The organism is Methylobacterium sp. CM6247 (genome assembly GCF_054817925.1).
This window is the reverse complement of record NZ_JBTXKX010000003.1, coordinates 5129411-5358598: the sequence shown is the minus strand read 5'-3', so window position 1 is coordinate 5358598 and position 229188 is coordinate 5129411. Positions and strand designations below refer to the sequence as shown.

The 229188-nt window shown below is 64.6% G+C and carries 206 protein-coding genes, 1 tRNA gene, 1 other RNA gene, 1 pseudogene and 1 riboswitch (2 of these 210 only partly in view); of the genes and pseudogenes, 111 read left to right on the top strand and 98 right to left on the bottom strand.

Annotated elements, in window-relative coordinates; translation table 11 throughout:
* The 3 genes from ACYQOP_RS26395 to carB all read right to left on the bottom strand — a co-directional run.
* Positions 1-299, bottom strand: the 5' portion of a protein-coding gene (locus tag ACYQOP_RS26395) for a hypothetical protein (protein WP_461225104.1). 238 nt of this gene lie to the left of the window's left edge; only the first 299 of its 537 coding nucleotides appear in the window; it begins with the start codon at positions 297-299; its stop codon lies beyond the left edge, outside the window.
* An 18-nt stretch (positions 300-317) separates the two neighbouring features.
* A complete protein-coding gene (gene greA / locus ACYQOP_RS26390; RefSeq protein ID WP_187273304.1) occupies positions 318-794 on the bottom strand; it encodes a transcription elongation factor GreA in 477 nt (158 codons plus the stop codon).
* Positions 795-921: 127 nt separating this feature from the next.
* On the bottom strand, positions 922-4407 hold the full coding sequence (gene carB / locus ACYQOP_RS26385; RefSeq protein ID WP_461225102.1) for a carbamoyl-phosphate synthase large subunit: 3486 nt from the start codon (positions 4405-4407) through the stop codon (positions 922-924).
* A gap of 317 nt (positions 4408-4724) precedes the next feature.
* On the opposite strand from carB, the gene ACYQOP_RS26380 reads away from it, so the two are divergent.
* Entirely contained in the window at positions 4725-5165 is a 441-nt protein-coding gene (locus tag ACYQOP_RS26380) for a pseudoazurin (RefSeq protein ID WP_207411616.1), read from the top strand.
* Positions 5166-5217: 52 nt separating this feature from the next.
* Here ACYQOP_RS26380 and ACYQOP_RS26375 read toward each other — a convergent pair whose 3' ends face one another.
* Together ACYQOP_RS26375 and carA are read right to left on the bottom strand one after the other, a co-directional pair.
* On the bottom strand, positions 5218-5595 hold the full coding sequence (locus ACYQOP_RS26375) for a hypothetical protein (RefSeq protein ID WP_056431120.1): 378 nt from the start codon (positions 5593-5595) through the stop codon (positions 5218-5220).
* Between the two features lie 200 nt (positions 5596-5795).
* Positions 5796-7034 (bottom strand): glutamine-hydrolyzing carbamoyl-phosphate synthase small subunit, encoded by a 1239-nt coding sequence (carA, locus tag ACYQOP_RS26370; protein ID WP_207411618.1) that lies wholly within the window; start codon positions 7032-7034, stop codon positions 5796-5798.
* Between the two features lie 205 nt (positions 7035-7239).
* Between carA and ACYQOP_RS26365 the strand changes: the two genes are divergently transcribed.
* From ACYQOP_RS26365 to rpoD, 3 genes are all read left to right on the top strand, one after another.
* Positions 7240-7701 carry a GatB/YqeY domain-containing protein gene (locus ACYQOP_RS26365; RefSeq protein ID WP_056431113.1) on the top strand — a complete coding sequence of 154 codons (462 nt, stop codon included), beginning with the start codon at positions 7240-7242 and terminating at the stop codon, positions 7699-7701.
* A 96-nt stretch (positions 7702-7797) separates the two neighbouring features.
* Positions 7798-9720 carry a DNA primase gene (gene dnaG, locus ACYQOP_RS26360; RefSeq protein ID WP_082469951.1) on the top strand — a complete coding sequence of 641 codons (1923 nt, stop codon included), beginning with the start codon at positions 7798-7800 and terminating at the stop codon, positions 9718-9720.
* Between the two features lie 197 nt (positions 9721-9917).
* Positions 9918-11918: an RNA polymerase sigma factor RpoD gene (gene rpoD / locus ACYQOP_RS26355; RefSeq protein ID WP_056431109.1), complete on the top strand. Its 2001-nt coding sequence runs from the start codon at positions 9918-9920 to the stop codon at positions 11916-11918.
* A gap of 140 nt (positions 11919-12058) precedes the next feature.
* On the opposite strand, the gene ACYQOP_RS26350 is transcribed toward rpoD, so the two are convergent.
* Complete coding sequence (locus ACYQOP_RS26350) at positions 12059-12409, bottom strand: hypothetical protein (RefSeq protein ID WP_461225507.1); 351 nt, start codon at positions 12407-12409, stop codon at positions 12059-12061.
* Between the two features lie 201 nt (positions 12410-12610).
* On the opposite strand from ACYQOP_RS26350, the gene ACYQOP_RS26345 reads away from it, so the two are divergent.
* The 5 genes from ACYQOP_RS26345 (at position 12611) to ACYQOP_RS26325 (ending at position 17001) form a co-directional block, all read left to right on the top strand.
* Entirely contained in the window at positions 12611-13861 is a 1251-nt protein-coding gene (locus tag ACYQOP_RS26345; protein ID WP_056431106.1) for an adenylate/guanylate cyclase domain-containing protein, read from the top strand.
* Positions 13862-13926: 65 nt separating this feature from the next.
* A riboswitch (TPP riboswitch) is annotated at positions 13927-14057 on the top strand.
* Positions 14058-14125: 68 nt separating this feature from the next.
* Positions 14126-15352, top strand: coding sequence for a glycine oxidase ThiO (gene thiO / locus ACYQOP_RS26340; RefSeq protein ID WP_461225098.1), 1227 nt, complete (start codon positions 14126-14128; stop codon positions 15350-15352).
* A complete protein-coding gene (gene thiS / locus ACYQOP_RS26335; RefSeq protein WP_461225096.1) occupies positions 15349-15561 on the top strand; it encodes a sulfur carrier protein ThiS in 213 nt (70 codons plus the stop codon). The genes thiO and thiS overlap by 4 nt, the downstream gene beginning before the upstream one ends.
* A gap of 16 nt (positions 15562-15577) precedes the next feature.
* The gene (thiG, locus tag ACYQOP_RS26330) at positions 15578-16372 is read left to right on the top strand and encodes a thiazole synthase (protein WP_461225094.1); all 795 of its coding nucleotides are present in this window, start codon (positions 15578-15580) and stop codon (positions 16370-16372) included.
* Complete coding sequence (locus ACYQOP_RS26325) at positions 16369-17001, top strand: thiamine phosphate synthase (RefSeq protein WP_461225092.1); 633 nt, start codon at positions 16369-16371, stop codon at positions 16999-17001. Before thiG ends, ACYQOP_RS26325 begins: the two co-directional genes overlap by 4 nt.
* On the opposite strand, the gene ACYQOP_RS26320 is transcribed toward ACYQOP_RS26325, so the two are convergent.
* The 6 genes from ACYQOP_RS26320 to map all read right to left on the bottom strand — a co-directional run bounded on the left by ACYQOP_RS26320 (position 16998) and on the right by map (position 22835).
* Positions 16998-17747 (bottom strand): hypothetical protein, encoded by a 750-nt coding sequence (locus ACYQOP_RS26320; RefSeq protein WP_056431094.1) that lies wholly within the window; start codon positions 17745-17747, stop codon positions 16998-17000. The genes ACYQOP_RS26325 and ACYQOP_RS26320 overlap by 4 nt on opposite strands.
* A 57-nt stretch (positions 17748-17804) precedes the next feature.
* Positions 17805-18632: a transglutaminase family protein gene (locus ACYQOP_RS26315; RefSeq protein WP_056431091.1), complete on the bottom strand. Its 828-nt coding sequence runs from the start codon at positions 18630-18632 to the stop codon at positions 17805-17807.
* A 36-nt stretch (positions 18633-18668) separates the two neighbouring features.
* On the bottom strand, positions 18669-19613 hold the full coding sequence (locus ACYQOP_RS26310) for an alpha-E domain-containing protein (protein WP_056431088.1): 945 nt from the start codon (positions 19611-19613) through the stop codon (positions 18669-18671).
* A 68-nt stretch (positions 19614-19681) separates the two neighbouring features.
* Positions 19682-21121 (bottom strand): circularly permuted type 2 ATP-grasp protein, encoded by a 1440-nt coding sequence (locus tag ACYQOP_RS26305; RefSeq protein WP_056431086.1) that lies wholly within the window; start codon positions 21119-21121, stop codon positions 19682-19684.
* 138 nt (positions 21122-21259) lie between these two features.
* On the bottom strand, positions 21260-21979 hold the full coding sequence (gene radC / locus ACYQOP_RS26300; RefSeq protein ID WP_056431084.1) for a RadC family protein: 720 nt from the start codon (positions 21977-21979) through the stop codon (positions 21260-21262).
* 25 nt (positions 21980-22004) lie between these two features.
* Positions 22005-22835: a type I methionyl aminopeptidase gene (map, locus tag ACYQOP_RS26295; RefSeq protein ID WP_056431081.1), complete on the bottom strand. Its 831-nt coding sequence runs from the start codon at positions 22833-22835 to the stop codon at positions 22005-22007.
* A gap of 270 nt (positions 22836-23105) precedes the next feature.
* Between map and ACYQOP_RS26290 the strand changes: the two genes are divergently transcribed.
* The 11 genes from ACYQOP_RS26290 (at position 23106) to ACYQOP_RS26240 (ending at position 35116) form a co-directional block, all read left to right on the top strand.
* Positions 23106-23360: a zinc-finger domain-containing protein gene (locus ACYQOP_RS26290; RefSeq protein ID WP_056431078.1), complete on the top strand. Its 255-nt coding sequence runs from the start codon at positions 23106-23108 to the stop codon at positions 23358-23360.
* Between the two features lie 60 nt (positions 23361-23420).
* On the top strand, positions 23421-24611 hold the full coding sequence (locus tag ACYQOP_RS26285; RefSeq protein WP_207412821.1) for an FAD-dependent oxidoreductase: 1191 nt from the start codon (positions 23421-23423) through the stop codon (positions 24609-24611).
* Positions 24612-24648: 37 nt separating this feature from the next.
* A tRNA-Leu gene (locus tag ACYQOP_RS26280) sits at positions 24649-24735 on the top strand.
* Between the two features lie 149 nt (positions 24736-24884).
* Positions 24885-26708 (top strand): phosphogluconate dehydratase, encoded by a 1824-nt coding sequence (edd, locus tag ACYQOP_RS26275; RefSeq protein ID WP_461225087.1) that lies wholly within the window; start codon positions 24885-24887, stop codon positions 26706-26708.
* 95 nt (positions 26709-26803) lie between these two features.
* Positions 26804-27421: a bifunctional 4-hydroxy-2-oxoglutarate aldolase/2-dehydro-3-deoxy-phosphogluconate aldolase gene (gene eda / locus ACYQOP_RS26270; RefSeq protein ID WP_461225085.1), complete on the top strand. Its 618-nt coding sequence runs from the start codon at positions 26804-26806 to the stop codon at positions 27419-27421.
* 564 nt (positions 27422-27985) lie between these two features.
* Complete coding sequence (locus tag ACYQOP_RS26265; RefSeq protein WP_461225083.1) at positions 27986-29491, top strand: aspartate ammonia-lyase; 1506 nt, start codon at positions 27986-27988, stop codon at positions 29489-29491.
* 458 nt (positions 29492-29949) lie between these two features.
* Positions 29950-31551 (top strand): porin, encoded by a 1602-nt coding sequence (locus ACYQOP_RS26260; RefSeq protein ID WP_461225081.1) that lies wholly within the window; start codon positions 29950-29952, stop codon positions 31549-31551.
* Positions 31552-31954: 403 nt separating this feature from the next.
* Complete coding sequence (locus tag ACYQOP_RS26255; protein WP_461225505.1) at positions 31955-32833, top strand: amino acid ABC transporter substrate-binding protein; 879 nt, start codon at positions 31955-31957, stop codon at positions 32831-32833.
* A 28-nt stretch (positions 32834-32861) separates the two neighbouring features.
* Positions 32862-33584, top strand: coding sequence for an amino acid ABC transporter permease (locus tag ACYQOP_RS26250; RefSeq protein ID WP_056431064.1), 723 nt, complete (start codon positions 32862-32864; stop codon positions 33582-33584).
* 57 nt (positions 33585-33641) lie between these two features.
* Positions 33642-34334 (top strand): amino acid ABC transporter permease, encoded by a 693-nt coding sequence (locus ACYQOP_RS26245; RefSeq protein WP_056431063.1) that lies wholly within the window; start codon positions 33642-33644, stop codon positions 34332-34334.
* 53 nt (positions 34335-34387) lie between these two features.
* Positions 34388-35116 carry an amino acid ABC transporter ATP-binding protein gene (locus ACYQOP_RS26240; RefSeq protein ID WP_196805484.1) on the top strand — a complete coding sequence of 243 codons (729 nt, stop codon included), beginning with the start codon at positions 34388-34390 and terminating at the stop codon, positions 35114-35116.
* Positions 35117-35181: 65 nt separating this feature from the next.
* Here the strand turns inward: ACYQOP_RS26240 and ACYQOP_RS26235 are convergent, their stop codons facing one another.
* The gene (locus ACYQOP_RS26235; RefSeq protein ID WP_461225079.1) at positions 35182-36162 is read right to left on the bottom strand and encodes a substrate-binding domain-containing protein; all 981 of its coding nucleotides are present in this window, start codon (positions 36160-36162) and stop codon (positions 35182-35184) included.
* A gap of 75 nt (positions 36163-36237) precedes the next feature.
* Between ACYQOP_RS26235 and ACYQOP_RS26230 the strand changes: the two genes are divergently transcribed.
* The 4 genes from ACYQOP_RS26230 to ACYQOP_RS26215 all read left to right on the top strand — a co-directional run bounded on the left by ACYQOP_RS26230 (position 36238) and on the right by ACYQOP_RS26215 (position 39158).
* On the top strand, positions 36238-36933 hold the full coding sequence (locus tag ACYQOP_RS26230; RefSeq protein WP_461225503.1) for an ABC transporter permease: 696 nt from the start codon (positions 36238-36240) through the stop codon (positions 36931-36933).
* Positions 36930-37661 (top strand): ATP-binding cassette domain-containing protein, encoded by a 732-nt coding sequence (locus ACYQOP_RS26225; RefSeq protein WP_461225077.1) that lies wholly within the window; start codon positions 36930-36932, stop codon positions 37659-37661. Before ACYQOP_RS26230 ends, ACYQOP_RS26225 begins: the two co-directional genes overlap by 4 nt.
* On the top strand, positions 37634-38470 hold the full coding sequence (locus ACYQOP_RS26220; protein WP_461225075.1) for an ABC transporter substrate-binding protein: 837 nt from the start codon (positions 37634-37636) through the stop codon (positions 38468-38470). The genes ACYQOP_RS26225 and ACYQOP_RS26220 overlap by 28 nt, the downstream gene beginning before the upstream one ends.
* Before the next feature lie 139 nt (positions 38471-38609).
* Positions 38610-39158 carry a hypothetical protein gene (locus ACYQOP_RS26215; RefSeq protein WP_461225073.1) on the top strand — a complete coding sequence of 183 codons (549 nt, stop codon included), beginning with the start codon at positions 38610-38612 and terminating at the stop codon, positions 39156-39158.
* 79 nt (positions 39159-39237) lie between these two features.
* Here the strand turns inward: ACYQOP_RS26215 and ACYQOP_RS26210 are convergent, their stop codons facing one another.
* From ACYQOP_RS26210 to ACYQOP_RS26190, 5 genes are all read right to left on the bottom strand, one after another.
* Positions 39238-39939 carry a TerC family protein gene (locus ACYQOP_RS26210; RefSeq protein ID WP_461225071.1) on the bottom strand — a complete coding sequence of 234 codons (702 nt, stop codon included), beginning with the start codon at positions 39937-39939 and terminating at the stop codon, positions 39238-39240.
* 163 nt (positions 39940-40102) lie between these two features.
* Positions 40103-41356, bottom strand: a complete 1254-nt coding sequence (locus tag ACYQOP_RS26205) for a molybdopterin molybdotransferase MoeA (RefSeq protein WP_461225069.1) — start codon at positions 41354-41356, stop codon at positions 40103-40105.
* Positions 41340-41879: a molybdopterin-guanine dinucleotide biosynthesis protein B gene (gene mobB, locus ACYQOP_RS26200; RefSeq protein WP_461225501.1), complete on the bottom strand. Its 540-nt coding sequence runs from the start codon at positions 41877-41879 to the stop codon at positions 41340-41342. The genes ACYQOP_RS26205 and mobB overlap by 17 nt, the downstream gene beginning before the upstream one ends.
* A gap of 11 nt (positions 41880-41890) precedes the next feature.
* A complete protein-coding gene (locus ACYQOP_RS26195) occupies positions 41891-43885 on the bottom strand; it encodes a molybdopterin biosynthesis protein (protein ID WP_461225067.1) in 1995 nt (664 codons plus the stop codon).
* Positions 43882-44967 carry a molybdopterin-binding protein gene (locus tag ACYQOP_RS26190; protein WP_461225065.1) on the bottom strand — a complete coding sequence of 362 codons (1086 nt, stop codon included), beginning with the start codon at positions 44965-44967 and terminating at the stop codon, positions 43882-43884. The genes ACYQOP_RS26195 and ACYQOP_RS26190 overlap by 4 nt, the downstream gene beginning before the upstream one ends.
* A gap of 218 nt (positions 44968-45185) precedes the next feature.
* Between ACYQOP_RS26190 and ACYQOP_RS26185 the strand changes: the two genes are divergently transcribed.
* Complete coding sequence (locus tag ACYQOP_RS26185; RefSeq protein ID WP_461225499.1) at positions 45186-46448, top strand: c-type cytochrome; 1263 nt, start codon at positions 45186-45188, stop codon at positions 46446-46448.
* A 288-nt stretch (positions 46449-46736) separates the two neighbouring features.
* On the opposite strand, the gene ACYQOP_RS26180 is transcribed toward ACYQOP_RS26185, so the two are convergent.
* Positions 46737-48779, bottom strand: coding sequence for a 4Fe-4S binding protein (locus tag ACYQOP_RS26180; protein ID WP_461225063.1), 2043 nt, complete (start codon positions 48777-48779; stop codon positions 46737-46739).
* Between the two features lie 128 nt (positions 48780-48907).
* On the opposite strand from ACYQOP_RS26180, the gene ACYQOP_RS26175 reads away from it, so the two are divergent.
* The 12 genes from ACYQOP_RS26175 (at position 48908) to ACYQOP_RS26120 (ending at position 59861) form a co-directional block, all read left to right on the top strand.
* Positions 48908-49636, top strand: coding sequence for a biotin/lipoate--protein ligase family protein (locus ACYQOP_RS26175; protein WP_461225061.1), 729 nt, complete (start codon positions 48908-48910; stop codon positions 49634-49636).
* Between the two features lie 77 nt (positions 49637-49713).
* Positions 49714-50997 (top strand): OprO/OprP family phosphate-selective porin, encoded by a 1284-nt coding sequence (locus ACYQOP_RS26170; RefSeq protein WP_461225059.1) that lies wholly within the window; start codon positions 49714-49716, stop codon positions 50995-50997.
* A gap of 151 nt (positions 50998-51148) precedes the next feature.
* Positions 51149-51727 carry a DUF6505 family protein gene (locus ACYQOP_RS26165; protein WP_461225057.1) on the top strand — a complete coding sequence of 193 codons (579 nt, stop codon included), beginning with the start codon at positions 51149-51151 and terminating at the stop codon, positions 51725-51727.
* Positions 51724-52734: a DUF6352 family protein gene (locus ACYQOP_RS26160; protein WP_461225055.1), complete on the top strand. Its 1011-nt coding sequence runs from the start codon at positions 51724-51726 to the stop codon at positions 52732-52734. Before ACYQOP_RS26165 ends, ACYQOP_RS26160 begins: the two co-directional genes overlap by 4 nt.
* Positions 52731-53273, top strand: a complete 543-nt coding sequence (locus tag ACYQOP_RS26155) for a DUF3305 domain-containing protein (protein WP_461225053.1) — start codon at positions 52731-52733, stop codon at positions 53271-53273. Before ACYQOP_RS26160 ends, ACYQOP_RS26155 begins: the two co-directional genes overlap by 4 nt.
* A complete protein-coding gene (locus ACYQOP_RS26150; protein ID WP_461225051.1) occupies positions 53270-53944 on the top strand; it encodes a DUF3306 domain-containing protein in 675 nt (224 codons plus the stop codon). Before ACYQOP_RS26155 ends, ACYQOP_RS26150 begins: the two co-directional genes overlap by 4 nt.
* Before the next feature lie 95 nt (positions 53945-54039).
* Positions 54040-54687: a TorD/DmsD family molecular chaperone gene (locus ACYQOP_RS26145; protein ID WP_461225049.1), complete on the top strand. Its 648-nt coding sequence runs from the start codon at positions 54040-54042 to the stop codon at positions 54685-54687.
* Between the two features lie 44 nt (positions 54688-54731).
* A complete protein-coding gene (locus tag ACYQOP_RS26140; protein WP_461225047.1) occupies positions 54732-54956 on the top strand; it encodes a formate dehydrogenase in 225 nt (74 codons plus the stop codon).
* A 7-nt stretch (positions 54957-54963) separates the two neighbouring features.
* The gene (locus ACYQOP_RS26135; protein ID WP_056431012.1) at positions 54964-57906 is read left to right on the top strand and encodes a formate dehydrogenase subunit alpha; all 2943 of its coding nucleotides are present in this window, start codon (positions 54964-54966) and stop codon (positions 57904-57906) included.
* A gap of 12 nt (positions 57907-57918) precedes the next feature.
* Positions 57919-58515 carry a formate dehydrogenase FDH3 subunit beta gene (fdh3B, locus tag ACYQOP_RS26130; RefSeq protein WP_056431009.1) on the top strand — a complete coding sequence of 199 codons (597 nt, stop codon included), beginning with the start codon at positions 57919-57921 and terminating at the stop codon, positions 58513-58515.
* A 47-nt stretch (positions 58516-58562) separates the two neighbouring features.
* On the top strand, positions 58563-59594 hold the full coding sequence (locus tag ACYQOP_RS26125; RefSeq protein ID WP_461225044.1) for a formate dehydrogenase subunit gamma: 1032 nt from the start codon (positions 58563-58565) through the stop codon (positions 59592-59594).
* A gap of 63 nt (positions 59595-59657) precedes the next feature.
* The gene (locus ACYQOP_RS26120; RefSeq protein WP_207412793.1) at positions 59658-59861 is read left to right on the top strand and encodes a hypothetical protein; all 204 of its coding nucleotides are present in this window, start codon (positions 59658-59660) and stop codon (positions 59859-59861) included.
* 120 nt (positions 59862-59981) lie between these two features.
* Here ACYQOP_RS26120 and ACYQOP_RS26115 read toward each other — a convergent pair whose 3' ends face one another.
* The gene (locus tag ACYQOP_RS26115) at positions 59982-60758 is read right to left on the bottom strand and encodes a HesA/MoeB/ThiF family protein (protein ID WP_461225042.1); all 777 of its coding nucleotides are present in this window, start codon (positions 60756-60758) and stop codon (positions 59982-59984) included.
* A 112-nt stretch (positions 60759-60870) separates the two neighbouring features.
* On the opposite strand from ACYQOP_RS26115, the gene dapE reads away from it, so the two are divergent.
* Complete coding sequence (gene dapE, locus ACYQOP_RS26110; protein ID WP_461225497.1) at positions 60871-62076, top strand: succinyl-diaminopimelate desuccinylase; 1206 nt, start codon at positions 60871-60873, stop codon at positions 62074-62076.
* A gap of 6 nt (positions 62077-62082) precedes the next feature.
* Here the strand turns inward: dapE and ACYQOP_RS26105 are convergent, their stop codons facing one another.
* The 5 genes from ACYQOP_RS26105 to recR form a co-directional block, all read right to left on the bottom strand.
* Positions 62083-63468, bottom strand: coding sequence for a hypothetical protein (locus ACYQOP_RS26105; protein ID WP_461225040.1), 1386 nt, complete (start codon positions 63466-63468; stop codon positions 62083-62085).
* Positions 63469-63556: 88 nt separating this feature from the next.
* A complete protein-coding gene (truA, locus tag ACYQOP_RS26100; protein ID WP_461225038.1) occupies positions 63557-64330 on the bottom strand; it encodes a tRNA pseudouridine(38-40) synthase TruA in 774 nt (257 codons plus the stop codon).
* 25 nt (positions 64331-64355) lie between these two features.
* Entirely contained in the window at positions 64356-65285 is a 930-nt protein-coding gene (gene fmt / locus ACYQOP_RS26095; RefSeq protein WP_461225036.1) for a methionyl-tRNA formyltransferase, read from the bottom strand.
* A gap of 28 nt (positions 65286-65313) precedes the next feature.
* Positions 65314-65832 carry a peptide deformylase gene (locus ACYQOP_RS26090; protein WP_207412799.1) on the bottom strand — a complete coding sequence of 173 codons (519 nt, stop codon included), beginning with the start codon at positions 65830-65832 and terminating at the stop codon, positions 65314-65316.
* A gap of 121 nt (positions 65833-65953) precedes the next feature.
* Positions 65954-66559 carry a recombination mediator RecR gene (gene recR / locus ACYQOP_RS26085; protein WP_311275112.1) on the bottom strand — a complete coding sequence of 202 codons (606 nt, stop codon included), beginning with the start codon at positions 66557-66559 and terminating at the stop codon, positions 65954-65956.
* 336 nt (positions 66560-66895) lie between these two features.
* Here recR and ACYQOP_RS26080 point away from each other — a divergent pair, with 336 nt between their 5' ends.
* Positions 66896-68512, top strand: a complete 1617-nt coding sequence (locus ACYQOP_RS26080; RefSeq protein ID WP_311275113.1) for a phosphoenolpyruvate carboxykinase — start codon at positions 66896-66898, stop codon at positions 68510-68512.
* Positions 68513-68579: 67 nt separating this feature from the next.
* Here the strand turns inward: ACYQOP_RS26080 and ACYQOP_RS26075 are convergent, their stop codons facing one another.
* From ACYQOP_RS26075 to ACYQOP_RS26060, 4 genes are all read right to left on the bottom strand, one after another.
* Complete coding sequence (locus tag ACYQOP_RS26075; RefSeq protein WP_056430980.1) at positions 68580-68900, bottom strand: YbaB/EbfC family nucleoid-associated protein; 321 nt, start codon at positions 68898-68900, stop codon at positions 68580-68582.
* Positions 68901-68966: 66 nt separating this feature from the next.
* Positions 68967-70934, bottom strand: coding sequence for a DNA polymerase III subunit gamma/tau (locus ACYQOP_RS26070; protein WP_461225032.1), 1968 nt, complete (start codon positions 70932-70934; stop codon positions 68967-68969).
* A 68-nt stretch (positions 70935-71002) separates the two neighbouring features.
* Positions 71003-71099, bottom strand: an RNA gene (gene ffs / locus ACYQOP_RS26065) — signal recognition particle sRNA small type.
* 56 nt (positions 71100-71155) lie between these two features.
* Positions 71156-71419 (bottom strand): PepSY domain-containing protein, encoded by a 264-nt coding sequence (locus tag ACYQOP_RS26060; RefSeq protein WP_056430974.1) that lies wholly within the window; start codon positions 71417-71419, stop codon positions 71156-71158.
* Between the two features lie 146 nt (positions 71420-71565).
* On the opposite strand from ACYQOP_RS26060, the gene ACYQOP_RS26055 reads away from it, so the two are divergent.
* Positions 71566-73101, top strand: a complete 1536-nt coding sequence (locus ACYQOP_RS26055) for a YifB family Mg chelatase-like AAA ATPase (RefSeq protein ID WP_461225030.1) — start codon at positions 71566-71568, stop codon at positions 73099-73101.
* A gap of 18 nt (positions 73102-73119) precedes the next feature.
* On the opposite strand, the gene ACYQOP_RS26050 is transcribed toward ACYQOP_RS26055, so the two are convergent.
* The 3 genes from ACYQOP_RS26050 to ACYQOP_RS26040 form a co-directional block, all read right to left on the bottom strand.
* On the bottom strand, positions 73120-74553 hold the full coding sequence (locus ACYQOP_RS26050; RefSeq protein WP_461225028.1) for a mannose-1-phosphate guanylyltransferase/mannose-6-phosphate isomerase: 1434 nt from the start codon (positions 74551-74553) through the stop codon (positions 73120-73122).
* A gap of 175 nt (positions 74554-74728) precedes the next feature.
* A complete protein-coding gene (gene scpA / locus ACYQOP_RS26045; protein WP_461225026.1) occupies positions 74729-76894 on the bottom strand; it encodes a methylmalonyl-CoA mutase in 2166 nt (721 codons plus the stop codon).
* Positions 76895-77042: 148 nt separating this feature from the next.
* Entirely contained in the window at positions 77043-77462 is a 420-nt protein-coding gene (locus ACYQOP_RS26040) for a hypothetical protein (RefSeq protein ID WP_461225024.1), read from the bottom strand.
* A gap of 92 nt (positions 77463-77554) precedes the next feature.
* Between ACYQOP_RS26040 and ACYQOP_RS26035 the strand changes: the two genes are divergently transcribed.
* Together ACYQOP_RS26035 and ACYQOP_RS26030 are read left to right on the top strand one after the other, a co-directional pair.
* Positions 77555-78460, top strand: coding sequence for a DUF817 domain-containing protein (locus ACYQOP_RS26035; protein ID WP_461225022.1), 906 nt, complete (start codon positions 77555-77557; stop codon positions 78458-78460).
* Between the two features lie 74 nt (positions 78461-78534).
* Positions 78535-78735, top strand: a complete 201-nt coding sequence (locus tag ACYQOP_RS26030; RefSeq protein WP_056430960.1) for a hypothetical protein — start codon at positions 78535-78537, stop codon at positions 78733-78735.
* A gap of 219 nt (positions 78736-78954) precedes the next feature.
* Here ACYQOP_RS26030 and ACYQOP_RS26025 read toward each other — a convergent pair whose 3' ends face one another.
* Positions 78955-79170 carry a hypothetical protein gene (locus tag ACYQOP_RS26025; protein ID WP_018044781.1) on the bottom strand — a complete coding sequence of 72 codons (216 nt, stop codon included), beginning with the start codon at positions 79168-79170 and terminating at the stop codon, positions 78955-78957.
* A gap of 423 nt (positions 79171-79593) precedes the next feature.
* On the opposite strand from ACYQOP_RS26025, the gene ACYQOP_RS26020 reads away from it, so the two are divergent.
* The 3 genes from ACYQOP_RS26020 (at position 79594) to ACYQOP_RS26010 (ending at position 81781) form a co-directional block, all read left to right on the top strand.
* Positions 79594-80727, top strand: a complete 1134-nt coding sequence (locus tag ACYQOP_RS26020) for a S1C family serine protease (RefSeq protein WP_461225020.1) — start codon at positions 79594-79596, stop codon at positions 80725-80727.
* Positions 80728-80813: 86 nt separating this feature from the next.
* Positions 80814-81071 (top strand): hypothetical protein, encoded by a 258-nt coding sequence (locus tag ACYQOP_RS26015; RefSeq protein ID WP_461225018.1) that lies wholly within the window; start codon positions 80814-80816, stop codon positions 81069-81071.
* Positions 81068-81781, top strand: coding sequence for a J domain-containing protein (locus ACYQOP_RS26010; RefSeq protein WP_461225016.1), 714 nt, complete (start codon positions 81068-81070; stop codon positions 81779-81781). The genes ACYQOP_RS26015 and ACYQOP_RS26010 overlap by 4 nt, the downstream gene beginning before the upstream one ends.
* Positions 81782-81927: 146 nt before the next feature.
* Here ACYQOP_RS26010 and ACYQOP_RS26005 read toward each other — a convergent pair whose 3' ends face one another.
* Positions 81928-83418: a D-alanyl-D-alanine carboxypeptidase gene (locus ACYQOP_RS26005; protein WP_207412809.1), complete on the bottom strand. Its 1491-nt coding sequence runs from the start codon at positions 83416-83418 to the stop codon at positions 81928-81930.
* Between the two features lie 299 nt (positions 83419-83717).
* Here ACYQOP_RS26005 and ACYQOP_RS26000 point away from each other — a divergent pair, with 299 nt between their 5' ends.
* The 4 genes from ACYQOP_RS26000 to ACYQOP_RS25985 all read left to right on the top strand — a co-directional run bounded on the left by ACYQOP_RS26000 (position 83718) and on the right by ACYQOP_RS25985 (position 87946).
* On the top strand, positions 83718-84062 hold the full coding sequence (locus ACYQOP_RS26000) for a phasin family protein (RefSeq protein WP_056430945.1): 345 nt from the start codon (positions 83718-83720) through the stop codon (positions 84060-84062).
* A gap of 351 nt (positions 84063-84413) precedes the next feature.
* Positions 84414-84821, top strand: coding sequence for an ATP-dependent Clp protease adapter ClpS (gene clpS, locus ACYQOP_RS25995; RefSeq protein WP_461225495.1), 408 nt, complete (start codon positions 84414-84416; stop codon positions 84819-84821).
* 23 nt (positions 84822-84844) lie between these two features.
* Positions 84845-87334, top strand: coding sequence for an ATP-dependent Clp protease ATP-binding subunit ClpA (gene clpA, locus ACYQOP_RS25990; protein WP_056430942.1), 2490 nt, complete (start codon positions 84845-84847; stop codon positions 87332-87334).
* A gap of 336 nt (positions 87335-87670) precedes the next feature.
* On the top strand, positions 87671-87946 hold the full coding sequence (locus ACYQOP_RS25985; protein WP_056430939.1) for a hypothetical protein: 276 nt from the start codon (positions 87671-87673) through the stop codon (positions 87944-87946).
* A gap of 3 nt (positions 87947-87949) precedes the next feature.
* On the opposite strand, the gene egtD is transcribed toward ACYQOP_RS25985, so the two are convergent.
* Together egtD and egtB are read right to left on the bottom strand one after the other, a co-directional pair.
* The gene (gene egtD / locus ACYQOP_RS25980) at positions 87950-88924 is read right to left on the bottom strand and encodes an L-histidine N(alpha)-methyltransferase (RefSeq protein ID WP_461225012.1); all 975 of its coding nucleotides are present in this window, start codon (positions 88922-88924) and stop codon (positions 87950-87952) included.
* Positions 88925-88983: 59 nt separating this feature from the next.
* Positions 88984-90258, bottom strand: a complete 1275-nt coding sequence (gene egtB, locus ACYQOP_RS25975) for an ergothioneine biosynthesis protein EgtB (RefSeq protein ID WP_461225011.1) — start codon at positions 90256-90258, stop codon at positions 88984-88986.
* Positions 90259-90452: 194 nt separating this feature from the next.
* Here egtB and murI point away from each other — a divergent pair, with 194 nt between their 5' ends.
* Positions 90453-91331, top strand: coding sequence for a glutamate racemase (murI, locus tag ACYQOP_RS25970; RefSeq protein WP_461225009.1), 879 nt, complete (start codon positions 90453-90455; stop codon positions 91329-91331).
* Positions 91332-91535: 204 nt separating this feature from the next.
* Entirely contained in the window at positions 91536-92153 is a 618-nt protein-coding gene (gene rpsD, locus ACYQOP_RS25965; RefSeq protein WP_056430930.1) for a 30S ribosomal protein S4, read from the top strand.
* A 250-nt stretch (positions 92154-92403) separates the two neighbouring features.
* On the opposite strand, the gene gltA is transcribed toward rpsD, so the two are convergent.
* Together gltA and gltX are read right to left on the bottom strand one after the other, a co-directional pair.
* Complete coding sequence (gene gltA / locus ACYQOP_RS25960; protein WP_056430927.1) at positions 92404-93693, bottom strand: citrate synthase; 1290 nt, start codon at positions 93691-93693, stop codon at positions 92404-92406.
* A gap of 229 nt (positions 93694-93922) precedes the next feature.
* The gene (gene gltX, locus ACYQOP_RS25955) at positions 93923-95350 is read right to left on the bottom strand and encodes a glutamate--tRNA ligase (RefSeq protein WP_461225007.1); all 1428 of its coding nucleotides are present in this window, start codon (positions 95348-95350) and stop codon (positions 93923-93925) included.
* 178 nt (positions 95351-95528) lie between these two features.
* Between gltX and ACYQOP_RS25950 the strand changes: the two genes are divergently transcribed.
* Complete coding sequence (locus tag ACYQOP_RS25950) at positions 95529-97799, top strand: ComEC/Rec2 family competence protein (RefSeq protein WP_461225005.1); 2271 nt, start codon at positions 95529-95531, stop codon at positions 97797-97799.
* On the opposite strand, the gene lexA is transcribed toward ACYQOP_RS25950, so the two are convergent.
* Both lexA and ACYQOP_RS25940 read right to left on the bottom strand, forming a co-directional pair.
* Positions 97793-98530: a transcriptional repressor LexA gene (gene lexA, locus ACYQOP_RS25945; protein ID WP_311275128.1), complete on the bottom strand. Its 738-nt coding sequence runs from the start codon at positions 98528-98530 to the stop codon at positions 97793-97795. The two genes, ACYQOP_RS25950 and lexA, sit on opposite strands and share 7 nt — an antisense overlap.
* A 366-nt stretch (positions 98531-98896) precedes the next feature.
* Positions 98897-99589, bottom strand: coding sequence for a GntR family transcriptional regulator (locus tag ACYQOP_RS25940; RefSeq protein WP_461225003.1), 693 nt, complete (start codon positions 99587-99589; stop codon positions 98897-98899).
* A 787-nt stretch (positions 99590-100376) separates the two neighbouring features.
* Here ACYQOP_RS25940 and oxc point away from each other — a divergent pair.
* A complete protein-coding gene (gene oxc, locus ACYQOP_RS25935) occupies positions 100377-102116 on the top strand; it encodes an oxalyl-CoA decarboxylase (protein ID WP_207412818.1) in 1740 nt (579 codons plus the stop codon).
* A 91-nt stretch (positions 102117-102207) separates the two neighbouring features.
* Positions 102208-103482, top strand: coding sequence for a formyl-CoA transferase (frc, locus tag ACYQOP_RS25930; RefSeq protein WP_461225001.1), 1275 nt, complete (start codon positions 102208-102210; stop codon positions 103480-103482).
* Positions 103483-103616: 134 nt separating this feature from the next.
* Here frc (ACYQOP_RS25930) and ACYQOP_RS25925 read toward each other — a convergent pair whose 3' ends face one another.
* The 4 genes from ACYQOP_RS25925 to ACYQOP_RS25910 all read right to left on the bottom strand — a co-directional run bounded on the left by ACYQOP_RS25925 (position 103617) and on the right by ACYQOP_RS25910 (position 106942).
* Positions 103617-103778 carry a hypothetical protein gene (locus tag ACYQOP_RS25925; RefSeq protein ID WP_461224999.1) on the bottom strand — a complete coding sequence of 54 codons (162 nt, stop codon included), beginning with the start codon at positions 103776-103778 and terminating at the stop codon, positions 103617-103619.
* Between the two features lie 248 nt (positions 103779-104026).
* On the bottom strand, positions 104027-105847 hold the full coding sequence (locus ACYQOP_RS25920) for a DEAD/DEAH box helicase family protein (protein ID WP_461224997.1): 1821 nt from the start codon (positions 105845-105847) through the stop codon (positions 104027-104029).
* Between the two features lie 67 nt (positions 105848-105914).
* A complete protein-coding gene (locus ACYQOP_RS25915) occupies positions 105915-106196 on the bottom strand; it encodes a hypothetical protein (RefSeq protein ID WP_056430905.1) in 282 nt (93 codons plus the stop codon).
* A gap of 329 nt (positions 106197-106525) precedes the next feature.
* Complete coding sequence (locus ACYQOP_RS25910; RefSeq protein ID WP_461224995.1) at positions 106526-106942, bottom strand: CBS domain-containing protein; 417 nt, start codon at positions 106940-106942, stop codon at positions 106526-106528.
* Between the two features lie 579 nt (positions 106943-107521).
* Here ACYQOP_RS25910 and oxlT point away from each other — a divergent pair.
* The 3 genes from oxlT (at position 107522) to ACYQOP_RS25895 (ending at position 109719) form a co-directional block, all read left to right on the top strand.
* Positions 107522-108838 (top strand): oxalate/formate MFS antiporter, encoded by a 1317-nt coding sequence (oxlT, locus tag ACYQOP_RS25905; RefSeq protein WP_419951759.1) that lies wholly within the window; start codon positions 107522-107524, stop codon positions 108836-108838.
* 107 nt (positions 108839-108945) lie between these two features.
* Positions 108946-109263: a hypothetical protein gene (locus ACYQOP_RS25900; protein WP_207412359.1), complete on the top strand. Its 318-nt coding sequence runs from the start codon at positions 108946-108948 to the stop codon at positions 109261-109263.
* Positions 109264-109377: 114 nt separating this feature from the next.
* Positions 109378-109719: a DUF2867 domain-containing protein gene (locus tag ACYQOP_RS25895; RefSeq protein WP_461224992.1), complete on the top strand. Its 342-nt coding sequence runs from the start codon at positions 109378-109380 to the stop codon at positions 109717-109719.
* A gap of 268 nt (positions 109720-109987) precedes the next feature.
* On the opposite strand, the gene frc (ACYQOP_RS25890) is transcribed toward ACYQOP_RS25895, so the two are convergent.
* Together frc (ACYQOP_RS25890) and ACYQOP_RS25885 are read right to left on the bottom strand one after the other, a co-directional pair.
* Positions 109988-111238, bottom strand: coding sequence for a formyl-CoA transferase (gene frc, locus ACYQOP_RS25890; RefSeq protein WP_207412361.1), 1251 nt, complete (start codon positions 111236-111238; stop codon positions 109988-109990).
* A 125-nt stretch (positions 111239-111363) separates the two neighbouring features.
* Positions 111364-111807, bottom strand: a complete 444-nt coding sequence (locus ACYQOP_RS25885; protein WP_056426967.1) for a PAS domain-containing protein — start codon at positions 111805-111807, stop codon at positions 111364-111366.
* 420 nt (positions 111808-112227) lie between these two features.
* On the opposite strand from ACYQOP_RS25885, the gene ACYQOP_RS25880 reads away from it, so the two are divergent.
* The 4 genes from ACYQOP_RS25880 to ACYQOP_RS25865 all read left to right on the top strand — a co-directional run bounded on the left by ACYQOP_RS25880 (position 112228) and on the right by ACYQOP_RS25865 (position 114536).
* Positions 112228-112671 (top strand): OsmC family protein, encoded by a 444-nt coding sequence (locus ACYQOP_RS25880; protein ID WP_207412362.1) that lies wholly within the window; start codon positions 112228-112230, stop codon positions 112669-112671.
* A 23-nt stretch (positions 112672-112694) separates the two neighbouring features.
* Positions 112695-113063, top strand: a complete 369-nt coding sequence (locus ACYQOP_RS25875) for a YybH family protein (protein ID WP_056426973.1) — start codon at positions 112695-112697, stop codon at positions 113061-113063.
* Positions 113064-113146: 83 nt separating this feature from the next.
* On the top strand, positions 113147-113824 hold the full coding sequence (locus ACYQOP_RS25870; protein WP_461224989.1) for an alpha/beta hydrolase: 678 nt from the start codon (positions 113147-113149) through the stop codon (positions 113822-113824).
* Between the two features lie 253 nt (positions 113825-114077).
* A complete protein-coding gene (locus tag ACYQOP_RS25865; RefSeq protein ID WP_461224987.1) occupies positions 114078-114536 on the top strand; it encodes an FUSC family protein in 459 nt (152 codons plus the stop codon).
* 15 nt (positions 114537-114551) lie between these two features.
* Here the strand turns inward: ACYQOP_RS25865 and ACYQOP_RS25860 are convergent, their stop codons facing one another.
* The 8 genes from ACYQOP_RS25860 to ACYQOP_RS25825 form a co-directional block, all read right to left on the bottom strand.
* The gene (locus tag ACYQOP_RS25860) at positions 114552-115781 is read right to left on the bottom strand and encodes a molybdopterin molybdotransferase MoeA (RefSeq protein WP_461224985.1); all 1230 of its coding nucleotides are present in this window, start codon (positions 115779-115781) and stop codon (positions 114552-114554) included.
* The gene (moaC, locus tag ACYQOP_RS25855; protein WP_461224983.1) at positions 115778-116263 is read right to left on the bottom strand and encodes a cyclic pyranopterin monophosphate synthase MoaC; all 486 of its coding nucleotides are present in this window, start codon (positions 116261-116263) and stop codon (positions 115778-115780) included. Before moaC ends, ACYQOP_RS25860 begins: the two co-directional genes overlap by 4 nt.
* Complete coding sequence (gene trpC, locus ACYQOP_RS25850; RefSeq protein WP_461224981.1) at positions 116260-117117, bottom strand: indole-3-glycerol phosphate synthase TrpC; 858 nt, start codon at positions 117115-117117, stop codon at positions 116260-116262. The genes moaC and trpC overlap by 4 nt, the downstream gene beginning before the upstream one ends.
* 11 nt (positions 117118-117128) lie before the next feature.
* Entirely contained in the window at positions 117129-118142 is a 1014-nt protein-coding gene (gene trpD / locus ACYQOP_RS25845) for an anthranilate phosphoribosyltransferase (RefSeq protein ID WP_461224979.1), read from the bottom strand.
* Between the two features lie 34 nt (positions 118143-118176).
* Positions 118177-118791 carry an anthranilate synthase component II gene (locus tag ACYQOP_RS25840; RefSeq protein ID WP_461224977.1) on the bottom strand — a complete coding sequence of 205 codons (615 nt, stop codon included), beginning with the start codon at positions 118789-118791 and terminating at the stop codon, positions 118177-118179.
* A gap of 76 nt (positions 118792-118867) precedes the next feature.
* Complete coding sequence (locus tag ACYQOP_RS25835; protein WP_461224975.1) at positions 118868-119788, bottom strand: alpha/beta hydrolase; 921 nt, start codon at positions 119786-119788, stop codon at positions 118868-118870.
* A gap of 99 nt (positions 119789-119887) precedes the next feature.
* The gene (trpE, locus tag ACYQOP_RS25830) at positions 119888-121408 is read right to left on the bottom strand and encodes an anthranilate synthase component I (protein ID WP_461224973.1); all 1521 of its coding nucleotides are present in this window, start codon (positions 121406-121408) and stop codon (positions 119888-119890) included.
* A gap of 7 nt (positions 121409-121415) precedes the next feature.
* A complete protein-coding gene (locus ACYQOP_RS25825; RefSeq protein WP_461224971.1) occupies positions 121416-123317 on the bottom strand; it encodes a peptidylprolyl isomerase in 1902 nt (633 codons plus the stop codon).
* A gap of 194 nt (positions 123318-123511) precedes the next feature.
* On the opposite strand from ACYQOP_RS25825, the gene tpiA reads away from it, so the two are divergent.
* The 9 genes from tpiA (at position 123512) to ACYQOP_RS25780 (ending at position 131509) form a co-directional block, all read left to right on the top strand.
* Complete coding sequence (gene tpiA / locus ACYQOP_RS25820) at positions 123512-124273, top strand: triose-phosphate isomerase (RefSeq protein WP_056427105.1); 762 nt, start codon at positions 123512-123514, stop codon at positions 124271-124273.
* A gap of 151 nt (positions 124274-124424) precedes the next feature.
* A complete protein-coding gene (gene secG / locus ACYQOP_RS25815) occupies positions 124425-124808 on the top strand; it encodes a preprotein translocase subunit SecG (RefSeq protein WP_056427002.1) in 384 nt (127 codons plus the stop codon).
* A 159-nt stretch (positions 124809-124967) separates the two neighbouring features.
* Positions 124968-126596 carry a CTP synthase gene (locus tag ACYQOP_RS25810; protein ID WP_461224970.1) on the top strand — a complete coding sequence of 543 codons (1629 nt, stop codon included), beginning with the start codon at positions 124968-124970 and terminating at the stop codon, positions 126594-126596.
* A gap of 16 nt (positions 126597-126612) precedes the next feature.
* On the top strand, positions 126613-127011 hold the full coding sequence (locus ACYQOP_RS25805) for a DUF350 domain-containing protein (protein ID WP_461224968.1): 399 nt from the start codon (positions 126613-126615) through the stop codon (positions 127009-127011).
* A 120-nt stretch (positions 127012-127131) separates the two neighbouring features.
* Positions 127132-127776: a DUF1190 domain-containing protein gene (locus tag ACYQOP_RS25800; RefSeq protein ID WP_461224966.1), complete on the top strand. Its 645-nt coding sequence runs from the start codon at positions 127132-127134 to the stop codon at positions 127774-127776.
* The gene (locus ACYQOP_RS25795) at positions 127776-128945 is read left to right on the top strand and encodes a glutathionylspermidine synthase family protein (protein WP_461224964.1); all 1170 of its coding nucleotides are present in this window, start codon (positions 127776-127778) and stop codon (positions 128943-128945) included. Before ACYQOP_RS25800 ends, ACYQOP_RS25795 begins: the two co-directional genes overlap by 1 nt.
* A gap of 52 nt (positions 128946-128997) precedes the next feature.
* Entirely contained in the window at positions 128998-129450 is a 453-nt protein-coding gene (locus tag ACYQOP_RS25790; protein ID WP_461224962.1) for a DNA polymerase III subunit chi, read from the top strand.
* 161 nt (positions 129451-129611) lie between these two features.
* Entirely contained in the window at positions 129612-131129 is a 1518-nt protein-coding gene (locus tag ACYQOP_RS25785) for a S10 family peptidase (RefSeq protein WP_461225493.1), read from the top strand.
* 5 nt (positions 131130-131134) lie between these two features.
* On the top strand, positions 131135-131509 hold the full coding sequence (locus ACYQOP_RS25780) for a hypothetical protein (RefSeq protein WP_461224960.1): 375 nt from the start codon (positions 131135-131137) through the stop codon (positions 131507-131509).
* 9 nt (positions 131510-131518) lie between these two features.
* Here the strand turns inward: ACYQOP_RS25780 and ACYQOP_RS25775 are convergent, their stop codons facing one another.
* Together ACYQOP_RS25775 and ACYQOP_RS25770 are read right to left on the bottom strand one after the other, a co-directional pair.
* Entirely contained in the window at positions 131519-132559 is a 1041-nt protein-coding gene (locus tag ACYQOP_RS25775; RefSeq protein WP_461224958.1) for a sensor histidine kinase, read from the bottom strand.
* Positions 132546-134096 (bottom strand): ATPase domain-containing protein, encoded by a 1551-nt coding sequence (locus tag ACYQOP_RS25770; protein WP_461224956.1) that lies wholly within the window; start codon positions 134094-134096, stop codon positions 132546-132548. The genes ACYQOP_RS25775 and ACYQOP_RS25770 overlap by 14 nt, the downstream gene beginning before the upstream one ends.
* Positions 134097-134319: 223 nt before the next feature.
* Between ACYQOP_RS25770 and ACYQOP_RS25765 the strand changes: the two genes are divergently transcribed.
* From ACYQOP_RS25765 to ACYQOP_RS25745, 5 genes are all read left to right on the top strand, one after another.
* The gene (locus ACYQOP_RS25765) at positions 134320-135408 is read left to right on the top strand and encodes an OpgC family protein (RefSeq protein ID WP_461224954.1); all 1089 of its coding nucleotides are present in this window, start codon (positions 134320-134322) and stop codon (positions 135406-135408) included.
* Positions 135378-136328 (top strand): SGNH/GDSL hydrolase family protein, encoded by a 951-nt coding sequence (locus ACYQOP_RS25760; protein WP_461224952.1) that lies wholly within the window; start codon positions 135378-135380, stop codon positions 136326-136328. The genes ACYQOP_RS25765 and ACYQOP_RS25760 overlap by 31 nt, the downstream gene beginning before the upstream one ends.
* Before the next feature lie 268 nt (positions 136329-136596).
* Positions 136597-137961, top strand: a complete 1365-nt coding sequence (locus ACYQOP_RS25755; protein ID WP_461224950.1) for a lipopolysaccharide biosynthesis protein — start codon at positions 136597-136599, stop codon at positions 137959-137961.
* Positions 137958-139109: a GNAT family N-acetyltransferase gene (locus ACYQOP_RS25750; RefSeq protein ID WP_461224948.1), complete on the top strand. Its 1152-nt coding sequence runs from the start codon at positions 137958-137960 to the stop codon at positions 139107-139109. The genes ACYQOP_RS25755 and ACYQOP_RS25750 overlap by 4 nt, the downstream gene beginning before the upstream one ends.
* A 58-nt stretch (positions 139110-139167) precedes the next feature.
* Entirely contained in the window at positions 139168-139587 is a 420-nt protein-coding gene (locus ACYQOP_RS25745) for an FKBP-type peptidyl-prolyl cis-trans isomerase (protein ID WP_056427046.1), read from the top strand.
* A 73-nt stretch (positions 139588-139660) separates the two neighbouring features.
* Here ACYQOP_RS25745 and ACYQOP_RS25740 read toward each other — a convergent pair whose 3' ends face one another.
* The 5 genes from ACYQOP_RS25740 to ACYQOP_RS25720 form a co-directional block, all read right to left on the bottom strand.
* Entirely contained in the window at positions 139661-140488 is an 828-nt protein-coding gene (locus ACYQOP_RS25740; protein ID WP_461224946.1) for a beta-keto acid cleavage family enzyme, read from the bottom strand.
* 95 nt (positions 140489-140583) lie between these two features.
* Positions 140584-141633, bottom strand: a complete 1050-nt coding sequence (locus ACYQOP_RS25735) for a response regulator (RefSeq protein WP_461224944.1) — start codon at positions 141631-141633, stop codon at positions 140584-140586.
* A gap of 13 nt (positions 141634-141646) precedes the next feature.
* Entirely contained in the window at positions 141647-142060 is a 414-nt protein-coding gene (locus tag ACYQOP_RS25730; RefSeq protein WP_405030676.1) for a response regulator, read from the bottom strand.
* Positions 142061-142095: 35 nt separating this feature from the next.
* Positions 142096-143976: an MHYT domain-containing protein gene (locus ACYQOP_RS25725; RefSeq protein ID WP_461225490.1), complete on the bottom strand. Its 1881-nt coding sequence runs from the start codon at positions 143974-143976 to the stop codon at positions 142096-142098.
* Between the two features lie 125 nt (positions 143977-144101).
* Positions 144102-145181: a YeiH family protein gene (locus ACYQOP_RS25720; RefSeq protein WP_461224942.1), complete on the bottom strand. Its 1080-nt coding sequence runs from the start codon at positions 145179-145181 to the stop codon at positions 144102-144104.
* Positions 145182-145327: 146 nt separating this feature from the next.
* Between ACYQOP_RS25720 and ACYQOP_RS25715 the strand changes: the two genes are divergently transcribed.
* Positions 145328-145570 (top strand): hypothetical protein, encoded by a 243-nt coding sequence (locus ACYQOP_RS25715; RefSeq protein ID WP_461224940.1) that lies wholly within the window; start codon positions 145328-145330, stop codon positions 145568-145570.
* A gap of 21 nt (positions 145571-145591) precedes the next feature.
* Here ACYQOP_RS25715 and sorB read toward each other — a convergent pair whose 3' ends face one another.
* The 3 genes from sorB to ACYQOP_RS25700 form a co-directional block, all read right to left on the bottom strand.
* A complete protein-coding gene (sorB, locus tag ACYQOP_RS25710) occupies positions 145592-145912 on the bottom strand; it encodes a SorB family sulfite dehydrogenase c-type cytochrome subunit (RefSeq protein WP_461224938.1) in 321 nt (106 codons plus the stop codon).
* Positions 145913-145923: 11 nt separating this feature from the next.
* Positions 145924-147126, bottom strand: coding sequence for a SorA family sulfite dehydrogenase catalytic subunit (gene sorA, locus ACYQOP_RS25705; RefSeq protein ID WP_461224936.1), 1203 nt, complete (start codon positions 147124-147126; stop codon positions 145924-145926).
* A 403-nt stretch (positions 147127-147529) separates the two neighbouring features.
* Positions 147530-151261: a vitamin B12-dependent ribonucleotide reductase gene (locus ACYQOP_RS25700; protein ID WP_461224934.1), complete on the bottom strand. Its 3732-nt coding sequence runs from the start codon at positions 151259-151261 to the stop codon at positions 147530-147532.
* Positions 151262-151777: 516 nt separating this feature from the next.
* Between ACYQOP_RS25700 and ACYQOP_RS25695 the strand changes: the two genes are divergently transcribed.
* The gene (locus ACYQOP_RS25695) at positions 151778-152191 is read left to right on the top strand and encodes an NADH:ubiquinone oxidoreductase subunit NDUFA12 (protein ID WP_461224932.1); all 414 of its coding nucleotides are present in this window, start codon (positions 151778-151780) and stop codon (positions 152189-152191) included.
* Positions 152192-152268: 77 nt separating this feature from the next.
* Here ACYQOP_RS25695 and arsH read toward each other — a convergent pair whose 3' ends face one another.
* A complete protein-coding gene (arsH, locus tag ACYQOP_RS25690; RefSeq protein ID WP_461224930.1) occupies positions 152269-153027 on the bottom strand; it encodes an arsenical resistance protein ArsH in 759 nt (252 codons plus the stop codon).
* A gap of 47 nt (positions 153028-153074) precedes the next feature.
* On the opposite strand from arsH, the gene ACYQOP_RS25685 reads away from it, so the two are divergent.
* The 5 genes from ACYQOP_RS25685 (at position 153075) to ACYQOP_RS25665 (ending at position 156688) form a co-directional block, all read left to right on the top strand.
* Positions 153075-153452 carry an ArsR/SmtB family transcription factor gene (locus tag ACYQOP_RS25685; protein WP_207412395.1) on the top strand — a complete coding sequence of 126 codons (378 nt, stop codon included), beginning with the start codon at positions 153075-153077 and terminating at the stop codon, positions 153450-153452.
* Positions 153445-153882: an arsenate reductase (glutaredoxin) gene (arsC, locus tag ACYQOP_RS25680; protein WP_461224928.1), complete on the top strand. Its 438-nt coding sequence runs from the start codon at positions 153445-153447 to the stop codon at positions 153880-153882. Before ACYQOP_RS25685 ends, arsC begins: the two co-directional genes overlap by 8 nt.
* A gap of 33 nt (positions 153883-153915) precedes the next feature.
* Positions 153916-155214 carry an arsenic transporter gene (locus ACYQOP_RS25675; RefSeq protein WP_461224926.1) on the top strand — a complete coding sequence of 433 codons (1299 nt, stop codon included), beginning with the start codon at positions 153916-153918 and terminating at the stop codon, positions 155212-155214.
* A gap of 141 nt (positions 155215-155355) precedes the next feature.
* A complete protein-coding gene (locus ACYQOP_RS25670; RefSeq protein WP_461224924.1) occupies positions 155356-156027 on the top strand; it encodes a DUF2155 domain-containing protein in 672 nt (223 codons plus the stop codon).
* A 28-nt stretch (positions 156028-156055) separates the two neighbouring features.
* A complete protein-coding gene (locus ACYQOP_RS25665; RefSeq protein ID WP_461224922.1) occupies positions 156056-156688 on the top strand; it encodes a LysE family translocator in 633 nt (210 codons plus the stop codon).
* 13 nt (positions 156689-156701) lie between these two features.
* Here ACYQOP_RS25665 and aat read toward each other — a convergent pair whose 3' ends face one another.
* The 7 genes from aat to ACYQOP_RS25630 all read right to left on the bottom strand — a co-directional run bounded on the left by aat (position 156702) and on the right by ACYQOP_RS25630 (position 162001).
* Entirely contained in the window at positions 156702-157388 is a 687-nt protein-coding gene (aat, locus tag ACYQOP_RS25660) for a leucyl/phenylalanyl-tRNA--protein transferase (RefSeq protein WP_461224920.1), read from the bottom strand.
* A 122-nt stretch (positions 157389-157510) separates the two neighbouring features.
* Complete coding sequence (locus tag ACYQOP_RS25655; protein ID WP_461224918.1) at positions 157511-157843, bottom strand: hypothetical protein; 333 nt, start codon at positions 157841-157843, stop codon at positions 157511-157513.
* A gap of 411 nt (positions 157844-158254) precedes the next feature.
* A complete protein-coding gene (locus tag ACYQOP_RS25650) occupies positions 158255-158569 on the bottom strand; it encodes a hypothetical protein (protein WP_056430650.1) in 315 nt (104 codons plus the stop codon).
* Positions 158570-158702: 133 nt separating this feature from the next.
* Positions 158703-160064, bottom strand: a complete 1362-nt coding sequence (gene accC / locus ACYQOP_RS25645) for an acetyl-CoA carboxylase biotin carboxylase subunit (RefSeq protein WP_056430648.1) — start codon at positions 160062-160064, stop codon at positions 158703-158705.
* Between the two features lie 11 nt (positions 160065-160075).
* Positions 160076-160561: an acetyl-CoA carboxylase biotin carboxyl carrier protein gene (accB, locus tag ACYQOP_RS25640; RefSeq protein ID WP_461224916.1), complete on the bottom strand. Its 486-nt coding sequence runs from the start codon at positions 160559-160561 to the stop codon at positions 160076-160078.
* A gap of 20 nt (positions 160562-160581) precedes the next feature.
* Positions 160582-161079 (bottom strand): type II 3-dehydroquinate dehydratase, encoded by a 498-nt coding sequence (aroQ, locus tag ACYQOP_RS25635; RefSeq protein WP_461224914.1) that lies wholly within the window; start codon positions 161077-161079, stop codon positions 160582-160584.
* Between the two features lie 112 nt (positions 161080-161191).
* Positions 161192-162001, bottom strand: coding sequence for a DsbA family protein (locus ACYQOP_RS25630; protein ID WP_056430642.1), 810 nt, complete (start codon positions 161999-162001; stop codon positions 161192-161194).
* Positions 162002-162184: 183 nt separating this feature from the next.
* Between ACYQOP_RS25630 and ACYQOP_RS25625 the strand changes: the two genes are divergently transcribed.
* Complete coding sequence (locus ACYQOP_RS25625; protein ID WP_461224912.1) at positions 162185-163375, top strand: pyridoxal phosphate-dependent aminotransferase; 1191 nt, start codon at positions 162185-162187, stop codon at positions 163373-163375.
* A 72-nt stretch (positions 163376-163447) separates the two neighbouring features.
* Here ACYQOP_RS25625 and ACYQOP_RS25620 read toward each other — a convergent pair whose 3' ends face one another.
* Complete coding sequence (locus ACYQOP_RS25620; RefSeq protein ID WP_461224911.1) at positions 163448-164422, bottom strand: TorF family putative porin; 975 nt, start codon at positions 164420-164422, stop codon at positions 163448-163450.
* Between the two features lie 470 nt (positions 164423-164892).
* Positions 164893-167922, bottom strand: coding sequence for an Rne/Rng family ribonuclease (locus ACYQOP_RS25615; RefSeq protein ID WP_461224909.1), 3030 nt, complete (start codon positions 167920-167922; stop codon positions 164893-164895).
* A 738-nt stretch (positions 167923-168660) separates the two neighbouring features.
* On the opposite strand from ACYQOP_RS25615, the gene ACYQOP_RS25610 reads away from it, so the two are divergent.
* Together ACYQOP_RS25610 and ACYQOP_RS25605 are read left to right on the top strand one after the other, a co-directional pair.
* A complete protein-coding gene (locus ACYQOP_RS25610; protein WP_461224907.1) occupies positions 168661-169935 on the top strand; it encodes an N-acetylmuramoyl-L-alanine amidase in 1275 nt (424 codons plus the stop codon).
* A 174-nt stretch (positions 169936-170109) separates the two neighbouring features.
* A complete protein-coding gene (locus tag ACYQOP_RS25605; protein WP_207412408.1) occupies positions 170110-172530 on the top strand; it encodes a penicillin-binding protein 1A in 2421 nt (806 codons plus the stop codon).
* 148 nt (positions 172531-172678) lie between these two features.
* On the opposite strand, the gene ACYQOP_RS25600 is transcribed toward ACYQOP_RS25605, so the two are convergent.
* Both ACYQOP_RS25600 and ACYQOP_RS25595 read right to left on the bottom strand, forming a co-directional pair.
* Positions 172679-174766, bottom strand: coding sequence for a TonB-dependent receptor family protein (locus ACYQOP_RS25600; protein ID WP_461224905.1), 2088 nt, complete (start codon positions 174764-174766; stop codon positions 172679-172681).
* Between the two features lie 194 nt (positions 174767-174960).
* Entirely contained in the window at positions 174961-175959 is a 999-nt protein-coding gene (locus tag ACYQOP_RS25595) for a DUF1775 domain-containing protein (RefSeq protein ID WP_461224903.1), read from the bottom strand.
* Positions 175960-176635: 676 nt separating this feature from the next.
* Here ACYQOP_RS25595 and ACYQOP_RS25590 point away from each other — a divergent pair.
* The 12 genes from ACYQOP_RS25590 (at position 176636) to ACYQOP_RS25535 (ending at position 191847) form a co-directional block, all read left to right on the top strand.
* Positions 176636-177934 (top strand): L,D-transpeptidase family protein, encoded by a 1299-nt coding sequence (locus ACYQOP_RS25590; RefSeq protein WP_461224901.1) that lies wholly within the window; start codon positions 176636-176638, stop codon positions 177932-177934.
* Positions 177935-178364: 430 nt separating this feature from the next.
* Positions 178365-179669: a serine hydroxymethyltransferase gene (gene glyA, locus ACYQOP_RS25585; protein ID WP_056429738.1), complete on the top strand. Its 1305-nt coding sequence runs from the start codon at positions 178365-178367 to the stop codon at positions 179667-179669.
* A 110-nt stretch (positions 179670-179779) separates the two neighbouring features.
* Entirely contained in the window at positions 179780-180352 is a 573-nt protein-coding gene (gene nrdR / locus ACYQOP_RS25580; RefSeq protein ID WP_056430453.1) for a transcriptional regulator NrdR, read from the top strand.
* Positions 180349-181479: a bifunctional diaminohydroxyphosphoribosylaminopyrimidine deaminase/5-amino-6-(5-phosphoribosylamino)uracil reductase RibD gene (gene ribD / locus ACYQOP_RS25575; protein ID WP_461224899.1), complete on the top strand. Its 1131-nt coding sequence runs from the start codon at positions 180349-180351 to the stop codon at positions 181477-181479. Before nrdR ends, ribD begins: the two co-directional genes overlap by 4 nt.
* On the top strand, positions 181480-182115 hold the full coding sequence (locus ACYQOP_RS25570) for a riboflavin synthase (protein ID WP_461224897.1): 636 nt from the start codon (positions 181480-181482) through the stop codon (positions 182113-182115).
* 211 nt (positions 182116-182326) lie between these two features.
* Positions 182327-182836, top strand: a complete 510-nt coding sequence (gene ribH / locus ACYQOP_RS25565) for a 6,7-dimethyl-8-ribityllumazine synthase (protein ID WP_207412413.1) — start codon at positions 182327-182329, stop codon at positions 182834-182836.
* Between the two features lie 7 nt (positions 182837-182843).
* Complete coding sequence (gene nusB, locus ACYQOP_RS25560) at positions 182844-183323, top strand: transcription antitermination factor NusB (RefSeq protein ID WP_056429745.1); 480 nt, start codon at positions 182844-182846, stop codon at positions 183321-183323.
* 2 nt (positions 183324-183325) lie between these two features.
* Positions 183326-184327 (top strand): thiamine-phosphate kinase, encoded by a 1002-nt coding sequence (gene thiL / locus ACYQOP_RS25555; RefSeq protein WP_461225488.1) that lies wholly within the window; start codon positions 183326-183328, stop codon positions 184325-184327.
* Positions 184328-184611: 284 nt separating this feature from the next.
* Positions 184612-185622 carry an AAA family ATPase gene (locus ACYQOP_RS25550; protein WP_056429747.1) on the top strand — a complete coding sequence of 337 codons (1011 nt, stop codon included), beginning with the start codon at positions 184612-184614 and terminating at the stop codon, positions 185620-185622.
* A 4-nt stretch (positions 185623-185626) separates the two neighbouring features.
* Positions 185627-186541 carry a DUF58 domain-containing protein gene (locus tag ACYQOP_RS25545; protein ID WP_461224895.1) on the top strand — a complete coding sequence of 305 codons (915 nt, stop codon included), beginning with the start codon at positions 185627-185629 and terminating at the stop codon, positions 186539-186541.
* A 10-nt stretch (positions 186542-186551) separates the two neighbouring features.
* On the top strand, positions 186552-189377 hold the full coding sequence (locus ACYQOP_RS25540; RefSeq protein ID WP_461224893.1) for a DUF4159 domain-containing protein: 2826 nt from the start codon (positions 186552-186554) through the stop codon (positions 189375-189377).
* A gap of 385 nt (positions 189378-189762) precedes the next feature.
* On the top strand, positions 189763-191847 hold the full coding sequence (locus tag ACYQOP_RS25535) for a hypothetical protein (protein WP_461224891.1): 2085 nt from the start codon (positions 189763-189765) through the stop codon (positions 191845-191847).
* Positions 191848-192011: 164 nt separating this feature from the next.
* Here the strand turns inward: ACYQOP_RS25535 and ACYQOP_RS25530 are convergent, their stop codons facing one another.
* The 6 genes and pseudogenes from ACYQOP_RS25530 to ACYQOP_RS25505 form a co-directional block, all read right to left on the bottom strand.
* Positions 192012-192542 carry a GNAT family N-acetyltransferase gene (locus tag ACYQOP_RS25530; protein WP_461224889.1) on the bottom strand — a complete coding sequence of 177 codons (531 nt, stop codon included), beginning with the start codon at positions 192540-192542 and terminating at the stop codon, positions 192012-192014.
* Entirely contained in the window at positions 192539-193645 is a 1107-nt protein-coding gene (locus ACYQOP_RS25525; RefSeq protein WP_207412419.1) for a microcin C ABC transporter permease YejB, read from the bottom strand. The genes ACYQOP_RS25530 and ACYQOP_RS25525 overlap by 4 nt, the downstream gene beginning before the upstream one ends.
* Before the next feature lie 9 nt (positions 193646-193654).
* Entirely contained in the window at positions 193655-195517 is a 1863-nt protein-coding gene (locus ACYQOP_RS25520; protein WP_461224887.1) for an extracellular solute-binding protein, read from the bottom strand.
* Positions 195514-197337, bottom strand: a complete 1824-nt coding sequence (locus tag ACYQOP_RS25515) for an extracellular solute-binding protein (protein ID WP_461225486.1) — start codon at positions 197335-197337, stop codon at positions 195514-195516. Before ACYQOP_RS25515 ends, ACYQOP_RS25520 begins: the two co-directional genes overlap by 4 nt.
* 208 nt (positions 197338-197545) lie before the next feature.
* A complete protein-coding gene (locus tag ACYQOP_RS25510; RefSeq protein ID WP_056429766.1) occupies positions 197546-198811 on the bottom strand; it encodes an alpha-hydroxy acid oxidase in 1266 nt (421 codons plus the stop codon).
* A 431-nt stretch (positions 198812-199242) separates the two neighbouring features.
* A pseudogene (locus ACYQOP_RS25505) lies at positions 199243-199854 on the bottom strand (c-type cytochrome); the annotation flags it as partial.
* A gap of 240 nt (positions 199855-200094) precedes the next feature.
* Between ACYQOP_RS25505 and ACYQOP_RS25500 the strand changes: the two are divergent.
* Together ACYQOP_RS25500 and ACYQOP_RS25495 are read left to right on the top strand one after the other, a co-directional pair.
* On the top strand, positions 200095-200838 hold the full coding sequence (locus ACYQOP_RS25500) for a 3-deoxy-manno-octulosonate cytidylyltransferase (protein ID WP_461224885.1): 744 nt from the start codon (positions 200095-200097) through the stop codon (positions 200836-200838).
* 20 nt (positions 200839-200858) lie between these two features.
* Positions 200859-201761, top strand: coding sequence for a prephenate dehydratase (locus ACYQOP_RS25495; RefSeq protein WP_207412424.1), 903 nt, complete (start codon positions 200859-200861; stop codon positions 201759-201761).
* A 15-nt stretch (positions 201762-201776) separates the two neighbouring features.
* On the opposite strand, the gene ACYQOP_RS25490 is transcribed toward ACYQOP_RS25495, so the two are convergent.
* On the bottom strand, positions 201777-202502 hold the full coding sequence (locus ACYQOP_RS25490) for a fused DSP-PTPase phosphatase/NAD kinase-like protein (protein ID WP_461224883.1): 726 nt from the start codon (positions 202500-202502) through the stop codon (positions 201777-201779).
* Between the two features lie 205 nt (positions 202503-202707).
* Here ACYQOP_RS25490 and ACYQOP_RS25485 point away from each other — a divergent pair, with 205 nt between their 5' ends.
* From ACYQOP_RS25485 to ppa, 3 genes are all read left to right on the top strand, one after another.
* The gene (locus ACYQOP_RS25485; protein WP_461224881.1) at positions 202708-203214 is read left to right on the top strand and encodes a GNAT family N-acetyltransferase; all 507 of its coding nucleotides are present in this window, start codon (positions 202708-202710) and stop codon (positions 203212-203214) included.
* A gap of 141 nt (positions 203215-203355) precedes the next feature.
* Positions 203356-203697, top strand: a complete 342-nt coding sequence (locus tag ACYQOP_RS25480) for a hypothetical protein (RefSeq protein ID WP_461224879.1) — start codon at positions 203356-203358, stop codon at positions 203695-203697.
* Between the two features lie 202 nt (positions 203698-203899).
* The gene (ppa, locus tag ACYQOP_RS25475) at positions 203900-204436 is read left to right on the top strand and encodes an inorganic diphosphatase (protein ID WP_018044679.1); all 537 of its coding nucleotides are present in this window, start codon (positions 203900-203902) and stop codon (positions 204434-204436) included.
* Positions 204437-204654: 218 nt separating this feature from the next.
* Here ppa and ACYQOP_RS25470 read toward each other — a convergent pair whose 3' ends face one another.
* Entirely contained in the window at positions 204655-205926 is a 1272-nt protein-coding gene (locus tag ACYQOP_RS25470; RefSeq protein ID WP_461225484.1) for an FAD-dependent monooxygenase, read from the bottom strand.
* Positions 205927-206209: 283 nt separating this feature from the next.
* Here ACYQOP_RS25470 and tesB point away from each other — a divergent pair, with 283 nt between their 5' ends.
* The 5 genes from tesB to ACYQOP_RS25445 all read left to right on the top strand — a co-directional run bounded on the left by tesB (position 206210) and on the right by ACYQOP_RS25445 (position 213488).
* Positions 206210-207079 (top strand): acyl-CoA thioesterase II, encoded by an 870-nt coding sequence (gene tesB, locus ACYQOP_RS25465; protein WP_461224877.1) that lies wholly within the window; start codon positions 206210-206212, stop codon positions 207077-207079.
* 283 nt (positions 207080-207362) lie between these two features.
* Entirely contained in the window at positions 207363-207701 is a 339-nt protein-coding gene (locus tag ACYQOP_RS25460) for a P-II family nitrogen regulator (RefSeq protein WP_018044676.1), read from the top strand.
* 88 nt (positions 207702-207789) lie between these two features.
* Positions 207790-209295 carry an ammonium transporter gene (locus ACYQOP_RS25455; RefSeq protein WP_056429781.1) on the top strand — a complete coding sequence of 502 codons (1506 nt, stop codon included), beginning with the start codon at positions 207790-207792 and terminating at the stop codon, positions 209293-209295.
* Between the two features lie 296 nt (positions 209296-209591).
* Positions 209592-210548 carry a TorF family putative porin gene (locus ACYQOP_RS25450; protein ID WP_244478085.1) on the top strand — a complete coding sequence of 319 codons (957 nt, stop codon included), beginning with the start codon at positions 209592-209594 and terminating at the stop codon, positions 210546-210548.
* Between the two features lie 213 nt (positions 210549-210761).
* A complete protein-coding gene (locus ACYQOP_RS25445) occupies positions 210762-213488 on the top strand; it encodes a DNA translocase FtsK (RefSeq protein ID WP_461224875.1) in 2727 nt (908 codons plus the stop codon).
* A 9-nt stretch (positions 213489-213497) separates the two neighbouring features.
* On the opposite strand, the gene ACYQOP_RS25440 is transcribed toward ACYQOP_RS25445, so the two are convergent.
* The 6 genes from ACYQOP_RS25440 to ACYQOP_RS25415 all read right to left on the bottom strand — a co-directional run bounded on the left by ACYQOP_RS25440 (position 213498) and on the right by ACYQOP_RS25415 (position 219623).
* Positions 213498-213821 (bottom strand): YnfA family protein, encoded by a 324-nt coding sequence (locus tag ACYQOP_RS25440; RefSeq protein WP_207412440.1) that lies wholly within the window; start codon positions 213819-213821, stop codon positions 213498-213500.
* Positions 213822-213870: 49 nt separating this feature from the next.
* Positions 213871-215373 (bottom strand): TIGR01777 family oxidoreductase, encoded by a 1503-nt coding sequence (locus ACYQOP_RS25435; protein WP_461224873.1) that lies wholly within the window; start codon positions 215371-215373, stop codon positions 213871-213873.
* Positions 215374-215398: 25 nt separating this feature from the next.
* Positions 215399-216097: a DUF4166 domain-containing protein gene (locus tag ACYQOP_RS25430; protein WP_461225482.1), complete on the bottom strand. Its 699-nt coding sequence runs from the start codon at positions 216095-216097 to the stop codon at positions 215399-215401.
* A 23-nt stretch (positions 216098-216120) separates the two neighbouring features.
* Positions 216121-216681 carry a GbsR/MarR family transcriptional regulator gene (locus tag ACYQOP_RS25425; protein WP_056429788.1) on the bottom strand — a complete coding sequence of 187 codons (561 nt, stop codon included), beginning with the start codon at positions 216679-216681 and terminating at the stop codon, positions 216121-216123.
* 69 nt (positions 216682-216750) lie between these two features.
* Entirely contained in the window at positions 216751-217788 is a 1038-nt protein-coding gene (locus ACYQOP_RS25420) for an aldose epimerase family protein (RefSeq protein ID WP_461224871.1), read from the bottom strand.
* 56 nt (positions 217789-217844) lie between these two features.
* Positions 217845-219623 (bottom strand): ABC transporter ATP-binding protein, encoded by a 1779-nt coding sequence (locus ACYQOP_RS25415; RefSeq protein WP_461225480.1) that lies wholly within the window; start codon positions 219621-219623, stop codon positions 217845-217847.
* A 197-nt stretch (positions 219624-219820) separates the two neighbouring features.
* Here ACYQOP_RS25415 and ACYQOP_RS25410 point away from each other — a divergent pair, with 197 nt between their 5' ends.
* Positions 219821-220738 carry a metal ABC transporter solute-binding protein, Zn/Mn family gene (locus ACYQOP_RS25410; RefSeq protein ID WP_461224869.1) on the top strand — a complete coding sequence of 306 codons (918 nt, stop codon included), beginning with the start codon at positions 219821-219823 and terminating at the stop codon, positions 220736-220738.
* A 30-nt stretch (positions 220739-220768) separates the two neighbouring features.
* Here ACYQOP_RS25410 and ACYQOP_RS25405 read toward each other — a convergent pair whose 3' ends face one another.
* From ACYQOP_RS25405 to pgsA, 3 genes are read right to left on the bottom strand one after another with little or no spacing between them, the layout of a single operon-like run.
* Positions 220769-221197: a GNAT family acetyltransferase gene (locus ACYQOP_RS25405; RefSeq protein WP_056429793.1), complete on the bottom strand. Its 429-nt coding sequence runs from the start codon at positions 221195-221197 to the stop codon at positions 220769-220771.
* Between the two features lie 36 nt (positions 221198-221233).
* Complete coding sequence (gene moaD / locus ACYQOP_RS25400) at positions 221234-221485, bottom strand: molybdopterin converting factor subunit 1 (RefSeq protein ID WP_056430470.1); 252 nt, start codon at positions 221483-221485, stop codon at positions 221234-221236.
* A gap of 31 nt (positions 221486-221516) precedes the next feature.
* Complete coding sequence (pgsA, locus tag ACYQOP_RS25395; protein WP_461224867.1) at positions 221517-222116, bottom strand: CDP-diacylglycerol--glycerol-3-phosphate 3-phosphatidyltransferase; 600 nt, start codon at positions 222114-222116, stop codon at positions 221517-221519.
* Between the two features lie 163 nt (positions 222117-222279).
* On the opposite strand from pgsA, the gene ACYQOP_RS25390 reads away from it, so the two are divergent.
* Entirely contained in the window at positions 222280-222564 is a 285-nt protein-coding gene (locus tag ACYQOP_RS25390; protein WP_461224865.1) for a ribbon-helix-helix domain-containing protein, read from the top strand.
* 45 nt (positions 222565-222609) lie between these two features.
* On the top strand, positions 222610-222894 hold the full coding sequence (locus ACYQOP_RS25385; protein ID WP_461225478.1) for a type II toxin-antitoxin system RelE/ParE family toxin: 285 nt from the start codon (positions 222610-222612) through the stop codon (positions 222892-222894).
* 18 nt (positions 222895-222912) lie between these two features.
* Here ACYQOP_RS25385 and uvrC read toward each other — a convergent pair whose 3' ends face one another.
* Entirely contained in the window at positions 222913-224967 is a 2055-nt protein-coding gene (gene uvrC, locus ACYQOP_RS25380) for an excinuclease ABC subunit UvrC (RefSeq protein WP_461224863.1), read from the bottom strand.
* 81 nt (positions 224968-225048) lie between these two features.
* Entirely contained in the window at positions 225049-225780 is a 732-nt protein-coding gene (locus ACYQOP_RS25375; protein WP_461224861.1) for a chemotaxis protein, read from the bottom strand.
* A gap of 333 nt (positions 225781-226113) precedes the next feature.
* Here ACYQOP_RS25375 and ACYQOP_RS25370 point away from each other — a divergent pair, with 333 nt between their 5' ends.
* Positions 226114-226893 (top strand): L,D-transpeptidase, encoded by a 780-nt coding sequence (locus ACYQOP_RS25370; RefSeq protein ID WP_461225476.1) that lies wholly within the window; start codon positions 226114-226116, stop codon positions 226891-226893.
* Positions 226894-226993: 100 nt separating this feature from the next.
* Here the strand turns inward: ACYQOP_RS25370 and ACYQOP_RS25365 are convergent, their stop codons facing one another.
* From ACYQOP_RS25365 to pgeF, 3 genes are all read right to left on the bottom strand, one after another.
* On the bottom strand, positions 226994-227719 hold the full coding sequence (locus ACYQOP_RS25365) for a DUF2076 domain-containing protein (RefSeq protein ID WP_056429810.1): 726 nt from the start codon (positions 227717-227719) through the stop codon (positions 226994-226996).
* A gap of 268 nt (positions 227720-227987) precedes the next feature.
* Positions 227988-228809: an outer membrane protein gene (locus tag ACYQOP_RS25360; RefSeq protein WP_056429813.1), complete on the bottom strand. Its 822-nt coding sequence runs from the start codon at positions 228807-228809 to the stop codon at positions 227988-227990.
* A 268-nt stretch (positions 228810-229077) separates the two neighbouring features.
* Positions 229078-229188, bottom strand: the 3' end of a protein-coding gene (gene pgeF, locus ACYQOP_RS25355; protein ID WP_419951549.1) for a peptidoglycan editing factor PgeF. 660 nt of this gene lie beyond the right edge of the window; only the last 111 of its 771 coding nucleotides appear in the window; its start codon lies off the right edge, out of view; it ends in the stop codon at positions 229078-229080.

The following is a 229188-nucleotide window of genomic DNA, read 5'->3' as shown; positions in this document are numbered from 1 at the left end:
TAGGGACGTAGCGACAGGCTCTTGATCCTCACCACCAGAACCGGTCCGGTCCCGCCGAGCCTGTCGGCGAACTCCTGATTCAACGCGGTCAGGAGATCCCCGCGAAGCGCCTCCGCGGGGGCACCGCCGCCCTGAGCCAGCAAAGGCCCCACATCCACACGGATGGTCGACAGTCTCGAGGTACCGAAGGATGAAAGCCCTTGGGCGAGGGTCGGCGCGGCCATAGCGAGAAGAGCGGCGATACCGATCGCCGCTCTCTGCAGGATCCTGACTGAAAGGCGGCATGCCGCCGGCTTCATGATGAGATCTCTCCGACGTCAGACGCCGTACTGGACCGCGACCACTTCGTAGGACTTGCCGCCACCCGGCGTCGTCACCTCTACGGTGTCGCCAACGCCCTTACCGATGAGAGCGCGAGCGATCGGGGAGGTGATCGAGACGAGACCCGAACGGACATCTGCCTCGGGCTCACCAACGAGCTGGTAGGTCTTTTCTTCCTCGGTATCTTCGTCCACCAGTTTCACGGTGGCGCCGAACTTGATCTTGGTGCCGGACAGCTTGGTCACGTCAATCACCTCGGCCCGGGCGATCATGCTCTCGAGCTCCATGACGCGGCCCTCGTTGTGGGACTGCGCTTCCTTGGCGGCATGATACTCAGCATTTTCCGAGAGGTCGCCGAGCGCGCGCGCTTCAGAGATGGCCTGGATGATGCGCTGACGCTCCACCTGCTGGCGATGCTTCAGCTCGGCTTCCAGCGCAGCGAACCCGCGCACCGTCATCGGAACCTTGTCTATCGTCATCGTCTCGCGCCACAATGAATAGGCCCGGTCGGGAGCGGAATGCTCCCTCCGGGCCAGAGTAAGATGGTCTTGAAGCCTTGGCACCTGCTACGTCCAATCAAGTCGGACGCAGCATCAAATGTTAGGCCGCGAAGTATTCCTGCAAAGCGCGGACTTGGAGATCACCTTCGAGATAGGCCTTGATCCCCTCGGCCGCTGCCATCGCTCCGGCTAGAGTGGTGTAGTACGGGACTTTATGCAAGAGGGCCGCCCTGCGCAGGGAGCGCGAGTCCGAGAGTGCGCCTGCGCCTTCCGTCGTGTTGAACACCAGCTGGATGTCGCCGTTCTTGATCGAATCGACCACGTGCGGCCGGCCCTCCAGCACCTTGTTCACCCGCTCCGTGGGGACGCCGTTCTCCAGGAGGTAGCGCTGCGTCCCGCTGGTGGCGACGATGACGAAACCGGCCTCCGACAACTCCCGGATGGCCGGCAGGATGCGGGCCTTGTCGGCGTCACGGACTGAGACGAATACCGCGCCGCTCTTCGGCACGAGGGTGCCCGAGCCGAGCTGGCTCTTAGCGAAGGCGACGCCGAAACTCGAATCGAGGCCGATGACCTCACCGGTGGAGCGCATCTCCGGTCCGAGCAGGACATCGACGCCGGGGAAACGGGCGAAGGGGAACACGGCTTCCTTGACGGCGATATGGTCGAGGACCTTGGGCTCGAGCCCGAAACTCGCGAGCGGCTCGCCGGCCATGACACGCGCCGCGATCTTGGCGATGGGCTCGCCGATGACCTTGGCGACGAAGGGCACGGTGCGCGAGGCGCGCGGATTCACCTCCAGCACGTAGATCGCGCCGTCCTTGATGGCGTATTGCACGTTCATCAGGCCGCCGACCTGTAGGGCCAGCGCCATCGCTCTGGTCTGGCGCTCCAGTTCGGCGATGGTCTCGGGCGAGAGCGAGCGCGAGGGCAGCGAGCAGGCGGAATCGCCCGAATGGATGCCGGCCTCCTCGATGTGCTCCATGATGCCGGCGATATAGACGTCCTTGCCGTCGCAGATGGCATCCACATCGATCTCGGTGGCATCCGACAGGTAGCGGTCGAACAGGAGCGGGTTCTTGCCCAGCACCGTGTTGATCTGGCCGGTCTTGTCGTTGGGGTAGCGCGATTTCACGTCCGACGGGATCAGACTCGGCAGAGTGTCGAGGAGATAGTCGGCGAACTGGACCTCGTCGCGAATGATCGCCATGGCGCGGCCGCCCAGCACGTAGCTCGGGCGCACCACGAAGGGCAGGCCGAGATCCGAGGCCACGAGGCGGCTCTGCTCGACTGAATAGGCGATGCCGTTCTTCGGCTGCTTCATCCCGAGCTTGTCGAGGAGGCGCTTGAACTGGTCGCGGTCCTCGGCGAGGTCGATGGCGTCGGGGGAGGTGCCGAGGATCGGCACGCCGGCCGCTTCAAGAGCGCGGGCGAGCTTCAGCGGGGTCTGGCCGCCGAACTGGACGATGACGCCGTGCAGCGTGCCGGCCTGCCGCTCGGTCTCGATGATCTCGAGCACGTCCTCCTGCGTCAGCGGCTCGAAATAGAGCCGGTCGGAGGTGTCGTAGTCGGTGGAGACCGTCTCCGGGTTGCAGTTGACCATGATGGTCTCGTAGCCGGCCTCGGTGAGCGCGAAGCAGGCGTGACAACAGCAATAGTCGAACTCGATGCCCTGGCCGATACGGTTGGGCCCGCCGCCGAGGATGATGACCTTCTTGGCGTCGGTGGGCTGCGCCTCGTCGACCACGGTGCCGGCGAAGGGCGCCACGTAGGTAGAGTACATGTAGGCGGTGGGCGCCTTGAACTCGGCCGCGCAGGTGTCGATGCGCTTGAAGACCGGGCGGACGCCCAGCGCCCGGCGGGCGGCACGGACGCTGTCCTCGTCGGTCTTAGCGAGCACGGCGAGACGGGCGTCCGAGAAGCCCGCCGCCTTGAGCTGGCGCAGCGCGCCGGGTGTGGTGGGGATGCCGTGGGCCTTGACCCGGTTCTCCAGATCGATAATCGCCTGGAGTTGCTCCAGGAACCACGGATCGATCTTGCAGGAGGCATGGACCTCCTCGTGGCTGACGCCGAGACGCAGGGCCTGACCGACCTTCAGCAGGCGATCAGGGGTCGGCGTGCCCAACGCCGCTTTGATGGCATTGTGGTCATCGCCCTTGCCGAGCCCCTCGATCTCGATCTCGTCTAGGCCGGTCAGGCCGGTCTCCAGGGAGCGCAGCGCCTTCTGCAGCGATTCGGCAAAGCAACGGCCGATGGCCATGGCCTCGCCCACCGATTTCATCGCCGTGGTCAGCGTCGGCTCGGCGCCCGGGAATTTCTCGAAGGCGAAGCGCGGGATCTTGGTGACGACGTAGTCGATGGTCGGCTCGAACGAGGCCGGGGTCGCGCCGCCGGTGATGTCGTTGGCGATCTCGTCGAGGGTGTATCCCACCGCGAGCTTGGCCGCGACCTTGGCGATGGGGAAGCCCGTGGCCTTGGAGGCGAGCGCGGACGAGCGCGACACGCGCGGGTTCATCTCGATGACGATCATCCGGCCGGTGGCCGGGTCGATGGCGAACTGCACGTTCGAGCCGCCGGTCTCCACGCCGATCTCACGCAGCACCGCGAGCGATGCGTCGCGCATCACCTGATACTCTTTGTCCGTGAGCGTCAGGGCCGGGGCCACGGTGATGGAATCGCCGGTATGGACGCCCATCGGATCGATGTTCTCGATGGAGCAGACGATGATGCAGTTGTCGTTCTTATCACGAACGACCTCCATTTCGTATTCCTTCCAACCGAGGACGCTCTCCTCGATCAGGACCTCATTGGTCGGCGAAGCGTCGATGCCGCGCTCCACGATGTCGAGGAATTCTTCCCGGTTGTAGGCGATGCCGCCGCCGGTGCCGCCCATGGTGAAGGAGGGGCGGATGATGGCCGGGAGGCCGACTTCGGCCAGCGCGATCAGCGCCTGCCCGATGGCATGCTCGCCGTAGCGCTTGCGACGGTCGGATTCGCCCGCGTGCCACTTCTTCTCGAACGCGGCGAGGGCGGCCGGGCGAGTGGCCTCGTCGGTGGAGGTCTCGATCCGGGCGATCTCAGCGAGGTACTTTTCGCGATCCACCTTCTTGGCGGCGGACGCGTTGGCGACGGCCGATTTCGGCGTTTCCAGGCCGATCTTGGTCATCGCGTCGCGAAACAATTGCCGATCCTCGGCCTTGTCGATGGCCTCGGCCGTTGCGCCGATCATCTGGACGTCGAATTTTTCGAGTATGCCCAGCTTCTTGAGCGAGAGGGCGCAGTTCAAGGCCGTCTGGCCGCCCATGGTCGGCAGCAGGGCGAAGCCGCCGGGAAGGACGTGGCGCTCCTTCTCGATGATCTTGGCGACGATCTCCGGCGTGATCGGCTCGACATAGGTCGCATCCGCCATGTCCGGGTCGGTCATGATGGTGGCCGGGTTCGAATTGACCAGCACGATCCGATAACCCTCCTCGCGGAGGGCCTTGCAGGCCTGCGTCCCGGAATAGTCGAATTCGCAGGCCTGCCCGATCACGATCGGACCGGCACCGATGATGAGGATCGTGGAGAGGTCGGTGCGTTTCGGCATCGGGCGCCTTGGCTTGCGGACGCGCGCGTCCGTCAAGCGCGGCGCCACAATCTGGAGCGGGCCGGATATGGACGCGAGCGGCGTGAATGATCGTTAGGGTTCGCGTCTACACGCGGCGGGAGGGTTTTGGAAGAGCGTCGAGAGGCTTGGCGACGATTGTGCCCGCCCTGGATGACCGCTCGTTCGCCGCCAAGAATAATTAAACTATAATAACTATAAATCTAAGAATATGCAAAATATTGCGCCCTCGACAGAGCTGTGTAATTGAGATGATCGACGCGTTGTCGATCTCGAACAAGACTAATTCGAGGATAAGAATGATAAAGCTAGGAACGCTCGTAGGCACGCTGGCCCTGTGCATCGCCTCCGGCCCAGCCGCTTTCGCCGCCGAGATCGCCGTGAAGACCCTCAACAGCGGGCCGGGTGGTCTGATGGTCTTCGACCCTGCCTTCGTGAAGTTAGCGCCGGGCGACAGCATCAAGTTCGTCCCCCAGGACAAGGGGCACAATGCCGAACTGATCAAGGGCATGGCGCCCGAGGGAGCAGAAACCTTCAAGACCGTCCTGGGCAAGGAGGAGGTCGTCAAGTTCGACAAGCCCGGGGTCTACGGCATCAAGTGCTCGCCGCATTACCTCATGGGCATGATCGCCGTGGTAGTGGTCGGCGATAAGCCAGAGAACCTCGAAGCGGCGAAGGCGGTGACGCACAACAAGCTCGCCGCCAAGCGGTTCGAGCCCCTGCTCGCACAGGTTCAGTGACGTAAGAAGAGGAGGCGGCGCCAAGCCGCCTCCGACTGCCCGCGCGGTACGATCAGAGGCCGATATAGAGGGCGGCCACCGCGCGATCGATGGAGAGATAGAACACGCCGAAGGCCACGGCGGCGGCCGCGGCGAATTCGAGGGCGACGTTGGGCAGGGTCTGCGAGCGGCGCAGGATCTCGCGGCCGAAGAACAGGCTGAGCCAAGCGATCGTGAGGACGACGGGCAGGACGAACAGGAAGGACCAGGTGCTCTCGATGGTCTGGGTGCCGCCGGCCGGGTCGATGAGCGCGCGGATGTTGCGGACCCAGGGGGCGTAGCAGGCCGAATACAGGGCGGTCATCCAGGCGAGAGCGACGGCCACGCCGAGATGGAACGTGAAGACCCGATGCAGGCGCGAGAAATCATCGCGCGCGTCGTCGAACGTCATGTGGAAAACCCCGTGCTCAAGGCAGCAGGACGATCGTCGCGGCGGCGTCACCGTGCCGATCGTCGTTGGCTTCGGGGAGTACCGGTCAAAGCCGGGTTTTTTGTGACAACGAGGGAACCATTTCGCGAATGCCCCGGCGGCGATCCGCCGGAACTCAAGGGATGGGTGCGAAAGCGCCTGACGCGGCGAACGAAACGGCCCTACGCGGCGCCGGTGGGAGCCGTCTCGGCCTTGCCGCTGCGCATTAGCGCCACGAACCGCTCGAACAGGTAGTGGCTGTCGCGCGGGCCCGGCGAGGCTTCCGGGTGGTGCTGTACCGAGAAGGCCGGGCGGTCGGTGAGGGTGAGGCCGCAATTCGAGCCGTCGAACAGCGAGATATGCGTCTCCACCGCCGTCTCGGGCAGGCTGGCCGGATCGACGGCGAAGCCGTGGTTCATTGAGACGATCTCGACCTTCCCCGTGGTCTTGTCCTTCACCGGGTGGTTTGCCCCGTGATGGCCCTGAGCCATCTTCACGGTGCGCCCGCCGAGCGCCAGGCCCATGAGCTGGTGTCCAAGGCAGATGCCGAAGGTCGGAACCTTCTCGTCCAGAAGCTCGCGGATCACCGGAACGGCGTATTCGCCGGTGGCGGCCGGATCGCCTGGACCGTTCGACAGGAAGACACCGTCGGGCTTCATCGCCATGATCGCGGCGGCGGAGGTGGTGGCGGGCACGACGGTGACGTCGCAGCCGGCCTCGGCGAGCAGGCGCAGGATGTTGCGCTTCACCCCGTAATCGATGGCCACGACCTTGAGGCCCTCGCCGATCTGGCGGCTGCCGTAGCCGCTCTTCACCGCCCAGGTCGTCTGCGACCAATCGGAAGTCTCGCGGCTCGTGACCGGCGGAACGAGGTCGAGACCCTCCATCGGGGCGAGGGCGGCGGCGCGCGCCTTCAGTGCCTCGCGGTCGAACCGCCCCTCCGGATCGTTGGCGATGACGGCGTTGGGCATGCCGTGGTCGCGGATGAGGGCTGTGAGCGCCCGCGTGTCGATCCCGGTGATGCCGACGATGCCGCGCGCCTTCAGCCAGGCGTCGAGATGGCTCGACGAGCGCCAGCTCGACGGGTTGGTGACGGCCGAGGCGATGACCGCGCCGCGGACGCCGGAGGCGGGGGCCGCGTCGAGGCTCTCCAGGTCTTCGTCGTTGGTGCCGGTATTGCCGATATGCGGAAAGGTGAAGGTGACGATCTGACCGGCATAAGAGGGGTCGGTCAGGATCTCCTGGTAGCCGGTCATTGCGGTGTTGAAGCAGACCTCGCCGTCGGACGCCCCGGTCTGGCCGATGCCGAATCCTTCGAGGATGGTGCCGTCGGACAGCACGAGCAGGGCTGTCGCGAGCGGCTCGGCCCAGGGTGCGGGCGTGGAGGATGATTGCGCTTGGGCGCCTTCGTCTTGCAGCATCGTCGCGATCTCGCTTATGTCCAGCCGACCCATCGACGCCGGTGCGACGGCGCGCGCTGGTGGCGCATTGTGCGGCGCTCATAACGAGCGGGCCGTGATGGGGTCAATGTGGCCTCGGCGTTCGACCGGCTCAACCACTTCGATTCGCAGAATCTCGCAATTCGCACACCATTCCCGTTATCGGGACTACTTTCAGGAGACCACCATGCTGCGCGCCCGCCTTACCAGCGACATGAAAGAGGCCATGAAGGCCGGCGACAAGGCCAAGCTCGCCACTGTGCGGATGATTCAAGCCGCTTTGAAGGACAAAGACATCGAGGCCCGCGGTCTCGGCAAAGAGCCAGCCACAGAGGAAGAAATTCTCGCGCTACTGCAGAAAATGATCAAACAGCGCAACGAATCCGCTGGCGTCTATGATCAGGGTGGCCGCCCCGAACTCGCTGAGAATGAGCGGGCCGAGGCTGCGATTATCGCGGGTTATCTGCCCCAACAGATGGATGAGGCCGAGACGAGAGCTGCGATCGAGGCGGCTGTCGCGGAAACCGGTGCGGCTGGTCCTAAGGACATGGGCAAGGTCATTGCCGTGTTGAAAGGAAATTTCGCGGGCCGGATGGATTTCGGCAAGGCTAGCGGTCTGGTGAAGGACGTGCTGAACGCCAAATCCTGACTGATTGGGTTTCAGGGGGAGAGCGCGCGTCGAAGCGTTCGGGACTCTTTAAACGCACTGGGCTAGAATGAACCTCTGCGAAGGTTCGGTGCCCCAGTGCGTTACCCACCCCACATCCTCGAAGAGATCAGAGCGCGGCTTCCCGCCTCCGACGTGGTCGGGCGGCGGGTGCGGCTGAAGAAGGCGGGCCGCGAGTGGCGCGGCCTATCGCCCTTCAACTCGGAGAAGACGCCGTCCTTCTATGTGAACGACCAGAAGCAGTTCTACCACTGTTTTTCGAGCGGTAAGCACGGCGACGTCTTCACGTTCCTGATGGAGACCGAGGGCCTCAGCTTTCCCGAGGCGGTGGAGCGCCTGGCCGGGGAGGCGGGGGTGACCCTGCCCGCGCCCAGCGCCGACACGCGGGAGATGGAAACCAAGCGCACCGGCGCTTTCGAGGTCATGGAACTGGCGGCCGCCTATTACGAGGACCAGCTCAAGGGCCGCCTCGGTACCGGCGCCCGCGCCTATCTCGACCGGCGCGAACTCGGCCCCGAGATCCGCTCGCGTTTCCGGCTCGGCTACGCCACGTCGGAGCGCTACGGCCTGCGCGATCATCTGGCCGCGAAGGACGTGGACAAGGAGCTGATGGCCGAACTGGGCCTGCTCGTCAGCGGCGACGACATCGCCGTCCCCTTCGACAAGTTCCGCGACCGGGTGATGTTTCCCATCACCGACAGCCGGGGCCGGGTCATCGCCTTCGGGGGCCGGGCGATGCAGGCCGACGCCAAGGCGAAGTACATGAATTCGCCGGAGACCCCGCTCTTCCACAAGGGGCAGGTGCTCTACAACCTGCACGGCGCCCGCAAAGCGGCCCATGATCGCGGGACGATCATCGCGGTGGAAGGCTATGTCGACGTTATCGCCATGACCATGGCCGGACACCCGAACGCTGTCGCCGGCCTCGGCACGGCCTTGACGGAGGAACAGCTGGCGCTGCTCTGGCGCCATGCCGACGAGCCGATCCTGTGTTTCGACGGTGACGGCGCCGGCCAGCGCGCGGCGTTCAAGGCACTCGATGTGGCCCTGCCGGGATTGACGCCTGGAAAGTCGCTGCGCTTCGCGCTTCTGCCGGAGGGGCAGGACCCCGATGACCTGCTCCGCTCGGCCGGCGCTTCGGCCATCGATCGCGTTCTCGAAGGCGCCCGCCCCCTTGTCGACGTTCTATGGTCGCGCGCTACGGAATCCACGCCAGCGGATACGCCCGAACGCAAGGCTGGTCTCGCCAAAGGGCTTCGCGAGATGGTCGCTTCGATCCGCGACGAGACAGTGAGACGGTTCTATAAGGATGAGATAGAGGGGCGCCTTCGTGGCCTCTCACCCGCTAGTAGCGGTGGCCAGCGTCGGACCGGTTATGAGCCCCGGAACGGTGGTGTATCGACGTTTCAGCGCAAACCGCGACCTGGTGATCCGCCGCCATCGCCGCGAATCACTACGAAGTTCAACCCGCTCTTCGCTGGATCGACTAATTCCGGCGGGACGGCAATGTTTCGCGATCGTGAGGCTATGATCGTCTCGAGCTTGCTGGCTCACCCGGAATTGTTGGGGATAGAAGCCGAGGATCTGGCAGCGCTGGAACTCGACGATCCCGACGCACAGGCGCTGCGGTCCCTGCTGCTGGACCAGGCCGCAGACGCCGATCAGCCCGATGTGGAGGTTCTGGAAACTCGTTTGCGCAGGGCTGGGCTCGGCGAGGCAGCGATACGGCTCGCCTCCCATGTCCGGCCTGGTGACCGCTGGACGCTCGATCCGCATGCAGACCGGATGCGGCTGGAAGACGCATTGCGTCAGGCCGTGATCTTGCACCGGAAGTCTGGCGCGCTAAATAGCGAGCTTCGCTCTGCCGAGCGCGCACTGGTCGAGGATGAATCCGAGGCCAACTTCGCTTGGCTTTGCGACGTCAAGGAACGTATGGCCGTAGTCGCAGGGGCAGAGGCAGACGCCGACGTGCCAGAATCAGACGATACGGCGGCCGCGTAACCACGACGAAACAGAATTTAGAGTGCCGCTTGCGGCGCATGGTTAACAATCGGTCAAGCGTCGTGCTTGTACACCGAAATATGAGATATCGACGCGGTCGCCTCGTGCGCGCCGCACATCACAGAATGGTGGCGTGGACGACGCGGAGTGAGCCGAACGCTCCCGCTCAACGCGACCAGGGCAACAATAGGCGGAACATGGCGACGAAGGCAACGGAACGGGACGATGCGGATGCTGCTCCTGAGCAACAGACCGACGGACCGCTCCTCGATCTGACCGATGCCTCAGTAAAGCGGATGGTGAAGCTCGCTAAGAAGCGCGGCTACATCACCTATGAGGAGATCAACGAGGTGCTGCCTGAGGGGCAGTCCGATCCGGATCAGCTCGAGGACGTGCTGTCGCAGCTGTCCGAGATGGGCATCAACGTCGTCGAGGCCGAAGAGACCGAGGATGCTGGGGGCGACAAGCCTGCCAACGGTGAAGCGTCCGACGACGATGACGCCGCCGAAGGCACGGAAGTCGCCGAGATCGCCCCGACTAAGCCGCTCGCCGTTCGCGAGACGACGGCGAAGGAACCAACCGATCGTACCGACGATCCGGTTCGCATGTACCTGCGCGAGATGGGCTCGGTGGAGCTACTCTCCCGTGAGGGCGAAATCGCCATTGCGAAGCGCATCGAGGCCGGCCGCGAGGCGATGATCGCGGGCCTCTGCGAGAGTCCGCTTACCTTCCAGGCCATCATCATCTGGCGCGATGAGCTCGTCGACGGACGCGTGCTGCTGCGCGACATCATCGACCTAGAGGCGACCTATGCCGGGCCGGACGCGAAGAACGCTCCCCAGCTCACCGAGGGCGAGGATGCGGACGAGGCCGAGGCCGAGGCGCCGATCCCCTCTGAGGGCGGCGACGACGAAGACGACATGGAGAACAACGTTTCGCTCGCGGCGATGGAAGCTGAGATCAAGCCGCGCGTTCTCGAGACGTTCGACAATATCGCCAACAACTATAAGAAGCTGCGCAAGCTCCAGAACGAGCATGCCGATCTGAAGGCGGGTGGCGGAACGCAGACCTCCGCTCAGAGTCAAAAGCAGTCCGACCTCAAGGATACCGTCGTCGCCGACGTGAAGTCGCTGTCACTCAACTCGAACCGCATCGAAGCGCTCGTCGAGCAGCTTTACGACATCAACAAGCGCCTCATCAGCCATGAGGGTCGCCTCATGCGTTATGCCGAGAGCCACGGCGTCGCCCGCGACGAGTTCCTACGCCACTACCAGGGCTGGGAGCTCGATCCGAATTGGATGGAGCGTGTCGGCAAGCTCGGTGGCAAGGGCTGGAAGAACCTTGTCGAGAAGGGCGCCAAGCAGGTTGCCGATCTGCGTGAGCAGATCCTTACGCTCGCGTCGGAGACCGGCTTGGAGATCGGCGAATACCGCAAGATCGTCAACATGGTTCAGAAGGGCGAGCGCGAAGCCCGTCAGGCCAAGAAGGAGATGATCGAGGCCAACCTCCGTCTCGTGATTTCCATCGCTAAGAAATACACCAACCGCGGCCTGCAGTTCCTGGACCTGATCCAGGAGGGCAATATCGGCCTGATGAAGGCCGTCGATAAGTTCGAGTATCGCCGCGGCTACAAGTTCTCGACCTATGCCACGTGGTGGATCAGGCAGGCGATCACCCGCTCCATCGCCGATCAGGCGCGCACCATCCGCATTCCGGTGCACATGATCGAGACGATCAACAAGATTGTCCGGACCTCGCGCCAGATGCTGCACGAGATTGGCCGCGAACCGACTCCCGAGGAGCTGGCCGAGAAGCTGGCCATGCCTTTGGAGAAAGTCCGGAAAGTCCTGAAGATCGCCAAGGAGCCGATCTCCCTCGAAACGCCTATCGGCGACGAGGAGGATTCGCATCTCGGCGATTTCATTGAGGACAAGAACGTCGTTCTGCCGATCGATGCGGCGATCCAGTCGAACCTGCGCGAGACTACCACTCGCGTGCTGGCCTCGCTGACGCCGCGCGAGGAGCGTGTGCTGCGCATGCGCTTCGGCATCGGTATGAATACCGACCACACCCTCGAAGAGGTCGGTCAGCAATTCTCTGTCACGCGTGAGCGTATCCGTCAGATCGAAGCCAAGGCGCTGCGGAAGCTGAAGCACCCGAGCCGCTCCAGGAAGTTGCGAAGCTTCTTGGACAACTGAGGTCGGATCGTTCCGCGTTTCAGGCGACGATCATCTTTCAGAATCTAGAATGGCGCATCCCTCGGTGCGCCATTCTCGTTCAGGGCCTATGACCCGTAAATAAGGGACGCGACGGCTCGTCGGCCTTAGCCACCTACGCGTCAATAGCTTGCCGCACGCGATGGGTCGAAGCCGCGCTTGCGCGAATAGATACTTTCTGCATCCGGCATGATGGCTCCCGCCATAGGATTTACGGGATTGGTGGCCCTGGGCTTTTGCCGAGATGCGTCCGTTCCACAGCCATTGCACAAGGACGCGATAGCCCGTTCACCGCGCCGGGCGATCCGTTCATTGAAGGTTGCCTGGCGCCGGCTGCTGGTTTCGTTCGATTCGGAGAAGCTCGATGTTGTCCGAGCATGAGCCTCGTCGCCTGGTGCAGCCTGCGCGCGGGATGGCGTGTTCGCGGCCGGAAGCGATACAGGCTCGGCCTTTGCCACCCCGGTACACGTCATGGCGATCACGAGGGCGACAACGCGATGTGCGAAAGGCATGGGCTGATCCGATGGTAGAGATAGAAAATTGGCGTCACGATCGGCCGGTGATGGCCAATTCCATATTACCGTGGCACCAATAGGACGACATTTTCGTGGGAACTCGTGACGAACTTGACGGCACCTGTTGTCGCCCCGCCCACTCCGACCCACTTTGGCATCATGCTCGATCTTAGTCCGCCCCATCCTCCGCCGACTGCCGATGCAGACGGGTCGGAGGCGAATGACGTACCGTTCGGGTCGCTGCAGGAGAGTGTCGCCCTCAGGGATTGGCTTTTGAGCGAGGGGGCTCGTCTGCCGCAGGCGGATGATCTTCTGGCCGGGATGTCTGAGCGGTTGATCGCTCTCGGTGTCCCTGTCGATCGCGCATCGACCGCCATCGACACGTTGCACTCCGAGTATTCAGGCGTGGGTCGTTTTTGGACGCGCGAGACTGGCTCGACGGTCCGCTTGTTCCCGCACGGCGATGCATCCGACCGTGCCTATCGAGATAGTCCGTTCTTCACCGTCCACGAGACCGGTGAATGGCTCATCGTCGATCTGAATGACACGAAGGATCTACGGTACTCGATCATTCCCGAACTCAAGGCCGAAGGTTACACTCACTATATCGTTGCGCCGTTGTTCTTTACCAATGGCACGCGTAACGGCATCACCTTCGCAACTCGCGCGGTCGGCGGCTTTCGAGACGAAGACATCGCGATCCTCCGTTTCGTCATGCCCACGCTGGCGGCAGTGATGGAGATGCGGATCGTCAACAAGACGCTGGATCAGGTTCTACGAATTTATGTCGGTGACGAGCCTCACCGAGCTATTCTCTCCGGTGATATCCGCCGGGGGCAAGTCAAGCGTATTCGATCTGCGATTTTTTTTGCAGATATGCGTGACTACACCCAGATTTCGGCAAATATGACACCAGAGGAGGCTGTGGACCTCCTCAATATCTTCTTCGATTGCCTTGTGCCGGCCGTCGAGCGCGAAGGTGGCGAAGTGTTGAAATACCTCGGCGATGGGCTGCTGGCGATCTTCCGCGAACGCGGCGACGACCTTGGCGGAGCCGCTAAAGGCGCACTCATCGCAGCGCGAACTGCCCTAGCCGCACTCGACGAGGCAAATGCCATTGGTCGGTTCGCTCAACCCGTCGTTGCGGGTATCGCCCTCCACCATGGCGAGGCGGCCTATGGAAATGTCGGATCGGGCGCCCGGCTCGACTTCACCGTCATCGGCCGCGATGTGAACCTTGCAAGCCGCCTCGCGCGCCTGAACAAGACGCTTGGAGAGCCGCTTCTCATGTCGAAACCGTTCGTCGATTTCCTCTGGGATGAGTCGGAAGCTCTCGGCGAACACGACCTCGATGGATTCGCCGAACCAATGGGCGTCTATCGGCCAGGGAGAACACCTGTGCCCGTCTGACACGGGTTCTTGTATCCTGAGGCGCCCCTGGGGATTGACCGAGGCGCGATCGTTACCCACATTATGGGCGTTCCAGGGAGATCCCCGTCAAGGGGCTGAGAAACCGATGAGCTTGGGCCATGAGCCCGGGCGGCGCGGAAATCCTTTGAACCTGAACCGGCTCATACCGGCGTAGGGATTGGACCGCGGGTTTCTCTCGAAGGGAGCTCGGCACGCTTCGGATCGGAGCTGAAGGACACCAATCTTTGCGAAGCATCGCGGAGGTTGTTTTTGGACGTCTCAGCTAACCCGACCATCGGTTCCCGCAGAGCGACGGGTATCGTCATTGATAGCAACGCGTTGCCAACCCGAAGCGATGTCGTCGTTGTGGGCGCCGGATTGATCGGTCTCTCTTGTGCGTGGCGTCTGGCTCAAGCCAGGCTGAGCGTCACGGTTATCGAGCGCGACACCGTCGGCGTCGGCGCGAGCCTCGCCGCAACGGGGATGCTGGCACCGGCTGCGGAGCATGAGCCGGGTTCGGATCCTCTACTGCCTCTGGCGCTTGAGAGCCTGGCACGCTGGCCGGGCTTTCGCGACGAACTCCAGGCCGCCTCGGGTATCGGCATCGACTACCGGGAGGAGGGGACTCTCGTCGTAGCCATCGGTCGCGATGAGGTCGACCGCCTTCGATTTCGGCACGACCTGCAGATCCGGTCCGGACTTTCCGCCCGCTGGTTGCCGGGGTCGGAGGTTCGTGCTTTGGAGCCTACCCTATGCCCCTCCGTGACGGCTGGTCTGTTCTGCCCTGACGACCATCAGGTCGATCCACGTCTCGTGATGGCCGGGCTCACCCGCGCAGTTGAGGCCGCCGGTGTCACCATCGTCGAGCACTGCGCAGTGGAGGCGCTCGATTGGGTAGGCGACCGGGTCTGCGGTGCTGCCACGTCTCGCGGGCATATCTCGGCGGCAACCCTGATCCTTGCAACCGGTGCCTGGAGTGGCGACGCCAGCCTTCTTACCGGTGAACTCGCTTTGCCGGTGAGACCCTTGCGGGGTCAATCTCTGGCGCTGAAGACTACAACACGGACCGGCAATCTCTCGCACATGGTCTGGACCGAGCAGGTCCATATGGCCCCGAAGGCAGATGGCCATCTCATCATAGGCGCTACGGTCGAGGATTGCGGCTTCGTCCCCGGCGTCACCGCCGGTGGTCTTTATGCGTTGTTAGAGGGAGCGCGTCGGGTTCTACCCGGCATCGAGGAGATGGAGGTTGAGGCGGTCTGGAGTGGTTTTCGGCCAACCTCCGATGACGATGCGCCGATCATCGATACTCTGGCTCCTGGCCTCGTGGTCGCCACCGGGCATCACCGCAACGGCTATCTTCTCGCTCCAGCCACGGCCGATTGCGTGGCCGAGCTCGTTACCACCGGCGCGTTGCCCGATATCGCAAGCAGTTTCGGTCTCGCTCGATTCCACCGATCTGTGCAGCGCGAGAGGAGGGCCTTCGCATGAAGATCAGCATCAACGGACAGCCTCGCGAGATCGAGGCCGGGGATGTGTCGGCGCTCTTCCGGCTCGAGGCGGAGCAGACCGGAATTGAGAGCCCGCAGGGCATTGCCATCGCGGTGAACGGCACGGTCATTCGCCGGCGGGATTGGGAGACGACCGCCATCACGGAAGGCGACAAGGTCGAGATCGTGCGTGCCATGCAGGGCGGATAGCCGGAGGACAATCATCATGAACGGACGTACGATCGAAACTACTGCGGACGATGCATTGGTCATCGCCGGCGTGGCCTTGAGCTCCCGCCTTTTCATCGGCACTGCTGGTTATCCAACGCAGAGCATCATGGTCGATGCGATCGAAGCATCCGGTGCAGAGGTCGTCACCGCCTCGATTCGCCGCGTCTCGCTGCAAGGCCACGGTTCGGATACTGTGCGGCGCCTGAAGGGCTATCGTTTCCTGCCCAATACTGCCGGCTGCGAGACTGCTCGCGATGCGATTATGACCGCCGATCTCGCCCGTGAAGCCCTCGATACGAACTGGATAAAGGTCGAAGTCATCGGTGACCGGGAAACGCTCTACCCGGACGTGTCCGAATTGCTGGCCGCTTGTCGCCATCTCGTCGATGATGGGTTCGTCGTCCTGCCCTATTGCAATGACGACCCCGTCGTATGTCAGCGGCTTGCTGATATTGGCTGCGCGGCGGTGATGCCGATGGGCTCCCTGATTGGCTCTGGTATGGGGGTCGCCAACCCCGCTAATCTCGAACTGATCTGTCGGCGGGCCAGTGTGCCGGTCATTGTCGATGCCGGAATCGGCACCGCTTCCGATGCTGTGGTCGCCATGGAGCTCGGCGCGGCGGGCTGTCTTCTCAATACCGCTGTGGCCAAAGCGGACGATCCGGTTCGCATGGCTCGCGCCATGCGTCATGCGGTCGAGGCCGGTCGCCTCGCCCATCTTGCTGGCCGAATCCCTAAGCGAGGCCGCGCCGATCCGTCGAGCCCGCAGCTCGGTCTCGTGGGCTCGTGACGCCGAAACCATCAGGTCTACTCGTCGTAACGGACCAGACGGGGAGTGACATCCCGTTGGTTGAAAGGGTCGAGGCGGCCCTTGCCGGCGGTGTCCGCTGGATCTGGTTCAGGGACCGCGATCTCGACGCGGCCTCTCGCCAATCCCTTGCCGAAGACCTGATCATCCCGGTGCGCAGGATGGGTGCCGCTTTCATTGTAGGTGGAGACGCGGCGCTCGCCTGTGCGATCGGAGCAGACGGTGTTCATCTCAGTGGTGGCGCCAAGCGAGAGGATATCCTTTCGGCAAAGCAACAACTTCCATCCGTATGCCTGATTGGCATCTCGGCCCATTCTCCAGCCGAGATCGACAGGGCCGCCGAGCTGGGCGTGGACTATGCGACCCTTAGCCCAATTTTCGAGACGCAAAGCAAGCCGGGATACGGGCCCGCACTCGGGCCGGCTGCGCTCCAATCTGATCGTAGGCGTGAGATACCGGTTTTTGCCCTAGGGGGAATCAGCCCGCTGAATACCCGCGCCTGCCGCAATGCCGGCTTTGCCGGAATTGCGATCATGGGCGGGGTCATGAGGGCCAAGGATCCGGAGGGGGCGGTGCGTGCCTATCGCGAAGCCTGGGACGGTCCGGGCTAGCGCGGGGCAGGCCCGTAGGGAGGACGTGGGATAGCCCGGTGCGCCGCGCGCAGAGCGGCCGACCACCGCTCCCGGAGATCGTGGAAATATGACTCTCCTGCCTCGATCCGATGGCTCACCTCAAGGTCGAGGGCATCGCGTCGGCACACGGCGATATCGATCGGCAAACCCACACCCAGATTCGAACGCATCGTCGAATCCATGGAAACGAGGCCCACCTTCAGGGCGTCATAGAGGTCCGTCTCGAACTTCACGGCCCGATCGAGGATGGGCTTGCCGTATTTATGCTCACCAATCTGAAGGAACGGTGCGTCGGTGCTGCACTCGATGAAGTTTCCGGCCGAGTAGATGAGAAACAGGCGCATCGGCTCATTGCCGATCTGACCGCCGAACAGCAGCGAGATGGAGAATCGCAGGTTCGCTGCCTCGAACCCGGCCTTCTCGATGGCACGCACACGGCGGATCGCCTTGCCGATGAGCTGGGCCGCCTGAAACATCGTCGTGGTTTCGGTGATCTTCAGTGTAGGTTCGCCGTCATCGCCAGAGACGCCCTCGGCCAACATGCTGAGTACCGACTGCGTCACAGATAGATTGCCAGCCGAGGCCAGCATCATCACCCGTTCGCCCGGCACGTTGAAATGATGCAGCTTGCGATAGGTCGAGATGTCGTCGAGTCCCGCATTCGTGCGGGTATCGGCAACCATCACGAGTCCTTCCTCGACGAGGAGCCCGACGCAATAGGTCATGATACCGATACCCCCGATGGCCCGAGAATCTCGAGCCATGCCTCACGATGCGACAGATTAAACCTGGACGGCGGCTTGGACCTGTTCGACGCGAAGCTTTACTTCGAGCGTTTCAGTCCCGCCACCCATCCGACTGCCTCTGATCGGGGCCGCACCCAAATAATCCAGCCCGATGGCGACACGGATATGCGCCTCGGTCGTAGCGATACCATTTGCAGGGTCGAAACCTACCCATCCAAGGCCGGGCACCAGGGCTTCCGCCCAAGCATGCCCCGCTCCCTGGTCCTCCCCGCCTTCGGCGTGGAAGAAATAGCCCGAGACGTAGCGAGCAGGAATCTCGAGATGTCGCGCGGCCGCGATGAAAATATGGGCGAGATCCTGGCATACGCCCTTTCCGGCGGCGAAGGATTGCGCAGCGGTGGTGCTGGCGCTGGCCGGACCCGGCTCGAACGCGACCGTGTCGAAGACAGCGGCAAGGAGGCGGTGGAGGCAGGGGAGCACTGAGGAATCCCCTTCGTCGACCACGCTTTTAGCAAAAGCCTGAAGCTCGGTATTGGCCACCGCCAAATCGGAATCGCGCAGGTAGAAAACGTCTGGAAGGCGTTCCACCGTGCCGCGGACTATCCCATGCATCTCGTTGGTGTCGACTTCGCCGGTCACCCGGATGGTCAGGGCATCCGCAGGCTCGTCCGCCGTGAACCAGTGCGTGACATTACCGAAGCCGTCCTCGCGCTCGCTGACCCGCCCATCCACAGACGGCTCGATCCGCCAGCGGCGGACGTATTGCCCGTCATGGTCACGCGGACGAAGACGCAGGAGTTGGATCAGGCCGCGAGCGGGCTGCTCGTAAGTGTAGTTGGTCTCATGGAAAACGCGGATGCGCATGGACGTCTCTTGCAGAGCTCAGGATTCGACGGAACCCTACACCAGATATTGTTCGATGACGGCCGCGCCGAGGCGATTGTTCTCGACGATGAAAGCGGTGACAAACTCGTGTAGCCCCGACCGGAAGACCCGGTCGATATTCTCGCTTTCAAGGCGTGCTAGAGTGTTGCTCGCCAACCGCTGACTAGCCCCACGCCTGCCATAGGCGTCGGCGATGAGATCGAGATGCTCCACCAGCATTCCGTAGCAATTGGTCAGGGAGCGCGGCATCTGCCGGTTCAGGATGAGCAGGTCGGCCACTAGAAGCGGTTTGACGCTTTCACGGTAAACCCAATGATAAGCGTTGAAAGCCGAAACCTCTCGCAGGATCGTAGTCCATTGGAAATAATCGAGGCTTCCACCGACTTTCTCAGTGGCCGGCAGAAGAATGCGGTACTTCACATCGAGGATACGGGCGGTATTGTCCGCCCGCTCAATGGCGGTGCCGAGTCTTGTGAACCAATAGGCGTCGTTCCGTAGCATCGTACGATAGGCTGAGCCGTCGAACGCGAGGGACACTCCTTTCACCCATTCGAGGAAACGGCTGAACTCATCGCGAGTAAGGTCACGACCTTCGTAGTTGCGCAGTTCGAGCCAAGCACCGTTGATCGCGTCCCACATTTCCGTGGTCAGCGCCGTACGAACCGACCTGGCGTTCTCGCGCGCCGTCTCGATGCAGGAGCGGATCGAAGAAGGGTTGTGCGGCGAGAAAGCCAGGAAGTTGCACACGGTCGCTTCGTTGACGCTGTCATAAAGCGTCTTGAACACTTCCGGGTCTCCCGCCGAAGCCAGTGCCGACGCCCATTCGTTGGTCTCGCCACCGCCGTAGCTCGACGGCAGGGCCGCGAGCCGGTGAGCCGCATCGAGGATGCGAGCCACGAATTCGGCCCGCTCGGCGTAGCGCGAGAGCCAGTAAAGATTGTCGGCGGTCCGGGACAGCATGGGTTTCCGTTAAGGCGATAGACGAGAAAACGATCCACCTCTCGCGCGAGGTGAGTTCGAACGTGATGTCAGGCGTCGAGTACCCAAGTGTCTTTGGTGCCACCGCCCTGGCTCGAATTGACGACGAGCGACCCTTCCTTGAGGGCAACACGTGTCAGACCGCCGGGAACGATCCTGATCTCGTCGGAGCCGCATAACACGAACGGTCTCAGATCGACGTGGCGCGGTGCGACGCCGGATGCAACGAATGTCGGGCAAGTTGACAGTGCAAGCGTCGGCTGCGCGATGAACCCATCCGGTGAATGGCGGAGCTTGCGCCCGAAATCTTCGATCTCCCGCTTCGTGGCATGCGGACCGACCAGCATGCCGTAGCCCCCCGACCCGTTGACTTCCTTCACGACGAGATCGGCCAGATTATCCATCACGTAGGAGAAGGCCTCCTTTTCGCGGCACCGGTATGTCGGCACGTTGTGAAGGATGGGCTCCTCGCCGGTGAAGAATTTCACGATCTCCGGCATGTAGCTGTAGACCGCCTTGTCGTCCGCGATACCGGTGCCGACCGCGTTGGCAAGGGTTACCGTCCCGCGCTCATAGGCATTCATGAGGCCGGGCACACCGAGAACCGAATCGGGGCGAAACACCAGGGGGTCGAGGAAATCATCGTCCAGGCGGCGGTAGATGACATCGACTCGGCGCGGGCCTTCCGTGGTGCGCATGTAGACGACGTCGTCCTTGGTGAAGAGGTCAGATGCCTCCACCAAATCGACGCCAAGCTTGTCGGCCAGGAAGGAGTGTTCGTAGAAAGCCGAATTGTAGCGACCGGGGGTGAGCAATACGACGGAGGGATCTCGGGTCGCCGTCTGCGGGGCCAGGCTGCGTAGGGTCGCGAGCAGGGAATCCGGATAATTCTCCACCGGCGCCACGCGATGGCGCGAAAACAATTCGGGGAAGAGCCGCAGCATCACTTCCCGGTTCTCCAGCATGTAGGAGACGCCGGACGGCGTGCGGGCATTGTCCTCGAGCACGAAGAAGTCGTTCTCGCCGGTACGGACGATATCGATACCGGCGATGTGCACATAGAGATCGTGCGGGACTTTGAAGGCCCGCATCTCCATCCGGTAGTGCGGATTGCGATAGACCAGATCAGCTGGAATGATCCCGGCTTTGATGCATTCCTGCGCGCCATAGATGTCGCTGAGGAAGGCATTGATCGCCGTGACACGCTGTTTCAGCCCGCGCTCCAGGAAGCTCCATTCCGGCTTGGTGATAACCCGTGGGATGATGTCGAAAGGGATCAGTCGCTCAGTGGATTCGTTTGCACCGTAAACGGCGAAAGTGATGCCGATCCGCCGAAACAACATTTCGGCTTGGCTACGACGCGTATTGAAATGCTCGGGCGGAGTCGTGTCGAGCCAGGATTTCAGACTGTCATAGGCTTCTCGTACCGCGGAATCGCCCATTGCGGCGCCGGGTATCCCATTCATCTCGTCGAACGCAGCGAGCGCCATTCGCGCCTCCCCTTTTATCTCGGCATCGTCGCAAGAGGCGCGCCACCGGGTCGATGTGCACGTTACATCAGGCCGACGTTGTCTCCCGATCGCCGTCCGCCAAACGATCCGCCTAATCCTAACGTCAGAGTAGCACGTTCAGATCAGCTTCAACCCTTTCAGACTCGCGTGTCCATCGCGTCCGAGAATGACATGGTCGTGGACGATAATTCCCAGTGGATCGAGGATTCCAACAATCTCGCGCGTCATCTTGATATCCGCCGCCGACGGTGTCGGATCACCGGATGGGTGATTGTGGGCAAGGATGATGGCGGTGGCCGAGAGTTCGAGGGCGCGGCGGGCGACTTCACGTGGATAGACCGGAGTATGGTCGACGGTGCCCCGACCTTGAACTTCGTCGGCGATGAGGTGGTTGCGTTTGTCCAGGAACAGCACGCGGAACTGCTCGCGCGGCGAAAAGGCCATGGTCGCGCGGCAATACTCGAGGAGTGCAGCCCAGGAGGACAGCAAGGGGCGCGCGGCGATGGCACCCCGAGCGAGGCGATGGCCGGCCGCCTCGATCAGCTTGATATCGGCGATCACGCCCTGGCTGACGCCGTCCACCTCCGCGAGGCGGTTCGGCTCTGCGCTCACGACTTCCGCGAAACTGCCGAACCGTCGAATCAAAGCCTTTGCCAGGGGCTTTACGTCCCGCCGCGGGATCGCTCGAAAGAGAACGAGTTCGAGCAGCTCATAGTCGGGCAGAGCATCGGCGCCGGCTTGGGCGAATCGGGCCCTCAACCGGTCGCGATGTCCGAGATAATGCGGTTCCAGCGATCCTGTGGTCTCGCTCGCCGATGCGACGGGGAGGCGCGTCATCGTGTTGCCTCCGGATCACTCGCTTTCAGGCAGATGGATTGATTGGCTGATGCAGGCCTTTGGGTGAGAAGGTGAACACTTCGACCCCGGTTTCCGTCACGGCTACGGTGTGCTCGAACTGAGCCGAGAGCGATCGATCTCGGGTTACGGCCGTCCAGCCGTCCGAGAGAACCTTCACCGCCGGCCTACCGAGATTGATCATGGGTTCGACCGTGAAGAATTGTCCGGGCTGGAAGGCTACGTCGTAGCTCGGCTCGACATAATGCAGGATGGTCGGGGCATCGTGATAGGTGCGACCCAGACCGTGCCCGCAGAAATCTCGCACCACCGAGCAGCGCTCCGCTTCGGCATAGGCCTGGATCGCGCGGCCGATATCCGTAGTCGAGCCTCCCGGTTTGATCGCCGCAATGCCACGCATGAGGCATTCGTGGGTGATCTCGCACAGGCGTGCCGCCTTACGCGGCACTTCGCCGACATAGGCCATGCGGCTGCTATCCCCGTGCCATCCGTCGACGATCAAACAGATGTCGAGATTGACGATATCGCCCTCGCGCAAGGGCTTGTCGTTGGGGATCCCATGACAGACGACGTGGTTGATCGATGTGCAGATCGATTTCGGGTAGCCTCGATAGAGTAGCGAGGCCGGGTAAGCGCCGTTATCCATCGCGAATTCGTAGGCGAGGCGGTCGAGCGCTTCCGTGGTCACACCCGGCGCCGTGGCTTCCATCAGCACGTCGAGGGCTTCTGCCGTCAGGCGACCGGCCTTGCGCATGCCTTCGAACCCTTCGGGACCGTGAATCGGCGGCCGAGGCGCGCGGCGTCCGCCTTCGACAACGGCCTGTTCGTTCTGGGTCATGACAAGCGTGGTTTCGTAAAAGCAGCGATGAGAACCATCTATCTACGGCGGCATGCGCTGGAGGCCAACCCTCGACTGTAGGCGGTTTTGCCGGCAGCGACGGCTTTTCCGGTTTCGTGTTCGGTGAAGGCAATCCGCCGCCGGCTTTTTGCTGGGCCTGGGGAATCGTCCACGCTAGGCTTCACGCCGCCGAGGGGCTAGAGAATGCCTGCGACGGAGCAATGTTGCCCGGTCGGGGTCACCTCGGCGGGCCGGAGGCAGGATCGGGCGATGGCTGACAAGGCGGTGCCGCATTTCCACAACGACCTGGGAGTCGCCCTCATCGAAGTGGGCTCGAAGGAGTTCATGTGCATCGGCGCCAAGCCGCCCTTCGATCATCCGCACGTGTTCCTCGATATGGGGAGCGATGACGAGATCATCTGCCAGTACTGCTCGACGCTTTACCGCTACCGCGCGACCCTCAAAGCTGGGACTGCCGATCCGGCCGCCGCCGTCTGGGATGACCACGGGGCGAAGGCGGCCTGATCGCGTAGCGTTTCGTAGCGACGAGACCCGCAGGTGTCCGACGATTCTCATGGCGTTCGAATCCCTTCAGTCAGGACTGGCCTTTCTGTAGCTATCGTCGGCGCGGGCATTGGAGGCCTGACTGCCGCTCTCGCTCTCGATGCCGCCGGGCATGAAGTGACGCTCGTCGAGCGGAGGACGGGGTTCAGTGAGGTCGGGGCTGGCCTGCAGCTCTCTCCGAATGCGAGCCGCGTTCTCATTGGGTTGGGCCTCGGTGCGGCCCTTCGCAGGGCGGCGAGCGAACCGCCAAGGGTCGTGGTGCGTGCCCTCGGGACGGGTCGCGAGATCGGCGGTGTCGAACTCGGTGCCGATCTGCGCAGTCGCCATGGCGCCCCCTATTATGTCATCCACCGGGCCGATCTGCAGACGCTCCTTCTCGATGCCGTCCGTAGCCGGCCGGGAATCCGGTTGCTTATGGGGCGGGATGTGCGAGGGCTGGCCGAGTCGGCCTCCTCCGTCGAACTGACACTGGAAAGCGGGCAGGGTTCGAAAACCGACACGCTGGCGGTCGATCTTGTGGTTGGCGCCGACGGTGTGCGATCCACGCTGCGAGGCCATTTCGACGGAAAGCCCTTGCGGTCCTGCGGCGAGGCTGCCTGGCGGGCGACGATACCGATCGATTCCGCCCCGCCGGAACTACAGGGCGACGAGACCGGTCTTTGGCTCGGGCGTCGACGGCACGTCGTGCATTACCCGATCCAGGGTGGACGGAGCATCAACATCGTGGCGGTCGTGCCCGAACGCATCGGCAGCGAGGGTTGGGGCCAGCTCGGCGAGACTGCGGTCCTGCGAGCGCAGTTTCCGGACGCGACCCCTGTTCTTGCCGAGCTTCTGACCGCACCTGATTCCTGGCTGGTCTGGTCGCTCGTCGACCGGCCGACGGCGCGACCAATGGCGCGGGGGCGGGTGGCCCTGCTAGGCGATGCGGCCCATCCCGTCCTACCGTTCCTGGCTCAGGGCGCAGCGCTCGCCATTGAGGACGCAGCCGTCCTCGCCGTGACGCTGCGAGCCGATGACGTAGCGGGATCGATGGTGGCCTACGCGAAACGACGCGTGCCTCGTACCAAGCGTGTGCAAGCGGCGGCACGCGGCAACGGCCGGACCTATCATGCCGGGGCGCTCCTCGGTTTTGCCCGTAATACCGTGATGCGCCGGCTCGGTCCCACCGGAATGGGCCGCCGCTACGACTGGCTCTACGGCTGGGCGCCTTGATCTCGGAGCCTCGCCTCGTTACCGCTGATCTCGCAATGCGGACGTGGCGAAACCGGTAGACGCACGAGACTTAAAATCTTGCGGCTGAAAGGCTGTGCGGGTTCGAGTCCCGCCGTCCGCACCATCACCCGCTTCGAAGCGCGATGGCCTGAAACGTGCTGAGCCGATCCGGTCATTGATCGTACCGCGCGGCGACCGATCTATCGCCTGCGGGACGAGCCCTCTACGTTCCTGACAGCAGGTGGCTTCGCATCAGCGAGGGAAGGATCTGCCATGACCGAACTTCACCCGGAAGTCGCAGCCGTCACTGAGCGCGTGGTGACGCGCTCCAAGGCGAGCCGGCGCGCCTATCTCGACCTGATCGCCCGCGAACGCGACGGCGGCGTGCACCGGCCGATGCTCAATTGCGGCAACCTCGCCCATGGCTTCGCGGCCTCTGGCGAGGACAAGCCGGCGATCAAGGCCGGCCGGGGCATGAATATCGGCATCGTCACCGCCTATAACGACATGCTCTCTGCGCATCAGCCCTATGGCCGCTACCCTGAGCAGATGAAGTTGTTTGCCCGCGAGGTCGGGGCAACGGCGCAAGTTGCAGGCGGGGTCCCCGCCATGTGCGACGGCGTAACCCAGGGGCAGCGCGGCATGGAACTGTCGCTGTTCTCACGCGACACCATCGCGCTCTCCACGGCGGTCGGCCTCAGTCACGGCATGTTCGACGGGGCAGCCCTACTCGGCATCTGCGACAAGATCGTGCCGGGGCTGCTCATCGGCGCCCTGCGCTTCGGGCATCTGCCGCAGATCCTGATCCCGGCCGGGCCGATGCCCTCGGGCCTTGCCAACAAGGAGAAGCAGCGCATCCGCCAGCTCTATGCCGAAGGCAAGGTCGGCCGCGACGAGCTTCTGGAATCGGAATCCGCCTCTTATCATGGGGCGGGAACCTGCACCTTCTACGGCACCGCCAATTCCAACCAGATGATGATGGACGTGATGGGCCTGCACATGCCCGGCGCCTCTTTCATCAATCCCGGTACGAAGCTGCGCCAGGCGGTGACCCGCGCGGCCGTCCACCGGCTCACGGAGATCGGTGCTTCCGGCAACGATTACCGGCCCCTCGGGCGCTGCGTCGACGAGAAAGCCATCGTCAACGCGATCATCGGCCTGTTGGCCACCGGCGGCTCCACCAACCACGCTATCCACCTGCCGGCAATCGCCAGGGCCGCCGGGATCATCGTCGACTGGGAGGATTTCGACCGGCTCTCGGCCGTCGTTCCGCAGGTGGCAAAGGTCTATCCCAACGGCTCCGGGGACGTGAACCACTTCCACGCCGCTGGAGGCATGTCCTACGTCATCGCCAGCCTCATCGACGCGGGCCTGCTTCACGACGACATCCTCACCGTGGCCGGCAGGCGCCTGCGCGACCATGCCCGCGACCCGAAGCTGATCGAGGACGAGCTAGTGTTCGAGGACGCGCCGGCGGCTTCGCATGACGAGAGCATCCTGCGCGGCCCCGCCAACGCCTTCCAGCCGGATGGCGGGATGCGGCTGGTGAAGGGCAATCTCGGCCGTGCCACTTTCAAGACCAGCGCCGTCGACCCTTCGCGCTGGACGGTGGAGGCTCCGGCTCGGGTGTTCGACGATCAGGACGACGTCATGGCCGCCTTCAAGGCGGGTGAACTGGAGCGGGACGTCGTGGTGGTAGTGCGGTTCCAGGGACCGAAAGCCAACGGAATGCCCGAACTCCACAAGCTGACGCCGCAACTCGGTGTCCTTCAGGATCGTGGCTTCCGCGTCGCCCTCGTGACCGACGGGCGCATGTCCGGTGCGTCTGGCAAGGTGCCGGCCGCGATCCATCTGAGCCCGGAGGCCCTCGGAGGCGGCCCACTGGGAAAGCTTCGCGACGGTGACATCGTTCGCCTGAGCGCCGAGGATGGTACGCTTCAAGCGCTCGTCGATCCGTCCGAATGGGAGACGCGGGGAGATGCGACAGCGCCTCCGCCGGCTTTCGGTACCGGGCGGGAGCTTTTTGCCTTCATGCGCCATGGGGCGGATGGCGCCGAGCAGGGCGCTTCGGCGATGCTCAGCGCCGCCGGACTCTAGCCAAAGCTGTCCGGTCCGGGGAGGGCGCATTGGCTCTCCGCATGACGCTTCCACGACCGACCGAACACTCCACCCTTCGCCAAGGACGGTTCTCAATGACGACCATCGACGCGCTGATGCGCTCCGTTCCCGTGATTCCCGTCCTCGTGATCGAAGAGGCCGCCCATGCTGAGCCGATCGCCAGGGCCCTCGTCAATGGCGGCCTGACGGCGCTGGAGGTCACCCTGCGGACCCCCGCTGCCCTCGAGGTGATCCGCATCATGGCACAGGTCGAGGGTGCTGTGGTCGGCGCAGGCACTGTACTCAACGAGCGGGATCTCGATGCGGCGATGGAGGCGGGCGCGCAGTTCATCGTCAGCCCCGGTCTCACCGATCCGCTGACGAAAGCCGCGCTAGACCGCGGCATTCCCTTCCTGCCAGGGATCGCCAATGCCGCCGACATCATGCGCGGCCTCGATCACGGGCTCGACCGGTTCAAGTTCTTTCCTGCCGAGGCCGCCGGGGGCGTCAAGGCGCTGAAGGCCCTCACCGGCCCGTTCGGAAAGGTCTGTTTTTGCCCGACGGGTGGAATCACCGAAGCGACGGCACCGGACTGGTTGGCCGTCGGCCAAGTCCTCTGCGTCGGCGGCAGTTGGGTCGTGCCGGCCGGCGAGCCGCAGCCTGAAGCAATCCGTAGGGCAGCAAGGGTCGCGTCAGGCCTACGAAGGAACTGACCCGCCAAGAGAAATACTCTTGGATGCGCAGTCCTGCGGTGTGGCGGCATGGGGTTAGCTAAGGCCGCCGCATACCGGGAGGCGTTATTTGACAGGATCTTCACGGCTGCGCCACGACGATCGAGGCATTCACAGTAGCGCTAGAGCGATCGAAAGCTTCACTTGAATATCTTGCTGCAAAGCATGGATTGACCTCCTAGACGTCGTGAAGTGGCAAGAGCGTTTCTTCTCGGAGGACGCGGCGACGGGGTCGAAGACGCCGCTCTCTTCCGTCCTTGCGATCAACGAAGCGGCGGTCATCGTCACCTTCCACCGGCACAAGCTTTTGTCGCTCGACGATTGTTTCTACGCGCTCCGGGTAGCCGTCTCGCACCTCATCCGATCATCGCTGCATCGGCGTCTGCAGCGACGCGGAATGAGTCGATAACCTGAGGTCGGCGGTTATTCATGCGGCTTCAGGACTGAGCCGATGTCAGGATTGGACCTCCAAAGCGCTTGACGGTCGTGCCGCCGCGTGTGGCCTTCCGCAGAGCCGCTGCGAGCGCAGGGCGAGGGAGAAGATCGATGGCGACGGACACGCAGACGGTCACCGAGATACCGGCCGAGAACATCGCTGTCGCAACCGTGCGAACCGTCGAGATGGAGGGCGCGCGGACGCGCACGGAGCACGACCTTCTCGGTTATGGCGAAGTACCCGCCGACGCCTATTGGGGGATCCATACCAAGCGCGCGGTCGCGAACTTCCCCATCACGGGTGTTCCGGTGGGGCACTTTCCTGAATTCGTAAGAAGCCTCGCTCTTGTGAAGCAGGCTGCTGCCCGCGCCAACCGGCGACTTGGCTACCTGGCTGCCGACAAGGCCGACGCCATCGACCGCGCCTGTATTCTCGTCGCCACTGAGCCGCGCTTTGCCGAATCCTTCGTGGTGGATGCGATTCAGGGCGGCGCTGGCACCTCGACCAACATGAATGCCAACGAGGTGATTGCCAATGTCGCCCTGGAACTGATGGGGCACCCGCTAGGGCATTATGAGGCGCTCCACCCCAATGACGACGTCAACATGGCGCAATCGACCAACGACGCCTATCCGACGGCGCTGAGACTTGCGGTCATTTTCGCCACCCAGCCGCTCATTAAGGCGCTCGACGACCTTGCCTACGCTTTCAAGGGCAAGGCCGTTGAGTTCGCCGACGTCCTCAAGATGGGCCGCACCCAACTCATGGATGCGGTACCGATGACCCTCGGCCAAGAATTCGATGGGTTCCACGCCACCATGAAAGAGGACGTGGCCCGACTGAACGAGATCGTCGGGCTGTTCCGCGAGGTCAATCTCGGTGCCACAGCCATCGGCACCGGAATCAATGCCGATCCTCGTTACGCGTCCCTGGCGGTGGAAGAGCTATCACGGATTTCCGGGCACCCCATGGTCCTCGCATCGAACCTGATCGAGGCGACATCCGATCTTGGGGCGTTCGTTCTGTTCTCCGGCGTGCTGAAACGCGTGGCGGTGAAGCTCTCTAAAATCTGCAACGATCTGCGCCTGCTTTCCAGCGGCCCGCGCACTGGGTTCGGCGAGATCAGGCTGCCGGCCGTCCAGGCCGGTTCCTCGATCATGCCGGGCAAGGTCAACCCGGTGATTCCTGAGGTGGTCAATCAGGTCGCCTTCCTGGTGATTGGTCACGACCTCACCGTGACTCTCTGCGCAGAGGGAGGCCAGCTTCAGCTCAACGCCTTCGAGCCGACGATCGGGTATTGCGTTCTCAGCTCCCTGCGCATGCTTACCGCCGCGGTCGATACCCTCACGAAACGGTGCATCGAAGGGATCGAGGCGGATCGCGAACGCTGCCGCTCCCTCGTCCATGGTTCGATCGGCCTCGTTACCGCCCTTGTGCCGGCCCTGGGGTACGAGGCTTGCTCCAGAGTCGCCCAACGTGCCTTGGCAGAGAATCGCCCCGTCGCCGAGATCGTGTTGGAGGAGGGATTGCTGACGGAGAATCAGCTCGAGCATCTGTTGGAGCTCGAAGCCATGACACGTCCTTCGCGTGTGAGACGGACCAATCAGGGGGCCTGACGGCTAACGCGTCCCGACTGCCCCGTCGTTCCGGTACAGGCGCTGGAACGGGGTCCTGGCTCTCTTCATGACGGTTCAGTGACGGTGCAGAGCACAAAAACTAAGCAAAGGGTGCGCTGGCGTGAACAAGTAATGCCATTAGCGCAGCGCGATGCATTGCTTTTCTTCTCCGGGGCCAACCTCTGCACAGCATGCGACCTCAGCGATGACATGGTTTGCCGCCTGACAAACGTTGCAACGCCGCCACAGCGGTTCACAACCGCCGTGGCATTCACGATTCCGAGTTGCCCGGCGGGACCCGCTCGCACAGAGTGAAAACGCACTGGGGAAACCCCGGGGCACAGCCGGAACGGGGCGATGAAACGCTCCCCTGGCTAACAAACAAAGGCAAACGAACATCGGTCCACGCCGTGTTGAAGTTGCCTATCCCTCGGGTCTCGAAGCTTTTGGAGATATCAATGAAGCTCTTGAAGAGCTCACTCCTCGGTACCGCCGCAGGTTTTGCGTCGGTCGTTGGAGCGCATGCCGCCGATCTTCCCGTGAAGAAGGCCGTGCCGATCGAATACGTCCGCGTCTGCTCCGCCTACGGCGCCGGCTTCTTCTACATCCCCGGAACGGATACCTGCATCCGTCTCTCGGGCCGCGCCCGCCTCGACATCGGCTACCAGCCGACGGACAGCCGCACCGGCGCAGGCAATGGTGACACGACCGGTTATATCGGTCTCGCCCGCATCAACGTCGATGCCCGCACCCAGACTGCCTATGGCACCCTGCGCGCCTTCACCCGTATCCAGTTCGCCTCGCGCACCGGCGGTACCGGCGGCCTCCGCTCCGGAACCCAGGAGCGCATCGGCTCCGCCTTCGCTGCAACCGGCCAGGATCAGGCCGGTCGCGCCCAGCAATTCGTGAACACCGACAAGGCGTTCATTCAGTTCGCCGGCCTCACCGCCGGTCGCGCCTCCTCGTTCTTCGACTTCTACGCTCACGACTTCGAATTCGCCGGCGCGACCCTGAACTCGGACGTCCAGTCCACCAACCTGCTCGCCTATTCGGCCAAGTTCGGCGAAGGCTTCTCGGCCACGGTCTCGCTCGAAGACCCGACCTTCCGTCGCAACACCGTTTACTCGCAGACCTTCGGGGCAACTGGCGTGACCGGCGCTCCGTCTCCGGTTCTCGTCGGACTCGGCGCAACGAACACCTTCCAGAACTACGACGTGTCGCAGCGTAACCGGATGCCCGACTTCGTCGGCGTTCTCCGCTACGATGCTGCCTGGGGTTCGGCTCAGATCTCAGCTGCCGTCAAGGAAATCAACGTCCAGAATCCCGTTGGATCCACCTTCGGTGTAGCTGCGGTTCCCGGTCTTGGTGGGACTGCTGTGACCGGACATCCCTCGAGCGAATACGGCTGGGCTGTCCAGGGTGGCGTGAAGATCAACACCCCGTTCATCGCTCCGGGCGATACGCTGTACCTGCAGGGAGCCTACGGTGAGGGCTCGACCCTCTACACGGGCTACTCGTCCTACAACGGCAGCTACGCCGCGATTGCCAGCACCATCAACGGCGCTGCCTTCGATCCCTTCATGTCCGACGCCACGCTGAACCCTCTCACCGGCAAGATCGAAACCTCCACCAGCTTCACGGTGGTTGGCTCGTTCCTGCACTACTGGTCGCCTGAGTGGCGTTCGGCCGTGTTCGGCAGCTACGGCGAGCTCTCCTTCGCCCGTGGCGCTCGCGCCGCCAATGCCGCTGCATTCCAGACGAATGGTGCCACCACTCAGTTCACTGGCACTCCCGGCACAGTCTCGTTCGACGTGAGCCCGGTTCTCCGTGACACCTACCAGATCGTCGCCGGCGCAAGCCTGATCTGGTCGCCGGTGAAGGACCTCGATATCGGTGTCGAGGGCTTCTACACCAAGGTCGGCGTTCAGAACGGCCGTGTCGTGGATCGCACCCAGTCGAGCGGCACCGTCAACGCTGCGAACATCGCCTCCGGCGCCGTTCGCACCGTGACCGCCGACGACACCTACCAGGTGCGTATGCGCGTCCAGCGCGACTTCTAAGCCTCTGCGATCTTGGGGTTGGCGCTTCGTGCGCCGACCCTGGGGGATGCAAGGAAACGGTTCAAAATGGGCCCGGCTGAAAAGCCGGGCCTTTTTCATGACTGCCGCACATCGATAATCGGCCTCTTCCTTCTGGATCCGGTGATTTCAAACGCAGGGCATTGTCTCGCCAAAAGCGATCTAGCCCGCCCGCACGGCACGTTGATTGCTATAGTCTTCCTGAGCGGTTGACATCTCCGGTGGTCCCTTATTCACCGATTGCGATGGGCGCGACCGCTGCTACGTTGAGCCTCGAGAGCCGATCATTCGATCGGCGGAAACCCCTTCGGGAGTTAGCCTTCACATGCATTTTGGTCATCACAGGTCCGTCGCTCTGAAGGCGACGGTCGTCCTTGCATCGGCAATGAGCTTCACGCTCGGCGCAGCCGGCGCCAATGCCCAGGAACTGACCGGCACCCTCAAAAAGATCAAAGAGACCGGTGAGATTACGATCGGCTATCGTGACGCCTCCGTTCCGTTTTCTTACCTCGACGGTGATCAGAAGCCGGTCGGATACGCGTTCGAGATCTGTAAGAAGATCGCCGAAGCGGTGAAGACCAACCTGAAGCTCACGAAGCTCGAGGTGAGGCTCAATCCCGTCACTTCCGCCACACGCATCCCGCTGATCGCCAACGGCACCGTCGATCTCGAATGCGGTTCGACCACGAACAACGTCGATCGCCAGAAGCAGGTCTCCTTTACGAACACCCACTTCCTCACCGCGACCCGCTACGTCGCGAAGAAGTCGGCCAAACTCGACACGATCGAGGATCTCAAGGGTAAGACCGTCGTCTCCACCTCGGGCACCACCAATATCCGTCAGATCAACGAGGCCAATACCGCGCGCAACCTCGGTCTGACGATTCTGCCGGCCAAGGATCACGCTGAAGCATTTTTGATGGTCGAGACCGGCCGCGCCGCTGCCTTCGTGATGGACGACGTGTTGCTCGCCTCGCTGGCCGCCAGCTCCAAGGAGCCTGGTGCCTACGCGATCTCCAGCGAGGCCCTGTCGAAGCCCGAGCCCTACGGCATCATGCTCCGCAAGGACGATGCGCCGTTCAAGGCCGTGGTCGATGAGGCGACGTCCAAGCTCTACAAGAGCCCCGAGGGCAAAGCCTTGTACGAGACCTGGTTCACCAAGCCGATCCCGCCGCGCGGCATCAATTTGAACCTGCCCATGAGCGAGCCGATGACCAAGGCCTTCGCGTCGCCGAGCGACAGCGCCGACCCGGCCGCTTACTAAGCCGCCGCACGGGAGCAGACGACAGGCGATGAATTACAACTGGAACTGGCGGGTCTTCTTCGACCCGTCGCCGGAAGGCACCGGTACCTATGCCGACATGCTTCTCTCCGGCCTGTCTTGGACGATCGCCACGGCGCTCTGTTCCTGGATCATCGCCTTCTCCCTCGGCTCGCTCATTGGGGTGCTGCGCACCCTTCCGAGCCGGGGGGCTCAGCGGATCGGCACCATGTATGTGGAGCTTTTCCGGAACATTCCCCTGCTGGTTCAGATGTTCCTCTGGTTCTACGTCGTGCCGGAGCTCCTTCCCGGCTCCTGGGGGACTTGGCTGAAACAGCTGCCCAATGCATCGTTCTACACGGCGGTCATCTGTCTCGGCTTCTTCACCGCATCACGAGTCGCTGAGCAGGTCCGAACCGGCATCGAGACCTTGCCCCGTGGCCAGCGGATGGCCGGCACCGCCATCGGTCTCACCACTTGGCAGACCTATCGCTACGTGCTGCTGCCCAATGCCTACCGGGTGATCCTACCCCCGCTGACATCAGAGTTTTTGAATAACCTGAAGAATACATCGGTGGCGCTCACCATCGGTCTGCTCGAACTGACCGCGAGGGCTCGCTCGATGCAGGAATTCTCTTCGCAGGTCTTCGAGTCCTTCACTGCGGCTACGGTGATCTATCTCGGTATCAGCCTGATCGTGGTGACCCTGTCGAGCAAGCTCGAGACACGTATCGCTGTCCCGGGATCGCGCTGATGCCCGCACCATCCGCCTTCCCATCCTTCGCGACCGCCAGACGGGACTAGAGGACCGATGTTTACGGATTTCGACTTCGGGGTCGTCCTCTCATCCTTGCCGTACCTGTTCGGTACGGGAATGGTGTTCACGCTGACGCTCACCGCACTCGCCGCCTCGGGCGGCATCATTCTCGGCACCGTCATAGCGATGATGCGCCTGTCCGGGATCGCTGCTCTGGCGATCCCGGCCAAGATCTACGTGAACTTCATGAGGTCGCTGCCGCTCGTACTGGTCATCTTCTGGTTCTACTTCCTCGTTCCCTATATCGGACAGTGGATGACGGGTGCTTCGCGTCCGATCTCGGTCGGCGCTTTCACCTCAGCGCTCGTAACGTTCACCTTGTTCGAGGCGGCATTCTTTTCGGAGATCATGCGCGCCGGCATCCAGGCAATTCCGAAGGGGCAAACATCCGCGGCCCAGGCCATCGGCCTCACCTACGGGCAGACCATGCGGACAGTGATCCTGCCTCAAGCCTTCCGCAACATGCTGCCCTTGCTGCTGACCCAGACCATCGTGCTGTTCCAGGATACGTCCCTCGTCTACGTGATCTCGCTTACCGATTTCCTCGGTGCTGCATCCAAGGTGGCTCAGCGCGATGGGCGTCTCGTGGAAATGTATCTGTTCGCGGCTGCGATCTATCTGGTGATTTGCATCACCGCCTCGACTCTCGTCCGGCGCCTTCAGCGCCGTGTCGCCATCATTCGCTAAGCTTCCGAGGATCCGCCATGTCCGCCATCGATCCCCAGGCTTCGGCAAAGCCGATGATCGCCATCGACAACATCAGCAAATGGTACGGCCCGGTTCAGGTTCTAAACGGGTGCACGACCCAGGTTACTAAGGGCGAAGTCGTCGTGGTCTGCGGTCCTTCAGGCTCCGGCAAATCCACCCTGATCAAGACCGTCAACGCCCTGGAGCCGATCCAGAAAGGGGCCATCACCGTCGATGGTATCGGTGTTCAGGCGAAGGGCACCAACCTTCCCAAGCTTCGTGCGCGCGTCGGCATGGTGTTCCAGCATTTCGAGCTGTTTCCACACCTGTCGATCATCGACAACCTCATGCTCGGCCAGTGCAAAGTCCTCGGACGGTCGAAGGACGATGCACACGATCGCGGCCTCAAGCTCCTCGGTCGTGTTGGTCTCTCGGCGCACTCGCATAAATATCCGGGCCAGCTTTCCGGTGGTCAGCAACAGCGCGTCGCCATCGCCCGCGCCTTGTCGATGAACCCCATCGTCATGCTGTTCGATGAGCCGACCTCGGCTCTCGACCCCGAGATGGTCGGAGAGGTGCTGGATGTGATGATCGAGCTCGCCCGCGAGGGTATGACGATGATGGTCGTCACCCACGAAATGGGCTTCGCTCGGAAAGTCGCCAACCGCGTCGTCTTCATGGATCGTGGGGAGATCGTCGAAGACGCTACGAAGGACGACTTCTTCGACAAGCCTCGCTCGGAGCGGGCTCAGACCTTCCTCTCAAAGATCCTGGCTCACTGACCTGCAGACGAAGGGCGAGGGCCGCATCGCCTCTCGTCCCTCTAGGATCACTCGAATGATCTCGCTCACGCATAACCCGGTGTGGTTGCAGCGCGATGGTTTATTGCTGCTCTGATCGCCTCCAAGCGTGGCAGGCCAACGAACGACCTCACGGCGAGGAAGTAGGTTTCCTCACCGAGGGGAAGATATGCGAGACTGAAGCGTTTCGCGATGGCGCGGGTGCCCATTCCAACGTCCGCTGCACCTGAAGCGATCAAGGCCGCGACGGCCTGATGCGTGAACTCTTCCGTCTGGTAACCTTGTATGTCTGGCCCGTTGATGCCCGCTTCCACGCATAATCTGTCAAACCATATCCGTGTGCCCGCACCCCGCTGTCTGTTTACAAAGCGGAGACCGGTAGCTGCTAGGTCCGCGATGGCGGAGATTGCGAAGGGATTGCCCGCCTCCATCATGAGGCCCTGTTCCCGCCGTAGAACCGGAAGGGCGATCAGGTTCGGATCAGCTAGAACGTCAGCGAAGATCGTGCCCGGCTCTGGGACCGCTGCGCCGAAATGAAACCCCGCACCATCGACCTGACCGTTTTTCAATTGTGCGAGGGCATCCGTGCTCCCAGCAATCGAAACCGTTATGTCGCCCATGGCGTGAAGCGCATCCAGCAACACTGAATCGTGGCTCACTGCCAATGCCAGGGGTGCGGCCGCAAGGCCTGACAGAACGGCGAGGGCGATCTCTAATCGCCTCTCTTCCACCCCGATGATCTCCTGGCTCGCTCGCGACGCACGACAGAGTGCCTCGAGAAAGACAGTGCCGAAAGATGTTAGAACGGTACCGTGGCCCTTCGTCTTGCTAATGACTGGCTGCCCAAGGATATCCTCCAAGAGGGTGAGACGGCCCCACGCGGAGCGATAGGACACGTGCAGTCGCGTCGCTGCGCCTTGAAGCGAGCCTTCCGAGGCGACCACATCCAAGAGCGCCAGCGTTGGGCCAAACGCGATGCGCCCCTTCGCCACCGAGATGATGCCATCGACAAACAACTCGACCTTCATAGGCACGTCGTTTCCTATTGAACTATGCTCCCCGGCGATAGCATGACGGGTTCGGTCGCGCACAGCATTAGAGCCATGCTTCAAACCCTCCAGGAGACGCTTTCGCGGCTCGCAGCCCTCGATCCAGCCGTAATCGCCATCGCCGGCCTTTCGCTCCGCGTGAGCTTCTCGGCGGTCGGTCTTGGCACGTTGCTTGGAGTGCCGCTCGGTGCCCTTGTCGCCGTGTCTCAGTTCCCGGGGCGAAGGCTCGTTGTGGGTCTGCTCAACGCAGCCATGGGCCTACCGCCGGTAGTTATCGGCCTTGTCCTGTACCTCATCCTGTCTCGTTCCGGCCCATTCGGCAGTCTCGGTTTGCTCTTCACGCCGAGTGCGATGATCGCGGCACAGACCGTCCTGGTTGTCCCACTGATCGCTGCACTCACGCGCCAAATCGTAGCGGATGCGCAAGATCACCTTGGCGAGCAACTCAGCTCTCTTGGCCTCAATGGATCACAGCGCGCCGCGATCCTTATCTTCGATACGCGCTTCTCGCTGGTGACAGCGCTTCTTGCCGCTTTCGGCCGTGCCATATCGGAAATTGGCGCCGTCCTCGTCGTCGGCGGGAACATCGACGGGCATACCCGTACCATGACCACGGCCATCTCCCTCGAAACGCAGAAGGGAGACCTTCCCCTTGCCCTGGCGCTCGGTGTCGTCCTCATCGCCGTCGTCGTCGCCGTCAGTGCCGTTGCCTCGTTGCTCAGGTCTTACGCGATGCGGGCCTATGGATGAGCGCCGCACTCCCTCTTGTGATCGACGGATTGTGCTACCGAGCCGGAAATATGCCGATCCTCAACGGTGTCGATGTGGCGGTGACAGCGCCCGGCATCACGGCGATCATCGGTGCGAACGGTGCGGGAAAGACCGTGCTTTTGCGCCTCATTGATGGGTTGCTTGCGCCCACGAGCGGCACGATCAGCATTGGCGTATCTGCGCATCCTCGACCAAGTACCGCATTCGTCTTCCAGCGGCCCGGTCTCATCAGGGCGAGCGCCGCCGCGAACGTTTCGCTGGCTCTAGCGCCACTCAAGCTAAGCCGGCGCGAGCGACACGACCGTGTGCGGGCGGCACTGCATCACGTCGGACTTTCGGAGAAGGCCGGAGCACCTGCTACGCGGTTGTCGGGGGGCGAGCAGCAGCGGCTCGCCCTCGCGCGAGCTTGGGCAACAGCGCCCGATCTCCTCCTTCTCGATGAGCCCACCGCCAATCTCGATCCGGCCTCCTCTCACGCCATCGAGCATCTCGTCGTGTCGATGGCCGAAGCCGGTACGAAGGTGGTCCTCGTTTCACACAACCTCGGCCAGGTCATGCGTCTCGCCGAAGATGTCGTCGTCCTTGCCGCTGGACTCGCCGTTGAGCACGGGCCTGTCCGCAGCACTCTCTCATCCCCACACTCGCCGCAGGCGCGAGCTTACCTCGCTGGAGAAATGCCATGGACCGCCTTCGCCGCTCTGCCCTGAGCCTCGGGCTCTCCATTGCCGTCCTTGGTCTGGCGACAGGCCCAGTTCTGGCCACCCCCCAGGAGACGATCACGGTGGCGTCCACCACGTCCACCGAGCAATCCGGCCTGTTCAAGGATTTGCTGCCGAAGTTCACGCTGGCCAGTGGGATTGCCGTGAAGGTCGTCGCCCTCGGCACCGGGCAGGCACTTGATGCCGCCCGACGCGGTGATGCCGACGTCGCCCTCGTCCACGACACCACCGCCGAGGAGAAATTCGTCAGCGAGGGATGGAGTACGAAGCGTTATCCCGTGATGTACAACGATTTCGTCCTCGTCGGCCCGAAGGACGATCCGGCCGGCGCGGCCGGCGCCAGCGTCGTCGAGGCCCTGCGCAAGATCGCCGCCGCCAAGGCACCCTTCGTCTCTCGCGGTGATCGCTCGGGCACCCATACCGCCGAGCTGCGCTACTGGAACGAAACCGGTCTCGATCTCGGCGCGGTACGCGGCGATTGGTACAAGGATGTGGGTCAGGGAATGGGGCCAGCGCTCAATACCGCATCGGCCTCCAATGCCTATCTGCTCACCGACCGGGGCACTTGGCTGTCATTCAAGAATCGTGGTGATCTCAAGATCTTGGTCGAAGGCGATAAGCGTCTTTTCAACCAATATGGCGTGATGCTCGTGAACCCCGAGAAGCATCCACACGTGAAGGCGAAGGCGGGACAAGCCTTCATCGACTGGCTCGTTTCCACCCCGGGGCAGAACGCCATCGCTGCATACCGGATCGGGGGGGAACAACTCTTCTTCCCTAACGCGGGAGCCAGATGAGCCTTGGCTCCTATCAAATGCGCAGTGCGATCGGTCGAACCGCCATTGCCCGCCCTTGACACCCCTCTCGGCCGTCGCACTTTCTCCTACTGAGTGTTTCGTCACGTATGCGACGGCTTGGCCTTGGGAGGGCCGTGACATGATGAGTTTCCGTATCGTAGCATTGTCCACCGCAGCGGGGACGGCGATGGCGTCTCTGCTGCCGGTCGTTGCCCTGGCCGAACCGACGGGCAAGCCCGCTAATATCTGCAAGGAACTCACCGCGTTCCTGCATGCGCCCGCTGGGGCGGCACCATCCGGTCAAGCTACGAGCCAGACTAGCACAGCGGTCACGGCACCCGGCTCCGGATCGCAGAAACCTTCTGGCAGTGAGACACAGAAGGATTCGGGCCTCAGCGGCCCTACCGCCCCGAATGGTCCCGGCGCGGCCGGCCCCCAGGGAGCGACACAGAATGCCGCTGCGCCTTCGGGCGCATCGGCCCCAGCACCCGCTGCCGCCCCCGCCGCACCACCGCCCAAGGCTGCGAGCGCCGAGTTCATCGAGCAGGGCGATACCGCTGCGGCTGCCAATGACATTGCGGGTTGCCAGCGGGTCGCTCGGCAGATCCGCCGCGATGGGGTCGTCATGCCGCCCCCGCTAATGGCTCTGGCTGCCCTGGATCTCAAAATCCTCGAGACGGCGAACTGAGATCACCCCAAACAGAATTTAGGAGCTTTGCGAGATGAGAGGCCCCCTGACAGGGGCCTCTTCTCGTTCGTGATGCGTCTCACAGATGGCCGTGGCCGGCGACTGTCCGAGCCGGTGCCGCGATGCGCTTCCAGATGAAGGCCGCGGCGACGACGATGACGGCGCAGATCGCAGCCGCGATCTGATGGGCGTGGGGCACCGAGGCCACGTGTGCGGCAATGTAGGGATCGGTGACGATCATTTCCCCGGCGATCCACCCGAGAAGCGCCGCGCCCGCCCAGATCACCAAGGGGAAGCGCTTCAGCAACGTCGTGATAAGCGATGCGCCCGCGACGATGAGAGGGATCGAGAGCAGAAGACCGAAGACGAATAGCGACACCTCGCCCTTCGCAACGGCTGCGATGGCAACGACGTTGTCCAGGCTCATCACCGCATCGGCGATGGCGATGGTCCGTACCGCTTTCCATAAGGTTTTGCTGTCGCCGACGGCATGTGCCTCGTCATCCTCGCCGAGCGCGAGCTTCACCGCGATCCAAAGGAGAAGCAGCCCGCCACCGATCCGAAGGAACGGTACCGCCAGAAGATGAGTGATGATGACGGCGAAGAGGATGCGAAGCCCCACTGCCGTACCGGCCCCGAGAAGGATCCCGGTGCGCCGCTGCTCCGGGGGAAGGGATCGGCAGGCCATGGCGATGACGACCGCATTGTCGCCGGAAAGGAGCAGGTCGATCCAGACGATCTGCAGCACCGAGACGAGGAAGTGCGAGTCGAGGAAATCCATCGGCGCTTTCGATCAGGTCGGAGGGGCAGGGAGTCGGAACGAGCGGTCCCCCGCTCGAAAGCGGGGAGCATGCGGTCTCGAAGGGCACCCGGCACATCGTACCGAAGCCCGTGCAATGCAAGCTTCAGTCACGCTTACGGGTATGAGGACAGGCGATTCCGCGTCAGTACAGCATCCTGTGCGGATATACCTCGATCGTATCGCCAGGCTCGATTCGGGTAATCTCGCCCGGGAGGCCAGCCAGTGCATCACTGCCGGTGAGTGACGAGAGGATACCTGCCCCATCGCGGGGGAATTTTACCGCTTCGAGAAGTCCATCGGCGGCGCGCTGCAGGCTTACCCGTACGAATTCCAGGCGGCCAGCCTTCTTGCGATAGGCAAAGGTGGAGCGGACGGGAATGCCTAATGGCGGAACGAAATCTTCTCCACCGAGCCGCGCCAGGAGCGGACGTACTACGAAGAGCAGAGTCACGTAGGCGGCGACGGGATTGCCCGGTAATCCCACGAAGGGTGTCCCCTGCACGAGGCCCATAGCCACCGGCCTGCCCGGCTTGATCCCAAGGCGCCAGAAAACGAGGCTGCCGACGGTCTCCACGGCCGGTTTCACGTGATCCTCCTCACCGGTGGAGACACCGCCGGATGTAAGAAGGAGATCATGGGCGGACGCCGCCTCCGTGAGGCGTGCCGCGAGAAGAGTTCGGTCATCGCGTAGGATGCCGAGGTCGCTCACCTCGGCGCCGAAGCGTTTCAGCAGGGCGACCAGCATCACCCGGTTGGAATCGTGGATGGCCCCCTGCGACAGGGCGCCCTGCGGCTCGGCCAGTTCATCGCCGGTAGAGAACACCGCGACCTTCAGGCTTTTCCGGACGGTCAGATGCGGGCGGCCTATGGCGGCGGCGAGTCCGATATCCTGCGGGCGGAGTCGACGGCCGGCCGTGATGATTGTGGTGCCTTTTGCGACATCCTCTCCGGCGAGCCGCCGGTTCGATCCGCGCTTCAGACCGGGGGGTAGGACCACCTCGGTGCCCTCGACCGTCACGTCCTCCTGCATGAAGACCGTGTCGGCGCCGTCCGGCATTCTGGCGCCAGTGAAGATGCGGACCGCGCTCGGCCCGCTTCCCATCTCCAGACCGGCTTGGCCGGCGGCGATCCGGCCTTCCACGGGCAGCCGCGTTTCGCCGTTGGGAGCGAGGTCGGTGTGGCGCAACGCGTAGCCGTCGACGGCGGAATTATCGAATGGCGGCAAGTCGATAGCGGCGATGACGTCCTCCGCCGCGATGCGTCCGTCCGCCTCGTGGAGCGGTACGGTCTCGATCCCGGCAACCACCGGAAGCCGCTCGGCGATCAGCGCCAGGGCGTCGTCCACGCTCATGAGCTGCCCACCGAAGGCGAAGCAATCGTCAGTTAGCTGCGCCATGGCCTCCGAGCCTGTTCAGGACGACCTCGATCGGCTCCGCCATGACCGCCACGAGACCGGCGATTCCACCGACATTGTCGAGGCCTATCACCGGAATCCGAGCGTCGGGGAATTCCGCATCCGTCGCAACGGCGACGATGTTCTCGTCCTGCGGATGAAGCGGTGGACGGCCGTTGGCGTTCCGATGAATCTCGATCTTGAGATGCCCCTCGCGCTTGAATCCTTCCACCAGCACGAGGTCGCAGGGGCTGAGGCGGCGCAGCAGGTCGGCCAAGCTCGCCTCGGCGCCGTCGCGCACTTCGTGCATCTGCACCCACCGGGCCGCCGACGAGATCAGCACTTCGGATGCGCCGGCCTGCCGGTGCCGGTGGGAATCCTTGCCCGGCTGGTCCACGTCGAAGGCGTGGTGCGCGTGCTTGATCGTCGAGACCGTGAAGCCGCGGGCGATTAGTTCGGGAATGAGCTTGGTGAGAAGTGTGGTCTTGCCCGCCCCGCTCCAGCCGGCGAGGCCGATGACCCGCATGGTCCGGTCCGTCATGGCTGGGCCTCCGGCAAGGAAAATCCGAGTTCGGCGAGAAGCGCCCCTGTTTCCCGCTCGGCGAGCAGCGCGAGGAAGGCGGCGAGAGCCGGCTCCTGCGCCCGATCTTCGGCATAGGCGAAATCGTAATGCTCGCTCACCAGCGGCAGGAAGCCGAGGCCATAGGCACTCGCGACGCTCTCGATGGCGACACCCCAATCGGCTCGGCCTTGGGCGACCGCGGCGGCAACGGCGTTGTGCGAACGTGGCTGGTTCCAGTAGCCGGGAGGGCGGGTCCCGTTCAGAAGCCCGTCGATGAGGAGGCGTGTCCCCGAACCGGTGTTGCGGCTCACCATGATCGCGTCGGAATCGAGGAGGAGCGCCGCGACGGCACCCGCCGCGTCGCGTTCCGCGAACCGGCTGTCGCCGGGGCGGAACACCAATCCCTGCATCCGCGTCCAGCCCTCGGCGAGGCGCAAGGCTGGGGTCAGGAACGGCGCATTGTAGCGGCCGGTCGTGGGATCGAAGAGATGCATCGAGGCGATCTCGCACTCGCCCCGCTTCAGGGCGGCGAGCCCCCCGGAGGAGCCGACCCAGATGGTGCGTGCCCGGATGCCGCGTTCGGCCAGGCGTCCGACGAAGGCATCGAGCCCGACGCAATGGCTGCCGACGATGGTGAGGTCGGGGGCGCGGGTGCCCGCGCCGATCCGCGAGAGGCGCACCGGCTCGCCGGCGTCCAGCCCGGCCCGCGCGGCGGGAATCGCGAAGAAGCCGTCGGCTTGCGAGAAGGCCGTCACCGAGCCGGAACCCTTGGACAGCGGAACGGCGACCGGAGCGTCCCGCCCATGGGCGAGGGAGGCCATCACGAATTCCATGCGCCCGAGTTCTGAGGGGATGCGCCGGGGCAGCACAGCTTCGACGCTCTCTTCCTCGCGCGGGGGAAGCCCGGCCAGCGAGCGGATCAGGGGCACGACGAATTCGTGGAAGGTGAATATCGCCGAGGTCGGGAAGCCGGGCAGGACGACGATGGCCTTGCCCTGTGCCTTGGCGAGGCAGAGGGGCTTGCCGGGCTTGAGCGCGACGCCGTGGACGAGGATACCCGGCTCGCCCAGGCGGGAGAGGATGCGGTGGGACACGTCGCCCGCCCCCTTCGACGTCCCTCCCGAAAGGACGACGACGTCGCACTCGGAAAGCGCCGCGCGGATGACGCTTTCGAGAGCGGCCTCATCGTCCGCGACGATGCCGAAGGGCACGGGTTCGCCGCCATTCTCGGTGACCGAAGCGGAGACGATGGCGCCGTTCGAATCGTAAATGCCGGCCGCCGGCAGGGTCTGGCCCGGTGGCGATAGCTCGTCGCCGGTGGAGAGCACGGCGATCCTCGGCCGGCGCACCATCTCGACCGCATCGAGGCCGCAGGCGGCCAGCATGCCGATCTCGCGCGCGGTGATGACGGTGCCCTTGCGGAGAACGGTCTCGCCGCGCGCCATATCCGACCCGGCATAACCGACGAACTGTCCGGGCGCGGCCGCCCGGTCGAGGTCGATCGCCATCGATCCTCCGCTGGACGCGATTTCTGTCGCCTCCACCATCACCACCGCGTCGGCACCGCGTGGAATCATGCCGCCCGTGGCGATGGCTGTCGCCGTACCGGGCTCCACCGCCAATCGGGGAGCGACGCCGCAGGCGAGGATCTCGTGGTTGAGGCCGAGCCGGGCCGGTTCGGCCTCGCTCGCGCCGAGTGTGTCGGAGGAGCGGAGTGCGAACCCATCGACGAGGGCTCGGTCGAAGGGGGGCACGTCGATGGGCGAGGCTACATCCCGCGCCAGCGCGCGGCCGAGCGTTGCGGCGAGCGGCACACTCTCGGATGGCAGCGCCACATGCGGCACCGCCGCGCGAAACCGCGATGCGGCCTCGTCTCGGCTGACCACATGAAGAAACTGCTCCTGACGGGCCGCGCGCGACAGCCTCGCCAGGAAATCCTCGTTCGACTCCGATGCGTCGAGACGCTTCACAGGGGCATGACCTCGATCCACTCCCCCTCGGGATAGCCTTCCCGCTCCGGCGGCACCAGAACCGCGCCCCAGGCGTGGATCAACCGTCGCAGCGGCAGATCCGCTCCGCCGAGAGGTTCCACCCGCTCGTTCTTCAGGCCGATAAAGACGATGTCGCTCATTCCAATGGTCGAGGACATCTTGCGGGCGAGACGCCCCTTGGCCCTGCCGGGGAGGCTCGCTCCGGAGAGCCTCGCCAGTAGGGGACGCCCAAGGGCAAGGAATGTCGCGAGGGCAGCGTCAGGCCTGCCCGGTAGGAGCAGGACCGGGACAGACCCGATCGAGCCGAAACCGGCGCTGTCTCCCGGACGAAGCGCGATGCCATGCGCGCCGAGCCGGCCTCGCCGTGCCAGGGCCTCGGCGCTGTGGTCATTGCGGCCGAAACCCGTGCCGCCGACGACGAACACCGCGTCCGCCCCCAGGATGAGCAGCGCATCGGCGATGGACTCTCTTTCGCGCGAGCATCGGCTCGACGTCACCCGAACGCCCGCCTTCTTCGCCAAAGCCGCGATGGTGGATGCGGAATGGCCCCCGATATCGAGGATGTGAACATGCGGCACGCGGACCGCGACTATGTCGATCCCGCTGGCACCGAGAGCGAGAGCAACGAGCGGCGTCAGCCGTTCCCCCGAACGCGCCAGAACGTCTCCCCAGGCGATCTCCTGACCGATGCCGGAGACACCTCCGCCCGGTGCCGCATCCGCCACGATGTCCCCGTCGGTGTCGATTGCGTCAGGCGGCAGAATCGTATCGGTGCCCGGCGGCATCGCATCGCCCGTGTCCAGCCAGGGTGGAGGCGAGAGCGGCGTCACCGGCGCATAGGCCGAGGCACCCGTCACAGTGCTGCCGGCCACGGCCCAGCCGTCCCGCAGCGCGCGCGGATGCGTGGGTAAGTCGGCGGGGGCGACGACATCCGCCGCGAGAACGGAGCCGATCGCATCGCCCACCGGCACGGCAATGGCGCTTACCGGCTCGGCGACCAGAAGCTGCGCCAAGGCGTCGTCGAGGGGCATCAAGGCCGAAGTCGCGGACCGAATCGACATGCGCCGTGACGGATGCGGCATTGCGAGCGGCTGAGCAACCCCGCCTGCGGCGCATCAGCCGAGTGGTAGCCGGAAGGGAAGACAGGTTGCGTCGCCGCGTCTAATTCTCAACGTCCTCAATCCCGTAAGAGAGCGACGGCGTGGCGCGGATATCAGGGTTGTCGGTTCGACCTCGGCTCTCTCGACAGACGATCCGCCGCGTCTGGCCGATCTGCGCGATGCTCCTCGTCCTCTCCGCACCGCTTCCGGGCTCAGCGCAGCTTCGCGGTCATGGTGGTCCGGTGCGGGCGCTGGCGATTGCCCCGGACGGACGCATCGCGATTTCCGGCGGGTTCGACCATTCCGGCATTCTGTGGGCGATCGACCAGGGGACGGCCCTCTCGGTCCTTCGTTTCCACGACGGTGCGGTGAATGCCGTCGCTGCCCTCGATGGCGGCCGCTTCGTCACGGCCAGCGAGGACGGGCGCATCGCCCTCTGGCAGGCCGGACGCCCGGAGCCCGTCGAGATCTTTTCCGACCATGCCGGACCCATCGTGGCCCTCGCGGTCTCGCCGGACGGGTCGAGCCTCGCCTCCGCTTCCTGGGATGGCACGGCGCATATCCGGTTCCTCGCCGGCGGGCCGGTGCGGGTGCTGCGGGGACATGCGGGCAACGTCAACGCCGTCGCCTTCCTGCCCGATGGCAGATTGGTCACCGGGGGCTATGACGCCACACTTCGAGTCTGGCCCCTCGCCGAGACCGATGAGCCACCGCGCATCGTTCAACTCCCATCGCCGGTGAACAGCGTGGCCGTGGCCGGGGAGGGCGAGATCGTCGCCGCCGGTGCGGATAGCGTGGTCCGCTTCCTGTCCGCCGACGGCACCATCCGCGCGTCGGTCGACCTCGCCACCAACCCTGTCATCGGTCTCGCTTTGTCTCCAGACGGGCGGTGGGTCGCCGCTGCCACGGTGGCCGGCACTGTGGCCATGATCGACCGTCGCGCGGCCAAGGTGGCGTTCAGCCTCGTAGGGCCGGGACTGCCGGTCTGGTCGCTCGCCTTCCGGCCGGACGGAACCGAATTGCTGACCGGGGGCGGGGACAGACTGGTCCGTCGATGGAATGCCGGGACGGGCGAGCCCATCGGGTCGCTGTCGATGCCGCGGCCGGTGGATTCGCTGGCGGCCTTCAAGGGCGATCACGGGGCCGAGGTCTTTCGCGCCTGCGTCGCCTGCCATACCCTGACGCCGGAGGACGGCACGCGAGCCGGCCCTACCTTGAGCGGCGTGTTCGGTCGGCGTGTCGCCACCGCCGAGGGATACACGTTCTCGCAGGCACTGAAGGGCCTCGACATCGTCTGGGATGCGCGGACCATCTCGAAACTGTTCGAGATCGGCCCATCCCGCTACACGCCCGGCACCAAGATGCCCGAGCAGACGATCAACAACCCGGACGACCGCGAGGCCCTGGTGCGTTTCCTCGAGAGGGCGACGAAGACGCCGTGATCAAAACGGGAGTGAGACGCATCACAAATCTCCCCGTCTCGGTAGGTTCTTGCCCGGAGCAAGACGGTGCAGCGGGCTATTTGCAAGACACTTTTTGAGTTGCTTTCCAAGGCTTTACCTCATCCTGAGGTGCCGCGTAGCGGCCTCGAAGGAGGGCTCCAGAACCCACTTAGCGAACTGGAGGGCTCCTTCGAGGCCCGCTGACGCGGGCATCTCAGGATGAGGTGACTGGATGGGATGATCGACTCTGGCAGGAGTATCCGCTGAGCAATCCAATCAAACAGGGTGTTACGCGCCGCCGCTCCCGCTCGTTTCCCGCGCCCGGAAGTAATCCTCGGAGGTTCTCGGCTTCGACCGCTCCGGCACCGTATGCGGGTCGAAAGCCTCGTTCACGACGACTTCGACGCGGCAGGTGTCGCACATCATCAGGGTACGGATCCTGGCCTCGCCGGCACTGCCTCTGAACATCCAGTGGCGGCCCTGAAGCTTCTCGATGACCCGCTCGATGCTGCTGCGTGTGCCGAAGGGCTTGCCGCAGGACACACAATCGAACGGCTCTTCCTCCTTGACGATACGGCGCGGCTGGCTCCAGGCGGCGAAATCCACCTGCGGCTTCAAAGAGATGACATCTTCCGGGCAGGTGGCGGCGCAGAGCCCGCATTGCACGCAGAGACTTTCCTCGAATGCCAGCAGCGGCCGGTCCTGACTGTCACTGAGGGCATGGGTCGGGCAGGTGCCGACACAGGCGAGGCACAGGGTGCAATCCTCGGTGCGGAAGTCGAGACCGCCGAACGGCGAACCGGCTTCCAAGGGGACGACGGCGACAGGGGCTGGGGCGGCTACATGCATCTCGCGGAAGGCGAATTGCAGGACGTTGCGCTTGGGGCCGACCGGCATGAAAGCCGCGGGCACCGGCGCGGCTGTGCCGAGATTTCCGGTCGTCAGCGCGGAGCCCAGCTTGTCTGGATCGTCGGTCTCGATGAGCGAGACGACGGGCGTCCCATCGGCCGAACCGTAGCCCAGCGCCCCAGCGAGGGTATCGGCAAGGTGAGCCATCCGGCGCAGGGCCGCGATGTCGTGCTTGGGACGGTCACGGACGAGGAGGCGAATGCCCACGGCGCCGTAGGCCAGGAGCGCCGCGGCGGCCTCCGGGCCGAGTTGCGTGACCTCGTTGACGGCGACAGGAAGCACGTTGGCCGGCAGGCCGTCGCCGTAGCGGGCCAGCGCCTCGATCAAGGGCTCGCCGTGCTCAGCATCGTGGAACAGCACCATGCCGTTCCGTCCCCCGGCATCGTGATAGGCACGCATCAGGGTCCTTAGGCGGCGCATCAGCCCGTCGGCGGCGGGCAGGGCGTAGGCCGCCGCACCGGTGGGGCACACGGAGGCGCAAGAGCCGCAGCCGGCGCAGATATAGGGATCGATGGCGACGTGATCGCCTGCGGGCGCGATGGCGCCGGTCGGGCAGACTTCGAGGCAGCGCGTGCAGCCGGTGATGCGCGAGCGTGAATGCGCGCAGAGATCGGCCTGGAAATCGATGAAGCGCGCCTTCTCGAACTCGCCGACGAGATGGGAGATCGTGAAGATCGCCCGCTCCACGGCGGCCGGGTCACCGGGATCCGCCCGGACATAGCCGCTGCGCAGGTCATGCGCGGGAAAGAGCGGCGTGCCCCCCGTCAGGTCGAGCACCACGTCGCAGGTGGAGGTGGCGCCGTTGCGCGACGGGCCGAAGGACAGGGATTGACGGGATGAGGGGCTCGGCACCGCGTAATCGTCGATGCGCAGGGAGAACGCCCCGAGATGCCCGCTCGCCGAAACGACACTCCCCTGGAGCACGGGAAACTCGTGCCGGCGCGGCACCGGTACATCGCGCGGGCGGCTCAGCAGAACCGTCACGTCGAGATGGTCGGCGAGCCGCCGCCCGGCCTCGATGGCGACCTCGTCGCGTCCGTAGATGAGGGCGACGCCCTGGCTCACCATCGCGACGGTGCCCGGCGCGGGCGTCGTCTCGGCCGCGGCGGCTAGCAGTGCCGCGATCTTCGGTCCGGCCGCATCGGCCTCCCTCGACCAGCCCGCGTTCTCGCGGATATTGGCATAGGTCACGCGGGCTTCCGCCCCGGCCCCGGCGGCAATATCGGTGAAGAGGGGGGCTTGCAGCGTGCACGAGACGGTGACGGGCGCGCCCTGTGCCAGCGCGTCCTCGAACCGGGCGATCTCACGCCCGCACAGTTGATCGGCGGTCTCCAGGCGGCCACCGCACGCCTTGCCGATCGCCTGCCCGTCGAGGGCGACGGTCTCATCGCAGGAGCACGCGAACACGATCCGGTCGGACAATGATTTACCCCGAACGTTTGGTCACAGCGGCGAGGGTACCAGCCCACTCGCGCTCAGGTTGGTGCATCGTATACTATAACGGCTCGAAACTAGGACCCGACATACGGGCGCAGGTAGAACCGAAACGCATGGCGCCGAGCTCCGACGACCCGGACCTGATCCTGCCGCCCGTCTTTTCTCTCGCCATCTCAGCCGGGCCGGCGAGCGCGTTCGATGAAGCCCGCGAGGCAGCCGCATCAGGCGGCGGGACCGGGCGCCTCGTCTGGCGAAAAAACGCGGAGCTGCTCGACTTTGCGGTGATCCTCGAGCCGGACGAGCCTCTCGCCACGGCGCGCCGCGCCGTCTTCGCCGGCATGGTGGCGCTTGCCGAGGCCATCGGTGCGCATGGTCCGCCCGAGGTCCCGGTGACGTTCGGCTGGCCCGATACGCTCCGCTTCGACGGCGCGCGCCTCGGCGGCGGGCGTCTCGGATGGCCGGCAACTTGTGGCGAGGGCGACGTGCCGGACTGGCTCGTCTTCTCCGCCACGATCATCGCCTCGAAGGCAGGGGCCGGCGATCCGGGCCTGACGCCGGATTCGACCTCCCTCGAGAACGAGGGTTTCAGTTTCGAGGATGGCCACGGAATCCTCGTGGAGAGCTTCGCCCGTCATCTCATGAAGACCTTCGCCATCTGGGAGGAAGACGGTTTCGCGGGAATCGAACGACGCTATCTCCGGCGGCTCGCCGATGGCGGTCCGACGGCACGGATCGATGCTGGCGGCGACCTGATCGGCGGCGACGGCGATCGCCGCGATCTCGTCGAAGCCCTGGCCGCGATGCGCTGGGGCGATCCGCAGACGGGCGAGCCTCATCTGTGAATGTGGCGATGCCCGGATTGTGGGAATGTCGGTCGATATCGCCCGCGGTGAGGGCGTTCCCCAGAGAGAAGACATCGTTGAGAACCCGCATCGCTCGCCTCGCTGCGCTGGCCGCGATTCTATCCCTGCCGGGTGGGCTTCGGGCTGAGGAGGCTCCGAGGGGCCCGGCCATCGAGGCGAAGGGCATGCCCGGCCCCTATGGCGAGCGGCTCACCATCGACGACAAGGGCATCACCCTGACCTTTCCCGACGATGCCGTGACATTGCGCATCGGCGGCCGGCTCCACCTCGATTTCGGTGCGGCCGCCATCCGCCAATCGGGCTTCGGCGACCCGTTCAGCGACAACATCGCCGTGCGCCGCTCGTGGATCGAGACCACCCTGAACCTCGGCAAGGATGTCGGGCTCGGCTTCCAGTACGATTTCGCCGATCCGGTGACGCCGATCAACGATGCGGTCCTGGTCTATCGCGGTGTGCCGGACATGCTCTTCAGCATCGGCAACGAGAAGGAGCCGTTCGGCCTCGACCAGCTCGCCTCCAACAACAACATCCTGTTCACCGAACGGGCCCTGTCCGACGCCTTCGTTCCGGCGCGGAACTTCGGCTTCGCCGTGGGCAGACACGGCAAGGACTGGAGCGTCGTCACCGGGATCTTCGGCGGCAACGCCAATACCGGTATCGGCAGCGAGGGCTTGGCCTCGACGAGCCGGGTGACCTACGCGCCGATCAACGAAGAGAAGCGGACGCTCCATGTCGGCCTCGCCGGGAGCTACCGCAGTCTGCCGCGTGACGAGAGCCCCCTCTCGCTCTCGAGCCGATCCGAAGCGTTCCTCTATACGAGGAGGTTCGTCGATACCGGCGATATTCGTGATGCGGCGAGCATCGCCCGCCTCGGTGCGGAACTGGCCTATCGCTCCGGTCCGCTTCTGGTGAGCGCGGAATACACGCGAACCGAGATCGGCCGGTTCGATGGCGGATCGCCGCTGAGCTTCCAGGGGGGATACGTCCAGGCGAGCTGGGTGCTCAACGGCGACAATCGGGCCTATCGCATGGCACCCGACTTCAATGGCACCAGCTATGCGGTCTTTGGTGGCGTCAAAGTCGCAGAAGCGCAGCGCATCACCCGTGGCGGTTTCGGCGTCTTCGAACTCGGCCTGCGTTTCTCGGCCATCGATCTCGACGATGGCGGCGTGCGCGGCGGCATCGAGCGGGACGGCACGGTGGGCCTATCCTGGTATCCCGATACCAACATCCGCATCATGGCCGATTACGTCCGGTCCCACACCTCTCCCTCCGCGCTTCAGAACGGACGGACGATCGACGCCGATACGTTCATCGGCCGGTTTCAACTGTATTGGTGAAGGGCGTCTCGCCCAGTCGTGAGCAATTTCCGCGAGCCGACCCCAGATACGTGCCGTGGACGCCGGACAGGTGCCTCGAACACGAAGGTCTTCGCCACCACCTCTCGGCCGGTTCGGGTGGTGACGATGGAATGAACAGGCGAAGGCCTCGATGAGCAGTCTCAAACTTCCCCGGACGATCCGCCTCGATCCGTCCGATACCTTTGTCTTCGCGAAGGCGGCCGAGCCCGGCGAATGGGCCGTCACGGGCTCGTTCCTGTTCTGGGATGCCGACGTTCCGCTTCTCGAAGGTAAGGACCGTACGGCGTTTCGCTCCGGGTTCCTCGGGGTGACCTCCCTCGGCTTCTCGACCCTGGCAGTGGTCAGCGAGGCGACGATGGCCGAGCGGGACAAAGCGGTCGAGCAGCTGGCGCATCACCTTTGCGAGCGCCTCGGCGCGCCTACCCTCGATGTGGCCCGCATCGCGGCCGACGAGGAGATCGCCTTCGCCGCCACCCTGTGTCAGCCGGCGGTGGGAAGCGTGATCGCGCTGCATCGGACCTTCGAGGACGGTGCGATCCGCGAAGCGTTCCGCACGCTGCATCAGCGTGGGCCGGGCGTCGCCGGGGCGGACAAGTTGCATGCCCATGCCAGGGCTTTCACCTTCGAGGAGACCGAAGACGAACCCGAGGAACGGGCGGACCTCATCGGCATGGCCAACGCACCTGTTTCCGGGAATGACGGACGATGACCGAGTTCTGGGTCTCCAGCGGACACCACCTCGCCGGGCGCACGGAAGGGGGGGGCCTTGCCGTCACCGACGAGTTGATCCTCGCCTATCTCGCACGGCCCGAGCTCGTGCCGCCCGACGAAGCCTGCATGGCGGAGCGGGCGCTCCACCGCGGCCTCGTGACGGCGCCGCGCCGGCCGGTCTCCCCCGGTGAGATCGCCGCGATGGCGGATGCCGATGCGCGCGAGAACTGGACCATGATGCTCGCCTTCCGCGACCGGTTGATGGCCGCGCGGTCGGTGGAGGCGGCCTATCTCGATCTCGTTCGCAGGGGCCTGAACGGCACGCCACCGATCTTCCTCAATCAATTGGCGCATCTCATCCTGCGTAATGCCCTCGATGGCTGCGATGACCCCTACACGCTCCGCGCCGGCGAGCTCTTCTTCCGGCCGCAGCGCGTCTCTTTCGTCGATGGCGCGGCGTTGCTGGCCGATGCCGAGGTGATCGAGGCGCGGGAGACCGGGGCCGCGCAGTCGCCCCTCGTCGCCATGCTGGGCAAGGAGCCGGCGAATGAGCTCGACGTGCTCACGGACGAGACGGCCTGGACCTATTGGAGCCGCTCCGACGCATTCACCATGGCGCTCAACCTCGGGAGCAACCCAAAGAGCCGCGACGGTCTGGCGCGCGCCATCGAGGCCTGGGTTCGACACCTTCTGCATGTGGAGGCGAAAGTGGAGCCGATCGCCTCCATGGACGATCCGGACTGGCGCTGGTTCGTCGGGCTCGACGCTCAAGCGACCCGAATCGGCAACGCCCTCTGGAACGGCGAGACCCTGGACGAAGCGAGCCGCATGCGCATCCTGGCCCTGTTTCGCCTCACCTTCGCCGACGACCGGCGGATCGACCCGCGCGCTTCCGGCCGGCCGGTCTATCTCCTGATGGCCATGGACCCCGACAAGCGCCTTTTTCTCAAACCTCAGAACCTCGTGGCTGGATTGCCGCTCGCCGACGGCGCGGAGGCCGCATGACCGAAGAGAATCCGACCCCTGCACCGGCGCCGCCCGACGACCGTTTCGATGTCGGGATCATTGTCGTCAAACGGGCCTTGAAGAGCCGTTGGACAAGCCATGCCTGGCTACCGGTCGCGGCCCTTCCGGCGATCCCGGCCGCCTCGCCCTGGACCGTGCTGTCGTCGACGCCGGAGGAGGAAACTTTCTATGCCGGCGCCTACGAGGTCTCGCTCCACCCCGCCGAGACGTCGCATTACCGCGACAACCTGATCTCGGGCCGGCCCTCGCTCTGGGTCGCCCTGCGGCAGGTTGCGGAGGGCAGCTACGAAGTCGCCAATGTGACGGCCGATCCCTATGAGGGCGAATCCATGGCCGAGGGTATCGGCGAGGTGGTCGAGGCGGTGCCGATGCCGCTGGAGGTGCAGGCCAAGGTTCTGGCTTTCTTCGAGGCCTTCCACGTCGAACAGGTGTTCCACAAGCGTAAGCGCGACCGGGCCGATCCCGAGGCCCTGGCGCGACAGGGGACCGGTACGCGCAGACGGGGGGACGAGGGATGAGCGGCGGCGATTTCTTTTCCCGCTGGTCGAAGCGCAAGCGGGCTGTCGTCCGCGAGAGCCCGCCCGCGACCGTGCCGGTTGGAAGCGAGGCGGTCGAGAGCGAAGCGGTCGAGAGGGAGGCGGCGCCTCTCGCGGGAGAACTCTCCGCGGGTGAGACCCTGTCGCCCGAGGAACTCGCCAAGTTGCCCTCCCTGGACAGCCTGACGGCACAGACCGATCTGGCCCAGTTCCTTCGGGCTGGCGTTCCGATGGTGATGCGCAAGGCGGCTTTGCGCCGGATGTGGTCCCTCGACACCAACATCCGCGACTATGTCAGCGAGGCGCGGGAATACGCCTATGACTGGAATGTGGTGGGCGATGTGCCGGGAAACGGCCCGCTTCTGCCCACAGATGACATCAAGGCCATGCTGCGGGAAATCTTCGACGGGACGCCCGACTTGAACGTCGATCCTGAACAGGAAAGCGAAGAGGCCACGCTGATCGAAGCGGAGGAGCTGGCGGAGGAATCCGAGCCGGTGAAAACCGAAGAGACGGATCGGGGCAGTGAAGAACCGGGTCTCACTGTCGTGCAGGTTGGCGAGCCAAGCTTGGCCTTGTCGCCGCCACGTTCTGCCCCCGTGGACACGGCTATGCCGAGACCGCGACGACATGGCAGCGCCATCCCACTTTGAGCAATTAAAAACTACGTTGCGCACGTCCCATTCCGCGGTATTGTGGACGAAGTGAATTCACTTCGCCCGCGATCGGGTCGCGGTTTGAGGATGGTATGCGTTCGGTTGAGTTGTTGCGCGAAGACGAAGCGAAACTCGCTTCCGGCGCGCCCGGCATGACGCAGCCGGTCGTGGACGACGTCGATTTTCTGCGCGCTCATCTCTACGATCTCCTCGCGGCCCTGACCGGCCGAGTCCCGTCCGATGATATCCTGTCGCTTCTTGCCGGCTCGGGTGGCGATGAGACTCCCCTGGGCAAGGCGAGCTCCGCCCTCGCTCGCGAAGCGGCCGGTGCGGATCTGGCCAAGGTCGGGCGCGAGTATTTCGATCTCTTCGTCGGCGTCGGACGCGGCGAAGTCGTGCCGCACGCTTCCTACTACCTGACCGGCTTTCTCAACGAGCGTCCGTTGGCGCGCATCCGCCAGGATCTGGCCCGGCTCGGCATCGAAGCCTCGGGCGGCATGAGCGAGCCGGAAGACCATGTGGCGATGCTGCTCGAGACCATGGCGGGTCTCGTCTCGGGTCGTTTCGAGACGGGAGCCGGCGAGGACCGCGTCTTCTTCGAGCGGCATCTAAAGCCCTGGGCCGGGCGTTTGTTCGACGATGTGGCGGTCAATACCCGTTCGTCTTTCTACCGTGCCGTGGGCGACCTCGGCCGGACGTTCATCGACATCGAGACCCGGGCTTACGCGCTCGACGCGTGAGGCGGGAATCATTGAAACATCGGTCGCATTCAGGAGTGACGAGCATGCGGGACGATCGAAAGGACGAGATGGGACGGCGCCATTTCTTCCGCGCCTTCGGCGGCGGATCGGTGGCGGCCGCTGCCGCGATCACGGCCCAGCCGATGATTGCGACGCCCGCGCAGGCTTACGACCCCGGCGCGGATGAGACGAAGGCCCGCTACCGCGAGTCCGACCACGTCAAGGCGTTCTACCGCACCAACGGCTACGAGACCCTGAAGAAGAATTGAGGGCGCCATGCTGATCAAGCGCAAGACAGGCGGCCCGGGCCGCACCTTCCATCAGGCCGTCACCATCGGCGAGACGCCGAAGGCCCTCGACCGTCGCGCCTTCCTGCGCAATTCCGGCCTCGTCGCCGGAGGGCTCGCGGCCGCCGGCTCGATCCAGCTTGGCTCGGTCCGCAAGGCCCAGGCGGCGGGCGCCTCCGCGATCGGCCCCGAGGTGACGATCAAGAAGAACATCTGCACCCATTGCTCGGTGGGTTGCACGGTGACGGCGGAGGTCGTGAACGGCGTCTGGGTCGGCCAGGAGCCCTCCTTCAGCAGCCCGATCAACCGGGGTACCCATTGCGCCAAGGGCGCGGCGATCCGCGAGCTCGTCTCCAGCGACCGCCGCCTGAAATATCCGATGAAGATGGTCGACGGGCAGTGGACCCGCATCTCCTGGGATCAGGCCATCGATGAGATCGGCGATAAGATCACCGGTCTGCGGGATAAATACGGCCCGGATTCCGTCTACTGGCTCGGCTCCGCCAAATTCACCAACGAAGCCGCCTACGTCCTGCGTAAGTTCGGCGCCTTCTGGGGTACCAACTCGGTCGATCACCAGGCGCGGATCTGCCATTCGACGACGGTGGCCGGCGTTGCCAATACCTGGGGCTACGGCGCTCAGACCAATTCTTACAACGACATCCGCAACGCCAAGACGATGATCATTCTCGGTGGCAACCCCGCCGAAGCGCATCCGGTCTCCCTTCAGCACCTGCTGTCCGGCAAGGAGATCAACCGCGCGAACATGATCGTCATCGATCCGCGCTTCACCCGCACGGCCGCCCACGCCACGGAATATGTCCGCATCCGTTCCGGCACCGACATCCCAGTGGTCTGGGGCATCCTCTGGCACGTGTTCCAGAATGGCTGGGAGGACAAGGAGTTCATCAGCCAGCGGGTCTACGCCATGGACGACGTCCGCAAGGAAGTCGCCAAGTGGAATCCCGAGGAGGTCGAGCGTGTTTCCGGCGTGCCGGGCGAGCAGCTGCGCCGCGTGGCCGAGAAGTTCGCCAAGGAGAAGCCCGCCACCCTGATCTGGTGCATGGGCGCGACCCAGCACACGGTGGGCACCGCCAACGTCCGTGCGCTCTGCATTCTGTGTCTCGCCACGGGCAATGTCGGCAAGCCGGGAACGGGCGCGAACATCTTCCGCGGCCACACCAACGTACAGGGGGCCACCGATTTGGGCCTCGATGTGACGTCGCTGCCGCTCTATTACGGTCTCGTCGAAGGGGCCTGGAAGCACTGGGCGCGCGTCTGGGACGTGGAATACGACTGGCTCCAGTCGCGATTCGACGAGGTGCCGGCCAAGGGCGGTCGGAAGGCTCGTACGCGCAAGGAGAGCATGGAATTACCCGGCATCACCTCCACGAGGTGGTTCGACGGCGTGAACCTGCCCGAAGAACAGGTGGACCAGCGCACCGGCATCAAGGCGATGATGGTGTTCGGCCATGGCGGCAACACCGTCACCCGCCTGCCGGAGGCGGTGAAGGGCTTGACCAAGCTCGACCTCCTCGTAGTGGCGGATCCGCATCCCACCACCTTCGCCGCCCTCGATGCGCGGCGCGACAACACCTACCTCCTGCCGATCTGCACCTCGCTGGAGATGGATGGCAGCCGCACGGCCTCGAACCGCTCGCTCCAATGGGGCGAGCAGATCGTGAAACCCGCCTTCGAATCGAAGAACGATTACGAGGTCATCTATCGTCTGGCGGCGAAGCTCGGCTTCGCCGACAAGATGTTCAAGAACATCAAAGTCGTGGACGCGGTGCCGGACGCAGAGGATATCCTGCGGGAGATCAACCGCGGCGGCTGGTCGACGGGCTATTGCGGCCAGAGCCCGGAACGCCTGAAGGCGCATATGCGCAACCAGGCCAAGTTCGATCTGGTGACGCTGCGGGCACCCAAGGACGACCCTGAAGTGGGCGGCGACTATTACGGCCTGCCCTGGCCGTGCTGGGGCAAGCCGGAGCTCCGCCATCCGGGCACGCATATCCTCTACAACACCAATCTCCACATCAAGGACGGTGGCGGAACGTTCCGGGCCCGCTTCGGCACCGAGCGTAACGGCGTGACCCTGCTGGCAGAGGATTCCTTCGCCAAGGGCTCCGAGCTCACCGACGGCTACCCCGAATTCACCATGGCGGTGTTCAAGAAGCTCGGCTGGGACAAGGATCTGACCGCCGAGGAGATGGCGACCATCACGAAGATCGGTGGGGCCAACATCGATACGGTGAGCTGGGCGACCGACCTGTCGGGCGGTATCCAGCGCGTCTGCCTCGACCACGGCGTCACGCCCTACGGCAACGGCAAGGCCCGGGCGAATGCCTGGAACCTGCCCGACCCCGTGCCGGTGCACCGCGAGCCCATCTATACGCCGCGTCCCGATCTCGTGGCCCAGTACCCGACCCGCCCCGACGAACGTCAGCTGCGCATGCCGAATATCGGCTTCTCGGTGCAGAAGGCGGCGGTGGATCGCGGCATCGCCAAGGACTTCCCGATCATCCTCACCTCCGGCCGTCTCGTGGAATACGAGGGCGGCGGCGAGGAGACGCGCTCGAACCCGTGGCTCGCCGAGTTGCAGCAGGACATGTTCGTCGAGATCAACACCGGCGATGCCACCGATCGCGGCATCAAGGACGGTCAGTTCGTCTGGGTCTCCGGCCCCGAGAACAACGCCAAGGCCAAGGTCAAGGCGCTGGTGACGGACCGGGTCGGCAAGGGCGTCGCCTTCATGCCGTTCCACTTCTCCGGCTGGTACCAGGGCGACGACATGCGGAAATTCTATCCGCACGGCACCGACCCCGTGGTGCTGGGCGAGAGCTCCAACAACACGACGACCTATGGCTTCGATCCTGTGACGGGCATGCAGGAGACGAAGTGCACCCTGTGTCAGATCCGGGCCGTTTGAGGGATAATCGCCATGGCTCGCATGAAATTCCTCTGCGACGCGGACCGCTGCATCGAATGCAACGCCTGCGTCACCGCCTGCAAGAACGAGCACGAGGTGCCGTGGGGCATCAACCGCCGGCGTGTCGTCACGCTCAATGACGGCAAGCCCGGCGAGCGCTCGGTCTCCATGGCCTGCATGCACTGCACCGACGCGCCCTGCGCGGCGGTGTGCCCGGTGAATTGTTTCTACACCACGGCCGACGCGGTGGTGCTGCATTCGAAGGACATCTGCATCGGCTGCGGATACTGCTTCTACGCCTGTCCGTTCGGCGCGCCGCAATATCCGAAGGTCGGCAACTTCGGTTCGCGCGGCAAGATGGACAAGTGCACCTACTGCGCCGGCGGTCCCGAATCCGATCTCTCCACCATCGAGTACGAGAAATACGGTTCGAACCGTCTCGCCGAGGGCAAGCTGCCGCTCTGCGCCGAGATGTGCTCGACCAAGGCGTTGCTGGCGGGTGACGGTGAGATGATCGCCCAGATCTACAAGCAGCGCGTGATCAAGCGCGGCTACGGCTCCGGCGCCTGGGGCTGGAAGACCGCCTATCGCGAAACCGTCGCCATCTAGGCGACGGATTGGACTGCCGGGGTCGAGACTTCAGGAAGGAAACGCCGATGCGGCGGACACTGACGACTTTCAGGACGCTGGTCGCAGCGACCATCCTCACGGCGGCTGTCGGCGCCTCGTCGGCCTCCTTCGCGCAGCAGACGCGCGACGGACTGAACCCGACCGGGCAGAACCCGACGGCGGAATCCGTCAACGAGGATTTCCTGTTCAAGCAGGACCCGAAGATCACCGGCCGCATCAGCATCCCCGACGGCAAGGCGGCTCACCTGATCCAGCCCGCCGGCCGCGACTACCGTGATTTCCGGGAACGGTGGCTGCCCTGGCTCAGCGCGCTCGCCGTCCTCGGCGCCGTCGCGCTTCTCGGCCTGTTCTACTTCTTCCGGGGCCGAATCCTGATGGAGCCCGGTCCCGATACGGGCCGCAAGATCCTGCGCTTCAACGGGTTCGAGCGGTTCGCGCACTGGATGACGTCGAGCTGCTTCATCATCCTGGCTCTGTCAGGCCTGAACTACATCTTCGGCAAGCGCCTGCTGATGCCTCTCATCGGTGCGGATGCGTTCGGCGTGGTGGCGCAATACGCGAAGTTCAGCCACATCTACCTCGCGTGGCCGTTCATGATTGGCGTCGCGCTGATGCTGGTGCTCTGGCTGAAGGACAACATCCCGAACAAGATCGACATTGCCTGGATCAAGGCCTTCGGCGGCTTCATCGGCAACAAGCATCCCAGCGCTGGCCGTTTCAACGCAGGCCAAAAGATGGTGTTCTGGATGGTGATCGGCTTCGGCACGGCCATGAGCGTCACCGGCCTGATGATGATCTTTCCATTCGCCCTCACCGACATCACCGGAATGCAGCTGATGCAGGTGATCCACGCCCTCATCGGCATCGCCTTCATCGCCGGCATCCTCGCCCATATCTACATCGGCACGCTCGGCATGGAGGGCGCCTACGACGCGATGGGCAGTGGCAAGGTCGATCTTGGCTGGGCAAAGGTCCACCACGACCTCTGGGTTGAGGAAGAGCAGGCCAAGAACGCGAGCGGCCCGCAACTCGGGCGGCATCAGGTGCCTGCCGAGTAACCTGACGGACTAATACAGGCGCTCGGCGACCGGAGCCGGCATGTCGAGGATCGGACAACGTCCATGAAAGCTTTCATCATCGCCCTCGTCGTTGCCGTCGCCCTCGGCACGCTGGCCGCTATGCTTCTCAACCAGCAGCAGCGCTTCGCCTACCAGGCCTTCACGACCTCCGGCACGCGGGTCTCCGACCCGGCGGGGCACAGCAATCTCGTCGGGCCGCATTGGAACGGCGTCACGCCCGATCCGGAGAAGCCCTCTAAGTCCTGAATTCCGGAATCTCACGGAACGCCCATGACGTGGGTTTTGGGTCGCGAAAGAAGCCCCGCTTGCCGGATGCGCGGTACCGTATTCGGTGGGTAAAGGACGGCGAAAGCGACTTTCCGGTCCCTAATTCGCCGATCCGTTCAACGGATTTCCTTCGTCCCAACCATAGCCGAGCGTCTCGAACCGCATGGATCGGGCATCGACCATGAGCAGCCGTCCCACCAGCGGCTCGCCGAAATCCGCAACCGCGCGGATCACTTCCATCGCCATCAGAGATCCCATCACCCCCGCCAGAGCGCCGAGCACACCGGCCTCGGCGCAGGCGGGCACGCTGCCAGGGGGAGGCGGGTTCGGGAACAGGCAGCGATAGGTCGGATTCGGGCGGCCGTCCTTTCCAGTCTCATGGGCGCGGATCGTCGTCAGTGTGCCGTCGAACTGCCCGAGGGCGGCCGTGACGAGCGGACGCTTGGCGTGGAAACAGGCATCGGAGACGGCATAGCGGGTCGCGAAATTGTCCGACCCATCGGCGACGATATCGTATCGGCCAATCAACGCGACGGCATTGTCCGCGTCGATCCGCATGAGATGCGGTTCGATCCGCACATGCGGATTTAGACGCGCCACGGCATCGGCGGCGCTGTCGATCTTCGGACGACCGATATCGGGCGTGCCGTGAATGACCTGCCGCTGCAGATTGGAGAGCGAGACCGTGTCGTCGTCGACGATGCCGATCGTGCCGATGCCGGCCGCTGCCAGATACTGGATCAGTGGAGCGCCAAGCCCGCCGGCGCCGATGACGAGCACCCGCGCCGCCTGCAAACGCGCCTGTCCCGGTCCGCCGACTTCGCGCAGGACGAGGTGGCGGGCGTAGCGTTCGACTTCGTCGCTGGAGAAGGCCATCCCGGTGAGATAGCCCTTGCGGCGAAGCGCCGAAAGGCCATCGGGACGGTATTTGCGTCCCGGTGCCGTGCCGCTTATTCGCGACGGTGGAATGTCCCATCTCGACGAGACGATGCCCGTGTCCTCTCCCGTTATCGCCGATCACTCGCCGCTGGCCCTCGCCCAGGCCCTCATCCGCTGTCCGTCAGTGACGCCGGAGGAGGGCGGTGCCCTGCAATGGCTCGGTGGCGTCCTGGAGGAGGCAGGTTTCACTGTCGAGCGCCCACGCTTCTCGGAGCCGGGAACGCCCGATATCGACAATCTCTACGCGCGGATCGGGACAGGCAGTCCCTATCTCCTTTTCGCTGGCCATACCGACGTCGTCCCGCCAGGCTCCGTCGAAGCGTGGCGGCACGGGCCGTTCGATGGCGCGGTAGCGGACGGCATGCTCTACGGCCGCGGCGCGGTCGATATGAAAGGCGGTATCGCCTGCATGCTCTCGGCGGCGCTCGCTTTCGTCGCCGAGCGGGGAGGGGCGTTCAACGGCTCCATCGGGTTCCTCATCACCGGCGACGAGGAGGGGCCAGCCATCAACGGGACGGTGAAGCTCCTCGAATGGGCGAAGGCGCGGGGCGAGCGTTTCGATCATTGCCTTCTCGGCGAGCCCACCAACCCGGCGCACCTCGGCGAGATGATCAAGATCGGTCGGCGCGGGTCTCTCACCGGCAAGCTCGTCGTCCATGGCCGCCAGGGCCACGTGGCCTACCCCCACAAGGCCGAGAACCCCATCCCCGGCCTGCTGCGCCTCGCCTCCGCCCTTCTCGCCGAGCCCCTTGATGGCGGCACCGCGCATTTCGATGCGTCGAACCTCGAATTCACCACCATCGATGTCGGCAATCCGGCCACCAATGTCATCCCGGCCGATGCCCGCGCGACGTTCAACATTCGCTTCAACGAGGGTTGGACGGCGGAAACCCTGGGTGCCGAGATCCAACGGCGGCTGGAGGCGGCCGCCGGCAACACCGTCCGGTTCACCCTGGACCTTCAGCCTTCGAACTCGCCCGCCTTCCTCACCGCGCCGGACGCGTTCACGGACCTCGTGGTCGAGGCGATCGAGACCGAGACCGGGCTGCGCCCGGTCCTGTCCACCACCGGGGGCACATCGGATGCCCGTTTCATCAAGGATGCCTGTCCGGTCATCGAGTTCGGCCTCGTGGGTGAGACCATGCACCAGACCGACGAATGCGTGGCTATCGCCGATCTGGATCGGCTGACCGCGATCTATGGGCGGGTGCTGGCGGCTTACTTCGGGGAAACAGCGAACCCAGCCAAAGCCTGATGGGCATCACGACGCCTTGCGCATCATCGACTGTCGAACCCAGCTATCGCGAATGCGATACCGGCATTGGAGGCGATGCCGGTGCAAGGTGAAGCGGCGATTGCGCGGGCCCAATCTTTCCCCGACGGCGATGTAGATCTGCCGAAGGCGGTGGACATGCGGGTCGTCCAGGCGCAGCTCGATACTGGCTCTCGTCAGCGCGGCCGCAGCCTTGGGATCCTTGACACTGAGCGGAACGAGGCTGTCACCGAGGATGATGCGCCCGACTTCCAGAAGCAGGTTTTCGTGTGTGCCGTCGGTGGAAGCGGCCAGCCGTTCGAGGTCGAACAGGGTCCGCACGCCTAGGGGCCAAAGCCGGATGACCCTCTCTCGGCCGACCGAACAGCAGAGCTGCGCCTGCGCCACCCAATCCATGATCTGGTAGACGCCGAACGGTGTCTCTACGAACAGCATCAGCGGATTGGCGGTGGCTAGGTTCTGTGTCGAGTGGATGTGGTGATCGTCGAGCCTGACACGGATGTTGCTGTCGATCCCGTCGATGATCTCTACGGGTGTGATCTTGAAGGCCCGGAAGACGTCCTCTTCCTCGCGTTTGAAGTTCTTCAGCTGGTCTCTTTGCACGATGCTCCGCATGACGACATCTGGCATGATCCCGGCGACGAAACAGGCGACGACCACTGCAGCGATGGTGGCCGGCGCAGTCGCGAGGGAATCTGCTTTCAGCAGTGCGGAGACCACGTCCGTCCCGATCCAGAGGATAGAAATGACGAGGATCGGCCCGAGCGCGATGCTGACCAGCATCCTGATGCTCTCGCCGACGATCGTCCCGGGGCTCATGTCGAAGTTCTTGATCGCGCGGTAGAAACTGCGCAACGCCGTAACGTAGCTTCCGGCGAAGGCCGCGCAGATTCCCAGGAGCCAGACCAGCCCCAGGCTACCCGGCGTCGGATACGTCACGCCCGGCCAGCTGAAACCGGACGGTGTCGTCGGTTGTCCGGCGAACATCCAGAGGAGCAGCGACAATCCGTAGAACATGCCGATCCCCGCGAATGCGCTGAAGGGAGCGCAGCCGATGAGCCAGGAGACCTTCGAGAAATCCTCGCGTTTGCGATGCGCCTCCCGCGCCATGGCATTCGTTCGATCATCGCCACCGAATCCTGCGGTCGGGTCGCTGCTGCGCTTGGCCCCGACGAAATACTTGTATTTCACGAATTCGAAGGATGGGATCAGCATCGGCCCCGGCTGATCCGATCTATCGAAGACCGTTGCGAGATCCGTGATGATCTCCTGCCTCTGAAGTTTGATCGCCTCTCGTATGGCGACGAATATCAGCGGTGAGACGACCGCGAAGACAGTCGCGAGAACGAGGATGATCTGGAATGGCGTTTCCACGGGCGAAGGCTCCAGGCCTCACGATGTCGAAGATCGTCGAGGTTGCCTGAAGATGCCTTTTCGCTGGCAAAATACAATCTGAAATTGATTACTCAGTAGATTCCCGGTCTGGCCGGTAATCCACCCCCACGAAGGTCAGTCCCTTGGCGGGCGCCATCGGGCCGCAGCGGGCGCGGTCGCGGCTCGCCAGGATGTCGGCGACCTCGGCGATGCCGAAGCGGCCGCAGCCGGCCATCATCAGTGTTCCGACCATGGCGCGGACCTGATGGTGCAGGAACGAGCGTGCCGAGGTCGAGATCACGATCTCCTCGAACAGGCCCATCGTCACCGTGGCCACGTCGAGCTGTTCTAGGGTGCGGATCGGGCTGTTCGCCTGACACTCGGCGGCCCGAAAGGCGGTGAAGTCGTGGCGACCGAGGAGACCTTGCGCGGCCCTGTGCATCACCTCGGCATCGAGCGGCCATGGAACGTGCCAAACATGGTCGCGCGTCAGGGCAGGCGGGCTGCGCCGGTTGAAGATGCGGTAGCGGTAATGCCGTCGAATGGCTGAGTGGCGCGCATCGAAACCGGGCCCGACCCGCTCGGCGCTGACGATGGCGACCGGTAGCGGGCGGAGATGGGCGTTCAGGGCGTCGCGCACCGTATCCGTGCGCCAGTCCTTGATGAGGTCCAGATGGGCCACCTGATGGATGGCGTGGACGCCGGCATCCGTCCGACCGGCGCAGGTCAGGCGCAGGTCCTCCCCTGTGAAGCGTTTGACGGCGTCCTCGATGGCGCCCTGGACGGTGATGTCTTCGGCCTGTCGCTGCCATCCGCAGAACGGAGCGCCGTCATACTCGATCACGAGTTTGTAGCGGGGCATCAGCGACGGCCCCCGGTCTCTGAGTTCACGGGAAGCGCGTTCCCGGCGCGAGATGCGCACCGCGCACGAATTCCGCACCCGTGACGATGCCGCCCTTGCCGGCCCGGCGCAACTCTGTGAGCTGCACGGCTCCCTCGCCGCAGGCGATGGTTCCGGCCGCATCGAGCAGAGTGCCGGGCATGCCCTGTCCCTGCTTTGGCAGGGCGCGCAGCACCTTCACCCGTTCCGGCCCCTTGCCGAGATCGGCCTCGAAGAAGGCTCCGGGGAAGGGCGACAGCCCGTTGATATGGTTCGCCACCTCACCCGCCGGCTTCGACCAGTCGATGCGCGCCTCGTCATTGGTGATCTTGTGCGCGTAGACGAGACCCTCCTCGGATTGGGGCGTGAGGGGGAGGGGCTCGTGTTCCAGCTGGCCGAGGGCCCGGCTCATGAGCGCCGCGCCAATGGGCATCAGCGTATCGTGAAGGTCTCCCGCACTCATGCCGGGGGTGATGGCGACCCGTTCTTCCAGGGCTACGGGGCCGGTGTCGAGGCCCGCCTCCATGCGCATGATGCCGACACCGCTCTCCGTATCCCCTGCCATGACCGCGCGTTGGATCGGTGCCGCCCCGCGCCAGCGTGGCAGCAGGGAGGCGTGGAGGTTCAGGCACCCGTGGCGCGGCACGTCGAGGATCGCCTGAGGCAGCAGCATCCCGTAGGCGACCACCACGGCGACATCGCATCCGTGCGATCGGAACAGCGTGAGCGCATCCGGCGTCTTCAGCGTCGTGGGGGTATGAACCGGCAGGCCGAGCCTGTCCGCCAGCGCATGGACGGGAGACGGACGCAACGCCATGCCGCGCCCGGACCGCGCCGGGGCGCGGGTATAGACCGCGGCGATGTCGTGACCGTCTTCCGCCAGGCGCGCCAGGGTCGCCACGGCGAAATCGGGCGTCCCCATGAAGACGAGCTTCATCGCGCGCGCTCTCTGTTGAAGGATGGGATCAGACGTCCTCGCCGCGCTTGGCCGCCTTGACGAATTTCTTGATGACGCGGTCGCGCTTCAACTTCGACAGGTGATCGATGAAGAGTACGCCGTCGAGGTGATCGATCTCGTGCTGGATGCAGGTGGCCAGAAGCCCGTCCGCCTCGATCTCGCGGGTTTCACCGGAAAGGTCGCGAAAGCGTACGCGCACCCGGTCGGGCCGCTCGACCTCGCCGTAATATTCGGGGATCGACAGGCAGCCCTCGTCATAGACGCGCTTCTCCTCCGAAGCCCAGACGATCTCCGGGTCGATGAAGACCTGCGGCTGCCGCGCGTTCTCGTCCTTCGACGTGTCGATCGTGACTACACGCTTGGTCACGCCGACCTGGATGGCGGCGAGGCCGACGCCCGGGGCATCGTACATCGTCTCCAGCATGTCGGCCGCGAGGGTGCGGACCTCATCGTCGATGGTACCGACGGGGGTCGACACCTGACGCAGGCGGGCGTCTGGCAGGATGACGAGGGGGCGGATGGTCATGGCGCGGCCGGATCTGTCGATGAAAAGGGCCCGGCTCCCTGTCTCCCGGGTCCGCCGTGCCGGACCCGCAGATAAGGTTTGGCGGATGGCCGGTCAAATCGGCCAGGGATAGCGATGCGGCTCAGAACGCCGTCCGGCTTCGGATGGCCGCCGAGAGTGTCCCTTCGTCGAGATAATCGAGCTCTCCCCCCACCGGCACGCCATGGGCGAGGCGGGTCACCTTCAGCCTGTGATGCGCCAGGGATTCGGTGACGTAATGCGCGGTGGTCTGACCATCGACCGTGGCGTTCAGAGCCAGGATGATCTCCCGGACATCGCCATTCCCGGCCCGGTCCACCAGGCTCGCGAGGTTGAGATGCTCCGGCCGGACACCATCGAGGGCGGAGAGCACGCCACCGAGGACGTGATAGCGCGCCGTCACCGCCCCTGACCGTTCCAGGGCCCAGAGATCCGAGACATCCTCGACCACCACCAGGATGGAGGGATCGCGCGACGCGTCCCGGCAGATGGTGCATGGGTCGCTTGTATCGACGTTGCCACATTCCTGGCACACGACGATGCGCTCGGAGGCCACCTGCATCGCCTCCGCCAGCGGAGCGAGCAGAGCTTCTCGCTTTTTGATGAGATGCAGCGCCGCGCGCCGGGCCGAGCGCGGGCCGAGCCCCGGCATTCGCGCGAGGAGCTGGATCAGGCGTTCGATTTCGGGGCCGGCAACGGCTTGGGCCATACGTGTTCCGTCAGACGGCCGCGGCCGTGTTCGTTAAATGGGGTCGGATCTCGTCGTCTTGTAGTCGGGAATCGCCGCCGCCGCATGCGTTCCGACGCCGCTCCGGATACCCCTTTGTTTCTCTGACAGATCCGTTCGTTCGTCTTTTAAACCGTTGCCGTCTCAATTGACCGGTGGCCGCCGGAGAATAAGCAGGTCTATTCGATCGAGTGGTGAACCTGTGCGCGGCGGACCTGAACGACCGCGTGGACGCTCCATCGGACCGTCCGGAAGACGAATGGGAGATTCCGGCCAAGCCAGACCTCAAAGCGATCAGGTGTTCGAGGAGTAGCGGACGTGACACATTTCGGCGATTTCAACGCCAGCCATGGACCCGAAAAAATCGGCCTGCGCAATCTGAAGGCGGTTCATTGGAACCTGGAACCCCCACGGCTCTACGAGGAATCCCTGAGCCGTGGTGAATCGCAGCTCGCCCATGGCGGCGCCCTCGTGGCGACCACGGGCAGCCATACCGGTCGTTCGCCGAAGGACAAGTTCATCGTCCGTGACGCCAACACCGAGAACGAAATCTGGTGGGAGAACAACGGCGCGATCACGCCCGAGCAATTCGAGACGCTGTACCAGGATTTCCTCAGCCATGCCGAAGGGCGCGAACTCTTCGCCCAGGACCTCTATGGCGGCGCCGATCCGGCCCACCGTGTCCAGGCGCGGGTCTTCACCGAACTCGCCTGGCACTCGCTCTTCATCCGCAACCTGCTGATCCGGCCCGACCGTTCGGCTCTTGAGGATTACGTCCCCGGTCTGACGATCATCGATCTTCCGAGCTTCCAAGCCGAGCCGCACCGTCACGGCTGCCGCTCGAAGACCGTCATCGCCATCGACTTCACCCGGAAGATCGTCCTCATCGGCGGCAGCGCCTATGCCGGCGAGATGAAGAAGTCGGTCTTCACCTATCTAAACTACGTTCTGCCCGGCGCGGGCGTGATGCCGATGCATTGCTCGGCCAATGCGGCGCTGGATGCCGAGGGCGAGTCCGCCCTGTTCTTCGGCCTCTCGGGCACCGGCAAGACCACGCTCTCCAACGATTCCTCGCGGCAGCTCCTCGGCGACGACGAGCATGGCTGGAGCAAGGACGGCATCTTCAATTTCGAGGGTGGCTGCTACGCCAAGACCATCCGTCTCTCCCGCAACGCCGAGCCCGAGATCTACGCCACGACCGAGCGTTTCGGCACGGTGATGGAGAACGTGGTAATCGACCCGCTCTCGCGTCGCCCCGATTTCGACGATGCGTCGCTCACCGAGAATACCCGCTGCGCCTACCCGCTCGACTTCATCGCCAATGCCAGCGCCACGGGCAGGGCCGCTCACCCAAAGAACATCGTGATGCTCACCTGCGACGCGTTCGGGGTGATGCCACCCATCGCCAAGCTCTCGGGCGCGGAGGCGATGTACCACTTCCTCTCCGGCTACACCGCCAAGGTGGCCGGAACGGAACGCGGCCTGACGGCGCCCGAGGCGACGTTCTCGACCTGTTTCGGCGCACCCTTCATGCCCCGGCACCCGAGCGTCTACGGCAACCTGCTGCGTGATCTCATCGCTCATCACGATGTGGATTGCTGGTTGGTGAATACCGGCTGGACCGGCGGAGGTGTCGGTACCGGACGGCGCATGCCGATTCGCGTCACGCGTCGCCTGCTCGGTGCCGCCCTGGACGGGTCGCTGTCGAAGACCGAGTTCCGTCGCGATCCGTATTTCGGCTTCGCGGTTCCGGCTTTCGTTCAGGGGGTCGAGCCGCACATTCTTCAGCCCGTGAAGACCTGGGGCAACAAGACGGCTTTCGCCGAGACGGCGACGCGCCTCGTGTCGATGTTCCGGGAGAACTTCAAGCGCTTCGAGGCCCATGTGGACGCCGACGTGCGCGCCGCCGAGCCGGTTCAGGTCATCGCGGCCTGAGACAGATCATCGTTCGATCCCGGCTCGTGCCGGGATCGGCCCCTACGACGAAGAACCGGCCGAAGACCTAGAACAGGTTCAGCCCCGGCGGGATCGGCAATCCCTTGGTCAGTTCGCCCATGCGTTCGGCCGCCACCTGCTCGGCTTTCCCGCGCGCGTCATTGACCGCGGCCACGATCAGATCTTCCAGGATCTCACGTTCGTCGGGGTTCATCAGCCCAGGATCGAGGGTGACGCCCTTTACGAGGCCCTTGGCGGTCATCGTCACGGCGACCGCGCCTCCGCCGGACGCGCCGCTGACCTCGACGGTATCGAGCTCGCGCTGCAGGGTCGCCATCTTCTCCTGCATGGCCTGGGCCTGCTTCATGATTCCCATGAGGTCGCGCATGGCTGAGCTTTCAAAACGAAGTGAGACGATTACAGGACGGCATCTGGGGTCGGCAGCGGCGAAGCGCTATGCCTCGTCGTCCGGATCTCCGGTGCTTTCGGGGTCGACCGGCGTGAGGTCCGTGCTGGCAGCCGCTTCCACCGGGGGGGCCTTGTCCCGCACGTCGATGATCTGGGCGCCGGGGAAGCGCGCGAGCACTTCCTTCACCAGAGGGTGCGCCGCCGCGTTCTCATGGCGCGATTCCAGCGCGGCGCGTGCCTTGCAGGCAAGGGTGGGCTCTCCCTCCTCCTTCGACAACGCGACGATCCAGCGTCGGCCAGTCCAGGCATCCAGCGAACGGGCAAGATCGTTGGGCAGGCTCTGCCGGCCTCCCTCCGCCAGGCGGAACTCGATCCGCCCTTCCTCGAACCGTACGAGATGCGCTTCTCGTTCCAGCGCCATCTTGAGGCCGATGTCGCGGCGCTCGTCGGCGAGGGCGACGATATCTTCGAAACAGGTCAGGCGCGGACCAGCCTCGCGGGGCGCTGCTTCCGGGGCGGGGGCCGGGACGAGATTCACACGCGCGCCGCCGCTCGCCGCGAGGGTCAGCGCGGGACGCGGCGGGGGCAAGTCGATCGATGGCAAGTCGATTGATGGCAAGTCGATTGATGGCGAGGCCATCGATTGTGCGGCCAATGACTGCGAAGCCCCCGGCGGCGGGCCCGATGTGGCCGAGTGTGCTGCTCCGGCATGCGCAGATGACACTCCGCTCGGCGCGGATGCACTCGGCAGTGTAGCTCCCGTCGATGTCATCGGGGTTGCGGCGAACGCATCCGATTTTAACTGTCGCAGGGCCTCGTCCGGCGTCGGCAGGTCGGCGGCATAGGCCAGGCGGACGAGAGCCATTTCGGCGGCGGCGAGCGGTCTCGCGGCGGTCTGGACCTCGGGAATCGCCTTCAGCAGGATCTGCCATGCGCGGGACAGGGCGCGGATGGACAGTTTGGCCGCGAACTCACCTCCGCGACCGCGCTCGTCGGCGCTCAAGGTCGGGTCGGCCGCCGCCGCATCGGGCACGAGCTTCAGCCGGGTGACCAGATGGGTGAAGCTCGCCAGGTCCGACAGGACGACGGCGGGATCCGCTCCCGCTTCGTACTGGCTGCGGATCTCGGCGAAAGAAGTCGGTACGTCGCCACGCATCACCGCCCCGAACAGGTCGACGATCCGCCCCCTGTCGGCGAGGCCGAGCATGTCGCGCACGCTCGCCCCCGTGACGAGGCCGGCGCCATGGGCGATGGCCTGGTCGAGGAGCGAGAGCGCGTCACGCACCGAACCTTCGGCGGCGCGGGTGATCGCCGCCAGGGCTTCCGGCTCGGCCTCGACGGATTCGGCCGCGCAGATCTTGGCCAGATGGGCGACCATGGTGTCGGCCTCGACCCGACGCAGGTCGAAACGCTGGCAGCGCGACAGGATCGTCACCGGCACCTTGCGGATCTCGGTGGTGGCGAAGACGAATTTGGCGTGGGGCGGCGGCTCTTCCAGTGTCTTCAGAAAGGCGTTGAACGCCTTCTCCGAGAGCATGTGCACTTCGTCTACGATGTAGACCTTGTAGCGGGCGGAGACCGGCGAATAGCGTATGCCGTCAATGATGCCGCGTACGTCGTCGATACCGGTATGCGAGGCGGCATCCATCTCCAGCACGTCCATGTGCCGTGATTCCATGATCGCCTGACAATGGCGGCCGAGCTCCGGCATGGCGATGGTGGGGCCGGTATCGGGATGCCCGTCGCGCAGGTAGTTCAGACCACGGGCTAGGATGCGGGCGGTCGTCGTCTTTCCGACGCCGCGCACACCGGTCAGCATCCAGGCTTGTGGAATGCGATTGGCCGCGAACGCGTTGGCCAATGTGCGGACCATCGCGCCCTGGCCGATCAGATCGTCGAAATTCTGGGGGCGGTATTTGCGCGCCAGCACCCGGTAGGGCGTGGCCGCCGGTACGGGCTCGGGAAGACCCGGAAGGCCGGGAAAATCGCTCGGAGTGCCGGAGGTCGCGTCCATGCCGCCTTGCGTGGTTCGAGCGGCCCCGGGTCGGGGGATGCCGCCACGCGGACCTCAAAAGAAACGAAGGTGGGAGGCTGGACGAAGACCCGCTCGGTCTCGTTAGGGCTGCTTCCTTCCGGACCTGACCCGGTTGGCGAGTGAAACGTCCCTCGCCAACCTCCCGAGCGCTATATGGCCGGCGCCTTGCTGGAACGCAAGCGCTAGGACGGACGAAGCGCTTATTCGGCTTCGCGAGTGGTGATCGCGTAGGTCTTGAGGTCGAGTTCGAGGTCGAACTGCTTGCCATTCGCATCGATGGCGTCGTCCACGTCGATCTCGTGCTCCTCGACTTCGATCTTGCCCCACTTGGTGAAGCCTTCCTTCTTCAAGGTGGCTTCGATCTTGGTACGCTCCTCGGGGGTCGGCGCACGGTCGGCGAAGGCGGTGCCAGTGAGGGCGAAACCGAGGGCGATGGCAGCGAGGCTCGCAGTCTTGATCGACATGGTGGAACTCCTTGGTCCGGAAAGTGAGACTTTCGAACGGCGAATCGGGAATGGAGTTCCATGACACGTCAGCAAGGGCGCACGCGCTGGTTGTCATGAGCCATGGCGCATCCTAACCTTGGCTATAAGCTCAGGGGTCTGGATCCATGGTCACCCGCGTCGCCACAGTCGCCTTCGAGGGGATCGAGGCGCGCGCCGTCGACGTCCAGGTCCAGATCGCCCCGGGGGCGGTGATGTTCATGGTGGTGGGGCTGGCGGACAAGGCCGTGGCGGAATCGCGCGAGCGCGTGCGCTCGGCGCTGATCGCATCGGGACTGGCGCTTCCGGCAAAGCGCATCACCGTCAACCTCGCTCCGGCGGACCTGCCGAAGGAAGGCTCGCATTACGACCTTCCCATCGCCCTCGCGGTGATGGCCGCCATCGGCGCGATCCCACCCGATGCGCTCGCCGGGTACTGCGTTCTTGGTGAGCTCGCTCTCGACGGCACGATCACGGCGGTGAACGGCGTCCTGCCCGCCGCGATGGCGGCGAATGCGCGAGGACTTGGCCTGATCTGCCCAGCGGCGACGGGACCCGAGGCAGCCTGGGCCGGCGGCGATATGGACGTGCTGGCCCCGCGTTCGCTGATTCAACTGGCCAATCATTTCAAGGGAAGCCAGGTGATGGCCCGGCCCGAACCGGCCGTGGCCACGAGCACGGGACGCCTACCCGACCTTCGCGACATCAAGGGCCAGGAAGGCGCCAAGCGAGCGCTAGAAATCGCCGCCGCCGGAGGGCACAACCTGCTGATGAACGGCCCACCGGGCGCGGGCAAATCGATGCTCGCCGCGCGACTTCCCTCGATCCTGCCGCCGCTCGGTCCGCGCGAGCTCCTCGAAGTCTCGATGATCCAGTCTGTGGCCGGCGAGCTGAAAGGCGGTGCGCTCTCGAACCGGCGCCCCTTCCGCCAGCCCCACCATTCGGCGTCGATGGCGGCCTTGGTGGGCGGCGGAATGAATGCCCGCCCTGGCGAGGCCTCCCTGGCGCATGGCGGCGTATTGTTTCTCGACGAGCTTCCCGAATTCACACCCCAGGTGCTCGATTCCCTACGCCAGCCGATGGAGACCGGAGAGGTCATGATCGCGCGCGCCAATCACCGGGTGACCTATCCGGCGCGGTTCCAGCTGATCGCCGCGATGAATCCGTGTCGCTGCGGTCAGGCCCTCGAGCCGGGCTATGCCTGTCGACGTGGACCCAACGAGCGTTGTGTCGCGCAATATGGCGCCCGCATCTCCGGGCCGCTCCTCGACCGGATCGACCTGCGAATCGAGGTTGGGGCAGTCGCGGCGGTCGATCTGATCCTACCGCCTCCCGCCGAAGGCTCGGCCGAAACGGCGGCGCGGGTCGCAGTCGCTCGGGCACTGCAGACCGAGCGCTTCACCGCGCAGGGGCTCACCGGCGTCGTCACCAACGCTACGTGTCCGGCTCCGATGATCGAAGAGATGGCCGCGCCGGATGCCGACGGTACGGCGTTGATCCGCGACGCGGCGGAAACCATGCGTCTCTCGGCTCGCGGCTTTCACCGCGTCCTGCGCGTGGCGCGCACCCTGGCTGACCTCGACGGGGAGGAGCGGGTACGCCGCATCCATCTCGCCGAGGCCCTGTCCTATCGCGGCCGGGCCGAGCGGCCTGTGGCCGCCTGAGCCCGACCGTCTCTCGTTTTAACGCCCGTAGATGTCCTCGACGCGGATGATGTCGTCCTCGCCGGTGTAGGATCCGACCTGGACCTCGATGAGTTCGAGGGGGATCTTGCCCGGATTGGTGAGGCGATGCATCGATCCGATGGGCAGGTAGACCGCCTCGTTCTCGTGAACCAGCACGACACGGTCATCCACGGTGACCTCGGCCGTGCCGCGCACCACGACCCAATGCTCGGCACGGTGGAAGTGCTTCTGCAGTGAGAGCCGCCCGCCCGGCGTCACCATGATGCGCTTCACCTGGAAACGCTCGCCGATATCGATGCGCTGATACCAGCCCCAGGGGCGGAACATCCGGCGATGGGCATCCGCCTCCGGATGGGCTTTCTCGCGCAGCTGCGTGACCAGCTCCTTGACGAGGCCGGCCTTGGCCTTCGAGGTGACGAGTACGGCATCCGGGGTCGAGACGACGACGATATCGTCGACGCCGACCACCGCAGTGAGGTGCTCGCCCTCGCTATGGATCAGGCTGCCCCGGGTTTCGACGAGTTCCACGCGGCCGCGCACGGCATTGCCCAACGCATCACGAGGCAGGACGTCCCAGACCGCATCCCAGGTGCCGACATCGGACCAGGGGAAGGAGACCGGCAGGACTCCGGCGCGATCGGTCCGCTCCATCACCGCGTAATCGATGGAGGTCTTCGGCGCGCTGGCGAAGGCGGCGGAATCCAGGCGCAGGAAATCGAGATCGCTCGTCGCCTTGTCGAGGGCCGTGCGTGTCGCGGCCAGGATCTCCGGGACATAGGTCTCGAGTTCGGCCAGCATGACGTCGGCCCGGAACAGGAAGTACCCGCTGTTCCACAGGGCCCCGTCGGCGATCAGGCTTTCCGCGCCATGACGATTGGGCTTCTCCACGAAGCGCCCGACCTCATAGGCACCCTCTACGCCGTCGATGGGCGCGCCCTTGCGGATATAGCCATAGGCGGTGGATGGAGCGATCGGCTCGATTCCCAGGGTCATGATGCGACCCGCCTGCGCACCAACCGCGGCGGCGCGTGCAGCCTCGACGAAGGCCGCGGTGTCACCGATGACATGGTCGGCCGCCAGGATCAGCACCACGGCCTCCGGGTCGCGGCGGGCGGCATGGAGGGCGGCTACCGCAACGGCCGCGGCGGAATCGCGACGCTCCGGCTCGAGCACGATGTCGGCTTGGACCTCGGCCTGCAGAAGTTGTTCCGCCACGATGAAGCGGGCTTCACTGCTGGTGATGATCGTCGGCCGCGAGAAGGCGGTTCCGTCGGTGACCCGACGGGCGGTGTCCTGGAATGTCGAGCTGTCCGCGTTCACCAGCGGAGTGAACTGCTTCGGCATGCTCTCGCGAGAAGCAGGCCAAAGGCGCGTACCGGAGCCTCCGCAGAGGATGACCGGATGGATGAGAGGGAAAAATCCTGAGGCCATCGGCGTCAACTCACAATTTCAGTTCAGTACGTTGCCGGGAAATACAATTTTGCTGCGCCGCAACCAACCCGGCGTGGGATGAAAAATGCGGCAAAAACGATAAATGCATTAGGCAAGCGCTTGAGGCCAGCGTCGAAGCCGATCTCTTGCACTACGGTCGTGTAACATGAATGCGCTATTCGGCGGCCTGACGCGCGCTGTAACCGAGCCTTCCGTTGAGTTCTTCGATCAATTTCACCGCAGCGTCAGCAATGACCGTGCCGGGTGGAAAAATCGCAGATGCGCCAGCGGCATGGAGGGCGGGATAATCACCCGGGGGGATGACCCCACCAATCACGATCATGACGTCGCCCCGGCCTTGTTCGGTGAGGGCTGCCTTCAATTCGGGCACCAGCGTCAGGTGGCCGGCGGCCAGGGACGACACGCCGACGATGTGGACGTCGTTCTCCACAGCCTGACGCGCGGCTTCGGCGGGAGTTGCGAAGAGGGGTCCGATATCCACGTCGAAGCCGAGATCGGCGAAGGCCGAGGCGATCACCTTCTGACCTCGGTCATGTCCATCCTGGCCCATTTTCGCGACGAGGATGCGCGGGCGCCGCCCGTCATTCTCCTCGAAGGTCTCCACGAGCTGACGAACGGTCTCGACCACCGGCGACATGCCACCCACCTCTCGCTTGTAGACGCCCGATATCGAGCGGATCTCCGCCCGATGCCGGCCCCAGGCCTTTTCCAGCGCGTCGGAAATCTCTCCGACCGTCGCCTTCGCGCGGGCAGCCTCGACACCTAGCGCCAGGAGATTGCCCTCTCCTTGGGCGGCTGCGGTCAGTGCCGCAAGGGCCGCATCAACGTCGGCCTGGTTGCGCTCGGCGCGCAGCCTCTTGAGCTTGTCGATCTGGAGCATGCGGACATTGCCGTTGTCGACGCGCATCAGCTCGATGGCGCGGTCATCCTCTGGCTTGAATTTGTTGACGCCGACGATGGTCTGGCGGCCGGAATCGATCCGCGCCTGGGCGCGGGCCGCCGCTTCCTCGATGCGCAGTTTGGGGATGCCGGCCTCGATGGCCTTGGCCATCCCGCCCAATTCCTCGACTTCGCGGAGATGCTCCCAGGCGCGGGCGACGATGTCTCGGGTCAGCTTCTCGATATAGTAGGAGCCGCCCCACGGATCGACGATCCGCGTCGTGCCGCTCTCCTGCTGCAGGAACAGCTGGGTGTTGCGGGCGATGCGGGCCGAGAAGTCTGTGGGCAGCGCTAGCGCTTCGTCGAGGGCGTTGGTGTGGAGCGATTGCGTCCCGCCCTGCGTTGCGGCCATCGCCTCGATGCAGGTGCGGGTGACGTTGTTGAATACGTCCTGGGCGGTCAGTGACCAGCCGCTCGTCTGGCTGTGGGTGCGCAGGGGCAGAGACTTGTCGGTCTTCGGCTCGAACTCCTTCACGAGCTTGGCCCAGATCAGGCGCGCGGCCCGCATCTTGGCGATTTCCATGAAGAAGTTGGTGGAAATGGCCCAGAAGAACGACAGGCGGGGTGCGAACTTGTCGATGGTCAGCCCGGCCGCGAGACCGGCCTTGATGTACTCGACGCCGTCGGCGAGCGTGTAGGCGAGTTCGAGGTCGTTCGTCGCACCGGCTTCCTGCATGTGGTAGCCGGAGATCGAGATCGAGTTGAATTTCGGCATATGAGCCGACGTGTAGGCGAAGATGTCGCCGATGATCCGCATCGAACCCGCCGGCGGGTAGATGTAGGTGTTGCGGACCATGAACTCCTTGAGGATGTCGTTCTGGATCGTGCCGGCGAGCTTCTCCGGCGGCACGCCTTGTTCCTCGGCCGCCACGATGTAGAGCGCCAGGATCGGCAGCACCGCGCCGTTCATCGTCATCGAGACGGTCATCTCGTCCAGCGGAATGCCCGAGAACAGCGTCCGCATGTCGTAGATCGAATCGATCGCCACGCCGGCCATGCCGACATCGCCCGAGACGCGCGGATGATCGGAATCGTAGCCCCGGTGGGTGGCGAGATCGAAGGCCACCGACAGGCCCTTCTGTCCGGCCGCGAGGTTGCGCCGATAAAAGGCGTTCGAATCCTCAGCCGTGGAGAAGCCGGCATATTGCCGGATCGTCCAGGGCTGCGTCACGTACATCGTCGGGTAGGGGCCGCGCAGATAAGGCGCAACACCGGGATAAGTGTGCAGAAACTCGATCCCCTCGCGATCCTCCGGCCCGTAGACGCCCTTCACCGGGATGCCTTCCGGCGTCATCCAGGGCTCGCCTGCCGGCGGCACGGGCGCCGTGAAGGCATCTGCCGTGTAGGGGACGTTCGCGAAATCAGGGATACGGGACGTCATGTGATCGAACTCGTGCGGCGGCGTATGGCGAAGCATTATAGTGAAGCACCGGCTTCGGGCTATCCCTCTCAAATTCATTTTGAGGATGAACCGCGATCCCAACTCCGCGGAGGGGGGCTTCCGGCACAGCCTCAGACTGCGGCATCGTTCAGTTCTCGGCGCCTCCTGATCGGCTTTTGAGCCACTCGATGCGTTCGTCGATCAGTTCGCGCAGCCTGTCGCGTCGCTTCGAGGCCTCCCAGCACGTGTCCGGGCAGTTGGGGGTTTCACCCTCCATGATTCCGACGACCGCCAGGACGACGAGAGCCAGGGCAAGCAGGATTCCAAATACGATCGGCCAGGCGAGGCTGAGCCCGACGAGGAGGGCGAGACCGCCCTTCAGCACGAGCGAGCCGGCAAGCTTCAGCTTGATCAGCGCCGCGAAGCTGGCGCCGCTACCAAGAACGCCTCGAAACACGCGCATGGCGATGGCGCGAAACCGACGCCGGGCCAAGAGCTTCTGCGAGCGGGCCAGATCGCGTCGCACACGCTCCGATTCCCAATCGGCGTCTTGCTCGGTCGTCCGCATCGGCAAGCGATTGCCCTCCCGCGCTATCGATAAGGTCGAGCTTCACCCTCGGCTACGCTAAGGCGGGCTGCGCCACTGCCGGAACCGCTAACGTGACAGACATCCCGACCCAAAGCGCCGCCCGCACCTGGCCGCCCATCGCCCGGTTCGCCGGCATTGAGGCACGTCTCGGTGCATGGGCCCTGGGGCGGGGACCTTTCGCGGCGGGACTCTACGAATTCCTGAGGTTCGGCATCAAGCAGGGGTGGGCGTGCCTGTTCGGCGGTTTGCTCTGCGCCCTGCTCATCGCGAGCTACCTGCTTTATCCGCCGCATGCGGCGATCAGTCGGTACGATTTTCTCACGCTGTCGGCGGTGGCGATACAGATAGCGCTTCTCGCCCTGCGCATGGAGACCTGGGAGGAGGCGAAAGTGATTGCGCTCTTCCATGTGGTCGGGACGGTGATGGAGATCTTCAAGACTGCCGTCGGGTCATGGATCTATCCGGAGGCCAGTCTGCTTCGCATTGCGGGTGTGCCGCTCTTCACCGGCTTCATGTATGCGAGCATCGGCTCCTACATCGCCCGGGTGTGGCGCCTGTTCGACTTCCGCTTCACCCATCATCCCGGCACCGGCGTGACGCTCCTGCTGGCCGCGGCGATCTACGTGAACTTCTTCACCCATCACTACGCGATGGACATCCGCCTCGGGTTGTTCGCGGCAACGGCCGTGTTGTTCGGCCGAACCTGGGTGCATTTCAAAGTCTGGCGGGTGCACCGGAGAATGCCGCTTCTCCTGGGCTTCCTGCTCGTCGCACTGTTCATCTGGTTTGCCGAAAATATCGGCACGGGGACGCGGGTCTGGCTCTATCCGAACCAGACATCGACCTGGGCGATGGTTTCCTGGCAGAAACTGGGTGCCTGGTATTTGCTGATGATCATTTCCTACGTGCTGGTCACCCTCGTGAACAAACCGGAGATTTATCGACACGGCGGGATTGAGCGGAGAAATTCGAGATAATAGCGATCGGCCTTCTTCAAGGTTTGGCAAGATCGAACGGGCTATGCCCGTTCGAGCCATGAGGAACCCCGTTCATGAGTGATTCCATCGCCGGCCTTGCACAGTCGATCGTGTCGAACCAGACGGCTGCGACGCGAGAGTCGATGCAGACGACTTTCATACGCAAGCAAGGCGAGAGCGACCGGGCCATTTCCCAGATGTTGCAGCAATCCGCCGATCAGCAGAAGGCCGTTCTTCCCGAAGGCCAAGGTGCGGTCGTGGACCGGCAGGTCTGAGCCTCGGTCACCATCGGCGACAAGGCCTGATGATTGCCCGCATTGAGGCAGGCCATGCCGTAGGACGGGTCGGGTTGCCCGCAAAGGATGATGCATGCATCGGACAGGCGGGTCCGACTTGCGACATCATCGTTACGCCCGCTGCGCGGCGCGGTCGGTTCCGCGCCGGCGGCTGGGTCTAAAAGAGCTCGTCAGTCGGCTGACAGAAGCCACAGCGGATTAGTTGAGATAGGTGCGGATCCAGTTCGGCGAGAGAATTTCGCCTTCTTCCGTGATGATCCATGGCTGCTTTGCCGGGTCGGTCAGGGCGCCTGCGGCGGCCTCGATCGCCTCGCGAAGGGTGCCGTAGCGCGCAGGCTGGGCCAGCGGCGCCGGGACGGGAGTGGTCCGCCAGATCGTCAGATCGGCAGGACGTTCGAGGGCTTCGGTTTCCATAACAATGTTTCCTTGAACCTGAGAGGGTCATTCCCCGCGGGTCTGTGCGACTGAACCAGCACTTGGCGCAGCCAGCGCGGGATGTGTTTCCGTGAGAATGGAAGCATCTCTAGGGCAGCTTTGCGATCAATTTAGGCATTGCCATGATGAGTATGGCAGACCCAATCCTTTATCCCCTGCCTTAAGCATCATGTTTTGGACACAAAGCTTGAAGCCGCTGCTCTGGGACGCCCTCTTTTTATGATGAAGAGTTGAGAGTGGCAGTGCTTGTCGTACTTGTAGCTTGAACGTTGGGGCGGAACCGTGTGCCTGCGCACCCGGATCGTGCCGCCCGTCAAAACAGTTGAACGGAGATGCGTGACCGACCAGTTAATGCGACAGACGCAGTCCAGAATTTTTCCAAAGCTGTGAAAGGGATGTGACATGTCGGACCGCTTTGGCCGCATCGCGATCACGGCGGCCCTGGTGCTCATGGCCCTCTATGTCGGGCAGCCCTATGTGGCGGCCCTCCTGTTCTCGGCCGAAACCCCGCGGGCCATCACGGCGCGGGGGGATCTGGCCCAAGCGGAAACGTCCACCGCGACGTTGTTCGAGCGTGCGAGCCCATCGGTCGTGCATGTCTTCGCCCAGGCCGCCGCACAGGGGCGCTCTTTGATGAGCCCCGACGCCGAGGAGGGCGAAGGCGGCACCGGTGCGCAGACGGGTACGGGCTTCGTCTGGGATGGCGCAGGGCATTTGGTCACCAACAATCACGTGGTCGCATCGGCTGCCCAGCGGGGTGGGTCGGTGTCCGTCCGCCTTTCCTCGGGTGAAGTCCGTCCGGCGACGATCGTCGGCGCTGCGCCGAGCTACGATCTCGCCGTACTTCGCCTCGGCGGCACCGGCGCCGTTCCGCCGCCCCTCGCCATCGGTACCTCGGCGGATCTCAAGGTCGGGCAATCGGCCTTCGCCATCGGGAATCCATTCGGTCTCGACCATACCCTGACGACGGGTGTCATCAGCGCGCTTCGCCGCCGCCTCCCAACGGGGGAGGGGAGGGAGCTGTCCGGCGTCATCCAGACCGACGCCGCGATCAATCCCGGCAATTCGGGCGGGCCACTCCTCGATTCCGCCGGACGCCTCGTGGGCGTCAACACGGCGATCTACTCTCCCTCCGGTGCCAGCGCCGGCATCGGTTTCGCGATTCCCGTGGATGTCGTGAACCGGGTCGTCCCCGAACTCATCCGCAACGGACGCACCCGCAATCCGGGGATCGGCATCATCGCCGGGCAGGAGGCCACCGCCGCGCGCCTCGGGATCGATGGTGTCGTGGTCCTGCGGGTTCTGCGCGGATCGCCGGCCGCCGAAGCCGGCTTGCGTGGCGTCGACGTTCAGACCGGCACGATAGGCGACATCATCGTCGGAGCGGCCGGCCAGCCCGTGCACCGCCTGGCCGACCTCACCGCCGCGATGGAAGCGGCGGGGATCGGCAAGTCCATCGAACTCGCTGTCGAGCGGGACGGACGCATCCGCAAGGTGACGGTCACCACGGCGGATGTCGCAGAGACGCGGCAATAAGGCTTTCCCGGTTCGGGCTGTCACATCGGCCGTTTCCGGTGCAGTAGGGACGGAACCGCGCCGCACGAGAACACGCAAGACACGCAATGACGACGAAGGCCCGCCTGTCCCGATCCCTCGTCTGCGTCGCGCTGACGCTCGGCACGATGCCGGCCGAAGCGAGCGACAGGGCGTGGCGCTTATGCGCCGGCGACGCTCCCGAGGGAGTTCGTCCGCCGTCTCGTGAGCGTTGCCCGGACCGTATCACTGAGCGGGCCGGCTCGCGGATTGGTTCGCACCGGATTGGCGAGGTCCAGATCCGGATCGCCGGACGGGTCTCGCTCGATCACGACATCCGCCGATGACGATCCTCGCCGCCCTCGCGGCCCTGTTCGTCCTGTGGTGGTACGCGAAGAACGCGAAGCCCCAACTCGTTCGGCGCTTGCGGCGCCTGATCACGCCGCGTGTCGTGAGACGCAGCGGAGGCTATGTCTTGCTCGCCCTGGCAGCTGTGGCGGCTATTCGCGGACGGGTCGAACTCGCGATCCTGTTCGGGGGCATCGCGTTCTGGTTTCTCGACGGTGTCGATGCCCTCGTCGTCCGGCTGCGCGGACTGGTCGGGCGTGTTGCCGTCGCACGGCCCACGATCGTGCTGTTCGAGGTGATGCCAGACGGACGGACCGCTGACGGGATCGTTCAGATCGGTCCCTATGCCGGCCGTCGCCTGTCACAGCTTCCGGATGCGGCGCTGATGCAGATCTTCGCGGTCTGCCGCAAGGTGGATCGCATCGCCGCCCGCCGGCTACAGACGTATCTCGACGGCAGGACGGCCGCCGGGCGTGTAGACGCTGAGAGAGATGCCAACGCGCGGTCGCGCCGTCCGCCGGATCCAGGGTCGATGACGCAGGAGGAGGCTCACCAGATCCTGGGGCTTCAGAGCGGGGCGACCTTGCAGCAGATCCGCACGGCTCATCGCACGCTGATGAAACGGTGGCATCCCGACCAGGGCGGAACGGTCGAGGGGGCTTCGCGTATCAACGCGGCCCGAGACAGGCTTGTGAGCCGACATCGCTGATACTCCACGCGCGTTGCCAGAAAAATGCTCGATCAGACCCGACCGGCGAACAGCCGTCGGGGTTCGACGAAGACGCGAAGGGCGTCGTCGCCGTTGTCAGGACGGGTTCGGCATCCTGAAGAGGGAAACCGTCGCGTTGGTGGAGTTCAGCTTCGCGTGGCGAAGCAGTTGAAGCCGTTGCGCTTCAGGGTCGAGCAGGCATCCTGGGCGGCTTCCTGTTCGCTGAAGCCGGAGAACCGCGCCCGGTAAAGGGTGGCGCCGCCGTGATCGACCCGCACGGTGTAAGGTGACGCCTTGGAGAGCGCGCTGCCGGCCCGGCTGCGAGCCTCGGAGAGCATCGATTTGGCCTTGTCTTCGTCGTCCATGGCGCCGAGCTGGATCACCCAGGCGGTGGGCGTGACGCGGCTCGTGGATGCTGCCTTCGGTGCGGGGTCGGACCGAGCGCCGTCGACCGATGCGAGGCGGGCGTCGGACTTGCCGCTTGGCGAGGTTTTGGCTCCCGGGAACGCGGCGGGCGCGCTGCTCGGGGCATAGGCCTGAGCCGAGGCCGGGAGGGCGCCGCTCCGCCACTTGGCGCCGGCGCTTCCGGGCGTGGTTGTCTGGCGCGGGCTGATGTCGAGGGGCTGGGTCGAAGCGGTGGTCTCGACCTCCACGTCCTCGTCATCGGCCGAGGCGACCTGCGTGCGGGTCCGCGACGTGGCGTCCGCCACCACGGCGGGACGGCCACGCTCGGCGACTTCCGTCACGGCCGGGGTCTGCCGGTTGCCGGCATAGGCCCGGGGCAGGTTCGCCCGGACGAGATCGGCCATGATCCGGTCGCGACTGGCGCCCGACTTTCCGCCGAGCACGATCGCAACGATCTGGCGGTCGTCGGACTTGGCGGCGGTCATAAGGTTGAACCCCGAATCGCGGGTGTAGCCGGTTTTGATACCGTCGACGCCCTCGACATTTCCAAGGAGGCGGTTGTGGTTGCCGATGACCCGGCCACGGAAGGCGAAGGAGCGGGTCTGGAAATATTTGTAGTAGCGCGGAAACCGGTCCTGGATCGCGCGGGCGAGGATGGTCAGGTCGCGCGCCGTGGTGATCTGGTCCGCATCCGGCAGACCCGAGGCATTGGCGTAGTTGGTCCTGGTCATGCCCAGGGCCTGCGCCTTGCGGGTCATCATCTCGGCGAATTTCGGCTCGGAGCCGGCGATGTTCTCGCCGATGGCGCAAGCCACGTCGTTGGCGGATTTCGTGACGATGGCCTTGATCGCGTCCTCGACCTCGATCGTCGAGCCAGGCCGGAGCCCGAGCTTGGATGGGGATTGGGAGGCTGCGAAGGCGGAGATGGTCAGCGGCGAATCGAGGTTGAAGCGGCCGCGCTCGAGCTGCTCGAACAGCATGTAGAGCGTCATCACCTTGGTGATCGATGCCGGATGCCGGAGGGAATCCTCGTTGACCGCATGCAGGGTACGGCCGGTCTTCACGTCGATCACCATGGCGGCGTAGGGTGGGTTGTAGCCCCCGCCGCCGCCCCGGTGATGGTGCCCACGACGCGCGTCGGCGGGCGAGGCGATGGCCGTGAGAACGGCTGCGGCCGCAATGAGGGCCGGCAGTCCATGGGTCGTCCGGGAGCGACTCGGAACGCTACGCATCGCGACGGGGTGTCCTCGACAACCGATCGTGAGATCGGCTTGCACTGCATCATCACTGCAAAGCCGGCGAACGTGCCGCCGTGACCTCGCAACATCTGTCAATCAGGCTAGGTCGACGCGGTTACGGCCCGGTTAATGCCTGGCGATTGATTTGACCGTTTTTGCTGCGATGCAACATGATCTTGACGTTCCATGTTGCATCGCACATAGAGACGGCATTGGTCGCTTCCGCGGGTCGGGGAACCGGCCTTGTCGACATCCGGCCCCAGAGGAATGCCCGAAAGGGTATCTCGCATCCCATGACCAGTCAGCTTTTCGACAAGATCCCCGCTTTCGACAAATCCGGCATCGACTCGGTGATGAAGAACGTGTCGCTGGTGGCGCGGACGAACCAGACCGTCGGAACCGAGATGGCGGATTACACCAAGCAGTCGTTCGAGCATGGCACCGCCACCATGAAGAAGCTGGCCGAGGCGAAGACCCCTCAGAGCGCCATGGAAATCCAGGCCGAGTTCATGAAGGCGTCCTACGAGCGTATGGTCGCTCAAGCGAAGCTGGTCGGCGGCCTGTATGCCGAGCTCGCCAAGGAAATCGGCAAGCCGCTCGAGGGCCTGACGAAGATCAAGCTTCCCGCCACCAACTGAGCTCCCTCGGCGCCAGCGCCCGAGAGACCGAAAAAGCTATTCCGAAGGGCGATCGAGCGACGGCTCGGTCGCCCTTTTTCGTGCGCCACGGCACCTTCCGGCGCCGGACCCGGGCGATGTCCGCCCGGCGGTAGGCATCCGTGGCGTCGAGTGACCGGACAAGTGCGCGCAGGCGACTGGCGAAGTCCGGAAACGGCCTATAGATTGGACGAGAAGCAGGTGCGCCGCGCCAGCGTGCAGTCGGGAAACCGGTCGGTTCTTACATATCCGCGTCCGGACTCCGCTGCCACAAATGGGGTCGATGCTATTCCGATGTTCGACGACCCGATGCGTTGTCTGGTCTCTTCCGTCATGGATCACGGCAGTTTCGCCGCGACCATCGGACGTGATGGCGCGAATTCTGCCGGTCCCACGGTGCCGCGCGCGGCTGATCCCCTTGGACCGGGTGGCACCGACGACGGTCGCTCGGGGACGGCGATCATCACGCGCACCAAGCCCAAGACCAAACGGCCGAGCCTGTACCGCGTCCTCCTGCTCAACGACGATTACACGCCGATGGAATTCGTCGTGCACGTGGTCGAGAAGTTCTTCAATAAATCACAGGCCGATGCCTACCAGATCATGATGCACGTGCATCAGAACGGCGTCGGCGAGTGCGGGATCTTTACGTACGAAGTGGCGGAGACCAAGGTGACGCAGGTCATGGACTTCGCGCGTAAACACCAACATCCTCTCCAGTGCGTCATGGAAAAAAAATAGGCACCCCACACGAGGACCCGCTTTTGCCCAGCTTCTCTCGCAGCCTAGAACAAGCTCTCCACCGCGCCCTGGCGCTCGCCGGCGAGCGCCGGCACGAATACGCGACGCTGGAGCACCTGCTCCTCGCCCTGGTGGACGACCAGGATGCCGCAGCCGTCATGCGCGCCTGTAACGTCGAGGTCGACACGCTGAAACGCAGCCTGGTCGAATATGTGGATACCGAACTCGCCAACCTGATCGGCGATGGCCGGCAGGATGCCAAGCCGACGGCGGGCTTCCAGCGGGTCATCCAGCGGGCGGTCATCCATGTCCAATCATCCGGCCGGGAAGAGGTGACCGGGGCCAACGTGCTCGTGGCGATCTTCGCCGAGCGCGAAAGCCATGCCGCCTATTTCCTGCAGGAGCAGGACATGACCCGCTACGACGCGGTCAATTACATCAGCCATGGTATCGCCAAGCGCCCGGGCGCTTCGGAGGCGAAGCCGGTTCGCGGTGCGGAAGAGGAGCCCTCGTCCGAGCGTCCGAGCGGCGATGAGGCCGAGAACCGAACGAAGAAGAAGGGTGACGCGCTGGATGCCTATTGCGTCAACCTCAACAAGAAGGCCCGTGATGGTCGGATCGATCCGCTGATCGGACGTGAGAGCGAGGTCCAGCGCACCATCCAGATCCTTTGCCGCCGCCAGAAGAACAATCCTCTGCTCGTGGGCGACCCGGGCGTGGGCAAGACTGCCATCGCCGAGGGATTGGCGCGCAAGATCATCAACAAGGAAGTCCCGGAAGTCCTGATTGATGCGACGGTGTTCTCCCTCGACATGGGGACGCTGCTTGCCGGCACGCGCTATCGCGGCGACTTCGAGGAGCGCCTCAAGCAGGTGATGAAGGAAATCGAGGCGCATCCGAACGCGGTGCTGTTCATCGATGAAATTCATACGGTCATCGGCGCCGGTGCGACGTCCGGCGGCGCGATGGACGCATCGAACCTCCTCAAGCCTGCACTCGCCAATGGCTCGCTCCGCTGCATCGGCTCGACCACCTACAAGGAGTATCGCCAGTACTTCGAGAAGGATCGTGCCCTGGTGCGCCGGTTCCAGAAGATCGACGTCAACGAGCCGTCGATTCCGGACGCTATCGAAATCGTGAAGGGGCTCAAGCCCTATTTCGAGGAGTTCCACAAACTCAAGTACACGACCGAGGCCGTGAAGGCCGCCGTGGAACTGTCGGCGCGCTACATCAACGACCGTAAGCTGCCGGATAAGGCGATCGACGTAATCGACGAGACCGGCGCCTCGCAGATGCTGGTGCCGGAAGCCCGCCGCAAGCGGACTATAGGCGTCAAGGAGATCGAGGCGACCATCGCCACGATGGCCCGCATCCCGGCAAAGACCGTCTCCAAGGACGACGCGGTGGTTCTGAAGAACCTCACCGAGAACCTGAAGCGCGTCGTCTACGGCCAGTCGAATGCCATCGAGGCGCTGACTTCGGCGATCAAGCTGGCCCGTGCCGGTCTGCGTGACCCCGACAAGCCGATCGGTTCCTACCTGTTTGCCGGCCCGACCGGCGTCGGCAAGACGGAGGCGGCCAAGCAACTGGCCTCATCGCTCGGCATCGAGATGATCCGCTTCGACATGTCGGAGTATATGGAGCGGCATACGGTGAGCCGCCTGATCGGCGCACCGCCCGGCTATGTCGGCTTCGACCAGGGCGGGCTCCTCACGGACGGGATCGACCAGCATCCGCATTGCGTGCTGCTGCTGGACGAAATCGAGAAGGCTCATCCCGACCTGTTCAACATCCTGTTGCAGGTGATGGATCACGGCAAGCTCACCGATCACAACGGCAAGCAGGTCGATTTCCGCAACGTCATCATCATCATGACGACGAATGCGGGTGCGTCTGACATGGCGAAGTCCGCCTATGGCTTCACTCAGACCAAGCGCACGGGAGACGACGTGGAGGCGATCAACAAGCTCTTCGCGCCCGAATTCCGGAACCGCCTAGACTCGATCATCTCCTTCGGACATCTGCCGAAGGACGTGGTGGCCAAAGTCGTCGACAAGTTCGTGCTTCAGCTCGAGGCCCAGCTCGCCGACCGCAACGTCACGATCGAGCTGTCCGACGAAGCACGCGAGTGGCTGACCGAGAATGGCTATGACGAGGCGATGGGCGCGCGGCCCATGGCACGCCTGATCCAGACCACGATCAAGACTCCACTCGCCGACGAGGTGCTTTTCGGACGTCTCAAGGATGGCGGCGCGGTCAGGGTGGTGTTGAAGAAAGCTGAGGACGGCGAGGCGCTGGCGCAGAAAGATGCACTGGCCTTCGAGTTCCCGGCCGGCCCGGTGACGCCCAAGCCGGAAAAGGACGTCACCGACGCCGGTGGCAGCAAGCGCAAGCGTAGCCGGGCGAAGGCTGCTCCGCGGAAGAAGGACGAGGCGAAGAAGGACGACAAGGGCGGTTCCGGCGGTTCGGGCGGTGTCCGCACCGTTCCTAAGGTTCCTCTCGTTCGAGCCTGATCGCACGAGGCATCGGTCAAAAGGGGCGCGTCTTCCTCAACGGAAGATGCGCCCCTTCTGCGTTATGCCATGCACAAATGGGTCAGACCCACGGGGTTGGATGATCGAGACTTCGTATCGTGCCACGAAAACGTCGGTCCCGTGGTCGACATGGGCATGATCGGTCGTTAGCAACCGCGTTCGAATGGGTGCATAGGCGCCCGTCCGGTCGTGAATCCTGCGAGGGGGCTCGCCGAGCGACATGACAGGTTCAGGTGTCCGGCGACGGTTCAGATCGTCGCCAGGAGCATCGAGCCTGTGATCGTCATAGCCACTCGCGACAACAGGGGAGTATCCATGAGCGATCTGCAAGAGGGCCCCCTGACGCCACTCTCCAGCCAAGGCACGCATGTCGCGGCCCGCCCGCAGAAACTGACCCGCCGAGAAGAGCGTCGACGCCGGCGCATGCGCCGTCGCCGGGGCGAGGAAATCCTGGGTTGGATCCTCGTTCCGATCATCTGCTACGGGATCTATTGGGGCATCAGCGCCGGTTTCGACGTGCTCGGCACCACCCCGGGGACCGTCTGGGACCAGCTGATGCAGGTCAAGCAGATGCTCGAGAAAAAAGCCTGATCCTTATCCGCGTGTCAGGGCATGGACCGAGAACAGGCGCTCGCCGTCGGTCCAGCTCTTGGCCACGTTCCATCCGGCTTGGCTGGCGAGGTCGCGGAAGCCGTCGATCGTGTACTTGTAGCTGTTCTCGGTATGGATCGTCTCTCCCTCCGAGAAGCTGAACTGGCGGCCCGCTAGCGATACCTGCTGGGCGCGCAGGCTGACGAGATGCATTTCGATCCGCGAAGCCTCCGGGGCGAAGTAGGCCCGGTGGGCGAAGGCTGACGGGTCGAAGTCGGCGCCGAGTTCGCGATTGATCCGATGCAGCAAGTTGATGTTGAACCGCGCCGTCACTCCCGCCGCATCGTCATAGGCCGCGTCCAGCACGGACTTGTCTTTCACGAGATCGACGCCGACGACGAGAGATGCCCCGCGACCTAGAACCCTCCCGAAATGGGCGAGGAGATGGGCCGCCTGTGGCGGCTCGAAATTTCCGATTGTCGAGCCCGGAAAGAACCCCGCCACGGCGCTGTTGGAAAGCCCGTCGGGGAGAGTGAAGGGCCGGGTGAAATCCGCGGCCACCGGTTGGATCGACAGCCGAGGGAAATCGCGAGACAGAGTCTCGGCCTCGCTCCTCAGGAAGCTCTCGGAAACGTCCACCGGCACGTAGGCCGCCAGATCAGTCAGATGGACGAGAAGACGCCGGACCTTCACCGTCGAGCCGCTACCGAATTCCACGAGGTTCGCGCGCGGGGGAAGAAGTGAGGCGATGTCCGCCCCCGATTCATCCAGAATACCGATCTCGGTTCGGGTCGGGTAATATTCCGGCTGGCGGGTGATCGCCTCGAACAAATCCGAGCCGACCTCGTCGTAGAAATACTTCGCCGGAATGAATTTCTGCGCCGCCGTGAGTCCAACCAGGACGTCATCGCGGAATTGTTCTTCCGAGCTGACGGCGGACAGGGGTGTGGCGTCCGTGAAGACGGGATTGATGGTCACGGGCAAGTCTCCGAAGGACGCCAAAGGACGCTGGGTTACGCGGGTGTGGGAAACGATGCTCAGTCGCGATAGTTCGACAGCCGCAGTCCCGTGAATTGCCAGCGCTGGTGGGGATAGAAGAAGTTGCGATAGCCGATGCGGGCATGTCCTTCCGATGTCGCCACCGAGGAACCGCGCAGAACGAACTGGTTCGACATGAACTTGCCGTTGTATTCGCCGAGCGCACCGGACACCGGCCTGTAGCCCGGGTAGGACAAATAGGCCGAGCGGGTCCATTGCCAGACGAGGCCGAAAGCGTCGTCGAGAAGGCCCTCCTTGGCGGCAATCTCCCATTCGAATTCGGTTGGCAGGTCGCGCCCTGCCCATCGGGCGAAGGCATCCGCCTCGAAATAGCTCACATGGGTGACAGGCAGGGCTGGGTCGATGCCTGCCTGCCCGTCAAAGGTCATGCTCGACCATTGCCCTGCATCGTTGCGCTGCCAGTAGCCAGGGGCCTCCCAGCCCTCCGCCTGCACCGCGAGCCAGCCATCCGAGAGCCAGAGTTCAGGACGCGCGTAGCCGCCATCCTCAATGAAGGCGAGCCATTGCGCATTGGTGACGAGGCCTTTGTCGATCCGGCACGGCAGGATCAGAGTCTCATGTCGCGGCGATTCGTTGTCGAACGAAAAGCCTTCGCCCTCATGCCCGATCTTCGCCACCCCACCCCGCAGTTCGGCGGCTCCGCCGCGCGATACCGGACGGGGAAATCGCCATCCGGCATCGTAGACGGGGCTCAGCGGGTTCTGCGCGAAGGCATGGAGAATGTCCGTGAGCAGCAATTCCTGGTGCTGCTGCTCATGATAGAGGCCGATTTCGAGGATCGGCAACACGGTCTCGAGGGTCGCGTCGGTAGCATCCGATAGGAGGCTTTCCACTGCCCGGTCCACATGGGCACGGTACCCGGCGACTTCGTCGGCGGTCGGGCGGGTGATAAGGCCGCGCATGATTCGCGGCTGCCGGGGGCCGGCCGCGACGTAATAGGAATTGAACAGGTAGTGCAGCCGCTCGTCATAGATGCGGTAGCCGGGGACGTGATCACGCAGGAGAAATTGCTCGAAGAACCACGTGGTATGGGCCCGATGCCATTTCGTCGGACTGGCATCCGCCATGGACTGAATCTGCTGGTCCTCCGGCGAGAGCGGCGCAGCGCGGCGCTCCGTTTCGTCGCGTACCGCGCGGAAGGCTCTGATCCAGGCTGCGCGATCCACCGGTCGCGCCGATACGTTAGGCGGCGGGAATGCTGCGCCGTCTGCCTGATGGTGCGAGGTCTCGCGAATTGCCGCTGTCGCTGCCATGTCGATCACTCCACTCGCATCCATGATGCGGAAATATGGCTCCGCTGCCATTCGGCAACGGCCCTTCGTCTGCGCCCATCGCCGCGGCGCACAAGCGCTGAAAATGCCGGGCCTTTTTCATGCCGCAGTGACACGGCCTTAACCCTGTCGCCCGACACTCTGCCATCCACGCACTGTGTCCAGGCAAGGCTCGTATGCGGATCGATCTGATGGCGGGAGCGATGACAGCGGCCCTGGTTGCCGAGATGCGGCCGACCCCGACGATCCTCGTCTTCGATTCGGGGCTCGGGGGGCTGACGGTTCTCGAACAGGTCCGGCGGGCCCGCCCCGACGCGCGTTACGTCTATGCGGCGGACGATGCGGCTTTTCCCTATGGCCGCCTCTCCGAGACCATCCTCGTCGCCCGCGTCACGACGGTGATGGAGCGACTGATCGCGCGCCACGCGCCCGACCTCATCGTTATCGCCTGCAACACCGCATCGACCCTTGTGCTTCCCGCTCTCCGGGCAGGTTTCTCCACCCCCTTCGTGGGCGTCGTGCCACCGATCAAGCCAGCGGCGGAAGCGACGCGTTCACGCAGGATCACTCTTCTGGCGACGCCGGGGACGGTTGCGCGGCCCTACACCCACGACCTGATCGAGACCTATGCGGGCGATTGCGTGGTCACGCTCGTCGGATCGCCGAATCTGGCGGCCTATGCCGAGGCCGAACTTGCGGGGCATCCTGTCGACGATGCGTTGCTCGCCGCCGAAATCGCACCCTGCTTCGTCGAGGGAGAGGATGGTCGGCGCACGGATGTGGTCTGCCTCGCCTGCACCCATTATCCCCTGCTGCTAGCGCGGTTCCAGCGCCTTGCCCCATGGGAAGTGAGCTGGATCGACCCGGCGCCGGCCATCGCCCGCCGGGTGACACAACTTCTCGGTCCATCCCGTCGTAAGCCCCTGGACGACATCCCCCCGGGACTCACGGCCTTCACCAGCGGTGCGGGCGTCACGGCTTCCCTCCGTCGCTCTCTCGACGCAAGAGGTGTCGGCGATGTCGCCGTGGAGATGATGCAGCTCGCCTTGCAATAGATGTGTTGCCGCCTCGGCATTGACGCTCGGGCATCTCTCGCTTATGCAGCGCAGAGTTACGGGGCTCCGAGAGGGGCCCCGCAGCTTTTTCAAGCGCACCCGTGAGCGGCAATGTCCGCTCTGTCGTTCCGCTTCGGCCTCGGGCCGCTTCGGGAAGAGGAGGGCGCGTTCCTCGACCAATCTCACTCGCTGAGAGGAACCGCGATGTCAAAACGTATTCAGGCGAAGCACAAGCTCGATCGCCGTATGGGCCAGAACATCTGGGGCCGCCCGAAGAGCCCCGTCAATCGCCGCGAATACGGCCCCGGCCAGCATGGCCAGCGCCGCAAGGGCAAGATGTCCGACTTCGGCACGCAGCTGCGCGCCAAGCAGAAGCTCAAGGGCTACTACGCCAACATCACCGAGAAGCAGTTCCGCCGTTATTACGCCGAGGCGATCCGCCTTCGCGGCGATTCGAGCGAGAACCTGATCGGTCTGCTGGAGCGTCGCCTCGACGCGGTCGTGTACCGCGCTAAGTTCGTGCCGACCCCGTTCGCTGCCCGTCAGTTCGTGAACCACGGCCACGTCAAGGTGAATGGCCGTCGCGTGAACATCGCCAGCTTCCTCGTGAAGCCGGGCGACGTGATCGAGGTGAAGGATTCCTCGAAGCAGCTCGAGATCGTCGTCGTGGCTTCGCAGCTCGCCGAGCGTGACGTGCCGGACTACATCGAGGTGGATCACTCCAAGATGACGGCTCGCGTCACCCGCGTGCCGAGCCTCACCGAGGTTCCCTACCCGGTCCAGATGGAACCGAACCTCGTGATCGAGTTCTATTCGCGCTGATCCCACCAGATCATCGCCGAGACGAAAAAAGGCCGCCCGAGAGGGCGGCCTTTTTGTTTGCCCGATCGATCGAAGATCGATCAGGCCTCGCTCTTCGGACGGCTCACGACGCGGGTAGGGGCACAAAAAAGGCGGGGTAGCCTGTCGGCCACCCCACCTTCATTCATTCCTTTATCCATAAGATCATGACCCTCCGTGACGTTCGCTTCGAAAGCGAGGTCGAATACGACGGACAGCCTGAACGAAAGTATCAGCCGCGCTGGCCGATGGGCACGTATTCGCGCTTGTCCGGTCCGATATAGAGCTGGCGCGGACGGCCGATCTTCTGCGAGGGGTCCTCGATCATTTCGGCCCACTGAGCGATCCACCCGGTGGTGCGGGCCAGGGCGAAGAGCACCGTGAACATCGAGGTCGGGAATCCCATCGCCTTGAGGGTGATGCCGGAATAGAAATCGATGTTCGGGTAGAGCTTCTTCTCGATGAAGTACTCGTCCTTCAGGGCGATCTGCTCGAGCTGCACAGCGACTTCGAGAAGCGGATCGTCCTTGATGCCGAGCTGGCTGAGCACCTCATGCGTGGTCTTCTGCATGATGCGGGCGCGCGGATCGTAGTTCTTGTAGACGCGGTGACCGAAGCCCATCAGCCGGAACGGGTCGTTCTTGTCCTTGGCCTTGGCGACGTATTTCGCGACGTTGTCGGGCGTTCCGATCTCTTCCAGCATCTTGAGCGCTGCTTCATTGGCGCCGCCATGCGCGGGGCCCCACAGGCACGCGATGCCGGCGGCGATACAGGCGAAGGGGTTGGCGCCCGAGGAACCGGCCAGACGAACGGTGGAGGTCGAGGCGTTCTGCTCGTGATCGGCGTGGAGGATGAAGATCCGGTCCAGCGCGCGCGCATAGATCGGGTTGACGACGAACTCTTCGCACGGCACCGCGAAGCACATCCGCAGGAAGTTCGAGGTATAATCGAGGTCGTTCTTCGGATAAACGAATGGCTGCCCGATGGAATACTTGTAGGCCATCGCCGCGAGCGTCGGCATCTTGGCGATCATGCGCAAGCTGGCGATCATCCGCTGCTTGTCGTCCGAGATGTCGGTCGAGTCGTGATAGAAGGCCGAGAGCGCGCCAACGCAGGCGACCATGATCGCCATCGGGTGGGCGTCGCGGCGGAACCCCTGGAAGAAGCGGTTCATCTGGTCGTGCACCATGGTGTGGCGCGTGACCCGGTAGTCGAAATCCGCCTTCTGGGCGGGCGTCGGCAATTCGCCGAACAGCATCAGGTAACACGTCTCGAGGAAGTCGCCTTGTTCGGCGATCTGCTCGATCGGGTAGCCGCGATAGAGGAGCACGCCGGCATCGCCGTCGATATAGGTGATCTTCGATTCGCAGGATGCGGTGGAAGTAAATCCCGGATCGAAGGTGAACATGCCGGTCTTGGCGTGAAGCTTGCCGATGTCGATGACGTCAGGTCCGATCGTACCGGTCTTGATCGGAAGCTCGACTTGGTTGTCGCCCACGGAGATCGTGCTGGAGGCGCTCATGGAGACGTGGACCCTTTCTTGGCAGAAGGCAGACCTTGGCAGAGGGGAGCGCCGGTCCGCATGGCGACACCCACCACTTCGGCCCGGAGCGCACGGGCAGACCTATGCTGCAAGTGCTCACACATCTATCGGGTTAGCGGATCGGCCCACCGCCTTCAACCGATCCCCCTCTCCACGCTATCGCTGAAGCGAAAACCGGGCCGATCTGTCACCGGTTCGATGCATGCGATCAGGCGGACGCCGTCTGATCGGCCAGGCGGCCCAGACATTCTTCCCGTCCGAGTACGGCCATGACGTCGAAAACCGGGGGCGAGGTCGCGCGCCCGGTCAGCGCGGCCCGAAGGGGCTGCGCGATCAGGCCGAGCTTGAGTGCGTTCTCCTCCGCGAACCGGCGCACTGCGCCTTCCGTCGAGGCCGCGTTCCATTCCGGCAGGTCGGCGAGAGCCGGCAAGATCGCGGCGAGGCGCTGGCGGGCCTCTTCGCTCAGCAGCGTCTTCGCTTTGTCATCGAGATTGAGCGGCCGGGAGGCGGTGAGGTAATAGGCGCTGTCGAGAAGCTCGACCAGGGTCTTGGCGCGTTCCTTCAGGCCGGGCATCGCCGCCCGCAGCTTGTCACGAAGCTCGTGGGACAGGGTCGTGGGCAATCCGCGATCGGCGGCGAGGGCCGGCAGGATCGTCTCGATCGCATCGATCAGCACGGCATCCTCCGCGCCGCGGATGTAGAGCCCATTGAGGTTCTCGAGCTTGGCGAAGTCGAAACGGGCAGCGGAGCGTCCGATCGACTTGAGATCGAAGGCAGCGATCATTTCCTCCGTCGAGAACACCTCCTGGTCGCCATGGCTCCAGCCGAGGCGGACGAGGTAGTTGCGCAAGGCGGCGGGCAGGTAGCCGAGGTCGCGATAAGCATCGACCCCGAGCGCGCCGTGGCGCTTCGAGAGCTTGGCGCCGTCAGCACCGTGGATGAGCGGGATATGGGCCATGATGGGCGCGGACCAACCGAGCGCATCATAGATCTGGCCCTGCCGTGCGGCGTTCGTGAGGTGGTCGTCGCCACGGATCACATGGGTGACGCCCATGTCGTGATCGTCGACGACGACCGCGAGCATGTAGGTCGGATTGCCGTCGGAACGGAGCAGGACGAGGTCGTCGAGATCCTTGTTGGCCCAGGTCACGCGGCCCTGAACCTGATCCTCCACCGCCGTCTCGCCCTCGGATGGGGCGCGCAGGCGGATGACCGGCTTCACGCCCGCCGGTGCCTCCGAAGGATCGCGGTCGCGCCAACGCCCGTCATAGCGCATGGGACGTCCCTCGGCCCGCGCGGCTTCGCGCATGGCGGTGAGTTCGTCCGGCGTCGCGTAGCAATGATAGGCGTTGCCCGAAGCGAGCAGGCTTTCCGCTACCTCGCGGTGCCGCGCGGCGCGGGCGAACTGGTAGACGACGTCCCCATCCCAATCGAGCCCGAGCCAGCGGAGCCCGTCGAGAATCGCATCAATGGCGCCCTGGGTCGAGCGCTCCCGATCGGTATCCTCGATGCGCAGCAGCATTCTGCCGCCGAAATGACGGGCATAAAGCCAGTTGAAGAGCGCCGTGCGCGCTCCCCCGATATGCAGGTACCCCGTAGGGGAGGGGGCAAAGCGCGTAACGACGGGTGACGACATCGGGCGGTTAAACTTGTGCGTGAAATGAGAGGGCGGATCGACCGGCCCGGATCGGCGCATGTAGCATGCGTTTTCGATGACGTTAAGAAAGCGTGGCGCCGAGTCGCGAAACGGGGACGATTTCGCGCGGGCGGCATCTCTCGCGCTTCGTGAGCCGTGAGGAGAGACGCAGCCGGAGATGGCGCAGGCCAGTGCGCGAGCCACGGGTGCGACGGGTGCCGCCTTGGCCTCGTCACGCTCACCCGCGATCCTGATCGGCGCGATTAGACGCTGGATCGTCGACGGGCTGGTTCAGGAATCCGAACAGAGGCGCCTGTTTCCCTGGCTTGCCGTCACGTTCGGTTTTGGCATCCTCGTCTGTTTCACCGCCACGGATGGTCAGCCTGCGCTGGCAGCACCCCTCCTCGTCGCGTCCGCACTCTCTGCCCTCGCACTTCGCCTCGGTTCGAGGCCCGTGGCCTTGGCATTGGTTCTCGGACTTGCCGTAGCCTTCCTGGGTTTCGCGGCCGCCACCCTGAGGATGCAGGTCGTAGCGGCACCCGTCCTGGCCCGGACGACGATTGCCCCGCTCACCGGATTGGTCGAAGCCCTCGACGAACGGGAAGTCGGCGCCCGCCTGATCGTTCTCGTGGAGAGTTTCGCCAACCTCCCGCCGGATCGCCGGCCCACGCGGGTCCGCGTTTCCTACAAGAAGGCCCTTGCGCTGAAGCCCGGCGATTTCATTTCGGCGACGGCACGGCTCCTGCCGCCGCCCGACGCGGCCCGCCCCGGCGGATATGATTTCGCCCGGGATGCCTATTTTCGCGGGATCGGTGCCGTCGGTTCCCTGGTAGGCAAGATCGACGTCAAGCATCCGCCCAGGCCTTTGCCCCGCTCGGTAGCGCTGGCAGCCGCCGTAGACGACGCCCGCAACGCGCTGACCCGGCGCATCACCGACGCCAATGGCGGGCAGGCCGGCGCGGTGGCCGCCGCCCTCGTAACGGGCAAGCGCGGCCTCATCAATGCCGAGACCAACGAGGTTCTGCGTGCGGCGGGAATCTACCACGTCGTCTCGATTTCCGGCCTCCACATGGTGCTCGCAGCCGGCGTCGTGTTCTGGCTCGTCCGCGCGCTGCTCGCCCTCATTCCGGGGCTCGCCCTGGTTTGGCCGATCAAGAAGATCGCCGCCGGCTTCGCCATGGTGGGTGTCACGGCCTATTGCGTCTTCTCGGGCTGGGATATCGCTGCCGAACGCTCGCTCATCATGACGTTGGTGATGCTCGGCGCGATCCTGGTAGATCGCCCGGCTTTGAGCATGCGAAACCTCGCGCTCGCTGCCCTCATCGCCCTCGCGCGCGAGCCGGACGGGATTCTCGGCCCGAGCTTTCAGATGTCGTTCGGCGCGGTTGCGGGCCTCATCGCTTGCGCCGGTGCGCTCAATCGCTGGATGCCGCCACGCGAAGGTGCGGGCCTCTTGGCCCGAACCTGGCGGTTTCTGGCTGTCGCGGTCCTTGGCACGCTGGCGACGACCTTGATCGCCCAGATCGCCACGGCGCCCTTCGCGACCTATCATTTCCAGACCGTCCAGCCCTTCGGCATCGTCGGCAATGCCCTGACCTTGCCCCTCGTCTCCCTGGCGGTGATGCCGGCGGCGGTTCTTGGGATCCTCGCCTATCCCTTCGCACTGGACCAGCCGGTCTGGTGGGCGATGGGGCTCGCCGTACGCGGGATGCTCACGATCTCCGGCTGGATCAGCGGGTTCGGACACGCCACGCTCGTCGTCCCGGCCTATGGCAGCACGGCACTCTGCCTGCTTGCTCTCGCCCTGCTCCTGCTGACACTTCCCGTCTCGAGCTTACGCTGGATCGGCCTTGCTCCGGCCGCTCTCGGTGTCGTGCTCGCTACCATGCCGCCGCGTTACGACGTCTACATCGACCGTGAGGGTGGCGGTGCAGCCTTCCGCGACGGGGACGGCCGATTGAGCATTCTCGGCAGCCCGCCGGCCTTCGTCCTCGAACAATGGCTCAAGGCGGATGGCGATTCGCGGAAAGTCGCCGCCGTCGCAGCCTCGCCGAGAAGCCGATGCGATACCGTCGGATGCGTCGTCGAGTTAGGACCGGGTCGGATCGTCGCCCTCGTCAAGGACAAGCGGGCCTTCGCGGAGGATTGCGAACGGGCGAGTGTGATCATCGCCCGCCGTGACGCTCCCAAAGACTGCCGGGCCGGCTTCGTCATCGATCGCGCATACCTAGCCCTACGCGGCGCCACCGCCATCCGTTTCGGCCCTGAAGGACCGCAGGTCACGTCCGCCCACCAACCTCATTCTCGTCCGCCATGGCGGCGGGCGGTCGCTGTCGTCACGCCGTCCCCTTCGCCTCCGAAGGAATCGGGACCAAGTCCGAAACCCATAGAACCCGAGGGCGACGACGGCGATCCGTCATCCGAAACGCAGTCGGACGGGCTTCAGTAACGACGGACCAGGCTGACGAGCCGCCCCTGGATCTGAACACGATCCGGACCCAGAACCCTCGTCTCGTAGGCTGGGTTTGCCGCTTCCAGAGCGATGGAGGAACCGCGGCGACGCAGGCGCTTCAATGTGGCCTCTTCATCGTCAATGAGGGCAACGATGATGTCGCCCGTATTCGCAGTGTCCTGCTTCTTGATCACGACAAGATCACCATCGAGGATACCCGCTTCGATCATCGAATCGCCACGGACCTCCAGCGCGTAATGTTCGCCGCCGGCCAGGAAGTCCGGTGATAGCGTCACGGAATGGCTCTGGTTCTGTATGGCGGAGATCGGCGTGCCGGCCGCGATCCGTCCCATGACCGGGATTGTGATCGACCTTCCGCTCTCGTCCTGGGCCTGGGTCGTTGGCTGGCGCAGGGACGGCATCGCCTTGGACCGACCGCCTTCGACGACGCTCGGCGTGAAGCGGCGAACTTCACCGGCGGGAGCGGGCTTCGACGCCGGTGCACCGGTCAGGCTCTCAGGCATCCGGATCACTTCGATCGCCCTGGCGCGATTCGGCAAACGACGCAGAAATCCGCGCTCTTCGAGGGCCGTGATCAACCGGTGGATCCCCGACTTCGATTTGAGATCGAGGGCGTCCTTCATCTCGTCGAAGGAGGGCGGGACACCACTCTCCTGCATCCGTTGTTGGATGAATTGGAGAAGATCCAGCTGCTTACGCGTCAACATACAGATCACTCTTCCACTGAAGCCAATGGCCGCGACTAACGCCGCTGAAACAAAACACGAACACGGTAGACGTTCCGCAAGTGTTCTGCAAGGGTTCCGTTAACCCGGTGGTAGAGTTTGTTCCTGAGGTGCAATGTTCCGCTCAAGCGGCCTTACCGCGGGCCGGCTTGGCGTCCGCCGGTATCACCCGCCGGGCCCTTCAATCATCCGATGGGGCTTCGTGCCGCGGGGGCTTACCCCGCCACTGTATGGCGGGCCTTCGCGGTGTCCGGCGGAGCCGCGCGCCCAGTCCCCGCCGATGACTTAGTCGGTCACCGACGGCCGGGGAGCCATGCGATATGGCGGGTACTCTGGCGGCAGCGTCGATCAGTCGAGATAGTCACCATATTTCTCGACATGGCTGGCGAGGCCGAGGCCGTGCTCGCGCACGAGGCGTTCCGCCAGATCTGCATCGCGCGCTTCCAATGCCTTGATGATCGCCACGTGTTCCTTGATCGAGTTGGCCGCGCGTTCCCCCTGACGCAGCGCGGTGTTGCGAATACCGCGGACATGCATCAGCAGGTTGCTGGTGATGTCTTTGATCACGTCGCACTGGCCGAGCGAAATGATCTTCTGGTGGAAGCGAATGTTGGCTTCCGAATACTCGTCGAGATGATCCGACGGGCGTCCTTCATAGAATTCTGGAAAGTGCTCACGCAGGCAGAGAAGTTGTTCGTCGGTGGCACGCTCGCAGGCGAGGCGCGCAGCCATGCTCTCCAAGGCAGACCAAGCCTGGATCATGCTGACAATTTCTTTCTTCGACTTCTTGATGACGAAGACACCGCGACGGGCCTCGAACCGCACGAAGCCTTCCTGCTCCAATACCGTCAGCGCTTCGCGCACAGGGGTGCGGCTCACGCCAAGGTTCAAGGACAGCTTTCGCTCATCCAGGCGAACCTCTTCACGCTGATTATAAATGTTCATGTTCGTGATTGCTTCTTTGAGCGCGTCATAAGCCAATGCACGCAAGCTTGAAGTCGCAACGATAGGCTTTACTTGAAATGTGTCGGATTTAACCATTTTTCATGCCACCTAGAATAATTTAAACTCGCACACGCGGGCGAGCACACTTGGTGTGAAGCATGCCAAACTCGCGTTTGAAATACAAGGAATGCCTCGGCCCGCTCAAAGCTCTTAACATAAGCTGAGTGGCGCTTTCCTCGCTACGGTTCGAAGAGCAGACTTCCGATTACCATGAAGGAAGGAGTTGTATTCTTCCCGTGTCGACCGGCCATGCGAAGCCTCGCGTTCGAGCGATCCGATGCTGATCGGCACAATCGTGCAAATCCGTTTGACAGTTGGTATTTGGTATGCCACCAATTGCCTATCGGGTCGGAGGGCTTACAGCAGTTTTCGACTGCTAGATCGGGTCAAAGCGTCTTCTCTGTTCGAGGCAGGCGCGGGATCGCCAGCCGGCGAACGCCGCTCGACTGGCGATAGGCATTATAAAACATGGCGATTTGGTTGTGTCCACCATCGACCCCATCAAGTCACCGCAAAGATTAAGCTGCGCGGAATACCCAAAGAGATCATAAATTTTTGGATTCCCGTTGAAGAAAATCCACGCCCCGTCGAGGGAGAATGAAACGTCACGCTGGCCGACTTCACTGCAACGCCAACTCCAAAGTCACTGCCAGGACGTCGATTTAACGTCGAGGAATCCCGCGGTCTCCGAAGCCGCATCACAATCGGGTTTGCGCTGCAAGAGAGAACCAAATCCCGCAGCGGAAAAGTTCACGTCATCGGTTCGCCGACTTTGCGGACCGCCAATCAAAATAAAACGTCAAAGAACCAGGGAGAGAACACGATGTCAGCTTTGGCCCAGAGAATCGATGTCGACGTTTCGGCCGAGCCGGAACTCACCGATGGCTTCCACCTCGTCATCGACGCGCTGAAGCTCAATGACATCAACACGATCTACGGCGTGCCCGGCATTCCGATCACCGATCTCGGTCGCCTCGCCCAGGCCGCAGGAATGCGGGTCATCTCCTTTCGCCATGAGCAGCACGCCGGCAACGCCGCCGCCATCGCGGGCTTCCTGACGAAGAAGCCCGGCATCTGCCTCACGGTTTCCGCGCCTGGCTTCCTCAACGGCCTCACGGCCCTGGCCAACGCCACGACTAACTGCTTCCCGATGATCCTTATTTCCGGCTCGTCGGAGCGCGAGATCGTCGATCTCCAGCAGGGCGATTACGAGGAGATGGACCAGCTCGCCATCGCTAAGCCCCTGTGCAAGGCCGCCTTCCGCGTTCTTCACGCCGCCGACATCGGCATTGCCGTCGCGCGGGCCATCCGGGCCGCAGTTTCGGGCCGCCCCGGCGGCGTCTATCTCGATCTACCTGCCAAGCTTTTCTCTCAGGTGATGGAGGCCGATGCCGGCGCCAAGTCGCTGGTCAAGGTCATCGATGCGGCCCCGGCCCAGCTGCCGGCCCCCTCCGCGATCAAGCGCGCACTCGATGTCCTGAAGAGCGCCAAACGCCCCCTCATCGTGCTCGGCAAGGGCGCGGCCTATGCGCAGGCCGACGACGAGGTTCGGGCTCTCGTGGAAACCAGCGGCATCCCCTACGTGCCCATGAGCATGGCCAAGGGCCTCCTGCCCGACACCCATCCGCAATCGGCGGGTGCTGCCCGTTCGCTCGTCCTCAAGGAGGCCGATGTCGTCCTGCTGGTGGGCGCGCGCCTCAACTGGCTGCTCTCCCACGGCAAGGGCAAGACCTGGGGCGCGCCCGGCTCGAAGAAGTTCATCCAGATCGACATCGAGCCGAAAGAGATGGACTCCAATGTCGAGATCGTGGCGCCCGTCGTCGGCGATATCGGCTCCTGTGTCACCGCGCTTCTCGACGGGATGAAGGGCGATTGGCAGGCCCCGCCGGCATCCTGGACCGATGCCATCTCTGCCAAGAAGGAAGAGAACCTCGCCAAGATGGCGTCGAAGCTCCGCAAGAATTCGACGCCGATGGATTTCCACGGCGCACTCGGCGCGCTGAAGACCATCATCGCCGAACGTCCGGACGCCATCCTCGTCAACGAGGGGGCCAACACCCTCGATCTCGCCCGTGGCATCATCGACATGTATCAGCCGCGCAAGCGCCTCGATGTCGGCACCTGGGGCATCATGGGCATCGGCATGGGCTTCGCCATCGCCGCCGCTGTCGAGACCGGTAAGCCCGTCCTCGCGGTGGAGGGCGACAGCGCCTTCGGCTTCTCCGGCATGGAGGTGGAGACGATCTGCCGCTACAACCTGCCGGTCTGTATCGTCGTGTTCAACAACAACGGCATCTACCGCGGCACCGATACGGATCCGACCGGCCGCGATCCAGGAACGACTGTCTTCGTCCGGGATTCCCGTTACGACAAGATGATGGAAGCCTTCGGCGGCGTGGGCGTCAACGCGACGACGCCGGACGAGCTCTCCCAGGCCGTAAACGCCGCGATGGACTCGGGCCGCCCGACCCTCATCAACGCGGTGATCGACCCGGAGGCCGGCACCGAAAGCGGCAATATCGGCAGCCTCAACCCGCAGAGCGCGGTCAAAAAGAAGAAGTAGGCCGTCGGTCCGTCCGGCCGCTCCAGCGTCAGCGACGCCGGGGCGGCCGGCGCCCATATCCGCCGAACGCCCTTCAACGCGGAAGAGTCCTATGAATGCCCTCGAAGGCGTGAAGATCCTCGACTTCACTCATGTCCAGTCCGGCCCGACCTGTACCCAGCTCCTGGCTTGGTTCGGCGCGGACGTGATCAAGGTCGAGCGTCCGGGCGTCGGCGATGCCACACGCCAACAGCTCCAAGACATTCCCGATGTGGATAGCCTCTATTTCACGATGTTGAACCACAATAAGCGTTCCATCACGCTCGACACCAAGAACCCCAAGGGGATCGAGGTGATGTGGCGGTTGGTGAAGGAGTGTGACGTTCTCGTGGAGAATTTCGCTCCCGGCGCGCTTGCCCGGATGGGACTGACCTGGGAGACGATTCATGAAGCTAACCCGCGCATGATCCTCGCTTCGGTGAAGGGCTTCGGGCCGGGCGCCTATGAGAATTGCAAAGTCTACGAAAACGTCGCCCAATGCGTAGGAGGTGCAGCCTCCACCACTGGGTTCCGTACCGATATACCGATGGTGTCAGGCGCTCAGATCGGTGATTCCGGCACCGGCCTCCATCTCGCCCTCGGCATCGTCACCGCCCTCTACCAACGGACGCATTCCGGCGTCGGCCAGAAGGTCGATTGCGCCATGCAGGACGGCGTTCTCAACCTCTGCCGGGTCAAGCTGCGCGACCAGCAGCGGCTGGAGCGCGGACCGCTCACGGAATACAGCCAGTACGGGGAGGGGATCGGTTTTGGCGATTCGGTGCCGCGTGCGGGCAACGATTCCGGCGGTGGCCAGCCCGGTCGCATCCTGAAGTGCAAGGGCTGGGAGACCGATCCCAACGCCTACATCTACTTCATCGCGCAAGGCGCGGTCTGGGAGCCGATCTGCGATGTCATCGGCGAGCCGACATGGAAGACGCATCCCGATTACGCGACGCCGAAAGCGCGGCTGCCGCATCTGAATGAGATTTTCACCCGGGTCGAGGCCTGGACGATGTCGAAGACCAAGTTCGAGGCGATGGAAACGCTCAACGCGCTTCACGTTCCCTGCGGTCCAATCCTTTCGATGAAGGAGATCGCCGAGGACGAATCGCTAAGGAAATCCGGCACGGTGGTCGAAGTCGACCATCCGGAGCGCGGCAAGTACTTGACCGTGGGAAACCCGATCCGGCTTTCGGCGAGCCAGGTCGAGGTCAAGCGCTCGCCCCTGTTGGGCGAGCATACGGACGAGATCCTGCGAGATGTCCTCGGTTATTCCGAGAGTGACTGCCTCAAGATCTCGGAATCAGGGGCGATCGGCGCCATCCAGAGGATTGCAGCCGAATGATCTGTCCCTGAACGAAGCGCGGGCCGCCTGTCTCAACATCTCGGCTTGCGCGCATGACGTGAAGCTCCTCCTGACTCAGCGCGGTGTCGGCCGGATAGGCTCGATGCCGCGCTCTTTCAGGCGAAGACGATCCCTTAGGCGATACCGGTGAAGCGACCTGCCGAGCCTGGAACATAATCGCGGTTTTCAACGCGGCTCTTGTCTGCGTGTGCCGAGAGGAGGTCGGCGGCCTTCACTACGAGAAGGACCTGAAGCGCGATCATGACGATCACGGCGGCGAAGAGAGTGGCGAACATGGCGGGCTCCCGGAGGACGTTGCATCACCCTGATGCCATGCTGCACCGCAAACTGATATACCACATTCCTTCGACCACTCATGTCGCTGGCGCATATCGGAGCGTGTCAGGGCCTCGGGCAGACGCTGAGTTCATTCCGCCAACCCGTTCGGGTGGACCTGGCCCAACGGACTTTATATTCACCGCATTGCTTGGGCCTTGGCCGCATCCATCGCACGCGTTGCATACGCGTTCAGGACCATAAGAGCCTAGAACGCGTCACCCCAGCGGCCCAATGTCTGAGCCTCTTCCCGACGAAGGATCTCGCCGGGTTCGGGCATGGGAAGTGAAACTCCCGATACGCCTATCGCTCCGAGAGTCGCCTTCAATTCCGCGTTCTCGACCGCCCGCTCCGCGATATCCGCAGCGAGATGGGTCAGGCGCCCCTGGTGAAGCTTGGCGTAGACGTGTCCCGTCCCGAAATCCGCAAAGCGGATCGTGGTCATCCGGCGGATACAATCGCGCAGGAAGCTCATGTTGTCCGAAGGCGCCATCGAACCGGCAGCGGCATAGACCTCCTGCGCGGACCGCGCGGAGATATCGATCTTGCGGTACCGATCTATGTCGAAGAGAAATTTCAGGTCGAGGATATTCATCGTGCCGTTGATGCCGAAGGCAACGGTTCGGGGACGTTCACCTTCCGGTACGCTATTGTCCAAAAACTCGAAATGGACCCGCTTGTCCGACCTGAGTGCCCAGGTGAAAAAGAGCCGTGGCATGCCGGTATAGGCTTCAACGTTGTGTGCGAGCAGATCTTCGACAGCTTTGTAACGGCCGAATTGTTCGCCGCGTTTCCACGCCCGCTCGACGGTTGCCTCCGGCGGCGTGATCATGAACTGCATGTAGACGCAATGGCCGAAGCGGGTCAGGAGTTGGCTGCCATCCTCTGCTCCGGGATCGACGGTGAAACTGTCGAACCGGAACCGGTCGATCAGAAGATGTGAGATGCGCCCCTCCGCAGCCTTTACCGCCATGTGACGGTCGAGCTTGCGATCGATGATCTCGACCTCGCGTCCTGTCAGCGTACCGGCATAGCGGCGGGCCGCACCGAGGCTGTCGTAATCGAGCAGGAACTTGCGCCAGACGTCGGGTGTGATGACAGCAAAATCCGACTCGTCGAGGCCGACTTGCCCGGCGAGCGCACGCTGATATGGCCGGATCGTGCTTTTGCCGGAAGCTGATGCACCTTTGACGTTCATCACCACCGGCTGCGTCTGGGCTCTCAATGAGCGGTAGCCTTCCCGTGCGACGACCTCGCGGAACCATGGTTCAATGAGCTGGCCGATCCGGCTGCTACCATACTGGTTCGAGACCAGGATGCAGACGAGACGGTGGAGAAGCGCGGTGTCGCGGATCAGGAAGCCGCGACGCCGGATGATGCTTGTCACCACCTGTCGCAGGGCGACGCAAACCGCCATTTCGAGGGAGTCTGATGGTGTAGCGCAACGCGCGTACCACGCGTCGAGATGGTGGAGGGCCCATTGCTCTGGCGTGCCGTGCTCCCTTTTCCGCCTGGCCGGTTCGGGAGAGCCAAGGATCAGCTGCCAGAGGGAGGGTTGTCCGCGGGCCGGTTCTCCGACAACCTTCGGGGTGAACATCTCGGACAGTTCGCGTTGGAGCACGAGCGCGGCGTCGCTCCGGATCTGGACGAGCAGGTCAGCGATCTCATTCGCGTGAGACGCAATCCCGGTGTCCAGGATCGTGCTGACGATGGCCCGAAAGTTGACGCCGAGATCGCCATAAGTGCGCCCGACCGGTACCGACAGATCGGCCATGACGCGGATAAGCACTTCGTGCACCACGAGACGCTGAGCACGGAAGAGCACGAGCTGCGTCAGTGGCAGACCACTCACGTCACTCATCTCGCGGGCATCGTCGAGGCTGGTTTCTACGTTGTCCGGTCTGAAGAGTGTCTCAAGAGACAGAAACGCCCGGGGCAACGTCGATTCCAACCCCGGATTCCAGGGGCCGAACTCCGGGCGCGGAGGCAAATCAGCTGGGCCGGCAGTCGGGGGCACCATGATGGACATGGCCGGCCCCTCCAAAAGTCAGTGAATTCCAGGGCGGCCATGCATCGCGGCGGCGACCTCGAACGCCTCAGGCGACCGCTTCCTCATCGATGGCCTCGAGCCGCAACTGATAGCGGTCACCCCAGAGTGCCTCGGCCTTCTCGTACCATTCCGCGTTGAAGTAGAGCTTGGCGCAGAACTCGCTCTGCCAGATGCAGACTGCGATCACCCTTGAATCGATGACTTTGACATGGCGGCTGATCAGTCCGCGCGTAATCCCGGCCGAGGGACACATGTCCATGCTGGTCATCCCGTTGGGGGATTCGCCGCTGAAGATGACCGGGCATTCAAGAATGGCCAAGTAACGCATTGCTGCTAACCCTGTTGGCCACGAGATGCGAGCGGTCGGCGTTTCACCGACGATCGCTGCCCCGTAGCGTCTCCTTGCCTCGATCCCCGGCTTGAATCGAACCTTTCGAGCAGGCCGAAACACTAGGGTATCGTGTCGAAATTTTGAATGCAAAAACGATGGAGGTCAATGATCAGAAGCGGGATATCTTATCCTGCACCTGCGGTGAGACCGCGTTGCAGCGCAATAACGAAGGATCGAGATCGATTGCGCATCATTTAATCTCTCGGCAACCTCTGGACGACCTGACGTTACATTCGATTGTAACACCCCGAATGCCTGATCGATCATCACGAGTGAGCCGAGGTACTCCTATCAGTCATGGCGTCGACGCAGCTCCAAATGCTCTGGATCGACGTCAGGACGAAGCCATCGGTCACGGCGATATGGTCGGTCTGATATGCACAGAACAGCTTAAGCCGGTCGGCATTTGACGTGCTGACGTCGGCAGATGCGAAATCTTGCTTCGCCAACATCCAGACAAGGTTGTCGAGCACTTCGAGGCCGCGCGATGCCATGGCACGGAAGATCTCGCGCTCGGTAATGATGCCGACGATGGCACCGTCCGCGAGAGGGACACCGTCGATGACGACGAGAGCGTCGACCCCGGGATTCTGCAACATGTTCAATGCATCGCGAACCGAGCGATCCATTCGGATATAGTTTAGGCGACTTGCCACAGTGCTCGTCTGCTGCCTCGCCGGCATAACGTCGCCCCTTCCGGATCGCTTCCTGAGTTCAGACCCTGGTATGCAAAATACCGGTTGTCAATGAATGAAAGAGCACTATGGTGCCTGACCAGGGCGAGGCGGGTAGGCTATGTACGTCCTCGTCGGCTTGGCTCGGTCACTGCGTGGCCGGTATGGCATTGCCTGTTCCCGAAGGCATGCGCAAAGCCGTCGCGTACAGATTTCAGATTTATCAGCAAAAATCCGGTGGTTGAGGGGTGTACCCCTCGTTTCCACGGCAAATTTGCGCCTATGCAACAATATGCACTTAGGGGCATGGCAGACCCGTATTTGCGTCCGCGAGATATTGTTTTCGCATAGCTCAGACAGATTCTTCATCGCCTGAACGAGATCTTGAGTTTAATCCCCGTTTGCTGCATTGCGGCGACGATTTTTCTGCAACTCGGTCTTGACGGGCTCATACGTACGAGAGAGGCTGGTATTCCACATACCAGAATGCTGACGACGCCAAAGGGTCGGCATTCGCCAAGACTGGAAGCCGGGCAACCGGCTCCTACGCCTCGAGTGAAGCAAAATAGAACAACGCGGAGGACGACAATGACGAGGGCGGAAACAACGAGTGGGCGAGTATCCGATGGATACCGCTGGGGTCAGCTGGTGATCGGCGTGATCTGCATGGTGATGATCGCCAACCTGCAATACGGCTGGACGTTCTTCGTGCCGGACATCCAGAAGAAGTTCGGCTTCGACCGGGCGGCGATCCAGTGGGCCTTCACCCTGTTCGTGCTGTTCGAGACCTGGCTGGTCCCGATCGAGGGCTGGTTCGTGGACAAGTACGGCCCGCGCGTGGTCGTGCTGTTCGGCGGCGCGCTCTGCGGCATCGGCTGGGTCATCAACTCCTACGCCGCCTCGCTCAACATGTTCTATCTCGGCCAGGTCGTCGCCGGCATCGGCGCCGGCGCCGTCTACGGCACCTGCGTCGGCTCGGCCCTGAAGTGGTTCCCCGACAAGCGGGGCCTGGCCGCCGGCATCATCGCCGCCGGCTTCGGCGCCGGCTCGGCGCTGACCGTCGCCCCGATCCAGTGGATGATCGCCGACCACGGCTTCCAGGCCGCCTTCTTCAACTTCGGCATCGGCCAGGGCCTCGTCGTCTGCGCGCTCGCCTTCTTCTTCACCTCGCCCAAGAAGGGCCAGGTGCCGGAGGTCGTGGCCAACGCCAACATCATCCAGACCCGGCGCAACTACACCCCCGGCGAAGTCGCCCGCCAGCCGATCTTCTGGCTCATGTACTTCATGTTCGTCATCGTCGGCGCCGGCGGCCTGATGATCACCGCCAACCTCAAGCCCATCGCCTCCGATATCGGCGTCGACAAGGTGCCCGTCACCATCATGGGCATCACCATGGTGGCCATCACCTTCGCGGCCACCATCGACCGCGTGCTCAACGGCCTGACCCGCCCGTTCTTCGGATGGGTCTCCGACAAGATCGGCCGCGAGAACACCATGTTCATCGCCTTCGCCATGGAAGGCTTCGGCATCTACATGCTCTACCTCTGGGGCCACGACCCGCTGTGGTTCGTCCTGCTCTCCGGCTTCGTGTTCTTCGCCTGGGGCGAGATCTACTCCCTCTTCCCCTCCACCTGCACCGACACGTTCGGCACCAAGTTCGCCGCCACCAATGCCGGCCTGCTCTATACCGCCAAGGGCACCGCCGCCCTCCTGGTCCCGGTCGCCAACTACCTCCAGCAGGCCACCAACAGCTGGGACGGCGTCTTCCTCGTCGCCGCAGGCGCCAACATCCTCGCATCCCTCCTCGCCATCGCCGTGCTGAAGCCCTGGCGCAAGCGGGTGGTGGCCCAGGCGCTGGCCGTCTCCGACGAGACCAAGCCTGCCCCCCGCGTGGTCGCTGCCTGAACTCAGGCTGAGCCACCGACCACGAACAGAGTGCGGGGGCCGGACGCCAAGTCCTGGCCCCCGCACCCGTTTCATCGCCCCGTGATCGCCCTCGCAGGAGATGTCCGATGCCGCCGACCTGGCGCCCGATGCACACGGCCCCACAGATCGTGGAGCGGATCTGGCTCAACCACCTGACCCTCGGTCCGATCCTGGCCGAGGGTCGCCCCGGTCGCTGGTACGCCCCGAGTGCGGCACGCCAAGTCTGGCGTTGGTATCGCCCCGCTGGGCAGGACAATCTGGAACCTTTCGCCGGCTGGCTCCCCTACGGGGCACTCGCGATGGAGGGGAAAGACGCAGCCTCGCTGGATGTCTCGCGTAACGGCCTCCCGGTTACGCATCCCATCGGAGGGCAACAGGACCGCACCACGTCCTTAGGGGGATAAACGCACGGCTACCGGGCCCGGTTTGGCCCAGGCCGCGCTCGTTCACCCATCGCGCCGCCGATTATCCGCGTCGGTCATGCTAGGGCCGACCCACCAATGAGATGGGGAAAGTCCTTGGCCGTCGATCTGCCGGTTCAGCTTCTGCGCCCGAGCGATCAGCTCGTTTATGACGACTCGCGATCGGTCGTACTCTCCTCGGCGATGACTCCGATACAGGACTGGAATTTCATCACTTCAGAGCCACGACCGCTCATGTCGCTCGCCTTCCGCTTGAGAGATTCGATCGCGGCCCGTTTCGGCGTGAAGGCGATCGGCGGCTTTTCCGGTGAACGCCGGATCCAAGCGCACGCGGGTGAAACGTTGGACTTCTTCCTGGTGGAACACAGCGCCCCGGATATGCTGGTTCTCACCGTGCGGGACCGCCACCTCGTCGGTCGTCATCCACAATGCCTTTGATTGGGTCTGCATGGTGCCGGTCGCGCCGATCCATCGCTTGATCCTCACCGCCGACCTGCGGCGTTTGACGAACTCGTTGGGGCAGGAAGCCGTGCGTCCCGGTACGTAGGTCGTTCACTCGAACAGGGCCGGCGCTCGATCAACGATGCCGACGACGCAGCCGTCCTGCTGCGGCCTTGTCCCATCCCAAAAGAAAACGGCGCGCCTCGCGGCACGCCGTTTTCCTCAATCCACGGCCCGTCCGAGGACGGGCCGCTTTGCATCTGTCTTAGACGGCGCGTGCCTGGTGCAAGCGCTCGATCTGCTGCTGGGTGTAACCGAGGTCGAGCAGCACTTCGTCAGTGTGCTCTCCGAGGAGCGGCGAAGATTTGATCTCGACCGGCATGTCCGAGAACTTGATCGGGCTTCCGACGGTGAGATACGAGCCGAGCTTGGGGTGCTGCACCTCGACGATGGTGCCGCTGGCGCGCAGCGACGGATCGACCGAGAGTTCCTTCATCGACAGGACCGGCGAACACGGGATGTCGAACTTGCGCAGGATGTCGACCGCCTCGAACTTGGTCTTGTCAGCGAGCCATTCCTCGATCGTGCCGAAGATGTCCATGATCTTGTCCTGGCGGGCACGGGCGGTGTTGTAGGCCGGATCTTCGATCCACTCTTCGCGGCCGATCGCCTTGCAGATTGGGGCCCAGGCATGGCCCTGGATCGTGAAGTAGATGTAGGCGTTCGGGTCGGTTTCCCAGCCCTTGCACTTCAGCACCCAGCCCGGCTGCCCGCCGCCGCCCGCATTACCGCCGCGCGGCACCACGTCGGTGAACTCGCCATGCGGATACTGGGGGTATTCCTCAAGGTAGCCAAGGGCGTCGAGGCGCTGCTGGTCGCGCAGCTTCACACGGCAGAGGTTCAGCACCGAATCCTGCATCGACACGGCGACCTTCTGGCCCTTGCCGGTCTTGTTCTTCTGGTGGAGCGCCGTGAGGATGCCGATGGCGAGATGCATGCCGGTGTTCGAGTCACCGAGAGCGGCGGCGCTGACGGTGGGGGGGCCGTCCCAGAAGCCGGTGGTGGAGGCGGCGCCGCCGGCGCATTGGGCGACGTTCTCGTAGACCTTCAGGTCCTCGTAATGGTGGCCGTCCGAGAAGCCCTTCACCGAAGCCAGGATCATGCCCGGGTTGAGTTCTTGAATGCGGGCCCAAGAGAAGCCCATGCGGTCGAGGGCACCGGGACCGAAATTCTCGACCATCACGTCGGATTGCTTGATGAGGTTCTCGAGAACTTCCTTGCCCTCGGGGGTCTTGGTGTCGAGGGTCAGCGAACGCTTGTTCGAATTCAGCATGGTGAAGTAAAGGGCGTCGGCATCCTCCACGTGGCGCAGCTGCGTCCGTGTCACGTCTCCGGCACCGGGACGCTCGACCTTGATGACGTCGGCGCCGAACCAGGCGAGAAGCTGCGTGCAAGCAGGGCCAGCCTGGACGTGAGTGAAATCGATGATCTTGGTGCCTTCAAGCGGCTTGCTCATCTCGACGTTCTCCCTTTCGATCGTCATGCAACGATAATGGATCGGATAGTTCGAATGTCCGGTTCTGATCCGGAACTCGTGTTGGCCGGTATTCTGGCGAAACTTTTAGCTTTTCGCGCCTCCACTTAAACGGCAGCGCTTTCGAGCTCGCTCAGACGCTTGCGCATCTGACGTTCGTCGTTCCAGCGCCGGGTCTCATCGCGGATGATGGCGAGGATTCCAGTCACTGCGCCGTCAGAACCGTGAAGGAGTCCGACGGTGAAGGCGATCGAGAGTGATCGGCCGTCTTTGTGAAGCGCCGGCACGCGCAGCACCTCGGTGCCGTAGCGGGTGATGCCGGTCCGCATTGTCTTGGCGTAACCATCCCAGTGACGCTGGCGCTGGCGTTCCGGGGTGATCAGATCGAGGGATTGGCCGAGCGCCTCGGATGACGAGAACCCGAAGATCCTCTCCGCCGCCGCGTTCCACACGACGATCGCACCGTCCGGATCGGAGACGACGATGGCGTCTCCGGCGGCTTCGATCAGTTGAGAGACGTCGATACCGGCGAAATTTGCTTGATCCGACATGGCTTGTTTCGCGTCTTCGAGTGAAACGTCGTCCATCGACTTAGGCAGCAGGTACGGCCGTCAAACGCGATGAGGGATTTCACTTGAGACGCGCGATGCTTCGATCGCAGTCGTGGTCGCGATTTCGGCTTCCGTCTGGAATATATTGCGGTTGCGAATGCTGCATTGCATCATCGTGATCGCTTCCTCCATTTCGCGGAAAGGTCAAACCCCGTCCGTGAGATGTTCCGCGCACTTGCTTTTTCTGTGCGTCTACTGTTGGTATTTGGTATGCCAATGAGGGCGGGCTGTCAACACGCGGGCAAGGAGGGGGAATGAGATGGAACTCGCCTTTGCTTCTCGTTCGTTGCCTTGCCAGTCGCTGCTTTGCCGCTTCAGTGCGCACGCGGCGGCTAGGCGAGCCGAGAGGAGACGTCCCGGATGGGCAGTGACGGCAGCATCACGATCAGGCAGATCGAGGGCTATCGGTTCGAGATCGATTTTGGGGAAGCCTTCCCGAACCTCGCCGTTGACGAGGCGCCACCCTATGGCGGGGGGGAGGGGCCTTACCCCGAGCAGATCCTGGTCGCCAGCGTCACCAACTGTCTGTGCGCGAGCCTGGTCTTCGCCCTCGGCAAATTCAAACAGGACGCAACCGGGCTCGCAGCGCGATCGAGCTTTCGCGTGGAACGCAACGCGGATGGTCGCCTGAGGATCAGCGGGATCGAAGTCGGCATCGCGCTGAGCGCTCCGGCGGAAACAATGCCACGGCTCGACAAGGTTCTCGAGCAGTTCGAGCGCTTCTGTACCGTCTCCGAGAGCGTCAAAGCGGGGATTCCGGTCACCGTAGCGGTGCGCGACTCGGCTGGTACGCTGCTGAAGTAGCCGTGTAACAAGAGGAAAACGCCATGGACCACGTGCTAGCAGAAACCCCAGAAGACCTTGCCCGTCTCTTCAACGAAAGGGCCAATGCCGGCGATGTGGAGGGGTTGGTCGCCCTCTACGAACCGGATGCCGTGCTGGCTGCCGGAAAGGTGGTCGCGACGGGACATCAGGAGATCCGGGCCTTCTACACCGACCTTCTGGCGCGGCGCTCCGAGTTCCCGGCCGCAGAGACGCTGCCGAGCATTCGCAACGGGGGGATTGCGATGACCTTCGCGCGCCTACCGAACGGAACGATCTCGGTGGAGACCGCACGGAAGCAGGAGGCCGGCGGCTGGCTGTGGATCATCGATCAACTGAAGATCAAGCCTTTGAGCGAAGCCAAGCCGGATTGACGCGGCAGCTTAGGCAAGGGGCGCCGACCGCAGAGAACGACCGACGCCCGCACCATGTCACCGAACGACGCGAGGCTCGCCGCATGATCGACCCTAAACTCGCAGGACGTCTCGCTTTTGCGCATCGTCTGCCGACTAGGGAGCCCATGCCTCCGGGCCGCCATCCGCTCGGTCTATTCGATGAGCGCGACGCCATGCTGATCGTGCCGCCGAGGATCAATCCGCGACGGCCAACTCCCCTCGTCGTACTCTTTCATGGCGGCGGCGGGAGTGCGGAGAAGATCCTGCCCATGCTCGAAAAGCATGCGGAGGCGCGCGGATTTCTGCTCCTCGCTCCACAATCCGTATTCCCGACCTGGGATCTCGTCATCGGCGGTCACGGGCCGGACCGCGAGCGGCTCGACCTCGCTTTGACCGAGGTAGCGTCACGCTTCATGCTCGATCCGCTGCACATCGTCTTCGCCGGCCATTCCGATGGCGGGAGCTACGCTCTCTCCTCCGGCCTCGCCAATGGCCATGTCGTCACCCACCTCATCATCTCCTCGGCCGGGTTCCTGTCGGTACATCTGCAGGCCGGGTCACCACGCATCTTCATCTCACATGGGACACGGGACGAGCAGATACCCATCGATCGCAGCGCACGGGTGCACACTTCGAAACTGAGGGACGTTGGCTACGATGTGACCTCTGTGGAGTATGATGGGCCACACCCCTACCAGCCTGAGGTTGTAACGCAGGCGGTGGAGTTCGTGTTCGGCTGACCGAGCCGGCAAGCGAGAAACCCGAAGATCGCCGGCGGATCGAAGCAGGCTCGGCTCGCGTTCAAAAATCATGGATTCGAGCGACCGTGTCATCGTGGAGCAGCAACCGGGAAGCCCTGGGTGGCGAGCGCAGGCACACCCTCCAGGAACCGAAAAAGGAGGGCGCGACGAGGCCAGGATCAGCCGGCTCGGCGAACGTATCGCGCGCCTTCGCAAGGGCTTGCCGCTACGACGCCGCCTCATCGATGGTTTGGTGCACGGCCTTTTATCCGCTGGCGCGGCGGTGCTGGCTTATCTGCCGACCCAGGCGCTGAATCAGCGTGAGGGGTTCTGGTCGGCAATCACTGCCATCGCCGTACTCCAGACCGAGTTCCGCGCGACGCGGAAAGTCGGGCGGGACCAATTGCTCGGTGCGGCCACGGGGGGCCTCATCGGCCTCGGTATCTGGCTCGGCCTCGGGCAGCATCTGGCTTCCTATGCCCTCGCAGTCATCCTGTCGCTCACGGCCTGCTGGTTGCTGAATGTGGCGAGTGCGGCCCGGCTCGCCGGGATCACCGCGACCATCATCCTGCTCGTACCCCATGACGGAACGGCGCAGCATATCTTCGGCTCGCGCGTCATGGAGGTGGGCTGGGGCGTCACCGTAGCGATCATCGTCGGCTGGCTCGCCACGCGGCTGGCTAGATCGGCCCCTGACGTCACCGGAAAATGACGAAACCGGATCTGTTCAGAGCAGCGCTCGATCGAGGCGAATGATCCGGCATGGATCGCCGCGCTTCGCGGCCGGAGCGCCGGGTGGGCGAACCAGCAGCGCTTCGGATTGACCGAGGACCGAGAGCATCGAGGAATCCTGGCGCGTTCCGGCGTACGCCATCGGACGTCCGTCATCCGCGATTTCGATCCGCGCCCGCATGTAGTCCTGGCGGATATCGTTGGCCGGCATGTCCGCCCCGAGCAGGGCCGGCTCGCTGCGGTCGGCCCCGGCCTTGGGGTCGCCAAGAAGAGCCCGGATCGCCGGCACGACGAAGAGCAGGCCGCAGACTACGGCGGAGACGGGATTACCCGGTAAACCGATGACCATCATCGGACCGAGGCGCCCATGCATCAGTGGCTTTCCGGGGCGGAGGGCCACTCGCCAGAAACTAAGTTCCAGCCCCTCGCGATGCAGAGCCGCCTGGACGAGGTCGTGATCACCCACGGAGGCGCCGCCTAGGGTCACCAGAAGGTCTGCTTTCGCGTCCCGCGCCCGGCCCAGTGCGGCTTCGAGGGAGGCGAGGCTGTCTCCGGCAATGCCGAGATCGATGGGTTCCGCGCCTGCCTCGCGGGCAAGGCTCGCCACCGCCAATCCATTCGAGGCGACGATCTGGTCCCAGCAGGCCGGTTCTCCCGGCGCCACGAGTTCGTCGCCGGTGGCGAGGATCGCGACCCGAGGCCGGCGGCGAACCTGGAGAGTGGCGTGACCACCCGCGGCCGCGAGGGCAAGCCGGCGCGCATCCAGGCACTCCCCCGCCCGCAAGAGCAGATCGCCCGACCGGAAATCGAGACCGGGAACGCGGATATGGCGCTTGGCGGCGACCGTTTCCTTCGCCGTGACCACATTGTCCGAGACGTCGGCATTCTCCTGAATGAGGATCGTGTCGGCCCCCGTGGGCACTGGAGCCCCCGTGAGGATCCGTACCGTCTCGCCGGGGCCGATCGTGCCCGAGAAGCCGTGGCCCGCAGCGCTCATGCCGATGAGCGCCAGTTTTGCCGGAACGGCGGCCACATCCTCGGAACGCACCGCATAGCCATCCATAGCGGAGGCGGGGAAGGGCGGCTGGGTCCGTAGGGCGGCCACATCGTCGGCCAGGGTCCGGCCGTAGGCGTCGGCTACCGGTACCGTCTCGGCTGCCACTGGCTCGGCGGCACTGGCGAGGATGCGCGCGAGCGCCTCCTCCACCGGAATGAGTTTGCTCACGAAGCGCCCTCGGCCCGGTACGAGCCCGACTTTCCGCCATCCTTGGAGACTAGGTGGATGCCTTCGATCCGCATGGCGCGATCGGCTGCCTTCACCATGTCGTAGATCGTGAGGCAGGCAACCGAGACGGCGGTGAGGGCCTCCATCTCGACCCCGGTCGGACCGATCACCTTGACCTCTGCGGTCACGCGAAGGCCTGGCAGGGAATCGTCCGGCTCGCATTCCACCCGGACCTTGGAGATCAGCAGCGGATGGCACAGCGGGATGAGTTCATGCGTGCGTTTCGAGGCCATGATGCCCGCGAGCCTCGCTGTGCCGATTACGTCGCCCTTCTTGGCATCGCCTTCGCGGATCAGGCGCAGCGTTTCGGGCAGCATCACCACCACGCCTTCGGCGCGAGCGATGCGGGTGGTGGCGGCCTTGTCTGAGACGTCGACCATGTTGGCGGCACCGGCCGCATCGAGATGCGTGAGGCTGCTCATTTGCCGGCCTTACCGAAGAGCAGGCGTTTCGTCGCCTTGGTCACGTCCGCTTCGCGCATCAGGCTTTCCCCGACGAGGATCGTCCGAAGTCCACCCTTTTCGAGGCGCAGGACATCGTCGTGCCCGCTGATGCCGCTCTCCGCGACAGCGATACGGTCCTCTGGCACGCCCTTGGCAACGCGGATGGCCGTATCGAACGAGACCTCGAATGTCTTGAGGTCGCGGTTGTTGATGCCCAGCAGCCGGGTGCCGAGCGGAATGGCGCGGGCGAGTTCCTCCTCGTCATGGACCTCGACCAGCACATCCATGCCGAGATCGTGCGCGGTCTCGACGATGGCCAGCGCCTCGTCGTCATCGAGGCACGCCATGATGGCCAGAACGCAATCGGCGCCCCAGGCACGAGCCTCGAACACCTGGTAGGGTTCGAACAGGAAATCCTTGCGCAGCACGGGCAGCGAACAGGCGTCCCGCGCCTCGGTGAGGTATTCCGGCTTGCCCTGGAAGGAGGGCGTGTCGGTGAGCACCGACAGGCAGGTTGCACCGCCCGTCTCGTAGGCGGCGGCAAGCACGGCGGGATCGAAATCGGCGCGGATCAGGCCTTTTGACGGCGACGCCTTCTTCACCTCAGCGATGAGCGCGGGTCGACCCTGCGCGATATGAGCAGCGATCGCGTCGGCGAAGGGCCGGACCGGCGAGGCTTTCTCGATGCGCTTCTCGAGCTTCGCGAGCGGTACGCGCAGCTTGGCTTCGGCGATCTCGCGGCGCTTATAGGCCTCGATCCGCGCAAGCACGTCACGCCGGTCGGTGGTGGCCGGTGGTGCAACGACGTCCGCAATGGGTTTCGCCTCGCTCATCGGGGCCTCTTTCATGTGTTCGAGACCGCCACGAGGCGTGCAAGGGTTGCTCGTGCCGCGCCGTCATCAATGGCGGAAGCGGCACGGGCCACACCTTCGCTCAAGGTCTGCGCGGAACCGGCGACGACGAGGCCGGCCCCCGCATTGAGAACGGCGATGTCGCGATAGGCGTTGCGCTCGCCCGCGAGGACGGCGTTCAGCGCGTGCGCATTATGGTCGGGATCGCCGCCGCGCAGATCCTCGAGAGTCCAGAGCGGCAGGCCGACTTCGCGCGGATCGATCGTGAAACGGCCGATCCGCCCGTCCTCCAGGGTGACCACCGGCGTCGGCCCGGTGACGGTGATTTCGTCGAGCCCGTCCGACCCGTGCACCGTCCAGACCCGCGTGCTGCCGAGTTCGCCCAATACACGCGTCAGGGGTTCGGCCCAGGCCTCGGTGGAGACGCCTAGAAGCTGGCGCTCGACACCGGCCGGATTCGAGAGCGGCCCGAGCAGATTGAAGATCGTCCGCGTCGGAAGTTCGGAGCGCACCGGCGCCACATGGCGCATGGCGCCGTGATGGGTCTGAGCGAACATGAAGCAGAGGCCGGCCCGGGCGAGGCAGCGGGCCAGCCCGTCCGGTTCGAGACCGATTTTCACGCCAAGGGAGACGAGGACATCGGCCGCGCCGGATCGCGAGGTGGCCGCGCGGTTGCCGTGCTTGGCCACCGGCACGCCGCAGGCCGCCGTGAGGATCGCGGCGAGAGTCGAGACGTTGTAGCTGCCCGAATGGTCGCCGCCGGTGCCGACGATGTCGATGGCGCCGGGAACCGGGGCCACGCGTACCATCCGCGCCCGCATGGCCTCCACCGCGCCGACGATCTCGTCCTCGGCTTCGCCACGCACCTTCAGGGCGATGAGGAAGGCGCTGGCCTGGACCGGCGTCACCTCGCCCGAGAGCAGGTCGTCGAAGGCGGCGCGCGCCTCCGCCCGGTCGAGGCTCGACCCGGCCGCGACTTTCGCGAGGAGCGGCTTGAAAGTGTCCATGGCTCGGAAGCGTCAATCAAAATTGATCGATGCGTCAATGCACGCCGGACCCGCGCTTGTCACGTCCCGCGTTCCAGGCCGCAGCAATGTCGAGGAAGTTACGCAGGATCTGCGAGCCGTGATGCGAGAGGATGCTCTCCGGGTGGAACTGCACGCCGTGGACAGGCAGCGTCGCGTGTTCCAGCGCCATGATGAGCCCGTCCGCTTCCGCCGTGACGACGAGATCCTGCGGACACCCGCCGCGCTCCACTACGAGCGAGTGATACCGCGTGGCATCGAAGGGGCCGTTCAGCCCGCGAAAGACCCCCGTTGCCCTGTGGGTAATGCTCGAGACTTTGCCATGCATGGGCTTTGGCGCCCGCACCACGTCGCCGCCGAAGGCCTGCCCGATCGCCTGGAGGCCGAGGCAGACTCCGAAGATCGGCACCTCGCCGGAGAGGTCGCGCACCACGTCGAGGCAGATACCCGCCTCGTTAGGCGTGCACGGCCCCGGCGACAGCACCACCGCATCGGGCGCGCGCTCGCGGATCTCGTCGATGGTGACCTGATCGTTGCGCACGACATCGATCGATCCGCAAAGCGGCCCGATGAGATGGACGAGATTCCAGGTGAAGGAATCGTAGTTGTCGATGACGAGGACGTTGGCCATGATCGCGCTTCTCTTGATCCCCCTCGTGTGACGAGGTGAGCCGAGAGGGTCAAGCGTTCTCGCGCCGCGTCCGCTCTCAGACCCCGATCGTCGGATGCCGGCCGTCGGTTCCGTCCCCCAGATGCGCGCGGATGAAGGCACCGGCGCTCGCCAGCGATTGTCGCCCCTCGGCAAGCTGAGGATAGAACATGTGCCAGGCATGGATCATGTGCGGCCAGACTTGGAGCGTCACGGCGACGTCCGCCGAGGCGGCCACCCCGGCGAGGCGAAGGGAATCGTCCAGCAGGGTCTCGGCGCTGCCGACCTGGACCAGCATCGGCGGCAGGCCTCCGAGTTCGGCATGAAGCGGCGAGATCAGCGGGATCGCAGCATTCTTTCCTGCGGAATAGGCCTCCGCGAGTTCCGTCAGGTATTCCCGCTGGATCAGGGGGTCGACCGCCGCCTTGGTGTCCATGCTGGCACCGGTCATCTCCAGATCGACCCAGGGCGATGTGAGCCACAGACAGCGCGGAAGCGGCAGACCGGCATCACGCAGCGAGAGGGCCGTCGCGACGGCAAGCCCGCCGCCGGCACTCTCCCCGGACAGGACGATGTTCCTGGGGCTGACACCCGATTCGAGCAGGAAGCGGTAACCCGCCAGGGCGTCATCGAGGGCCGCGGGAAACGGATGTTCCGGCGCGAGCCGGTAATCCAGGGCCAGCGTGCGCGCTCCGGCGGCGCGGCCGGTCTCGGCCATCATGTGCCGGTGACTGTTGAGCGACCCGGACACGTATCCGCCGCCATGCAGGAACAGGACGACGCGGGTCGGGTCCGCCCCCGGGCTCACGGTCCATTCGGCCGCCACCCCGCCCGCATCCACGGGCACGACCGTCACGTCGGGGGGAACAGGATAATGCGCGCCGAACCCGTCGAGCCGCTCACGGCGCTCAGCGAGATTCGAAGACCGTGGACTGGCGGCGAGAAGATCCCTGATGGCATCGATCTCGGTCCCAGCCATCACGTTCCTCCACCATCGCAACCCGTCGATATACGACCGATTCGATGTCTATCGGCAATCGCGGGCCAAGCGGAAGGAGTGCCTTGGTGCGCGGAAGGACTATTGCCCCCGGCGCGCCCGGCTCGCGAACATCACCGCATCCTCTGCGGCGCGGAACAGGGCTTTGGCCTTGTTCACGCATTCCTGCTGCTCGGAGGCCGGATCGGAATCGTAGACGATGCCGGCGCCGGCCTGAACATGCATCCGCCCGTCCTTCACGATGGCGGTGCGCAGCACGATGCAGGTATCCATCTCGCCGCGTGCGCCGAAATAGCCGATGCAGCCGCCATAGGGGCCGCGCTTCTCGCGTTCGAGCTCGTCGATGATCTCCATCGCCCTGACCTTCGGCGCACCGGAGACGGTGCCCGCGGGAAACCCGGCCGAGAGGGCGTCGAGTGCGTCGTGGCTCGGATCGAGATCGCCCTCGACATTCGAGACGATGTGCATGACCTGGCTGTAATATTCGAGGAAGAACGACCCCGTTACTGTCACGCTGCCGATGCGCGAGACCCGACCGACATCGTTGCGGCCGAGATCGAGCAGCATCAGGTGCTCGGAGCGTTCCTTCGGATCGGCCAGCAGTTCCTCGGCCAGGGCTTTGTCCTCGGACGGAGTGGCGCCACGCCGGCGGGTGCCGGCGATGGGGCGGATCGTGACGCGCCCCTCTCGCACCCGCACCAGGATCTCGGGCGACGAGCACACGACCTGGAAATCCTCGAAGTCGAGGTAGCACAGGAAGGGGGCCGGGTTGGTCCGCCGCAGGGACCGGTAGAGGGCGAAGGCCGGCAGCGTGAACGGCGCCTCGAAACGCTGGGACAGTACGACCTGGAAAACGTCACCGGCGACGATGTACTCCTTCGCCCGCGCGACCATGTCGAGATAGGCGTCCGGCGAGGTGTTCGAGACCGGCTCGGGATGAGCAATGGAGCGGGGGTCGATCCGAGATTCCACCGGTAGCGGACCTTCCAGGACATCGGCCACGCGCTCCAGCCGGGCGAGGGCGCCCTCATAGGCCGCACGCGCCGAAACCCCTGCGCTCGGGCGCACCGGGCCGACCACGGTGATGATGTCGCGCACGGCATCGAACACCACCATGACGCGCGGTCGCACGAGGATCGCGTCGGGAACGCCAAGGGGATCCGGATTGGAATCACCGAGCCGCTCCATGGCCCGGACCATGTCGTAGCCGAGATAGCCGAAGAGGCCCGCCGCCATGGGCGGGAGTTCGACATCGGCATCGGCTCCGATGGCGCTTTCGGCGATGAGGGACCGGAGGCTTGCCAGCGGCGACGCGTCATCGCGCTCGAACACCGACAGGTCGCTGCCCCGTGCGGTCTCCGGTCGGCCGTCGCGACAGCGCCAGGCGAGGTCGGGGTCGAGGCCGATCATCGAGTAGCGGCCGCGCACCGCACCGCCCTCGACGGATTCGAGGAGGAAGGCCGGCCCGGCATGGACCGCCCGCAGCTTGAGGAAAGCCGCGACCGGAGTCTCCAGATCGGCCACCAGGGTCAGGTTGAGGAGGGTCGGCCGCCCTGCCTCGTAGGCCTCCGCGAAGGCGGCGTAATCCGGCTCCTGAAACATGGTCGGTTCAGTACTCGCCGCCGATCGCGCGCCGGAACGCCGTCTGGTTGACGGTGATCCCCACGCTTTTCTGAACGTCGGCGATGTACTCGCCGAGGATGTCATCGATGAGGGTCGCCTGGAACCGCTTCGAGATCGCCTCGTCGGAGGGGCTGCCGGGCACGAAGGCGGGCATCGTCGCCGCCGTGACCTTGGCGACCACACGCGACTCGCCGGATTCGACCGAGACGGCCTTGTCCACCGGGACAGCGAAGAGGCGATTGACCACGTCGGCCGAGAGGCCGTCCTTGGCCTGGCTACGGGCGATGTCCGTGGAGGTCTGCACCTGCACGCCGATTTCCGTTGCCAGCGTGTCGATGGCCTCGCCCTTGTCCAGGCGCTCGGTCAGGCTGCGAGCCTTGTCGGACAGGCGCTTGGCCACCTCGGCGGCGCGCCATTGGGCGGCTGCCTGATCGCGCACCTGGTCGAGGGGCTTGTCATGGGCTTGGTCTATGCCGGTGACGTCGACCCAGACGTAGCCGCCGGACTTCAGGCGAAGCGCCTCGGTGTCGCTCCCGATCTCGGAGCGGAACACGATCGGCAGCGTCGTGTCGCGATCCGGAATGGAATCGACGAGCTTGCCCGACGGGTCGAGCCCCTGGGCGCTCACCGCCGGCACGGTCACGAGGGTGAGGCCCCGCTCCTTGGCGATCTCGGCCAGCGGCTTGCTGTTGGCCCGCTCGTCCTCGATCGTGTCGTGGTCCTTTTCAACGGCGGTCTTGGCGCGTTCGAGAGCGATGGTCTTGCGGATCTCCGGCGCCACGTCGGCGAGGGGCTTGCGTGTCTCGGGTTCGATGGCCGTGACTCGGAGGAGCACGGTGCCGAAGCGACCCTTGACCGGGGCGCTCATGGTGTTCTGGGCAAGCGAGAAGGCGGCATCTGCGACGGCCGGGTCGAACAGTTCGGCCTTCGTCAGGTTCCCCAAAGAAAGTTCCTTCGCGTCGACGCCGCGTGCCAGAGCGACGGCCTCGAACGGCTTTTCGCCGGATTCGATCTCCTTGCGCGCCGCCTCGGCGGAGGCTTCGTCGGGGAACACGATCTGCTGGATCGTGCGCCGCTCCGGCGTGCCGTATTGCGCCTTGGCGAGATCGTAGCGCTTCTGCACATCCTCGTCCGTGACAGCGTCGGGCTTGGTCATCGCCTGCGGATCGAGGGCGAGGAGGGTCACGGCCCGGTAGTCCGGCGCGCGGAATGCGCTCTTGTTCTCGTCGTAGAAGGTCTTCACCTCCTCGTCCGTCGGTGCTGGAATATCACCCGCCACGGAAGGGGGCAGCATCAGGAAAGACGCCGCGCGGCGCTCGGTGGTGTAGCGATGCACGGCCTCGCGCAGGGCGGCGGGGACGTGGATGTCCGCGGCCACGGCCTCGGCGATCTGGAGCCGTCCGGCGGCGGCGCGCTGGTCGCGCACGAACATCGCCTCGTTGATCCCGGCGCGCTGCAGCGTCTGGAAGAAGAGCGTCTGGTCGAAGGAGCCGTTGGCCCCCTTGAAGGTCGGCTCTTCTTGAATCGCGCGCAATACTGCCGAATCCGGGATGACGAGACCGAGATCCTTGGCCTGCTGGTCGAGGGAGGCCTCGCTGATCAGCTGCGAAAGGACCTGCCGGTCGAGACCGAGGCCCTGGGCCTGTTCGGGAGTCAGGCTGCGCTGAAGCTGGCTCTGATAGCGCTGCAGCTGCAGCTGATAGGCCGAGCGCACCGCCTCCGAAGTGATCTGCGTTTTGCCCACCGTAGCCACGGTCGTGGCCGAGTTCGAGCGGAAGAAATCTTCCACCCCGAAAATCGCAACGCCAGCGATGAGGAAGGTGAAGACCACCGTAAGAATGATCTTGCCGAGCCAATGCTGGCTCGCACTACGCATGTTCTGCAGCATCGGAACGTTCGAAAATCCGTCGTGATGGCGTACCTAAGGCACGCTCCAGGCCGCCCGCGATAGACCATCCGGTGGCCCCAGCAAAGGCCGGGCGAATCCTCGAGCCCATGTTTGCGCCCGCTAGTCGGCTCTGTTACGGCCCCGCTCACGATCCGGTGAAGCCGGACCAGCAGCATCTGAGCGCGAGGAATACGATGTCGAAGTCGGGACGGCGGCCGCTGATCGCCGGCAACTGGAAGATGAACGGCCTGCGCAGTTCGGTTCCCGTGGTCGAGGCCATCCGCGACGGGCTCTCGCCCGAACTCGCATCCCGGATCGACGTCCTCGTCTGCCCCCCTTCGACGCTGATTTCTTCCTGTGTGGCAGCGGTCTACGGGTCCGCCATCGCCATCGGCGGTCAGAACCTTCATGCCAAGGCCAGCGGCGCCTTCACCGGCAGCATCTCCGCCGAGATGCTGGCCGATCTCGGGGCGAGCTACGTCATCGTCGGGCATTCGGAGCGCCGCGCCTATCACCACGAGACCGACGATGGCGTCCATGCCAAGGCATTGGGTGCCCGCCGCGCCGGACTCTGCGGCATCATCTGCGTCGGCGAGACGCAGGAGGAACGGGAAGAGGGCCGGACCCTCGATATCGTCCGCGCCCAGCTCGCCATCGGCGTCCCCAAGGGGGCGAAGGCCTCCGATACGGTCATCGCCTACGAGCCTGTCTGGGCCATCGGCACCGGCCTGACACCGACCCCGTCCGACATCGCCGAAGTCCATGCTTCCCTGCGTGAGATGCTCGGACAGCTCATCGGCGCGGAAGCCGCCAAGGTCCGTATCCTCTATGGCGGTTCGGTGAAGCCGGGTAACGCCCGCGAATTGATGGCGGTAGAGAATGTGGACGGGGCGCTGGTCGGAGGCGCCAGTCTCGTCGCCTCCGACTTCCTGGGGATAGCGGCCGCCTACGCCTGAAACATTCGCCGCCCTGGGGCGATGCAGGATTTGGCGTGAGACACCATCTCGTGTAGGAGCCTGCCCTTTGCGGACGTTCCTCGCCGGGCCTCTTCGGGCGCCGGATACGGCCTACGTGGTTCACGGACCAGGAACATCGGACTGAAACGACATGAATGCCGTCCTGATCTCCATTCACCTCATCGTGGTTCTCGCACTCATCGCCGTGGTCCTGCTGCAGCGCTCTGAGGGCGGACTCGGGCTCGGCGGTGGTAGCAGCGGTGGCGGCGTGTCGGGGTTCATGACCGGACGTGGCCAGGCCAACGCCCTCACGCGGGCTACAGCGATCCTGGCGGCCCTGTTCTTCACGACGAGCATGACCCTCGCGGTGATCTCCCACCGGAGCGCCGCGCCGAAGTCGATCCTCGACGGAGCCGCGACGACGCAGCCGGCGGCGCCCAACGGCAATATTCTCGAGACCCTTCGTCCCGGTCAGGGCGCTGGCCAGACCGCGCCGGCTCAGCCTGCCACGCCCGAAGCGCCCCAGTCGCGCTGATCGAAGGTCGATGGGGAATGACGGCTCGGACACCTCTCGCTCCGAACCGTCCCCACCCGGCGTTCCACAGAATCCGAACCGATGCAGCCCTGCCGCCACCAGCGGCGGGGTCGTTTGAAGTTTGTCGAATCATCCACCCTTGTTTATGAGCCGAAGCCCATGACGCGGTACGTATTCATCACCGGCGGCGTGGTCTCCTCGCTCGGCAAGGGCCTCGCATCTGCGGCTCTCGCAGCTCTCCTGCAGGCGCGCGGCCACACGGTCCGCCTGCGCAAGCTCGACCCCTACCTGAACGTGGATCCGGGCACGATGAGCCCGACGCAGCACGGCGAGGTCTTCGTTACCGACGACGGTGCGGAGACCGATCTCGACCTCGGCCATTACGAGCGTTTCACCGGTCTTCCGGCGACCAAGGCCGATAACATCACCACCGGTCGCATCTATCTCGACATCATCACCAAGGAGCGGCGCGGCGATTATCTCGGCGCGACGATCCAGGTCATCCCTCACGTCACCAACGCCATCAAGACGTTCGTACTCGATGGAAACGAAGCATTCGATTTCGTCCTCGTCGAGATCGGCGGCACGGTGGGCGACATCGAAGGCCTTCCGTTTTTCGAGGCGATCCGCCAGCTCGGCCAGGAATTGCCGCGCGGCACTGTCGCCTTCGTCCATCTGACTCTGCTGCCCTACATTCCCTCGGCAGGCGAATTGAAGACCAAGCCGACGCAGCATTCCGTCAAGGAACTCCGCTCCATCGGTATCCAGCCGGACATCCTGCTCTGCCGCTGTGACCGTCCGATTCCGGTGGAAGAGCGGCGCAAGCTCGGTCTGTTCTGCAACGTGCGTGAGACCGCCGTCATCGAGGCGCGCGACGTGGCGTCGATCTATGACGTGCCGCTGTCCTACCGCGAGGCCGGCCTCGACCGTGAGGTGCTCGCGCATTTCGGAATCGAACCGAAGGGCGAACCGGATCTCGTGCGCTGGACGACGATCTCCGAGCGCGTGCGCAATCCCGAAGGCGAGGTCTCCATCGCCATCGTGGGCAAATATACGGGCCTCAAGGACGCCTATAAGTCCCTCTCCGAGGCGCTGACGCATGGCGGCATCGCCAACAATGTGAAGGTGAACATCGAATGGATCGAATCCGAGGTCTTCGAGCGTGAAGATCCGGCGCCGTTCCTTGAAGGTATCAACGGCATTCTCGTCCCCGGCGGCTTCGGACAGCGCGGCGCAGAGGGTAAGATTCGCGCGGCGCGCTATGCCCGTGAGCGCAAGATCCCATATTTTGGCATCTGTTTCGGCATGCAGATGGCCGTGATCGAAGCAGCTCGCTCCCTGGCCGGGGTCGAGGACGCCAATTCCACGGAATTCGGGGAGACCGGCGAGCCCGTGGTCGGCCTGCTGACCGAATGGCTCAAGGGCAACGAACTGGAGCGGCGCGCTGCACAGGGCGATCTCGGCGGCACCATGCGGCTCGGTGCCTACAAGGCCACCCTCGGTGCGGATACCAAGATCGCCGAGATTTACGGCGGCACCGAGATTTCCGAGCGTCACCGGCACCGCTACGAGGTCAACATGGCCTATCGCGAGCGGCTGGAAGCCAAGGGCTTGCGCTTCTCGGGTCTCTCACCGGACGGTCTGCTTCCCGAGACGGTGGAACATGCAGGCCACCCCTGGTTCATCGGCGTGCAGTTCCACCCGGAACTGAAGTCGCGGCCGTTCGAGCCACATCCGCTGTTCAAGAGCTTCATCTCTGCCGCCATCGTGCAGAGCCGGCTGGTCTGAGGGAGGGGCGGGCGCCATGGTCTCGATCTCGGGTCTGCCCGCCTTCATCGCCTATGTGGCGGCGGCGTTCGGCCTCGTGGCGGTCTATCTCGCGGTCTACCTGTTGGCGACGTCCCATCGCGAGATCGCGCTGATCCGCGCCAACAATGCCTCGGCCGCCATCGCGCTGGGCGGAAGCCTGATCGGCTATACGCTGCCGCTCTCGGTGGCGATCTATAACGCTCAATCGATCCTCGACTGCATCGTCTGGGGCCTCGTCGCCCTCATCGTGCAGATCCTGGTCTATTTCGTCGTGCGGCTGATCCTGCCGGACCTGTCGCGTCGTATCGAAGCTGGTGAGATCGCCGCGTCCATCCTGCTCGCCGCGTCGTCCCTGGCCGGGGGTATCGTCAACGCGGCGTCCATGACCTACTGAGCCGGCGTTCGGGGAAATGTCCCATCGCCGGTTTCAAACGGCCAAGCTCGATCCTACATTCGGGTCTGTGCGGCATCGTGCCGTGAGGGAGCGGATCGTCGGAAGGCGGTCCTCAGTAGGATGCCATCCGAGGCCGATACTCCGACACCAGTAAAGCCGCCGCGCCTCATGCGCTCGCAGACGGTGACCCTCGTCATGCTGGCGGGTGCGGGCGCCGCCGCCTTCGGGCTTGCTCGTCTCGATCCGTCGCAGGACGAAGAATCCGTGCTCGTCTATGCGAATGCAGACGCCTGTATCGCCGGAAACAGGCGAACGGAGGAGGATTGCCGGAGCGAGTACCTGACGGCACGTGCCGCCTATCCCGAGGTCGCACCGCGTTACGCCACGGTGACCGATTGCGAGGCGCATCACGGCCCATCGCATTGCCTGCCCGGAGACGGCGTCGCTGCGAGTGCTGCCGGACGCTTCGTCCCGAGGATGGCCGGCTACGTCATCGGCAGGCGGATCGATCAGAACCTGCCGCCACAACCGATCTTCGATCATGCTCCGAAGTCGGAAGCGTCCCATAGCGGAAGCGCCGGCCACTCGGGTGGCGCTGGCTATTGTACGAGTTGGGGCGGACGGATCACCACGTCTTCGGGCGGTGCGTCCTCCAGCGCGCGGGTCGCGTCTTCGGCAGTGCGCAAGGTCGCATACGGTGGCTTTGGAAGCACGGGTCGTTCGTTCTCGTCGCACGGCTGGTCGAGCCATGGAAGCGGCGGCTGATGCGGCGCGTGCCCATCGGCGAACGACCGGATTGGCGGGAGACCGCGCGCCGGCATGGTTTCACCTTCCACACCTTCGATGGCGCAGCGTATTGGTCCGAGAGCCACGCCTACGCTTTCAAGCTGGCTGAGATCGAGGACGATCTCGAAGCGCCGAGCAGCGAGATCCACGCCCTGTGCCTCGCTTTCGTCGCCGATGCGGTGGAGGACGAGCGGATCCTGGCCTCGCTCGACATTCCTTCCCATGCCTGGGACGCGATCCGCGCGAGCTGGAGGCGGGGAGACCCCTCCCTCTATGGACGCCTGGATTTCTCCTACGAAGGGGCATCCGCTGGGCCGGCAAAGCTCCTCGAATACAATGCCGACACGCCCACAGCCCTCTACGAATCCGGGGTGTTTCAATGGCTCTGGCTGGAAGAAGGGCTGCGAACCGGCTCGCTGCCCGAGACAGCCGACCAGTTCAATTCCCTACACGAGAAGCTGATCGCCCGGTTCCGCACGCTTCGCGGTGACGGAGCGATGGCCTTCACCGCTTATGCCGATGAGCCCGAGGACAGGGGGACGGTGGCGTATCTCGAAGATTGCGCGCGCCAAGCGGGGCTCGCGACCCGCTTCCTCGACCTCTCCGACATCGGACGTGACGAGGACGGACGTTTCGTCGATCGCGTCCATGCGCCGATCCCGCGCCTGTTCAAACTCTATCCCTGGGAATGGGCCTTCAGCGACGCTTTCGGAAAGGAGCTCGGCACAACGACGACCCGGTTCCTCGAGCCACCCTGGAAGGCCGTCCTTTCGAACAAGGGATTGCTGGCCCATCTCCATGCGAGAGAGCCCGACCATCCCAACCTGTTGCCCACCTTCTTCGAGAACGATTCCCGCAAGGCGTCATTGGGCACCTCCTTCGTCAAGAAGCCGTTGGTTTCACGGGAGGGGGCGAATATCCTCATGCTGCGCGACGGTGCCGTGCTGGCGCAGGATCACGGACCCTATGGCGGCGGGCGCTACGTGCGACAGGCCCTTGCCGAATTGCCGGATTTCGACGGCCGCCGCCCCGTGATCGGCTCCTGGATCGTAGGCGACGAACCGGCGGGGCTGTGCGTTCGCGAAAGCGCGGGACCGATCACCGGTAATTCAGCCCTGTTCGTCCCTCACTTCATCGAGCCTGGTTGAGAGCGGCAACCCGCCGCTTTCAAATCGGCGGCTTTACCCTATCCTGGTTCCCGTGACCGAAATCCTCTTCTATCATCTCCAGCAGCAGCCTCTCGAGACTGTTCTACCGAACCTCGTGGAGCGATCTCTGGAGCGCAACTGGCGCGCGGCAATCCAGGCATCGGGCGAGGAGCGGCTTCAAGCCCTCGACGATCACCTCTGGACCTATCGCGACGATAGCTTTCTGCCGCATGGGACGGATCGCGATCCGCAAGTGGCGAGCCAGCCCGTCGTCCTGACGCTCCAGGATGGTAATCCCAACGCCGCCGCCATCCGCTTTCTCGTGGACGGCGCCCCACTGCCACCGGATGCGTCGGACTATCAGCGGATCTGCATCCTGTTCGACGGTAATGATCAGGACGCGTTGCTCGGTGCGCGGGCGCAGTGGAAGCAGGCGAAGGAAGCGGGCCATGCCATCGCTTATTGGCAGCAAGACGAATCCGGACGCTGGCAGAAAAAAGCGTGAGCGCCTTGGCCCATCATTGTAGCGAGAATCGCATGAACCGAGGTTCGACCGTCGCGGATTCATGCCGGCCCGGTGGTGTAGCCAAGCCGGGCACAATCCCCACGGGGCTTCGGTCCATTCTGGCAGGCGGCACCAGGTGTCTCGCACTCGTCTTGTCCGCCATGCTCCTCGTCGCCGGGCAGCCCGCCATGGCGCAGTCACCCCATGGTGCCGACAAGCCTCAGGAGCGGCGGGCCGCCGAACGGGGCCCAGAGGGACGCGAGCTTCCCTCCGACGTCACCACCGAGCACAGTGTCACCCTGCCGGATGGACGCCTTCTTCGCTTTACCGCCACCGCGGGCAGCCTTCCCCTCGTGGATGAGAGCGGAAAGCTCCAAGCAGAGATCGCCTTCATCGCCTATCGTCTCGCGGACACGAGCGAAGCGACCCGGCCCGTCACCTTCGCGGTCAACGGCGGTCCCGGCGCGGCATCGGCCTATCTCAATATCGGCGCGATCGGCCCCTGGCGCCTTCCTCTCGACGGCACGAGCATCAGCCCCTCCACGCCGGTGAGCCTCGTCCCCAACGACGGCACTTGGCTCGATTTCACCGATCTCGTCTTCCTCGACCCGGTGGGGACCGGATACAGCCGCGCATCGGACGGCGATGCCAAGCGTTACTGGAGCGTCGACTCGGATGCGTCGGTCCTGTCCTCGGCCATCGCCCGCTGGCTGCGGACGAACGATCGGATCGCGGCACCCAAGTTCTTCGTCGGCGAGAGCTATGGCGGTTTCCGCGGGCCGCTCATCGCGGCAAAGCTGCAGGAGGAGATCGGCATCGGCCTCTCCGGCATGGTTCTCCTGTCACCCGTCCTCGATTTCGCCTGGTTGCAATCGCCGCGCACGACCCCCTGGGGCCACGTGACGAAGTTACCGTCCTTTGCCGCCGCCGCCATCGAACGAGCCGGTGGCACGCCGAGCCGGAAGGCTCTGGCAGAGACCGAGGCCTATGCCACCGGCGACTATCTCACCGACCTGCTCAAGGGCCCGTCCGACCAAGCCGCGCTGGCCCGGCTCGGCGAAAGGGTCGGAGCCATCACGGGTCTCGATCCGAACTTCGTCCGCCGCCAAGCCGGACGCCTGAGTTCGAACAGCGTCCAACGCGAGATCGGCCAGGAGGAGGGGAGGGTCGCCAGCGCCTACGATACCGGCATCACCGGATGGGATCCGGACCCGGCCGCCACATTCTCGGGCTTCGAGGACCCGCTGCTCACAGCCATGCAGGCGCCGCTGACCAGCGCCATGCTCGAACTCTACGGCACGAAACTGAACTATCGCGTGCCCGATCTTCGCTACGAACTCCTCAACGGTGCGGTCAGCCGAGGGTGGGGCTGGGGCGGCGGACGCATGGCACCGGAATCGCTTGGAGCCCTGCGCGGCGTCATGGCGCTCGATGGTAACCTGCGCGTCCTCGTCGCCCACGGTTTCACCGATCTCGTGACCCCGTACTTCACGTCGAAACTCCTCATCGACCAGTTGCCGGCCTTCGGCACGGACAGGCGGATTGACCTCACTGTGTATCCCGGCGGCCATATGTTCTATTCGCGGCCCGATTCGCGTGCGGCCTTTCATAGGGATGCGGCCGAGCTATACGCTGCATCGCTCAAGGCGCGGTCGGGCGCTGCAAAGGACGTGAAGTGACGAGGATGTCGTCGCGGCTGGGCTTCGCCGCTTGTCTCATGGGTCTCAATATCGTCGGCGCGTGTACGACGAGCGAGCGCGAGGCACCGGCGGCGGTACCAGCGAAGGTCGCCGTCGCACCGCTCCCGTCGCCATCCGTCACGGGCCCGGTGCTCAACGCCGATGGGACGTGCAGCCAGACCTCCGCAGCCAGCGCGACCGTGATCGAGCCTGGGATCGGCGAATGCGATCTCGTCCGGTTGAAGGCGAAGCCTGCGGCGGACGTGTTGATCGGCGAAGGCCGTTCAGGCCGGGAGGTACAGGTGCTCTACAGCGAGCCGGGAGCGAAGGAGCTGTATTTCTTCGTCAACGGTCGCCTCGACCGGATCGTCAAATCCTGACCGGTCGGATCAATAGGCCGGCACCAACCTGTCTCCGGGCAAGGGCGCGACCATGCGAAAGTGCAGGCCCTCGGCCTCATAGGTGATGTCGACATCGGCATTGCATTGCTGTGCGAGCACGCGCTGGAGCAGCGTCGAGCCGAAGCCCTTGCGTTCCGGCGCCTTGACCAGGGGGCCGCCCGATTCAGTCCAGCGGAGTTCCAGGACGCGCTCGGCATCGCGTTGATCCACGCTCCAGCTGACCGTGACCCGCCCACTCGGCAGCGACAGCGCCCCGTACTTGGTGGCATTGGTGGTCAGTTCGTGGATTGCCATACCGGTCGGTACGGCAAGATCTGCGGCCAGCTCGACCGGGGGCCCTTCGAGCGTGATCCGATTGGCTGTCCCATCATTGTAATGGCCGAGCTCGTTCTGGAGAAGCTCGCGCAGGGGCGCCGTCTGCCAGTAATCCTCCGTGAGCAGGTTATGCGTCTTGCCGAGCGAGACGATCCGGTCCGAGAAGGACTGGTAGAATGTGTCCACATCCTTGGTCGAACGCGCCGTGGCACCGAGGAGCCCCTGTACCGTGGCGAGCGTGTTTTTCACGCGGTGGTGAAGCTCGCGGATCAGGAGAGCCTGGCGCTCGTGCGTCCGTTGGCGTTCTTCCAGATACGCCTGCACTTCGCGTTGCCGCCGCCGCGCGCGAAGGGCCGAGCGAACCGCATTCGCCAGCACGGCCGGATGAAACGGCCGTTCCAGCACCGTGACGTTGCCGAGTAGGTCGGTGAGCCTCACATCCGGCGGGCCGCCGCGATAGCTGAGCAGCACGAAGGGAAAGTCCGACCATGGCGGTTGCCGCTCGACCCATCGAGCGATCTCCTGCCGGTCCCAATGCAGAAGCGCTTCCTCGGTCATCACCGCGCAGGCGGCGTGGTCCAGATGGGCCACGAGATCGTCCAAGGTCGACATCGCCTTCGACACGATTCCGACTTCCGCCAGGATCGTCGCCGCCACCATCGCATCCCGTCCGAGCGGAGCGAGGATCAGGACAACCGGTTCAGGATGCGGCATCGCGGCCGGGCTCGCTCACGATCGTTCCATCCGTCCGGATCCGTTCCGCGAGCAGATGATCCCGGTCGCCGTCATAGGTCGGAACGCCCGTGAGAACACCGCGGAACCGCTCCAGCGGTTCGCCCACCCGCAATCCGCCTGCATCGATCTTGAACTCGCGGATCGTATCCTCATGTGCGCCTGTCCGCTTCTTCAGGACGGACAGAGCCCTACGGACCCGGCCGGCGGCTTCGAAGAAGCGGAGCATGATCACGGTGTCGCTGACATAGGTCAGGTCCACGGGCGATTCCATCTTTCCGACCATGCCATGCTGGGCCAGGATCAGAATCGTCACGACCCCCTGTTGGTTCAGGTAGGTGACCAGTTCGTGCATCTGCATGACCAGGTACGGCTGACCCGACATGGCGCTGAGATAGCCGGTCAGACTATCGATGATGACGATCCGCGTTCCATCTCGCTCTACAGCGTCGCGGATGCGGCCGGAGAAGTCGCCGGGCGAGACGTCGGCTGGGTCGATCTGCTCGATCTGCAGCATTCCGGCTTCGACAAAAGCCCCCAGAGGCATTCCCACGCTCTGGGCGCGCTGCAGCAGGATGTTGCGCGTTTCATCGAAGCTGATGATCAGCCCTCGTTCCCCGCGTTTCAGGGCCGCGACGAGGTAGCTCACGGCGAGCGTCGATTTCCCGGCCCCCGATGGCCCGATCACGAGGCTCGCCGTCCCGCGATCGAGGCCACCGCCGAGAACCCGGTCGAGTTCGGGAACGCCGCTCGCCACCGAATCGATGACGAAGCTGCGATGGTGTTCGCTCGCCACCAAGCGCGGATGCACGCGGATGCCGCCCTTCCTAATGACGAAATCGTGGTAGCCGCCTTGATACTCGGTTCCGCGCATCTTGATGACGTGGATGCGCCGCCGAACCGCGCCGTAAGGCGGGGTCACCTGTTCGAGCCGGATCACCGCGTGGCTGATGGAGTGTAGGTTCAGATCGTCATGCTCGGCGCTGAGATCGTCGAGCATCAGCACCGTGATGTCGTTGAGAAGAAAGTAGCTCTTGAGCGCCAGAACCTGACGGCGGTAGCGCAGCGATCCTTGCGAGAGCAGCCGGATCTCCGACAGGCTATCGAAGACGACGCGGCTCGGTTTCACCCGCTCCATCTCGCCCAGGGCCATGCGGACGGTCTCGCCCAGTTCGAGGTCGGACGAATGGACGAGGCTCTGCTGCTGCTTCAGATCGAGGCTCAGCTCCGGCGGCACGAGCTCGTAGATCTCGATCCCGTCCAGGGACCAGCCATGGCGTCCCGCCACGGAGAGCAACTCCCGCCGGCTTTCCGACAGGGTGATGTAGAGGCAGGTCTCCCCCTGCGCCACGCCGTCGATGAGGAACTGGAGGCCGAGGGTCGTCTTGCCACTTCCCGGCCGACCCTCCACGAGATGCGCACGGCGGGCCGCGTAACCTCCCGAAAGGATGCCATCGAACCCCGGCACTCCCGTGGGGATCGGTTGGGCGTCGGGGGCGTCACTGGATGGCATCATCATGTCCGGTAGATACGGCAACGGTTCAACATAAATTTCCCCGGCGGGTCTGTCCTCGATAAATCGGCCACACCAGGAGCCGATGCCATTCGAGATGGCGGGAATAACAGGCTTTGCAGATTGTCGTGCGTCGCCTTATCAGACCGTGCCGCCGCGCTGCGATGCGGCAGCCGCTACCGCCTCGCGCTCCTCCCACAACCTGATAGTCCGGAGTTCGGATCCCATAATGCGCGAACCGAACGCGATCGACTTCTGGCGTGGCCTCGCCCTCGTGACGATCTACGTCAACCACATCCCGGGCAACACATTCGAACGTTACACCTATTCGCAGTACGGCATCTCGGATGCCGCGGAACTGTTCGTCTTCCTGGCCGGATGGTCGATCGGGATCGCCACGCGCGGGCGTGACGGCCAGCCGGAACCGCGTCTGAAAAGCGTGCTGAGGCTCCTGTCGCGCACGATCGAAGTCTACCGTGCACAGATCACCACTATGGCGATCGCCCTGGCCATGATTGCCGGGACGGCTCTGATCCTCGACAATCCGCTCCTTCTCGAATGGCACAATGCCGGAGGCTTCTTCGCCGACCCGATCCAGACCACGATCGGTTTCGTCGCGCTCACGCATCAGCTCGGCTTCTTCAATATCCTGCCGCTCTACGTAGTGCTGTTGGGCATTGCTCCAATTTTTATACTCATCGCCCGGGTGAGCCGTATCGCGGCGCTCGGCCTGTCCTTTGGTCTCTACTCGGCAAGCCTCGTCTTCGAATGGAACCTGCCGTCCTGGCCGGGCGAGGGGGATTGGTTCTTCGATCCCCTGTGCTGGCAGCTTCTCCTGGTGCTCGGCTTCGTTGGCCAGGACCTGAACCAGCGATCCGGCACGCTCCGGCGCTGGTCTCAGCGGCTGATGCCCCTCGGCGTCGTCATCGTCGTGCTCGGAATTGTCCTGTCCGTGTTCGACCTCCGGCCAGACCCGCTGCTCGTTCCCGATCCTCGTCTCGTCTTCTCCTTCGACAAAACGTATCTTTCGCCGGCGCGACTGATCCATTTCATCGGCGTGTTGCTCGCCTTTCAAGGCGTCTACGCGCTCATCGTCCCACACATCGGTGCGATCGGTCGATATTTGGCGGGACTTGGTCGTAATTCACTGGCAGTCTTCTCCATCGGCTCGCTCTTAAGCCTCGCCGCGCAGCTCGTGCGGTTCTGGACGGGGGGCGGCCTTCTCGTGGATGTCGGCGCCATGGGATTCGGTTTGTTCGCTCTGGGCTTCACTGCATGGTTCGTCGAATGGCGCTCGCGCAAACCTCGGCTCTCCTGATCTCACTCGGCCTTGCCTCCCTCGGGACGATCTCCGGATCATCCCGCGCCGGAGCGGAAGGCAGCGCGACGATCGTCTCACCCCCGACTGCGGCGGCCCCGGCTCCCGGTGGCGAAGCGTCGGAGGCCGTCGATGTGAGCCTGTCGCCCGAATGCCGGGTGCCGGGATCGAAGCTCTATACTTTGGCCCGGTTAAGCTCGGTGAAGGCCGCGCTCAAGGAGAAGCGGCCCGTACGGGTTCTCGCCATCGGGTCGTCCTCGGCGGGGGCAGGGGCCTCGGCGACCTATCCGGTCAAGCTGGAAACGGCCCTTGAGCGCTCGCTTCCCAACGTGGATGTGGAGGTCGAGAGCCGAGGCATGCAGGGCGAGATCGCCTCGGGCGCTGCGGAGCGCCTGCGCAGCATGGTGGCCGAGGTCGAGCCCGACCTGGTGGTTTGGCAGGTCGGTACCCACGACGCGCTCGCCCGGGTCGATCTCGACGCCTTCGCCAGCGCCCTCGACGAGACGGTTCAGTGGATCAAGTCCCACGAGATCGACGTGGTGCTGGTCAATCCAGTCTACACGGCTTCGCTTGCCCAGGACGAGTATTACAGCAGCATTGTCCGGAAGGTGCAGGAGGTTGCATTGCGCGAGGGAGTGCCGCTCGTGCAGCGCTACGAGGCGATGCGCTACCTGTCCGGGAGCAGCGACAAGGGTGAAGCACATATGCTGGGACGACAGTTCCGTCTCAACGACCTTGGCCTGCGCTGCATGGCCGAGCATGTTACGCGAGCCATCACCCTCTCGCTGCTCCAGCCCGACCCGTCTGCGACCGGAACCGCAACTGCTCCGTCGGTCATCGTCGCGCCGCCGAAGGATGCGGCGGTGAAGCCGCCTTCACCGCCCCGGAGCGGTGGTGCCTCGCTTCAAGAGCAACCCTGATCAGCTTGCCATAGCGATCGCGGCGGATACTCGGTCGGTCCGTAGGTCATCGATCTATAGGGCCATCCTGCAATGTCTCGTTCGGACGGTGTTGTAGGCCGAGGCGAACACGTGGGCCGTCATCGAAAGCCGGGCGACCTTCCGGGGCGAAGCTAGAGAAGAGCCCTTTACAGCCTCCATTCCGGGACGGGTTTCGCTCAAAGCCCGAAAGCGTAACGGAGTTTGTGTCGGAAACAGATAGGGTCGGCCTGAGCGTTCGGGGCGTGGAGTGGGGTCAGTGTGGGACGGGACGGAGGGCTGGACCCTCGGCGCGGCCTTCAGCCGCTTGAGGACGTTTCGCGCAGGCGCGGCGGGAGCGGCGCTCGACGTCTTCGCGATTCGCATTGCCGCCGCCATCTTCGCCTACGGGGCACAGGTCATGATGGCGCGCCTCATGGGGCGCTCAGAATACGGAGTGTTCGCATCGATATGGGTGTGGATCGCCATCCTCGGCCATTCCTCCACACTGGGTTTCGCTCAAGGTGCCTGCCGTTTCCTGCCCGCCGATCAGGCGAGAGGCGATGCCGCCCATATGCGCGGGTTCCTCCTCGTGGGCGCATGGGTGACCATTGCCGCTGCGTCTATAGTTGCAGGCATCGGCCTCGCCATTGCCTGGATGCAGGGCATCCTCCTCGATGGGCCGTATGCTGGGCCTTTGCTCCTCGCAGCACTCGTTCTGCCGCTCTTCACGATGCAGGATTATCTGGAGGGCGTCGCTCGAAGCCAGAACTGGGCGGTGCTCGCCATCGCGCCGCCCTACCTCCTGCGCCAGGGGCTCATCATGGTCATCATGGCGGGCGCCGTCACCATCGGGGCACCGGCTCAGGCATGGGTTGCCATCGCCTGCACCCTAGTCGCCACTGGAATCGCCCTGGCGATCCAAGCATGGCTCCTGATCCTGCGCCTTCGTGACGGTCTGCTCCCTGCGAAACCGCGATACCGCTGGCGGATCTGGCTCCGGGCCTGCCTTCCGATCGCGGCCGCCGACCTCGCATATTCCGCGTTCAGCATGATCGACGTGGTCATCCTCGGCATGCTGATGCCACCTGCGGCGGTGGGCCTGTATTTTGTCGCGACCCGGATCCAGCAATTCGTCCCCTTCGTGCATTACGCCGCGTCCGCGGCCACCGCTCAGCGTTTCGCCGCCATCCACGCATCCGGGGATGCAGACGAGCTGACGCGCTTCGTCCGCATCCAGGCCCGCCTTACCTTCGCCGCCACGGTGATCGTCGGTCTCTTCATCGTCACGACGGGCCCATTTCTGCTCGCGATGTTCGGGCCGGAATTTGGAGCGAGCTATCCGCTTCTCGCCGTGCTGGTCGCGGGCAATGTCGGAGCGAGCCTGTTCGGACCCGGCGAAGACCTGCTCACCATGATCGGCGGTGAACGTCTCTGCGCTGGCATCACCCTGGCGATGCTGGCCCTGGCCGCTCTGCTCTGTCTGGTTCTGGTGCCGGTCCTCGGAATCATGGGAGCGGCCATCGCGATGGCCCTAGCCAACGTGCTTCGCGGGTTGGGAATGGCTTTGGCCGCTTTCCGTGTGCACGGTATCGTCACGACGATCCTGCCATTCGCCGGTCGGCTTGGCTCATGAAGACGGACTTACAATACCTACGCTCCGGACGCTCAGTCTCGCTCGCCACATATTCGGAACTGGCTGCCGATCCCGATCCCTGGGATGCGCTCATGGCCAATGCGCTCACCACGCACCCGCATTACAGCCGCCATGTCATGGCGGCTCATCGGAGGGCGGGGTTGGCTTCCACCGACCTCGCCTTCGTCGTTGTGCAAGGCCGGCTCGGGCTGGAGGCTCTGTTGCCCTTCGCGTGGAAACGCGATGTGAGCGGGCTCGGAACGCGCATTGCCCGTCCCTTCCTGTCGCCCTTCATCACCCAGACGAGCCCTCTCGTTGCGGATGCTCCCGACCTGCCCGACATCCTCGATCTGCTGGTGAAAGGGCTCCAATTCGCCTCCGAGGGACGGATCTGGCGCTGGCCCCTGCTTCCCACCGAGACGAAGCTCGGTCGCGGATTGCTCGAGGCCATGGATCGCGCCGGCTGGAAGAGAGGCATCGCCAACCGTTTCGAGCGACCGATCGTCGAGCGTCGCGGGTCATATGCCGGTTTCCTCGACGAGCATCCGCACCGATCGCGCATGAAGGATCTCAGCCGTCGCCATCGCAACCTGTCGAAGCGAGGCACACTCAGCCATGACATCGCCACCGGCGGCGACCGCCTGAACGATGCCGTCGCGGGCTTTCTCAGGCTGGAGAAGGCCGGCTGGAAGGGGAGGGCCGGGACGGCGCTCGCTTCTCGCCCACAGCACGAGGCTTTCGCGCGTGCCTTGTTCACCGGAGCCGATGGCCCGGTCCGCGTCCGGGCGGATAGCCTTCTGTTGGATGGTCGCCCGCTCTCGATCAGCCTTGCCCTCGTAGCGAGCGGTACGGCCACGCTCTTGAAGACCACCTTTGAAGAGAATGAGCGCTCCAGCGCTCCGGGCCTGCTGCTGGAGGCACGGATCATCGAAGCTCTGTACGGCACCGGCTTTGCCGAACGGCTCGATTCGGCCACGCTCGCCGGCTCGGTCCTTGAGAATCTTTATCCTGATCGAGAGACGATCTGCGAGATCGTCGCCGCCCCTAGCGGTGCCGCGCGTATGATCACGGTCGAACAGCGAATCCGCCTAATCTCGATGGAGCGGCGCGCCATGGTCCGCGTCAAACGGGCCCTGGGCAGGCGCTGACGGGCGGGCACAGGCGTGCTACTCGGCCGGTTCGGCACGCCAGACAGGAACCATCCGCATGCGTCGTCCGCTTCTTGCCCTCACCGGAGCTTTGTTGATCGCCATGACCGCTTCCGCATCCGCCGAGACCGTGACCACGCCTTCGGGCCTGCAATATCGCGACGAAGTCGTTGGGACCGGCCCTACGCCGCAGACCGGCAAGAAAGTCAGCGTCCATTATACCGGCTGGCTCGATGAGGGCGGTAAGCCGGGCAAGAAGTTCGACTCCTCGCGCGACCGTGGCCAGCCCTTCAGCTTCACCCTCGGTATCGGCCAGGTGATCGGTGGTTGGGATCAGGGTGTCGCCACGATGAAGGTCGGCGGCAAGCGCACGCTCATCATCCCCTCTGACCTCGGCTACGGCGCACGCGGTGCCGGTGGGCTAATTCCGCCGAACGCCACGCTCATCTTCGACGTGGAACTGCTCGGCGTGAACTGAACCCGACCCTTATACCCGGACGAGCCTCGCCTCGTCCGGCTCTTAGCCTGTCCCCAATCGGTCCCGCCAGCGCTCAGGCTGCCAACCCCAATGCGGCTCGAGCCTCGGCGGGTGTCGCCACGGTACGACCGTGCCGCTGCACGCACTCCACGGCCAGCCCGACCAGTTCGGCATTGCTCGCTGCCAGTTGGTGCTTCTTCACCCGGATGTTGTCCTCCAATCCGGTCCGTACCGAGAACGCCCCACGGGCAAGTGCCCAGTCCATGACCTCGGCCTGATGGCGTCCGATGCCGGCAGCGGTCCAGGTCGCCTCGGGCAGTACCTGCTTCAGTTCGCCCAGGAGCAGATCGAGCAGGCGCTCGTCGGCCGGCAGAGCATTCTTCACTCCCATGACGAATTGGACGTGGGGGCGGGCATCCATGAGCCCTTCATCCACCAGCCGCCGGGCGCCATGAAGATGTGAGAGATCGAAGATCTCGATTTCCGGCCGGACACCATGCGCCCGCATCTGACGGGCGAGATCGGTGACGAGGCTCGTCGGATTCTCATAGACGATGGTCGGAAAGTTGACCGAGCCGGTGGAGAGCGAGGCCATATCCGGCCGGTGGCGAAGCGACAGGCCACGGCTGGCTGGATCGCGTCCGCGTCCTCCAGTGGAGAACTGCACGATCATACCGGGGCAATGGCGGCGAATTCCCTCCTGCACGGCGGCGAAACGGTCGGGATCGGACGAGGGCGTTTCGTCGTCGTTGCGCACATGGATGTGCACCAGGGCGGCACCCGCCTCGTAGGCCTGGCGCGTCGATTCGATCTGCTCGGCGACCGTCACCGGAAGGGCCGGATTGTCGATCTTGCGCGGGACGGAACCGGTGATGGCGACGGCGACGACGACAGGTTTCATGATCCGGCCCGGATGTCCGATGAGGAGGGCACGGGAAATACTGCATTCCACTCGGTAAGCGAAGTGCTGGGTTCGCTGGCAAAGCAGCCGTCCGCTCAGCCCTGGAACAGCAGCGTCGCCTTGGTTCCGGGTCCGCTCTCTCGATAGATAAGGGCGGAACGGAGGTTGGTGGCCATGGCCTTGACGATGCGCGAGCCGAGACCGGTGCCGCGAGGCTGGCCTTCGCCCGTCCACCCGATCCCGTCATCCTCGACGGTCAGGCTCAAACCGTCCGCCCCGTCGCGCGCCACCGCTACACGGATCTCGCCGGGGACTTCCGGCGGATACGCATATTTGTAGGCGTTCGTCACGAGTTCGGTGACCACGACGCCGACGGAGACCGCCTTGTCCGTGGCAAGCCGGATCGGCTCCGCGACGAGGCGAATGGCATGGTCGCGCCCGGCTGCCTTCATCGCTCCCTGCAGTTCCTCCACGAGGCTCGAAAGATAGGCGTCGAGTTCCACCGCCTCGACATCATCGGAGGTGTAGAGCCGCCGATGAATGCCGGCGATGGCCGAGATCCGCGCCTGCATCTCGCGCAAGGCCGCTTTGGCAGCGGGATCGGAGACGGCGTTGGTCTGCATATGCGTCAAGGCCGCCACGAGGGCGAGAGAATTGGCGACCCGGTGATTCACCTCGCGCAGCAACATGACCGCGCGGTCTCGGGCCTCACGGACCTCTGCCTCGGCCCGCTCCTTGTCGCGCCTCATGGCCTCCTGGCGCAAAGCCGTGTCGATCGCTTCGCCGAGGAGTTCGCGGAACTGGCCCTGCAGGTCTTTCCAGACGTAATCGACGGCCCCGGCCTTCAGAGCGGCCACCGCGACGCGGCTATCCTCAGACCCGGTAACATAAATTACCGGCGGGGCGAAGGGCATGGCGCGGATGGCTGGGAGTACGTCGAGACCGGTCTGGCCGGGCATGTGATGATCGAGGGCAACGAGATCGATGCCGCCCTGGCCCAGACGCGCAAGACCCTCGTCGCCGGTGGCGGCAAGTTCCACGATATAGCCGCGTGCGTTCAGGCCCTTCTGCACGAGGCGCCCGAGGCCGGGATCGTCGTCGACATAGAGGATGCGACCGCGCTCCGGGGCGAGGGGAGCGCTCATGCGGTGCGGATTTTCATGGGTTCTCGGGCACCTGCATCACGGAAAAGAACAACCCGAGCTGACGAATAGCGTTCGAGAAGCCCTCATAATTCACCGGCTTGGTGATGTAGACGTTCGCGCCGAGGTCGTAGCAACGCTGGACCTCGCGGCTGTCGTCCGTCGTCGTGAGAACGACCACGGGCGAGCGCCGCGTATGCGGGTTCGCCTTGACCTTCTCCAGGATGTCGATCCCGGTCATATCGGGAAGATTGAGATCGAGCAGGATTAGGAGAGGGCGCTTGGCGCTGGCCTCTCCGGTGCCGTCCGGTCCGAGCAGATAAGCGAGCGCTGACGTCCCGTCCCGGAACGGAATGATCTCGTTGTTGACGCCCGCGCGGCGAATATTGCGCTCGATGAGCCGGGCATGACCCTCGTCATCCTCGATCATCACGATACTGACGGGGTTCACGTTCGGATCACGCCTCATTCCGCTGCGAGGGACGTCGCCGGAACACCCTCGTATACAGCTGTAGCGCTCCCGCGGGGCAGCGTCACGCTGAAGGTGGTGCCTTCACCGAGCTTGGAGGCGACGTCGATCCGTCCACCCAGCGACCGGACCAAAGCTTTGACATAGGCGAGACCGATCCCTTCGCCCGGCCGATCCTGCGCTCCGGAGCGGCGGAACAGTTCGAACACGCGGGAATGGTCACGTTCAGCAATTCCCCTGCCGTTATCAGCGACGTCGATACGAATTCGCGGCCCAACGGCCGCGGCAGTCACCGTGATTCGACCGGCGCGAGTGGGATCCAGATACTTCACCGCATTGTCGAGCAGATTGCCGAAGATCTGTTCGAGGGCGAGTCGGTCCGCCGTGATCCTCGGCAGATCGCGCGCGACGATGACTTCCGCGCCGGCCGCGTCGGTCTGATGGCGCTGGGCATCGGCGAGGCGCTGAAGCAGCGCGTGAAGGTCGAGGGGTTCTGGCCTGAAACTTCGCCGCCCTTCGCGGGACAGTTTCAGGATCGCGGCGATCAGGCTTTCCATCCGCGTCACCGCGGCGCTGATGAAGCCGAGCGCCTCACCAAGATCGGCGTCGATCCTCTCCGCGTCGGGATGTGACTTCAGGGCGGAACGGATGTCCTCACGCGTAGCGTCGAGCTCGCTCGTGAAACCCATGACGTTCACGAGGGGGGCGCGAAGGTCGTGGCTGACGATGTAGGCATAGCGCTGAATCTCCTCGTTGGATTCTCGGAGTTCCGCTTCCGCCTCGCGCTGCTCGGTGATGTCGGTATGCACGCCGACCCATTCACGAATTGACCCATCGGGGGCCAGAACCGGGACGGCACGGATCGCGAAATGCCGCCACGTCCCGTCGCTCACCCGGACGCGATGCTCGTGGACGAAGGTTCGCTTCTCCCGGACCGTTTCGTTCCAGGCGTCCACGGACGATCGAGAATCGTCCGGATGCACGGCGTTGGCCCATCCGAACCCCTGGTACTCCTCGAAGGATTGGCCGGTGATCGCTGACCATCCCGGCTGTTCGCCGACCATTCGGCCCTCGGCATCGTTGGTCCAGAGCACGCCGCGCACAGCCTGAATCGCCGCGCGGAACCGCGCCTCGCTGTTGCTCAACTCACGCTGGACGCGCTGCTGGTCGATGGAGGAGGCCAGCATGGCGAGGAACAGAGTGAGGAAGGTCGCCGCCCCGACGAAGAGGGCGAGGTTCTGCTGGCTCGGAGCGAGACCGGTAACGTGGCTCGCATGCGCGCCGGTTTCCCCTGTCGTGAAGGTCGCGGCGGCCATGCCGGTATAGTGCATCCCGGAGACGGCGAACCCCATCACGAAAGCAGCGATGATTTTTTGCCACGCTCCGTGATTTCGGAACGTGAGCCAGAGCCCGACCGTCGCTGCCGTCACGGCAATGAGCACCGATACGGCGGAGAGGAGCAAGTTGTAGGTAACGCTACCGGGCATGTGCAGGGCGGCCATGCCGATGAAGTGCATGCCGGCGATGCCGATCCCCATCAGCGTGCCGCTCACAAGGATGTCCTGCGCTTTCGCTCCCGGTCGGCCGACCCAGGCGAAGGCGCCGCCGGTTGCGCCAATGGCGATGACGAGCGAGAGCACGGTGAGACCGGCCTCGTAAGAGGTGGGCATCCCCATCTCGAAGGCGAGCATGCCGATGAAATGCATCGACCAGATGCCGCCACCCATGGCCAGCGCCGCCCCTCCGATCCACGCGATGCGGCGGCCAGGCGCTGCATTGTGTACCCGAGCTCCAAGATCCAAAGCCGTGTAGGACGCGAAGATCGCGATGGCGACGGACAGGGCGACGAGGGCGGGATTGTAGCCGGTATGAACCATCGGGCGACTGCTTAAGGAGGATTCGGAGCCGCTGAACCGGCAGAGGCCCGACCGTAGCCGGTCGGCACCGGCGCCACCACAGCGAACCAGTCCGGCATTCTTACCGCTCATCGGCTTTGCGCCGATCAGGAGATGCCGAGGGCCCTGATGAGGATGAGGCTGATGGCGAGGAGGACGGCGAGCGAGCCGGTGACGGCCAGGGTGACCCGGCCGCCCATGCGCGCCAGGACCCGGACATCGACTCCGAGCCCAAGGGCAGCCATCGACATGATCGTGAGAAAACCGGCCACTTGCCGCACCGGGCCGGAGGCAGCGTCAGGGATCAGCCCGAGGGAGCGCAGGGTGGCGAGCCCGAGGAATCCGAGGATGAACCAGGGCACGAGTCTGGTGAATCCCAGTCTCCGGGGCGACGCGCTTTGTAGGCCTTTCTCCCGGGGCAACCGGTGGGCGAGAAGCGAGAACGCCACCACGACGGGTCCGAGCATCAGGACGCGAACCAGCTTGACCAGCGTGCCGACCTGGGTGCTCAGGAGCCCAACCGGTACCGTAGCGGCCAGGACTTGGGGCACGGCATAAACCGTCAGGCCGGCGAGCACACCGAATTGGTGGTCTGACAGGCCGGCGAGGGGAATGAACAAGGGCAGCCCGAGTACCATCAGCACGCCGAGCACGGCGGTGAATGCGATGGAGCCAGCGACGTCCTTGCTGTCGGCCCCAATCACCGGTGCCACGGCAGCGATAGCCGAGTTCCCGCAGATGGCGTTGCCGCAGGCGACAAGGATCGCCATGCGGGCCGGCAGGCCGAGCCCCCGGCAGATCGCGTAACTCGCCAGGATCGCAAGAAACACCGTTCCGACGATGCCGGTGAGCAGAGCCGGGCCAGAGGCAACGATGGCACCGAGGCTGATGGAAGCTCCTAGCAACGTCACGGCGATTTCGAGCAGTTGCTTCGCGCTGAAGGCGATCCCGGCTCGGAAGCGTTCACCCGGCACCCATGCGGTGCGGATGGCGATACCGAACAGGATCGCGATGACTAATGCCTCTATATAGGGGTGACCGGTGGCCCGCTCTTCCCAAGCCTGGATAGCCATGGCGGAAGCGGTCACGGCGAGGCAGAGCATCAGGCCGGGCAGCAGCGCCGGCCGCATGCGCGTGGTGGTCTCACCCGCGGGAAGACCCGTATTCGATGATGTTTTCACGCCCATTCCACCTGCCGGGATCAGCCAGCAGGCCGTTCCAAAAACAAACTTCTGCCTTGGGCTTAGAAAGGAGAAAACCACTCTCCATATGGCTCTAACTTCAAAAGACCCATCCATTGATCGATGGCAACCAAACCTCGATCTTAACGCGTATGAGTGCTCGTTCGAATTTCGGCTCCACCAGTTTCGATCCGTATGGCGAACCGGTCAGCGACGACCGCAACGCTTCCACGATGCAGGGTGATCGGCGCGCACGCAATGCCGCTATCGCAGTGTTCTGGACTCTGGCACTTACGCTCACCGCGGGCCGGGTCTATTTCAGCGAGCAGACCTTCGATCAGACGATGACGCTTGCCCAGGCGCAGATCGCGGCTTTCGTCACGGCGATCCGCTAGACTGAGATCGATGGCCGCCAGTTAGTAGGCGGCTGCGAGATAGGCGGCGATCGCTTTGGCTTCGGCTTCCTCGATCGGTGCGTGAAAGACCTTCACCATCTTTGTGACCTCGGCATTCCAAAACGCGGCGCCTTTTCCGGGCGGCTGCGTGAGGATGTAATCCACCGAGTGACACATGGTGCAATAGGTTTGCGCCGCCTCGAAACCGCCTTCGTGACCCTGAACGGGCAGCAACTCCGCTGTTGGCTCCGGGACGTCATAACTGCGCGGTGCGGCCCAGGCCGTTCCACCGATGAGAAGGGCGAGCGATCCAAAGGCGGCCGCGAAACGATGGTGTCTCATCTCGCTTCTCCTCACAGCGCCTCAAGTCGGGTGGTCTCGATGACGTTCCGCATATATCCCGCCGGATTCCAACGCGGCTCCATCGGCTGCGTCGTCCCGTCTCCGGCTTTGGCGCGGACACGAACCAGGTGCGAGCCCAACTTGAGATCGGCCTCATAACTCCAGGACCGAAACGAGTATTGGCCAATATTTTGGCCGAGCCGTGCTGCCGACCATGTCGTCCCGTCATCCAACGAGATGTCGACGGCCGTAATGCCGGAACCTCCATCGAAGGCGATACCGCGCAGTGCTACCGTTCCCGCGCGAACCGTCGCACCATCCGTCAGGTTGGTGATGAAGGAGCGAACGGGCAGCCGATGGATCGGTACCGTCTTCCCCAAGGCGGCTCCCGGCTCGACACAGGCACACTCGTTGTCGGGGATGCGATAGGCCTTCTGCATCCAGAACCCATCGAAGGGGGTGTCCAGCACCGTGATCGAGCTCAGGTGCTTGATCCAGTAGGTGCCGTAGAAACCCGGTACCACGAGCCTCAACGGGTAGCCGTTCAGCCAGGGAAGCTCCTCTCCGTTCATTGCCCAGGCCAGCATCACCTCGCCCTCCTCGGCATGATCGATAGCGAGAGCCTTGGCGTAACGCGGCGTCTCGGACAGAACCGGCCCGTCGAGACCGGTGAACGCCACCTGCACGGCGCCCTGCTTCACCCCGGCTTTGTCGAGCACGGATTTGAGCGAGACGCCGGTCCAGCGGGCATTCCCCATGGCGCCATTGCCGAGTTGCCCCCCGGCGACACGGGGCAAGAAGAAGCCCCGAGAGTTCCCCGAGCATTGGTTCACGGCCACGAGGTCGATGACGGGAAGGCTCTTCAGTTCCTTCAAGGAGAGGAAGATCGGCCTGTCGACATGGCCGCTTACCTCCAGCCGGAACAGGTCTGGATCGATGGAGGTCGGGATATCGGCGAGGTGATAACGCACGAAGAACGCATCGTTCGGCGTGATCACCCCCTCGTCGAAAACCTGGAACGGAGTTTCAAGCTGAGGCGGACGTGCCGTCGTCTGCAGCAATGGTCGCTTACCGGGGTAAGCCACCAGCGGCCTTTCCCCGTTGGCGAAGGGGAGCGTCGCGCGCTCGCCGGCGAGCGCGCGGAACGAGGGGAGCGCGAGACCACTTGCCGTTGCGGCAGCCCTAAGAAAATTTCTTCGGCCAAGCTGACCCATTGCTTTCCCCCGCCGCGATCACGGATCGTCAGCGCCGTCCCGGGCGATCGAACCTGCTTCGCGCGCTCATTGTATGCGGGCGAAGGATGAAGAGAGCGCTCACAACCATGCGGCCCCAATGCGGAACGGCGTACGCAGCGTTAGATCGTGACGGCTCGCAAATTGCCGCTTCGTTAGCCCTCCGCCGATGCACGGAGCCGACGGTACCACACCTGCTTTAAATCCTGTCCTCTCGGAGAACCTTGAGAACGTAAATGCCAATCAAAAAGGCCAGCCTCCTGAGGGGCTGGCCTTTACTTATTTTATAGTGAGTTTTCAGGAATTTTTCCGGCAACGAAGGCCTATCTTATCTCAGACCTTGCAACAATACGAGTGCCAGAGAATATGATCTTTGCTCGACACGTTAGGAGCATCCAGTCGTGGACCCGCACGTATCGCATTTCAGGCAAGTTCCGTTGCGCACGAGGGTGAAGTTCGCGCATTCCGGGCAGGATTCGCCGACATAACCCTTCATCTTGGCCTCGGCTCGGCGGTCCGACACGGTGCGTTCAGCCTTGGCGAAGGGGAGGGCGGTGACGAGGTTTTCGGCTTGGCCCGCCACTTCCGGCTCGGCCTTCAGCGCCGTCGCTCCCCGCAGGGCGTGGACGACGCCTCCAGCCGGAGCGCTGGTTCCGGCCGTGCCGGATCCGACGCCCACCGTGCCGCCGCCCGGGCCACCCTGGATCAGGGTGAGCCGGTCGGCCGAGCCGCGCAGCAGCCCGCGCGAGACGACGCTCGAGGCCATCGTGTCCGGCCGGTCGCCGTTGCGGGTGCCTTCGCCTTCGCCTTTGCCCATCACCGTGTTGCCGATCTCGGACGGGTCGACATGGGCGAGGTCCATGCGGCCGAGATAGGAGACGGCGAGTTCGCGGAACACGTAGTCGAGGATCGACGTGGCGTTCTTGATCGCGTCGTTGCCCTGCACGAAGCCCGAGGGCTCGAACCGAGTGAAGGTGAAGGCGTCGACATATTCCTCCATCGGCACGCCGTATTGCAAGCCGATCGAGATCGCGATGGCGAAGTTGTTCATCAGCGAGCGGAAGGCGGCGCCTTCCTTGTGCATGTCGATGAAGATCTCGCCGATGCGGCCGTCCTCGTATTCGCCGGTGCGCAGGTAGACCTTATGGCCCCCAACCACGGCCTTCTGGGTGTAGCCCTTACGCCGGTCGGGCAGTTTCTCGCGGGACCGGATGCGCTCCACCCGCTCGATCACGCGCTCGACGATCTTCTCGGCGAGCTGCGCCGCCTTGGCGTTGGCCGGCTGGGCCACCAGCGCCTCGATCGCCTCTTCCGCATCCTCTTCCTCATCGGCGATGAGCGCCGAGTTCAGGGGCTGGGACAGCTTCGAGCCGTCGCGATAGAGGGCGTTGGCCTTGAGGGCCAGCGTCCAGGACAGCTTGTAGGCGCTCTTGCAATCCTCGACCGTGGCATCGTTCGGCATGTTGATGGTTTTGGAGATCGCCCCCGAGATGAAGGGCTGTGCCGCCGCCATCATGCGGATGTGGCTTTCCACCGAGAGGTAGCGCTTGCCGATGCGGCCGCACGGGTTGGCACAATCGAAGACCGCGTAATGCTCCTGCTTCAGGAACGGCGCACCTTCGAGGGTCATCGCACCGCAAATATGCGTGTTGGCGGCTTCGATGTCCTTCTTCGAATAACCGAGGAAGGGCAGGATCTCGAAGGTAGGGTCGGCCAGCTTCTCGGTCGGAACCTTCAGCACACTTGTCAGGAAGTCGTCCCCGAGCGTCCAACGGTTGAATACGAACTTGATGTCGAAGGCCGATTTCAGGCCCGCCTCGATGGCGGCGAGCTTGTCGTCGGTGAACCCCTTCGCACGCAGGGAGCCCGGGTTGATGGCCGGTGCCTGGCCCATCGAGCCATGGCCGACCGCATAGGCCTCGATCTCGGCGATCTCGGATTCGCGGTAGCCGAGGGAGCGAAGCGCATCCGGCACGGCGCGGTTGATGATCTTGAAGTAGCCACCGCCGGCGAGCTTCTTGAACTTCACCAGGGCGAAGTCCGGCTCGATGCCGGTCGTGTCGCAATCCATCACGAGGCCGATCGTGCCGGTCGGCGCGATGACGGTGGCCTGGGCGTTGCGGTAGCCGTGCTCTTCGCCGAGCGCCAGGGCCCGGTCCCACGCCACCTTGGCACGCTCGGCCAGATCGGCCTGGGGCACGTTGGTGATGTCGAGGGGAACGGGGGCGATGGAGAGGAACTCGTAGCCCGCGGCCTCGCCGTGAGCGGCACGACGATGGTTGCGGATCACCTTGAGCATGGCGTCCGCGTTCTCATCGTAGCCGGGGAACGGCCCGAGCTCGGCCGCCATCTCGGCGGAGGTAGCGTAGGCAACGCCGGTCATGATCGCGGTCAGCGCCCCGGCGAGGGCCCGGCCCTGATGCGAATCGTAGGGCAGGCCCATGCTCATCAGCAGGCCGCCGATATTGGCGAAGCCGAGGCCTAGGGTGCGGTAGCGGTAGGACAGCTCCGCGATCTCCTTCGACGGGAACTGCGCCATCATCACCGAGATCTCGAGGACCACGGTCCAGAGACGGTTGAGATGCTCAAAGGCGGCGACATCGAACTGGCCGCTGGCGCGGTCATACATCGTCAGCAGGTTGGCGGAGGCGAGGTTACAGGCCGTGTCGTCGAGGAACATGTACTCGGAGCACGGGTTCGAGGCGCGGATCCGGCCCGCCGAGGGGCAGGTGTGCCAGTCGTTCATCGTGGTGTTGAAGTGCAGGCCCGGATCGGCCGAGGCCCAGGCGGCCTCGCCGATCTTGTCCCACAGTTCACGCGCCTTAAGGGTCTTCACCGGCTTGCCGGTGGTGCGGGCGGTAAGGTTCCAGTCGCCATCGGCCTCGACCGCCCGAAGGAAGTCGTCGGTGAGCGAGACGGAATTGTTCGAATTCTGACCGGCGACGGTGAGATAGGCTTCCGAATCCCAGTCGGTGTCGTAGACGGGGAAATCGATCTTGGTGAAGCCCTGGCGGGCGAACTGAATCACCCGCTTGGTGTAGGCATCCGGCACCATCTCCTTGCGGGCGGCCTTCACGGCCTTCTTCAGCGCCGGGTTACGCTCGGGATCGAAACAGGCGTCACCCTCGGCCTCGCACTGGGTGCAGGCCTTCATCACCGCTTGGAGATGCTTCGAGACGATCTTGGAGCCGGTCACCAGGGCGGCGACCTTCTGCTCTTCCTTCACCTTCCAGTCGATGTACTGCTCGATATCCGGGTGGTCGATGTCGACGATGACCATCTTGGCAGCGCGGCGCGTGGTGCCGCCGGACTTGATCGCGCCGGCCGCCCGGTCGCCGATCTTCAGGAAGGACATCAGGCCCGAGGACTTGCCTCCGCCACCGAGCTTCTCGTTCTCGCCGCGCAGCATCGAGAAGTTCGAGCCGGTACCGGAGCCGTACTTGAACAGGCGCGCCTCGCGGACCCACAGGTCCATGATGCCGCCCTCGTTCACGAGGTCGTCCTGCACGCCCTGGATGAAACAGGCATGCGGCTGCGGGTGCTCGTAGCTCGAGGCCGACTTCACCAGTTCGCCGGTGCGGTAATCGACGTAATGGTGGCCCTGCGCCGGGCCGTCGATGCCGTAGGCCCAGTGAAGACCGGTATTGAACCATTGCGGCGAGTTCGGCGCCACCATCTGGCGGGCGAGCATGAAGCGCAGCTCGTCGAGGAAGGCGGCGGCATCCTCCTCGGAAGTGAAATAGCCGCCCTTCCAGCCCCAGTAGGTCCAGCAGCCGGCGAGGCGGTCGAACACCTGTGTGGAGGAGATCTCGGAGCCCGAACGCTCGGCCTCGGGCAGTTCCGCCAGGGCGGCCTCATCGGCCACGGAGCGCCACAGGAACGAAGGAACGTCGTTCTCCTCGACCTTCTTCAGACGCGCCGGCACGCCGGCCTTGCGGAAATACTTCTGCGCCAGCACATCGCTGGCGACCTGGCTCCAGCTCTCCGGCACCGAGATACCGTCGAGGCGAAAGACGATGGATCCGTCCGGGTTGCGGATCTCGCTCAGCGCCTTGCGGAAGGCGATGGTCGCGTAGGGGGATTGCCCGGCCGTGGTGTAACGCCGCTCGAACCGCATGAACCCTGTATCCCTTGCCGAAGTATCGATGGCGACGCCGCGTCGCGCGCCGCCGAATTCTTGCTGAGTCTGACGAAGGCGAGCGCCCGCGAACGCTCGCGATGCGCTGTCCCCTGGCCGGAAATGTCTTGAACCACCCAGCGGACTCGACCGCTCCGGTGACCATCGAACGCTATCGCGACCGGGGCCTTCCCGTCAACAACTTGTATGTGCCGGCTACGTTCCGCGCTAGATGTTGTGGTTCTGCTTAGAAACCTGTGGATATCGCGGCCACACCGATAAGTGTCCTTTCGGCTTGGAGGATTCGGCGCGGAAAATTTTCGGTTCACAGGCCGGGCGGGGGTCGGTCAAAGTAAGCGTTTGGTTAAGAAGCCCGCGATGTGGGATTCCGGCCGCACCGGTCCCGCCCGGACCGGTGGGCAGGACCCGACAAAAGCTGGACTTCGCATCGGCCCCTCACCATAGTCCGGCCCACGAAGGGCGGGCGGTCGAGCCGGTCCGGTTCAGGCAAGTGCGATGGCTCTCAAGGACACGCTTCTGCGGATCTTCACGTGGTGGAACGGGCAGACCATGTCGCTCGCTCTCATGACGGCCCGGCATGGCCAGCTCGTCGGCACTGACGATTTCGGCAACACCTATTACAAGGCGCTCGGCCCGCTGATCGATCGCTCGGTCGGCCCGGAGCGCCGTTGGGTGATCTATAACGGCTATGCTGACGCCTCGAAGGTACCCCCCGGCTGGCGCGGCTGGCTGTGCCACAACAGCGACGTGCCTCCGAGCGAGGAGACCTACATCCCGCGTGAATGGCAGAAGCCGCATGTGGAGAATCTGACCGGCACCAGCTCGGCCTACCGGCCGAAGGGCTCTCAGCTCAATCCCGGCTCCAAGCCGCTGACGGCGGGCGATTACGCGGCCTGGAGCCCGGAATAACCCGGAGCCCGCGCGAACCGGCATCTCAATCCGGCGGCGCCCGGCGGGGCGGCGCCTATCAGCTATCCCTTTGTGACTCAGGGCGCCTCCGGAGGCTTGGCAAAGCCTGTATCCACGGCGACTTCCTTCAGCCGCTCCGGCTGGCGGTCCTTGCGCTCGCTGTAGCGGTCGACGAGGTAGTCGGCCCTCTCGCGCGTCAGGAGCGTGAACTTTATCAGTTCCTCGCAGACATCCACCACGCGCTCGTAGAGCGGCCCCGGCCGCATCCGGCCGGCCTCGTCGAATTCCTTGTAGGCCATCGGCACCGAGGACTGGTTCGGGATCGTGATCATCCGCATCCAGCGTCCGAGCAGGCGCAGGGCATTCACCGCATTGAAACTCTGAGAGCCGCCGGAGACCTGCATCACCGCCAGGGTGCGCCCCTGGGTCGGGCGTACGCTGCCCTCGCTGAGGGGCAACCAGTCGATCTGGCTCTTCATCACACCCGTCAGGGTGCCATGGCACTCGGGCGACACCCATACCTGCCCCTCCGACCAGAGCGAGAGCCGGCGCAGCTCCTGCACCTTCGGATGAGCGGCGGTGGCGTCATCCGGCAGGGGTAGGCCATCTGCGTCGTAGATGCGTACCTCGCCGCCCATGGCTTCAAGCAGGCGCGCAGCCTCGTGGGCGAGGAATCGACTGAACGACCACTCACGCAACGACCCGTACAGGATCAGGAGGCGCGGCGCGTGGCTGAAGGGCTCGTTGATCCGCAGATGCTCCGGTAGCGGCACCGCGAAATGGGATTCGCTGAGGCTTGGCAATCCGTCGGTGAAGGGCTGTCCGGCCTTGTCCAAGGATCGATCTTCCCTTATATTTCAATAATGATTGAGATATTGCATCGATGATCGAAGAACGGCAAGCCGTCGCGGCTTTCGCGGCCCTCGGCCAGGAGAACCGGTTGCGGATCATCCGCGCCCTGGTCACCGCCGGTCCGGACGGGTTGAGCGCGGGCGCGCTGGCGGGCGAGGTCGGCGTCTCCGGCACCAACCTGTCGTTCCACGCCAAGGAACTGAGCCATGCCGGGCTGATCCAATCCCGGCGCGACGGCCGATCGATCATCTACAGCGCCACCTATCCGGCCCTGTCGGGGCTGATCGAGTTCCTGATGCGCGATTGCTGCCGGGGCAGAGCGGAGGTCTGCGCACCGGCCGTGAACGCGCTCGCCGCCTGTCCCAGTCCCACCAGCGACGAGGCCTATGGAGACCGCACCCATGTCTGAACCGTTCGACGTCGTGATCTACCACAACTCGGATTGCGGCACGTCCCGCAACGCCTTGGCGATGATCCGCAATGCCGGGATCGAGCCGCATGTGGTCGAGTATCTGAAGTCCCCGCCGAACCCGGACCTGATCCGCCGGATGCTCGGCCGGGCCGGGCTCTGTGTCCGGGACATCCTGCGCGAGACGGGCACACCCTACCTGTCGCTCGCCCTCAGCGACCCGACCCTGACGGACGAGGAGTTGCTCGACGCCATCGCGTCGCATCCGATCCTGCTCAACCGCCCGCTCGTGGTGACGCCGAGGGGCGTCGCCCTGTGCCGGCCCTCCGAGGTTGTGCTCGACCTTCTGCCGGTCCAGCACGGCGAGTTGGTCAAAGAGGATGGTGAGCGGGTGGTGGACGAGCATGGACGCCGCGTCGCCACCGCCTGAGCGCGGTTCGACTCATCACGAGAAACGACCCGGATGCTTGCGCTCGCCATCTTCCTCGTCACCCTGGTATTCGTGATCTGGCAGCCGAAAGGGATCGGGATCGGGTGGAGCGCCCTGGCCGGGGCCACCTTGGCGCTCGCCGCCGGGGTCATCCAGCCGGGCGACGTCCCGATCGTCTGGCACATCGTCTGGGATGCGACTTTCACCTTCGTCGCCCTCATCCTCATCTCGCTGCTGCTCGACGAGGCCGGGTTCTTTCATTGGGCGGCCCTGCACATCGCCCGCTGGGGCGGCGGCAGGGGCCGGCGGCTGTTCCCCCTTGTGATTCTGCTCGGCGCCGCCATTGCGGCGGTCTTCGCCAATGACGGTGCGGCTCTGCTCCTGACCCCCATCGTGCTCGCGATCCTGTTGCGGCTCGATTTCAAACCGCCAGCAGCCTTAGCCTTCATCGTCGCCTGCGGTTTCGTCGCCGATTCGACGAGCCTGCCGCTGGTGATTTCCAACCTCGTTAACATCGTATCGGCAAATTATTTCGTCGTGCCCTTCGGGCGCTATGCGGCCGTGATGGTGCCGGTGAACCTCGTATCGCTTACCGCGACCCTGGTGGTTCTGTGGCTCGCCTACCGGCGCGACATCCCCGAAGCCTATCCGATGCACGCGTTGGAACCGCCCAGCGACGCCATCCGCGATCCCGTCGTGTTCCGGGCTGCATTCCCGCTGCTCGGCTTGCTGCTGCTCGCCTATACGCTCACCGCACCGCTCGGCGTGCCGGTCTCGGCGGTGACCGGCCTCGGTGCCGCGCTGCTGCTCGTCCTCGCTCTGCGGGGCCGGATCATCCCGGTCCGCAAGGTGCTGACCGGCGCGCCCTGGCAGATCGTCCTGTTCAGCCTGGGCATGTATCTGGTGGTCTACGGCCTCAGGAATGCCGGCCTCACCGGCGAACTGGCCAAGGGCCTCACCTGGCTGGCCGGGCAGGGGCCGTGGGTGGCCACCATCGGCACCGGTTTCGCCGCCGCCATCCTGTCCTCGGTGATGAACAACATGCCGAGCGTGCTGATCGGCGCGCTGTCGATCCAGCAAGCCCAGGACCTGTCGCCACTGACCCGCGAACTGATGATCTACGCCAACGTGATCGGCTGCGATCTCGGCCCGAAATTCACCCCGATCGGCAGCCTTGCCACTCTGCTCTGGCTGCATGTGCTGGTCGCGAAGGGACAGACCATCACCTGGGCCCAGTACATGAAGATCGGGCTGGCGATCACCCCGCCGGTCCTACTGGTCACCCTCGCGGCGCTGGCGATCTGGCTCCCCCTCCTCGGCCCGCAGTGGTAAAGCGCCGGCGGCGAACGCCCGACACCGATGGACAGGCACGCCGCCCTTTTTACACCATGCTTGGTCTGTCTATCGTTGCATGACATCGCGACCGCCCTGGCTTAGGGCAGACGCCTCATCGTCCCGCTCCGGGTAAGCCGCATGCTCGTTCAACGCCGATTGCACACTGCCCTGAGGGCCGGCCTCATGCTCGCGGGCGCGATGGCGCTCGGACTGCCGGTGACGGGGCAGGCCCTCGCCGACAAGATCAAGAACCCGACCGCCGTGTTCTCCGGCCTCGACAAAATCACCGGGCGGATCGTGTCCTTCGAGGTCGCTGTAGACGAGACCGTGCAGTTCGGCGCGCTGCAGATGACGCCGCGCGTCTGCTACAGCCGGCCGCCGACTGAGAGCCCGAAGACAACGGCCTTCCTGGAAGTCGACGAGGTGACCCTCGACAATAAGTACCGCCGCATCTTCACTGGCTGGATGTTCGCGGCCAGCCCGGGCCTCCACGCCATCGAGCATCCGATCTACGATGTATGGCTCGTTGATTGCAAAGGCGGCAACGACATCATCGCCGAGGCCCGAGAGCAGGAGGACGTGCCTGCTATGGCGTCGAAGCCGGAAAGGACGAAACGCCAGAAAAATGCCGACCCGACGCGGACGGCTCAGCAGGTCAATCCAAACGGGCAGGTCGACGTGGAAGCGCCGCGTGGCGTTCCGGTACAGCCCAAGCAGAAGCCCTCGCGCAAGTTCTTCCCGACGAATGAAGGCCCGGCCCCAGCGCCGCCGCCGCAGCCACAATCGATCTTCGACGCGATCTTCCGGTAGGATCGGCCGGGCAACGGAGTTCCCCAGCATGCCCGATGCCGTCACCTTCCTGGCCTTCGCGGGCGTCTCCCTTGGGATGGTACTGACGCCGGGGCCGAACATGGCCTATCTGGTCTCCCGCGCTATCTGCCAGGGCCGCGCGGCGGCACTGGTCTCCCTCGGCGGAGTCGCGCTGGGTTTCGTCGTCTATATGCTGTGCGCGGCGTTCGGCATCACGGCGCTGATCCTTGCGATCCCCTACGCGTATGACGCGCTGCGGCTGACCGGCGCCCTCTATCTCGGTTATCTCGCCTGGCAGGCCCTGAAGCCCGGCGGTCGCTCGCCGTTCGAGGTGAGCCGGCTCGCCCCCGACAGCCGGACGCGGCTCTTCGCCATGGGTTTCCTCACCAACCTCCTCAACCCAAAGATCGCGATGCTCTACCTCGCGCTGCTGCCGCAATTCGTGACGCCAACGGGCGGCTCGGTGCTGGGACAGACGCTGATGCTCGGCTCCGTTCAGATCGTGATCAGCATCGCGGTGAACGCGCTCATCGCCTTGGCGGCGGGATCGATCGCCGTCTTCCTGTCCCGCAATCCCGGATGGCTGAAGGCCCAGCGCTGGATCATGGGGGGCGTCCTGGGGAGCCTCGCACTTCGTATGGCGCTCGATCGAGGTCGCTAATGCGGCTCGCGACTCAGGTTTCCTGGGCCTGAGCGAGCGAGGCAAGCACTTCCTCGCCACTGACCGCCCGTTCCCTGGGCCAAACGTCCCAAACTGCTTCGGCAGCGATCGCCTCGGCGAGGCGACGCTTGTAGACATGGCGCGGAACCTCCTCGGCTCCGAACTGGATCAGATGGTCCGTGACGAACTGTGTGTCGGCGAGGCGATATCCGCCCTTCCGCAGTCTGGCCATCAGGTGCGCGAGGGCAACCTTCGAAGCGTCGCGGGAGATGTGAAACATGCTCTCGCCGAAGAAGGCCGCTCCGAGCGAAACGCCATAAAGCCCGCCGACCAGCCGACTTTCGGCATAGACCTCGATCGTATGTGCGTGGCCTGCATCATAAAGTGCGCCGTAGAGTTCGCGGATGCGCGCATTGATCCAGGTCTTATCGCCATCGCCTCGCGGAGCGGCACAGCCCGAGATGACGCCATCGAAATCGAAATCTGTCCGCACCTCGAAACGGTCGGATCGAATGGTTCGGGCAAGCCGACGCGAAACGTGGAAATAGTCGATTGGCAGGACGCCGCGAGCCTTCGGCTCGACCCAGTAGATCGTCGGGTCCTCGGCATCCTCCGCCATGGGGAAGATGCCGGCGGCATAGGCTTTCAACAGGATCTGCGGAGTGATGTCCACGCAATCGCCGTCGTGGTCGTGGTGCATGGCTACTAATGTGACGTCTCCCGCGCGCGAAAGCCAGAGCAACAAAACGTTACCCAGCGTCGCGCCCAACGAAAAAGGGCGGAGCCTCCGCTCCGCCCACTTACGTTTTAAACGAGCCGAGCTCAGAATTCCGGGCCGCCCGAGGTCGTGCCAAGGTTGGGGTAGGAGCGCTGGTTCTGCTCGGCATTGCCGCCCTTCGCAGAATCCTCGAACAAGGCCTCACGGTTGGAGTTGAAGGAACCGCCGCGGACACTTCCTGTGTCCTCAACGTCGATACGGCCTTCTGCATCGCGATAAGTACCGTAGACCGGCGGGCGATCGATTGCGTCGACACCATTGGTACCCGCTAGCGGTACGATCCTGTCGGACGCACCAACAAAGTCAGATGGCGCCTGGGCGAGAACGGCGGTGGCGCTCAGGGTAGCAGCCACGAGGGCGAGTGTCAGGGTGCGCATGATTGGAACTCAGTCGGTAGGAGGAGGATCGGCCTCTCGGTGGCTGCCTGGTAAGAATAGAAAGGCGCTGGCCGGGCCGGACTGGTCGAATAAGCTCTGACGACCCAAGACGTTCCGGAGATATTGAGCCGGCGATGTGTCACATCCCACCGGGGGTGAAAAACCACATCAAATGACCGCCATGCTATGGATGACGGAGAGAGAACCGTATTTTGCTCTTAATAGGCGCCAGTGCAGTGATTTTTGGATAAAATGACTACCTCGCTTTCCAAATCACGACGGTAGGAATATCCGTCATCGTGCTCATCCACACAAATCGAGAATGAGCTACGATTTCAGAGGCCGGCAAAACAAAACAGCCGACCTGTTGAGGCCGACTGTTCTGTATCGTCACTTTGGAATTACGAGCAATTAGCGGGCGGGGCCGCCGGAGGTCGAGCCGGTATTGGCCCCCATGCCTTTGTTCGTCTGATCGGCATTGCCGCCCTTCGCAGAATCGACCGCGCCGGCACCCGGCGACATTCCGTTCTCCCCGGCTGGACGGCTCGTGCTGCCCGTGGCCGGCGGCATATCGCGCGTCGACGGGTTGTCGAGCGGCCCACCCGTGGTCGTGCCAGCCTGCGGTACGGCCCGTTCCGGCTGCGAGACGTTACCCGAAGGTGACTGCGCCAGAGCCGGGGAGGCTGCGAGAAGCATGGCGGCGACAGTGAGCTTTGCGATACGCATGAAGTTCGTCCTTGCTGATTCCTGTTCTCATCACGGTGAAACAATCACGCTCGATTGCGCACAATGAGAAACTGTTCACCCAAAGAACGAGCTTCTAGCGGAGCAGTTCCGCTTAGCCGATTGTAGAACCTCTTCAGACTGCGGCGTCCGCGAGACCGCCAGCTTCGAGAAAACCCTCCAGCCAATGGATATCGTACGCTCCGTCGAGGACCTCCGGATTTCGCACGAGTGTGCGAAAGAGCGGAAGCGTGGTGTCGACGCCGGCGACAACGAACTCATCGAGGGCGCGACGCAGGCGCATGAGGCATTCCTGGCGGGTGCGCCCGTGAACGATAAGCTTCCCAATGAGGGAATCGTAGTTCGGCGGAATGCGATATCCCTGATAGGCGGCGGAATCGACGCGGACGCCGAGTCCACCCGGCGGATGGAAGTAGGTGATGAGACCAGGCGATGGACGAAAGGTGGCCGGGTGTTCGGCATTGATCCGGCATTCGATGGCATGCCCGGACACCTTGATGTCGTCCTGCGTCACGGAGAGGGGTAGGCCAGCGGCCACACGGATCTGCTCGGCCACGAGATCGACACCCGTGATCATCTCTGTGACCGGGTGCTCGACTTGGATGCGGGTGTTCATTTCGATGAAGTAGAAGCGACCATCCTCGTAGAGGAATTCTACTGTGCCGGCGCCGATATATTCGAGCTCCTGCATCGCCTTGGCGCAGATGCCGCCGATCTCGGCGCGAGTCGCCTCGTCGATCACCGGCGAGCCGCCTTCTTCCCAGACCTTCTGGTGCCGCCGTTGGAGCGAGCAATCGCGCTCCGCGAGGTGGACGGCCCGGCCTCGGCCATCACCAAGAACCTGAACTTCGATATGGCGCGGCTTCTCGAGATACTTCTCGAGATAGACCGCATCGTCACCGAAAGCCGCCTTCGCTTCGGTGCGCGCCATATCGAGGGCCTGCTCGAGATCGGCTTCCGTCCGAGCCACCTTCATACCGCGGCCACCCCCACCGGAGGCGGCCTTCACCAGCACGGGATATCCGATCTCGGCCGCGATCCGCTTGGCTTCTACCGGATCGTCGACCCCACCCTCGGAGCCCGGCACACAAGGGATGCCCAGACGCTTTGCCGTTCGTTTGGCCTCGATCTTGTCACCCATGATGCGGATATGCTCAGCCTTGGGGCCGATGAAACCAATATTGTGGTGGGCCAGCACCTCAGCGAAGCGGGCGTTCTCCGACAGGAATCCGTAGCCCGGGTGCACCGCATCCGCCCCCGTGATCTCGCAGGCGGCGATGATCGACGGAATGTTGAGGTAGCTGTCCCGGGCCGACGGGGGCCCGATGCACACGCTCTCGTCGGCAAGCCGCACATGCATCGCATCGGCATCAGCTGTGGAATGCACCGCTACGGTGGCGATCCCGAGTTCCTTGGCCGCGCGAAGGACGCGAAGGGCGATCTCGCCGCGATTGGCGATCAGGATCTTTTCAAACATGGGACGCGCAATCACTCGATGACGAGGAGAGGTTCGCCGAACTCGACCGGCTGCCCATCCTCGAAGAAGATCGCGGTCACCGTTCCGGCGCGGGGGGCGACGATCTCATTGAACGTCTTCATGGCCTCGATCAGAAGGAGCTTCTCGCCAGCTGCGACTGTTGAGCCGATATCGACGAAGGCCTTGGCATCCGGGGAGGGTCGACGATACGCGGTACCGACCATTGGCGAGGGTACGGCTCCAGGGTGTCCCGCCCCGGCCTTGGTACGATCACCGGCGGTGCCGGGGCCGGCGACAAGCGCCGCAGCCGCCACGGGAGCCGACGTCGCCAGGGCAGGGGCGGGAGCAGCCACCTGAACGTGGACAGGCTCGATCCGACGGACCACGCGGATGCGCAGGTCACCCTTCTCCACCTCGATTTCGGTCAGATCCGTCTCGGTCACGAGTTTGGCGAGTTCGCGTACGAGCTCGGGATCGAAAGGTTCGTTCTTAGGCATCGGCACCTTGGCCATTCCGGTCAGTCTTGAGAGTTGGCGTCCGACGAAGCATCGGACAGGAGAGAAGGGAGAGACGGCAGGCGAGCCTGGAGCAACCGCACCAGGGCTTCCAGACCCAGACCGTAGCTGTGCGGACCGAAACCGCAGATGATTCCAGCGCAGACCGGTGCGATGAGCGAAACATGCCTGAAGGCCTCGCGCGCATGCACGTTCGAGAGATGCACCTCAACCGCGATGGCACCACTGCCGGCGATCGCATCGCGTAGGGCGACGGAGGTATGGGTGTAGGCGGCGGCGTTGATAAGCACCCCGGCGCCCACAAGGCCCGCCTCCTGCACGAAACCTACCAGTTCGCCCTCGTGGTTGGTCTGGCGGACGGTCAACGTGACGCCGAGGGTTTCGGCGCGCGCACGCAGGTCGCGCTCGATGTCGTCGAGCGTGGCGGTCCCGTAGATGCCTGGCTCGCGGCGTCCCAGGAGGTTGAGGTTCGGTCCATGAAGGACGTGGATCGGGATCATGACATCGCGTTCGAAGCGCCGACCGTACCAATCAGCCGGGGCGGTGGTCCTAGACGATCGCCGCCGGAAGCGACAGGTGCATTACCCGGGCAATCGCCGGGCATGATGCGCCTCAGCAGCTCGCGTGGCCGCATTGGCGGATATCGCTGATGGTCTTGCGGATCGGCTCCACACCCACGGCACCGGGGATGATCTCCTCACCGATGATGAAGGCCGGCGTACCGGAGAGACCGAGCTTGTCGCCGAGGCCGACATTCTCTGCCAGCGCCGCCTTCACTTCCGCTCCCTGTGCATCCTTCTGCAGCTTGGCGATGTCGAGGCCCATATCCTTGGCAAGCGCAACCGCGCGCTCGCCGTTGACCCGCCCCTTGCTCTCCAGGAGCTTGACGTGGAACTCGAACAGCTTCTCGCCCTTGAGCTGCTGCTTGGCCGCCAGCGAGATCTTGCTGGCTTCCAGTGATTCCGCTCCGAGGACGGGGAAATCCTTCAGCACGACCCGCAGCTTGGGATCCCCCTTCACCAACGTCTGGATGTCGGCGAGCGCCTTGCGGCAATAGCCGCAATTATAGTCGAAGAACTCCACCAGGGTGACGTCGCCGGACGGATTGCCGACCACCACGCCGTGCGGCGAGTTCACGAGGGCCTCGCGGGATTCCTTCAGCGCGGCGGCCTGGGCCAGCTTCTGTGTCTCCTGCTGGCGGCGCTCGCCCTCGGCGATGGCCTCCTGCAAAACATCAGGATTCTTGACGAGGTAATCCTTGATGATCGCCTCGATCGCCTGGCGCTGCACATCGGTGAAGGCTGCAGCCGAAGCCGGGGCCATCTGAGCGGGAGCCGGCGCCTGCGCATTAGCGTTCGAAACGCCGGAGGTCAGAGCGCCAGCGAGGGCGACGGACGAAATAAAGTGGCGAAGCAGGCGCATTGATCCTCGCGGGGTCGCGTCCCGTCGGCCGTGATCCGGCTCGGGACGACCGGTCGTTAGTCGCCGGGTTAGGCGTTTTCGCGGCGGCGGGTCAATCGCATCGCCCGATGCGCCATAATCCGTGGCGGCGAGGAATGGGTAAGCTGCCTGGAAGAGGAGGGCGGAGGGGAGTAAGCCAGCACCATGACATCAGCCGCCGATCGCCCCGACAGCAGCATTGCCGCGAGAGCCTCACTGCGCGCAAGCCGCGTAGCACCCTTTCTCGCCATGGACATCATGGCCGCCGCTGCTCTGCGTGACAGGCAGGGTGACGGCGTGATCCATATGGAAATAGGCCAGCCTTCGGCTCCCGCGCCGCGTCGTGTGATCGAGGCTGCACAGCGTGCTTTGGAAACCGGCAGGCTACCTTATACCGATGCCTGTGGGATTCCGGCCCTGCGCGAGCGCATCGCCCGGCATTATCGCGACACCTATGGTGTCATAGTGTCACCCAATCGGATCGTCGTCACCAGCGGCTCCTCAGCCGGCTTCGTGCTGGCTTTTCTCGGACTGTTCGATGCAGGCGCGCGCGTTGCGGTGCCACAACCGGGCTATCCCGCTTATCGCAGCATTCTCCACGCATTGGATCTCGTTCCGGTGCCTATGACGCTGCGGGACGAAGACCGCTTCGCTCCAACGAGTGAGGCTTTGCGCACCATGCATCATCGCGACTCACTTTCCGGCATCCTGGTGATGAGTCCCGCCAACCCGTCCGGCACGGTCATCGAGCCTGCCCGGCTCGCGGAACTCTGCGCCACGGCCCGCGACTTGGGGCTGCCTTTCATTTCGGACGAAATCTACCACGGTCTCAGCTACGGTATGCCCACCGAAACCGCACTGAAGTTCGATGACGATGCCATCGTCATCAACTCGTTCTCGAAGACCTTTTGCATGACCGGCTGGCGCATTGGCTGGATGGTGGTTCCGCCTTGGCTAGCTCGTCCCGTCGAGCGATTAGCGCAGAATCTCTACATCTCCGCGCCCTACCTGTCGCAGGTGGCGGCGTTGGCTTCCTTTGACGCGATGGAAGAGGCGGAGGCGATTCGCCTCGGCTATGCCGCCAACCGGGCATTGTTGCTCGACGCGTTTCCCTCTCTCGGCCTGGGAAGTACCCATCCGGCCGATGGCGCCTTCTACCTCTATGCCGACGTCGCCAACCTCACCGACGACGCATCGTCCTTCTGTCGCCGGATGCTGGAGCAATCCGGTGTGGCCGCGACCCCGGGACTTGATTTCGACGCCGCGGAGGGAAGCCACCATGTGCGGTTCTCCTTCGCGGGGTCCGAACGGGATTGCGTAGAGGCAGTTCGTCGCCTGAAGGCTTGGCTCGGGTGAAGGCATTTGGCCATCGACATGAGAATGGCCCCGAAGCGCTCCGGGGCCATTTTTTGTATCTGAGCGCCATGCTTAGCGGAACAGGTTCAGGAATCCGCCTGGCTCGGCATAGATGCCCGGGGCCGCCGTGGAGGTCTGGAACGTGATTGAACCGATCACCGCGTCACCGCACCATTTCGAGGTCCCGCCATTGGTAACCTGGCGGAAGTCGCCGCTGAAGACGGCGCATTCGGTCTTGGTCAGATCGGTGTTGTGGTAGCGTACGTCGAGAACGATGTTCTTGTAGGTGTAGGACAGGCCGACGTTCCCATAGAGGTAACTGGGCAGGTTGATCGAGTTGAACCGCCCGATATCCGCGTTGAATCCGGTAGCGGAATTCTTTGCAGCACCGAGAAAAAAGTAGCCGAGTTCTGACGACAGCGAGAACCCGCCTGCATAGGCTTCAGGCAGGAAAGGGAAAAGTGAGGCTGGCAACGCGTAAGCGGCAGTACCCGAAGCATAGGTGCTGATGGCGTGCGTGCCGAAGAAGTTCGGCGAGAAGAATACGTTCGTACCGAGCGTCAGCGCATCCGTCGCCGTGTACAGCATCTTTCCAGCGGCTTCGTAGAAATCAGAATTCTTGGTGGAGAACGCCGTACCGCCGGGCAGGACGACCTGCTGCTCGTTCGGGTAGAAGTAGTACAGAATACCGAGATCGAAGGCGAACTTACCGAAGGTCGGGCGAATACCGGCAATCAGATCGAACTCCATGTCTGGTCGCGTCGGTAGGCGGGTCTGATAAGTCGCGAAACCCGCATAGGCGAAGTTGTTCAAGAACTGTGCTTCGAAAAAGGTCTGGTAGCTGCCCTGCAGGTTCGATTGAGACACACCGCGGAAGATATAATCCGTCTGGTAGCGAGAGCCGAACGAGAAGCCGATCAGCGGATCGGCAGCCTTCGCCTCGACCGGCATGACTTTGGGTACGGAAAGATCGGCTGCAATCGTCGGCGAGACAGCGACGCTCGCAAGCGTACTGAAGGCCAGGAGTGATGTGTACAAACGGCGCATGGCCCGATCCTTCTAGTGGTCGCCGAAGGGGCTGTGGCGACACAAACCCCATTTCAATGAGATCCCCCGGGCTTCTAGACCGACGTGCAAACAGCTCGGTTTTCTAGCGCCAGTGAAGGCTGGGATGATGACTGTCTTTTCTGACGTCATATCTTTCGCCCCTAACTCAAGCTTGACCGTAAGGGACTACGCCTTTGAGAAAAATGACTTTGCTGCAACAGAGCCCACCAATCACATGGGATCTATTGAAAAAAACAAAAATAGACGAATACATGTGCAATATGCGCAAGAAATATACTTGAAATGCACAATAAGTATCACCGTCACTAAGAACCTTCATCTGCAATGAGGCCGAGTGGCCAGTCGCCCGCGGTGGTCTCGCACAGTGCACACGGAGCCGGAAATGAAATGGGCCGCATCCAGTTAGGATGCGGCCCATTTTGGTTCGCTCGGCGTCGTTGGAGGTTGGATTATTCGCCTGTGAGCGCAGCCTTGGTCCGCGACCACCATCCGGCGCGCTTCGGACGATCGGGATCGATCGGCGTCAGCACCACCGCTACCGGCTCGGGAGCAGGAATTGGCGCCGGAGCCGGCTCAGGGGACAAGTCCGATGTAGACGTATCGTGAAGGTTGTCCGGGGCCTCGGGAGTCGCCGCCTCGATTGGCTTGAGCGAGGGTTCGTCAGCAATAGGCAGGTCCACCGAAACAGGTGCGAGTGCCGCTTCCGATGCATCTGGCGGAAAATCGACCGAAACCAGAGCCCCCTCTTGGACGGGGTCTGAAACGTTCTGCTCCTCATCGGCATCGTCGCGCGGGCGGCTCTCGTTACGATCCCGACCGCGTCCACCCCTGCGTCCGCGGCGACGTCGGCGGCCAGCGCCTTCGTCTTCTGACAGTTCGGAGCGGGGCGTCGTCTCGCTGTCCGGAGCATCCCCAACGACGATCTCGTCGGCCGCATTCTCGCGAGCCGTATTGTCCTGAGCCTCGCCGGCCTGATCGCCTAGATCTTGAATCTCTCCATCGGCGTCTTCGTCACCGGAATGATCGTCGCCGCTAGCGGAGTGCTCACCCGTCGATTCGCCGGTCTCGTGACGACCACCCCGACGGCGCCGACGGCGACGGCGGCCACCGGAGCGCCCCTCGCCATTGCCGTCACTCGAATTCTCACGCGAACCGTCAACCTCGGACGCCTCAGCCTCGGCCTCGACGACGGCCTCTTCTTCCTCGTCGCCGTCGAAATCGTCCTCGGTATCCACCTGGGGCGAAATCGCCACGGCGCGGATACCGGTTGCTGGCCCCTCGCTTCGGATCGCCGGCTCACCTCGATCGAGCTGGAACGCGGATGTCGCGGCCAAGCGCTCGTCTGCAGCAATGGTAACGCTGACGCCGAAGCGGATCTCCAGCTCGCGCAGATGCGCGCGCTTCTGGTTGAGAATGTAGAGCGCCACCTCGGTACGGGTACGCAGGATAAGGTTGTGCGTCGTGCTCTTGAGGAGCGATTCCTCAATGGCGCGCAGGATTTGCAGGGCAACCGATGCCGTAGCTCGGACGTAGCCCGAACCGCCGCAATGGACGCAGGGGAGCGACGAACTCTCGAGCATGCCGGTGCGAATGCGCTGGCGGCTCATTTCAAGCAGACCGAACGGCGAGATCCGACCGACTTGGATACGGGCGCGATCGTTTTTCAGACAATCGTTCAGCTTCTTCTCGACAGCGCGGTTGTTGCGCTTCTCCTCCATGTCGATGAAGTCGATGACGACGAGGCCAGCGAGGTCGCGCAGACGGAGTTGGCGGGCGACTTCCTCGGCCGCCTCCAGATTGGTGCGGAGCGCCGTATCCTCAATGTCGTGCTCGCGGGTCGAACGGCCCGAATTCACGTCGATGGAGACGAGCGCCTCCGTCGGATTGATGACGAGGTAGCCGCCGGATTTGAGTGTCACATGGGTCGAGAACATCGCGTCGAGCTGTTGCTCGACACCGTGGCGCGCAAAGATCGGCGTCGCGTCCCGGTAGGGCTGCACCACCTTGGACTGGCCCGGCATCAGCATGCGCATGAAGTCGCGTGCTTCGCGGTAGGCCTCGTCGCCAGCCACAAGGATATCGTCGATATCCTTGTTATAGAGGTCGCGGATCGCGCGTTTGATCAGTGAGCCTTCCTCATAGACCAGGGCCGGCGCGGATGAGGACAGCGTCAATTCGCGAACGCTCTCCCAAAGGCGCATCAGATACTCGAAATCGCGCTTGATCTCGGGCTTGGTCCGAGACGCACCGGCGGTGCGAAGGATTACGCCCATGCCCTCCGGCACTTCGAGATCCTGAGCGACTTCCTTGAGGCGCTTACGGTCCGCTGCCGAAGTGATCTTGCGGGATATGCCGCCGCCACGACCGGTATTGGGCATCAGCACGGAATACCGACCCGCCAGCGACAAGTACGTGGTGAGCGCCGCGCCTTTGGTGCCGCGCTCTTCCTTGACGACCTGAACCAGGATGATCTGGCGACGCTTGATGACCTCCTGGATCTTATAATGACGGCGATAGGTGCGCGGCCGCTCGGGGATCTCGGCCAGCGCGTCGCCGTTGCCACCTACCTGGGCGATCTTGTGCTCGCCATCCTCGCCTTCATGCTCGTCGTCCGAATCTTCGTCATCGGAGTCGTCCTCATCGTCCGAATCATCGTCCTCATCCGATTCGTCTTCATCGGAATCGTCGTCCTCATCGGTCTCGTCTTCGGCAACCGAGGCATCCGGATGGGCTTCAGGCGACGGCTCTTCAACAGCATCCTCTGAGGGAGCCGTCCTCTCCAAGTTGAGGGCAGGGGCCTCGACGGGAGCAGCAGCCTCGCCTTCGAGGGATGCGGACGGCAGGTCCGACGACGCGTCCGAACCGGGCTCGATGAAAGTGGCGTCAGGCGCGAAGGGATCGGCTGAACTGGCCTCGTCCTTCACAGACTCGTCGACGGTATTCTCCGAGGACACGACAGAATCAGGCGTCCCGACAGCCTCGGGCACGATGGGATGTTCACCCGATTCGTTGTTCTGCGGTGTGTGATCCTGCGGCGTCGCGTCGTCGGAAGAACGCGCCGCGACGGCCTCGGACACGTCCTCGACGCTCACCGTATCGCTGGTCTTGGCGGATGCGGCTTCAGCGCGGCGACCGCGCGAGCGCCGGCGTGGCTTACGCTCCTCGCGCTCGCGATGCTCCTCGGCATCCCTCGCCTCGTCTTCCAACAGTGCCTGACGATCCGCGAGGGGGATCTGGTAATAGTCGGGATGAATCTCACTGAAGGCGAGGAAGCCGTGGCGGTTGCCGCCATATTCGATGAACGCAGCCTGGAGCGATGGCTCCACTCGGGTCACCTTCGCGAGGTAGATATTGCCCCGAAGCTGCCGGCGGTTCGCCGCCTCGAAGTCGAACTCCTCAACCCGAGAACCATGCACTGTGACGACCCGGGTCTCTTCCGGGTGCATCGCATCGATGAGCATCTTGTTGTTGTTGGCCATGACGAACTTTCATGGCGGTCGACGTCGTCCTTCTGCAGCCGAATTGTCCCGGCGAGGCGCTGCCCGATCCCGGCCCATCGGCCGTCGAGGGGAGAGCACGCTTAGGCCCACAGAAGCGGGCCAAGGGGGCTTTAAGGAAGGGATTGCCGTCAACCGCCGCTAGGCGCCGGTGATCGGCGCGACTGGGGTTGAACCTGGCCAGGGCCGACGGGGAACCGGCGCCACGCGAAACGCGTACGCTTTGAACACGAGCAACGGCAACCGATGCTGTGCGTCCGCCCATCCGCTCCCTGACCTCACGAATAATTTGAAGCCGAGCAATTGCCGGCCGCTGATTTCAAGAACGGCGCTTCGGCGAAACAATCGCCGCATGCACCGATACCCACCCGGATTGAAGTTACCGGCGAACTTGACGCGGAGAGCCGACTGCGAGGCGCCGCGGCGAAAGGCCATGACGCACCCGCGGGCCACGGTGACGACCGCACGGCACCCAGGAAGGGACATTACCATTACAGATCGTCGCGGGCGCTTGGCAAGCAGCAACGCAGCCGCCGTCTCAACTTTGCCGCCGTGGTCGGGTGCGCGGCATCCGGCTCGCACCTGTCGCCCCACGGCACCATCCTAGCCACTTTGCGAATCAGGGACGATAGGAACGGTTAACCATCCCGATCGTATCCCTTAACCAACGCTCGCGCTTCCGAAGGACCTTATGGTTCCAGGACAACGACTGCCGGACCGATGCTGCCTCTCGCTCGCCTGCTCCGTTCCGCATTGATTCTGTGTGTCGTCGCGACGGCCGTTCCGGTCGTGGCCCAGGACGGTCTGCGAACCAACCCAGCGGCATCCAGCCAACAATCGGCGGTCGCCATTGCCGCCGATCTTTCCGCCGGTTCGGGCGGCTCGACGAAGCTGACCCTGACATTGTCAAAGCCCATCGAGGCACGCGTCTTCGTTATGGAGCGGCCGGACCGGGCGGTCATCGACCTCGCGGAAGTGAACTTTCAGCTTGGGCCAGAAACCGGCCGCCGCCGCGAAGGCTTGGTTTCCTCGTTCCGCTACGGCCTGTTTGCGCCCGGACGCTCCCGCATCGTCGTTGATCTCGCGCAACCAGCTACAGTCGGACGAATCGAGACGACGACACGTACGCGTGACGGCGCCATTCTGCTGACGGTCGAGTTCCAGAAAGCCGACCGCGACGCCTTCCGCCGAGCCGCCGTTTCCAACGACCCATCTCCGCCAAGCCGAAAGGAAGCCGTGGCGGAGCCGACCGATTCCCGACCACTCATTATGATCGATGCTGGCCATGGCGGAATCGATCCGGGCGCTATCGCCCCCAGCGGTGTTTTTGAAAAGGACATCGTCTTCGGCTTCGCCCAGGCTCTTGTCGGGAAGCTCGAAGCCTCCGGCCGTTACCGTGTCCGGATGACCAGAGATCGTGACGTGTTCGTACCGCTGTCAGAGCGCGTGCGGATCGCCCGCGAGGCGAGCGCCGACCTCTTCGTCTCGATTCACGCCGATTCCATTTCCTCCGCGCCGCAGGTGCGTGGCGCCACCATCTATACCGGCTCCGAGAAGGCCACTGACGCCGAATCGGCCAAGCTCGCTGAGCGTGAGAACAAGGCGGATTCGACCGCCGGCACGGATTCCAGCGAAGGCCCCGGCCACATCGCCGACATCCTCCAGGAACTGACCCTGCGCGAGACGCGGACCTTCTCGTCGGGCTTCGCCAAAGGGCTGATGTCCTATCTCAGCCCCGTGATGGAGCTGAGCAACAAGCCTCATCGTGAGGCCGGCTTCGTGGTCCTACGCTCTCCCGACGTGCCTTCGGTGCTGGTTGAGCTCGGCTACCTGTCGAGCAAGCGCGACCTTGAGATGCTTCAATCCGAAGCTTGGCGCGCTGACGTCACCGGGGGCATGGCGAAGGCGATCGACGCGTTCTTCGCCAACCGCACTTCGCTGACCCGGCCTGTGCCGCCGCGCCGCTCTGCGGCAATCGCCCCAGTTTCACCATAGATACGGTGTGAAACCGGGGCTCACGGCGCCCCGGCCTCGGAACAGGCGTTCCACCGCCTCCGGTCGATCACGGGTCGTCGCGTCACTCTTGCCGTTCCGGGATAATCGAGGTCTCGGTCATCCTCGCCTCTCGGCCGGACCGGCAGCGGCAGATCATCGACGGACGGGACCCGGATGCGCTTCATCCTTCGTTTCTTCGGCTTCCTGTTCAGCATCGGTGCGATGCTGTTCGTACTGCTTTCCGCAGCCGGGGCGTATTTTTACTACACCTACAGCCAGGACCTGCCCGACCACGCCGCGCTCGCCAATTACGAGCCGCCGGTGATGAGCCGCGTCCACGCGGCGGATGGCAGCCTGCTCGCCGAATATGCCAACGAGCGCCGTCTCTACCTACCGATCCAGGCGATGCCGAAGGTCGTGGTGGCGGCCTTCCTCTCGGCCGAGGACAAGAATTTCTATAAGCATGGCGGCATCGACCCCGAAGGTGTCGTTCGCGCAATTCTGACCAATGCAAAGAGCGGCAAAAAGCAGGGCGCCTCGACCATCACACAGCAGGTGGCGAAGAACTTCCTGCTCACCAACGAGCAGACCTTCGACCGCAAGATCAAGGAGGCGCTGATCGCGCTTCGGATCGAATCGACCTATTCGAAGGACAAGATCCTCGAACTCTATCTGAACGAAATCTTCCTCGGCACCATCGTTCCCGGTCGCAACCTACACGGGGTTGCCGCCGCGGCGCTCGATTATTTCGGCAAGTCCGTCCACGAGCTGACCATCAACGAGGCCGCTTATCTCGCCGCTTTGCCGAAGGGCCCGAACAACTACCACCCCTACCGTCAGACCCAGAAGGCCCTCGACCGCCGCAACGAGATCATCGGCCTGATGGCCCAGAACGGGTACATCACCAAGGAAGAAGGTGAGGCTGCCCGCAAGATGCCGCTGGGCGTGAACCCGCGCGTGGCCTTTGCCAACGCGGCGAACGCCAACTATTTCACCGAAGAGGTCCGGCGAGAGATCACCGAGCGCTACGGCGAGAAGAAGCTGTATGAGGGTGGCCTCTCCGTACGCGCGACCCTCGATCCAAAGATGCAGGCCTGGGCGCGCAAGGCACTGGTGGACGGCCTTATCCGATACGACCAGTCGCATGGCTGGCGCGGTGCGCAGGCCAAGGTCGATCTCGTTGGTCGTGATTGGGGCCTCGCCGTAGCGGAAGTTCCGGGCCTTGGCGACGTGCAGCCATGGCGGCTTGCCGTCGTCCTGAGCACCACGGGCGGCGTCGCGCAGATCGGTCTTCAGCCCCGCCGCGAAGCCTCTGGCCAAGTCTCGAAGGAGCGCGAGACCGGAACAATCGCCGCTGACGGTACTCGTTGGACCGGTCGCTCACCCTCGGCCGCGCTGAACGCCGGTGATGTCATTTATGTCGAAGCGATAGACGGCGGTCGCGGACAGTATCGCCTCCGTCAGCGCCCAGAAATCTCTGGTGCCATCGTCGCGATGGACCCGTTCACCGGGCGCGTCCACGCCATGGTCGGCGGCTTCTCCTATGACGAGAGCCAGTTCAACCGAGCGACACAGGCCCAGCGCCAGCCGGGCTCTTCGTTCAAGCCGATCGTCTACTCGGCGGCCCTGGACAATGGTTACACCCCGTCCTCGATCGTGCAGGATTCACCGATCACCATCGAGGCTGGACCAGGCCAGGAAGCGTGGTCGCCCTCGAACTATGACGGCAAGTCGGGTGGTCCACACACGCTGCGCTACGGCATCGAGCATTCGAAGAACCTGATGACCGTTCGGCTGGCCAAGGATGTCGGCATGCCGCTCATCGCCGAATATGCCCGCCGCTTCGGCGTCTATGACGACATGCTCCCTGTCCTGCCAATGTCCCTTGGGGCCGGCGAGACCACGGTCATGCGTATGGTCACGGCCTATTCCATGCTGGCCAATGGTGGCCGCCGCATCCGTCCCACCTTGATCGACCGGATTCAGGACCGCGTCGGCGAGACCATCTATAAGCACGACAACCGTAAGTGCCTTGGCTGCGATGCCGAGAAGTGGTCCGGCCAGGATGAGCCCAAGCTCGTGGACGATTCAGAGCAGGTCCTCGATCCGCTGACGGCCTACCAGATGGTCTCGATCATGGAGGGTGTGGTCCAGCGCGGCACGGCGACGATCCTGAAACAGGTTGGGAAGCCCCTGGCCGGTAAGACCGGAACGACGAACGACGCCAAGGATGCGTGGTTCGTGGGCTTCTCGCCGGATCTCGCGGTCGGTGTCTATCTCGGCTTCGACAAGCCTCGCTCACTCGGCGACCGGGCCACCGGCGGCGGGTTGTCGGCGCCCATCGCGCTCGACTTCCTCAAGCAGGCTCTCAAAGACAAGCCACCGACCCCCTTCCGCGTACCCCCGGGGATCAAGCTGATCCGCGTCAATGTCGCCTCCGGCATGCGCGCCGGCTCGGGCGAGGGTTCAGGTACGATCCTCGAAGCCTTCAAGCCGGGTACTGCCCCGCCGGACGCCTATGTAGCGGCACCTTCCGCGCCCGCTGCAGCGCCTGCGGATGCAGACCGTGCGGCGCAGGCAGGCGGATTGTATTAGGCCGCCTCTCTCCCTTCCCGGACACCCGACGCTCTGGCGAGCGGTGGTCCGGGAAGTGTCGCCATAACGGCGCCGGTTGATCGAAGAAAGGTGCCGATATCAAACGCCCTTCTGCTGGCGTGAATAGGCGGCTTCATTCGACCTGCCGTCAAAACGAAGCGCGGATCCCCCCGAATACGCTGCGGCCGGTGCCGGGATAGAACGCGATCGGATAGCCGCCCATCGCAGCCGCGTCGTTCAACACCGAAATGTCCGAGACATATCGGATATCCCCCAGGTTTCTCGCATCCAGGAACAGCGAAACTCCGTTGGCAAAGTCAAAACCAGCCTGGACGTTGACGAGGGTGTAGCCGGGCACCTGAAGGGTGTTGGCATGATCCGCGAAAGCTCCGTGCGGTACCCAATCCACTGATGGGCTCAGGTGAAAACCGCTCGGATGGGTGTAGGTCACGACGCTCCGCAACACGTCCTGCGGGATGCCGGCGATGCGGTTGTCTCCGAATTGCGGGTCGCTTACGAAGCGAAAGTCGTTATGCGTCCAGATCTGCGAAGCCGAGATACGGTCGCCACTGCCGGTGAGGTCGCGAACGAGGTCGAGGGTCACTGCCGCCTCGACACCCTGATGGATCGTACGCGGCGAATTGAACGTAGCTGCCGGAATGTTCAGTCCCGGATTGACGCTGAAATTGACAAGCTCATCCCGAACTTCCGACCGATAGAGCGTCACGTCCCAGGCAATCCCATCGAGCCGGCCGCGCGTGCCTGCTTCGTAAGTCCAGGCGCGTTGAGCCTGAAGCGGCACGAACTGCGTCGTTACCCCGATGGTCTGGGTCAGATCGGTGAAGTCGGGCACATCGCGTGAACGGGTGATGTCGGCGAAGACCTGGACATCCGGCACAGGCTGCCAGATCATACCAAGTTTCGGGTTGATGCCCTGATAGGTCCGGTTGTCAAATTTGGCGCCGGAGTTCGGGCCGAAGCCGCCCTTGTCGCTATAGGTCCGGTTCGACGAGAAGGCCTTCGCGCCCGTCATCAGCGCGACATCAGGGAGGAACCAGAAGCGGTTCTCACCGTAAGCCTCGTAATTCGATGAACTTTGGAGCGCATTCAGAGTCTGCGCGCCCCGCTGCCCGGAAAGATTGGCGAAGCGAAGCGACGAGTTCTGCCCGGCAAACGCGCGCAGACCCAGGATCGTGTCGTTGCGGTAGCCCGCGATGTCGAAGGTGCCGGCCCAGTGAGGTGAGATACCGTATGTCCAGCCATCCTCGTCGATGACCTGAAAGATCGGATGGTAGAGCGACTTTTGGATCGCCCAGGTATCGATATCGAGCTTGCCGACGTCGAGGGCAAACGAGGTTCGGTTGGCGACGCGCTCAGTCTCCACCTTTCGGGACTGATTGCCCGCGATGGCGCCAGGATTCGCGAGGGTCGGATTTTTCAGACTGTTGAACAGGCTCAGGGTGCCGGGGAGCTTCTGGTCTGTAAGGTAAATGCCGACATAGAATCTCGTTTCGACACCGGGGGCTAGCTGATAGCCGAGATTGGCGTTGAAGTTCTGCGTCCGCTGGGCCTCGTGATCCCGAAACCCATCAGCATTGGTGATCGTACCACTGATGAGGAAATCGGCTGGTCCTGATAAACGCGAGAACTGGAAATGCTCGCGGATCGCACCAAAGCTGCCGCCATCGACGCGCACGACGTTTGGCGCAAGGGCGGTCTGCGCCGTCGGTGTCACGAAGTTGATCGCCCCGCCGAGCGTCGTGGCGCCGTAGGTCAAGGCGTTGCCGCCTTTGTAGACCTCGACGGAGCGCAGGGCGAGGGGATCGATCTGGTAGAAATCACCGCTTCCATCGGCGGCATTCACCGGAAATCCGTCCTGAAGCAGCTCGATGCCGCGGAGGTGAAAACCGCGCGAGATGCCCGATCCGCGCAGGGAAAGGCGCATTTCCTGACCATAACGCTGCTGCACAAAGACACCGGGCGTATCCTTGAGAACATCGCGTAGCGTATTGGCGTAGCGGTTCTGAAAGTCCTTGGCATCGACGAAGGCGACGGACCCGACGGTGGCATTCACCGTAGCGCGTTGCGCCGCGACGCTCGGCACCGTGAGGGACCCGGCCGAAGCGCCCTGAACGCTGAGTTCTGGCAGTTCGGCATTGGCCACTTCTTGTGCGAGGGCCGATGTCGAGGACAAAAGTAGGAAGGCGAGCGCACTTCCGAAGTAGGAATTCTGCATGGAAATAGGCTCCGGACCCCGCGCCCTCAATCACTCCGCGCGGTCAGCGCGGAGGAGCAGCGGATCCTGAAAGAGAAAGAGATGGGATCGGCCTTAGCCCAGGCGATCACGCGGCAACGGAAAGCCTGGGATCAAATCCGGCATCACTGCGGCATCGTGTTCCCCAGGGGAAACCGATTCGTCGACGTGATTCGTCAGTGCTGATGATGTCCGGCGGGTTCGGTCGCAGCAGGCGAATTAGGGGCCTTGGCGCCGATTGGAGCGACGGCGAAGGTGACCCGCACCTCGCCCGTGCGCTGAAAGCCCAGTGTTCCGGAAACCGGTTCACCGACCTTCGGCGACGCACTCAGCCCTTCGAACATCAAGTGGAAGCCGCCGGGCTTGAGCTCCACGGTTTCGCCGGGCTTGATGACGAGGCCGCCATCCACCGCGGCCATCTTCATCACCCCGCCATCCATGGTCATGGAATGGATTGAACCGGTGCTAGCCAACGGAATGGAGGCGGAGATCAGCGTGTCCGGACGCGTTCCGGTATTCGTGATCCGGACGTAGCCGCCAGCAACCGTCGCGCCACCGGGAGTGGCACGCATCCACGGTGTATCGATGACGAGATCACCGGCCTGGATGGTGTTCGCAGGGGAGGACGCAGCGCTCGACGACGATTTAGTGCGCGCGGCAACGATGGTCACGCCGGGAGCGGGAGATTGCAACGAGTGAGCGTTCTGGCCCGGTGCGGGAATCTCGCTCCAGCGATACGCGCCCTTCACGCAATCCTGCTCCACAGGAAAGTACACGATCGTACCGGGGGCGAATGTATCCGTGACACGGGCGAGGAACGTAAATTCGTCGACCTGATCGTCGGGCAGTTCACCTCCGCTCCAGGTTATAGTTTTCACGCCTTCTGAAATATCGCCGTGGTAATATGGATAGGCCTTGGCATAGGGAGCTTTTTCCAAGGACAGGGTCCAGCCGGGCTTCGGCATCGGTTTGGCACCAATGACGCCTTCTGGAATGGTCACGCTCACGCGTTTCGTCGGCGTGCCTTCGCAGCCATGGGTGATCTGAATGACGCCCCGATAAGTGGCGTTCGGGCTAGCCTCCTTCCGCTCGAGCGTGGCGTGAGAGAAAGCGACATTGGTCGAGACGGTGAGGAGAAGGGTCGCGGCAAGTTCTGCCCGCACTATCCGTTTCATGATGGCTGTCCGTGTCTGAAGGGATCGAGATTTCGGATCACTTCAGACGATAGGAGGACCACGCGGTTGAGGAATGGTGCCAGGGGGACCGCGCCCACCGGGTCGGGCCTCAGTAAGCCATGTCAGGCGGATGCCCGCCGAGAGAGGCCAGACCGTCTGGCTCGAGACGAGCCCAATCACTGTCGCCACTGCAACGGCGGACGCGGACGTACAGCAGAAGTCGTGTTTGCCGTGCCCGGACTTCACCGGGCTCTGATCGGTGTCCGTCCCATCGGTCAGACTCGAGCAGAGCGGACCGACATGGCCGAGGGAGGGCAATGGCATCAGGGTGCCGAGGAAGATCTGAAGAACCAACGCGTAGAGCGCGATCACAGCAGTGATCGCGCGCAAGCCGCCGGCCCCTGAATCTCGCGACATCATCCTTCAGCGCTTAGCGCAACGGACATAATCCCGCCATCTCTTTCACAATCGGACGAGCCGTCATGTTGCATGTGCGCTGCAGTACAGCACAGCCTGTGATTTATCGCGGCGGCGCCACAATCTAGCCCGGACGGCATGACTTCTTAACCGTGCCCCGACACGTTCGCGGCACAAGACTTTCGGTGGTCGGTATCCACCCCAACCATGCCCCGACGGCCTCGTGCCGCTTCACAGGTCAGATTAGAGTTTCCGTCCGATGCTGAAACAGGCTCCCATCGCCCGCTCGCTGGGCTTCGCGCTTCTCGCCAGCGCCGCCGCCTTCGCCCAAACGGCCACTGCGCGCGAAGCGGCCGGCTTCGCTCAGGCGGAGTGGGCCCAGGATTATGCATCGCCTGCAACGATGCAGGTGCAGCGTTCCTCGACACCGATTCTTTCTCCGCAGACGATGGCGGCGACTGAGCAGATGGTCGAACGCTACAAGGACATCGTCGTACGCGGCGGTTGGCGCCCGGTCTCCGGCGCGGATCGCCTGCGCGTCGGCGCCAAGGGTCCAGCTGTGGCGGCTCTGCGCGCTCGTCTCGCCGTGACCGGCGACATCGACTCGGCCTCGGGCAGCTCGGGTGTCTACGATTCCTACGTCGCCGCTGCGGTGAAGCGCTTCCAGGCCCGTCACGGTCTGAGCCAGACCGGCTCCATGAGCATGGCCACCCAGCAGGCTATGAACGTCTCGGCCGATATCCGCCTGAAGCAGCTCGAGGTGAACGCCGTCCGCCTGCGCTCCTACGCGGGCAATCTCGGCAACCGCTTCGTCATCACCAACATTCCCGCCGCCCTGGTCCAGACGGTAGAGAATGGCCAAGTCGTGACCTTGCACGCCGCCGGTGTCGGCAAGATCGACCGTCAGTCGCCGATCATGAATACCAAGGCGACGCAGATCAATTTCAATCCCTTCTGGACGGTTCCGGCTTCCATTGTGAAGAAGGACCTCATTCCCAAGATGCAGAAGGATCCGAATTACCTTACCGAGAATAAGATCCGCATCTTCACTGGGGACACCGAGATTTCACCGGCCTCGGTGAACTGGAACTCGGATGAAGGTACGCGCTATCGCTACCGTCAGGACTCGGGCGCCGATTTTAACTCGATGGGAATCGTCCGCATCAATATCCCGAACCCGCATGGCGTGTTCATGCACGACACAAATTCGAAGGGTGTGTACGGAGACGATTTCCGCTTCATCTCTTCCGGATGTGTTCGCGTCCAGAATGTGCGCGAGTACATCACCTGGCTTCTCAAGGACACGCCCGGTTGGGGCCGCGACCAAGTGGAACAGGCGATCGAGAGCGGCAAGCGCGTCGACGCGACTCTGAGCAGCCCGGTTCCGGTCTACTGGACCTACATCACGGCCTGGGCGACCCCAGACGGTCTCGTCCAGTTCCGCGACGACATCTACAAGCGCGACGGTGTCAATGTGCCTTCAACCTTGTCTGGGCCGACTCCGGTCGCCAGCGCTGAGCAAATTCAGACCTTCGAACCGGGTGACGAAGAGAACTAATCGCTTCACTTATGTGCGCGAAAGCGGGCGGCGGGATTCGGGTGCGAATCCCGCCTCTTTGGTTTTGAATTACGATCGCAGGTCTTGGAAAACAGATCGCCTCGAGAAAGCTTGGTTCGCCGCCATGGTATGACGCGGCTCTTGCTCACCCCTTAGTCGCGAGACGCCGACAGCTTTCGAGCGCGACAAATGCATGCAAGCGTCGCGACATAGGGTCGCCAAACTCCCGATCGGCACGGCCAGTATCCCGTGGATGTCATTGGCGCACCGACAAATACAGGATGCACCGAATTTTTTTTGCCCGGGGCTACAAATTAGCTGTGCTTGGCCTCGCCCCGCGGCACGTGTAGTAAATCACGCTTCGAGCGACCGCCCGCCCTACGCCAGCGGATAACGGACGCCCTCGCCCGTTCAACAATCGAGGCTTTCCATGAGCGCCGGTACTGCAAGCGACAAGCATTTTTCGAATTCCTTCTTCAGCGCATCCTTGGCCGACGCGGATCCGGAAGTCGCGAAGGCGGTGGGCCAGGAACTCGGTCGGCAGCAGCACGAGATCGAACTGATCGCGTCGGAGAACATCGTCTCCCGTGCGGTCCTGGAAGCCCAGGGCTCGGTCCTCACCAACAAGTATGCGGAAGGCTATCCCGGCCGTCGCTATTATGGTGGTTGCGAGTTCGTCGACATCGCTGAGAACCTTGCAATCGAGCGCGCTAAGCGCTTGTTCGATTGCGGATTCGCAAACGTTCAGCCGAATTCCGGGAGTCAGGCGAACCAAGGCGTGTTCATGGCTCTTATGCAGCCGGGCGACACCTTCCTGGGCCTCGACCTCGCTGCTGGCGGCCACCTGACACACGGCGCCCCGCCGAATGTGTCCGGCAAATGGTTCAAGCCCGTCTCCTACACCGTGCGCCGCGACGACCAGCGCATCGATATGGAACAGGTTGAGCGTCTTGCCCATGAACATAAGCCCAAGGTCATCATCGCTGGCGGCTCGGGCTACCCGCGTCATTGGGACTTTGCCAAGTTCCGCGAGATCGCCGATGCGGTCGGAGCCTATTTCTTCGTGGACATGGCCCATTTCGCGGGTCTCGTCGCGGCCGGTGTCCACCCGTCGCCGTTCCCACACGCCCATGTCGCCACAACGACGACCCACAAGACACTCCGCGGCCCGCGCGGCGGAATGATCCTGACGAACGACGAGGCGCTCGCCAAGAAGTTCAATTCGGCGATCTTCCCCGGCCTGCAGGGCGGACCGCTCATGCACGTCATCGCCGGCAAGGCCGTGGCCTTCGGTGAGGCACTGAAGCCCGAGTTCAAGATCTACGCCAAGCAAGTGATCGAGAACGCCAAGGCGCTCGCCGATACCCTGATCTCCGGCGGCTACGACATCACGTCCGGTGGGACCGACAACCACCTCATGCTGGTGGACCTTCAGAAGAAGGGCCTGACCGGCAAGGCGGCGGAAGCCGCACTCAGCCGCGCCCACATCACCTGCAACAAGAACGGCGTGCCCTTCGATCCGGCCAAGCCGACGATCACGTCGGGCATCCGCCTCGGCACACCTGCCGGCACCTCGCGCGGCTTCGGCGTCGCGGAGTTCAAGCAGATCGGTGCCCTCATCATTGAGGTACTCGACGGTCTGGTGGCCAAAGGTGAAGGCGGAGATCCGGCGATCGAGGCCGCGGTGAAGGACAAGGTCCACGCCCTCACGCACCGCTTCCCGATCTACGGCTGAAGCCTCCGTCTGCGGGTGCCCCCGCAGATGACGTCATGATAGAGACGGCCGCGGATCGCCATATCCGCGGCCGTTCTCATTTTTTCACCAACCATGCAGGTATCCGCCCGATGCGGTGTCCCTATTGCGGCGGTCCCGACACCCAGGTGAAGGATTCGCGTCCCAGCGATGATTCAGCGGCAATCCGCCGGCGGCGGGTCTGCCCGGACTGCGGCGGCCGCTTCACCACTTTCGAGCGGGTGCAGCTGCGGGAACTGACGGTGCTCAAGCGCTCGGGTAAGCGAGTACCGTTTGATCGCGATAAGCTTCAACGCTCTATCGACGTGGCCGTCCGCAAACGGCCGGTGGATCCGGAACGGATCGAACGTCTGGTCAGTGGGATCACCCGCCAACTCGAAAGCGGCGGCGAGGCTGAGATTGCCAGCGAGGCCATCGGTGAATTGGTGATGGAGGGGCTGAAGGGCCTAGACGACGTGGCCTATGTCCGCTTCGCCTCGGTTTACAAGAACTTCCGTGAGGCGAGCGACTTCAAGGCGCTGCTCGGAACCCTCGGTGATACTCCCGATATCGCAAGGCTACGAGACGATGGAATGAGCGACCAACACGCTCTCCATGAAGTCATGTCAAGTGGTAGCCCGCCGGCCAAACCACCTGCGAAGCGCCAGACGCGGGGGCGGTCATGAACGACTATCAGACAGCCAGCACGGATGATCGCCGCTTCATGCGCCTGGCTCTGGCGATCGGCAGGCGCAATCTCGGGCGGACCTGGCCTAATCCGTCCGTCGGCGCGGTGGTGGTCGCGGGTGAGAGGGGCAAGGAGCGCATCGTCGGGCAGGGCGTAACGGCATCGAGAGGACGTCCCCATGCAGAGCCTCTTGCTCTCGCGATGGCCGGGGAGAGCGCGCGCGGCGCGACTCTCTACGTCACACTCGAGCCCTGCTCTCACCACGGGGCCACCCCCCCTTGTGTCGACGCTATCATCGCTTCGGGAATCGCTCGAGTCGTCACTGCGATCGCAGACCCGGATCCGCGCGTGGCGGGGAGGGGCCATGCCCGCCTCGCCCAGGCCGGTATCGCCGTGACACAGGATGTACTCTGCGACGAGGCCGCGAGGGATCATCGCGGACACGTCACCCGCGTGACGAAGAAACGTCCCAGCCTACATCTCAAGCTTGCCCGTACCCTGGACGGATTTGCGGCTGGCGCGCCGGATGAGCGCCTTCGCATCACGGGCCCCATTGCCGATGGCGCGGTCCATCTCTGGCGCGCTCATGCCGACGCAATTCTCGTAGGGATTGGAACGGCACGGGCTGACGACCCGTCGCTGACGGTGCGATTACCTGGTCTCTCGCAACGATCGCCGCTGCGCATCATCCTCGATTCGACACTTCGTCTCTCGCCGGCTTCTCACCTCGTGCGAAGCGCACGGGACATCCCGACTCTCGTGGTGACAACACGATCGGCTCCCATTCATGCCAAGCGGATGCTCGTCTCTTTTGGGGTCGAAACGATCCAAGTCGAGGCCTGCACACATGGTCGGATCGACCTCTCTGCCGCGCTCTCACAATTGGCCGAGCGTGGAGTGACACGGATCTGCTGCGAAGGCGGTCCCCACCTCGCCGATTCGCTTGCAGCCGCGGATCTGGTGGATGTCTGCACATTCGTGACTGGCCCTCGTGCCATCGGCGGGGGAGGCCTTCCCGCAGTCGGCGATGCGTTGACGGCGCGCCTCCACGAGGCCGAATTCAGCATTACCGAAACTCGCGCTTTCGGACCGGACCAGTGTGTTACCTACGAACGGAGCGTCTAGATGTTCACTGGCTTGGTAAGCGATGTGGGATCGGTCCTCAGTGTCGAGGGTGATGAGCGTCTGCGCCGAATCCGCATCCGGTCCTCCTACGATCCCGCAACCATCGCCCTCGGTGCATCTATCGCGTGTTCCGGTCCCTGCCTCACCGTGGTGGCGATCGAGCGCGAGGCCAAGGGCTGTATCTTTGCCATTGACGCCGCGGCCGAAACTCTCGCGCGGACCACCGTCGGCGGCTGGGCTGTAGGCACGCGCCTCAACCTCGAACGTTCGCTGAAGATCGGTGATGAACTCGGCGGCCATCTTGTGACCGGGCATGTGGACGGCGTCAGCGAGATCGTGGCTCGCGAGAGCGTGACGGGTGGGACCGGCGATCCGCAATGGGCACCGAGCGACCGATTCGTCTTGCGTGCCCCATCATCCGTATCGCGTTTCATTGCAGAGAAGGGTTCGATCTGCCTCGACGGAACGTCACTCACGGTCAACTCCGTGGACGGCGACCTCTTCTCGGTCCTGCTCATTCCGCACACCCTGGCGGTTACGACCTGGGGTGACCGACGAACCGGCCACAAGCTCAATCTAGAGGTCGACCTGATCGCTCGCTATGCTGCCCGCCTATTCGAGAATCGCGCCTCCTGACGCGCTATCTTGTGATACGCCACCCTTCAGTCTATCGCTCGCCCACCGCGAACGACACGTTGCCGGTCGGCGTCTCAGGCGCCATCGGTCGCAAGATTTCGAACCGGGCCGACCCGGTCATACTGGGTGGCGACGCCGACGATCCGCGCTAACGGCTCATTCGTCACATCCGTGCCGATCTTGCCCTTCGCCACTACAGACAAGGCCTACGATGGTTTCGCCCTCACCCGCCGCCCGGCTGGCAACGCCTACGAACGTGAAGGGCGCGCGCGTCCTCGTGGTAGAAGCGCGATATTACGACGACATTTCCGATGAGCTTCTTGCCGGAGCACAGGGTGCCCTCGACGCAGCGGAGGCCGAGGGCATCGTGGTGACGGTGCCAGGTGCCCTCGAGATCCCAGCCGCCATTGCCATTCTGGTGGAGGAGGCCGCCCGTGCAGGTCAGCCCTATGACGCTGCCGTTGCCTTGGGCTGCGTCATCCGTGGCGAGACCGGCCATTACGACATCGTAGCGACTGAGAGCGCACGGGCTCTCATGGACTTGTCCGTGGTGGGTCGCCTTCCCCTCGGAAACGGCATTCTGACGGTGGAAACGATGGAGCAGGCGCTTGCCCGCGCCCGCGTTTCCGACCTGAACAAGGGTGCGGGTGCCGCGGAGGCAGCCCTGGCCGTCCTGGCGCTCAAACGTGCCGCGGCTGCCGCGCCCGTGGGAGAGGATTGAGAACCCGATGGCCAAGACGATCGAGCGCAGCGGCGCACGCCTCACCGTGGTTCAAGCGCTGTACGAGATGGAAATCTCCGACAAGGGCGTCATCGAAGCACTTGCCGAGTTCGAGGCGTATTGGATCGGCCGCGACGTCGACGGCGTCGAACAGCCCCCCGCCGAAATCTCATTCTTCCGCGATCTCTTGCGTGGTGTCGTCGAGGAGCAGCGTGCCATCGATCCGCAATTGGACAAGGCATTGTCGAGCGGCTGGCCGCTGAAGCGCATCGAAGCAGTTTTGCGCGCTATCCTGCGCGCTGGGGCCTACGAACTCATGTTCCGCAAGGATGTGCCAGCTCGCGCTGCGATCTCTGAATATGTCGACGTCGCCCATAGCTTTTATGCCGGCGACGAGCCCGGCATGGTCAACGCGGTCCTCGATAAGGTCGCCCGTGAGGTTCGCGGATCGGAATTCGCCGGGCTCCCCGGCTCCGGGCGCGCTTGACGATCACGCCCCCCACCGTTCGTTCCGATGAGAACGGGCTGATCGCGCGCTACTTTGCGCCCTGGGCTGGCTATGGCGCGGATGGGCTGCGGGATGATGCCGCCACCCTCGTGCCAAGTCCAGGCTGCGATCTGGTGTTGACTGCAGACGCTATCGTGGCGGGCGTCCACTACCTGGCCGGCGACCCTCCCGCATCCATCGGGCGCAAAGCGCTCGGGGTGAACCTGTCCGATATCGCCGCCAAGGGGGCGATGCCGCGTGGGTTCCTCCTGACGCTCGCCCTGCATGACGACTGGACGGAAGCGTGGCTTGCCGGCTTCGCCGACGGCCTCAGGGAAGCAGCGACTGCTTTCGATTGCCCGCTCCTCGGAGGCGATACCGTCCGCGCGGCGGGTCCCGCCCTGATTGGCGTGACCGCCCTCGGGGAAGTGCCGCGCGGCGGCGTGGTTCGGCGGATGAGTGCGGAAATCGGTGACGTCATCTGCGTCAGCGGCACGATCGGCGACGCGGCACTAGGCCTACTTGCCCTGAACGGGGTGACGCCTGAATGGGCCGAGCGCTTGGGAGGGGAAGGTCGCGATGTCTTGATCGACCGCTATCGCCATCCGCGCCCGCGTATCGCCCTCGCACCGCTTCTCCGCCGCCATGCGCGGGCCGCTATGGACGTCTCCGATGGGCTTGCCGGCGATCTGATGAAGATGCTGGCCGGTGCTGGTCGGACTGCCGAGATCACACTCTCCAAAGTGCCACTGTCCGATGCCGCCCGTGCTGCGCTTGCTCTCGATCCGTCGCTGATCAGCCCGATTGTAACCGGTGGCGACGATTACGAAATCCTTTGCGCGGTGGCACCGGACCGGGTCGAGGCGTTCATTGCCGAAGCCCTCTCGTTGGGGGTTCCGCTGGCGCGGATAGGATCGGTCGTCGAAGGCGACCGCCCGCCTGCGTTCCGCCGGCCGGACGGCAGTGAGTACGCCTTCGCCACGCGCTCCTTCAGCCACTTCTGAATCACCGGGCAACTTCCCGCAGCGGTGAGAAGCTTGAGTTGCCGACGTTGCACGTCTCCAGCCTGATCGCGGATGCGCCATTCTTGTAGCGGGTCCAGCGGTAGCCGAGACGTGAAATCGTTCTTCACCATCGACGACGGACCGCAAAATGCCTGCGTCGTCGCGCCGACCTTGCCAGCATGCGGGAAAGAACGCCACACTCTCTCCCAATGCCGCCGCCAGGCTGCACCCACGTGCCACCGCGATCCTGACCATCGGCCGCGCGGCAAACCGGGATCGAACGCATGACTTCAGGCTCCACGCCGGCGACGGCCACCTCTCTCGACGACGGCATCGTTGCCACCGCGGAGGCGTGTCTCGGCCAGGTGGGACAGGCCCGCGACGCGATCCACAAGGTCATCTTCGGCCAGGAAAAAGTGGTCGACCTCGCCCTCATCACCATTCTGGCGGGTGGCCACGGCCTGCTCGTCGGACTGCCCGGTCTGGCAAAGACCAAGCTCGTCGAGACGCTCGGCACCGTGCTCGGGCTCGATGCCCGGCGCGTTCAATTCACCCCCGACCTGATGCCTTCCGACATCCTCGGCACCGAGATCCTCGACGAGGACCAGGACCGCCGCCGCTCGTTCCGTTTCGTGCGCGGCCCTGTCTTCACGCAATTGCTGATGGCGGACGAGATCAACCGGGCCAGCCCGCGCACCCAATCCGCTCTGCTGCAGGCAATGCAGGAGAATTTCGTCTCGGTGGCCGGTGAGCGGCACGACCTTCCGCGCCCGTTCCATGTGCTAGCGACGCAGAACCCGATCGAGCAGGAGGGCACTTACCCGCTCCCTGAGGCGCAGCTCGACCGTTTCCTGCTCGAGATCGATGTCGGCTATCCTGACCGCGCGGCTGAGCGTCGGATCCTCATCGAGACGACGGGAATCGGGGACCATAGCCCGCAGGCGGTGATGTCCACGGAGGCGCTTCTCACGGCGCAGCGCCTCGTGCGTCGCCTGCCAGTCGGCGACGCCGTGGTGGACGCGATCCTCGACCTCGTCCGCTCCGCAAGACCGGAAGGGGGCGATCCTTCTCTGAAGGGAAAGCTCCTATGGGGGCCTGGTCCCCGCGCCAGTCAGGCATTGACGCTGGCGGTGCGCGCTCGCGCCTTGATCGAAGGCCGCGTCGCACCCTCGGTCGCCGACGTGAAGGCGCTCGCGGAGCCCGTGCTCAAGCACCGCATGGCGCTGAGCTTTGCGGCGCGCGCCGACGGTGAGACCGTGCCGGGGATCATCGCCCAGCTGGCTGCGAAGCTTTAGCCGGATGATCGCGACCCGGGTTCTCGACGCGGCCCAGCGCGCTCCTGGGCGACACGAGACCGAAGGCGCGCTCTCTCTCGCCGAGCGGATGCCGCGTTTGATCCTTGAATCGCGCCGTGTCTCCTCGACGCTCGCGCATGGCCTGCATGGCAGACGCCGGGCGGGGCAGGGGGAAAGCTTCTGGCAGTTCAGACCCTTCGTGGCTGGCGAAGCGGCGGCGCGGGTGGATTGGCGCCGCTCCGCCCGCGACGACCGGCTCTACGTGCGCGAGCGCGAATGGGAGGCGACCCACAATATCTGGTTCTGGATCGACCGATCCGCCTCCATGGGATTCTCGTCGAGCCTCGGTCAGGGCCCGAAGGTCGAGCGCGCCCTCGTGCTCGGCCTCGCCGTCGCCGATGCCCTGGTCAAGGGGGGTGAGCGGGCGGGGCTCCTCGGTCTCACCAGAGCCACGGCCTCCCGCCGGATCGTCGAGACGATGGCGCAGGCTCTGGTGGCTGACAAAGCCGGCCTTGTGCAGGATATGCCGCCGCGCGCCACGCCGGGCCGCTTCGACGAGGCGATCCTAATCAGCGATTTTCTCTCGCCTCTGGAACAGGTTAGAGAGTCTGTGGGTTCGCTGGCGGGCTCCGGCACGAGAGGCCATCTCGTCATGGTGGTCGACCCGGTGGAGGAGACCTTTCCCTTCGCCGGGCAGGCCGTGCTGCACGATCCTGAGACCAAGATGAGCCTCGATATCGGTGACGCGGCGTCGTGGGGGGCGGCCTATCGCACCCGCATCGCCGCGCATCGGGAGGGTCTCGCCGAGATCGCCCGAGCACAGGGCTGGACCCTGACGATCCATCGCACCGACCGGCCGGCAAGTGAGGCGGCCCTGCGTCTTCTCACGCAGGTCGCCGCCGCGCGCGGGACGGGGTGAGGAGCAGCACATGTTCGGATTGCCCCTGACCTTCGCCGCGCCGCTGGCGCTCGCGGCGCTTATCGCATTGCCGGCATTGTGGTATTTGCTCCGGGTGACGCCGCCGCGGCCGCAGCGGATCGAGTTTCCGCCCTTGCGGATCATGGCCGACCTCATGGCCAAGCGCGAGACTCCGGCGCGGACCCCGCCCTGGCTGCTGATCCTCCGGATGATTGCCGCCGCCTGCCTGATCCTCGCCGTGTCGGGGCCGGTCTGGAACCCATCGGGCACCGGCGCGACTTCGGGCCGGACGCCGCTTATCGTCATGATCGATAACGGGTTTTCCGCCGCACATGATTGGCGCGAGCGCATGCGGGCCGCCACTGACGAAATCGAGGCGGCCTCGCGGGACGGTCGCCCTGTGGCCCTGATCGCCCTGGCCGACGCCCCGGCGGCTATCGAGGCGAAGACGCCCGCCGCCGCTCTGGACCGGCTCCGGGCCGTCGCGCCGCGCTCGCATCTACCGCAACGCGACGTCCATTTGACCGCCATCGGAGCCTTCCTCGACCGCCATCCGGCGGTCGCTGTGGTCTGGATCACCGATGGCGTTGCGGGTGCCGCATCCGACGCATTCGGTAAGGGTTTGTCCGACGCGCTGAACAAGGCCGGCTCCCGTCTCACCATCCTGCGCGCGGACCGTCCACCGGCTCTGGCCCTCGCCGCGGCCGAGAGCGGCGGCAAGCTGACCGCCCGAGTGCTGCGCGCTTCGGCCAATGGCCGCGATGCCGGCGTGGTCCGTGCCCTGGACCAGAAGGGCCTGCCGCTGGCCGAGCACGATTTCCGCTTCCCCGATGGGGCCGCCGAAACCGAGGTCCAGTTCGAGCTTCCGGTGGAGCTCCGCAACGGCATCAGCCGGCTCGAGATCGCCGCCGAGCGCTCGGCCGGCGCGGTGACGCTGATGGACGAGCGCGGCAAGCGCCGCCGCGTCGGGTTGGTCTTCGGCGGCACCAACGATCAGGCCCAACCACTCCTGGCCCCGACCTACTATCTCTCCCGCGCCCTGACGCCCTTCGCGGATGTCCAGGAAGCACGCGGGGCCAAGGGGGTGGCCGAATCCGTCGGGCAACTCCTCGACAATCAGGTCTCGGTCCTGGTGCTAGCCGATGTGGGCGCCCTCGACGAGGCGACCATGCGCCGGGTGGCGAGTTTCGTGGACGAGGGCGGCCTGCTGCTGCGCTTCGCCGGGCCGCGTTTGGCTGCCGGCAACGACACCCTGGTGCCCGTGCGCCTGCGCCGGGGTGGCAGGACCCTGGGCGGTACCCTGTCCTGGGACAGCCCCAAGACGCTCGCGACCTTTGCCCCGGAGAGTCCGTTTGCCGGGCTGGTCCCCCCGGCGGATATCGGGGTGCGTCGCCAGATCCTGGCGGAGCCGGATGGCGACCTGCCGGGCCGCACCTGGGCGTCTCTGCAGGACGGCACGCCCATCGTCACCGCCGAGAAGCGCGGCAAGGGGCAAATCGTTCTGTTCCACGTCACCGCCGATACGACCTGGTCGAACCTGCCGCTCTCCGGCCTGTTCATCGACATGCTGCGCCGCGTGGTCGCCCTGTCGGGCAGCGCTGCGCCGAACGGAGGGGAGGGGTCGACCCGGCCCGCCGCCGCCGTCCTGGCGCCTCGCCTGACCCTCGACGGTTTCGGGGCACTCGGCAGCCCGCCCGCCGGCGCCACGGCAGTGCCGGACGATTACGGCGAGCGCGCCAGCCTCGAACACCCGGCCGGATTCTATGGCCCGGCCGACGGCGGCGTCGCCGTGAACGCGCTCAGGCCCGACGACCGTCTGAAACCCCTCGACCTGTCGGCCTTCACCGACGCACGCACCGGTTCGCTCACCGGCGGAGACACCCTCGACTTGCGCGCCACGCTGTTTACCCTGGCGCTGATGCTCCTGATCCTCGACACCCTCGCCGGCCTCTGGCTCGGCGGCCTCTTCAACCGGTCGCGCGGGGGGCTGTTCGGACGCTTCGCCGGACGGGCGGCGGCTGTGCTCATCGTGGCCGGCATCGGCGTCGCCGGCCTGTCGAGCGGCACCCATGCGCAGGAGGGTGCGCGGCCGAACACGTTCGACTCGGCCCTCGCCACTCGTCTGGCCTACGTCGTCACCGGCGACGAGGCGACGGATACGGCCAGCCGCGCCGGGCTCAACGGCCTGACGCAGATGCTGGCCAGCCGGACCGCCCTGGAGCCGGGCGACCCGATCGGCATCGATCCGGGCAAGGACGAGCTCGCATTCTATCCGATCATCTACTGGCCCATCGTCGCCAGCCGTCCGCAGCCGAGCGAAGCCGCGATCCGCCGGATAGACGCCTTCATGCGCAATGGCGGGACGGTCCTGTTCGACACCCGCGACGCGCTCACCGCACGGCCGGGCGGCCCTCCGACACCGGAGGGGGCCTACCTGCGCAAGATGCTCTCCACGCTGGAAGTCCCGGAACTGGAGCCGGTTCCGGCGGACCATGTGCTCACCAAGGCCTTCTACCTCGTGGACAATTTTCCCGGCCGCTACGCCACCGGTCAGACGTGGGTCGAGACCCTGCCGCCCGCCGGAGACGGGGCCGAACGCCGCCCCGCGCGGGCCGGCGACGGCGTCTCCCCCATCGTCATCACGGGCAACGACCTGGCTTCCGCCTGGGCGGTGGGCAAGCGCGGCGAGGCGCTCTACCCCATTGTCGGCGGCGACCAGCGCCAGCGCGAGATGTCGTTTCGCGGCGGCATCAACCTCGTGATCTACACGCTGACCGGCAACTACAAGGCGGATCAGGTCCACGTCCCGGCCCTGCTGGAGCGGTTGGGACAGTGATGAGCTTTCAGACTGCGTATCGGGACGGGCTCGTCCCTCCCCCCTTTGCGGGGGAGGGTGGTCGCGGAGTGACCGAGAGAGGGGGCAACCTCTCCGGACAGCGCGCTCCCCTCTCCCGTCCCGCTCCCACAGAGCTACGGCATTCACGAGTGTTTCGGGATGCGCGGCTCTCCTCCCCCTTGTGGGGAGGAGTTGGAGGTGGGGGTGGTTGGGCGACCCTCAGAGTTCAGAGGCAAGCGGCACCACCCCCACTCCTAACCTCTCCCCACAAGGGGGAGAGGGACGCGGCCTGCCTGCAAGGTCAGATGCGTGAATTCGGTCTCCTGCTAAGGGTGCCGGCGGCAACGCCGTGCCAGTTCATCACAACGACCGAGGCCGCTAGCCCATGCTGAGCCTCAGCTTCACCCCCCTCATTCCCTGGCCGGTCATTGCCGGGTTCGGCGTTCTGGTGGCCATCTTCGTCGTTCTCGCCTTCGTGGCGCGGGGGCGAACGGCGATCCTGCGGGCGCTGGCCCTCGGGCTCGTGCTGCTGGCCATCGCCAACCCGTCGCTGGTGCGCGAGGACCGCGAGCCGGTGAAGGACATCGCGGCCATCGTCGTCGACCGGTCGGGGTCGCAAAGTCTCGGTGACCGTCCGGCTATGACCGATACGGTCCGGGCCGAGTTGCAGAGGCGCTTCGGATCGCTCAGCAACATCGAGCCCCGCTTCATCGATGTGCCGGACGCCAAGGACGGCGATGACGGCACCAAGCTGTTCACGGCCCTGTCCCAGGGGCTTGCCGACGTTCCGCCGGATCGGCTCGCCGGGGTGGTGATGCTGACGGACGGCGTGGTCCACGACATCCCGGCCAATGTCGCGGCGCTCGGCATCAAGGCGCCCCTCCATGTCCTCGTCACCGGCCATCCCGACGAGCGCGACCGGCAGATCAAGCTGATCGAGGCGCCGCGCTTCGGCATCGTCGGGCGCGATCTCACCATCCGCGCCGAGGTGATGGAGCGGGGCGGCACCGGCAACGCCACCGTCACCGTGCGCCGCGACGGCGAGGAGATCGGACGCCGCACCTTCCCCACCGGCCAGCCCTTCTCGCTGACCACCAAGATCGAGCATGGCGGCCCCAACGTCGTGGAGATCGAGGTCGAGCCGCTGCCAGGCGAGTTGACCACGATCAACAACCGCGCGGTCCTGCCCATCGAGGGCATCCGCGAGAAGCTGCGCGTGCTCCTCGTCTCGGGCGAGCCGCACCAGGGTGAGCGGACCTGGCGCAACCTGCTGAAGTCGGACGCGAACGTCGATCTCGTCCACTTCACTATCCTGCGGCCCCCGGAGAAGCAGGATGGCACGCCGATCTCCGAACTGTCGCTCATCGCCTTCCCGACGCGCGAGTTGTTCGTCCAGAAGATCAAGGATTTCGACCTCATCATTTTCGACCGCTATGCCAACCAGAGCGTGCTGCCCTCGGCCTATTTCGACAACATCGTCCGCTATGTCCGCGATGGCGGCGCGCTGCTCATCGCGGCAGGGCCGGAATTCGCCTCCTCGGCGAGCCTCGCCCGTACCCGGCTCTCCCAGATCCTGCCGGGCGAGCCCAATGGTCGGGTGGTGGAGCAGCCCTACAAGGCGGCGCTGACGGGCACCGGCACCCGCCACCCCGTCACCCGTGCCCTGCCGGGCTCGGAGGCCTCTCCTCCGGCCTGGGGTGACTGGCTGCGCATCGTCTCGGCCCAAACCAAGCCCGGCATCCAGCCGATCCTGCAGGGGCCGAACGCCCTGCCGCTTCTCGCTCTGTCGCGGGAGGACAAGGGCCGTGTCGCCCTGCTCCTGTCCGACCATGCCTGGCTCTGGGCGCGGGGATACCAGGAGGGCGGCCCCTATCTCGACCTGCTGCGCCGCCTCGGCCATTGGCTGATGAAGGAGCCGGCCCTCGAAGAGGAGGCCTTGCGGGCGCAGACGACGGGGCATGGCCGCGAAGTCCGCGTCGAGCGCCAGACCATGGCCGAGACCACCGACCCCGTCACCGTGAAGGGACCGACCGGACCGGAGCGGACGCTGACCCTCACGGCCGGGGAGCCCGGCCTGTTCAGCACGACCTTCGAGGCCACGGAGCTCGGGCTGCACACCCTACGCTCCGGCTCGCTCATCGCCTTCGTCAGCGTCGGCCCGCCTAACCCGCGCGAACTCACCGACGTGTTCAGCGATACCGAGCGTCTGAAGGCCCTGGCCGAGGGAACCGGCGGCTCGATCCGCCGCCTCGCCGATGCGGGCGGGACCACCGTGGTGCCGCGCCTTCAGGCCGTGCGCAGCGGGCGTCTGGCCGGCGCCGATTGGATCGGCTTCCGCCCCAGCGACAGCGCTGTCATCCGCGGCGTCGAGGTCTATCCACTGGCGCTCGGTCTGTGGGCGCTGGTGGCTTTGGCCGGTGCGGTGCTGGCGATGTGGCTGGTGGAGGGCCGGCGCGGGCGGGCGGCGTAGAGGTTGTCGGCCCTCCCCCCTCTGCGGGGGAGGGTGGTCGCGGAGCGACCGGGAGAGGGGGCGACCTCTCCGATGATGGCGCTCCCCTCATCCGACTTGGCTGCGGGCCACCTTCTCCCGCAGAGGGGAGAAGGAGTGGCGTGCGTCTCACCCTCTGGGGAGGGTCAGCCTCGCGTCTCGCCGCCCAAGATTGCGAGCGAACGAACGGGCCTGACGGGCCCCGATACCGTCTCCAAGGCGCCGGGACGGAGTTCGAGCCAGAGGAAGCGCGCGGGGTCCACCGGTCCCGGCGGCAGCAGGCGGCCCGGCGGGACGGGCGCGAAGCCGAAGCGGCGGTAATAGGGCGCGTCTCCCACCAGAATGACGAGCCCGTGGCCGCCGTCCCGCGCGGCGTCGAGGCTCGCTTGCATCAACGATCCGCCGATGCCGCGCTTACCGAAACTCGGATCCACCGTGAGCGGCCCCAGCACCAAAAGCGGCCCTCCCGCCTCCGCCGGAGCGACACGGACCGAGCCGACGAGATACGTGCCGACGAGCGCGGTGAAGCAGAGATCCGCCATGGGCAGGGCGCCTTCGCGCAGGCGATAGGCGGTGCGGGCGAAACGTCCCGGCCCGAAGGCGCGGGCGTGGAGGCGTTCGATGGAATCGGCGTCGCCCGGCCGCTCGGACCGGATGACGAGGGGCAGGCTGGTCATGTCGCCCGCGCCGAGAAATCGATGCGCGGATCGATCCAGGTGTAGATCAGGTCGGAGAGCAGGTTCACCGCCAAGCCCATCAGCGAGAAGATGTAGAGCGTGGCGAAGACGATCGGGTAATCGCGCCCGACGATGGCGGTGAAGGACAGGAGGCCGAGCCCGTCGAGGGAGAAGATCGTCTCGATGAGCAGGGAGCCGGCGAAAAAAGCCGAGATGAAGGCGCCGGGAAAGCCCGCGACCACGATCAGCATGGCGTTGCGGAACACGTGGCCATAGAGCACCCGCCGCTCGGTGAGCCCCTTCATCCTGGCCGTCATCACGTATTGCTTGCGAATCTCGTCGAGGAACGAGTTTTTGGTAAGGAGCGTCGAGGTGGCGAAGGCGCCGAGCACCAGGGCGGTGAGCGGCAGCGTCATGTGCCAGGCGTAATCGACGATCTTGCCCCAGAGGGTAAAGTTCTCCCAGCCCTCGCTGGTGAGGCCGCGGATCGGGAAGACCTGCAGGAACGAGCCGCCGGCGAACAGGATGATGAGGGCGATGCCGAACAGGAAGCTCGGGATGGCGTAGCCGACGATGACGATACTGGAGGTCCACAGGTCGAAGCGCGAGCCGTCCTTCACCGCCTTGCGGATGCCCAGCGGAATCGAGATCGCGTAGGACAGGAGCGTCATCCACAGGCCGAGGGAGATCGAGACCGGCAGGCGCTCGCGGATCAGCTGCAGCACCGAGACATCGCGAAAATAGCTCTTGCCGAAATCGAAGGTGGCGTAGTCCCACAGCATCTTGGCGAAGCGCTCGGGTGCCGGCTTGTCGAAGCCGAATTGCTGTTCGAGCTTCTTGATGAAGGCCGGGTCGAGCCCCTGCGCGCCGCGATAGCGCGAACTCGCCTCCGAGCCGCCGCCGGCCGAGCGCCCGCCGCCGCCGAGATCGCCGGCCCCGCCGGTGACGCGGGACAGGCTGCCCTCGCTCTGGCCCTGCAGCTGCGCCAGCACGCGCTCCACCGGCCCGCCGGGGGCGAATTGCACGATGACGAAGGTGATGAGCATGATCCCGAAGATCGTCGGGACCATGAGGGCGATGCGGCGCAGGATGTAGGCGAGCACGTCTGGTCCTCAATTCCTGCCGATTCGCCGGGCCTTGTCGGCATCGTGCCACCAGATCGCCGGGGCGCCGAGATCGTAGGCCGGTCCGGGCGATGGGTGGCCGTAGACGTCCCAGAGGGCAAGGCGGTGATCGGCCTTGTACCACATCGGAATCCAGTAGCGGCCCGAGCGCAGCACCCGGTCGAGGGCGCGGGCGGCAACGGTGAGATCGGCGCGGGTGGACGCATCGAGCACCCGGCCGATCAGGGCGTCCACGGTGGCGTTGGAGATCCCGGCGAGGTTGTCGGAGCCCGGCGTCGCGGCGCTGGCCGAGCCGTAGACCTGCCTCAGTTCCGGCCCGGGCGTTGGGCCGTTGCTATAGCGGCGCGAGGTGATGTCGAAGTCGAAATCCTTCAGGCGGGACTGATACTGGGAGGTGTCCACCCGCCGGATGGTGGCCTTGATCCCGATCAGGCCGAGATTGCGGATGAAGGATTGGGTGTGCGGCTCGAGGGCCGGATCGGCGTCGAGGAACTCGATCTCCAGGGGCTTGCCTCCCGGCAGCGCGATGGTGCCGCCCTCCCGCGTGCAGCCCGCCTCGCGCAGGAGCGCCACGGCGCGGCTGAGGAGCGCCCGGTCCTGGCCGGAGCCGTCCGACTGGGCCGGCTGCCAGGCTTCGCCGAAGACCTCGTCCGGCAGGCCGGCGCGCATGGGGTCGAGCAGCGCGAGCTCCTCGGCCGAGGGTTTCCCGGTGGCCTTGAGGTCTGAATTCTCGAAGAACGAGGCCGTACGGATATAGGCGCCGAACATCAGGTTCTTGTTCGCCCAGGGGAAGTCGAAACACAGGCCGATCGCCTCGCGGACCCGGCGATCCTTGAAGGCCTCGCGGCGGGTATTGATCCACCAGCCCTGCGTGCCGGAGGGGCGCGCATCGGGCACGACCTCCTTGCGGACACGACCCTCGCGGAAGGCGGGGAAATCGTAGCCCGTCGCCCAGACGCGGGCGGTGAACTCCTCGCGGAAGGTGAAGATGCCGCTCTTGAACGCCTCGAACGCCACCTGACGATCGCGGAAATACTCGTAGCGGATCTGCTCGAAATTGTTCTGGCCGATCATCACCGGCAGGTCGGCGGCCCAGTAATCGGCCACCCGCTCCAGCTCGATGAAGCGGCCGGCTTCCAGGCGTCCCACCTTGTAGGGGCCGGACCCCATCGGCGGCTCCAGGGTGGAGGCTTCGAAGTCGCGGCCGGCATAATAGGCCTTCGAGAAGATCGGCAGCGTCGCGACGAAGAGCGGCAGATCGCGGCTGCGGCCCTTCTCGAAACGCACGACCACCGTTTCGTCACCCTCCGGCACGGCGTCGGCCATGTCCCGGATCACCTGGGAGATCTCGGGGTGGCCCTTCTCCTTCAGTAGATTCAGGGAGAAGGCGACATCGGCGGCGGTGAGGCGCGTGCCATCGTGGAACCGCGCCTGGGGGCGAAGGGTGAAGCGGTAGGTGAGGCCGTCCTCGCTCGCCTCCACGCTGCGGGCGACGAGGCCGTAGAGCGAATCGGGCTCGTCCAACGCCCGCACCATCAGCGAATCGAAGGTTAGGTTCATGCCGGCGGCGCCGTCGCCGCGCAGGACGTAGATGTTGAGGGTGTTGAACGTGTCGCCGGCCTGGTTGCCGAGGGTGGAGGAGAGCTGCGCCGAGAACCGGCCGCCGCGCGGGGCCGCCGGGTTCACATAGGCGAAATGCGTGAAGTCGGCCGGGTATTTCAGTTCCCCGAAACTCGACATGCCGTGACTCGCCCCAGTGGGGGCGGCCCCCGCCGGCTTCGTCAGGGCGGTGGCGATGCCGAGGGCGCCGGCCCCGGCGACGAAGTCCCGGCGGGTCGGCGCGAACTTCACCGCGGCGCCCCGGTCTTGGCGGCCAGCGCCTCGTCGTACCACCACGTGGTCGGGAAGCCGGACGAGCCATAGAGCGGGAGGGTGGCCGGGTGCCCAAACCGGTTCCAGCGCAGGGTCCGCGACACGTTCGAGGCCCATTGCGGCACGACGAAGTTGTGGGCGAGGAGCACCCGGTCGAGGGCATGGGTGGCGGCAAGCACGCCCGGGCGGTCCTTGGCGAAGATCACACGCTCGATCAGCGTATCGATGGCCGGGTCCTTGATGCCGATCAGGTTGCGCGATCCCTGCTTGTCGGCCGCGGCCGAGCCCCAATATTCGCGCTGCTCGTTACCGGGCGAAAGCGACTGGCCCCAGGAACTCGTGGTCACGTCGAAGTCGAAGCCGCGCAGTCGGTTCTGGTACTGCGCCTGGTCGATGACGCGGAGCGAGGTCTGGATGCCGATGAGCTTCAACTGAGCCGAGAAGGGCAGGATCACCCGCTCGAACACGCTCTGGAACTCCAGGAACTCGACCGTGAGCGGCTCACCGGTCTTCACGTTGGTCATGCGCCCGTCGCGAAGCTCGTAGCCGGCCTCCTTGAGGAGGCGTACGGCCTCGCGGAGGTTGGCGCGCACGGCATCGGGCGTGCCGTTGACCGGGTTCGCGTAGGGGGTCGTGAAGACGGTGGCCGGGACCTTGTCCTTGACCGCCTCGAGGATCGCCAGTTCCTCACCCTGGGGAAGACCCGACGAAGCGAGTTCCGAGCCGAAGTAGTAGGAGTCGATCCGCTTGTAGAGGCCGTAGAACAGCGAGCGGTTCATCTCCTCGAAATTCATGGCGAGGTTGAAGGCGCGCCTCACCCGCTCGTCGGCGAATTTCGCCTTGCGGGTGTTGAAGACGAAGGCCTGCATGGTGCCGTTCCCGCGATCGGGGAACTCCTCCTTGATGAGGCGTCCCTCTTTCACGGCGGGGAAATCGTCATAGGCCGTGGCCCAGTTGCGGGCGACGTTCTCGGCCCGGAAATCGAACAGATCGCCCTTCAGCGCCTCGATCAGCACGGTGGAATCGCGAAAATACTCGTTGCGCATCGTGCCGAAATTGTTGCGTCCGGCATTCACCGGCAGGTCGGCGCCCCAGTAATCGGCCACGCGCTCATAGGTGGCGCTGCGGCCGGGCTCGAATTTGGCGAGGCGATAGGGGCCGGAGCCCAGCGGCATCTCGAGGGTGGTCTGGGTGACGTCGCGCTGGCGCCCTTCCGCGTCCTTGCCCGTCCACCAGTGCTTGGGCAGAACGCGGAGCTGGCCGAGCACCTGCGGTAATTCGCGGTTGCCCTTCTCGGCGAAGGTGAAGGTGACTTCGCGCGGGCCGGTGACTTCGCCCTTCGCCACCGTCTGGTAATAGGCGGCGTAGAACGGGCTGTTGGCCTTCAGGGTCTCGTAGGACCAGACCACATCCTCGGGTGTGATCGGCTTGCCGTCGTGCCAGCGGGCATTCTCGCGCAGGCGGTAGGTCACGGAGGAGAGGTCGTCGGCGAGTTTCGCCCCCTCGGCCAGCAGGCCGTAGGAGGTGAAGGGCTCATCGAGCGATTCCGTCATGAGGGTATCGTAGATCTGGCCGATCCCGCTCTCGAGATCGCCCTTCAGGCCGGAGACGACGAGGTTGAAATTGTCGAACCCGCCCTGTGCCCCGAGGCGGACGAGGCCGCCCTTGGGGGCCTTCGGGTCCGCGTAATCGAAATGCTTGAAATCGGCCGGGTATTTCGGCTCGCCCATCAGCGTGAGGGCATGGGCCCACCCGCTTTCCTGCGTGGCGGCGCGCGCACTCTCCGCGAAGCTCGCCACGGCGAGGGAGACTGCCAGGGTAGCGGCGAGTAGGCGTCCGATCAGGGCTGTTCGCTTCACGAGGCGGCTGTCTCCCGAATTCCATGGCCGAAGCCGTAGAGGGCTCAGGCGGCATGTCCTTCTAGGACGCCGGGGCGGGGCACGCCAAGCGGGCAGATCTCCGGCGCGTCGGTTGAACGCGCCGGAGGGCAGAGGGTCCGAACGAACGTCAGACGATCTGAACGCTCTTGGGCGTGATCTCGGCGATCTTGGTGGCGCCGACCTGGCGCATGATCGTCTCGAACTCGCGCTGCATCAGGGTGAGCACCATCTCGACGCCCGGCTGGCCGAAGGCGGCGAGGCCCCAGATGTAGGGACGACCGACGCAGACGGCGGTGGCGCCGAGCGCCAGGGCCTTGAGCACGTCGGTGCCGCGGCGGAACCCGCCATCGATGAGGACCGGCACCTTGCCGTTCACGGCGGCGACCACCTCGGGCAGGGCGCCGATGGTCGATTGCAGGCTCTCCTCGGCGCGGCCGCCGTGGTTGGAGACGATGATCGCGTCGACGCCGTGGGTGAGTGCGATCTTGGCATCTTCCTGGGTCATGATGCCCTTGAGGACGAGCTTGCCCTTCACGATGCCGCGCAGGCGCTTTACATAATCCCAGGTCATGCCTGTGCCGTAGAGGTTGGTGACCTTCGACACGTCGATCTCGTCGAACATCGGCTTGCGGCTGACTTCGTTCTTGAAGCCGGGCGTGTGGCAATCGGTACAGGTGCGGGTGTCGGCGCGGCGCTCGCGGAACAGCGTCTCGGTGTTGCGACCGCCCTGGCGGTCAACGGTGAGCACGATGGCCGGCGCGCCGGCCGCCTCGGCCCGTTTCACCAGCTTCTCGGTCACAGCCCAATCGTCGGTCGGGTAGAGCATGTACCAGACGGGCGCGCCGCGCTCCTTGATGACATCTTCGATCGAGGTGCTGCCCACCGTGGACAGGATCATCTGGTGACCCTTGACCTTGCAGGCGCGGGCGGCGGCGGACTCCGCCTCGGGGTGGAACGCGCCTACGCTACTGACGGGTGCCAGGGCGATGGGGCTCGCCCAGGTTTCTCCGAAGATCTTCACGGTCGTGTCGATCTTGCGAACGTCGATCAGGCGACGGGCACGGACGTGGATCCTGTCGAAATCGTCGCGGTTGGCCTTCAGCGTCTTGTCGGCGTCGACGCCGCTGGCGAGGTAGCCGTAATGCGCCGGCGGCAATTCCTTCTTCGCCACGGGCTCGAAATCGAACACGTTCAGGGCCTGCGCCGGGGAGGCGATGAGATCACCGTTCATCACGGGGGCGGCGCGGAGCACGTCGTAGCTCTGGGCCACGGCTTCGGTGGTTCCGAAAGCGGCGATGCCGGCCAGGGCGCGGGCAGCGCTCGGTGCGAAAAGCGGGCTGGTCGAGAAATACGTCAGCAGCTTGCGACGGTGGATCGATGCATGCTCGCTCATAACACTCTGCCCTTCAAATCCGTTCGACCTATGCGCCGTTTCCACGGCCCAGATTACGGGGCTTTCCTGCATCATTTTTATTGTGCAATGCAATAACTGATATAATTCTAACTCAATGTGGTGGTGTCCCACTCCCCCGTCTTACCGGGAAATCCTTCCACAAAGTCGACAGTGAGACTGTTTTTCGACTCACAGCGCAGGATTATCGTGCTTAATTTGCTGTCATCACGATCATGCGATCCGCACCGCCTCAGTCACCGGGTGAGCCGGCTTTCACATTATTTTGCTGCAGTGCGGGATGCTGTCGGCCCGGGTGATTCCCTCGTTGGAAACGCGGCACACGACCTGGAACGCAAAAGGCCGGGACAAGCCCGGCCTTTCCGATCGTTCATCAATGTGGGAACTTCCCCCGGTCGCGTAGCCTACTGCGCGGGCTTCTCTTCCGGCGCTTTCTGATCGGCAGGCTTGTCGCCAGCCGGGCTGTCTGCAACCGCGGCCTTCTCCACGGCGGGGAGCGGAGCCGGCGTATCGGCGAGCGAGCGCAGGTAAGCGATCACATCGGCGCGCTCCTGCGGAGCCTGGATCCCGGCGAAGGCCATCTTGGTGCCGGGCACGTAGGTCTTCGGATTGGCGAGGAAGTGGTCGAGCTCGTCGTAGGTCCAGGTGCCGCCCTTTTCCTTCAAGGCGGCGGAATATTCGAACCCGCCTTCATGGGCGCGCTGTCGATCCACCACGCCCCAGAGATGCGGGCCGACCTTGTTGGGGCCGCCCTTCTCGAAACTGTGGCAGGCGGCGCACTTCTTGGCGGCGCCGGTGCCTTTCTCGACGCTGGCGCTGGCGAGGCGAACCGGAAGCGGCTCGACCTTGGCAGCGGCGGCCGCACCACCGCCCGCCGCCTCGGGCTGAGGCTCGGGGAGGGCGTAGCCCGCGCTGCCGGCGGGCTTGGGAGAATAGATCAACTCGGCGACAAACCCGGAGCCCATTGCGAGAAGAAGAGTGCCGAGTACGGCGCCCGCGACCTTGTTCAGCTCGAAAGAGTCCATTCTCGACAACTCCGGGGGCGTCCGCCGGTTGCGGCGGCATGCGAGGCCCGGTGAGCGGATGCCCCGGACTCTGGAAATGTTCGAGGGTGAATAGCGGTACTCGACCGATCTTGACAATGCCGGAGTCACGGGCCGCGTAGTCGCAGAGGCGAAGCTGTCACCCGTGCGACGCCCGGGCGACGATGACAACCCGCATCGCCCCTGCTAATCCGCCCCCTCGCTGGAGAGATCCGCCGGTCGATGTCAGATCCCCTCGTCCTGATCCCCGCCCGCATGGCGGCCACGCGGCTGCCCGACAAGCCCATGGCCGACATCGCCGGCGAGCCGATGATCGTGCATGTCTGGCGCCGGGCCGTGGAGGCCGGCATCGGCCCCGTGGTGGTGGCGACCGATGCCGTCGAGATCGTCGATGCCATCGAGCGGGTCGGAGGCCTCGCGACCCTCACCCGGGCCGATCATCCCTCCGGATCGGACCGGCTGGCCGAGGCCCTCGAGATCATCGATCCGCAGGGCAACCACGACGTCATCGTCAACGTGCAGGGCGACCTGCCGACGATCGACCCGGCGGCCATCGTCGCCGCGATCCTGCCACTCGCGGATCGGGCTGTGGATATCGCCACCCTCTGCGCCCTCATCATCCGCGACGAGGAGCGGCAGGATCCCAACGTGGTGAAACTCGTGGGCCACCATGTGACGCCGACCCGCCTGCGCGCCCTCTACTTCACCAGGGCGCAGGCCCCCTGGGGGGAGGGGCCGCTGTTCCACCATATCGGCCTCTACGCCTATCGCCGCCGTGCGCTCACCCGCTTCATGGCCCTGCCGCCCGGGGAGCTCGAGACCCGCGAGAAGCTGGAGCAGCTGCGGGCGCTGGAGGCGGGCATGCGCATCGACGCCACCATCGTCGACGACCTGCCGCTGGGCGTCGACACCCCCGCCGACCTCGAGCGCGCGCGGGCCGTGCTCAAGGCCCGGCGCCTCAACTGACGAACCGAGTCATCACCTCAATGTCCCAGACGACCGAGCCCCGCACGTCCGAATCCCGCACGTCCGAATCCCGTAAGACGATCTCCTACCAGGGTGAGCCCGGCGCCAACTCGCACATCATCTGCGCCCAGGCCTATCCGGACTGGACCCCGCTGCCCTGCGCCTCGTTCGAGGAAGCCTTCGCGGCGGTGAATGACGGCCGCGCGGCGCTGGCCATGATCCCGATCGAGAACTCCATCGCCGGCCGTGTCGCCGACATCCATCATCTCATCCCCACATCCGGCCTGCACATCGTGGCCGAGCATTTCCTGCCGATCCATTTCCAGTTGATGGCGCTTCCCGGCACGCCGATCGAGGCGATCAAAACGGTGCACAGCCATGTCCACGCCCTCGGCCAGTGCCGCAAGATCATCCGGCGGCTGGGGCTGAAGGCCATCGTGGCCGGCGACACGGCGGGCGCGGCGCGCGAAGTCGCCGAGGCCGGGGATCCCAGTCGCGGCGCGCTGGCGCCGGCCATGGCGGCAGGCGTCTACGGGCTCGATATCCTCGCCCGTGACGTGGAGGACGAGAGCCACAACACCACGCGCTTCGTGGTGTTCTCGCCCGAGGCTGTGGAGGTGCCGGCCAATACCGGACCGACGGTGACGAGCTTCATCTTCCGCGTCCGCAACATCCCGGCGGCGCTCTACAAGGCGCTCGGGGGCTTTGCCACCAACGGCGTCAACATGTCGAAGCTCGAGAGCTACATGGTCGAAGGCCAGTTCTCGGCGACGCAGTTCTATGCGGAGGTCGACGGCCATCCGGAGGATCCGGGCCTCGCGCGCGCGCTGGACGAACTCGCCTATTTCTCGCGCGAATTGCGCATCATCGGCACCTACCCGGCCCATCCGTTCCGCGAGACGACGCGGCTGGCGGCGGAATAGGCGCGGGCGGCGGACCTATTCGCGCTTGATCACCCGGTCGACCACGAGGTCGGACCAGAAGCCGGGGCGGAAATCGCGCTTCAAGGCCTCGGGGTCGTAGACCGTCTCGACCCAGGTCAGGAAATCCAGACCCTTCGCCTCGCCGTCGCGCAGGTAGAGGTCGAAGAAAGCGTCGAGAATCCCGGTCTTCGCGAAGCGGAAATGGCCGTACCGGGCCGAGAGCTGCTGCATCGCCTCCGAGACCGGCACGCCTTCGTGCAGGATCAGGAACAGGGCCGCGCCGAGGCCGGCCCGGTCCGCTCCCGACTTGCAATGCATCACGGCCGGATACTGGACGCCGTCGAAAAACGCCTTCGCGGCGAGGATCGTCTCCTTCGACGGCGCTTCGCGGGAGCGCAGCACGAATTCCACGAGGTTCAGCCCCTGCTGGGCGCAGGCCTCGCGCTGGAGTGGCCAGGAGCCGTGCTCGCGGCCGCCACGCAGGGAGATCACCGTGCGCACGCCCTGCCGCCGGAACCAGGCGAGCTGGTGGGGCGTCGGCTGGGCCGAGCGCCAGATCTTGCCGGTCCCGATCTTATGACGGTTCAGATAGGCGAGACGGAACACGCCGTGGTCGACGAGCAGCATGTTGGCCCAGGCCCGCACGCGTGCGCTCCGACCGGAGATCGGCTGCTCGAAGCGGGCGATCCGCGCCATGCGCCGGGCATAGCGGATCTCGGGCTTGATGAATCTGTTGAACACGGGTGGCTGCTGGAACCGGTCGGGAGGACAGTGCTGCGGCTCTAACAGCCGGTAGAGGATCGGGCAAACGCGTGTCGCGGAAGGGCGCCATCGGGCATCGATATTCCCGGCCACGAGAATTCGGCATCCGGCTTGCCTTCATCATGCCCGTATCGTGGATTTCGATGCGACGTCGTTCCCGTTTCCACCGAGCGTAGGGACAGTCATGAAGACGAGCACCACCAGCATCCGCCGCGCCCGTTCGGGAGATGCCGACCGGCTGAGCGACGTCTTCGACGAAACCTGGCGGGAGGCCTATCGCGGCATCATCCCCGGCATTTCGCTGGAGCGGATGATCTCCCAGCGCTCGTCGCAATGGTGGGTCGGCGCGGCCCAGCGCAACCGCCCCCTGGTCGTGGTCGAGATCGGCGACGAGATCGTCGGATACGCCATCTACGGGCAGGCGAGGGGGAGCGCGCTCAAGGCAGCGGGAGAGATCGACGAGCTCTACATCCTGCCGGCCTATCAGGGCCTGGGGCTTGGCCGCCGCCTGTTCCGCGCGATCCGCAACGACCTGATCGACCACGGCCTGACACGGATCGGAGTCTGGACGCTGACGGGAAACGAGCGCGCCTGCGCGTTCTACGCCGGTCTCGGCGGCAAGAGGGTGGCCGAGGCCGTCGACCGCATGGCCGGTGCCGTCCTCGACAAGGTGGCCTACCGCTTCGAATGACCTCCGGCCGCCGGACCGTTCTGTAATCCGCCGTCACGGAACCCTGAGCACGGCATGGATCGTTGATCCTGCGCTGAAGCCGGACCGCTCCCACATGTCGGGGGCCGGCCCGGACTTCCCTGCGCCGGAACAAGGACCACAATGACCACCAGCCAGCAGGACGTGTCGCGCCGTGATTGCACGGCGCAGGATTGGGACGACCGCGTCACCCGCCTTACTGAGAAGCTGCCCGACACGCTGCGCAAGGCCATCGAGTGGCTTCGCGAACCCCATCGCCGCTGGATCAGGATCGGGGCGGCGCTGCTGTTCATCCTCGGCGGAATCTTCTCCATCCTGCCCGTGCTCGGGCTTTGGATGCTGCCGGTGGGACTGGCTCTCCTCAGCCAGGACATCCCGGCCTTGAAGATCCCGCTGGAACGGTCCGCCCGTTGGTGCGAGGGCGTCTGGCAGCGCTGGTTCGGCTCGCGCAAGAACAAGCCCTGATCGACGACATCGACGTCGTGCCGATCGACCGGAAGCGGGCTCGATGGACGCTTCACCGGGCGGGCATCGCTGCACCCTGAGGTAACGATTCGGGGCAAAAGCCCCGCGCAACGGGCGAAGGCCGATTTCTTTTAACCGGGAAGGGATTTAAGAGACGCGTCAAACAGCGCCCCAGGTTGCTGCAGGTTAGAGAGAGGACCCCATGATCATCGATTCCATCTCGATCGGTAAGAATCCGCCGGACGACGTCAACGTCATTATCGAGGTTCCGATCGGCGGCGATCCGATCAAGTACGAGATGGACAAGGAATCCGGTGCTCTGGTGGTCGACCGGTTTCTCTACACCGCGATGCATTACCCGGGGAATTACGGCTTCATCCCGCACACGCTCTCGGGTGACGGCGATCCGTGCGACGTTCTCGTGGCCAATACGCGCGCCATCGCTCCCGGCGCGGTCATCAGCGTTCGGCCGGTGGGCGTCCTCGTGATGGAGGACAACGCCGGCGAGGACGAGAAGATCATCGCCGTGCCGTCCCGCCACCTGACGATGCGCTACGACCGGATCGAGAACTACACCGACCTGCCGGACATCACGATCCAGCAGATCCAGCACTTCTTCGAGCATTACAAGGATCTGGAACCCGGCAAGTGGGTCAAGATCAAGCGCTGGGGCGACAAGGCCGAGGCCCAGCGCCTCATCAACGAGGGTATCGAGCGCGCCAAGGCCGAGAAGGCCTGAGAGCCTTTTTGGATCGGATCTCTCAGCGGCGGCCGATGCCAAAGGCGATCATCCAAGCCGACTACCTCATCCTGAGGCGCCCTTTGCTTCAGCAAAGGGCCTCGAAGGAGCTTCCAGTCATCGCGCGATCCCTGGAGGGCTCCTTCGAGGCCGCTATGCGGCGCCTCAGGATGAAGTAAAGCCTTGGAAAGAGAACCCAAAGGGGCGGCGAAATCGCCTCACAAAGCCTCACCCCGCATCAGCCGGGGCGAGGCAGCCCGCGAGGCCGAGGCCTCGCCGATGAACATCGATTTCAGGCCGGGGAGCCTGTCGACGAGGCCGAGCCCGAGATCGCGCACGAGGCGAACCGGCAGGACGTCGTTCGAGAACAACCGGTTCAACCCATCCGTGGCCGCCGCCATGGCGAAAGTGTCGAAGCGCCGGCTGCGCTCGTAGCGCTGCAGCACATCCTTCGCCCCCGGATCGAGGCCGAGACGCAGGGCCTCCGTGATCTCTTCCGCAAGGGAGGCGGCATCCGCGAGGCCGAGATTCAATCCCTGCCCGGCGATGGGGTGGATCACGTGGGCCGCGTCGCCGAGCAAGGCGAGTCGCTCGCCCCGGAAGCTCCGCGCCATGCCGAGGGACAGCGGGTGGGCACTCGGCCCGTCCTCGAGGACGAGACGACCGAGATTGAGCCCGAAGCGCCGTTCGATTTCCGCAAGCGTTTCCTCCCGGCTGCCGCCGATCAGCACCTCCACATCCGAGGTCCGCTCGGTCCAGACGATGGAGGAGCGATGACCCAGCGCGCCGCCATCCACCAGCGGCAGGATGGCGAAGGGGCCGCTCGGCAGAAAATGTTCGAAGGCGCGGCCACCATGCGGACGCTCATGCCCGATCGTCGCGACGATGCCCATCTGCGGATAGGAGCGTCCGACCCAACCGATCCCCGCGGCCTCGCGCAATCTCGAACGCGATCCATCGGCGGCCACCAGCAGGGAGGCGACGGCCCCGCGCCCGTCGGACAGGGCGACGGCGATGCCGGCACCCCGCGCCTGTGCATGGCGGATGCCGACCGGTTCCAGGACAACGCCGCAGGCTCTCGATGCCGAGAGCAGGGATTCCACCAGGAACTCCGCTTCGACCATGTGCGCGAAGGGCTCGCCGGCCTCCGCTCCGTCATCGGCGCCATGTCCGCCAAAGGTGAGAAAGATGGGCCGGACCGGGTCCGTCAGCCGACTGTCGCTGATCGCCATGTCGAGGATCGGTTCGGCCGCATGAGCGATGTCGTCCCAGACCCCCAGCCTCGTCAGCATGCGCCGGCCGCCAGCCGCCACCGCGAAGGCACGCCCCCGATGGCGTAAAGCCGCACGATCCAGCCCCGGATCGAAGACGGCCACATCCAACGATTCGCCATGGGCCTGGCGCAGAGCCAGCGCCAGGCTGAGGCCGGGAATACCGCCGCCCGCGACGATCACCTTGCGAGGTGCGCGACCGTCCATCGATCCGCCCATGCTCTTCACCTCGTCCCCCTCCGCGCCGGCTGCGATCCGACGGGCCTGCACTGGCACCGCGTCTCATCCGAGGCAACGTTTCTTGCCCGAGGCCATGCGCTTTGCCGGAGCCAACGCGCGAAGGCGAGGCTTGGTGCATTGGCGAGGCTCGATACGTGGGCGAGACGTCCGATGCGTGGCTTTCACCCGCGCGCCTTGCATTCCGTGCCCGGTGTGGCGATGCCAATGCCCAATAATACGCGTTGCACGACACCCTCGGTGTCACTGTCCTGCAAAGGCCCGCATGACCGGATCCGTCGACGAACTCCTCGCCTGCCTCGACCTTGAACCGCTCGCTGACGACCTGTTCCGTGGTCAAAGCATCCAGACCGGTTGGTTCCGCGTCTTCGGCGGCCAGGTGCTCGGGCAGGCCCTGGTGGCCGCGTCGCGCACCGTGGAGGCCAGTCGCCCGGCGCATTCCCTCCACGCCTATTTCATCCTCGGAGGCGATCCCGCCGCCCCGATCGATTACGCGGTGGAGCGGATTCGCGATGGGCGCAGCTTCGCCACGCGGCGGGTCGTGGCCCACCAGCATGGCCGTGCGATCTTCACCCTCTCGGCCTCGTTCCACATCGAGGAGGACGGTGCTTTCCATCAGGCCGTCATGCCGGATGTTCCGGCCCCCGAGGCGCTGCTCGACGCCCCCGCTCTCGCCGCGGCGGCGGGGCCGGCGATCCCCGCGACCATGCGCGCCTATCTCGGACGGGCCACCCCGATCGAGTTGAGGCCGGTGGAGGTCGACCGCTACCTGTCGCGCGATCCGCGCGAGCCTCGGTTCCACGTCTGGATGCGGGCGCGAGAGCGGCTGCCGGACGAGCCGGCGCTACACAGGGCCGTACTCGCCTATGCTTCCGACCTGATGCTCCTCGACGCCACCCTGATTCCCCACGGCAAGACAGTGTTCGACGCGTCGATCCAATCCGCCAGCCTGGATCACGCGCTCTGGTTCCACCGATCGTTCCGCGCCGATGAATGGCTGCTCTATGTCCATGACAGCCCGTCCGCCTCCGGCGCGCGCGGTTTCGCCAGAGGATCGCTCTTCACTCGACGTGGCGAGCTGGTGGCGTCGGTCGCTCAGGAAGGCCTGATACGCCCGACCGGCGATGGATCCTGAACCTCTGCAACCTTTGCTTTACTGGCTGCCACTCTGCTCACGATATCGTCTGAATGAGTATTCTTTAGGCGATTGACGCAGAAATTTCGCCCGATCCCGCGTCAGTGATCGGTCACTTTGTGTGCAGATGGCAAAATCGGGAAAAGTTCCCTTTGGCATAATCCTTGAATGATGGGCGCCGATCGCTTGGCCATTCTGGCTGGTGCGAAAATGCCGGATCGCCGGGCCGCGACGTAGATCGCGCCGGTGACCGGGGGCATCCAGAACAAAGGGGGCGCCGCCCATGAAGATCGTGATGGCTATCATCAAGCCGTTCAAGCTCGAGGAGGTCAGGGATGCGCTGACCGGGATCGGCGTGCACGGCCTCACGGTGACCGAGGTCAAGGGTTACGGCCGCCAGAAGGGCCATACCGAGATTTATCGCGGCGCCGAATACGCGGTGAGCTTCCTGCCGAAGCTGAAGATCGAGGTCGCCGTCGCGTCAGACCTTACCAGCAGCGTCATCGACGCCATCGCCGCCGCCGCCCGCACCGGCCAGATCGGCGACGGTAAGATCTTCGTCGTGCCGCTCGAGAAGGCCGTCCGCATCCGCACGGGCGAGACCGACGTCGACGCGCTCTGATCCAGAGGCCCGGCTGGACGACGCTCCGGCCTGCCTTCCCCTGCTTTCCCCACATCACCATCGCACCGCGACCGGGAGTTCCGTTTCCATGAAACTTCGCAATGCCCTTGCGCTCGGGATGGGAGGCGCCGCGCTGGCCCTCCTGTTCGTCGAGCCATCCCTCGCACAGTCGCCGACGCCAGAAGTCGTCTCGGCCCCGGCTGCCGCCGCACCCGTTCCGAACAAGGGCGACACCGCCTGGGTGATGATCTCGGCGGTCCTGGTGCTGCTGATGACGGTGCCCGGCCTGGCGCTGTTCTACGGCGGCCTCGTGCGTACCAAGAACATGCTCTCGATCCTGACGCAGGTCTTCGCCATCGCGGCGGTCGTCAGCCTTCTGTGGGTCGCCTTTGGCTACAGCATGGCCTTCACCAATGGCGGCGGCCTCAACGATTTCGTCGGCGGCTTCTCCAAGGTCTTCCTGAAGGGGGTCGATCCGTCCACCACCGTGGCGACCTTCTCCAACGGCGTCGTGATCCCCGAATACGTCTACATCTGCTTCCAGATGACGTTCGCGATGATCACGCCCGGCCTCATCGTCGGCGCCTTTGCCGAGCGGATGAAGTTCTCCGCCCTGCTCGTGTTCTCCATCCTGTGGGTCACGCTGATCTACTTCCCGATGGCTCACATGGTCTGGTACTGGGGTGGTCCGGACGTCGTCGGCGATGCGGCCAAGGCCCTGGCGGCCGCGACCGACGATGCCTCGAAGGCGACCGCTCAGGCTGCCCTGGACGCCGTCAACGCCGATGCCGGAATGCTCTTCAAGTGGGGCGCCCTCGACTTCGCCGGCGGCACCGTCGTGCACATCAATGCGGGCATCGCCGGCTTCGTCGGCTGCCTGATGCTCGGCAAGCGTATCGGCTACGGCCGTGACCTGCTCGCCCCGCATTCGCTGACCATGACCACGATCGGCGCTTCGCTGCTCTGGGTCGGCTGGTTCGGCTTCAACGTCGGTTCCAACCTCGAAGCCAACGGCTCGGCCGGTCTGGCCATGATCAACACCTTCGTCGCCACCGCCGCCGCGGCCGTCTCCTGGCTGTTCGTGGAGTGGATGCTGAAGGGCAAGCCCTCGCTCCTGGGCATGCTCTCGGGCGCCATTGCCGGCCTCGTCGCCGTCACGCCCGCTGCCGGCTTCGCCGGCCCGATGGGATCGATCGTCCTCGGCTTCGTCGCCGGCGGCGCCTGCTTCATCATGTGCTCCACCGTCAAGAACGCCCTCGGCTACGACGATTCGCTCGACGTCTTCGGCGTCCACTGCATCGGCGGCATCCTCGGCGCCCTGGCCACCGGTATCCTGGTGAGCCCGGACCTCGGCGGCGTCGGCATCCCCGACTACACCAGCAAGCCCGGCGAACTGGTCGTGGGCGCCTACGATATGGCGGCCCAGCTCCTCGCCCAAGGTAAGGCCGTCGGCTTCACCATCCTGTGGTCCGCCATCGGCTCCGCCATCCTGTACAAGCTCGTCGACCTGACCATCGGTCTGCGCGTGACCCAGGACGAAGAGCGCGAAGGCCTCGACATCGCCGATCACGGCGAGCGCGCCTACAACTACTGATCCTGCTCTAGCGCGATCTCACCGCACCGAGAGGCCCCGGTCGCCATGCGACCGGGGCCTTTTTCATGGCTGTGAAGACCCGCGAAGAGGCATCGACCGCCCCGCGGTATACGGGCAGGGCCGGCTCACCCCGCCGGACTGGGGCGAGAATGTGATGCAAATGCAACATCCCGATGGCAAGTCCCGCGAGAAGCCGTATTTGCCTATTTGCTGGGCAATTGCATCAAAGTTAGTTTTGCGAAGATCGGCGGGATTGGGCAACTTGGCTCTCACAGAATAACTGGGGCTGAACTCTAATGACACTGAAGCTGACTTCACTGGGGACTGCCGCTTCCCTCGCCGCGTTCCTGAGCGTTGGCAGCGTCAACGCCGCCGACCTTGCCGCTCCGAAGGTCATGCCGGTCGAGGCGAAGGTCGCCGACCCGCTGATCGGCTTCTCGTTCGGCTCGCGCTACCAGACGGACTACAACTTCCGCGGTGTGTCGCAGTCGAACCGCCAGGGCAGCTACCAGTCCTTCTTCGAGGCCCAGTATTTCGGCGGCTTCGCCTATACCGGCCTCGCCACCTACCAGACCCGCCTGCCCACGCAGCCGGACATGGAGTTCGATCTCGCCGCCGGTATCCGTCCGACCTTCGACAAGTTCACCCTCGATCTCGGCGTGCTCTACTACTTCTACCCGAACGAGAAGCGCCTGCTCGGCCCCGGCGGCGCGTTCCTGACCACCGCCAACACCGACTTCATGGAATATGCCGCCAAGGGCACCTGGGCAGCGTCGGATGCGCTGACCCTCGGCCTCAACGTGTTCTTCTCGCCGAACTTCCTCGGCCAGCACGCCAACGGCACCTACACCTCGGGTACCGCCGCCTACACCCTGCCGGCGAACTGGTTCTCGTTCCTTCCCGAGGCCTATTCGGGCGGCTTCTCGCTCTCGTCCGAGCTCGGCTACTACTTCCTGACCGCCGCCAAGACCTCGGCCACCGGCCAGACCGCGTTCAACCTGCCGAGCTACCTCTACGGCAACGTCGGCCTGTCCTACACCTACAAGAACATCGTCCTCGATGTTCGCTACCACAACACCAACCTGAGCAAGACCGACTGCTTCAACTTCACCGGCGACTACCGCGGCTTCAACAACGGCGGAACCTCCAAGTGGTGTGGCGATGCCGTCATCGGCTCGATCACCTTCCAGACGTCGACTGCAGCTCCTGGCATCTATGCCGAGCCGGGCGGCCTCCTGAACCTCTTCCGCTAAGCCCCAAGCTCAGCGACGGACAAAGAAGGCCCCGGAGCGATCCGGGGCCTTTCTTCGTTGGCGGCGCGGATGAATTCCGACAAGGTGCGTCGTGACAGTGAATGAAAGCACGGACATCTGTACGCACCGCGCTAACGATCTCTAAGCCTTAAACAGCCGTTAACTCGGTCGCCATAGCGTTACCGGATCGTTTCTCCCTGCGTCTGGTCCCGTATGCGCTCGCTCCGCCGTTCCGCATCGCCTTACGACACCTTCGTCGACAGCTTTCGGCCATTTTTGGCCAAGCGGATGACGGAGATGGGCGGTCTCATCCTCTTTGCCGGTGCGACCGCGCTCACGGTCGCTCTGGCGACCTGGTCCATCGACGATCCGAGCATCAATCACGCCACCGATCATGCCGCGCACAACGTGCTCGGCACCGGCGGTGCGGTGGTGTCGGACCTCGCGATGCAGCTCCTCGGTCTGGGCTCTCTCGCTTTCGCCCTGCCGCCCGCCTTCTGGGGCGTGCAGCTGATGCGATCGCGCGAATTGCCCCGAGGCGGGCTGCGGCTCACCCTCTGGATCATCGGATTCTTTGCCGCGAGCGCGGTGGCGAGCGCTCTGCCGCCCACCGCCCGCTGGCCTCTTCCCACCGGTCTCGGCGGGGTGGCGGGCGATGCCCTGATCCATACCGCGCGACTCATCGTCGGCGCCATCGCGTCGCCAGCGGCTGCCCTCGTGGGCTTCGCCTTCGCGGCCGTAGCGATCCTCTGCCTCACGGGTGCCTGCCGCGCCGGAGCGGAGCCGGAGGAGGAGCCCTACGATCAGCCCCTTCCGTCCGCGTCCAACCAGCGTCCGCCATCCTCGGCACGGCATGACGGCCGCTATGAGGAGGACGAGCCGAGCCTCGGCATCGTCTCCCTCGGCACCCTGGCGCATCTCCTCATGGGCGGCCGGACCGCCCTCGCCAGGCGCATCGCCGAATGGCGTGCCGAAAGGGCGGCGGCGGCCACGGACCTCGCCTATGCGGGCGCCTCGCCGGCTCTGGCCGCGCGCCGCGCGTTCTCGGATGGAGACGACGCGCCCTGGTCAACCCATGCGCCGCAGGAGATGGGAAACCCGGCGAGAGGCGATGCCGCCTCGGCGCGTCGCGAACCGGTCTTCGAGCCGCAGCCCGTGGCGGAGCCCCGGCCGGTGACGCGCCGGCCCCTCCCGGAGCCGATCCTGCACGACGACGAGCCGGATGATGGCGGCGAGGAGTACTATGCGAACGAGGAGCCGGCAGCGTCTGTGCCGGCCCCGCGCTCCCGCGTCGCCCCGGTGGCACCGTCTCCCGCTCCGGCGCCGATCCGGCGCGCGCCCGTCGCGCAAAATTATGGCGCGGAGAGCTACGCCCATCCGGCCCTCGAATTGCTCGCCGAAGCGCCGAGCCTGTCCCTCGCCAGCCAGGTCTCGACCGAGGCCCTGGAGCAGAATGCGACCCTGCTCGAGGCGACGCTCAGCGATTTCGGCGTGCGCGGCGACATCCTCGCCGTCCGCCCCGGCCCTGTCGTTACCCTCTACGAACTGGAGCCGGCGCCGGGCACCAAGTCGAGCCGCGTGATCTCGCTCTCGGACGACATCGCCCGCTCCATGTCGGCGGTCTCGGCTCGCGTCGCGGTCGTTCCCGGCCGCAACGCCATCGGCATCGAATTGCCCAATGCCAGGCGCGAAACCGTGTATCTGCGCGAGCTACTCGCTTCGGCGGATTTCGTCGAGACGAAGCAGAGCCTAGCTTTGTGCCTCGGCAAGAATATCGGCGGCGAGCCCATCATCGCCGATCTCGCCAAGATGCCCCACCTGCTGGTGGCCGGCACCACCGGCTCGGGCAAGTCGGTGGCCATCAACACGATGATCCTGTCGCTCCTCTACCGGATGAAGCCGGAAGAGTGCCGCCTGATCATGGTCGATCCCAAGATGCTGGAACTCTCCGTCTATGACGGCATCCCGCACCTGCTCTCCCCCGTCGTCACCGACCCGAAGAAGGCGGTCATCGCCCTCAAATGGGCCGTGCGCGAGATGGAAGAGCGCTACAAGAAGATGTCGAAGGTCGGTGTGCGCAACATCGACGGGTTCAACGCGCGCCTCGCCGAGGCCCGCGGGCGCGGCGAGGTCCTGACCCGCACGGTCCAGACCGGGTTCGACCGCGAAACCGGCGAGGCGGTCTACGAGACCGAGGAGATGGATCTCAATCCGCTCCCCTACATCGTGATCGTGGTCGACGAGATGGCCGACCTGATGATGGTGGCCGGCAAGGACATCGAAGGCGCGATCCAGCGTCTGGCGCAGATGGCGCGTGCCGCCGGCATCCACCTCATCATGGCGACGCAACGCCCCTCGGTGGACGTCATCACCGGCACGATCAAGGCGAACTTCCCGACCCGGATCTCCTTCCAGGTCACGTCCAAGATCGACAGCCGCACGATCCTCGGCGAGATGGGCGCCGAGCAGCTGCTGGGCCAGGGCGACATGCTGTTCATGGCCGGTGGTGGCCGCACCACCCGTGTCCACGGCCCGTTCTGCTCGGATTCGGAAGTCGAGAGCGTGGTCGCCCACCTCAAGCGCCAGGGCCGGCCGTCCTATCTCGAAGCCGTCACTGCGGACGATGGCGAGGACGACGACAAGGGCTCGAAGGGCGGCGGAAAATCGGCCAAGGGCTCGATCGACGAGATCGAGGTCGATGGCGCGGTCTTCGACCAGGGCAGCTTCGGCGAGAGCGGCGGCGACCTCTACGCCCAGGCGGTGCAGGTGGTGATGCGGGACAAGAAAGCCTCCACCAGCTACATCCAGCGCCGCCTGCAGATCGGCTACAACCGCGCCGCCTCGCTCATGGAGCGGATGGAGGTCGAGGGGATCGTCGGTTCGGCCAACCACGCGGGCAAACGAGAGATCCTGGTCGAGCCCGATCCGCACGAGATGTGATGCGCGCCGTCAGGCGCGCGGCGCGAACAGGATGATCCCGGTGCCGACGAGGCAGATCGCGGCACCGGTCATATCCCACCGGTCCGGCCTCTGGCTCTCGGCGAGCCACAGCCACAGGATGGAGGCGGCGATGTAGACGCCGCCATAGGCGGCATAGGCCCGGCCCGCCGCGTCGCTCTCCACCCTAGTGAGCAGCACGGCGAAGAGGACGAGGGACGCCACGCCCGGCAGGGCCCACCAGGCCGACCGGCCGAGTCGCAGCCAGGCCCAGAAGGCGAAGCACCCGGCGATCTCGGCCAAAGCGGCGCCGGTATAGACGAGGGCGGTGATCAGGGGTTCGCTCCATCACGAAGGGGGACCGTGCGCCGCGTTCCCATGCCGGTCATTCTCTCAGCGGGATGACGGCCCGCGAGGGCCGGGCCTCCGCCTCCCGCCCGACATTCCGGCCCAGAATGGATCCGAGTGCCGAATCCAGCCGGGCATGCCGGAAGGCGAACCCGCTGGCGAGCGCTTTCTCGGGCAGCACCCTCTGCCCGCCCAGGAGCATCTCCTCGGCGAAGTCGCCGCCCAGCCAGCGCAGGAGCCGCGCCGGAAGCGGGAAGATTGCCGGGCGGTGGAGCTGCCGCGCCAGGGATGCGGCGAAATCGGCATTGCGGACCGGCTCCGGCGCGGTGGCGTTCACCGGTCCCGCCAAGGTCGGCGTCGCGACGGCGTGGCAGATCAGGCGGACGAGGTCGTCGCGGGAAATCCACGACATCCATTGCCGCCCGGAGCCGATCCGTCCCCCGAGGCCGAACTCGAACGGCATGAGAAGTCGCGCGAGGAGGCCGCCCTCGATTCCAAGCACCAGCCCGGTGCGCAGGAGGACGACCCGTGGGCCGATGGCCGCGATTGCCATCGCCTCCCGCTCCCAGGCCGCGCACACCCTTTGGGTGAAGGCTGGAGCCGCCGGGCTCGATTCGGTGAGGTTCTCATCGCCGCGCAGGCCGTACCATCCGACGGCCGAGCCGCTGACGACGACGGAAGGTGCCCTGTCGAGGCGGGCCACCAGTTTGGCGAGCCCGCGAGTCGTCCTCAGGCGCGACGCGAGGATCGCGCGGCGCTTGGCGGGCGTCCACGGCCCGTCGGCGATCGGTTCGCCCGCGAGATTCACGATGGCATCGAGCCGCGCGCCGTCCGGCAGTTGGTCGAGGGAGGTGACGATCCGCAACGGCGCGGGCAGTGCCGCGGCTTTCGCCCCGTCACGGGTCAGGACCGTCACCTCGTGGCCGGCCGCCACGAGGCTCGCCACGAGGCGCTGGCCGACGAAGCCGGTGGCGCCCGTCACCAGGATCGTCCGCGCCGGAGCGAGCACGTCCGCGAGCCCGGCCGGCGCGGGCAGGCCCAGGCGCTCGGACCGCCCGGCGGCGAACCAGTCGCGCAGGCCGAAGATCGCGACGGAGAGCGAGGCGGCGAGGGCGAGAGCGCTCCAGGCTCCGTGGCTCACCCAGGCGATGCCCGTGGCCTCTCCGGCCCAGCCGAGCAGAACCGGCAGAATGAGGACGAGGATCGCACCGTAATTCAGCGCCAGGAGGGTGTGGTTCACCCGTTCGGTGGCCGGCAGGCGCCGACTCAGATCCTCCTCGACGAAGTCCATCAGCGTGATGACGACCTCGACGATGAGCACGCCCATGATGGCCCAGGCGAGCAGTCCCTTGGGTTCGGCGAAACCGAGGGTGAGGAAGAGCAGGGCATAGAGCCCGTTGCGCACGGCATGGAGACGCAACTCGCCGCGCTGGGACGGGCGCCAGGCGAGGCGCTCGGTCAGTTCGTGGTGGTAGAGCGTGTCGAAGGCCCCCATGGCGATCTGCACGGCGATCAGCGACCACAGCACTATCGAAGTCATGATGTCGGGTCTCCCCCGTGATGGATCAGGCGTCGATGACGTCGCGGAACTCCGCCTCCTGGCGGATCAGCGTGCCGAACCAGGGATGACGAACGATGAGGATGAAGGCGAAGCGGTCCGTCCCGGTCTCGCCGTGGGTCACCGTGAGGGTGCCCGGCGTCAGGAAACCGGGAAGCGGCAGACGCCATCTGCCCAGCTGGAGGAAGTAGCGGCGGCTCGAAAAGACCAGCCTGCCTTCGACGACGGAGACATCGAGGCTCATGCCGAGACCGCCGCCCACATGCTCTTCGAGGCCGGTGGGCCCGGCGAAGCGCTTGGCCGAATTGACGGTCTGGGGAAATCCGTCCGGCCGCGCGTAGAGCCGCGTCCAAACCTGCCCGCCCCCCGACCGGTCCTCCGTCACGGAGACGACGCTGGCGAGGCCCTTGGCCCGTGAGGTGGGGAGCGGGCCGCCGATGAGGCGGGCAGCTTGTGCCACGACCCAGCCGAGGCGGCTCATCCGCGTCTCGACCACGGTGCCCACATAGACGGCGCTGGTGCCGTGTTGGAGACGCTTGGTGAAGCGCCGGCGGATCGCAGGCGACAGAGTGGTCCAGTCCTCGTCCGCGATCAGGCTGCGGAAGCGCAGGTCGCGGAGGTCGGCCTCGTGCGCACGGGCCATCACCGGACTATCGCCGAGGGGAGGCGCCGTCCGGCCCATGGAAGGCCCCCTCATCGCCGTCATGGTCATGATCGCGGCTCCCCGGCTCAGCCTTCGGGCTTGGAGGGCAGGAAGCGCACGATCCGGCTGCCGAGGCGGATCAGCTTGGCGAGGGTCGCGTGCGGAACGCCGAGCATCTGGCTGTGCCAGCGATCCATGGTCTCGGTGAATTCGAGCATCGCCTTGAGGCGGCGGGAGGCGACGGCTCCGATGGTCGGATCGCCCTCGGCCTGCGCCACGCAGGTACGCAGGGCCGCGATCGCCGGATCGATCTCGCGCTCCTTGCGGCCGGCGGCGATGCGCGTGACCATCTCCCACAGGTCGGTCTCGGCGACGAAGTGATCGCGACGCTCGCCCAGCACGGGGACGCGCCGGATCAGGTTCCAGCCCGACAGCTCCTTGAGCGACGTCGAGACGTTGGAGCGCGCGATGCCGAGGGTCGCCGCGATCTCCTCCGCTGCCAGGGGCCTGTCCGACAGGTAGAGCAGGGCGTGAATCTGGGCGACGGAACGGTTGACGCCCCATTGCCCGCCGAGATCGCCCCAGTGGAGGATGAAGCGCTCCACCGCCACGGGGAGCTTTTCTGGGATGTCTGTAATTTCTGTCATGACAGAAATTACAGACACAAAAGAACCCAAGTCAAGCGACCGCCGCTTAGGGCGATGACGGGCGGTGCGTCAGCCCGCGCTGAAACGATAGGTCGTCGTCGCGGTGAAGACCTCGCCAAGGCGGAGCGTCGTGGAGGGAAACTCCGCCCGGTTCGGCGCGTCGGGAAACCCCTGCGCCTCGAAACAGACCGCATCGCCGGCTCGGTACAGCCGCCCGCCGGACCCGATCACCGTGCCGTCGAGCATGTTGGCGGTGTAGAGTTGCAGGCCCGGCTGGGTGGTGGCGACGTCGAGCCGTCTCCCGCTCGCAGGATCGACGGCGGACGTCACATGCCGGAGGGAGCCGGGTTCGCGCAGCACGAAGGTGTGGTCGTAGCCGTGGGCCAGAGCGAGTTGCAAATCCCCGTCGCGGATGCGTGAGCCCAAGGCTTCGGGCTCGCGGAAATCGAAGGCGGTGCCCGCCACGGGTCTGATCTCGCCCGTGGGGATCTGGTCGGCATCGGTGGGGAGGTAATGGTCCGCCGCGATGGCGACCCGATGTTGCATCACGTCGCCGGAGCCCTCGCCGGAGAGATTGAAATAGCTGTGGTTGGTCAGGTTGAGGATGGTCGGCCGGTCGGTCCAGGCCGTGTAGTCGATCCGCAGGGTCTGGTCGTCGCTGAGGGAGTAAGCGACTTCCACATCGAGATTGCCGGGAAAGCCCTCTTCACCGTCGATTGAGCGATAGCCGAGTACCACGGTCGTCTCGTCCGCCCGGATCACCCGCCAGACGCGACGGTCGAACCCATTCGTCCCGCCGTGCATGGTGTTGCCACCGACATTGAGCGGCAATTGGTATTCGTGTCCGTCGAGGCTGAAGCGTCCCTTGGCGATGCGGTTGGCGTAGCGTCCGATGATGGCGCCGAAATGCGCGTCGCTGGCCTCGTAGCCCGCGACGTCACGCGCACCGAGGACGACATTGGTCCAGGCTCCCTCGCGGTCGGGCGTATCGATCCGGCTGACCACGCCGCCATAATCGAGGATGTCGACCCGCAGGCGAGATCGGGCGAGCCTGTATCGAGTGACGGGGCTCCCATCCTTCGTCCGTCCGAAGGGCTGTCCTGCCATGCCGGCATCCGTTTCACGCGCGAGGATTCGTAACGCTTCAACGCACGGAATGCGGATCAGGGGGCGGCGGGCTCTTCCGCATCTCCGGACAATTGCATGCGATGCAGACGGGCATAGCCACCCTGCGAGGCCATCAGGGCGTCATGCGTCCCCGTCTCGATGATGCGGCCGGCCTCCATCACCACGATCATGTCGGCATCGCGCACGGTGGAGAGGCGGTGCGCGATGACGAGGGTGGTCCGCCCCTGCATCAGGCGCAGCAGCGCGCCCTGGACCAGCCGCTCGGATTCGGAATCGAGGGCACTCGTCGCCTCATCCAGAAGCAGGATCGGCGCGTCCTTGAGGAAGGCGCGGGCCAGGGAGATGCGCTGGCGTTCGCCGCCGGACAGGCGCCCGCCGGAGGGGCCGACGCGGAACTCGTAACCCTCCGTCAGCCGGGTGATGAATCCATGCGCTGCGGCGGCCTCCGCAGCGGCCTCGATCTCGGCGCGGGTCGCACCGGGGCGGCCGAACCCGACATTGGCCGCGATGGTATCGTCGAACAGCACCACGTCCTGGGAGACCACTGCCACGGCCGCGCGCAGGGATGGGATCGTCACGTCGCGCAGATCCGCGCCATCGATGAGAACGCGGCCCCCCGTCACGTCGTAGAGACGCGGAACGAGATTAAGCAGCGACGACTTGCCGGAGCCGGAACGGCCGACCAGGGCGACGGTGGCGCCGGCGGGAACGGTGAGGTCGATGCCCTCCAGCGCCGGCGCATCCTCGCGATACCGGAAGCGGACATCCTCGAAGCGGATCTCGCCGCCGGTGATGACCAGCGGCACGGCATCGGGCTTTTCACGAATGCGCGGTGCTTCGTCCATCAGGGCGAAGTAGCGATGGAGCGCCGCCCCGGCTTCCTGAAGGATGGCGTTGAGGGTGCCCAAGGCGCGGGCTGGCTGCGCGGCCAGGAGCAAGGCCGCCACGTAGCCGGTGAAATCGCCCACCGTGCGGTCACCGGACATGACGCGCTGGCCCACCAGGACCAGCACCGCCGCCACGGCGAAGCCCCCGCCAATCTCCATCAACGGGTCGAGGCGTCCCCGGGCATTGGCCGCCTTGATCTTCAAGCGGCGGACGGTATCGAACGCGCCGGAGGCACGGCCCTTCAGGTAGGATTCCAGCGCGTAGGTCTTGGCGATGCGCGCGCCCTGCAGGCTCTCGGTGATGAGGCTGGCGGTGAGGCCCATCTGCTCCTGCGTGGTGGTGGAGACCCGCCTGAGCTTCTTGCCGATGCGGCCGATCGGGCCGGCGACGAAGGGCACGACCACGCCGGCCACGAGGGTGAGCACCGGGTCCATCCAGAGCAACGCGACGACGAGGGCGATCAGCATGGCGAGATCGCGCAGTAGCACAGTGGAGATGCGGGTCAGCGCCTCCTTGATGAAGGCGAAATCCGTGGTGAAGCGCTGGGTGAAGGCCGCCGGGCTCTCGCGGCCGATCTGGGCGAGGTCGGAATCGATGAGGTGGCCGTAGAGCGCCGCCTGCATGTCGGCCTCGACACGGGTGACGACCCGATTGGTCAGCACGGTCTGCCCGAACAGTGCGAAGCCCCGGATCGAGGTGATGGCGATGACGATGAGCGGTCCGTAGGTGAGGGCCGACGGGTCCTTGTGGTCGAACGCATCGAACGCCCCCTTGATCAGGGCGGGATACAAACCCGTCGCCGCTCCGATGATGGCGATGAGCACCAGCACCACGGCGAGGGTGCCCCGATGCGGACGCAGCCATTCGCGCCAGACCCGGCCGAGGAGGGGGAGGGTCTCACCCCTCAGAAACGGCCGACGGGCCATGCTCATCCATTGTCTGTCGCACGGGGGCTCCCGGCTCTCGGTCGGGGGTTTGCCGGTCGGAGACCGGAAGATCAAGCAAGGCCATCGGGCTTGGCAATGTGATAGTGTTACATTACACGGCGCGACGGATCATCTGGTCTGCCCGGTTCCGGGAGCCGATGCGAAGGACGACGGGTATGCGATCGAGACGTCACGCCATGAAGACGGGCCTTTCGGCGTGGGTCGGTATCGCCCTCGCTCTCACGGCCTTCGGCGGAAATGCGGACGCCGCCGAGCCGCTGAAGGCGGTGGCGACCTTCTCGATCCTCGGCGATCTGGTGAAGCAGGTGGGCGGCGACCGCGTCGAGGTCTCGACCCTCGTCGGCCCCGACGCCGACGCACATGGCTACAACCCGGCCCCCGGGGATGCGCGCAAACTCACGGCCGCCAATCTGGTCGTGGTCAACGGCCTCGGCCTGGAAGGCTGGCTCGACAGGCTGATCAAGGCCTCCGGGACGAAGGCGCCCGTCATCGTCGCGACCAAGGGCGTGAAGCCCATCGAGGGTGACGACGACCATGGCGGAGGGCATGCGGGACACGCCCATCACGACGATCCCCATGCCTGGCAGAGCATCGCCAATGTGCGGATCTACATCGGCAACATCAGCGACGGGCTCTCGACCATCGATCCCGAACACGCCGCCGACTACGCAGCCAACGCGAAGGCCTATCTGACGACCCTGGCGGGTTTGGAGGCCGACATCCGCGCGGCCATCGCGGCGATTCCCCCCGAACATCGCAAGATCATCACCACGCACGATGCGTTCGGCTATTTCACCGCCGCCTACGGCCTCGACTTCATCGCCCCGCAGGGCGTCTCCACCGACAGCGAGGCGAGCCCGAAGGATGTGGCCCGCATCATCCGGCAGATCCGGCGCGACAAGATCCCGGCCGTCTTCCTCGAGAACGTGGCCGATCCCCGCCTGATGCAGCAGATTTCGCGGGAGAGCGGAGCCATTGTGGGCGGCAAGGTCTATTCCGACGCCCTGTCCGGTCCCGATGGCCCGGCGGCCACCTACGTGGCCATGATGCGCAGCAATATCGCCGCCTTCAGCGCGGCTCTCGGCAAGAAGTGAGAGCCCGGCGGGGTTTTGGGCCGGAGCCACTCACCCCGCCGTCTCGCCGATGACTTTCTGCAGACAGATCGTCCGGGTGTCCCGGTAGCCGAGATGTTCGTAGAAGTGGCGGATCGCTTCATTCTCTTCGCGCACGAGGAGCTGGACCTTCCAGACGCCACGCGCGGACAGCCACCGCTCGGCTGCTTCCATGATCGCCCTACCCAGGCCGAGGTCGCGATACCGCGGGTCGACGGCGACGTAATAGAGCCATCCCCGGTGACCGTCCTCGCCCACCATGGCGGTGGCGGCGACGGCCCCCTCGCGCTCGACGACCAGGATGGTCGAGTGCGGATCGCGGCGGGCGAAGGCGATGTCCTTGCCCGCATCGTTCCACGGCCGAGAGATTCCGGCCGCGAGCCATAGGGCCGCGACGCCATCGAAATCGGCGTCCTGGAATTCACGGATCACGGGCGTCATCGGGTGAGGGTCTCCTCGCAGACGATCCGAGGCGGCTCAGCCGCCCGTCATCGGCGGGAAGAACGCGATCTCGGTGGCCCCGGCGATGGGCGCATCCGGCTTGGCATGGACGCGGTCGATGGCCGCCCGCACGATGCCGGCATTCTCGAACGCGTAGGCATATTCTTCGCCCCTGCCACTCAACCAGGCCACGAGATCGGCGACCGTCTCGGTCCCGGCGGGCGGGGTCACGACCTCTTCGGCCTTGCCGATGCGTTCTCGCACCCAGGCGAAATAGACGAGCTTCATGGTCTGCCCTTCCGGCTGCGGCATCGGCGGGTCAGCGCGGATCGTCCATCACGTGCCGGATGCCGGCTCTCATATAATCGTAGCCCGTGTAGAGCGTCAGGGCCGCGGCGATCCAGAGCAGGGCCTCTCCGGCGATGACGGTATGGGGGAGGATCGTCTCCCCCGCCTTTCCGGCCACGAGGAAGCCGATCGCCACGAGTTGAAGGCTGGTCTTCCATTTGGCGACGCGGCTGACCGGTACGCTGACCTTCAACTCCGCCAGATATTCGCGCAGGCCCGAGACGAGGATCTCTCGGCACAGGATGACGATGGCCGCCCACAGGCTCCAGTCATGGATCGTCTTGTCGGCCACCAGCATCAGCAGACAGGCGGCGACGAGGAGCTTGTCGGCGATCGGATCGAGCATGCGCCCGAGGGCCGAGCTCTGATCGTAGGTCCGTGCGACGTAGCCGTCGAGATAATCGGTGATGGCGGCCGCGATGAAGACGCCGAGAGCCGCGAACCGCGCCGCATGCTCGTCCGGCCAGTACAGCAGCGCCACGACGACGGGGACGGCGACGAGCCGCCCGTAGGTCAGGCAATTCGCCAGCGTCCAGGCCGGTGACCGGCGTCGGAGAGGAAGGACAGTCATCGACGCGGTGAAACCATGGGCGGGGGGGAGGGGTCAACCACGATGATGCAAACGGACAAGCTGCTTCGATAGCACCTAGGCCGTCGCGCTGGGCCCATCGCAACCGAATGTGGCGAGCCGGATTTTGTGCTACCAATGCGCTGAGGGAAGAGAGTGCTCACGCATGTCGTCCGCAGACACGATCAGCATCCCCATGACGCCCGATCTCCAACAGGCGGTACGTGAAAGCATCAAGGCAGGTGAGTATTCATCGACCAACGAGGTCATGCGTGATGCGCTGCGACTGTGGCAGCGGCAACGGCTCGAAGAAGCGGAGCGCTTGACCGAGATACGGGCTCGTGTTCGCCGCTCACTTGGTGACGCCCGGCAGGATCTGACGGCGATGGAAGCGGACGTTCACCTCGCACGCCTGTTCGCCGGCGAGGGCGCCAAGACCTCGGGTGCGTAGACTCCCGGTCTCCTTCCGGCCGGATGCGTTGGACGACCTGGCGACATTTTTCGCTTCGTTCGCGAAGCGAGTGGAAGCGTCTCGGTCGCCGCGTCGTTCGTACGACGCATCAAGTTCCGATGTGATCGGATCGGAGATGCGCCTCGTGCCGGTCGACCACGCGACGACCTCGTATCCGGCCTTCGCACGGTACCATTCGAGCGTTCCGCCGTGATCGCTTATCTGGTCGAGGACGACAGGGTCCGGATCACCAACATCTTCTATGGCGGGAAGGATTACGAGGCTCTGTATCGCCGGTCAGACGACGACCCCGGCACCGAACCCACCTGACGCAGGCGTTTTTGAGCCTCAGCCTCCGGCATGGAAGAAATCATACACCGCACGTGCCGTGGCTGCGTTGACGCCGGGCGTGGTCGCCAGATCCTCCAGGGAGGCGCGCTGGATCGCCTTCACCGTCCCGAAATGGTGGAGGAGGGCGCGCTTGCGGGTCGGACCGATGCCGGCGATCTCGTCGAGGGGGTTCTTGATCATCTCGCGCTTGCGCTTGGCCCTATGAGTGCCGATGGCGAAGCGATGGGCCTCGTCCCGCAGGCGCTGGACGAAGTAGAGGGTCGGATCGCGCGGCGGCAGCTTGAACGGGGCCTTTCCGGGCACGAAGAAGGTCTCGCGTCCGGCATCGCGATCGCGACCCTTGGCGATGCCCACGAGGGCGACATCGGTGACTCCGAGTTCCTCCAGCGCCGTGCGGGCGGCTTCGAGCTGGCCCTTGCCACCGTCGATGAGGACGAGATCCGGCCAGGCCGGCATGGTCTCGCCGTCCGATTCGGGAACCGGCTCGGCCGCACCGCCTTCGCTCGCTGAGATCGCCGCCTCGTTGGCGGTACGCGGGTTTTCCTTCACGAGACGCTTGAAGCGGCGCTGGAGCACCTCCTTCATCATCCCGAAATCGTCGCCCGGCGTCAGCTCCTCCGACTTGATGTTGAAGGTGCGGTAATGCGTCTTCGCAAAGCCCGACGGGCCGGCGACGATCATGCCCCCGACCGCGTTCGTGCCCATGATGTGCGAGTTGTCATAGACCTCAATGCGGCGGGGTGGGGCGGGCAATCCGAACGATTGCCCGAGCGCCACCAGTAGTTTGCCCTGCGAGGCGGTGTCCGCGAGCCTGCGCGCCAGGGCCTCCTTGGCGTTGCGCTGGGCATATTCCACCAGGGCCTTGCGCTCGCCGCGCTGGGGCTGGTGAACCTCAACCCTGTTCTCGGCGCGGCTCGACAGGGCGGCCGCCATCAGCTCCGCATCCTCGATCGCATGGGAGACGAGGACGATCCGGGGGGCCGGCTTGTCGTCGTAGAACTGGCTGATGAAGGAGGCGAGCACCTCGTCCGGCGTCATGCTGCGATCGGCCTTCGGGAAATAGGCGCGGTTGCCCCAGTTCTGGAAGTTCCGGAAGAAGAACACCTCGATGCAGAACTGGCCGGCCTGTTCGTCGAGGGCGAACACATCCGCCTCCTCGATGCCCTGGGTGTTTACGCCCTGGGTCCCCTGGATCGCCGAGAGCGCGCTGATCCTGTCCCGGAAGCGGGCGGCCCGCTCGAATTCGAGCTTCTCGGAGGCGTCCTGCATCTCCTCGCGCATACGGTCCTTCACCGCGTTGGACTTGCCCGCGAGGAAGCTCTTCGCATTCTCGGCGAGCGCCTGATATTCCGGCAGGCCGATCTCCCCTGTGCAGGGGCCCGAGCAGCGCTTGATCTGGTAGAGCAGGCAGGGCCGCGTGCGGTTCTCGTAATAGCTGTCGGTGCAGGTGCGCAGCAGGAAGGCGCGCTGGAGCGCGTTGACCGTACGGTTCACCGCCCAGACGGTGGCGAACGGGCCGTAATAGCTGCCCTTGCGCCGCCGCGCGCCGCGATGCTTGACGATCTGCGGCGCCTCGGAATCGGCCGTGACCAGGATGTAGGGAAACGATTTGTCGTCCCGCATCAGCACGTTGAAGCGGGGCTTCAACTGCTTGATGAGGTTGGCCTCGAGCAGCAGCGCCTCGGTCTCGGTGGCCGTGGTGACGAACTCCATCGCCGCCGTCTGCGAGATCATCCGGGCGATGCGATTGGAATGGGCTTGGCCCCTCGCATAGGAGCCGACTCGGGCCTTCAGGTTCTTCGCCTTGCCGACGTAGAGGACATCGCCCTTCTCGTCGAACATGCGATAGACGCCCGGTCCCGACGGCAGCGTCGTCCAGAACCGGCGGATGATCTCCGTGCCGGCTTTGACAGCGCCTTCCTCGAAATCGAAATCGATCTCCGGTCCGTCGTCGATACGTTCCGGGGTCTCGTCCGCGTCCTCACGCTCGTCGAACGAATCCGGCGGCAGGTCTCGTTGGGAAGACAGGTCTTTCGCGGGCTGGCGGCTCATGCCCGAGACTTAAGCGCCGGGGATTCGAGAGGGAAGGGGCTCCCGGTCTCGCCGACCCGGGAAGGTCGGCGCATGCGCGTCTTAATCGAACAGCGCGTCGATATCGCCCTGGTCCACATGGCCCGGATCGCTGTCGAGCTTGGGTCCGTTGAGGAGGGAGCTCTCGTCGTCGATGCTGGGGCCCTGGGGCACGACGCCGAGGATCTCGCTGAACGAGTTGAGGCCGCCCCAGGCCTCGATCATGCGGTCGAGATGTTCCTCGATGAACTTGAGCACACCCACGATCTTGTTGATGCGCTGGCCGGTCAGGTCCTGGAAGTTGCAGGCCTCGTAGGCGACGATCACCCGCTCGAGGATCATGTCGATGTTTTCGCCGCCGGCGGCCTGCCGCATGGCCCGCAGCGCACCGGCATTCGTCTCGATCTCTTCCAGGGCACCGAGGATCGTGCTCGTGGCCAGCTCGGTGGATTCCACCACCGCGTCGAGTTCTCCCGCGACACGCTTCATTCCCTTCCCGGTATTCTCCGAGTGGTAGAGCGTCGCGATCTCCTTCTTCGTCCGGGTGATCGCATCTTTCATCACGTCGAGTTCGGAGCGCATCGCGAAGGCCTCGTTGAGCTCCTTCCGGCAGGCTTCGATGGTCTCGACCGTGCTCGTCTGGGTGACACGGCGAAGCTCCTGGATCGCCGAGAGGATCTCATCGAGCTTCACGTCGTCGGAGCCGGAACGCTCCTTGGCGTGCGTGACCTCCACGACGGGTCGCACGCTTGCCAAACCGAGGCTGTCTTCGATGCGGTAGCGCTTCATGTTCATCGGGGATGATCAGCCGGCAGGAGTAACTGGGTCAGCGACAGGGCAGCATGGACCGGGCGCCGTCATCCTGGTGAACGACGCGAATCCCGATCCGAGAAGCCTTCGAGCCACCATGCGACAAAGTCGTTGCCATTTCTTCAACACAGAGAACGGCCGATGCACTTTTACAAACAATTCATGCTGTTCTTTGAAGCTAGCAGTAGAGCAGCGGTGACCTGAACGATTCACCACGTTTTTTCACCCGATTCTCGTCCCGTCCGGCCAGCTTGAGCGCGAGGTTCGTGTTGGTCCGGAGTATCGCGCGTGTTGAAGCGTCTCGAATTGTGCGTCGCTATGGCCTGCCTGTCCGCCACGGTGGTGGGAGGGGCCGCACAAGCCCAGGTTCCCTCCGGCCAATACGGCGGGGGCTTCATCGAATTCCTGGTGACGGGTCATGGAACGCCGCCCCGCGCCCGGCGTCCCGGCCTCGCGGATGACGGCGTGCTTCCACGACATCCGGCGGCCCAGGGTTACGGTGGCGAGCCGATGCCGCGCGTGCTCCATTCGGGCGATCGCATTCCCGATCTCTACCAGACCCCCGTTCGCACGCGGCTCGCTGCCTTGCCGTCACAAGCTCTGCCGGCTCAAGCCGATCCCGAAAGACAAATCGCGGGAATCGAGCGCGCGCCCGACGCGCGCTTTGCCCGCCAGGTCGTCTCGTTCGATGGCCGGCAGAAGCCCGGCTCCATCGTCATCGATACCCAGACGAAGTTTCTCTATCTCGTCCAGCCAGGCGGTCAGGCCATCCGATACGGTATCGGCGTCGGTCGGCCGGGTTTTGCCTGGTCGGGAATGAAGACGATCAGCCAGAAGCGCGAATGGCCGGATTGGACGCCCCCGGCGGAGATGCTTCAGCGTCGCCCCGACCTGCCGCGCCACATGGCCGGCGGCCCGGCCAACCCTCTGGGTGCGCGGGCGCTCTATCTCGGCTCGTCCCTCTATCGCATCCACGGCACCAACGAGCCGCACACGATCGGGCAATCCGTCTCGTCGGGCTGCATCCGGATGATGAACGAGGATGTCATCGACCTGTATGAACGGACCCCCGTGGGAACGCGGGTCGAAGTCCTCTAACGGCCTCCGGGCCGCTCATGAGAAAGGCCCGGCGCGTCTCCACGCACCGGGCCTTTCTTGTCATGGGGCCATCACGCGCAGTGACGGCTGTGGCTGTCGCTCACACCCAGTCGTCGTCACCGCCGCCACCCAGGTCGCCGCCGAAATCCCCGCCCGGATCGCTGTCGAACGACGCGTCCTGGAAGTCGTTGCCGCCGCCGAGGGCCGAGCCGAGATCTTCGTTACCGGCCGCCGCGCCCGCAGAGGGAAGTCCTGCCGCCGCCGCGCTGCCGAGAGCCGAATGACCGCCCGCGAAGGCGTTGGACAAGGCGCTGCCGAGCAGCATGCCGCCGGCCGCGCCGGCCGCCATCGGAAGGGCCGTCGCCATGAAGCCGCCGCCGCGAGCGGGTGCCGCCTGCTGGCCGGCCCATGGGCCACCCTGCTGCGGTCCGCCATAACCCGGCTGCTGGCCGTAACCGGGCTGCTGCCCATAGCCCGGCTGCTGACCATATCCCTGCTGAGGTCCGCCCTGGCCGCCCCACGGTTGACCGGACGGGCGCTGGGGCTCCGGCTGGCGAGACCCGCCGCCGAAGATGCTCGACAGGAAGCCGCCGCCGCCGCCCTGCGGCTGCTGTGCCGCCTGACGCGCCTGCTCGAGCTGCTCGTTCAAGCTCTTGATCGCCTCTTCCTGGACATAGATCAGCTGCGCCATCGCGTACGGCGCGTAGGGCTGAGCGCGGAGCTTGTCCGCGATGAAGCGCTCGGCATCGGCGTCGCGGGGCTGGCTCGCGGCCTGCTCCAGACGCTGGAAAATGCCGCCGATGACCTCGCGTTCTTCGCTATTCATGGGGTCGTCCTCCTGAGAGAAGCCTGCGGGCCATGCCGCCCCGGCGCCTCCGAGATGGGGTGGCGCCACTGGCTTTGTCAGGGGTCAACGCGAACTTCGCCGTTGCGGATGCACGGGAGCTCCGGTTCGGAGCATGAAATTTCGGAAAGGTGACGGTGCCGGAGTTACGCGTCTTCGCCACGCAACAAAAAGAGCCCGGCCTTTCGGCCGGGCTCCTTCTGAGAGACCTCGTGCTCCGCCATGAGGCGGAGCGTTGGTTCTGTAAGGCCTAGTACGAGCCGAACTTGTAGTTCAGGCCGGCGCGGACCACGGCGAACTCGGCTTCGCGAGCCGAAGGGCTGAGCGAAAGCACGTTCGTGGTGGGGTTGTAGACGGAGCGGTTGCCGCGGCCGTCCTGCTCGAGGTTCACGTACAGGCCTTCGACCTTCAGCGTCACAGCGGACGACTTGAAGAAGTTGAAGAAGGAGTCCGTGGGGAGAGCGTACTCGATACCACCACCAGCGGTGTAGCCGGTGCGGAAATCGTCGGAGCCGGTGCCGCCGTCGCCGTAGGCGAAGCCGCCGGTGCCGTACACGAGGGTGCGGTCGAAGGCGTAACCGATGCGGCCGCGGACGGTGCCGAAGAAGTTCATCTCGTTGCCGGGGAGGCGAACGGCGGTGGTGCCGTTGAGGCCGCCGACGACCGGGCTGAACGTGCCGTTCACGGTGCGGGTCTTGTTGCCGAAATCGGTGTACTGGGCGTCAGCTTCGATACCGACGACCACGCCCGAACCCGGGGTGAACTGGTAGTTGTAGCCGACCTGACCACCGCCGACGAAGCCTTCGAGGTCGTTGCTGCTGTTCGCGTTGAACACCCGGTTGACCGGGCCGCCGTTCAGGACGGAGCCGGCCGGCAGGTTGTAACGGTCGCTGTTGCTGCCAGCGTCGAAGCCGTAACCGGCGTTGATACCGAAGTAGGCGCCCGTCCAGGTGAAGACCGGCACGGGAACGAAGACCGGCGGAGCGGCGCGGCGCGGCAGATCGGCAGCGAAAGCGGAGCCGGCGATGACGATGCCGGCAAGGGCGGTGGTGCCGCGAAGGAAGGATTTCATGGACTGGTCCTCTACTCGTTAGCGCGGCCGCTTTTTTCGGAGCGGTCCTGCGCAGTTCCCCGTCTATATCTCAGCATCCCTCAGGAAGCTGTTGCATCGCAACCACGCCGCGTGTGTTGAACACGGCCCCTTTGTGGCGGCGACCACCTCGCTGGAGGTCGTGCACTCCGAAAACTCCGATGAACGGCCAAGGTTCATCTACGGCCACGCTTTTTTGCCTCCATTTCATGACAAGATGTCGCACCGAGGGAACGTATGACGGCGGCCGCTATGCAGCGAGGCTGATCGCGGAGATCAGGCGGCCGTAATCCGCCTCGCCCCGGTGGGTCGTACGGCGATAGCTATAGAAGCGCTCCGCGTCCGCGTAGGTGCAGAGGCC

Coding starts and splice junctions, on each gene's coding strand:
- ACYQOP_RS25720 (WP_461224942.1), bottom strand. CDS start 145,181: ATGGGCGTGAAAACATCATCGAATACGGGTCTTCCCGCGGGTGAGACC.
- carA (WP_207411618.1), bottom strand. CDS start 7,034: ATGCTGCAAGACGAAGGCGCCCAAGCGCAATCATCCTCCACGCCCGCA.
- ACYQOP_RS26380 (WP_207411616.1), top strand. CDS start 4,725: ATGATAAAGCTAGGAACGCTCGTAGGCACGCTGGCCCTGTGCATCGCC.
- gltA (WP_056430927.1), bottom strand. CDS start 93,693: ATGAGCGCCTCCAGCACGATCTCCGTGGGCGACAACCAAGTCGAGCTT.
- thiS (WP_461225096.1), top strand. CDS start 15,349: ATGAAGATCAGCATCAACGGACAGCCTCGCGAGATCGAGGCCGGGGAT.
- ACYQOP_RS25655 (WP_461224918.1), bottom strand. CDS start 157,843: ATGCGCACCCTGACACTCGCCCTCGTGGCTGCTACCCTGAGCGCCACC.
- ACYQOP_RS25595 (WP_461224903.1), bottom strand. CDS start 175,959: ATGAAACGGATAGTGCGGGCAGAACTTGCCGCGACCCTTCTCCTCACC.
- ACYQOP_RS26350 (WP_461225507.1), bottom strand. CDS start 12,409: ATGACGTGTACCGGGGTGGCAAAGGCCGAGCCTGTATCGCTTCCGGCC.
- ACYQOP_RS26225 (WP_461225077.1), top strand. CDS start 36,930: ATGAGCGCCGCACTCCCTCTTGTGATCGACGGATTGTGCTACCGAGCC.
- murI (WP_461225009.1), top strand. CDS start 90,453: ATGCGGATCGATCTGATGGCGGGAGCGATGACAGCGGCCCTGGTTGCC.
- ACYQOP_RS26150 (WP_461225051.1), top strand. CDS start 53,270: ATGAGCGGCGGCGATTTCTTTTCCCGCTGGTCGAAGCGCAAGCGGGCT.
- ACYQOP_RS25500 (WP_461224885.1), top strand. CDS start 200,095: ATGTCAGATCCCCTCGTCCTGATCCCCGCCCGCATGGCGGCCACGCGG.
- frc (WP_207412361.1), bottom strand. CDS start 111,238: ATGAGCAAGCCGCTTGAAGGCACCAAGATCATCGATTTCACTCACGTC.
- ACYQOP_RS26075 (WP_056430980.1), bottom strand. CDS start 68,900: ATGCGCGACCTCATGGGAATCATGAAGCAGGCCCAGGCCATGCAGGAG.
- ACYQOP_RS26250 (WP_056431064.1), top strand. CDS start 32,862: ATGAATTACAACTGGAACTGGCGGGTCTTCTTCGACCCGTCGCCGGAA.
- ACYQOP_RS26010 (WP_461225016.1), top strand. CDS start 81,068: ATGACGATCCTCGCCGCCCTCGCGGCCCTGTTCGTCCTGTGGTGGTAC.
- accB (WP_461224916.1), bottom strand. CDS start 160,561: ATGCCTAAGAACGAACCTTTCGATCCCGAGCTCGTACGCGAACTCGCC.
- ACYQOP_RS25630 (WP_056430642.1), bottom strand. CDS start 162,001: ATGCGCCTGCTTCGCCACTTTATTTCGTCCGTCGCCCTCGCTGGCGCT.
- ACYQOP_RS25880 (WP_207412362.1), top strand. CDS start 112,228: ATGGGCAGTGACGGCAGCATCACGATCAGGCAGATCGAGGGCTATCGG.
- ACYQOP_RS25715 (WP_461224940.1), top strand. CDS start 145,328: ATGAGTGCTCGTTCGAATTTCGGCTCCACCAGTTTCGATCCGTATGGC.
- ACYQOP_RS25675 (WP_461224926.1), top strand. CDS start 153,916: ATGCTTGCGCTCGCCATCTTCCTCGTCACCCTGGTATTCGTGATCTGG.
- aat (WP_461224920.1), bottom strand. CDS start 157,388: ATGCACCACGACCACGACGGCGATTGCGTGGACATCACTCCGCAGATC.
- ACYQOP_RS25420 (WP_461224871.1), bottom strand. CDS start 217,788: ATGGCAGGACAGCCCTTCGGACGGACGAAGGATGGGAGCCCCGTCACT.
- sorA (WP_461224936.1), bottom strand. CDS start 147,126: ATGGGTCAGCTTGGCCGAAGAAATTTTCTTAGGGCTGCCGCAACGGCA.
- ACYQOP_RS25740 (WP_461224946.1), bottom strand. CDS start 140,488: ATGAAACCTGTCGTCGTCGCCGTCGCCATCACCGGTTCCGTCCCGCGC.
- rpsD (WP_056430930.1), top strand. CDS start 91,536: ATGTCAAAACGTATTCAGGCGAAGCACAAGCTCGATCGCCGTATGGGC.
- frc (WP_461225001.1), top strand. CDS start 102,208: ATGAATGCCCTCGAAGGCGTGAAGATCCTCGACTTCACTCATGTCCAG.
- ACYQOP_RS25370 (WP_461225476.1), top strand. CDS start 226,114: ATGGCCTGCCTGTCCGCCACGGTGGTGGGAGGGGCCGCACAAGCCCAG.
- ACYQOP_RS25765 (WP_461224954.1), top strand. CDS start 134,320: ATGCGCGAACCGAACGCGATCGACTTCTGGCGTGGCCTCGCCCTCGTG.
- radC (WP_056431084.1), bottom strand. CDS start 21,979: ATGACGCGCCTCCCCGTCGCATCGGCGAGCGAGACCACAGGATCGCTG.
- ACYQOP_RS25445 (WP_461224875.1), top strand. CDS start 210,762: ATGCGCTCGCTCCGCCGTTCCGCATCGCCTTACGACACCTTCGTCGAC.
- ACYQOP_RS26135 (WP_056431012.1), top strand. CDS start 54,964: ATGCTGATCAAGCGCAAGACAGGCGGCCCGGGCCGCACCTTCCATCAG.
- carB (WP_461225102.1), bottom strand. CDS start 4,407: ATGCCGAAACGCACCGACCTCTCCACGATCCTCATCATCGGTGCCGGT.
- ACYQOP_RS26050 (WP_461225028.1), bottom strand. CDS start 74,553: ATGGCCTCAGGATTTTTCCCTCTCATCCATCCGGTCATCCTCTGCGGA.
- edd (WP_461225087.1), top strand. CDS start 24,885: ATGACCGAACTTCACCCGGAAGTCGCAGCCGTCACTGAGCGCGTGGTG.
- ACYQOP_RS26365 (WP_056431113.1), top strand. CDS start 7,240: ATGCTGCGCGCCCGCCTTACCAGCGACATGAAAGAGGCCATGAAGGCC.
- tesB (WP_461224877.1), top strand. CDS start 206,210: ATGACCGGATCCGTCGACGAACTCCTCGCCTGCCTCGACCTTGAACCG.
- ACYQOP_RS25700 (WP_461224934.1), bottom strand. CDS start 151,261: ATGCGGTTCGAGCGGCGTTACACCACGGCCGGGCAATCCCCCTACGCG.
- ACYQOP_RS25760 (WP_461224952.1), top strand. CDS start 135,378: ATGGCGCTCGCGCAAACCTCGGCTCTCCTGATCTCACTCGGCCTTGCC.
- ACYQOP_RS25885 (WP_056426967.1), bottom strand. CDS start 111,807: ATGTCGGATCAAGCAAATTTCGCCGGTATCGACGTCTCTCAACTGATC.
- eda (WP_461225085.1), top strand. CDS start 26,804: ATGACGACCATCGACGCGCTGATGCGCTCCGTTCCCGTGATTCCCGTC.
- ACYQOP_RS26040 (WP_461225024.1), bottom strand. CDS start 77,462: ATGCGGACGACCGAGCAAGACGCCGATTGGGAATCGGAGCGTGTGCGA.
- ACYQOP_RS26060 (WP_056430974.1), bottom strand. CDS start 71,419: ATGTCGATCAAGACTGCGAGCCTCGCTGCCATCGCCCTCGGTTTCGCC.
- ACYQOP_RS25405 (WP_056429793.1), bottom strand. CDS start 221,197: ATGACGCCCGTGATCCGTGAATTCCAGGACGCCGATTTCGATGGCGTC.
- ACYQOP_RS26015 (WP_461225018.1), top strand. CDS start 80,814: ATGACGACGAAGGCCCGCCTGTCCCGATCCCTCGTCTGCGTCGCGCTG.
- ACYQOP_RS25455 (WP_056429781.1), top strand. CDS start 207,790: ATGAAACTTCGCAATGCCCTTGCGCTCGGGATGGGAGGCGCCGCGCTG.
- ACYQOP_RS25910 (WP_461224995.1), bottom strand. CDS start 106,942: ATGCCGGCGAGGCAGCAGACGAGCACTGTGGCAAGTCGCCTAAACTAT.
- ACYQOP_RS25725 (WP_461225490.1), bottom strand. CDS start 143,976: ATGGTTCATACCGGCTACAATCCCGCCCTCGTCGCCCTGTCCGTCGCC.
- ACYQOP_RS25940 (WP_461225003.1), bottom strand. CDS start 99,589: ATGGTTAAATCCGACACATTTCAAGTAAAGCCTATCGTTGCGACTTCA.
- ACYQOP_RS26305 (WP_056431086.1), bottom strand. CDS start 21,121: ATGGCGCTCGCTGCGTTCGACGAGATGAATGGGATACCCGGCGCCGCA.
- ACYQOP_RS25745 (WP_056427046.1), top strand. CDS start 139,168: ATGCGTCGTCCGCTTCTTGCCCTCACCGGAGCTTTGTTGATCGCCATG.
- ACYQOP_RS26375 (WP_056431120.1), bottom strand. CDS start 5,595: ATGACGTTCGACGACGCGCGCGATGATTTCTCGCGCCTGCATCGGGTC.
- ACYQOP_RS25835 (WP_461224975.1), bottom strand. CDS start 119,788: ATGGCTGGGACCGAGATCGATGCCATCAGGGATCTTCTCGCCGCCAGT.
- ACYQOP_RS26030 (WP_056430960.1), top strand. CDS start 78,535: ATGAGTGATTCCATCGCCGGCCTTGCACAGTCGATCGTGTCGAACCAG.
- dapE (WP_461225497.1), top strand. CDS start 60,871: ATGCCCGTGTCCTCTCCCGTTATCGCCGATCACTCGCCGCTGGCCCTC.
- ACYQOP_RS25950 (WP_461225005.1), top strand. CDS start 95,529: ATGGCGCAGGCCAGTGCGCGAGCCACGGGTGCGACGGGTGCCGCCTTG.
- ACYQOP_RS26140 (WP_461225047.1), top strand. CDS start 54,732: ATGCGGGACGATCGAAAGGACGAGATGGGACGGCGCCATTTCTTCCGC.
- ACYQOP_RS25360 (WP_056429813.1), bottom strand. CDS start 228,809: ATGAAATCCTTCCTTCGCGGCACCACCGCCCTTGCCGGCATCGTCATC.
- clpS (WP_461225495.1), top strand. CDS start 84,414: ATGGATCACGGCAGTTTCGCCGCGACCATCGGACGTGATGGCGCGAAT.
- fdh3B (WP_056431009.1), top strand. CDS start 57,919: ATGGCTCGCATGAAATTCCTCTGCGACGCGGACCGCTGCATCGAATGC.
- uvrC (WP_461224863.1), bottom strand. CDS start 224,967: ATGAGCCGCCAGCCCGCGAAAGACCTGTCTTCCCAACGAGACCTGCCG.
- ACYQOP_RS25810 (WP_461224970.1), top strand. CDS start 124,968: ATGACGCGGTACGTATTCATCACCGGCGGCGTGGTCTCCTCGCTCGGC.
- ACYQOP_RS25920 (WP_461224997.1), bottom strand. CDS start 105,847: ATGTCCATCATGGTGCCCCCGACTGCCGGCCCAGCTGATTTGCCTCCG.
- ACYQOP_RS25795 (WP_461224964.1), top strand. CDS start 127,776: ATGCGGCGCGTGCCCATCGGCGAACGACCGGATTGGCGGGAGACCGCG.
- ACYQOP_RS25615 (WP_461224909.1), bottom strand. CDS start 167,922: ATGGCCAACAACAACAAGATGCTCATCGATGCGATGCACCCGGAAGAG.
- ACYQOP_RS25900 (WP_207412359.1), top strand. CDS start 108,946: ATGCCGCCGACCTGGCGCCCGATGCACACGGCCCCACAGATCGTGGAG.
- truA (WP_461225038.1), bottom strand. CDS start 64,330: ATGCCCCGCTACAAACTCGTGATCGAGTATGACGGCGCTCCGTTCTGC.
- ACYQOP_RS26145 (WP_461225049.1), top strand. CDS start 54,040: ATGCGTTCGGTTGAGTTGTTGCGCGAAGACGAAGCGAAACTCGCTTCC.
- ACYQOP_RS25485 (WP_461224881.1), top strand. CDS start 202,708: ATGAAGACGAGCACCACCAGCATCCGCCGCGCCCGTTCGGGAGATGCC.
- recR (WP_311275112.1), bottom strand. CDS start 66,559: ATGGCCCAAGCCGTTGCCGGCCCCGAAATCGAACGCCTGATCCAGCTC.
- ACYQOP_RS25550 (WP_056429747.1), top strand. CDS start 184,612: ATGACTTCAGGCTCCACGCCGGCGACGGCCACCTCTCTCGACGACGGC.
- ACYQOP_RS26215 (WP_461225073.1), top strand. CDS start 38,610: ATGATGAGTTTCCGTATCGTAGCATTGTCCACCGCAGCGGGGACGGCG.
- ACYQOP_RS26265 (WP_461225083.1), top strand. CDS start 27,986: ATGGCGACGGACACGCAGACGGTCACCGAGATACCGGCCGAGAACATC.
- ACYQOP_RS25925 (WP_461224999.1), bottom strand. CDS start 103,778: ATGTTCGCCACTCTCTTCGCCGCCGTGATCGTCATGATCGCGCTTCAG.
- ACYQOP_RS25510 (WP_056429766.1), bottom strand. CDS start 198,811: ATGAGCGAGCATGCATCGATCCACCGTCGCAAGCTGCTGACGTATTTC.
- ACYQOP_RS25670 (WP_461224924.1), top strand. CDS start 155,356: ATGCTCGTTCAACGCCGATTGCACACTGCCCTGAGGGCCGGCCTCATG.
- ACYQOP_RS25610 (WP_461224907.1), top strand. CDS start 168,661: ATGCTGCCTCTCGCTCGCCTGCTCCGTTCCGCATTGATTCTGTGTGTC.
- ACYQOP_RS25365 (WP_056429810.1), bottom strand. CDS start 227,719: ATGAATAGCGAAGAACGCGAGGTCATCGGCGGCATTTTCCAGCGTCTG.
- rpoD (WP_056431109.1), top strand. CDS start 9,918: ATGGCGACGAAGGCAACGGAACGGGACGATGCGGATGCTGCTCCTGAG.
- ACYQOP_RS26205 (WP_461225069.1), bottom strand. CDS start 41,356: ATGGCGCAGCTAACTGACGATTGCTTCGCCTTCGGTGGGCAGCTCATG.
- ACYQOP_RS26220 (WP_461225075.1), top strand. CDS start 37,634: ATGGACCGCCTTCGCCGCTCTGCCCTGAGCCTCGGGCTCTCCATTGCC.
- ACYQOP_RS25460 (WP_018044676.1), top strand. CDS start 207,363: ATGAAGATCGTGATGGCTATCATCAAGCCGTTCAAGCTCGAGGAGGTC.
- fmt (WP_461225036.1), bottom strand. CDS start 65,285: ATGAAGCTCGTCTTCATGGGGACGCCCGATTTCGCCGTGGCGACCCTG.
- ACYQOP_RS26005 (WP_207412809.1), bottom strand. CDS start 83,418: ATGCGTAGCGTTCCGAGTCGCTCCCGGACGACCCATGGACTGCCGGCC.
- ACYQOP_RS25840 (WP_461224977.1), bottom strand. CDS start 118,791: ATGGCCAACGTCCTCGTCATCGACAACTACGATTCCTTCACCTGGAAT.
- ACYQOP_RS25435 (WP_461224873.1), bottom strand. CDS start 215,373: ATGACTTCGATAGTGCTGTGGTCGCTGATCGCCGTGCAGATCGCCATG.
- ACYQOP_RS25415 (WP_461225480.1), bottom strand. CDS start 219,623: ATGGCCCGTCGGCCGTTTCTGAGGGGTGAGACCCTCCCCCTCCTCGGC.
- tpiA (WP_056427105.1), top strand. CDS start 123,512: ATGTCGAAGTCGGGACGGCGGCCGCTGATCGCCGGCAACTGGAAGATG.
- ACYQOP_RS25800 (WP_461224966.1), top strand. CDS start 127,132: ATGCCATCCGAGGCCGATACTCCGACACCAGTAAAGCCGCCGCGCCTC.
- ACYQOP_RS26000 (WP_056430945.1), top strand. CDS start 83,718: ATGACCAGTCAGCTTTTCGACAAGATCCCCGCTTTCGACAAATCCGGC.
- ACYQOP_RS26155 (WP_461225053.1), top strand. CDS start 52,731: ATGACCGAAGAGAATCCGACCCCTGCACCGGCGCCGCCCGACGACCGT.
- scpA (WP_461225026.1), bottom strand. CDS start 76,894: ATGACGTCCCGTATCCCTGATTTCGCGAACGTCCCCTACACGGCAGAT.
- oxlT (WP_419951759.1), top strand. CDS start 107,522: ATGACGAGGGCGGAAACAACGAGTGGGCGAGTATCCGATGGATACCGC.
- ACYQOP_RS26235 (WP_461225079.1), bottom strand. CDS start 36,162: ATGAAGGTCGAGTTGTTTGTCGATGGCATCATCTCGGTGGCGAAGGGG.
- ACYQOP_RS26240 (WP_196805484.1), top strand. CDS start 34,388: ATGATCGCCATCGACAACATCAGCAAATGGTACGGCCCGGTTCAGGTT.
- nrdR (WP_056430453.1), top strand. CDS start 179,780: ATGCGGTGTCCCTATTGCGGCGGTCCCGACACCCAGGTGAAGGATTCG.
- ACYQOP_RS25545 (WP_461224895.1), top strand. CDS start 185,627: ATGATCGCGACCCGGGTTCTCGACGCGGCCCAGCGCGCTCCTGGGCGA.
- ACYQOP_RS25770 (WP_461224956.1), bottom strand. CDS start 134,096: ATGATGATGCCATCCAGTGACGCCCCCGACGCCCAACCGATCCCCACG.
- ACYQOP_RS25735 (WP_461224944.1), bottom strand. CDS start 141,633: ATGAGCGCTCCCCTCGCCCCGGAGCGCGGTCGCATCCTCTATGTCGAC.
- ACYQOP_RS25875 (WP_056426973.1), top strand. CDS start 112,695: ATGGACCACGTGCTAGCAGAAACCCCAGAAGACCTTGCCCGTCTCTTC.
- aroQ (WP_461224914.1), bottom strand. CDS start 161,079: ATGATCCCGATCCACGTCCTTCATGGACCGAACCTCAACCTCCTGGGA.
- ACYQOP_RS26090 (WP_207412799.1), bottom strand. CDS start 65,832: ATGACCATCCGCCCCCTCGTCATCCTGCCAGACGCCCGCCTGCGTCAG.
- ACYQOP_RS26210 (WP_461225071.1), bottom strand. CDS start 39,939: ATGGATTTCCTCGACTCGCACTTCCTCGTCTCGGTGCTGCAGATCGTC.
- ACYQOP_RS25870 (WP_461224989.1), top strand. CDS start 113,147: ATGATCGACCCTAAACTCGCAGGACGTCTCGCTTTTGCGCATCGTCTG.
- ACYQOP_RS25450 (WP_244478085.1), top strand. CDS start 209,592: ATGACACTGAAGCTGACTTCACTGGGGACTGCCGCTTCCCTCGCCGCG.
- nusB (WP_056429745.1), top strand. CDS start 182,844: ATGGCCAAGACGATCGAGCGCAGCGGCGCACGCCTCACCGTGGTTCAA.
- ACYQOP_RS26020 (WP_461225020.1), top strand. CDS start 79,594: ATGTCGGACCGCTTTGGCCGCATCGCGATCACGGCGGCCCTGGTGCTC.
- ACYQOP_RS25390 (WP_461224865.1), top strand. CDS start 222,280: ATGTCGTCCGCAGACACGATCAGCATCCCCATGACGCCCGATCTCCAA.
- ACYQOP_RS25620 (WP_461224911.1), bottom strand. CDS start 164,422: ATGCGCCGTTTGTACACATCACTCCTGGCCTTCAGTACGCTTGCGAGC.
- ACYQOP_RS26345 (WP_056431106.1), top strand. CDS start 12,611: ATGCTCGATCTTAGTCCGCCCCATCCTCCGCCGACTGCCGATGCAGAC.
- ACYQOP_RS26310 (WP_056431088.1), bottom strand. CDS start 19,613: ATGCTGTCCCGGACCGCCGACAATCTTTACTGGCTCTCGCGCTACGCC.
- ACYQOP_RS25375 (WP_461224861.1), bottom strand. CDS start 225,780: ATGAACATGAAGCGCTACCGCATCGAAGACAGCCTCGGTTTGGCAAGC.
- ACYQOP_RS25915 (WP_056430905.1), bottom strand. CDS start 106,196: ATGCGTTACTTGGCCATTCTTGAATGCCCGGTCATCTTCAGCGGCGAA.
- ACYQOP_RS25780 (WP_461224960.1), top strand. CDS start 131,135: ATGTCGTCGCGGCTGGGCTTCGCCGCTTGTCTCATGGGTCTCAATATC.
- trpC (WP_461224981.1), bottom strand. CDS start 117,117: ATGAGCGAGGCGAAACCCATTGCGGACGTCGTTGCACCACCGGCCACC.
- ACYQOP_RS26230 (WP_461225503.1), top strand. CDS start 36,238: ATGCTTCAAACCCTCCAGGAGACGCTTTCGCGGCTCGCAGCCCTCGAT.
- ACYQOP_RS25730 (WP_405030676.1), bottom strand. CDS start 142,060: ATGATCGAGGATGACGAGGGTCATGCCCGGCTCATCGAGCGCAATATT.
- ACYQOP_RS26255 (WP_461225505.1), top strand. CDS start 31,955: ATGAGCTTCACGCTCGGCGCAGCCGGCGCCAATGCCCAGGAACTGACC.
- ACYQOP_RS25480 (WP_461224879.1), top strand. CDS start 203,356: ATGACCACCAGCCAGCAGGACGTGTCGCGCCGTGATTGCACGGCGCAG.
- lexA (WP_311275128.1), bottom strand. CDS start 98,530: ATGTTGACGCGTAAGCAGCTGGATCTTCTCCAATTCATCCAACAACGG.
- ACYQOP_RS25665 (WP_461224922.1), top strand. CDS start 156,056: ATGCCCGATGCCGTCACCTTCCTGGCCTTCGCGGGCGTCTCCCTTGGG.
- ACYQOP_RS25540 (WP_461224893.1), top strand. CDS start 186,552: ATGTTCGGATTGCCCCTGACCTTCGCCGCGCCGCTGGCGCTCGCGGCG.
- ACYQOP_RS26165 (WP_461225057.1), top strand. CDS start 51,149: ATGAGCAGTCTCAAACTTCCCCGGACGATCCGCCTCGATCCGTCCGAT.
- trpD (WP_461224979.1), bottom strand. CDS start 118,142: ATGGACACTTTCAAGCCGCTCCTCGCGAAAGTCGCGGCCGGGTCGAGC.
- glyA (WP_056429738.1), top strand. CDS start 178,365: ATGAGCGCCGGTACTGCAAGCGACAAGCATTTTTCGAATTCCTTCTTC.
- ACYQOP_RS26185 (WP_461225499.1), top strand. CDS start 45,186: ATGCTCCTCGTCCTCTCCGCACCGCTTCCGGGCTCAGCGCAGCTTCGC.
- ACYQOP_RS26125 (WP_461225044.1), top strand. CDS start 58,563: ATGCGGCGGACACTGACGACTTTCAGGACGCTGGTCGCAGCGACCATC.
- sorB (WP_461224938.1), bottom strand. CDS start 145,912: ATGAGACACCATCGTTTCGCGGCCGCCTTTGGATCGCTCGCCCTTCTC.
- ACYQOP_RS26245 (WP_056431063.1), top strand. CDS start 33,642: ATGTTTACGGATTTCGACTTCGGGGTCGTCCTCTCATCCTTGCCGTAC.
- ACYQOP_RS26070 (WP_461225032.1), bottom strand. CDS start 70,934: ATGGACGCGACCTCCGGCACTCCGAGCGATTTTCCCGGCCTTCCGGGT.
- ACYQOP_RS26025 (WP_018044781.1), bottom strand. CDS start 79,170: ATGGAAACCGAAGCCCTCGAACGTCCTGCCGATCTGACGATCTGGCGG.
- ACYQOP_RS26290 (WP_056431078.1), top strand. CDS start 23,106: ATGGCTGACAAGGCGGTGCCGCATTTCCACAACGACCTGGGAGTCGCC.
- ACYQOP_RS25590 (WP_461224901.1), top strand. CDS start 176,636: ATGCTGAAACAGGCTCCCATCGCCCGCTCGCTGGGCTTCGCGCTTCTC.
- ACYQOP_RS25825 (WP_461224971.1), bottom strand. CDS start 123,317: ATGCTGCAGAACATGCGTAGTGCGAGCCAGCATTGGCTCGGCAAGATC.
- trpE (WP_461224973.1), bottom strand. CDS start 121,408: ATGTTTCAGGAGCCGGATTACGCCGCCTTCGCGGAGGCCTACGAGGCA.
- ACYQOP_RS25650 (WP_056430650.1), bottom strand. CDS start 158,569: ATGCGTATCGCAAAGCTCACTGTCGCCGCCATGCTTCTCGCAGCCTCC.
- ACYQOP_RS25685 (WP_207412395.1), top strand. CDS start 153,075: ATGATCGAAGAACGGCAAGCCGTCGCGGCTTTCGCGGCCCTCGGCCAG.
- gltX (WP_461225007.1), bottom strand. CDS start 95,350: ATGTCGTCACCCGTCGTTACGCGCTTTGCCCCCTCCCCTACGGGGTAC.
- ACYQOP_RS25785 (WP_461225493.1), top strand. CDS start 129,612: ATGCTCCTCGTCGCCGGGCAGCCCGCCATGGCGCAGTCACCCCATGGT.
- ACYQOP_RS26320 (WP_056431094.1), bottom strand. CDS start 17,747: ATGACCTATTGCGTCGGGCTCCTCGTCGAGGAAGGACTCGTGATGGTT.
- thiG (WP_461225094.1), top strand. CDS start 15,578: ATGAACGGACGTACGATCGAAACTACTGCGGACGATGCATTGGTCATC.
- ACYQOP_RS25625 (WP_461224912.1), top strand. CDS start 162,185: ATGACATCAGCCGCCGATCGCCCCGACAGCAGCATTGCCGCGAGAGCC.
- ACYQOP_RS25530 (WP_461224889.1), bottom strand. CDS start 192,542: ATGACCAGCCTGCCCCTCGTCATCCGGTCCGAGCGGCCGGGCGACGCC.
- pgsA (WP_461224867.1), bottom strand. CDS start 222,116: ATGACTGTCCTTCCTCTCCGACGCCGGTCACCGGCCTGGACGCTGGCG.
- ACYQOP_RS25750 (WP_461224948.1), top strand. CDS start 137,958: ATGAAGACGGACTTACAATACCTACGCTCCGGACGCTCAGTCTCGCTC.
- ACYQOP_RS26055 (WP_461225030.1), top strand. CDS start 71,566: ATGGTCACCCGCGTCGCCACAGTCGCCTTCGAGGGGATCGAGGCGCGC.
- moaC (WP_461224983.1), bottom strand. CDS start 116,263: ATGAGCAGCCTCACGCATCTCGATGCGGCCGGTGCCGCCAACATGGTC.
- ribH (WP_207412413.1), top strand. CDS start 182,327: ATGGTTTCGCCCTCACCCGCCGCCCGGCTGGCAACGCCTACGAACGTG.
- ACYQOP_RS26160 (WP_461225055.1), top strand. CDS start 51,724: ATGACCGAGTTCTGGGTCTCCAGCGGACACCACCTCGCCGGGCGCACG.
- ACYQOP_RS26120 (WP_207412793.1), top strand. CDS start 59,658: ATGAAAGCTTTCATCATCGCCCTCGTCGTTGCCGTCGCCCTCGGCACG.
- ACYQOP_RS26190 (WP_461225065.1), bottom strand. CDS start 44,967: ATGTCGATTCGGTCCGCGACTTCGGCCTTGATGCCCCTCGACGACGCC.
- ACYQOP_RS25805 (WP_461224968.1), top strand. CDS start 126,613: ATGGTCTCGATCTCGGGTCTGCCCGCCTTCATCGCCTATGTGGCGGCG.
- ACYQOP_RS25570 (WP_461224897.1), top strand. CDS start 181,480: ATGTTCACTGGCTTGGTAAGCGATGTGGGATCGGTCCTCAGTGTCGAG.
- ACYQOP_RS25495 (WP_207412424.1), top strand. CDS start 200,859: ATGTCCCAGACGACCGAGCCCCGCACGTCCGAATCCCGCACGTCCGAA.
- ACYQOP_RS25600 (WP_461224905.1), bottom strand. CDS start 174,766: ATGCAGAATTCCTACTTCGGAAGTGCGCTCGCCTTCCTACTTTTGTCC.
- ACYQOP_RS26315 (WP_056431091.1), bottom strand. CDS start 18,632: ATGCGCATCCGCGTTTTCCATGAGACCAACTACACTTACGAGCAGCCC.
- ACYQOP_RS25695 (WP_461224932.1), top strand. CDS start 151,778: ATGGCTCTCAAGGACACGCTTCTGCGGATCTTCACGTGGTGGAACGGG.
- ACYQOP_RS26175 (WP_461225061.1), top strand. CDS start 48,908: ATGGCGCCGAGCTCCGACGACCCGGACCTGATCCTGCCGCCCGTCTTT.
- ACYQOP_RS25535 (WP_461224891.1), top strand. CDS start 189,763: ATGCTGAGCCTCAGCTTCACCCCCCTCATTCCCTGGCCGGTCATTGCC.
- ACYQOP_RS25985 (WP_056430939.1), top strand. CDS start 87,671: ATGAGCGATCTGCAAGAGGGCCCCCTGACGCCACTCTCCAGCCAAGGC.
- ACYQOP_RS25410 (WP_461224869.1), top strand. CDS start 219,821: ATGAAGACGGGCCTTTCGGCGTGGGTCGGTATCGCCCTCGCTCTCACG.
- secG (WP_056427002.1), top strand. CDS start 124,425: ATGAATGCCGTCCTGATCTCCATTCACCTCATCGTGGTTCTCGCACTC.
- ACYQOP_RS26115 (WP_461225042.1), bottom strand. CDS start 60,758: ATGGCCTTCTCCAGCGACGAAGTCGAACGCTACGCCCGCCACCTCGTC.
- oxc (WP_207412818.1), top strand. CDS start 100,377: ATGTCAGCTTTGGCCCAGAGAATCGATGTCGACGTTTCGGCCGAGCCG.
- egtB (WP_461225011.1), bottom strand. CDS start 90,258: ATGGCAGCGACAGCGGCAATTCGCGAGACCTCGCACCATCAGGCAGAC.
- ACYQOP_RS25470 (WP_461225484.1), bottom strand. CDS start 205,926: ATGGGCGGATCGATGGACGGTCGCGCACCTCGCAAGGTGATCGTCGCG.
- ACYQOP_RS25605 (WP_207412408.1), top strand. CDS start 170,110: ATGCGCTTCATCCTTCGTTTCTTCGGCTTCCTGTTCAGCATCGGTGCG.
- ACYQOP_RS25430 (WP_461225482.1), bottom strand. CDS start 216,097: ATGACGGCGATGAGGGGGCCTTCCATGGGCCGGACGGCGCCTCCCCTC.
- ppa (WP_018044679.1), top strand. CDS start 203,900: ATGATCATCGATTCCATCTCGATCGGTAAGAATCCGCCGGACGACGTC.
- ACYQOP_RS25425 (WP_056429788.1), bottom strand. CDS start 216,681: ATGACAGAAATTACAGACATCCCAGAAAAGCTCCCCGTGGCGGTGGAG.
- map (WP_056431081.1), bottom strand. CDS start 22,835: ATGACCCAGAACGAACAGGCCGTTGTCGAAGGCGGACGCCGCGCGCCT.
- moaD (WP_056430470.1), bottom strand. CDS start 221,485: ATGAAGCTCGTCTATTTCGCCTGGGTGCGAGAACGCATCGGCAAGGCC.
- ACYQOP_RS26260 (WP_461225081.1), top strand. CDS start 29,950: ATGAAGCTCTTGAAGAGCTCACTCCTCGGTACCGCCGCAGGTTTTGCG.
- accC (WP_056430648.1), bottom strand. CDS start 160,064: ATGTTTGAAAAGATCCTGATCGCCAATCGCGGCGAGATCGCCCTTCGC.
- arsC (WP_461224928.1), top strand. CDS start 153,445: ATGTCTGAACCGTTCGACGTCGTGATCTACCACAACTCGGATTGCGGC.
- ACYQOP_RS25775 (WP_461224958.1), bottom strand. CDS start 132,559: ATGCCGCATCCTGAACCGGTTGTCCTGATCCTCGCTCCGCTCGGACGG.
- mobB (WP_461225501.1), bottom strand. CDS start 41,879: ATGCGGGTCATCGGCCTCGCCGGCTGGAGCGGGGCGGGCAAGACCACA.
- ribD (WP_461224899.1), top strand. CDS start 180,349: ATGAACGACTATCAGACAGCCAGCACGGATGATCGCCGCTTCATGCGC.